This window comes from Agrobacterium sp. FDAARGOS_525 (genome assembly GCF_003938925.1).
In the GTDB taxonomy this organism is placed as follows: Bacteria; Pseudomonadota; Alphaproteobacteria; order Rhizobiales; family Rhizobiaceae; genus Agrobacterium; species Agrobacterium pusense.
The window spans coordinates 2672335-2901066 of sequence record NZ_RKIU01000003.1 but is presented as its reverse complement, the minus strand read 5'-3'; the positions used below and the strand labels follow the sequence as shown (position 1 = coordinate 2901066).

Genomic DNA, 228732 nt, shown 5'->3' with positions numbered 1-228732 from the left:
ACTCACCCTTGACGTAGAGCTGCGGGATCGTCGGCCAGTTGGAATAGTCCTTGATGCCCTGACGGATGTCGGCATCGGCAAGCACATTGATGCCCTTGTAGTCGACGCCGAGATAATCGAGGATCTGTACCACCTGGCCGGAAAAACCGCATTGCGGGAATTGCGGGGTGCCCTTCATGAAAAGAACGATGTCGTTGCTCTTCACTTCGCTGTCGATCATGTCGTGAATGCCGCTCATAGGCCTGTTCCTTTCACATGCGGTTCAAGGCCGCTGCTTTCTGTTAGCCTCTAAATAACATGTCGTGGCGCGATTTCCACCCGTCGGAAGGAAAAAATGCGTGCCTCCTGCAACGCATAACGCGCCAAAAAACGGTCTTCCGACGCCTAGCGATATCTCTGCCGGCTGCGCGCGGCGGCGGTGCGTCTTTTGCTGACCTGTTTTTTGGCCGGCTTCGGTTTGACTGCGGCCTTGATTGCGGCTTCCAGAACGGAGCCGACAATACCGCCGGCGAGAGAACCGGTGCTTTTCGTTCGGCGTGCGCGGCGCGTCTTGCGGATGCCGGTCTTGGTGAGGACTTCCGACAAAGCGCCCTTGACGACGCCGTTTATCAGTTGATCGACGATGCCAGACAAATTTTCTCCGCCTTTAAATAAATCATATTTCCGTCGCGATTTTTACTATACGTGCATCGCCCACTGTATCAAGCGATCCTTTCGGGTGCCTCCAGCCCGAAGGTTTATGCATGCCGACCGTCACGTCACGACTTGTCCTTTATTTCCCGGGTTTCGATCCGCTGGATGCCGCTGCCCATCATCTGCGTTATCAGCGTGCCGCCGCGCTGGCAGGAAAAACATGGGCCGTGGATTATGCAGTGGGGCCGCTGGAGAACAGGCCGGGCGGCGAAACATTCACCGTGGAAGCCTCGTCAGGCGATTGGCGGACGCGTTCGGACATCATCGTCTATGATCATAATGCCGTCATCTCACAATTGCGGAATGCGACGGTCTGGCGGCAGATCTGGCAGGGCTTCAAGGCGGGAGCGGGCATTATCGGTGAGGGGGGCGCGGCGCGCTACTTCCGCCATGCATGGCGTTTTGGGCTGTTCTTTATTTTTCCGTTCCTGCTGATGCTTGCCGGTGGCGTGCTTGCGGCGGTGATTGGCCTGTCGCCCTGGCTTTTCGCTTTACCGCTGTGGCTGCTGGTGGCCAGCCTTCCGGCTGCGGCCCTGTTTTTCACCAAGGCTTTCCTGCCGTTTGCCGATCGCTTTCACACACTGCATCTTTATGCGGACTGGCGGTTCGCACTCGCAGTCGGCCGCGACGAGCCGATTGCCCGAGGCTGGATCGAAGAGAAGGCAGCGCTTGTCCTGAAGGCGCTGGAGCAGTCTTCGGATGAGGTTCTGGTGGTCTCGCACAGCATGGGCGCCAGCTTGGCCCTCGCGGTCATCGGCCGCGTGCTGGAGCTGAAGCCGGAGGCGCTGGATGGACGGAAGTTGTCTTTCGCAACGCTGGGTGGGGCGGCCTTGCAATGCGCGTTTCTGTCGAGCGCCGTGCGGCTTCGTCAGAGCATTGGCGCCATCGCACGTCACCCTCAGGTGACATGGTTCGATATCCAGTGTCTCACAGATCCGATCCATCTATATCGTTGCAACACGGTGGCGCTGACCGGTCATGGCGATGCGCCGCAACCGAAAATCGTGCCGATCCGCTTCAAGCGTTCGCTTTCACCGGAGCGTTACAAGAAGAACAAGCGGAATTTCCTCAGAATGCACCGGCAATATGTTCTCGGGCCTGATCGCAGGTCCGGTTACGACTTTACCCTGCTGACGGCCGGGCCTCTGCCAGCCGCCTCATTTGCCGATCTCGAGTCACAAACGCCGCCTGCTCTTTAGAGGTTTCGATAACGTCGAATATGAAAAGGCCCGCGTGGGACTATCACGCGGGCCTTTCTTTATTCTTCAGCCGTCAGGTCTTTCAGCCGATGGGACAGAGACCGGTGATCTCAGTCATCATTCGGGCGCCGAGGTCTGCAGGGCAAGGGCATGCAGGACGCCGCCCATATTGCCCTTCAGCGCGTCATAGACCATCTGGTGCTGCTGCACGCGGGTCTTGCCCTTGAATGCATCTGCCACGACTTCCGCCGCGTAATGATCGCCATCACCGGCCAGATCGCGGATCGTGACCTTTGCCCCGGGAATTCCCGCCTTAATCATGTCTTCAATGTCGCCGGGTTTCATGGGCATGATGTTTCTCCTTAATTCATTCTGCGGCGACTAGAGTTTCGCCGTCCATGAACTGAGGGAACCACGATTCATAGGCCGAGTGCAATTCTTTAATCTCGACGGCGCGCGCCGTGCCCAGCTTTACGGTGGAACCACCGGTAACGCCGATGTTGGCGCAGGAAACGCCGGCTGCCTTCGCAGCCGCCAGCACCTTGTCGAGATCACTCTTCTTCACGGTCAGGACGTAACGACCCTGATCTTCGCCATAGAAGGTGAGGACCGGGTTGTGGCCTTCGACCGCGTCGATGGTCGCGCCGATTCCGGAGGAAATCGCCATTTCGGCAACCGCGAGCGCCAGACCTCCCGAGGAGCAATCGTGAACGGCGGTGGCGAGGCCATCCGTGATGATGCCACGCACGAAATCGCCGTTCTTCTTTTCGGCGGCCAGATCGACATGCGGGGCAGGGCCGTCGATACGGCCATGGATATCACGCATGTACACCGACTGCGCGATGTGGGTGCCGAGGCCGGCAGGTGCGCCGACAAGCAGCACCGCTTCGTCAGCGGCGGCAAAACGGATGCGCGCCATGCGGCCCCAATCCTTCAGCAAGCCGACGCCGCCAATGGTGGGGGTTGGCAGGATCGCCTGGCCATTGGTCTCGTTGTAGAGCGAGACGTTGCCAGAAACGATCGGGAATTCCAACACGCGGCAGGCTTCGCCGATGCCCTTGATGGCATGAACCAGCTGACTCATGATTTCGGGCTTTTCCGGGTTGCCGAAATTCAGGTTGTCGGTGGCCGCGAGCGGCAGGGCGCCGGTTGCGGTAATGTTGCGCCAGCATTCGGCCACGGCCTGCTTGCCGCCTTCGAAGGGGTCAGCCTCGACGTAACGCGGGGTGACGTCGGAGGAGAAGGCGAGCGCCTTTTTGTCGTGGCCTTCGACGCGAACGACGCCGGCATCGCCGCCCGGAAGCTGCAGGGAATTGCCCTGGATCAGCGTGTCATACTGCTCGTAGACCCAGCGGCGCGAAGAATTGTTCGCCGAACCGACGAGCGATACCAGCGCATCGGCGATATCGGCAGCGGGGACGTCGTTTTCCGCAAGCGGGGCGGGCACCTTCGCGGGCGTCCACGGGCGGTCATATTCCGGAGCCTGATCGCCCAGTTCCTTGATCGGCAAGTTGGCGACTTCCTCGCCGTTGTGAATGACGCGGAAACGCAGGTCGTCGGTGGTCTTGCCGACGATCGCGAAGTCCAAGCCCCATTTCACGAAAATCGCCTTGGCGACTTCTTCCTTGGAGGGCTCGAGAACCATGAGCATGCGCTCCTGGCTTTCGGACAGCATCATTTCATAGGCAGTCATGCGCTCTTCGCGCACCGGCACGGCATTGAGGTCAAGCTCGATGCCGAGGTCGCCCTTGGCGCCCATTTCCACGGCCGAGCAGGTGAGGCCGGCGGCGCCCATGTCCTGAATGGCGATGACCGCGCCGGTTTTCATCAGTTCAAGGCAGGCTTCCAGCAGGCACTTTTCGGTGAAGGGGTCACCGACCTGAACGGTCGGGCGCTTTTCTTCGATGGACTCATCGAATTCGGCAGAGGCCATGGTCGCGCCGCCAACGCCGTCGCGGCCGGTCTTTGCGCCGAGATAAACCACCGGCAGGCCCACACCCTTGGCTTCCGAGAGGAAGATCGCGTCGGACTTGGCAAGACCGGCGGCAAAGGCGTTAACGAGGATGTTGCCGTTATAGCGCGGATCGAATTCCACTTCGCCGCCAACCGTCGGCACGCCGAAGGAGTTGCCGTAGCCGCCAACACCGGCAACGACACCGGCCACGAGATGGCGGGTCTTCGGGTGGTCGGGCGCGCCGAAACGCAGGGCGTTCATGGCGGCAATCGGGCGTGCGCCCATGGTGAAGACGTCACGCAGGATACCGCCGACACCGGTCGCCGCACCCTGATAGGGCTCGATATAGGAGGGGTGGTTGTGGCTCTCCATCTTGAAGACGACGCAATCGCCATCGTCGATATCCACAACGCCGGCATTTTCACCGGGGCCCTGGATGACGCGTGGTCCCTTGGTGGGCAGGGTCTTCAGCCACTTCTTGGACGACTTGTAGGAGCAGTGCTCGTTCCACATGGCCGAGAAGATGCCGAGCTCGGTAAAGCTGGGCTCCCGTCCGATCAGGTCGAGGATACGCTGGTATTCGTCGGGCTTCAGCCCGTGGGATGCAACGAGTTCCGGGGTGATCTTGATGGAGTTTGGAATCGACATAGGTCTCACGCGGTTCGAGCCGAGGGAAGTTTCCGGTTCTTTAGCGCAAGAGGCTCAAAGGTGCGACAGGAAAATGCGCGGTTTTACCCGCAAAACGCTGCTTTCTTGGCTTCTTCAGAACCTGTAGCCGACCATGAGGCCGACGCGGGTCAGTCCGTCATTGGGCCCATCGCACAGATTGGCATGTGATGCATGCTCGATCTGGGTCGAAATATTCCAGTTATTATCGAAACGATAGCCGATCGCCGCATATTCGTGGAAAAGCACCCGGCAGCCGAATTCCGCACCGGTTTCGCCGGCACTGTTTCTCAGCTTGCCATCATGCCAGAGGCCGCCAAAACCGAAATCGAGAAAGATCTTCGGGTTGAGATCGAAGGTCCAGTTGACGCCGCCGTAAATGGTATTCGCCGAGCCCTCAGTGCCGATCTCGCCACCGATATGCAGCCGTGGGCGGGAGAGTTTTTGGCCGAGCGTTACCGCAGATGCACTGGCGAAGGGATCAAAATAGGCAGTGAAGGCCGGAAAGACGCCATCCTCACCGCCATTGTCGTGATTGGAGATTGAGGTGGTTGCGCCGAAGCGCAATTCGTCGAAGACGGTGCCTTCCGCAGCACTGGCGGGCATGGTGCCGATCAAGACACATGCCGCAAGAAGGATCGCCAGCGCGAAACACGCCCTCACACCTGTGGAATCGAATGCTGCCATCGAATCATTCCCCACCTCGAATTGCGGAAAGGATGGCAGGTTTGTCGGTTTGGTAAATGATAAGTTACTGAATTAGGCCGGGTGTTGCAGGAAAGACTCTCCGCCCTCTAGGCAACGCTTTCGTAACCGGCCGAGCCGTTGTCGAGCAGGTGGCGCAGGATGCCAAGGGCATGGGTCAACTCTTGCTGGTTCGATGGACCAGAAAGGCTGACACGCACCCGATGGAAAACCTTGTCGGTGCGGCCGGCCTTGAACTCATCCTCGTCATCTATCAGCACGCCTTCTTTCATCGCCGCGTTTCGGAACGTGCCGGAAAGCCAGGGTTCGGGCAGTCTCAGCCACAGGAAGGCGATATCGGGCAGCGAATTGAAATCCAGCCCGGCAAAGGCCCGCCGGGCAATCGCCTCGCGCTGATTGATCTCGGCGATACAATCCTTGCGAATGTCGTCGGCGTCACCGCTGTTGACGAGGCGGGCATTCACTTCGGCCAGCATGAAGGGCAGACCGCCTGTCAGCATCGAGTGGGAAATGCGGATGCGCGACGAATATTGCGCCGGGCAGGCGACCCAGCCGCCACGAACGCCAGCGGCAACGGATTTAGACAGGCCGCCGACGACGAAGGTAATGTCGGGCGCAAATTCTGCGATCAGCGGGATCGCCTCACGCGTCATCGCGCCATAAAGATTGTCCTCTACGACCCAGACACCATACCGGCGGGCAATATCGGCTATCGCACGGCGACGCTCTTCCGGCAGCGTGGCGCAGGTCGGGTTCTGGCCGGCGGACATCAGGAAGATCATCTTGGGATGCTGCTGGGCGCAGACGCGCTCAAAATCGTCAGGGACAATGCCCTTTTCATCCGCTTCAACCAGCGTCACCCGCCGTCCGGCAAGTGTGGCGCTGCGGCTGATATGGGAATAGGTCACGGGTTCGAAGACGATACGGTCTCCCGGGGCGGTCATGGCCGTCACCACACTCATCACCGCCGCATGGGCGCCAAGCGTCGAGACGATGTTTTCCGGTTTTGGCGACCAGCCGTTCTGGGAAAGCCAGCGAGCGCCCGCCATGCACCAGTTGTCAGGAAAGGAACGGGCGTAATTGGTGACGTCGTAAGCATGTTCGCGGGCGACAGCCTCGATATGTCTGGCGATCAGCACGCTCTGGCCGACATCGGGTGCCGCCGTGGTGTTGAGCCGGAATTCGGCGCTGCTATCGACAGCGTGGCGTGTGCTGCCGAACGCTGCCGCCGCCGTCTCCATGGGCGCTGAGGGGGCCGGGGTCTTGCGCTCATTGACATAGGTGCCGCGGCCGACCTCACCGCTGACCAGGCCGCGCTCGTGGATAAGCGCGTAGGCCCGGCTGATTGTACCTATTGTCACGCCGAGGTCATAAGCGAGGTTGCGCTGTGGCGGCAATTTCGAGCCCGCCTGCAGGGTGCCATCGGAAATTGCACCCTCGATACTGTCGGCGAGGCGCAGATATATCGGGCCATCGCCCACAGTGAGATCAGGAAGCCAATTTGTCATGGTGACAATTTATGCATTGTATCTCTTCGCAAGTCAATTGTATTTATTGTATGCATTCAATTAAGACAAACGCACGGAGACAATAGGTGCAATATGCGCAAGATGGATCAATACCTTTCGACAGCGGATACGCTCTATCCTGATGGCTACGAACGGGAACGCGTGTTCCGCGATGCCGGCGACATGGTCGCACCGGCGCCTTTTCCGGCCAAGATCGCCAGCACGCCAATTGGTCGCCTGATTGCGGGCATGTTCAACTGGCACCGGAAGCGGCAGGGACGGCTCGCTTTGCGGGAACTGTCTGATGATCTTCTGGAAGATATCGGCGTAACGCGCGATGAAGCCCTGAAGGAAGCGGCGAAATCCCAGCTTCTTTCATGGCCGACACGGCCGCTTTAATTTTTTGCCGGAGAGCGGCGCCTTCTTTCCCCGGCGCCATCAAGCCGTGCGGCAGCCCGCCACGCCATTCCCAACCGGCGTTGGCGGGTTTTTTTATTTACGTCCCTTAGAGCAGCTTCGGCAAATTGATAAATGGTACGTGGCAAGAGCTTCTTGTGCCGGCGTCTGCCTTTTGCCGAGCGTTCCCCTTTCCTCATTCCTGTGACAAGCACAGGAATGAGCGACGCGGATACGTCTCGCCCGATATGCAGGGCTAGAATACTACGATGAGATCAGCAGCCTTTGCCGCCATTCGCCCAGCGCTTGACGTCGGTTGCGATGCGGCTGGAAATGGCCTCGTTCATCACCGGGCCAAAAGCGTCGAGCTTTGCCGGGTTGCCTTCGGCCTGAACGACCAGCATGGGCCGCGATTCCGGACTGTTGCGCGGCACGAGCAGGATGCGCGGACGGCCTGAGAAGGAATTGAGTTCAGGGGCCAGACGATAGGCCTTGAAAGCCGCATCCCCCGATTTGAACCAGCAGGCATTCGCGCCAAGCGCTATCCGTTCCATTGTGGGGAGAGCGGCGCGGGAGACCGAGGCTGTCGGCTGTGGTTTCGGCTGACAAGCAGCCAAGGTCGCCGCAGCTAGAAACAATCCGGTCGCCTTGAGGGTATTCGATCGACGGGCAAAAGACATCAGGTCATCCAGAAGAGAGGGCCAAAACGACGCCGTCAGCCGGCATCAAAAAAGGCGGGCTCAAAGCCCGCCCGTCTGTCAGGCTGCGATGACGCCAAGCGCCGAAGCGAAGAGGCCGCGGCCGTCATTGCCGCCATGGGCGGCTTCGATCAGGTTTTCCGGATGCGGCATCATGCCGAGAACGTTGCCCTTGGCATTGATGACGCCGGCAATGTCGTTCAGCGAGCCGTTCGGGTTGGTGCCTTCGGCATAACGGAACACGACCTGGCCGTTGCCCTCGACCGATTTCAACTCATCCGCATCGAGGAAGTAGTTGCCATCGTGATGGGCGACGGGGCAACGCAGGATCTGGCCCTTGTCGTAAGCACGGGTGAAATCGGTGTCGTTATTGGCGACTTCGAGCTTCACTTCGCGGCAGACGAATTTCAGCGAGGCGTTGCGCATCAGGGCGCCCGGCAGCATGCCGGCTTCGACCAGAATCTGGAAGCCGTTGCAGACGCCGAGAACCTTCACGCCCTTTTCGGCCTTCTCGCGGATGGCCTGCATGACAGGCATGCGGGCGGCAATCGCGCCGCAGCGCAGATAGTCGCCATAAGAGAAGCCGCCGGGAATGACGATCAGATCGACATCGGGAATATCCGTCTCCGTCTGCCAGATGGTGACAGGCGCCTGACCGGAAATTTTCGTCAGAGCCGCGATCATGTCGCGGTCGCGGTTGAGGCCGGGAAGTTGGACGACAGCGGATTTCATGGACGGCGGCTCCTGGAGCTTAGAGAATGGCGATGGCGTAGTTTTCGATGACCGTGTTGGCCAAGAGCTTTTCGCACATTGCCTTCAGATCGGTTTCGGCCTTCGCCTTGTCGGCGCCTTCCAGTTCCAGATCGAAAACCTTGCCCTGACGGACATGGCCGACGCCACCAAAACCGAGGCTGCCAAGCGCGCCTTCGATTGCCTTGCCCTGCGGATCGAGAACGCCGTTCTTCAGCGTAACAGTCACCCGTGCCTTGATCACCTGATCTTCTCCTGATTTTACCCTACGAGGCCAATATTATTTCACGAGCCGATATTACTTTACCAGAACAGGACCGGTGCCGCGGATCGGTTCGTTTTCATTGATGATGCCGAGACGGCGCGCCACTTCGGAATAAGCTTCCAGAAGACCGCCCAGATCGCGTCGGAAGAGGTCCTTGTCCATCTTCTTCTGGGTCTCGATGTCCCAGAGACGGCAGCTGTCGGGCGAAATCTCGTCGGCGAGGATGATGCGCATCATATCGCCTTCGAAGAGGCGGCCACATTCGATCTTGAAATCGACGAGCTGAATGCCGACGCCGAGGAACAGGCCGGAGAGGAAGTCGTTGACGCGGATGGCGAGCGCCATGATGTCGTCAAGCTCGGCAGGGTTGGCCCAGCCGAAAGCCGTGATGTGCTCTTCGGAGACCATCGGGTCTTCGAGCTCATCCGACTTGTAATAAAACTCGATGATCGAGCGTGGCAGCACCACGCCTTCCTCGATGCCGAGGCGCTTGGAAAGCGAGCCGGCGGCGACATTGCGCACGACGACCTCGAGCGGGATCATCTCCACTTCCTTGATCAGCTGCTCGCGCATGTTGAGGCGGCGGATGAAGTGGGTGGGAATGCCGATCTTGTTCAGATGCGTGAAGACGTATTCGCAGATACGGTTGTTCAGCACGCCCTTGCCGTCGATGACTTCATGCTTCTTCTTGTTGAAGGCGGTCGCATCATCCTTGAAGAACTGGATAAGCGTGCCTGGCTCCGGACCCTCGTAAAGGATCTTGGCCTTGCCTTCGTAAATACGGCGGCGACGGTTCATAATTGCAGGTCTCTTGGTTGACGCCGATTCTGGTGGCGTTGCGTTTGGTCTTTGAAGCGGTCCCATAAAGGAAAAGAGTGCATTCTACAATGCGGCTGGCATATTTCCCTTCAATTCTTGTGACAGGGCCGCCGAAGTGTTTCATCCGCAAAACCGGGCCGCGGCAGGGGCGGGGGGCGATGCGGATTTCAGTTGGCGGCTCTCGTCATGGCTCGACGCCTTTGAGGCGGCTCAGGAATTGCGCGAAGACCATGCCGCCCTCCGGCCACGGGCCCTGCCCGGACTCGGCATTGATGTGGCCGGACATGCCGGCATCGATCAAAAGCGAACCCCAGGCAGCAGCGATGTCGTCGGCGTGTTCATAGGAGCCGAAGGGATCGTTGCGGCTGGCGATGGTGATCGCCGGAAAGGGCAGCGGATCGCGCGGGTAAGGCCCGAAGGTCATGAGATGCTTCGGCCTGATTTCGGGATTGGCGACATCAGGCGGCGCAACGAGAAGCGCGCCGGATACCTTCTTGCCGATTTCAGGCAATGCGTGGATCACCGTTGGAACGCCAAGCGAATGGGCAACAAGGACGACGGGCCTGGTGGAGGCGTTGACCTCCTCTACCAGCCTGGCGACCCAGTCTTCCTTCACCGGTTTCGACCATTCCGCCTGCTCGACACGGCGGGCGGTGGAGAGCTTGCGCTCCCAGCGGCTCTGCCAGTGGTCCGGGCCGGAATTGGTATAACCGGGGACGATCAGGATATCTGCTTCTGAAACTTTCATGCGCCATATCTGTGTTGTGATGCCGCCGCGATCAAGGTCGCGGCGGCATTAACGTCAAGCTCTCGGGTTCAGCTCAAGTCTCAGGCGTTGCCGAAGACGCGGGCGAAGATCGTATCGACATGCTTGGTGTGGTAACCGAGGTCGAATTTTTCGCGGATGACCTCTTCGGCGAGAGCAGCGCGCACTTCCTCGTCACCCAGCAGTTCCTCAAGGAAATCCGCACCCTGTTCCCAGACCTTCATGGCATTGCGCTGGACCAGACGATAGGCGTCTTCGCGCGATACGCCGGCCTGCGTCAGCGCCAGGAGAACGCGCTGCGAATGCACGAGACCACGGAACTTGTTCATGTTCTTCAGCATGTTGTCCGGGTAGATCACCAGCTTTTCGATGACGCCTGCCAGACGGTTCAATGCGAAGTCCAGAGTGACTGTCGTGTCGGGGCCGATGGCGCGCTCCACGGAGGAGTGGCTGATGTCGCGCTCGTGCCAGAGGGCAACGTTTTCCATGGCCGGGACGACCGACATGCGCACCAGACGGGCGAGGCCGGTGAGGTTTTCAGTGAGAACCGGGTTACGCTTGTGCGGCATGGCCGACGAGCCCTTCTGGCCGGGAGAGAAGAACTCTTCCGCTTCCAGAACTTCGGTGCGCTGCATGTGGCGGATTTCGATGGCGACGTTTTCAATCGACGAGGCGATGACGCCAAGGGTGGCGAAGAACATGGCGTGACGGTCACGCGGGATGACCTGCGTGGAAACCGGCTCGGGGATGAGTCCGAGCTTTTCGCAGACATGTTCCTCGACGCGGGGGTCGATATTGGCGAAGGTGCCGACAGCGCCGGAGATTGCGCCGGTGGCGATTTCCGCACGGGCATTCACAAGGCGCTCACGGTTGCGATGCATCTCGGCGTAGAAGCGGGCGAAGGTGAGGCCCATCGTCGTCGGTTCGGCATGGATGCCGTGGCTACGGCCGATGCGCACCGTGTTCTTGTGTTCGAAGGCCCGGGTCTTGAGAGCCGCGAGCACCCGGTCCATGTCGGCGAGCAGCAGATCGGCGGCGCGCACGAGCTGGATGTTGAGCGTGGTATCGAGCACGTCCGACGAGGTCATGCCCTGATGCACGAAGCGGCTGTCGGGACCGACAAATTCTGCGAGATGGGTGAGGAAGGCGATGACATCATGCTTGGTGACGGCCTCGATCTCATCGATGCGGGCGACGTCGAAGGTGGCGCTGCCGCCCTTTTCCCAGATGGTCTGGGCTGCTGACTTCGGGATGACGCCGAGCTCGGCCAGCGCGTCACAGGCATGCGCCTCGATCTCGAACCAGATGCGGAATTTTGTTTCCGGCGACCAGATGGCGACCATTTCCGGCCGGGAGTAACGAGGGATCATGGCAATGACTTTCTTAGTAGAGGAAATTTGCTGCCCGTTTAGCAAAGTGTTCCGCTAATCTCAATCTATCAAGCTGCATGCCTACGCCGCTTGCGGTGCACGCCGGCAGAGCATTGCCCCTGCGGGCACGAGCGGAAGTGCGGCGAAGGGAAAATAAAGACCATGTCCCAGAACGACGAACTGGTAGACTGCACCGAGCGACGTGAAAAGCTGCTGAAAAAACCAGATGCGGGAAAAGGTTGGCGCATGCCATTGCGCATAAAAGATGCGGTACTCGAACGCGAACAATGCTGCCGCCACGGCGAGCGTGAAGAAAGCGATTGCGAGACATGCTGTCGCAAGACGCAATTGTTGGGATTTTAAGGCAGGGAGAACGCGCAATGCTGCCAGCGCCAGCAGCCAGCCGAAAAATCCGCCCGTGAAGAAAAGCGTGATGATATCGGCGACGTGATCGGTTTCCAGCCTGTTACGGGCATAGAGGCCGATGGCGGCCGACGCCGCTGAACAAACGCTCCAGCCAAGCGCGCCAAGCAGAATGAACAATGCTGGAAGAGCCCTGTCGCGGAAATTCCGCCTGCCGCTTTCCATGACATTCCCCCCGACGCCTCGTTGTGCCGCATCCGGCTTTCCGCATTCGGCGGTGACGGATTACGCCCGTCCGGCTTCCGCGGCCGTGCGCAGGAGGGCGATCGTCTTGCGATAATCCTCCACGCCATCGCCTTTGAATACTGCGGAGCCCGCTACCAGTGCATTGGCGCCGGCGGCGATGATATCTCCTGCGGTCTGCGCCGTCACGCCGCCATCCACTTCCAGTTCGATCGGCCGCTGACCGATCATCGCCTTGGCTGCGCGGATCTTGTCGAGCATGGCGGGAATGAATTTCTGGCCGCCGAAGCCGGGATTGACGCTCATGATCAGCACGAGGTCGACATCATCGAGCACGTTTTCGATAACGGAAAGCGGCGTTGCCGGGTTGAGCGTGACGCCAGCCTTCAGGCCCAGTCCGCGAATGGTCTGGAGAGAGCGGTGCAGGTGGGGGCCGGCCTCCGCATGCACCGTGATGCTGTCACAGCCGGCCTTGGCAAAGGCTTCGAGATAGGGATCGACGGGGGCGATCATCAAATGGCAATCGAAGAAGGCATTGCTGTGCGGCCGAAGCGCCTTGATGACATCGGGCCCGAAGGAAATGTTCGGCACGAAATGCCCGTCCATGACATCGAGATGAATCCAGTCCGCGCCGGCCTCGGTGACATCGGCGACTTCCTGTCCGAGCTTGGCGAAATTGGAAGCCAGGATCGACGGTGCTATCCGGATGGGCAGGGACATGGGCAAACTCCTCTCGACGCGTTGCGTAAGTTTGCCTTTAACACCATGCATCGGGGTTTGAAACGGTCAGCGGTGAGGTTGCTGATGGTTTTCCGCTGCCGCTCCGCGAATTTGTCCCGGTGCCGGCTTCAGCTACTGCCTTTCGGCTTTGTCCGCCGGTTCGAAGCGCTGGCCGTTCCAGCGCTGCAGGCGGTAGGGATTGTCCGAAAGCTCATGCGACGGGTTGAATGCGAGATCGCCAATCACGGTTTTGAAGGCCGTGCCGGACGCCAGTATCTCCGGCGCCGGTTTCGACTGCGCCTGGGCCGCTTCCGCCAGCGCCGCCGTCAGTTCGGTGGCGGCATAGGCTGGAAGGACGTAACCTTCGGGTTCGATGCCTGCGGCGCGCAGTTCGCCGGCTGCCCCCTGCGCCGAAGGCAGTGTGTCATAGGCCGGGCGCGTGATGGCCATCACGTTCACAGCCAGTGCGAGGGGGGTGTTGGCGGCGTTCAGCGTATCGCCGCCCAGAATGGTGAGCGGAAAATTCTCTGAAGCGGCGTCCCGTGCCACGACGGCGATATCGTTTCGTTCCGCGCCGATGAAGACATGGGTAATGCCGGTGCGCGCCAGCCGGCGCACAAGCGCCACCTGCTGTTCCTGATTGGGTCGCATCGTATCGGCAAAGGTGGGCTTCAGCCCGTTTTCCTCCAGCGTAGAGCGGATACGGTCGACCAATTCGCGGCTGTAGATCGTGCCGTCATCCACGAGCCCGATCGGGTGGCCTTTCCAGTCGCGAAGAATGACTTCCGCAGCCCTTGCCGATTCGGCCCGATCCGATGGGGCGAGGCGAAAAAGCGGCCAGCCATATTTCAGCGCGTCCTCCATCAGGATGGGTGCGCGGCTGGAAAGCGTGATGGCCGGAATGGCCGCGGCCTTGAGCGGCAGCAGAACGTCCTGAAGCGTTTCCGTGCACAGGAAGCCGATCGCGGCGCTGACTTTCGCCGCCACGAGGCCATCGGCAATCGCGCCGCCACTGCCGTCTTCGCAGCTCTCGTGAATCTCCACGACATCCAGGCCGAGTTTTGCGGCTGCCGCCTTGGCGCCCTGCCGGACCTGTTGCCCGAGAAGCTCGTAGGGGCCGCTCTGCGGGGCAACGATCCCGATCGATGCCGCGCTTGCTGAACCCGCAAAGGCAAAACCGGCGATGATCGTTAGCAGGCGAAGTGAAAGCATGACGTGATCGAAATCCTGTTGTCCCGATCTGATGTTTATCGGCACCAATCGGTTTTCCAAAGGAAAAATCGCCTGTCGTCCATCATAATCGCACGCTGGCGCCTGGACTGCGGCAGCTTGGCTTCGATGTCGGGCGATCCGAATGCCGAGATGGACGCGGCACCTTGTGGTTGTTGCCGTCGGCCGATAATGGTGCCTCGCGGCCATGCCGCAGCGCTGCTCTTTTTCGCCCCGCTATCTTCTTTCTGTACCGCTTTACTGAAGAAGTATTTCATAAATCCGCCACGTGACGTTTTACTTCATAAAACTATTACAAGTGGCGCGTATAAGCACACTCCAGCGAAGGCCTTGTTGCTGATTATGCCTTTTGCAGTGCACGTCATAAATCTGCACATTTTATTTTCATATCTGTAATTTATTGATATCTAAGTTTAATATAGGAACCTTCTAATTCCCCACCTCTTTTTCGCCATGTTTTTTTCGCATTTGCGAGAAGAATTGCTTGACGGAAAGTAAATGATTGGCTTAGATGGAATTGTTTCAGGGGACGACTGAAATTGGCTGTAAAAAGCCTCGGAAAGTGTTCCGATTATAAGCACTGCCAGACTATATTCGCTTCTATATTCTATTTTTTTTATTACGTATAAACCGCTTCAGGAAACTGGGGCGGTTTTTTACATAGCTCTAATTTAAGCAATTTAAAATTGAATTCGGAGAACTTTACGCAAAGCCATTCTCTCGCGATAAGCGTTCCAGAAATGAAATGGCGTGGATTAGGCGTGCCGTTGTCCGAAATTCTGGCTTCGACCCAATCTGATCCGCCGTTTTCGATTGTGAAAATTCCGCATCCGACGTCATTATTCGACGCCCGGGGCTGCCCCAGCATTATTTCAGGGCGGCCAGAGCGTCCTTTGCAAAGGCGGAGATCGGCTCAGGAAGTTTGTCGAGATCGAACCAGTCGATGGCGGAGAGCTTATCCGGCTCCGTAAGCGAAGGCTGACCCGTTGTGTCGCGGGTGACGAAGATCAGGGAGACCCAGTGATGGCGGTCCACTGCGTCGATAAATTCGCTATGGCAGAGAAATTCGACGTGGCCGATCGTCAGCCCGGTCTCTTCCTCGGCTTCGCGCCGCGCCGCGGCTAGCGACGTTTCGAGATGATCGACTTTGCCGCCAGGGATGCTCCAATACCCGGCTTCCGGCGCTTTCATGCGCCGGCATAAAAGGAGGCGGCCTTCACGCAATATGACAAGGCCCACGCCGACGCCCGGAAAATCGAGGCCCGGCTTGATCGTCGACGTCATCGTGTCCATTGCTGTGGTCAGGCCTTGGCGTTGGCCACGATCAGCATGAAGGCGGGAATGTCATCGCCAAAGCCTACCGGTGTCGGGCCATCGTCATGGTCGCGATAGTGGCGGCGACGGTCGCGGTTGTCGTCATTGGCGTGCAGCGGATTGCGACTGTTGCGGTCGGAATTGCGCGGGGCCTTTTCCTGCTTGCGTTCTGCTTTCACCTTGTCGTCTCCATGAGCCGCGATATCTGCGTCCGCAGCGGATTGTGCGCCCTGATTGATGTTGTCGACCGGTGCGGCGTCCCGGCGGTTACGGTCGCGGCCTCTGCCGCCCCGTTCCTTGCCCCGACGGCCAGAATTGCTTTCAAAGCTTTCCATCGGCGCGGGGAGGGTGGAGAGATCACCGTTCAGCCACTCAATCTTTTCGCCGATCAGCTTTTCGATGGCGTCGAGATATTTGGTGTCGCTTCTGGTGACGATGGTGAAAGCCTTGCCCGAGCGGCCGGCACGGCCGGTGCGGCCGATGCGGTGAACATAGTCTTCCGAATGAATGGGAATGTCGAAGTTGAAGACGTGGCTGACATCGGGGATATCAAGCCCGCGTGCGGCGACGTCCGAGGCGACGAGCAGCTTCAGATTGCCGTCCTTGAAGTTCTGCAGCATTGTCGTGCGCGAACGCTGGTCCATGTCGCCATGCAGCGCGCCGACGGAAAAGCCGTGGCGGTCGAGCGAACGGAAAAGATCGGCCACATCCTTCTTGCGGTTGCAGAAGATGATGGCGTTCTTGAGTTCAGCCTCTTCGGCACGGACGAGATCGCGCAGGACGGCGCGCTTTTCGTAGTCCTTGTTATGGGCGGCGACGATGCGCTGGGCAACGGTCTTTGCAGTAGAGGAGGGCTTGGCGACCTCGACACGGACGGGGTTCTGCAGGAAGCGATCAGCCAGCTTCTGTATTTCCGGCGGCATGGTGGCCGAGAAAAACAGCGTCTGGCGGGTGAAGGGGATCATCTTGGCGATGCGCTCGATGTCAGGAATGAAGCCCATGTCGAGCATGCGGTCGGCTTCGTCGATGACAAGGATTTCCACGCCGGTCATCAGCAGCTTGCCGCGTTCGCAATGGTCAAGAAGGCGGCCAGGGGTGCAGATCAGCACATCGGCGCCACGTTCCAGCTTGCGGTCCTGGTCTTCGAAGGAAACACCGCCGATCAGGAGGGCGACGTTCAGCTTGTGATTCTTGCCGTATTTCTCGAAATTCTCCGCCACCTGTGCCGCAAGCTCGCGCGTCGGCTCGAGGATCAGCGTGCGCGGCATTCTGGCGCGTGCGCGGCCCTTCTCAAGCAGGGTCAGCATAGGCAGAACGAATGACGCGGTTTTGCCCGTGCCGGTCTGTGCGATACCGCAGATATCACGCTTTTCCAGCGCCGGCGGAATGGCGCCAGCCTGAATGGGTGTCGGCGTCGTGTAGCCGGCATCTGCAATAGCGGAAAGAACTTTTTGGCTCAGGCCAAGATCAGAGAATGTTGTCAAAGGAAGAACTTTTTCCGTTCTGGTTCGGTAAGAACACCTGCGTGCCGCGACGGCACTTGCAAAGACTTGGCGCGGGGATATGCCCAAATTGCCGGAAAGTCAAGGAAACAACGGGAAAAGCGCGTTAAACGTGCCGCTTGCGGCTGGGCTTTTAAGCCTCAGGCGTGGTTTTTCGGGATTTATCGTTAAAAGAGCAAAAAAAGCGTTAAAACCGGGACGCTATTTCAAATAGGTTTTAAGCTCTGCCCCGGCGATCAGAAACCGCATCGGATCCACGGGCGTATCGTTGCGGCGCACTTCATAATGCACGTGCGGACCGGTGGAACGGCCGGTGCTGCCGGCGCGGCCGATTACGTCGCCGGCTTCGACCCGGTCGCCGGCCTTGACCAGAATGGCGGAGAGATGGCCGAATCGGGTGGACACGCCCTGGCCGTGATCGATCTCGACCATATTGCCGTAACCGCCGGAATTTTCCGCTACCGTCACCTTTCCAGCGCCGGTGGATTTGACGTCTGCGCCGGTCTCGGCACGAAAATCGATGCCGGTATGTAGCGCCGGGCGGCCGAGAAACGGATCCATCCGATTGCCGAATCGACTGGTGATCGCCCTCCCGGGTGCAGGGTTGCCGAAGGGCAGGGTCGTCGCCGTTTCCCTGACGACATCCAGCCGGTTGAGAGCGGTGTCGAGATTGGTCAGCGACAGGCTGAAGGGATCGGTTTCGCCGCGCTCTGGCTCCGCATAGGGTCCGCCAATGTCGGCGGTGCCGCTCTCATCGATCTTGAGCCCGGCCTGGCGGATAATGTCCTGCATCGCACTCGCCTTGTCTTCGGCGTCGCTCGTCAGTTGCGCTATCCGCGATATCTGCTGGCGCTCGATGTCCTTCAGCGACAGAGTTACCTTTGAAAATACGCGATCGGCGCGGTCCGAGGGCGTCTCGCCGCCTTCCGGCTGGTAAGCAGCACGTCTGTCGTTCGCGGTGGGTTGTTCCGGCTGTGGTGGGCGCGTTGTCATCAGCTTTTCGATCGCCGAGAGACCGCCCGACAGATCGGCGCGTTTTTCCGGCGCCATGGCGTTTGAAAGGGACGAGGGTGCTGTCGGCGACGTCGCGACGCCGGAGTTTTCCGCGCGTTCCAGCAGTTCGCTCATGCGGCCGTGCCGCGAGGTCAGCGCCGCCTGCTGTTGCAGAAGCTTTTCCACTTTCTTTTCAACGACCTGCTGATCCAGCAACTGCCTGGAGGTGACGCGGTCCACCTGGGCTCTCAGGGCTGCGATGCGGTCTTCGTAATCGTTCTGAATGCGGGTCTGGCGCGCCATTGTCGCGCCGATCAGGTCGTCCCGCAGGATAAGGTAGCCGGTGGCGCCGAGATAACCGAGCGAAAAAAGGCCGATCGTGCAGCCGGCAAGCGCCGCCATCCAGGGCCGGATGGTCATGTGCCGCACCTTGTCGCCGCGCGCGAGAATGAGCACGTGCGGCTCACGCTTTTTGCCAAATACCCGGTTTTCCGCCGTATCAGTCACAATCTCTCTCCGGACTGGCCGATTTCTTGAAGGAAATCATAATTCGTTAAGGTTAACGAAGTTTTGCCGGAGTGGCGTTTCGGTAGCGTCGGCTATTGGCTGACGGATGTGAGCGAGCGGTAAAAGGATGGCGTCAGGCCGGCCTCGGCGCGGGCAAGGTCATTAAAGGGCGGTTTCAAAGGGCCGCGGAAATTGGCGCGCACCAGTTGCCTGAAGGTTGCGGCCGGATCCTTTTTCTCACGGGCACAGAGGAACCGAAACCATTTTGCACCGATGGCGACGTGGCCCTTTTCGTCATTATAGATGACGTCCAGAACGGCGGCGCTTTCGAGATCGCCGGTCTCGCGCATCTTCGCCTGCAGGGAGGGGGTGACGTCCAGTCCGCGCGCTTCGAGGATGAGCGGCACGACGGCAAGCCGTGCGGTGAGATCGTTGCGGGTGGAATGCGCCGCCTGCCACAGCCCGTCATGGGCGGGCAGATCGCCATAGTCTGCACCGAGGCTTCTCAGCCGGTCGCGCACCAGCCGGAAATGTTTTGCCTCTTCGAAGGCGACCTGCATCCAGCCATCGAAAAAGGAATGCGGCACCGGCTCGCTGGCATAACGGGCGACAATGTCGAGCGCGAGATCGACGGCGTTGAGTTCGATATGGGCAATGGCGTGCAGCAGCGCGATACGGCCCTTGACGCTGTGAAGCGAGCGGCGTTCCACTGCGGTCGGCGGAACGAGTTCCGGCTTTTCCGGCCTGCCCGGGCGCTCTGGCAGGGGTGGGTCCAGCGGAGAGCGCAGCGACAGGCGGCGCTCCAACCACCGTGTCGCCGTCTCCTGTGCGAGCGCGGTCTTCCTGTCGAGATCGGCGCTTGCGATAGCATCCGTCGCACCACCGCGCAGCGACATGATTTTGAACGGGGGCATCACAACGGGTTGGTCCCTCAGAGTTTCTTCGCTGCGTCGAGAACGGCCTGGGCATGGCCGGCGACCTTCACCTTGTTCCAGATCTCCGCGATCTTGCCGTCCGGTCCAACGAGGAATGTGGTGCGTTCGACACCCATGTATTTTTTCCCATACATGCTTTTTTCCTTCCAGACGCCATAGGCTTCCAGAACCTTCCTCTCTTCGTCAGACGCGAGCATGACGGAAAGCGAATGTTTTGCCGCAAACTTGTCGTGGCTTTTGACGCTGTCGGGCGAGATGCCGATGACAACCGTGTTGGCCGCTTCGAATTCGCCGCCCAGCGCGCTGAAATCGATCGCTTCGGCGGTGCAGCCGGACGTGTCGTCCTTGGGGTAGAAATAAAGAACGACGGCCTTGCCTTGGAGTTTGGACAATGTCACCGTCCCTTCACCGTTGCGGGGCAAAGTGAAATCGGGAGCCGGGCCGCCAATCGTCAAGTCTGTCATAATCTACCTTTCTTTCGCCGGGATGTTGAGTGAAAGTTGCCACATTCGATATATAGCGAAACCGCGCGTCGTCCAGATCACGATTGGGATTTCAGATCGTTTCGACCTCAAATCCCAACCGTGATCCGGGTTAAGGAATTTGAGCGGGATTCCAGACGATGACCGCTTACACTTTTCGCCATCCCGCTCCGGTGTTGCGGCGAAACAAGAGCTATTCAGGGGCAAATACGGGCGTATGGCTGAAGTCAGGGGTGAAAAGGTCAAGTTCGGCAGGCGCGATATCGTTGCGCTGCACGATTTGCCTTCGGCTCAGGCCGAGGATCCCATCATCGTGCATTGCCCGCCGCCGCGTTCCATGGCGCGTGCTTTCCTCAAGGTTTTCGCGGCTCTTTTTGTGCTCGCCTTCCTCTCCATCGGCGGCATCATTCTTTCCGTCGAGACCGGTTCGATTGACAATGCGCTGTCCAGCCAGGCGCAGCAGGCGCTGGAACGGGCGCTCGGACCGCATTACAGCGCGCGAATCGGATCATCGGCGATCAGGTTCTCCACCGGACTGCGCCTTGCGCTGGTGGCGGAGGATGTGGATATCGTCGAGAAGGAATCCGGCCAGCATCTGAGCAGGGCGCGGGCGATCGGCATGGCGCTCGATCCCCTCGCGCTTCTGGCGGGTCGCGTGTCGGTGGAGAGCCTGGAAGCCGACGGGATGGAGCTGGATACGGCGCTTTTGCCCAAGGGCAACGGGTTCGATCTTGCCAGCGTCAAGCTCGACGCCGTGCCGCTGCAATTGCAGGAAGCCTTCGGGCAGCTCGACAAGCTGGCACAGGCTTTCCTGAGCAGCGGAACCGAGGAAATCGATATTTCCAGCGTTTCCGTTCATCTGCCGCCGGGCGAACTGGGCAAGCCGCGTACCATCGAGGTGCGGGAACTGTCGCTGACGCCAGACCAGCAGGGCGGCTATTCGCTTGACGGGGAAACGCTGTTCAACGGCGAAATCGCCAGCGTGTCACTCAAGACCTCAGGTGCGGGCGGCGTGATCGACGGTTTCCAGGCCCGTATCGATGGCTTCGACATTGGCCCGTTTCTGGAAAAATACGATCCCGACGGAAACCTCCATGAGGGGCTGAATGTCAAGACGGGCATCAACATCGTTGCCCGCCGGGCCAAGGAGGGGCAGGAGCCGCGTCTCGACATCTCGCTCGGCCTCGGTAACGGCACGCTTCGGATCGGCGGCGAGGCCCAGCCCTTTACGGCCGGCACTGTGAACGCGCGCTACGATTTCGCAAAAAGCACGCTTGTCATCGACAACTCGCGGGTGGAACTTGGACGCACGATCATTCCGGTCGCCGGCGTAATCAGCGATACGGAGGAGGGTTTTGGTCTGTCCCTCCGCATCGACGATGCGGTTGCTTCGTCCGAAGCCTCGGGCGAGGCCCCGGTTCCTTTCAGCCTGAAGGCGGACGGTCACTTCACGGCTGCGACGAAGCAACTCGACGTTTCATCGCTTTATGTCACGAGCCCACTCGGAGACATGGCGGGATCGCTGAAAATGCGGTTCGGCGAAGGGTCGCCCGAAATCAGCTTCGGCGGACAGATACCGAAGATGGAGGCCACGGCAGTCAAGCAGCTCTGGCCTTTCTGGATGGCGCACAAGCCGCGCGACTGGGTGGTTTCCAATCTTTATGGCGGCACGGTCACCAATGGCTCCATCGCAATCTTCATCCCGCAGGGCCGGATGTGCGGTCCCGGTTGCCCGCTGGTGCTCGGCGAGAGCGAAATGCAGATTCGTTTCGACATTGACGATACGCGCCTCAACACCACCGGCGACATTCCGCCCCTGCGTGATGTCGATGCGCATTTCGATCTCGTAGGCGGGAAGATGGCCGTCGAAATCAAGCGGGCGACGTCCTATTTCCCGTCCAACCGTTCGCTGGCGCTTGAGAACAGCCGGTTCGTGATTTCCTCGGTTTATGACAAGCCTCTGCTTGGAAATCTCGAACTCAGCGTATCGGGCTCCGCAGATGCCGTAGCGGAGCTTGCGACACTGAAGCCGATCAACGCGCTCAAGGACACGCAGTTCAAGCCGGAGGATTTCGCCGGCGATGTGCAAGCCAATGCGAAACTGACCATCGGCCTGCTTTCCAGCCAGAACCCGCCTCCGCCGGTGTGGACGGCCGATCTCGATCTGAAAAACCTGTCGCTGACGAAACCCTTCGCCGGCCACAAGGTCACGGCGCTGGACGGCTTCATGACGTTGAACGACCGTCAGCTCCTGCTTCAGGGCAAAGGCCGCGTCGATGACGTGCCGATGGATATCGAGATGACGGAGCCCGTGCGCAAGAACAGCGGTGTGGCTCCCACCCTGTCCCTGAAGGCCACGTTGACCGAAACACAGGTCGCCAAACTCGCGCCGGAGCTGTCCTCGGTTCTCGGCGGCACAACCGTTTTGGAGATCGACGGTGCCGATGCCAAACGCCAGGACGTACGGCTCGATCTGACCAAGGCGTCGATCATTCTTCCGGGGCTTGGCTGGAGCAAGGGCATCGGCATTCCGGCAAAAGCCGCCTTTACCATGGAAGTGGCGGACGGTCGCACCGCAATCACGGATTTTTCCCTCGATGGCGATGGTTTCGGCGCCGCCGGCGACATTGCCTTCAACAAGAGCGGTCTGATCTCGGCCGATCTCAGCCGCGTGCAGCTGTCGCCCTCCGATAATTATGCAGTTTCGTTGGCTGCTTCGAAAAACGGCTATATTATCAATGCTTCCGGAAAATCCGCGGATCTAAGGCCTTTCCTGTCGAAGCTGCGCAGTCCCGCCGGTGGTGGCGATGGTACGTCTCGTTCGCAGCCATCTCTTTCCATCAAGGCGCAGTTTGACAAAGTCTACGGGTTCAACGATGAGATCCTTGCCAATGTCAATTCCGATGTCAGCGTGCGTGACGGCAAGGTGCGCTCGATCGATTTTCGCGGCGTGACCGGCAACGGACAGGCGGTGGTCGCGCAGACCACCAATCGCGGCGCGACGGGGACTGTGACATTGACCAGCAGCGATGCGGGTTCGCTCGCGCGGTTTGCCAATATCTACAGCCGCATTCGTGGCGGCCTTCTCAACCTCGCACTGACGACCGCCAATGGCAGCGACTGGAGCGGCTCGCTGGATCTGCGCAATTTCTCCGTGGTCAATGAGGCCAAGTTGCAGGACATCGTCGCAACGCCGACGGGCGAGGATGGCAGGAGCCTCAACAATGCGGTCCGCCGCAATATCGATGTCAGTTCGGAGAAATTCCAGCGGGGTTTTGCCCGCGTCGTTTATGTCAACGGTTCGATCGCGGTGGAAAACGGGGTTGTGCGCGGTGAACAGATCGGCGCAACGTTTCAGGGGCTGCTGAAGGATCAGAATGGCCGCATGGACATGACCGGCACCTTCATGCCCGCCTACGGGCTGAACCGGCTGTTCGGCGAGTTGCCCTTTATCGGCATCTTCCTCGGCAACGGGCGCGACCGCGGCCTGCTCGGCATTACCTTCAAGCTTTCCGGCCAGACGGACCAGCCGAAGCTGACGATCAACCCGCTGTCGCTGATTGCGCCCGGTGTTTTCCGGCAGATTTTCGAGTTCCAATAAAAAGGGCCGCTTTCGCGGCCCTTGATGCGGGTTTGGCGCTGGTTTACGCCGGGCGAACCAGCACGTGCTTCTTCTTGCCTACCGACAGCTTGATGATGCCATCACTCGTCACTTCGCCGGTGCCGATCATCTGGCGCTCGTCGGAAACGCCCTGATCATTGATCTTCACCGCACCGCCCTGAACGTGGCGGCGGGCCTCGCCATTCGAACCGGCGAGACCTGCGCGGACGATGAGCGAGAGGACGCCGACGCCAGCTTCAAGTTCGGAGGCCGGAACCTCGATGGAAGGCAGGTTTTCGGCCAGCGCGCCCTCTTCGAAGGTCTTGCGCGCCGTTTCCGCGGCTTCTTCCGCAGCGGCACGGCCGTGCAGGATCGCGGTTACCTCGGTCGCCAGGATTTTCTTTGCCTCGTTGATTTCCGATCCACCGAGCGTAGCCAGACGCGCGATCTCTTCCATAGGCAGGGTCGTGAAGAGCTTGGCGAAGCGAACGACGTCGGCATCTTCGGTGTTGCGCCAGTATTGCCAGAAATCATAGACCGGCAGCAGGTCCTTGTTCAGCCACACGGCGCCCGAGGCCGACTTGCCCATCTTCGCACCCGAGGAGGTGGTCAGAAGCGGCGAGGTCAGCGCGTAAAGCTGCGGTGTCCCCATGCGGTGACCGAGGTCGATGCCGTTGATGATGTTGCCCCACTGGTCAGAGCCGCCCATCTGCAGGCGGCACCCCGTGCGCTGGTTCAGTTCCACGAAATCGTAGGCCTGCAGGATCATGTAGTTGAATTCGAGGAAGGACAGCGACTGCTCGCGGTCGAGGCGTGTCTTCACGCTGTCGAAGGACAGCATGCGGTTGACCGAGAAGTGGCGGCCGACGTCACGCAGGAATTCGAGATAGTTCAATCCGCGCAGCCAGTCGGCATTGTTGATCATCAGCGCCGGGTTGCCGGGACGGTCGTAATCGAGGTAGTTGGCGAAGACGTGCTTGAGCGAGGTGATGTTGTCCTCGATCATGTCGATCGTCATCAGCTTGCGGGCTTCTTCCTTGAAGGAGGGGTCGCCTACCATGCCGGTGCCGCCACCCATCAGCGAGATCGGCTGGTGGCCGGTCTGCTGCAGCCAGTGCAGCATCATGATCTGGGTGAGGTGGCCGACATGCAAACTCGAGGCCGTCGGGTCATAGCCGATATAGGCGGTCACGGTTTCCTTGGCGAACAATTCGTCGAGACCTGCCTCATCGGAGATCTGGTGAATGAAGCCGCGCTCATCGAGCGTGCGGAGGAAATCGGACTTGAACCTGGACATAACCTTTTACTTTCTGGTTTGATCTTTACGGCCATCGAAAACCGGTGACCGTCGCGGCTTTATCATTGTTTTTTGAAATGTGCACCCGTTTCGGCCATGAATGTCGGGATTCAAGGTCAGCATGATTCGAGATTGCGGGAGAGCGGCAGGTGGGCGAGGTGAAAACGGCAATCGGACTGATGAGCGGCACGTCGATGGACGGCATCGATATCGCGCTTCTGCGTACCGATGGCGAAAGCGTGGTGCGGCATGGGCCGAGCGGCTATTTTCCCTATGATCCGGGTCTGCGGGCCATCTGGCAGAAGGCGCTGGTCACCGCCAAATCCATCCGTGAACGGCGCGAACGCCCCGGAGATCTTGATGAGGCAGAGCGCAAGCTGACGCTTGCCCATGCGGCGGCGGTGAAATCCTTTCTCCATCGTCACCGGCTTCTGCCCGGTGAAATCGATGTCATCGGTTTTCATGGCCAGACGGTGCTGCACCGGCCTGATGATGCGCTGACGGTCCAGATCGGTGACGGACCCTTCCTGGCTGAAGAAACCGGTATCGACGTGGTCTACGATATGCGCGCCAATGACATGGTGCATGGCGGGCAGGGCGCGCCGCTCATTCCCGCCTACCACATGGCGCTGTCTGCCAACCTACCTGACGGGTTTGAGACGCCTGCGGTCTTCGTCAATATCGGCGGTATCTCCAACCTCACCTTCATCGGTGAATCTGGCCAGCTTGCCGCTTTCGATAGCGGCCCCGGCAATATGCTGATCGACCAGTGGATCGAGGCGCATACCGGCAAGGCTTTCGACAAAGGCGGCAGGACGGCGGCGGGTGGCAGCGTCGTTGCCTCGCTGGTGGCGCGTTATATGGAAAGCCCGTTCTTTTCCGGTAATATTCGCCGTTCGCTGGATCGTGGCGATTTTGCGCCCCCGGAAAAGGGTGAGGTCTCGCTGGCCGATGGTGCACGGACTTTGGCGCATCTGACGGGGGCCGCCATTCTGAAGTCGGCAAGCTATCTGCCGGAGGCGGCGAAGACCTATGTGGTCTGTGGTGGCGGTCGGCTCAATCCGGTGATCATGGCGGAGTTTGCAGACCTTGCCGCCAAGGTCGGTGCGCGGGTGATTGCGGCTGAAGCGGCGGGGTTCGATGGCGGCGCGATGGAGGCGGAGGCCTGGGCCTATCTGGCCGTTCGGTCGCTGAAGGGGCTGCCGCTGACCTATCCCGGTACGACGGGGGTGAAGGAGCCGGTGACGGGTGGGGTTTTGGTGCGATGCTGATGACGTTGGCGGGCTTGGCTTACCCCCCTCTGCCCTGCCGGGCATCTCCCCCACAAGGAGGGAGATCAGCTAGACGCCTGCTCCTCGCCTGAAACTCTGCCGTTGAATACGGCCGAAAGGTCGCCGCGATTCGATCTCCCCACCTGTGGGGGAGATGCCCGGCAGGGCAGAGGGGGGTAAACCCCATCCGCCGTCTATAACGATATGACGCGTAATTAAACGCCCCAAATCACCGAATACGCTTGGCAGCCGGTTCCGGCACAAGCTCGCCGTTCAGGCGACGGTCGAGATAATCCTCGCACTCGCCCATCAGCTCATCCACCTTGCCGTTGAAGAAGTGGTTGGCGCCGGGGACGGTGCGGTGGGTGATGAGGATGCCCTTCTGCGTCTTCAGCTTTTCGACCAGGCCGTTGACATCCTTTTCGGGCGCGACCTTGTCGGAATCGCCGTTGATGATGAGGCCAGAAGACGGGCAGGGCGCAAGGAAGGAGAAGTCGTAGGTGTTCGGCTGCGGGGCAATCGACATGAAACCTTCGATTTCCGGGCGGCGCATCAGAAGCTGCATGCCGATCCAGGCGCCGAAGGAGTAACCCGCCACCCAACAGCTCTTGGAATCCGGATGCAGGCTCTGCACCCAGTCGAGCGCCGAGGCGGCATCGGAGAGCTCGCCCGCACCGTGGTCGAACTCGCCCTGGCTGCGGCCAATCGAACGGAAGTTGAACCGGAGCGTCGTGAAGCCGCGCTTCTGGAAAAGATAGAAGAGCTGATAGACGATCTGGTTGTTCATCGTGCCGCCGAACTGCGGGTGCGGATGAAGGATGATCGCGATCGGCGCGCTCTTTTCCTTGGAGGGTTGATAACGGCCTTCGAGGCGACCCGCAGGGCCGTTAAAGATGACTTCGGGCATTGGTACTCCGGTCGTGTTTTTTCATTCTCCAACCGCATTCTTCCGATGAGAAGACTTGACGAACTCTGTCATCTTTTCTAGAACGCAGTTTAGAATAATTCGAAACTTTGCGTGTGCTAAAGCACTCGGGTGGTGTCATAAGGCAAGCGCAACTGTAATTTCAAGAAAAATGCGTTTTCGCGCATTGAAGATTGGATGAAGCCTTTCGGCGATGACGGTTTTGACGCGCACATATATGGACTGGAACGCCACGGCGCCGCTTCTGCCGGCCGTGCGGGAGGTGCTTGTGTCTGCGCTTGATCTTGCCGGCAATCCGTCTTCCGTCCACCGGGAAGGGCGTGCCGCCCGCGCGGCCGTCGAGACGGCTCGCCGGGAGGTTGCGGCGCTTGGCGGCGCTGAGCCGGCGCATGTGACTTTCACCAGCGGTGCAACGGAAGCGGCCAATCTGGTGCTTGTGCCGGAATTCAGGATGGGACGCAGCCCGGTTCAGGTAAGCCGGCTCTATGTTTCCGCCATCGAGCATCCGGCATTCCGCGAAGGTGGCCGTTTCGAAAAGAGTGACGTAACGGAAGTTCCCGTTACGTCAGCGGGTGTCCTAGATCTTGCCGCTCTTGAAGCGTTGCTGTCTTCGCATGACAGGTCGTCCGGGCTGCCGATGGTCGCCTGCATGCTCGTGAATAATGAAACCGGCGTCCTTCAGCCTGTGGCGGAAGCGGCGCGGCTGGTTCATGCGGCGGGCGGCCTGATGGTTGTCGACGCTGTTCAGGCTGCCGGCCGCGTGCCGCTCAATATCAACGCGCTCGATGCGGATTTCCTTGTGATTTCGTCTCACAAGCTCGGTGGCCCGAAGGGTGCCGGCGCTCTTATCTCGCGCGGCGAGGTGATGATGCCGAAGCCGCTGATCCATGGTGGCGGCCAGGAAAAGGGCCATCGTTCGGGTACGGAAAATACCCTGTCGGTCATCGGTTTCGGTGCCGCTGCGGCTTTTGCCTCCCGGAATGTCGAGGTTGAGGCGGCGCGTCTTTCCGCGCTGCGGGCGCGGCTGGAAAACGGTATGCGCGTGAACGCGCCTGATGTGATCATCCACGGTGACGATGTCATGCGTGTCGCCAACACAACGTTTTTCACGCTTCCGGGCCTGAAGGCCGAGACCGGGCAGATCGCCTTCGATATAGAAGGTATCGCACTGTCGGCAGGGTCGGCCTGCTCATCGGGCAAGGTGGGCGAAAGCCATGTCTTGACCGCGATGGGGCGCGATCCCAAGCTCGGCGCGCTCCGGATTTCGATTGGCCACGCGACTGACGAGGCGGACATTGAACGGACGCTCGCGGCGTTTGCGAAAATTGCCGGACGGCGCAAGCTTTCCGGTCAGGCCGCGTAAAATGCGGCAAAGAATTGCGGATTAGCAATTTTCCGCTTGCCGGGATGTGTGAAAAGCGCCATCCCGCACCTACATGGGTATAAGCTCTGCCCCGGCTGACGGCTCGGAGCGATTTGCCCGAAGATGAATAAGGCGGCTTTCCGCCTTGATACGTTGACAAGCCACCGGACCTTGGCTCCGGCGAGATTGGAGAACGACATGGCAGCGGTTCAGGAAACGATCGATCAGGTCCGCCAGATCGATGTGGACCAGTATAAATACGGCTTCGAAACCAATATCGAAGTCGACAAGGCCCCGAAGGGTCTTTCGGAAGAGGTGATCCGTTTCATCTCGGCCAAGAAGCAGGAGCCGGAATGGATGCTGGAATGGCGTCTTGAGGCTTACAAGCGCTGGCTGACGATGGAAGAGCCGACCTGGGCGCGCGTCAGCTACCCCAAGATCGACTTCAACGATCTCTATTATTATGCCGCGCCGAAAAGCACCCCCGGCCCGAAGTCGCTCGATGAAGTCGACCCGGAGCTGCTGAAGGTCTATGAAAAGCTCGGCATTCCGCTGAAAGAACAGGAAATCCTCGCCGGCGTCGAAAAGCGTCAGGTCGCTGTTGATGCCGTGTTCGACAGTGTTTCGGTCGTCACCACCTTCAAGGCGGAACTGGCTAAGGCCGGCGTGATCTTCATGTCGATCTCGGAAGCCGTGCGCGAGCATCCGGAGCTGGTGAAGAAATATCTCGGCTCGGTCGTTCCGACGACGGACAATTTTTATGCGACGCTGAACTCCGCCGTCTTTACTGACGGTTCCTTCGTGTTCGTGCCGAAGGGCGTTCGTTGCCCGATGGAGCTTTCCACCTATTTCCGCATCAACGAGAAGAACACCGGCCAGTTCGAGCGCACGCTGATCATCGCCGAAGAGGGTGCCTACGTCTCCTATCTGGAAGGCTGCACCGCTCCCCAGCGCGACGAGAACCAGCTTCACGCCGCCGTTGTTGAACTCGTGGCGCTCGATGATGCCGAAATCAAATATTCCACCGTCCAGAACTGGTATCCGGGCGACAAGGAAGGGAAGGGCGGCATCTACAACTTCGTGACCAAGCGCGGCGATTGCCGTGGCAACCGCTCGAAGATCTCGTGGACGCAGGTGGAGACCGGTTCGGCCATCACCTGGAAATACCCGTCCTGCATCCTGCGCGGCGATGACAGCCGTGGCGAGTTCTATTCGATCGCGGTCTCCAATGGTCACCAGCAGATCGACAGTGGCACCAAGATGATCCATCTCGGCAAGAACACGTCGAGCCGCATCATCGCCAAGGGCATCGCCGCCGGTTTTTCGGAAAACGTCTATCGCGGCCAGGTCTCGGCCCACCGCAAGGCGACCAACACGCGCAACTTCACGCAGTGCGACTCGCTGCTGATCGGCGACAAGTGCGGCGCGCATACCGTGCCCTATATCGAGGCGAAGAACTCGTCCGCTCACTTCGAGCACGAGGCGACGACGTCGAAGATTTCCGAAGACCAGCTGTTCTATTGCCTGCAGCGCGGCATTCCCGAGGAAGCGGCGATCGCGCTGATCGTCAATGGCTTCGTGAAGGAAGTCATTCAGGAACTGCCGATGGAATTTGCCGTGGAAGCGCAGAAGCTGATCGGCATTTCGCTGGAAGGGTCTGTCGGTTAACTCTTGCTCGACATCCTCGGGCTTGTCCCGAGGATCTACGGCAAATGGCCTGAGCAGAGACAACCCACTTCCCGGATCCTCGGGACAAGCCTGAGGATGAAGGATGAGAGATTTGAGACAAGCCCTGATGGGGCGCACGAGGCGGTCCTTGAAACCGCACCATGAACAGGAACAATACCATGCTTGAAATCATCGACCTGCACGCAAAGATCGCCGATACCGAAACCGAGATCATCAAGGGTCTCAACCTGAAGGTTGCCGCCGGCGAGGTTGCTGCCATCATGGGGCCGAACGGTTCCGGCAAGTCGACGCTGTCCTACATCCTGTCGGGCCGTGAGGACTATGAAGTCACCTCCGGTGACATTCTCTATAACGGCGAAAGCATTCTGGAGCTGGACGCTGCCGAGCGTGCGGCCAAGGGCATTTTCCTTGCCTTCCAGTATCCGGTCGAAATTCCGGGCGTCGCCACCATGCAGTTCCTGAAGGTTGCGATGAACGAGCAGCGCAAGGCGCGCGGCGAGTCCGAGCTGACGACGCCTGATTTCATCCGCCGCGTCAAGGAAGCAGCCGGCGATCTGAAGATCGACATGGAGATGCTGAAGCGTCCGCTCAACGTCGGTTTCTCCGGCGGTGAGAAGAAGCGTGCCGAAATCCTGCAGATGGCGCTTCTGGAGCCGAAACTCTGCGTTCTCGACGAAACCGATAGCGGTCTCGACATCGACGCGCTGAAGATCGTGGCTGACGGCGTCAACGCGCTGAAGTCGCCTGATCGCGCCACCGTCGTCATCACCCACTATCAGCGCCTGCTCGACTACATCGTGCCTGACAGCGTTCACGTTCTCTACAAGGGCAAGATCATCCGCTCGGGTGACAAGGCTCTCGCGCTGGAACTGGAAAACAACGGTTACGCCGACATCATCGGTGAAGCGGCCTGATCGAAGGCCAGGAGGTGATGTCCATGAACATTCAAGCTACCAACCGGCTGACGCCAGCGGAAACCGCGCTGGTCGATGCCTACACCGCCAAGTTCAGCGAGCTGCCCGGCGACGGCGCCGTGGTTGCCGCGCGTGACGTGCTGTTCGACGATCTGAAGACCGGTGGTCTTCCGACACGCCGCATCGAGGCCTGGCACTATACCGATCTGAAGAGCCTGTTGCGCACGGTTCCGGAAGACCGGCCCGCGCCTGTCATCGAGAAGGCTGCGTCGATTATTGCCGGTTCGCCTGTGGCTTACATGCTGCATGGCACGGCCGATATCGGCAAGGTCGATGGTGTATCGCGCTTTGCCGACAGCCTGCTCGACGGCTCTGCCGCGGCTGGCCTTGCGGAAGCCAGCAAGGATGACACGATTGGCCGCATCAATGGCAGCTTTGTGCGTGACGGCCTCGTGGTCGAAATTCCCGCCGATGCTGAGCTCGACAAGCCGATCGAACTGCAGGCTATCCATGGCGCAGGCCAGGTTCACAGCCGCTTCCCGGTGCGCTTCGGCAAGGGTTCGAAAGCGACCGTCATTGAACGTCACCTTTCGGTGACGCCCGATGCGGCGCTTGTCTCCTCGGTCAGCGATATCGTCGTTGAGGATGGCGCGGAAGCAACCTGGATCCTTTTGCAACAGCAGGGTGCCGCCGATATTCACCTTGGCCAGCTGCGCATCAAGCTCGGCGCGGAAGCCAAGCTGCGTCTCTTCGTGATCAATGCCGGCGGCAAGCTGGTGCGTCAGGAACTGCGCATCGATGTGGAAGGCGAGGGCACCGATCTCATCGTTCGCGGCGTCAACCTTCTGGGTGGCGAAACCCATACGGACGTGACGATGGTTCTTGGCCACAACGTGCCGAACACGACCTCGACGGAAGTTTTCCGCAACGTGGTGTTCGACCGTGCAAAGGGCATTTTCCAGGGCATGATCCGGGTCGCACCGGATGCCCAGAAGACCGACGCGAAGATGGCGTGCAACACGCTGCTCATGTCTGACGATGGCGAGTTCTCGGCAAAGCCGGAACTGGAAATCTTCGCCGATGACGTTCAGTGCGGCCATGGCGCGACGGTTGCCGATATCAGCGACAACCATCTCTATTACCTGATGGCGCGCGGCGTCCCGCGGGCAAAGGCACGGGCGATGCTCGTCAACGCCTTCGTCGCCGAGATCGTCGAGGAACTGGAAGAAGAAAATCTGGTAGAGGCGCTGGAGACGATCATTTCCGGCTGGCTGGAGCATCACGCTTAGCAACCTCTCCGTCGTCATCCTCGGGCTTGTTCCGAGGATGAGGTGAAGCAGCGGTAACGCTGTGCAAACCCCGGAGCTCTCCAGAAGAGCACCATGAAAGGGCCCGAGAAATGGACCAGACCGCAATGGCGGCCCCTTATGACATCGAAGCCGTGCGCAAGGATTTCCCGATCCTGTCGCGCGAAGTCTATGGCAAGCCGCTGGTCTATCTCGACAACGGCGCGTCCGCTCAAAAGCCGCAGGTGGTGATCGACGCCGTTTCGCATGCTTATGCAAATGAGTACGCAAACGTGCATCGCGGCCTGCATTTCCTCTCCAATGCCGCAACCGATGCCTATGAAGCGGCGCGCGAAAAAGTGCGCCGGTTCCTCAATGCCGGTTCGGTGGACGAGATCGTCTTTACCAAATCCTCCACCGAGGCGATCAATACGGTCGCTTACGGTTATGGCATGCCCAAGATCGGCGAGGGCGACGAGATCGTCATCTCGATCATGGAGCACCACTCCAATATCGTGCCATGGCATTTCATCCGCGAGCGGCAGGGCGCCAAGCTGGTCTGGGTGCCCGTCGATGATGACGGCGCGTTTCATATCGAGGCTTTCGAACAGAGCCTGACGGAGCGCACCAAGCTCGTTGCCATCACCCATATGTCGAATGCGCTCGGCACCATCGTGCCGGTCAAGGAAATCTGCCGTATCGCGCATGAGCGTGGCATTCCGGTGCTGATCGATGGATCGCAGGGCGCTGTTCATATGCCTGTTGATGTGCGCGATATCGATTGCGACTGGTATGTGATGACGGGCCACAAGCTTTATGGTCCCTCGGGCATCGGCGTGCTCTATGGCAAGGCGGAGCGGCTGCGCGAGATGCGGCCGTTCCAGGGCGGCGGCGAGATGATCCTCGACGTCTCCGAAGACAATGTCACCTATAACGAGCCGCCGCATCGTTTCGAAGCGGGTACGCCGCCCATCGTGCAGGCGATCGGCCTCGGTTACGCGCTCGATTACATGGACAATCTCGGCCGTGCCGCGATTGCAGCACACGAGGCCGATCTTGCCGCTTATGCCGCCGAGCGGCTGCGCGAGATCAATTCGCTGCGCATCATCGGCAACGCGCCTGACAAGGGCGGCATTTTCTCCTTCGAGCTTGAGGGCATTCACGCCCATGACGTCTCGATGGTGATCGACCGGCGCGGCGTTGCCGTGCGGGCCGGCACCCATTGCGCCATGCCGCTCTTGAAACGCTTCGGCGTCACCTCCACATGCCGGGCATCGTTCGGCCTTTACAATACCCGCGCCGAAGTAGACTCTCTTGTCGAGGCGCTGGAATATGCGCGCAAATTTTTCGCCTGATATCGCAGCTTGAAATCAGGATTGAGGTTTAAGACCATGACTGCCGATGCCACTGCAAAGACCCAGGATGCGACCGAAGCTCAGGAAAAGGTATCCACCATTCCGCCGGATGAGCTTGCACGCCTCAGCGACGATGTGATCGCGGCGCTGAAGACCGTTTATGACCCGGAAATTCCGGCCGACATCTTCGAACTCGGGCTGGTCTACAAGATCGATATCGAAGACGACCGGATGGTCAAGATCGTCATGACGCTGACGGCCCCCGGTTGCCCCGTCGCTGGCGAAATGCCGGGCTGGGTGGAGAACGCCGTTGGCGCCGTCGAAGGTGTTTCCGGTGTCACCGTCGAAATGACGTTCGATCCGCCGTGGACGCCGGACCGCATGTCGGAAGAAGCGCAGGTTGCCGTCGGCTGGTACTGATTTGATTTTGCCTGGTGTCATCCCTTGATGACATCGTCAGGCGCACTTAAATTGAATTCCATAAGCATCGAGCCTTGAACTCGATTGTCGAAGGAGAATGGGCCCATGGGCTTTGCAATCATGACCATGACCGGGGCTGCTGCCTCGCGCGTTAAAGCGATCGTCGAAAATTCCGGACCGGACGCCAAGGGCGTGCGCGTCGGCATTAAGAAGGGCGGTTGCGCGGGCATGGAATATACCATCGACCTCGTGACCGAGCCGGATGCGAAGGACGATCTGGTGGAATTCGAAGGCGCGAAAGTCTGGGTTCAGCCTTCCGCCGTGCTTTATCTGCTCGGCACGCAGATGGATTTCGAAGTGACCAAGATGCGCTCCGGTTTCACCTTCAACAATCCGAACCAGACCTCTGCCTGCGGCTGCGGTGAATCGGTTGAGCTGAAGCCTGCGGATCTCGCCGCGCTTGCAAAGCAGCGTGAGGCAGAAGCCAGCGTTTGATTGGTTACGCTATCTCTGCGATGGAGAGGTAGACATTCTTATGCACACAGCGCTCCCACAAACGCGACGTCATCCTCGGGCTTGACCCGAGGGTTCCATCCCCGTCAAATCGCTTGAGACGTTTGTAGATCCTCGGGTCAAGCCCGAGGGTAACGGATGACAAGTTTCAGGTTTTTTCCGCAGACTGCGTCTCACGCAAAATCAGCTTTCCAAGGATCATGACTGCTGTTTGAAGGCTTCGATGAAATCGGCCAGCGGATGGATTGATGGCGTGGTCATCAATAGCGGTTCGAGAGCCGCGGCGATCTCCCGACAATCTTCTGCAGAGAGTGGCCGGAGGCTTGACGTGATCCTGTTATAGTGAGGCGTCCCGCGCGATGCGAGCGAGCGATGGATCACAAACACTTCCGTCTGCCCGTCCTGTCGCTCCACAAAAAGGGCAAGCGATCCGCCGTCTGCAGCCGCAGCGCTATCGGATACGGATTTGAACATCGAGACTCCATGCGGTAGATTTCCGGAGAGCCTATCCGATTGACGTCATGAAGCAAGATTGAATGCGGATGGTTTCAGTGAGGGGGTAGCCGGCGTGGGGAATAGCAGCAGCTCGATTGATGTTTGGACACTTGGCCTCGTTGCTGCCGGCATTCTGGTCGGCCTGACGTTGGTTGTCGGTATTCTTTTCCTCTCCTTTTCTTGGGAGGCTAAAGCACGCAGGCGCGCGTCATCAGCCACCACGGAAGGCGTTCAGTTCGAACGAACCGAAGGCGGCGAGTGGCCAACGGTGCGTGGAGACGGGGGCCATCATTGAACGGGCGGTTCACGTGATGAGACCGGCAGGGGAGATCACGGCCACGGCAAGGGCGGCGGTAAAAGCTGCTTTCGCGCACGTCACCCTAGGCGCCGGTGTGGGTCTTCGTGAGGCCGCCGCGATTGATGATTACGCGAGCCATGATGTGCTTGCCGCCCGCCGCGCCGAGGATGAAAAGGACGACTGGTCTGCGATCACGGTGGAAGACGTGAACCTACACTCCGCAAGTCCTGCGTTTTTTGATGCCGAAGCAATGCGGTTTCATCTACCCGCCTACATGATCGCCGATCTCGACGGTTGTTACCGGCACGAGTTCGTGCCCCACCTGCGCGGCCGCCCGGAGAAATTTGCGCTGTTGAACGACGCTCAAAGGCGGGCCGTTGAATTATATTTGCACGCCCTCCTGCAGCGAAACTACCCGCCGTCTTACCAGACCGATGTAGAACAGGCGCTTGAGGAATGGCGGCAAGCCGCAGATCGTTAGGCCGGATTGATCACTCGTGTCTCAGGGCTTCGATCGGGCTGAGACTCGCCGCCCGCCGCGCGGGAAAATAGCCGAAAATCACGCCGATGGCGGCTGAAAAGGCGAAGGCGAGGAAGATGATCGATGGGCTGGTGACGAAAGGCACGTTGAGGAAGCTGACGACCGCGTAGGCGAGGCCGAGGCCGGTGAGGATGCCGACGATGCCGCCGAAGGCCGAGAGCATCACCGCTTCCACCAGAAACTGTGTCAGCACCTGTTTTTCCAATGCGCCGATGGCAAGCCGAATGCCGATCTCACGCGTGCGCTCCGTGACCGAGACCAGCATGATGTTCATGATGCCGATGCCGCCCACGAGAAGGCTGACGGCGGCGACCGCGCCGAGAAGCCCGGTGAGAAGCGTCGTCGTTCCGGTCATGGCGGAAGCGATCTGCGTCATGTCGTTGACAGTAAAATCATCCTCGCGGCCGATGTTGATGCGGCGGCGCTCGCGCAGCAGGTTTTGCAGGTCGCTCTGCACCTTGGCGGTGGAAACGCCATCCTGCGCCGAAACCATGATCGAGGAAATGGTGGTGGTGCCGCCAATGCGCCGCTGGTGGATTTTGAGCGGCATGATGATCGTGTCGTCCTGATCGTCGCCGAGGCCGGACTGGCCTTTGCGGGCGAGAACGCCGATGACGGGGCAGGAGATGTTGCTGACGCGGATCGTCTGTCCCACAGGGTTTTCCGCACCGAACAGTTCCTGACGCACGGTTTCGCCGATGATGCAGCCGATCTGACCGCCGCGATCTTCGGCGGGCTGGAAGTCACGACCCAGCGCGATCGTCCAGTCCTGGGCGATCAGGTAATCATTGGTGGTGCCGATGACGCTCGTCTGGTGGTTCTTGCCGCCGAAAATGACGGTTGCTGCGGAACTGCGGTTCTGCGGTGCGACGGCGCGTATGCCTGATATCTGGTTGCGGATCGCCTCGACATCGCGGTCATCGAAGCGCTTGGCTTCAGTGCTGGCGCGGCCGGGGCCGAACTGGCCGGGGCGCACGAACAGCATGTTGGTGCCGAGCCGTGACAGTTCCGATTTTACCTGCTCGGTCGTACCGTTGCCGATGGTGACCATGGCAATGACGGCGGCCACACCAATGACGACGCCGAGCACCGTGAGAAAAGAGCGCAACAGGTTGCGGCTGATGGCGCGCAACGCAAGACGCGATGTTTCAAAGAACATCCAATGTCTCCTTATGATCCGCGGCGCTGTCGGAGGCGAGGTGGCCGTCGACAAAACGCAGCAGGCGCCCGGCATAAGCGGCGATATCCTCCTCATGGGTTACCATGACGACGGTGATGCCCTTGTCGCGATTGAGCGAGGTTATCAGTTCCATGATTTCGACGCTGGTCTTCGTATCGAGATTGCCGGTCGGCTCGTCGGCCAGAAGCAGCGCGGGGCGGGTGACGATGGCGCGGGCAATGGCCACACGCTGCTGCTGGCCGCCGGAAAGCTCCTGCGTGGTGTGATCTTCGCGGCCTTTGAGGCCCACCTGCGCCAGCGCCTCCATGGCGCGCTCCCGACGCTCTGAAGCTTTCATGCCCCGATAGATAAGCGGTAGTTCGACATTTTCCACCGCAGAGGTGCGGGAGAGAAGGTTGAAGCCCTGAAACACGAAACCGAGCATGTGCCGGCGCAGCAGCGTCAGATGTTCGTTATCGAAGCCGCTGGTCGGCACGCCCTGGAAGAGATATTCGCCAGCCGATGGGACGTCCAGACAGCCGATGATGTTCATCGAGGTGGATTTGCCCGATCCCGACGGTCCCATGATGGCGACGAATTCCTTCTCGCGGATCGACAGGCTGACGCCGTCGAGCGCGCGGATCGTCGCTTCGCCGCGACCATATTGCTTCACGACATCACGGAACTCGATGAGCGGCGGCTGTTGCATGCGCTTGTCCTCCGTCAGCCGGCGTTACGGGCCGTTGCGTCGGTGATTACCTGGTCATCGGCTTTTAATTCGCCAGATTTCACCACGGTATGCTGGCCGTCGGTGGAGCCAGTTTCGATTGCGACGGAAACCGGATTGTTGTTGCGCAGCACCCAGACTGTCCTTTTACCCTGGGCGGCCTGGCCGGCATCGCGGTTTTGCGGGCGGCCCATGCGGGGCGGTCGGAACAGGCTCATCAACCCGCCCCCACGCGAAGCGGATTCGCGCGGCGGTGTATAACGAAGCGCGGAATTGGGTACCAGCAGGGCATCCTTGATCTCTTCAACGATGATATTGGCCGTTGCCGTCATGCCGGGGCGAAGCAGCAGTTCTGCATTGTCGACCGTCAATATGCCCTTATAGGTCACCACGTTGGATACGGTTTCCGAGGCGAAGCGCACGGTCTCGATCTCGGCCGGGAAGCTGCGGTCGGGATAGGCATCGACGTTGAATGTGGCCTTCTGCCCGGTTTCCACCTTGCCGACATCGGCCTCATCCACCGAGACCTGCAGCTCCATGTGGCGCAGATCGCCGGCGATGGTAAAGAGAACAGGGGCATTGAGCGAGGAGGCGACCGTGGCGCCCGGATCGACGCTGCGGGTGAGGATAACGCCATCGATCGGCGAAACGATCTTGGCCTTGCCCAGATTGACCTCGGCGAGCCGCAGATCCGCTTCCGCCGACAGCACGGTCGCCTCATTGACCTCAAGCGTTGCGGCCGCCGCATCATGGGTGAACTGCGCGGCGTCCAGATCCTGCTGGCTGGAGACGCGGTTCTGAACCAGGGATCGCAGGCGCTCCATGGATGTCTTTGCCGAGCCAAGGTCGGCGCGGGCCTTCAGCACATTGGCCTTGGCGGAAGCGAGCTTGGCGCGGGCGCTCTGCACGTCGGCTTCCAGCTTGTTGGTATCCAGCTCCGCCAGAACGTCTCCGGCCTTGACCGGGGTGTTGTAGGTGACGTTGACCTTGCGCACCGTGCCGGACAGTTCGCTCGATATATCAACCTGATCCGTCGGCTGAACCGAGCCGGTGGAGGTGACGATGACCGAGAGATCGCCCTGACGCGCTGCTTCCGTGGTGTAGCTATAAGCCACACCGCCTGCGCGTGACTGGTAATAATAACCAAGACCGCCGCCAATCAGCACAATGGCTGCTGCCACAAAGAGGAACCGACGCGACTTTTTCTTGCGGCCGTTTCTGGTCGTCCCCAAAATCTCGCGCAGATCGGGCTGGCTGTTTTTGGTATCGCTGCCACTGGTATTGGCGTCATTCATTCTCGTCACCCGCAAAGTTCAAAATACTACAGAGAGTTGCCGCCGCTCTCCGGTTTGTTCGTCCGTCTGTCGCCGTTATATTCCTCTGATTGTGGGAAGTGACATAGCTTGCCCCAAGGGTGAAGTGAAAACTTGGTAATATTTATGATAGTTCTGGTCTGCTAGAGATAGGTATTCGAAAAGCCGATGCCACAGATGCGGCAGAGGTTTCAGCAGCGACATTCAGGACGATGATGAAATGAACGACAATGTGGTGAAGTTCCGCAAACCGGTGCCGCCGAAGAAGCCGCGCGAACCGCTCGGGCCAAAAGCGAAGAGGGCATTGACGATTGCGGCTGTCATATTGTTTTTCGCCGCCGCATGGGGCTATTTCACGCTGATGGGGCAGGGGTAGAGCAAAGTGCTGGCATAGGCGTTCTGCTTGGGAGCAGGATGGAAGTATGCAAATCGGCTAAAGCGGTGGGCCTCCGCCGCTCATTCTGATGACGGGGATTGGCCAAAGCGGTTGTCGGGCGACTACCGTGTCGCCCGACAAGTTGCCCTTAGCCGACTAACCGCAAACGGGCATTTTCGAACGGATAACCTTCATCATCAATCGCGCGACGGGAAAGCTCCTGAAAGCCGAGCGATCTATAGAAGCCCATCGCCTGCACGTTTTCAGTATAGGCTTCAGGCGAAAGCTCGCCCTTCAAATTCAGCGCGTGCGAAACGAGTTTACGCCCGATACCGAGGCCTTGATGGCACGGGGAAACAAATAAGCCGCCGATGAAAGTGTCGAGCAGACTGATAAAGCCCGCAGCTTGGCCGTTTAATGTTGCGACCCACGTTTGGGCGCCAGGCAAATATTGTTCCTCAATAAGTGCCTTTTGCTCCATCAAACGACGCTCGCCGATAAACGGATGAGCAAGCAACGAGGCTTCGAGCCAGATGTTGGAGAGATTTACTGTGTCCGAGGCCTCGAAAGGCCGGATGATAACGTCCTCGAATTTCATGAGAACTCCGCAGAAAAGATATGCAAAAACGTCCGGCTACCGATACTGGTGCCAGGTGAAGCCGCAAATTGCGGTCGAAATCACAAGCCTCTGCGCATAAATCTCCTCTGCTATCGGGCGGCTTTTAGGGGACAGCAAACAATTAATCAATGACCGCAATTGGCGCTTCTGCGCAATTATGGCCGTCGGCCCTAAGCGGACGGCAAAATTACGCCGGCGCGCGATTTCCATTCCGAAGCAAGAATCGCGTAAATATACTCGTCTCCCCAGACGTCTCGGAAGCGGTCGTTCTGGATCAAATGCGCTTCTCGACGCAGTCCAAGGCGCTCAACAACGCCGACCGAACCCTTGTTCGCAGCGTCCAGCCGCGCGAAGATTCGATGAAATCCGATTGACGAGAAGCCTATGCTGACCATCGCGCCAACAGCCTCCGTTGCATACCCGTTCCCCGCGAATTCTGGATTGAAAATATATCCAACCTCTCCCTGAAGTGCATCAACACTAGCCAGCTTCAACAGGACTTCACCGACCAGTGCGTTGTCAGCCTTTCGCTCGACGGCCAGTCGATAGGTGTCGCCATCCTTCTCAAATGGTGCCGCCAAAATCGCCGAGAACTGCTCTCGCAAAGCATCTCCAGTTGGAGGTGCAGCGTAAAGATACCGGTAAACCTCCTGCAGAGAATGGTAGGCTGAATAGCCGGGGAAATCGCCTCTTGTGAATTCGCGCAGGACAAGGCGGTCCGTCGAAAGCGGTGCACCTAATTTTTGAAGTTGCATCAAGTACCTGACTGATATTTGCCCCACTAGCGAGTGCCGGCAATGCGCAAGGATCGGAAGCTTTGTCATTCAATGCGAACTCAATCTCGTTGAGTTCTATAAATTGGATATTGAGGTACATAAATCAGTCCGCCTTCGGTGCACCGGGGCAGACATACAAATGGCGGGCTTCGGGGTTCTGATATGAGATACGCGACATTCAACGAAAGCGGCTTCCCTGTCGGCTTCTATAAGGATGAGTTCCACGGTGGCCAAGACACTGATGGGGCAATCGAGATTTCGGAAGCTGACTGGATAGAGTTCTTGAACTACCTCGGCAAGCGAAAGCGGAAGCATGGCGGAATCGTTCCAGTAGGCCCACCTATCCCACCTGACATCGGGCCCACCATCAGCGACTACAGGGAGAATGCCATCCAGAACCTTGTCGACAGCATAGCGCGTGAGCGTCAGTGCCGCGACGGCGTGACGCTGGCATTCTATATCGGATCAACGAAGCAGAAATGGGCGGAAGAAGCTCAGGCCTTCATCGCGTGGCGGGATAACGTCTGGTTATACGCTTACGGCTAGTCGGCCAAGGTGCAGGCGGACCAGCGCGAGCAGCCGGCCGTTGAGCAGTTCGTTCTTGAGATCGCGCCCATCGCTTGGCCGCTTATCCTAACCAAACGCCATCCTAGTATCGGCGGTCAATCAGCGTTTCGATACAAAATGTGCGGACGTATCACGCGATTATTGCCGCCGGATTCCGGCTGGCGTGGCTGTTCGCCGCGCCAATCTCTACGATCCTCGCGTCGCTCTCTGTGCTCACGGCGATCCCGCCAGTCCTTGCGATCATAGTCGCGGTAATAGCGATCCCTGTAATAGCGATCCCTGTCGTATGAGCGATAGTAAACGCCTCAGGAATAATACCCGCCAGAGCGATACCCGCTGTCGTCAACGCATCCACTGAGAATGCCGACCGATACGAGCGCAACAACCGCGGCCAGAAGCTTCATGATGTCATCTCCCATTGAGGCACTTGAACGTGTGTCGGCGCCTTCGGTTCCATAAACACGAGAATGCTTAGTCAGACCTGAACCGTCAGTGAATGATCTGGCGCCCACGCGAAGAATCAAAAGGCCCGTGCAGCTGGGGACGTTTGCGGGTCTTTGGGCCATAAATCGGGCACATGGCGCGGTCTGAATACCCCGGCCGGCCGAACGTTCCCAACCCTGCCCAACTAAGACAACTGATTCAGGAAATGCCGCTAAGCGCTTGAAAATATTGGCGACCCCTGCAGGACTCGAACCTGCGACCTACTGCTTAGAAGGCAGTTGCTCTATCCAGTTGAGCTAAGGGGCCGTCATGCCGGGCAATCGATGCTCCGGCAAAAACTTTGGTCGTCGTGTTTCAGTGCGTCCAGGGCTGGGTGCGGTTGAAACGGAAATTGTCGGTGTAGGAAACCACCTTGCGGGTCGCTTCTTTCGGCTGGATCACGCGATATTCGATGCCCTTGCGCTGGGCATAGGCTTCGGCCTGTTCCTGTGTCTCGAATGTCAGCTTGACCTGCTGCTTCATGTCGGAACTGGAGGTGTAGCCCATGATCGGATCGATCTTGCGCGGAACCTCGGCGTCGAATTCCAGAACCCAGACATTGGTCTTCGCCTTGCCGGATTGCATGGCGGTTTTTGCAGGGCGGTAAATCTTCGCAGACATGTCGAAACTGCTCCGGTTGGACAGCGGGGTGAAACCCCGGATTATTCATCACGTACCTGAATAGAATAAGCAAATCGTGTCAGGAACGTTGAATTTGAAATGGACCGAGTTCAACTGAGAGTCAAGACGATTATCCCCTTGCTGTCGGTTCATGCGCTGCCCGTTCGACCTTACGTTTTGCTCAACGGTGTCGCGGCTGAACAAAGATGAATTTCCCTGTTGCGGACTGCGTATGAACCGTGTATTCCCCAGCCATCGCCTCGGCGGAGTGTAGCGCAGTCTGGTAGCGCATCTGGTTTGGGACCAGAGGGTCGGGAGTTCGAATCTCTCCACTCCGACCATTTTAAGGCAAAGCATCAGCTTTCCGGCGTAACCTCTTCCCACAAATCGTCATTATTCCGCTGGCGGGCCGGCCAAAGTGCTTTCCGCCGTACCGATTGTCATGACATTGCCGCGCCATGCCACTGCGCTGCCAATCCAGCTTCTCGTCCAGATGACGGGCATTATGATGTCCCGTGCGATCATGGCTGGCAGGGTATGGAGCGATATTGGCCACCCGTTGAGGGCGGTCAGGACCAATTCGGGGCCGTATATGAGGACGAGGACGGCGAGGGCGGTCGCTAAGAGGTTCACATCCATCATGGCCGCCGCGGTGAGTGCGAACAGAAGCGGGGGAAGTGCGCCCGTCAGGATTTCCGGCGCGAAATATTGCGGGAAGGTCACGCGCCTTAGCCGCGCCCAGCGGGCCTGGCGTGACCAGATCTCGCCGGCGTGACGCTGGCCGAGCGGTTGCTCGAAAGGGGCGGAGACAAGATGCACCCTGCGGCCAGCGTTTCGCACCAGCTTCGTCGAGGCGGCGTCTTCGGCGATTTCGGCGGCGAGGGCGCGGATACCCCCATGGTCCTCTAGGAACGGTTTGTTCCACAACATGGATTTGCCCTGCGCGAATCCCATTCCGATGGCTTCTGCCGCATATTGCCAGCGGCCCTGCGCGCCGTTGAGGAAGGCACATTCCACATGCGCCCAGAAACCCGTCGGCCGCGAGCCCAGCGGCGGGGAGCACACGAGGCCGCTGTCTTTCCGCCAGGCCGACATCATGCGCGTCACGTAGGATTTCGGCATCAATACGTTCGAATCGGCGAGGATGACCCATTCATGCCGGGCGGCCAGCCAGCCCTTGACGCAATTGTTCAGTTTTGGATTGGCACTGATCCGGTCGTCGCCGATGAGCAATTGCGCTGAAGCGGAAGGAAAGGCGCTCTGGGCTTTGCGTACTTGCGCAATGACGGGGTCGAATTCATCTGCAACACAGAAAAGCAGTTCGTAATCCGGCCAATCGAGCTCGAAGGCGCGTGACAGCGTAAGACGGGTGAAACTTTCCACACCGCGCAGTGGCACAACGATCGAGACAGGCGGTTTTTGCCGCGCAAGGGAATTTTCCGGGTCGCGCCGCTTTAGCCGCCACCCGGCAAGGCAGATACCGAGAAGGTTGAAAGCGACGAGCAGAATTGCGCAAAGGGCAAAGACGGTTTCCATGCTGGCCAGGTCCACTCCCGAGCTTCCGGCGGTTTGTCCGCCCGGTGATTCCACGGAATTTGTCTCTGCCGATTATAACGTTTGCGTGACAGTTACATGTCACCGGCGGCAGGCGGGAGTTTTCCGCGCGGAGATTGTGCCTGAAAGAGTGAACGCCAAAAGAAAGCCCTTCGCGGAGAAGGGCCAGTCATAAACGCGGATAATGAACGTCAGTGCATGTTGAGAATATGAGCGTGACTGCTTGCGATGAGAAACGACTCCCGCGCTTTTTCGATGTCGCATCGTCCGGCGATGGCATCGAGGCAGTTTCTGCGTGCTTCTTCATATTCCGGGCCGTGTTCTTCCGGCCAGCGGTACATCAGCATGTCCAGTGCTACCAGCGGGCTGTAGATTTCCACTGCTGCGGACAAGGGCAGGTGGATCGCCACCGGCTTCATCCACGAGGCGTGGTGACACGGCTCCGTTCTGTTGATCAGCATGTCATTTTCCTCCTGTTTCACGCGCCTTCATGGCGGATTTCACTCCCTTTTCACTCCCATGCGCGAAATGCCCGCCTCACGAAATGGTTCCCGATCACCTAAAATGTGATCGATTGGGGGGTTCCAATTTTTCAAGATGAATGGAAGATGAACAAATAGATGAACCGGAGATGAACAAAACCGCCACCAAGGCGTTGTAATGTCCATAAGAAGGAGAACACATATGTTCAATCTGTCAGGTATTCAGGAAAGCTTCTTTGGTGACCGCATGGCAGGCGTATGCCAGGCCATTACTTCGGCACTCGCCTTCGAATCAGGTCTCGAAAAGTCGCGCATTTCCGCCACTGTCGAAAATGACGTGATCTATCTGGAAGGCACGGCTGATTCGGTCGAGGCGATCGACATCGCCATCAACCTTGCCGCTTCCATTTCCAACTGCAGGATTCTGAGCCATATAGAGCCGGTCTACTGAACATTGCGCCAGCCGGGCGAAACATCGTCCGGCTCATTCAGACGCAATAACGCGGCAACGTCACTTCCGGTTGCCGATTTGCGCGCTGCGCACAATATCGCCAGGCTTGATGCCGTAACGTTTCGCAGCGCCGCCATTCAGTTCAAGCACGAATTTCACTGGCCCGCGGGAGCTGATGATGGCTTCCGAATGTGGAACCGCGTTTTCGTGGATGTGGGTGATGCGGCCGTCACGGCCAATGAAAAGCATGTCGAGCGGAATAAGCGTGTTCCGCATCCACATGGCGACATCACGCGGTTCACCGAAATTGAACAACATGCCGTTTTCCGGTGGCATGCTCTTGCGGAACATCAGGCCCTGTTCGCGCTGGGCATTGTTCAGCGCCAGTTCCACAGTGAAATCGTGGCTTTTTCCCCCGGCCGTTTCAATCTGCAGCGGTTCGGAGGTGAATGTCTGCTGTTGCTGCGCCTGGGCGGCGCTGGCCAGCGTGAAAAAAAGAAGCGCCATAACGGCGCTCTTCACCATATCGGGCAGGGCGGACATCAATGCGACATCCCGATCGAAACCGGGTTGTCCGGATGGATTTCCGCGGCCATCAGGCCTTTGTCGCCATCGCCATAACGCACCAGCACAACCTGCCCGGGGCGAAGTTCGGTCAGGCCGAAACGGCGCAGTGTCTCCATATGCACGAAAATGTCTTCCGTTCCTTCGCCACGCGTCAGGAAACCGAAACCCTTGGTGCGGTTGAACCACTTGACGATGGCGCGCTCCAGTCCGCTGGACGGCGTCACCTGCACATGGGTGCGCACCGGCGGCAGCTGCGAGGGGTGGACGGCGGTGGACTGATCCATGGAGAGAATGCGAAATGCCTGAAAGCCACGGTCGCGCCGCTGGATAAGGGCGACAATGCGCGTGCCTTCAAGGATCGTCTGGTAACCGTCGCGACGCAGGCAGGAAACATGCAGCAGCACATCCTGTGTGCCGTTGTCGGGCACGATGAAGCCGAAACCCTTGGCGACATCGAACCACTTCACGACGCCGGTGATCTCGGTCAGGTCCACGGCATCGCCCGAAAGGTCCTCGACATCGACTATCGTTTTCGATGACATCCTATCAGCCATATCCTGCCAACCCCTCGATTACGCGCCATACACCGGTCAACTGATTCCTGTGCGCCAGATTAACATCTTGGTAACGGTTTCACGCAAGCCCTAGTTTTTGATTTACGCAGCTGCTTTTATGTCGCCGTCCTTGTCCGGGGCTTGCGATCATGCGTTTAACGGCTTCGGACCCGTGTAATGGAGAGGAATAAAATGCGGTATCTGCACACGATGGTTCGCGTCAAAGACCTTGGCGAATCACTTAAATTCTATGTCGACCTGCTCGGCCTTACCGAAATACGCCGAATCGAGAACGAAAAAGGCCGCTTCACTCTCGTGTTTCTTGCAGCTCGCGACGACGTTGCTGCGGCGAAGGAAAACAAGGCGCCGTGCCTCGAACTCACCTATAACTGGGATAGCGAAGATTATACCGGCGGCCGCAATTTCGGTCACCTCGCTTATGAGGTCGATAATATCTACGACTTCTGCGCGCATCTGCAGCAGAACGGCATCATCATCAACCGGCCACCGCGAGACGGGCATATGGCCTTCGTACGTTCACCGGATGGTATTTCTTTCGAAATTTTGCAGAAAGGCGAAAGCCTCGCACCAGCCGAACCGTGGATATCTATGCAGAATACCGGTTCCTGGTAGGGATTTTCCGGTGAGCAGCAGCGTTTTCGGGCGCTCTTGCCTTGTCCTGAGGGGATGAGGCATAGTCCGCGAATCGAAACGGCCAGTCCCGTTTTGGGGGAAGCACACGATTCCGTTCCCGTGCTGCTGTTGGAAATAAAAGATACGGAGGCCACCCATGAAAACTGTCGAGGGCGCAAAGGGACGCGTTTCTTGTCGGCGTCTCGTCATCGCGGTTTCGTTGCTGGGGCTTTCCGGATGCGTTTCGGCGGTGACTGACGAGGAGATGGCCGCCACTGCCAAAAAGCCGGAAGTTGCCGGACAGCAGAAGCAGCAGATGGCCGCAACTGCTGCACCCGCGGCCGGTGCGCAGCAGGGGCATTATGTGGATCCCGCCGTGGCGTCAGCGGCTGGCGCGACCACGGCTCCGGCGCAGCATCAGGCAGCGGGCGGCCCGGCACAGGGTTACGGCGCTGCCGCCGATATCGCCGGACTGACGACGCAGCCAACGGGAATTTCCGCTGGAACATCAAGCATCTATTCTACCGCATCCGCAGTGCCTTCCCCGGCCGCCACGGCGCCCGGCGCGGCCGCGGCGGGCGTGCCTTCCCAGAAAATCACACCTGCGCTCAGCAGCGTTTACTCCGCCCCTGTGCAGGTGGCGCAACCGCAGCCGGTATCCGCGCCTGTTGCTGTGCCGTCAGCCGCGCAGGTACCGGAGCAGCACAGCGAGAACCGCCAGCCCGCTGCCGTGCCGGTGCCACAAACCGCATCGGAACAGCTTGCTTCGGTGCAGCCCGCGACCAGTGCCGCCATGGGCGACGAGAAGCAGGAAGGCGAAGGCAAGGGCGTCACGCTTGCAGCATTTTTCGCCGGTGCAGCCAAGAAGCGCCTGCCGAAAATGATCGAAAGCGGTTCGGCAGGTGGCACGCAGGTGGCCGCACTTCCGGGAGCGGCGGACAAGACGATGGGTATTGCGCTCTCCGGTCGCTCGATGATGTCCGACGAATTCGACGACGCTCATCTCGATGAAGAGGACGATGAACCCACCGGGCTGATGAAGCTTGCCTCGCTCTCCGGCCTGACCCGCGTCGCGCCGAACGGGCTTTTCCTGCAGACAGATCGCGTTGAAGTCGGTTGTTTCAAGCCGGAGCTCATCAGCATGATCAAGGATGTGGAGCGACACTATAACAGCCCGGCCATTGTCACCTCGGGCTACCGTCCGCCAAAGGGAATAAGGCAGGGTTCAAAACATTATACCTGCGATGCGGCCGACATACAGATCAAGGGTGTCTCCAAGTGGGAACTCGCAACCTATCTGCGTTCCCTGCCGAACCGCGGGGGTGTCGGCACCTATTGCCATACCGAATCGGTCCATATGGACACCGGTGAACCGAGAGACTGGAACTGGCGCTGCCGCCGTACCGCCGTGCGGAAGTGATGCGACCATTCCTTGCCGGCTTACAGCCACGGCACTCCTGACGACGGACAGTGGAGCGTGACCGTGGACGCAACGTTCCCATTGTTGTAGGACGCGGCGGTTCATTGTTTCCCGCTTATGGTGCCTTGCGAAATGCAGCCTGTGTCCAATTTGCCCGTCTACATTTACCCGACTGAGGCGACTGCCCGCTTATCTTTCCAGCTTTTATGACAATATAGCACGTTACATCTACGCGTACCGCTAGGCGTCCGTGGTGGCGACGCTTTTGTTTCCTGTATTGATGTTGGAAACGCTTTGAACACCCGGCGGGATGATTGCCTGCCGGTTGGGTAAGTCCATGGAAATAAATACGAAAAATATTGTGAGGTGGTGAGAGCGCAGGGATTCGAACCCTGGACCTACTGATTAAAAGTCAGTTGCTCTACCGGCTGAGCTACGCTCTCCCGTGGCGGGCTTGGCTGCCCTTCGGAAGTGCGCGGAACATATGTAGAGCGATCCGTTCGGTCAACCCAAAAAAAGCGCTTTCGGCGATCAATCCGGTTTTTTTTGTCGCACCCCCGAAAAGGTGATTGGAGAGAGGGGGCGGCCGGGGATAAAACCGGCGTCAAGTGTGTCTGCCTGGCGGCTGAAATCGTTTTGCGGCAATGACATGCGTGAAAATGAAGCGTGAAGTGGTGGCGGCTCTCAAGAATCGCGGCGGCTTTGCGGGATGCGGAGTTTCTCTTGTCGATTGCCGATATTTCCCTGTTCAGCGCGCTTTTGGCTGGCGCTCTTTCGTTTCTGTCGCCCTGCGTTCTGCCGCTGGTGCCGCCTTATCTCTGTTATATGGCGGGTGTGTCGGTCGAGCAGTTCAGGACGGAAGACGCGGCACCACGGCCGGAGATTCGCAGGGCCGTTCTGTTTTCGGCCTTCTTTTTCACACTCGGTTTTGCCACCGTCTTCGTGGCGCTGGGCGCGGGCGCCTCGACTATAGGCACGCTTCTGCGCCAGAATCTCGACATTCTCGCCAAGATCGGCGGTTTCATCATCATCCTGATGGGCCTGAATTTCCTGGGCGTGTTCCGTATCGGCCTGTTTTCGCGCGAGGCCCGGTTTCAGGGCGCGGGCAAGCCGGCGACGCTGTCCGGAGCCTATATCATGGGACTCGCCTTCGCCTTTGGCTGGACGCCCTGCATCGGCCCGGTTCTTGGCGCGATTCTCGGCGTTGCTGCTTCACGCGACACGGTCGGCGACGGCGCAATGTTGCTTGCGGTTTATTCCCTCGGCCTTGCGGTACCGTTCTGGATCGCGGCGGCGTTTTCCGGCTCCTTCATGCGTTTCCTCGTCCGCTTCCGTCGCCATCTCGGCCTCGTGGAAAAGCTGCTCGGCGTGTTGCTGGTGCTGACCGGCCTCGCTTTCATATCCGGTTTTATCACCAATGTGGCGATCTGGTTCCAGGAGACCTTTCCGATCCTGATGCAAATCGGCTAAGCCTCCCGCTGGAGTTGCTTGCGGGGGAGACATAGTGACTGACATCGTGGGATTGCTGTTGCCGTTTTTCGGCCTCATCTTGATCGGCTACGGCGCTGCGCGCATCACGAAACAGCCGGTCGAGGCGATGGGCTGGCTGAACACCTTCATCATCTACGCGGCGCTGCCGGCGCTGTTTTTCAAGCTGGTGTCGAAAACGCCGGTGGAAGAACTGGCGCGGATGGATTTCGTTGCCGCCAGCCTCGTCTGTACCTATGGCATTTTCTTGCTTGTGTTCCTGATCGGTCGTTTTGTCCGGAAAAACAGCCTCGCTGAAACGACGATCCAGAGTTTCGCGGCAAGTTACGGCAATATCGGCTATATGGGCCCGGGCATTGCGCTTCTGGCGCTCGGCGAAAAGGCGGCGGTGCCTGTGGCGCTCATCGTCTGCCTCGAAAACGCCGCGCATTTCATTGTCGCGCCGGCGATGATGGCCGTTGCAGGCGGCGACAAGCGTTCCCCGGCGCAGCTTGCGCTGGATGTGGCCCGCAAGGTCATCACCCATCCTTTCATCGTATCCGTCATCGCCGGTTTCCTGGCCGCTTCGCTGTCATGGCAACCGCCGGAGGCGGTGCAGCGGCTGGTGGATTATCTGGCGCAATCAGCCGCACCCTGTGCGCTGTTTGCAATGGGCGTGACGCTGGCACTTCGGCCGATGAAGCGGGTGCCGGTGGAGATCAGCTATATCGTGCCGGCAAAACTCATCCTGCATCCGCTCGCCGTTTATCTCGTGTTGTCGTCGCTCGGGCGATTCGAGCCGGTGTGGATCTATTCCGCCGTGCTGCTGGCTGCTTTGCCGACCGCGACGAATGTCTTCGTCATCGGCCAGCAATATCATGTGTGGCAGGAGCGGGCGTCGGCGACGATCCTGATTTCGACGGTGCTGTCGGTTCTCACGCTGACGGGCGTGGTTTATTTCATCCAGCCTTTTTGAAGCTGCCGAACAGCAGTGAGGGCAGGGCCTTCAGGCCCCGGCCGGGTTCGATGCCTTCGCGCATGACAATGCTTCGGAGCGTGCCGATGCCGGAAAGTACGTGCAGGCCGGCTGCGCGCGCCATCTGGATGGGCAGGAAATCCGAAAGCAGCGAGCGGTTCAGGAGATCGACGCTCAGTGTGCGGCTATAGACATCCGCCCGCCGCCTGCGGTCGAAGCTGCTGCCGGCATCGGCCGCAATGGGGCGGTCGGAAACGGCGCTCAGCAATTCCGTCAGTGAGATGATGTCGCGCAGGCTGAGGTTCAGTCCCTGTGCGCCGATGGGCGGAAAACCATGTGCCGCCTCGCCGATCAGGGCGACGCGGCCCTTGCCGAAGCGATGGGCGGTCATGGAAGAGAGCGGCCATGCCTGGACGCTATCCTCGACGGTAACGGCGCCCAGCATGGACTGCATGCGTTCCTCGACCCGAAGGCTCAGCGCTTCCAGTGGCAGGGCAGTCAGTTCTTCCGCCTGTTGCGGGGTGACGACCCAGACGAGGCTGGAGCGGTTGCCGGGAAGGGGAACCTGCGTGAAAGGGCCGGTGGGCGTGTGGAATTCCGTCGAAACACTTCCATGCTGTCGGCTGTGGCCGAAGTTCAAAACGACGGCGGTCTGCGGATAGGACCAGGATTTCACGCCGATGCCGGCTGCATCCCGGACCATCGACTTCCGGCCATCTGCCCCGATGAGGAAATCGGCAGAGAGCGTTTCGCCGTCCGCAAGCGTCACCGTCACGCGGTCGTCGCCGATATCGATCGCGTCGGCGAAGGTGTCGAGGCGGATAATATTGTGTTCCTGCTCCACCGCTTCGCTGAGAACACCGAGCAAGGCCTCGTTGGGGATGTTCCAGCCAAATGCATCCAGGCCGATTTCGGAGGAACGGAACTGCACTGTCGGTGCTCGCAACAGACGGTCGGTTCCGTCTATGATCTGCATGGTGGAAAGGCGGGCGGCCGAAGGCGCGATGCGTGACCACAGGCCGAGACGGTCCAGGAAGCGGATAGACTGGTCCATCAGCGCCGTGGTGCGCCGGTCCTTCCTGTCGGTGGAAGGTGCTACGAGCGCCACGTGGCGACCCGCCCGTGCCAGTGCGATGGCCGCGATCTGACCCGCAAGTCCTGCACCTGTTATGGCGATATCGAAGTGTCTCATGGTCCTGATCCGTTGTTATTTCCAGAGCATCATAAAGGCTTTGCATCGGCAAATCCACTTCCGGCCGGGAACATCCGGTTGTGAAGATTCATTGGGTCTGCCGCCACATTAGTCTTAGGATAAGCCGACTGAGCCGGTTGCAAAGCGTGGTGAATGGCCGCATACCGGAATAAGCAGGGCGGATGAAAAGCGGGGCGCAGACGCTGACCATGAAAATTTTCAACTACAAGCGTGTTCCCTATGCGGAAATCCGCGCCTTTTCCGTTCATATTCTAACGGCGTCCGGTTCCTTTCTTGCCTTCCTTGGCGTCGTCGCTGCTTCCGAGCACCGTTTTGTCGATATGTTCTGGTGGCTTGGTCTTGCGCTGCTGGTGGATGGGATAGACGGCCCTATCGCCCGGAAGGTCCGGGTCAAGGAAGTACTGCCAAACTGGTCGGGCGATACGCTCGACAACATCATCGATTACGTGACCTATGTCCTTCTGCCTGCCTTCGCGCTCTATCAGAGCGGCATGATTGGAGAGCCATGGTCCTTTGTTGCGGCGGGCATGATCGTGGTGTCCAGTGCTATCTACTATGCCGATATGGGGATGAAGACGGACGAATATTTCTTCTCGGGCTTCCCCGTGGTGTGGAACATGGTGATCTTCACGCTCTTCGTGATGGATGCCAGCGCCACCACCGCCATGACAGTCGTGACTGTTTCGGTGTTCCTGACATTTCTGCCGATCAATTTCCTGCATCCCGTGCGGGTGAAGCGGCTGCGGTCCCTTAATCTTCTTGTCGTGGCCATCTGGTGCGCCCTTGGTGGTTATGCGCTGCTGATGCATTTCCAGACGCCGACATGGGCGGTGGTGGGGTTCGTGGCGAGCGGTATCTACCTGTATTGCATCGGAGGAATTTTACAGTTTTTCCCAACGCTCGGCGCGAAATGATGAAGAGGTAAAGCCGTTTATTGCTTGTGCAAATTGCATTTAAGCAGCTTCTTTTTCAGTTGTGCGCAGCAGCAAAACCGTTATCAATAAGTTCTGATCACGTATCATTGCATACTTTTTGGTGCGGGATTGGGAACAATGACCGCGACCGTCTGAAACGCCTCGAAGAAGGCATGGACGGTTGGTGAGAGAGGGAACTCGTGACTGGAACTTTGGCGCCGGAGGCCGTGCCTCTCCTGTCCGTTCGCAAGCTGACCAAGCTGTTCGGCAATTTCGCCGCCTGCAACGGTATCGATCTCGATATTGCGCCGGGTGAAATCCATGCGCTCCTGGGTGAAAACGGCGCGGGTAAATCCACGCTCGTCAAGATGCTGTTCGGCGTTCTCGCACCGACCGAGGGCGAAATCATCTGGCAGGGTGAGCCCGTTTCGGTGGGCTCGCCAAGCGAAGCCCGCAGGCTCGGAATCGGCATGGTGTTCCAGCATTTTTCGCTGTTCGAGGCGCTGACGGTTGCTGAAAACATTGCCCTGTCGCTCGATCCGAAAATTTCATTGAAGGAAATCGCCAGGGAAGCGGAGACCCTGTCGCGCGCCTATGGCCTGCCGCTCGACCCCAATGCGCATGTGGCCGATCTTTCGGTCGGCGAGCGCCAGCGCATCGAAATTGTCCGTGCTCTGCTGCAGAACCCGCGGCTTATCATTCTTGACGAGCCGACCTCGGTTCTGACGCCGCAGGAGGCCGACAAGCTTTTCGAGACCCTGGAGAAGCTGAAGGCCGAAGGCCGTTCTGTGCTTTATATCAGCCATCGTCTCGAAGAGGTTCAACGCATCTGCGACCGCGCCACGGTTCTGCGCCATGGCAAGGTGACCGGTGCCTGCGATCCGCGTCGGGAGACGCCGGCATCGCTGGCGCGCATGATGGTGGGCAGCGATGTCGCCAGTGTGTTGCGCGCGACGGGCGAAGCGCTGGGTGCGCCGCAGATCGAAGTCATGGGGCTTTCGGTTGCGCCGCGCACGCCGTTCGCCGTGGCATTGAAATCGATTTCGATGACCGTGCGCGCCGGGGAGGTGCTGGCGATTGCCGGGGTCGCGGGAAACGGGCAGGGTGAGCTGTTCGACGCGCTCTCGGGGGAATACCCGGTTTATAATAACGATGCGATCCATCTCCGCGGCAAGCCGGTCGGCCGGATCGGCATCAACGGTCGCCGGCTGATGGGGGCGGGTTTCGTACCGGAAGAGCGCCATGGCCACGCCGCCGTTCCCGGAATGAGCCTCTCCGACAATCTGTTGCTCGCGCGGGCCCGCTCCGATCGCAAGGCGTTCCTGACCGGCGGTTTCCTGCGTATTGTCAGGGGGTCGGCCATCAGGGCAGCGGCGCGGCGCATATCTGAAACCATGGATGTGCGCAAAAGCGGGGCCGATCCGCTGGCAGGGTCGCTCTCAGGCGGCAATCTGCAGAAGTTCATCGTGGGACGCGAGCTCGACCGCCAGCCGGCCGTGCTTGTCGTCAACCAGCCGACGTGGGGCGTGGATGCGGGTGCTGCAAGCCGCATCCGTCAGGCACTTGTCGATCTTGCCAAGTCGGGCTCGGCGGTCATCGTCATCAGTCAGGACCTGGATGAAATCTTTGAAGTCGCCACCAATATCGCGGTCATCTCCGACGGCAAGCTTTCCGAGGCCCATCCGGTGGAGGAAATGACGCTCGAAAAGATCGGCCTGTTGATGGGCGGCATTCACACGACACATTCGGGAGCCGCCCAGCATGCGCATTGAGCTTGAAAAACGCGCAGGGGTTTCCCGGCTTTTTACATTTCTTTCTCCGCTTCTGGCGCTGGTGCTGACCCTGCTGGTCGGTGCTGTCATGTTCGCCATGCTCGGGAAGAACCCGGCCCATGCGCTTTATGCCTTCTTCGTGGAGCCGTTGCTCGAAGTCTGGTCCCTGCACGAGCTGGCGATCAAGGCCGCGCCGCTGATCCTGATCGGTGTCGGCCTGTCGATCTGTTATCGCTCCAATAACTGGAACATCGGAGCGGAAGGGCAATTCACCATCGGTGCGATTACTGGCTCCATACTGCCGGTTCTTTATCCGGACTGGCATTCGCCGCTGCTTCTGCCGCTCATGCTGGTGATGGGAGCTCTCGGCGGGGCGCTCTATGCGGGTATTCCCGCTCTCCTGAAGACGAAGTTCAATACCAACGAAATCCTCGTCAGCCTGATGCTGGTCTACGTTGCACAGCTTTTCCTCGACTGGCTGACGCGCGGAATCTGGCGTGATCCGGGCGGTTATAATTTCCCGCAGACCAAGCCGTTCAACGATAGCGCCGTGTTGCCGGAGATGCTGGCATCGGGCCGGGCGCACTGGGGCTTCGTTTTCGCCATCGTCGCGGCGATCGCGCTGTGGTTCATGATGCGCTACATGCTGAAGGGCTTCGAAGTCACCGTGCTTGGCCAGTCGGCCCGGGCAGGGCGATTTGCCGGCTTCTCGTCGAGCCGCATGGTGTGGTTTTCGCTGCTGCTATCGGGCGCGCTGGCCGGTCTTGCGGGCATTTCGGAAGCCTCCGGCTCCATCGGCCACCTCCAGCCAAGCATTTCGCCGGGCTATGGTTTTACAGCCATCATCGTCGCGTTTCTCGGCCGTCTTAACCCGCTTGGCATTATCCTGTCAGGGCTGGTGCTGGCGCTGACCTATCTCGGCGGCGAGGCGGCGCAGCTTTCGATCGGTGTATCGGACAAGGTCACGCGCGTGTTCCAAGGGCTGATGCTGTTCTTCGTACTCTCCTGCGATACGCTCATCTTCTATCGCATCAAGGTCGTTTTTGCCGGCAAGGCGCATCACAAGCAGGGAGCGGCATGATGGACATGCTTCAGGCCATTCTCCTCACCGTCATCACCGCCGCGACGCCGCTCGTCATAGCCGCCTCCGGCGAACTGGTGGTGGAGCGATCCGGTGTGCTCAATCTCGGCGTCGAAGGCATGATGATCATGGGTGCGGTCTGCGCTTTCGCGACCGCCCATATGACGGGTTCGCCCTATCTCGGCATTCTGGCCGGCATTGCTTCGGGTGCGGTTTTTTCGCTGCTGTTCGGTTTTCTGACATTGACGCTGGTCACCAATCAGGTGGCGACGGGTCTTGCGCTCACCATTCTGGGCCTGGGCGTATCCGGTATGCTGGGCGAAAGCTTCGTTGGCCTGCCAGGCGTCAAGCTGCAGCCGATCGTCTTTCCCGTTCTGTCGGACATACCCTTCATCGGCCCGCTGCTCTTCCGGCAGGATCTGATCTTCTACCTTTCCATAGGGCTGGTGGCCGGCATAGGCTGGTTCCTGTTCAAAAGCCGGGCGGGCCTGAAGATACGCGCCATCGGCGATAGTCATGCCTCGGCCCATGCGCTCGGGATCAACGTCATCCGCACACGCTATCTGACTGTCATGTTCGGCGGTGCCTGTGCCGGTCTCGCTGGCGCGCAGCTTTCGCTGGTTTATACGCCGCAATGGGTGGAAAACATGTCGGCCGGGCGTGGCTGGATTGCGCTGGCGCTCGTTGTCTTCGCGTCCTGGCGTCCATGGCGGGTGCTCGCCGGCGGTTATCTGTTCGGCGCCGTCACCATCGGGCAATTGCACGCGCAGGCCTTCGGCATCGGGGTGCCGTCGCAGCTTTTGTCGGCGCTACCTTACCTTGCAACTATTGTCGTGCTGGTCATCATCTCGCATAATCGCCGCACGACGTTGATCAATACACCGGCATCGCTGGGCAAGTCCTTCGTGCCGGACAGGTAAAGCATTCTCACGTCTCCAAACCAACAGGGGTAAAAATGAAAAAACTGGTCATCGCACTTGCCGCTTCCATCGCGGCGCTGGGAGGCGTTGTTTCCTCCGCTGAAGCCGCCGACGCCAAGAAGGTCTGCTTCATCTATGTCGGTAGCCGCACCGATGGCGGTTGGACGCAGGCGCATGATATCGGCCGCGAAGAGCTGCAGAAGCACTTCGGCGACAAGATCGAAACGCCGTTCCTCGAAAGCGTTCCGGAAGGCCCGGATGCTGAACGCGCCATCGAGCGCATGGCCCGCTCCGGCTGCGAACTGGTGTTCACCACCTCCTTCGGCTTCATGGATGCGACCGTGAAGGTTGCCCAGAAATTCCCTAAGGTGAAGTTCGAGCACGCAACCGGCTTCAAGACGGCCGAAAACGTCGCGACCTACAATTCGCGTTTCTATGAAGGCCGTTACATTCAGGGCCAGATCGCCGCGAAAATGTCGAAAAAGGGCGTTGCCGGTTACATCGCGTCCTTCCCGATCCCGGAAGTGGTGATGGGCATCGACGCCTTCGTTCTCGGCGCGCAGTCCGTTAATCCCGAATTCAAGGTCAAGGTCGTCTGGGCCAACACCTGGTTCGACCCCGGCAAGGAAGCCGATGCCGCGAAGGCGCTGATCGACCAGGGCGTCGATATCCTGACGCAGCACACCGACACGACGGCACCGATGCAGGTTGCAGCCGAGCGCGGCATCAAGGCATTCGGCCAGGCCTCCGACATGATCAAGGCCGGTCCTGAGACGCAGCTGACCGCGATCAAGGATACCTGGGGCGCTTATTACATCAAGCGCACGCAGGCTCTTCTCGATGGCACCTGGAAGTCGGAATCGGTCTGGGACGGCCTGAAGGACGGTATCCTGACCATGGCGCCCTACACCAACATGCCTGACGACGTGAAGAAGATGGCCGAGGACACCGAAGCCAAGATCAAGTCCGGCGAACTGCACCCCTTCACCGGCCCGGTGAAGAAGCAGGACGGCTCGGAATGGCTGAAGGCTGGTGAAAAGGCTGAGGACAAGGTCCTGCTCGGCCTCAACTTCTACGTTGCCGGCGTGGACGACAAGCTGCCGCAATAATCTTCGTTGTGGGACAGGGTGTCATCCTCGGCCTTGACCCGGATGACACTCCCCATGTCCATGGATCCTCGCCTGAAGGGCGAGGATGACGTGGGAAATTGAGTTCGCAAAGATCGGGGCTGTACATCGACGCATGTGCAGCCTTGCTTATTTTCATGGGTTTTATTGCGTAGATGAAGTTTGCCTTTGCTTTTCCGGCAACTTGATGTCTTTCACTATATTCTGACTGAAGATACACGTCTGGCGCGATTTTTAAAATCGCCAACCGAACGGAAGGACATGGCACTTGCAGCGCGGAATGCTCGATGCGGCGATCGGTCTACGAAAGCTGCGGACAAATCATGCACAGGTCGTTCACAAGCTCGGTCTCGACATCGTGTCCGGCAACTTCAGGACCGGCGACATCCTGCCAGGCGATGCGGAGCTGATGGAGCGGCTTAAAGTTTCGCGCACCGTATTGCGCGAAGCGATGAAGACGCTGACGGCCAAGGGCATGATTTCCCCCAAGGCGCGGATTGGTACGCGGGTGACGGAGCGCGAAAGCTGGAACATGTTCGACAGCGAAGTGCTGCTATGGCACTTCGAGGCCGGCGTCAGCGATGAGTTTCTGCTGCATCTCTACGACATCCGCAAAGCCTTCGAACCCTATGGCGCCGGGCTTGCCGCCATCAGGGCAAAGGATGCGGATATCGCAAAGCTTGCCGCCTATGCCAATGAGATGGGCAATACTGCTTATTCGAAAGAAAAGCGCGCGCTTGCGGACATGAATTTCCATGTCCTCATCACCGAAATGTCGGGCAACCCGTTCATGCGCACCGTTGGTTCGCTGATAAAGGCGGCTCTGGCGGGCATTTTCCGGATGAGCAACCCGGACACCGATCCCAATGAAATTTCCGATGTTTCAGCTTCGCACCTGAAGCTCGTGGAAGCCTTTCGTCTGCATGACGAGGCCGCCGCGCGTCGCGAGATGGAAAGATTGATTGAGAACGGCCGCCAGCAGGTACTGGAATTCACTGCCCGCAACTCCCGGCGATAAATCAGACGGTGGGAGCAGGATGTGATCCCGCTCCAATCACGTTTGATGAAAACCGGTGCGGAAATTTGGTGCAGATTTGCATGGTTTCTTAAGTGGGCCGCCGTTATAGCAATCCGGAATGAAATTACCGATGCGCCCGTCCGTTTTGCCGGACGGCGCAAAGTCAAACATGTGCCGCTGTATCGGCTGCCAGGCAGTCGCCGACGGGGTGTTGGAGGTCTTATGGAGCGCAGCTCTCTAGCCGTTATTCTCGCAGCGGGCGACAGCACGCGCATGAAGTCGTCGAAATCCAAGGTGCTGCATCCGGTCGCCGGCCGTCCGATGATTGCGCATGTGGTCGAGGCGGTGGCTGGATCGGGCGTGGGCACGGTGGCGCTCGTCGTCGGACGTGACGCCGACAATGTTGCCACGGCAGCGAGCCTGCCGGGACTTCAGGTTGAGACTTTTCTTCAGAAGGAACGCAAAGGTACCGGCCATGCCGTGCTTGCCGCACGTGCGGCAATCGAACGCGGCTTCGACGATCTCATCATCGCTTATGGCGACGTGCCGCTCATTACCTCCGCCACGCTCGACCGGGCCCGCGAGGCCATTGCTTCCGGCGCCGATGTCGCGGTGATCGGTTTTCATACCGACCGGCCCACGGGTTATGGCCGGCTGCTGGTCGAGAATGGCGAGCTGGTGGCGATCCGCGAGGAAAAGGATGCGACCGACGAAGAGCGCAGGGTGACCTGGTGCAATAGTGGCCTGATGGCGATCAATGGCCGCAATGCCCTTGATCTGCTCGACCGGATCGGCAACGGCAATGTGAAGGGCGAATATTATCTGACGGACGTGGTCGAAATTGCCCGGTCGCTCGGCCGCCGCGCCGTCGCCATCGATGCACCGGAAACAGAACTGGTCGGCTGCAACAACCGCGCCGAACTGGCCTTCATCGAAAAGCTCTGGCAGGAGCGCCGCCGCCATGAATTGATGGTCGACGGCGTGTCGATGGTCGCGCCCGAAACCGTCTTCCTCTCCTTCGATACGACGATCGGTCAGGACGCGCTGATCGAGCCCAATGTCGTTTTTGGTCCCGGCGTGACGGTCGAACCGGGTGCCGTGATCCATGCCTTCTCACACCTCGAAGGCGCGCATGTCGCGGAAGGTGCCACTGTTGGTCCCTATGCCCGGCTGCGACCGGGGGCCAACCTGCACGCCAACTCCAAGGTGGGTAATTTCTGCGAGGTCAAGAAGGCCGAGATCGGCGAGGGGGCCAAGGTCAATCATCTCACCTATATCGGCGACGCCTTCGTTGGCGCGGGCAGCAATATCGGTGCCGGCACCATCACCTGCAATTATGACGGTTACAACAAGGCTGAGACGCGGATCGGCGCGAACAGCTTCGTTGGTTCCAACTCGTCGCTGGTTGCTCCCGTGACGATTGGCGAGGGGGCCTACATCGCCTCCGGCAGCGTCATCACCGATGACGTGCCCGATGATGCGCTGGCTTTTGGGCGTGCGCGCCAGGAGGTGAAGCCGGGCCGCGCAACCGTGGTGCGGGAGCGGGCGAAGGCGCTGAAGGAAGCGAAGAAAAAGTCGCCTTGAAGGACGTTACGAAGCGATACCGAAAGTGACCGGCGCCATAATTGCGGATTGCACGGGAAAGATTAGAAGTTTCGGCGAAAAGATCGCCGTCTGGAGATATATATGTGCGGAATTGTCGGAATTGTCGGAACTGAGCCCGTTGCTGAACGGCTTGTCGATGCACTGAAGCGTCTCGAATATCGTGGCTACGATTCAGCCGGCGTTGCAACGATCGACAATGGCGCGATGGATCGCCGCCGTGCCGAGGGCAAGCTCTTCAATCTTGAAAAGCTGGTGTCCGAAAAGCCGCTGCCGGGCGTGGTCGGCATCGCGCATACACGCTGGGCGACCCACGGCGTGCCGAATGAAACCAACGCTCACCCGCACTTCGTCGATGGCGTGGCCGTCGTCCATAACGGCATCATCGAAAACTTCGCCGAACTGCGCGACGAACTGACCGCCGAGGGCGCGACCTTCACCACCCAGACCGACACCGAAGTGGTGGCGCAGCTTCTGGCGAAATATACCCGGGAGGGTCTTGGTCATCGTGAGGCTATGCTGAAGATGCTGAACCGTGTCACAGGCGCCTATGCGCTGGTGGTGATGTTCAAGGACGATCCCGGCACGCTGCTTTCGGCGCGCTCCGGCCCGCCGCTTGCCGTCGGTTATGGCCGCGGAGAAATGTTCCTGGGTTCCGACGCCATTGCGCTTTCGCCCTTCACCAACGAGATCACCTATCTGGTGGATGGCGACTGCGCCATCGTGACCCGGCAGGGCGCCGAGATCATCGATTTCTCCGGCAAGCCGGTGAAGCGCGAGCGGCAGATATCGCAGGCGACGGCCTATGTGGTCGACAAGGGCAACCATCGCCACTTCATGGAAAAGGAAATCTACGAGCAGCCGGAAGTCATTTCCCATGCGCTCAGCCATTATGTGGATTTCGCCTCCAAGACCGTGAAAGAGGCCGATAAGGCCATCGATTTCGCCAAGCTTTCCGGACTTGCGATCTCCGCCTGCGGCACGGCTTATCTTTCCGGCCTGATCGGCAAATACTGGTTCGAGCGTTATGCGCGCCTGCCGGTGGAGATCGATGTGGCCTCCGAGTTCCGCTATCGTGAAATGCCACTTCAGCCAACGCAGGCGGCGCTCTTCATCTCGCAATCGGGTGAGACAGCCGATACGCTGGCATCGCTGCGCTATTGCAAGGAAAGCGATCTCAAGATCGGCGCCATCGTCAATGTGCGGGAATCGACCATTGCCCGGGAATCGGACGCCATCTTCCCGATCCTTGCCGGACCGGAAATCGGCGTCGCTTCCACCAAGGCCTTCACCTGCCAGCTTGCGGTGCTTGCTTCGCTCGCCATCGCCGCCGGCAAGGCGCGCGGCACGCTGAAGCCTGGTCAGGAAAAGGAACTTGTGCAACATCTGATCGAGATGCCGCGCATCATGAGCCAGGTGCTCAACATCATCCAGCCGCAGATAGAGGGCCTGTCGCGCGATCTGTCGCGCTTCAAGGATGTGCTTTATCTCGGCCGGGGCACCAGCTTCCCGCTGGCGCTGGAAGGCGCGCTGAAGCTCAAGGAAATTTCCTATATTCACGCCGAAGGTTACGCTGCCGGCGAGCTGAAGCACGGCCCCATCGCGCTGATCGACGAGAACATGCCTGTCATCGTCATCGCCCCGCATGATCGCTTTTTCGAAAAGACCGTTTCGAACATGCAGGAGGTCGCAGCCCGCGGCGGCCGTATCATCTTCATCACGGATGAGAAGGGAGCTGCCGCTTCCAAGCTCGACACCATGGCGACGATCACGCTGCCGACCGTCGACGAACTGATCGCACCGATGGTCTTCTCGCTGCCCATTCAGCTGCTGGCCTATCACACCGCCGTTTTCATGGGTACGGATGTCGACCAGCCGCGCAACCTTGCAAAATCGGTCACGGTGGAATGATCATCCGGCCGGAGCGCCAGGGTGACGAAGAGGCGATTGCCTGCGTTACGGAAGAAGCCTTTCGTAACGTCGAGCATAGCGACAAGACCGAACATCTGATCGTGGCGCGGCTGCGGGAGGCCGGTGCGATCACGGTTTCGCTCGTGGCCGAAGACAGCGAAGGGATCGTCGGCCATATCGGCTTTTCGCCCGTGACACTTTCAAGCGGCGACAGCGGCTGGTTTTGCCTTGCGCCTCTTTCGGTGACGCCGGAACGGCAGGGCGAGGGTATCGGCTCCCGGCTGGTGCGTGAAGGGCTTGGTGCGCTTGATCGGCTGAGCGCATCGGGATGTGCCGTTGCCGGCGATCCCGATTATTATGGACGCTTCGGTTTTCGCGCCGTCGAAGGCCTAAGCGCTATGGGGATTCCTGACGAATATTTCACAGTTCTTCGCTTGCATGGGGGAACGCCATCCGGCATTGTCAGTTTTCATCCGGGTTTCGATAGCGACAGCGCTTAACGCGAACGGTAAATGACCGACATTCCTCCCAAAATTTCCTTTGCGACACGGTTGCGCAACAGCTTCCTGACGGGCGTTCTGATCCTCGCACCCGTCACCATTACCATGTGGCTGGTGTGGAGCTTCCTGCAATGGGCGGATAGCTGGGTGAAGCCCTATATCCCCGCCCGTTATGATCCCGAGCAATATTTCGATGTGGCCATTCCCGGCTTCGGCCTGCTGATCGCTGTCATCGGCATCACCCTCATCGGCTTTCTCGGCAATAACCTGATCGGGAAATGGATTGTCGGCGTCGGTGAATCCATCCTCAACCGCATGCCGTTGGTGCGGCCGATCTATAAAAGCATCAAACAGCTTTTCGAATCCGTCCTGAAGGAGCACTCGAACTCCTTCAAGAAGGTTGGCCTGATCGAGTTCCCGTCGTCAGGCACATGGGCGATGGTGTTTGTGGCTTCCGAGGCAAAGGGCGAACTCGCCCATCGCTTCAACGAGATGGGCCAGCAGATGGTCGCCGTCTTCCTGCCGCCCACACCGGTGCCGACGGCGGGCTTCCTGCTGTTCGTGCCCAAGGACAAGATCGTGATGCTGGACATGACCCCAGAGGATGCGGCGAAGCTGCTGATCTCGGGTGGTCTTGTGGCGCCGGATTTCAAGCCGCCGAAGATGATCGCGCCGGTCTAATCTAGAGAACGCCCGGGATGTCCGTCTGCGAAAAGTCGTTACCGACATAAAGCAAACGGCAACCCTCTGTTTTCGCCAGCTCGTAGGCAAAGCAGTCGCCGAAATTTAGTCCGGCAGGATGAACGCCCTTGCCCCAAATGCGATAAGCTTCCGAAACGCCATGCGCCGATTTGCGGGTGACGGGCTTGATTTCGGCGCCCAGACCTTCGATCAGCATCTCTAGTTCCCGGCTACGGTCGCGCCGCTGCGCCACGATCATGGCCTCCGCAAGCGTCCCCGCTGAAATGAGCAGAGGTTCATCAGTTTCGAGCGCTGAGGAGCAGGCATCCGCTTCGGGTTCATCGAGCAGGATCGTCATCAGAGCCGACGTATCGATAACGATCATTTCGGAAGGCCGTGCTCGTCATAGAGAAAATCCTGACTATGCGCGGCATCCGGGCCATTATCGGCTTTGTTGGCGACAGTCGCGCGCACTTTTGCGAGCGCGGCGCTACGGGATGTTTTATCCGCCACGACGGTGACCGGAACCAGCCGCACGGCTGCGTGGCCATGACGGGTGAGAATGACCTCATCACCGGCTTCGGCGCGGCGCACCAGTTCGGTAAGCTGACTTTTTGCATCAGTCACGGATATCTGCACGGCTAACCTCGGGCGTTAAAGTTAACGTTATATTAGTCCATTCAATGGACCATATCAATCCTCGTCGTCCAGATCATCCACGTCTGTTCCTGTAGTCGTGGCGTGGAACACCGGCACGAAGAGCCGCATATAGACCAGCCTCACGCTCCAGCCTTCTTCCAGCGCCCGGCTCCATGCCTTTTTGCGGCCGGGCTTCTTGAACGCCTTGCCAATCGCCTTCTTCTCGCTCTTCGCAAATGTTTCGGGCTGGAGGATATTCTGGGGCGAGCAGAGCGCGTAGCCCTTGCGGAAGGCGGGTGGTGGGCGGCGCGGGTCGATCATGTTCATGGGCGTTCTCTTTCAGCCGGCGTGCAGGAAACGAATCGCTTCGTCGCGGCGGTGCAGATAGAGCAAGGTGCGTAGCGCATCGCCGCGTGGACCTATCAGTTCCGGGTCGCGCTCGATGACGTAGGCTGCGTCCTTGCGGGCAATTTCGAGAAGATCGGCGTGGGCCTCAAGGCTGGCGATGCGGAAGCCAGGCGTGCCTGATTGACGCGTGCCGAGCAACTCGCCTTCGCCGCGCAGCTTCAAATCTTCCTCGGCGATCAGGAAGCCGTCCTCGCTGTCGCGCAGGATGGAGAGCCGCGCGCGGCCGTTTTCGCTGAGCGGGCCCTTGTAGAGCAGGATACAGGTGGAGGCCTCGTCGCCGCGTCCGACGCGGCCTCGCAGCTGGTGCAGCTGGGCGAGGCCGAAACGTTCGGCGTGTTCGATGACCATGATCGTCGCGTCAGGCACATCGACGCCCACTTCCACCACTGTCGTTGCCACCAGAAGCCGGGTTTCGCCGTTCTTGAAGGCGAGCATGGCGGCGTCCTTCTCCGGGCCGCTCATACGCCCGTGAATGAGGCCGATGTTGGCGCCGAGCATCTGCGAGAGAACCGCGTGGCGCTCCTCCGCCGACATCAGGTCGGACTCCTCCGTCTCCTCCACCAGCGGGCAAATCCAGTAGGCTTTTTTGCCGTCCTTCAGCGCTGCGCGCAGCCGCTCAACAATATCGCCGATGCGTTCGGTGGGGATCGTCACCGTCTGGATGGGTTTGCGGCCCGCCGGTTTTTCGGTGAGCTTGGAGACATCCATGTCTCCGAAGGCGGCCAGTACCAGCGTGCGTGGAATGGGCGTGGCGGTCATGACAAGCATATGCGGCGTGATGCCCTTGGCAGTGAGGCGCAGGCGCTGATGCACGCCGAAACGGTGTTGTTCATCCACCACGGCCAGCACAAGGTTTTTATAGGTGACGCTGTCCTGGAACAGCGCATGGGTGCCGATGACGATCTGCGCTTCGCCCGAGGCCACGCGCTCCTCGATCTCGCGGCGCTCCTTGCCCTTGGTGCGGCCGGTCAGCACTTCCACCGTGAGGCCCACGGCCTGCGCGAGTTTGGAGATGGTGGCGTAATGCTGACGGGCGAGAATTTCGGTCGGCGCCATCAGCACCGCCTGTCCGCCGGCCTCCACCGCCGTCGCCATGGCCATCAGCGCCACCAGCGTCTTGCCGGCGCCGACATCGCCCTGCAACAGCCGCAACATGCGGTCTTCGCCAGCCATGTCGGTCAGGATATCCTTGACGGCGGCGCTCTGGCTTGCCGTCAGCGAGAAGGGCAGTTGCGCGAGGATTTTGGCGGCGATATCGCCCTTGGCGCGGATTGGCTGGCCCGCCACCTTGCGGAGCCGCTGGCGCACCAGCGCCAGTGACAGCTGTCCGGCGAGGAATTCGTCATAGGCGAGCCGTCGGCGCGCCGGGGCTTGCGGTTCGATATCGGCGCTGTCGCGCGGGTCGTGGAGCTCGCGGAAGCTGGATGCCACGTCACCGAAGCCCTGCCGGGTCTTGAGCGTCTCATCGATCCATTCCCGGAAGACCGGCAGCTTCGAGAGCCCGCCTTCGATCGCCTTGCGCAACACCTTGGCGGAAAGGCCGGCGGTCATGGGATAGACGGCTTCCACAAGGGGCAGATTTTCCGCCTCGGAAAGCTTCACCATGAAATCCGGATGCACCATGGAGGCTCGGCCGTTAAACCAGTCCACCTTGCCGCTGACCAGAACCTCTTCATCGACGGGCAGGGCCTTGGACAGCCAGTCGCCCTTGGCGCGAAAGAAGGTCAGCGCCAGTTCGCCGGTCTCGTCATGCAGGAAGACGCGATAGGGCGCGTTGCGGTTTCCCGGCGGTGGCGGCTGATGGCGGTCGACACGTCCCTGAATGGTGACAATGGCGCCGGGTGCTGCAAGCGCGATGCCGGGACGGTTGCGGCGGTCGATGACGTTGGAGGGCGCATGGAACAAAAGGTCGATAACGCGCGTATCGTCCGCATTCTCCCGTCCCAGAAGTTTTGCCAGGAGATCGGCAAGCTTCGGCCCCACACCGGCAAGCGTGGAGACGGAGGCAAACAGCGGATCGAGAATGGCCGGGCGCATGGCCAGCAAAATCGGGGAAGGGGACGGCTTATGCAAGACTTCGCAGGTCACAAAGGCGGGTTATCACCGGCAGATTTTCGTGGCGGTGGTATTATTTCGATAAAAACCGGTTCCCAAGCGTTCGCCTCCTGTTCTATAGGAGGTCGCGATCAACGTGCTGTTGAATGGTCAACCGAAAGGTGAATGCGATGACTGGACTGGTGCGCACGAGTGCCGACCTCGATCCGAGACGCCGGCGGATACTTTACCGCTGCTGGCACCGCGGCATTCGCGAGATGGACCTCGTTCTCGGGCAATTCGCGGAAGACAATATCGCGCTGCTTTCCGATGACCAGCTCGATGAGCTTGAAGTCATCATGGCGGAAGAGGATAACGACCTCGTCAAGATGGTGACGGGGGCGCTTGCCATTCCTGAAAAGTTCCAGACCCCCCTGTTCATGAAGATCGCATCCTATCGTCCCGATTTCGATCTCGTCACCGCAGACAATGTGAAAGCCTGAAACCATGATAGCCGGATTCGATGCAAAGCTGGTGTCGTCGGCCGATACGCCGCTGAGCATTGGAAACGTGCCCGCAGGCATGGAGGCGCTGCTGCTTGCCGAGATGGCGCGCGCAGGCACCTCGGTTGCCTATGTGATGTCGGATGGCCAGCGCATCGCCGATCTCGAACAAATTCTCGGCTTTGTTGCGCCCGATATTCCGGTCATGACGCTGCCGGCCTGGGACTGCCTTCCCTATGACCGCGTGTCACCAAGCGCCGACACGTCGGCGCGTCGCCTGGCGGCGCTTGCCGGTCTCATCAGCCACGCGAAGAAACCGCATCCGGCCATCGTGCTTGTCACCGTCAACGCCATGCTGCAGAAGATGGCGCCGCGCGACATCATCGAAAGCCTTGGCTTCTCCGCCAGACCCGGCAACCAGATTCGCATGGAGGATATTGCCGCGCGGCTGGAGCGCAACGGTTTCGACCGGGTTGCGACGGTGCGCGAAGTGGGCGAGTTCGCCGTGCGCGGCGGTATTCTCGATGTTTTCGTGCCGGGCACCGAGGAGCCTGTGCGGCTCGATTTCTTCGGCGATACGCTGGAAAGCATCCGTACCTTCGATCCGGCCAGCCAGCGGACCATCGGCCAGGCGCGCTCGCTCGATCTGAACCCCATGAGCGAAGTGACGCTGACGCCCGATACGATCAGCCGGTTTCGTAAGAATTATCTCTCGCTGTTCGGTGCGGCGACGCGCGACGATGCGCTTTATCAGGCCGTTTCCGAGGGCCGCCGTTATGCCGGCATGGAGCACTGGCTGCCGCTGTTTTACGAGAAGCTGGAGACCGCCTTCGATTATCTGAAGGGGTTCCGCATCGTCACGGATCACACGGCACGCGAGGCGGCCAAGGAGCGCTCCAAGCTGGTGCTCGATTATTACGAGGCGCGGCGCGCTTCCGGTGAGACGAAGGGATCGACGCAGGGTGCGCCCTACAAACCCGTGTCTCCCGGCCAGCTTTATCTCAACGGCAAGGATTTCGACACGGCCCTTTCTGCCGTCAATGCGGTGCGTCTGACGCCCTTCAATGAGCAGGATAGCGAGGGGAGACCCGTCGCCACGCTGGACGCGCATGTCGGCCCGCGCTGGGCGCGGCAGCCAACCGAAGGCGAAAGCGAAGAGCGGGTCAATGTCTTTGCCCTGGCTGTGAAACACATAGCCGAGCGCCGCGCCAAGGGCTGGAAGGTGCTGATAACAGGCTGGTCGGAAGGCTCGCTCGACCGGTTGCTGCAGGTGCTGAACGAGCATGGGCTTGAGAAGATCAAGCCGGTTACCTCGCTGAAAGAGGTGGAGAAGCTTGGCAAAGGCGAGGCCGCCTCCGCGGTGCTGAGCCTTGAAGCCGGTTTCGAAACCGGAAATCTTGCCGTTATCGGCGAGCAGGACATTCTCGGCGACCGCATGGTGCGGCGCTCCAAGCGCCGCAAGCGCGGTGCGGATTTCATTTCGGAAGTGGCCGGTCTGGACGAGGGCTCGCTCGTCGTTCATGCCGAACACGGCATTGGTCGTTTTGTCGGCCTGCAGACCATCGAGGCGGCGGGCGCACCGCGCGCCTGTCTCGAACTGCATTATGCCGATGACGCCAAGCTGTTTTTGCCGGTTGAAAACATTGATCTCCTCTCGCGTTACGGCTCGGACGCGGCAGAGGCAACGCTCGACAAGCTCGGCGGCGGCGCATGGCAGATGCGCAAGGCCAAGCTCAAGAAGCGCCTGCTCGACATGGCCGATGAGCTTATCCGCATCGCAGCGGCGCGTCTCGTGCGCCATGCGCCGGAACTCATTGCGCCGGACGGGCTCTATGATGAGTTTGCTGCCCGTTTCCCCTATGATGAAACCGAGGACCAGCTGAACGCCATCGAGGCGGTGCGGGAGGATCTCGCGGCCGGCCGGCCGATGGACCGTCTCATCTGCGGCGACGTTGGCTTCGGCAAGACCGAAGTGGCGCTGCGCGCCGCCTTCCTTGCCGCCATGAATGGCGTGCAGGTGGCTGTCGTGGTGCCAACAACGCTGCTCGCACGCCAGCATTTCCGGACTTTCTCGGAGCGTTTCCGCGGATTGCCCATCCGTGTGCAGCAGGCTTCGCGTCTCGTCGGCTCCAAGGAACTGGCGCTGACCAAGAAGGAAGTTGCTGACGGAAAGACCGATATCGTCGTCGGCACGCATGCGCTGCTCGGTGCGGGCATCAGCTTTGCCAATCTCGGCCTACTCATCATCGATGAGGAGCAGCATTTCGGCGTCAAGCACAAGGAGCGGCTGAAGGAGCTGAAAAGCGATGTGCATGTGCTGACGCTATCGGCGACGCCCATTCCGCGCACCTTGCAGCTCGCCATGACCGGGGTTCGCGAACTGTCGCTCATCACCACCCCGCCTGTCGACCGCATGGCGGTGCGCACTTTCATCTCGCCGTTTGACCCGCTCGTCATTCGTGAGACGCTGATGCGTGAGCATTATCGTGGCGGCCAGAGTTTCTACGTTTGTCCGCGGCTTGCCGATCTCGCTGATATCCACGCCTTCCTGCAATCGGATGTGCCGGAACTGAAGGTGGCGGTGGCGCATGGGCAGATGGCGGCGGGCGAGCTGGAAGACATCATGAACGCCTTCTACGACGGCAAATATGATGTTCTGCTGTCGACCACCATCGTCGAATCCGGCCTTGACGTGCCGACCGCCAATACGCTGATCGTGCATCGCGCCGATATGTTCGGTCTTGCCCAGCTCTACCAGCTACGCGGCCGCGTTGGCCGCTCCAAGGTTCGCGCCTTCGCGCTCTTCACCCTGCCGGTCAACAAGGTGCTGACCACGACTGCCGAGCGCCGGCTTAAGGTGCTGCAATCGCTCGATACGCTCGGCGCCGGCTTCCAGCTGGCGAGCCACGATCTTGATATTCGTGGTGCGGGCAATCTACTCGGGGAAGAACAGTCCGGCCATATCAAGGAAGTCGGTTTCGAGCTTTATCAGCAGATGCTGGAAGAGGCTGTCGCCGAAGTGAAGGGTGACGAGCAGGTGCAGGATAGCGGCTGGTCGCCGCAAATCTCGGTCGGCACATCCGTCATGATCCCGGAAGATTACGTTCCCGATCTGCATCTTCGCATGGGCCTTTACCGCCGGCTTGGCGAGCTTGCCGATATCAGCGAGATCGACGGTTTCGGCGCTGAAATGATCGACCGTTTCGGCCCGCTGCCGAAAGAAGTGCAGCATCTTCTCAAGATCGTCTACATCAAGTCGCTCTGCCGCATTGCCAATGTCGAGAAGCTGGATGCCGGGCCGAAGGGCGTTGTCGTTCAGTTCCGCAACAAGGAATTCCCGAACCCGGCGGCGCTTGTCGGTTACATTGGCAAGCAGGGATCGATGGCGAAGATCCGTCCCGATCACAGCCTGTTCCTCAACCGCGATCTGCCGACGCCGGAAAAGCGGCTGACGGGTGCGGCGATGATCATGACGCAGCTGGCGGAGCTGGCTCGGTCGTAGATTTGAGTTTCAGAGGGTGGGCTATTTGGTACCGCAGGTGGGTGGGGTTTACCCCCCTCTGCCCTGCCGGGCATCTCCCCCTCAAGGGGGGAGATCGGCAAGCGGCGCTACCACCGCTCCATTCGCAAACGTTGAGATGGGCGGAACCCAACCACGGGTCGATCTCCCCCCTTGAGGGGGAGATGCCCGGCAGGGCAGAGGGGGGTAACCCCCACCCACCTTTGGCCACTCACGAATGCCCCCACGCGGCTCAGCGAAAATTACCGCAATGTAACGAAACGGACATCTACCGGTATTCTTCGCAGGCGTAATCTCATCCTCATACCCGGTGCGGCGGATGAGTGGATGCCGCCGGGTGATGAAGGAGCAGGACGATGTGGACCAATATCAACAGGTTTGCCACCGCTGGTCTGGTTGCCTTGACAATTGCGGGCACCACAATTGCCACCACCAGTCAGGCGGAAGCGCGCAATAATTTCGGCCGCGGCCTTGCCGCCGGTATTGCCGGCACGATCATTGGCGGAGCGCTGATTGCGGGTGCAAGACACCCGGGCTACGCCTACGGCCCCGCCTATTACGCGCCTGCTTATGGTCCGCCCGTCTATGCTGCGCCGGCTTATGGCCCGCCGGTCGTTTATGAACCCGTCTATCCCCGCTGCCATGTAGCCTGGAGGCAGAACGCCTGGGGCGACATGTATCGGGTCAGGGTTTGCGATTGATTGAACGCCGGACCGGCGGTGCCTGAAGCGCCGCCGGTTTTTTCGCTCTCTGGGGCTAGTGACTGTCTTCCGGCGTAATACCGACAGCCACGTTCTGGTCTGTCGCGGCGATGGAGGCGGGCAATGGCACCTTTCTCTGTTTCTCGCGGAGCAATGTCAGCAGGCCGGATCCGACGATGAGGGCAATGCCGATCAACATCCAGCCGTCGATACGATCGCCAAAAATCAGATAACCGAACAGGATGGCCCAGAGCATCTGGCTATATTGCGTCGGGCCGATCATGGCGGCGGGCGCATATTGGGCGGCGTACATGACAAGAATGTTGCCAAGCGCGCCGAGCAGGCCGTATCCTGCCAGCAGCAGCCATTGTTCGCCACCCGGCATGACGAAGCTCGGCACCATGGCAACGCCGCTGATGACGAGACAGCCCAGCACGCCCGCACCGTAAAGCGAAACATTCTTTTCCGATGGGCCCATGGCGCGGAAGATCACGATGCTGAGCGCGCCGCTGAAGCCGGCGATGATGGCGCCCAGATGGCCTATGCCCAGTTCACGGAATCCGGGCCGCAGGATGATGAGCACACCCAGAAAACCGATGATGACGGCCGACCAGCGGCGAATGCCCACCTGTTCCTTGAGAAACATCACCGACATGATGGTGACGAAGGACGGAAGCAGGAAGATCAGCGCGAAAGCTTCCGCCATGGAAAGATGGGTAAAGGCAGTCACGCTGCCGACAGCGCCGGTGCCGGCCGAAAAAAAGCGGATGATCCAGAGCGGCCGGTTGGTTGTTTTCACCACATCCAGCCAGCTGTCGTTGCGTTTGCGGATGAAGGGCAGGGCGACGAGGCCGAACAGGGCTCCGAAGAAGGCCGATTCGATCGGCGAAATCTGGCCTTCAATGAGTTTAACGCTGGCATCGCTCCAGGCATAGGCAGCGAAGGCTGCAAAGGCGAGCAGAAGGCCTTTCAGGGTCTGGTCGGACACGGAAACACCGGCAAAAATCGAGTTGTTGAAAACCGCCGGCGGTTTGACCGTCAGTTCATCGATCTATGCTCGTCCGCCTTGATTTTTGCAATATCCCGCAATGCAGCAATCAGGACATCGGGTGTTTGTGCACCGCTTATGGCGTATTTCTGGTCGATGATGAAAAAGGGCACGCCGGCGACACCCATCTGCTGGGCGGCGTCGATTTCGGCGACGACCGTATCCTTGTCCGCGTCCGAAGCCAGCAGCCGCTCGACGACTTTCGCATCCATGCCGGCCTTTGCGGCAACGTCGACCAGCACGGCATGATCGCCGATATTGCGGCCTTCCTCGAAATTGGCCTTGAACAGGCCGGTCACGACGCGTTCCTGGACGTCGCGGCCTTCGGAATGGGCCCAGAGCGACAGGCGATGGGCATCGAGCGTGTTCGGACCGATCTTGATCGCATCGAAATCGTAGGTAATGCCGACTTCCTTCCCGAGCTGAACCAACGTGGCATGGGCCTGTTCCAGACGCTCCTTGCCGAGCTTTTCCTCGAGAGCGGCTTTCTGGTCGACTCCTTCCGGCGGATAGTCCGGGTTGAGGCGGTAGGGACGCCAGTTCACGTCGACGCTGATTTCATCCTGCACCTCGGCAATGGCGAGATCGAGCCGGGCCTTGCCGAGATAACACCACGGGCAGACCATGTCCGATACGACGTCAACAACGATGCGTTCCATCGCTGATGTTCCTTATATGATCGACATGACGGTGGCAGGTTATTGCGCCCGCGCGTCCCACCAGGTCTGTTTCTGATTGCCCTGTATTGGAGTGATATCCGGGCGGTCGATATATTTCCAGCGGGCGACCCATTGGGCGCCGATATAATAGAGCGGAATGATATAATGTCCGGCCACAAGCAGGCGGTCATAAGCGCGCACGGCCGCCTGGAAATCTTCCGTCGAGCGGGCCTGCAACAGCGCCTCTATCATCCGGTCTATATCGGGATTGGCAACACCTGCATAGTTGAAGCTGCCCTGCGCATCACGCGAGAGTGAGTTCCAGCGGTTCAGCTGCTCCATGCCGGGCGAAAGCGACGAGGGCAGGGAGCGGATGATCATGTCGTAATCGAAGCTGTTCGAGCGCGACTGGTATTGCCCGTCATCAACCGAGCGAATGCCCATGGCGACGCCGATCAGGTTCAGCGAACGCTGATAGGCCAGCGCGATACGCTCCTGCGCCGGGTTCTGCGTCATGATTTCGAAAGCGAGCTGGCGGCCATTGGCATCGGACATCCTGCCGTTCTTGATGCTGTAGCCAGCCTCTTTCAGCTTGTCGACGGCCATTTTCAGAACCTTGCGGTCGGCGCCCGTGCCGTCCGTGGTCGGCAGCGCATAGGTGCCGGCCAGAAGCTCCGGCGGCATGGACTTTGCCGCGTCACCGAGCAGCGCCAGTTCGCGCGCGTCGGCGGCGTTGCCATAGGCGCCGAGCGGCGAGTTCTGCCAGTAGCTCTGCGTCCGCTTGAAGGAGCCGCCGAGGATGTTTTTGTTCATCCACTCGAAATCGAAGGCATAGGTAAGGCCTTCGCGTACCTTTTCGTCAGCGAAGACGGCACGGCGGGTGTTGAAGACGAGACCGAACATGCCGGTCGGCAGGCGCGGCTGGAACACGTCCTTGACGATATCGCCGCGATGCACGGCGGGGAAATTATAGGCCTGCCCCCAGTGGGAGGTATCGGAGGTGCCATTGATGGCATCGCCTTCCGGGTAGATGTCGATATCGCCCTTCTTGAAGGCCTCGAACATGGTCGTGACCTGGAGGAAATAGGTGATGCTGATCTCGTCGTAATTGTCGAAACCGACTTTGCCGGGAATGTCCTTGCCCCAGTAGTCGGGGTTTCTCTCCCAGATGATTCGTTCACCCGGGCGCAGCGTCTTGATTCGGTAAGGGCCGGAGCCGACAACCGCACCGAGGCCCGCTTGCTCGAATTTTTCCGGATCGGTCGCGTGTTTCGGCAGGATCGGCGTTGAAGAGGCGAGGATGAGAGGCGTTTCGCGATTCGCCTTTTCGTTGAAGGTAAAGCGCACGCTGTGTTCGCCGGTCTTCTCCATCTTGGCTACGCCGTCGAGACGGCTGTTGAACGGCGGGCGGCCCTTTTCCTTCAGGAGATTGAAGGTGAAGATCACGTCATCAGGCGTTACCGGCTCGCCGTCCGACCATTTCGCCTTGGGGTTGATGTTGAACTGAACGAAGCTGCGCTCGTCGTCCCACTCCACGGTTTCGGCGAGCAGCCCATAGAGGCTGAAGGGCTCGTCGCTGGAGCGAGACATCAGAGGCTCGTAAAGAAGATTGCCGAATTCCGGATCCCAGACGCCGCGGGCGGTGGTGCGCATTCCCTTGAGAACGAAGGGGTTCAGGCTGTCGAAGGTGCCGACCACGCCATAAGAAATGCGGCCGCCTTTCTTCACGTCCGGATTGACATAAGGAAGGTGTGAAAAATCTGCGGGAAGCGCTGGCGTGCCATGCATCGAGATGGCGTGCAGCGGCTGCGCTACGGCACTTCCGCCGGGAAGCAGGGATGATCCCAAAAGAAACAATGCGGGGATGAGGGCCGCAAGGTTGTGCATGTCACTGTCCTGTCTCAACTGTCCGTCCGATGTGCGTCAGGACCGTTTATCGTCATGATTCTGGCAGATATGTAGCACACCGACATTGCATGACCCATGCAAGCGCGGGAAATCTTGGCTCCGCTCAAGAAAAAGTTAAAGAAGTGCTGGATATCGCCGCGAACGGCATGTAACAGGGGGACCGGAAGAGACGGGTCACGCATTTGCCTCATTTAAACGACAGTTGAACGGGCAGAAGGATACCGCCATCGACGAACAGGACCTTGAGCGGTTCTGTTCTGGCAGACATTCAGGAGACGGAACTCTTATGATGCACAAGGCAAACACATTCACCCGGACGGCTCTGTCCGCTCTGGTCCTCTCTCTCGGCGCTGTGTCCGCTCCGGCCATCTCGCAGGCGCAGGATGCTGCTCCGGCTGCTCAGGGCGCTGGCGCTCCGCCGCTCGGCTGGTTCAAGACCTGCTCCAAGCAGGAAGACAACGATGTCTGCGTTGTGCAGAACGTGGTACTCGCCCAGAACGGCCAGATGATCACGGCCGTTGGCCTCATCACCGTTGAAGGCAAGGTCAACCGCAAGCTTCTGCAGGTTTCCGTTCCGACCGCGCGTCTCATTCCTCCGGGTGTGATGATGCAGATCGATGGCGGTAAGGGTCAGAAGCTCGATTACGCCGTTTGCCTTCCCGACAAGTGCACGGCTGAAGTGCCGCTGACGGACGCCATGATCGCTTCGCTGAAGAAGGGTAGCGAGGTGGTCTTCACCTCCATCAACTTCCGCCGCGCGCCGAACCCCATCAAGATCGCGCTTTCCGGTTTCACCGGCGCTTATGACGGCCCGGCAATCACCCAGTCGCAGCTGGCCGAAAGCCAGCGCAGCCTGCAGGAAGGCATGCAGAAGAAGGCGGAAGAAGCTCGCAAGAAGCTCGAAGCTGCTCAGGACGCTGCGAAGGGCGCGCCGAAGCCCTGATTGCCGCGCAAGCTTGAAAAAACAGAAAACCGGTCTGGCGACAGACCGGTTTTTTCATGCGTGTTTGATATCCCCGGGAGGAGGGAGATGCTTGGCGGGCGTCAGTGCGCCGTGGACATTTTCGGGCGCCATTCGCCGTTAGGCGCCTTGTCAAAGATGCGGCCGATATTGGGATTTCGGAGCGGCGTCTCGTTTTCGTCGTGGACGAGGTTCTGTTCGGAAACATAGGCGACATATTCCGTCTCCTCGTTTTCGGCGAGAAGATGATAGAAGGGCTGGTCGCGTTCCGGCCTGATTTCCGCGGGAATAGCGTTCCACCATTCCTCGGTATTGGCATATTCCGGGTCCACGTCGATTACCACACCGCGGAACGGAAACACCTTGTGGCGAACGATCTCGCCAAGCGTGAATTTTGCGTTTCTTTGTTTCATGGCATGTACTTCCTTTCCCAATACTAGTTGGTATCGGAACGCGAAATATCAAGACCTGGCGCTTTGACGCCGCTCTGCCGTTCGTGTTCAGCGCCCTTTGCCGATCGGCGCGGTGGCGATGATGACGCCGCCGGTGACCAATACGATGCCGATGGCATGATAGGTCTCGAAGGATTCGCCGAGAAACACCGTGGCCATGAGGATCGAGACCGGCGGCATCATGTACAGCGTAATTCCCGCCGTGGCGGGACCGAAAACGCGTACCGTGTGGGTAAAGCAATAAAAGGCCAGAAGTGAGGCGAACAGGATGATGCCGCCGATCTTCGCCCATGCAACAGGCGTGGCCGGCAGCATGCCGCCCTGTGCCAGTTCCAGTGCTGCCGGCGGCAGAAGGACAAGCGCGCCGGAAAATGCAATCAGTCCGAAGAGACTGAAGGACGCCATCTGCCGCGCCGCCGGATCGCGCAGCAGCACGGAATAGATCGCAAAGGCAATGGCCGCGGTCAAAATTGCAAAGTCGCCGATGTTGAAATTCATGTGCCGGAGAGCGGAGATATCGCCCTTGAGCACGATGGCGGCGACGCCGGCGAAGGCGATAATCATGCCCGCCACTTCAAGCTTGCGGATCGGCCGGCCCTGAAAGATGCGCTGGAACAGGATGATGAACAGCGAGGAGGTGGTGTAGATCAGCGTGCCGTTGGCGGCCGTGGTCATGGTGAGGCCCCAATAGACCACGCCGCCGCAGATGCCCATGCCGAGAATGCCGAGGACGAGCCAGAGCAGCGTCTTGTGCCGCACGAAAGCAAGGCAGTTGCGCCAGTCGGCGATCATGAAGGGCGCGATGATGAGCGTCGAGCCCATCCAGCGGATGAAGGCGGCGATGAAAGGCGAGACCTCACCGACGACGCCGCGGCCGAAAACGACGTTGCTGGCGAAAAAGAAGGGAACGGCCAGAAAGATGAGCCAGTCCGTGAGGCGGGTTTGCTGCGTGGCTGGCGTGTTCGGCATTCTTCACGGTCAGGGTTGAACTTCAAAAGAAAACGGCGGCTTTCCGGGGAAAACCGCCGCGATGAATGGAGCGCCCCGGTGGAGCGCCCGCAGGGCCGATCAGGCCGAGTAGTACATGTCGAATTCGACCGGGTGAGGGGTCATTTCGAAACGCATGACTTCCTGCATCTTCAGTTCGATGAAGCTATCGATCTGGTCGTCGTCAAACACGCCGCCTGCGGTCAGGAACTTGCGGTCCTTGTCGAGGCTTTCCAGCGCTTCACGCAGCGAACCGCAGACGGTCGGGATCTTCTTCAGTTCCTTGGCAGGAAGGTCGTAAAGGTCCTTGTCCATCGGCTTGCCGGGATGGATCTTGTTCTTGATGCCGTCGAGGCCGGCCATCAGCATGGCCGCAAAACCGAGATAGGGGTTCTGGGTCGGGTCCGGGAAGCGGACTTCGACGCGCTTTGCCTTCGGGTTGGAGCCGAAGGGGATACGGCAGGAGGCGGAACGGTTGCGCGCGGAGTAAGCGAGCAGAACCGGCGCTTCATAACCCGGCACCAGACGCTTGTAGGAGTTGGTGGTGGGGTTGGTGAAAGCGTTGATCGCCTTGGCATGCTTGATGATGCCGCCGATGTAGTACAGGCAGGTTTCGGAAAGACCGGCATATTCATCGCCTGCGAAGGTCGGCTTGCCGCCCTTCCAGATCGACTGGTGAACGTGCATGCCCGAGCCGTTGTCGCCGAAGATCGGCTTCGGCATGAAGGTTGCCGTCTTGCCATAGGCATTGGCGACCTGGTGCACAACGTACTTGTAGATCTGCATCTTGTCGGCGCTGGAGACCAGCGTGTCGAACTTCACGCCCAGCTCGTGCTGTGCGGCAGCCACTTCGTGGTGATGCTTCTCAACGACGACGCCCATTTCGGCGAGAACCGTCAGCATTTCGGAGCGCATGTCCTGCAGGCTGTCGATCGGCGGAACGGGGAAATAACCGCCCTTGACGCGCGGACGGTGGCCGAGGTTGCCGGTCTCGTAGTCGGTGTCGTCGTTGGACGGCAGTTCGGACGAATCGAGCTTGAAGCCGGTGTTGTAGGGGTCTGCCTTGTATTTCACGTCGTCGAAGACGAAGAATTCAGGCTCGGGACCGACGAAAACCGTGTCGCCGATACCTGATGCCTTGAGGTAGGCTTCGGCCTTCTTGGCGGTGCCGCGCGGGTCGCGGTTATAGGCTTCGCCCGAGACCGGGTCGAGAATATCGCAAAGGACGACCAGGGTGGACTGGGCGAAGAACGGGTCGACATGGGCGGTGGCCGGATCTGGCATCAGCACCATGTCGGACTCGTTGATGGCCTTCCAGCCGGCGATCGAGGAGCCGTCGAACATGACGCCGTCGGCGAACATGTCTTCGTCGACGCATACCACGTCCATGGTGACGTGCTGCAGCTTGCCCTTGGGGTCGGTAAAGCGCAGGTCCACGAACTTGATGTCGTTATCCTTGATCTGCTTCAAGATATCGTTTGCGGTCGTCATTTAAACTTTTCCTTGAGTGTGATGATGACGAGGTGAAAACCCAAGCCTCCCCGGCTCGGGACTTTTTTAATTATATGGCGTCCACGCCTGTTTCACCGGTACGGATGCGGATGACTTCCTCGACATTGGAAACGAAAATCTTTCCGTCGCCGATGCGTCCGGTCTGCGCCGCATTGCGGATCGCCTCGATGACGGCTTCCGCATTCTCATCCGCCAATACGACTTCGACTTTCACTTTCGGCAAAAAGTCCACGACGTACTCTGCACCGCGGTAGAGTTCCGTGTGGCCTTTCTGACGACCAAAGCCTTTTGCTTCCGTGACCGTGATTCCCTGAAGTCCGACTTCCTGAAGGGCTTCCTTCACTTCGTCGAGCTTGAAAGGCTTAATGATCGCTTCGATCTTTTTCATGAGAAAATATCTCTCCGCTTCTCCCGTTAAAGCAGGTAACTCCCGCTCTGCCACAAGAATGCACGTATTGTGCCAGATCGGAAGCGGGCTTGAAGAAAAAACTTCGCCCCGCGGCCTTTCCCGCACAAAATGCATTCGCTTTTCGCGGTTCTACCGGCAATTCGTCACTAGAATCCGAAAAATCCATCAGCATTTCTGCGGTTTTCTTTAATATTAGAAATTTTTAAAATTCGATTATGCTGTGGTCGCGGGTTGAGCTATTGCACATATTATATGCATTTGAGTATTTTTTGGTCTCCGAATTTTGCTTATTTTTGTATCGATTGCCTTTCCTGCGTTTTGAAGGAATGATGGGGCATGACCTCCATTTCCGAGTTCCTCCTTCTCGAGCCGGCTGTGATGGCGCGCATCGATGCGGCAGCCGGCAAATCCGGCATCCCGCTTTACGATTTGATGGAGCGTGCGGGGCAGGCGGTGGCTGCTTCGGCGCTTCGGCATTACCCGCAGACGCTGCGCTTCGTCGTCCTGTGCGGCAGCGGGAATAACGGCGGTGACGGGTATGTCGCGGCGCGGGCGCTGGCGCAAAGCGGCGCTAAAGTCGTGGTCCATCATCTCGGCGATATCGGCCTTCTCAAGGGGGATGCACGCGTGGCCTTGGAGCGGAGCGGCGTGACGCCGCTGCCGCTTGATGCCTATACGCCTCTTTCCGGCGACGTGGTGATCGACGCCGTGTTCGGAGCCGGGCTGTCCCGCGATGTTCCGCCGGAGTTAGTCCGGCTGATCGAGGCGGTCATGCAGGCGAAGGTGCCGGTTCTTGCCGTGGATCTGCCCTCGGGGCTTTGCGGCCGGCGTGGCGTGGCGCTTGGCGCATCGTTCAGGGCGGAGCGCACGATCACCTTCATGGCGCGCAATCCGGGTCATCTGCTGATGCCGGGGCGGGAGCTTTGCGGAGCGCTGGAGGTTTTCGATATCGGCATACCGTTGCGTATCCTCGAGGCTCATAAGGGATCGGTGGCGGAAAACGATCCGTTTGTCTGGCGGGATGCCTTGCCGCGCGCCGGTATGGAGACCCATAAATTCCGCAGGGGGCACCTGACGGTCTTCTCGGGCCCCGCCCATGCGACGGGTGCTAGCCGCATGACCGCGCTTTCAGCGCTGAAGGCGGGGGCGGGGATCGTTACTGTCGCAGCGCCGAAAGCGGCGCTCGACGTGCTGTCTGTCACATTGACGGCCGTGATGAACGTTCCGATGGACAATGCCGACGATCTGCGCGTGTGGCTTGACGATGAGCGTCACGGCGCCTTCGTTCTCGGCCCTGGCTTCGGCGATCTCGAAAAGGCGCGGCATTTCGTGTCGCTGCTTGGCGACAAGTCGGTGGTGCTGGATGCCGATGCGATCACGGCCTTCAGGGATGATACGGATGTCCTTTTCGAGCGTATCACTTCCGGTGCGGGGAAATTCGTGCTGACACCGCATGAGGGCGAGTTCGCCCGGCTGTTTGCCGATCTGGCGGCCGATGGGACGCTGAGCAAGATCGAGAAGGCGCAGGTCGCTGCGGCGCGCAGCGGCGCGGTTCTGGTCTATAAGGGTGCGGACACGGTGATCGCTTCGCCCGATGGCCGGGCGCTGGTCAATACGAACGCCCCGGCGAGCCTTGCGACGGCGGGATCGGGTGACGTTCTGGCCGGTATCATCGGCGCGCTATTGGCGCAGGGCGCACCTGCCTTCGAAGCGGCTGCAGCCGGGGTCTGGCTGCATGGCGAGGCGGGCGACAGAGCGGGCGCCGGCATGACGGCGGAGGACCTCGCCCATGCGGTTCGGCCGTTTGGGTGAATTGGTCTGATTTGCTGGCTGCTCGCTGAACCTGCGCTCTTACCACAGTTCCATCATCCGCACTTCGTCACCCCGGACTGGATACGGGCTCCAGCGCGATCAGGTCCTTGATCGCGAAATACTCTTCTCACGGCGCAGACGCGCGGTGGCTGGATGCCGGATCTAGTCCGGCATGACGGAGGACAGGTTTTTGCTCTGAGACAAGTCCTGTCGCGCTCGGGACCTTCAACTCCGCCTTCAATGGGCGGCCTTGCCTGCCTGGCTCGCCATTGCCATGCGCGAAGCACTGATCAGCAGCTTGCGCTCGGCGCGCTCCTGCTGCGGGGTGCGATTGTAGATTTCGCGATAACACTTCGAGAAATGCGACGCTGACACGAACCCGCAGGCGACGGCGACTTCCACCACCGGCATGGCCGATTGCACCAGCAGGTGACGGGCGCGGTCAAGGCGGATTTCAAGGTAATAGCGGGCGGGCGAGCGGCCCATTTCCTGGCGGAAGAGGCGTTCCACCTGCCGGCGCGACAGATCGGCGGCGTCGGCGATATCGAGCAGCGACAGCGGCTCGGCAAGATTGCCTTCCATCAATTCGATGATCGACAGAACCTTGCTGTTCTGCACGCCAAGGCGGGCGCGCAGCGGCAGGCGCTGACGGTCGTTGGGGCTGCGCACGCGGTCGGTCAATTGCTGTTCGCAGACGCGGTTGACGAGGTTCTCGCCGAAATCCTGGCCGATCAGGCTCAGCATCATGTCGAGCGAGGCCGTGCCGCCAGCGCAGGTATAGATGTTGCTGTCGACTTCGAAGAGATCTGCGTAGACTTCCACCTGCGGGAAGGCTTCGGAAAAGCCGGGCAGGTTTTCCCAGTGGATCGCGCAACGTTTGCCGTTGAGGAGGCCAGCCTGCGCAAGGATATGGGCGGCGGTACAGAGGCTGCCGATGGCGATACCACGATTATAGGCTTCGCGCAGCCAGGCGTTGACCGATTTGTTGATGTGTTGATCCACATCGATGCCCGAACAGATGATTGCCATTTCCGGGCGGTTTTCGCCGCTGACATAACGCCGCTCATCTGCAAGACAGGTATCGGCCTCAAGACAGATGCCGCTCGATGACATGACCTTCTGGCCATCGAGCGAGGCGATGCGCCATTCATAGGCCTGGTAGCCCAACATTCGGTTGGCGATGCGAAGCGTTTCAACCGCTGCGGCGAAGGGCAGCATGGTAAATTGCGGAATGAGAAAAAAGACGATTGAGCGCTTCTTCTGGGAGTTTCTGCTCATTTGCCCGTGCTCCGTTGCGAATACGCAATTCCTCCCTTGGAATTGGTCTTCTGGATGTCCTGTATGCGACATCTTTAACGAAAAATACGCCGTGGAATCGGGGCTGTCAAAAAATAGCTTTTGAAATATGCAAATTTTGCGACAAGCCTTTTTAAAGGGCGTCGCGTCGCATGTAAAACAGGCAGGCCAATTTACGCCCGGGGGCCGCCATTTACCCGCAGAGGGCGATGGCTCGCGGGCGTAAGAAAGGCTGCGAGCCATCGGCCGGCGGTCATTTGCGAATGACGCTTCTGCCGTAGTTGTCGGTTGTGGGCCATCCGATATCCTTCAATGTTTCAGGCGGGAGCGCTTCCAGCGCGCGGAGCATCCTCGCACGGCGCCATGACGCATAATGGGAGGCGATATTGCCTGACAGGCGCTGCAGCCAGCCGGCGGATGACGGGCGATGCGGGGAGCGGTTCGCCGCGGGCAGGTAATGTATCATGGTCATGTCTTCATCCTTTCCTGAACCACGATTGATGTGAGGATGGTGCGCCGTTGTTGACATTCAATCAAACGAAATGATATCCATCTATAAATCAAAATATTTGAAGGTGCGTGCCATGACCGTGACTTTCCGCCAACCGCTGCCGTTGCTGGATAACGACATATTGAGGACCTTCGTCGCCATTGCGGAAACGGGGAACTTCTCGACCGCCGCCGAAGTCGTGTTCAGAACACCATCGGCCGTTTCGATGCAGATCAAGAAGCTAGAAGAGCAGCTGAAAACGACGCTGTTCCTGCGCGATGCGCGTTCGGTGACATTGACGGCTCATGGGGAGACGCTTCTGACTTATGCGCGCCGCATGATTGCCTTGTCCAACGAGGCCGTGTCGCGTTTCGTCATGCCCGAATTGTCCGGTGTGGTGCGTCTCGGCGCACCGGAGGATATTGGCGAGCGCGGGCTGCTGCCGGGCATTCTCAAGCGTTTCGCCGAGGCTTTCCCCGGCATCATGATCGACGTCACAATCGATGCCAGCTCCAATCTCTATAAGCGGATGGACGAGCAGCGTCTTGATCTCGCCCTCGTCAACTGTGCTTCACATCCGCTGAGGGATACCGGCGAGGTGCTGATGCGCGAACGGCTCGTCTGGGCGGGTGCGAAATGCGGCACGGCCTATCTGCGCGATCCGTTGCCGATCTCGATATGGGAAGAGGGCTGCATCTGGCGTTCGGAGGCGATTCATTCGCTGGAAAAACGTGGGCGCAATTTCCGCGTGGCCTATCTCAGCGGCCACACGATGGCACAGCGTGCGGCGATTGCCGCAGATCTCGCCATCGCGCCGCTGCCACGATCCTATGTGCTGAACGACATGGTCATTCTGGGTGAGAAGGAAGGCCTACCGGAACTCGGCTATTTCGATATCCGGCTGATTATGGGCGACAAGGCGTCGCGGCCGGTGCTCGCAGTGGCGGAAAGCATTCGCAATGCCTTCGTCGAGGTTGCGAAGGCGGCATGAGGCGAAGGAACGCGTCACGGCCATCATGCGCCGTCGACGCGCCGCTTAGATCGCCACCGAACCCGTGGCTGCGGCGTGATCCGCGTTTTTGGTCCGCCAGCTGCCACGACTGACCAGCCAGTCTGACGACGCCTGCAGCCCGCCGAAGGGAAAGACATGGATCTGCCGGATCGGTCCTTGCGGATTGTCCCGCCAGTGCCGTTCGATCGGCCCGACGATGCTTTCCGGTGAATGGCCCCTGGCAAGCGTGGTCAGGGAAAGCGCGTTTTTCTTGAGATAGGCAATGGAATTGCCGACACCGCAGAGCGCGGCGTATTTCAGGAGCGTGGTGATCTTGGCCGGGCCGGAAACGCCGATATGCACCGGCAGATCGATACCGGATGCGGCAAGCCCTTCTGCCCAGGCGATGAAGCGGGCGGAATCAAAACCGAACTGGGTGACGATGCGCATGGCGGCGTCGGTTCTTTCGCCAAAATCGCGTTTCAGCCGCAACGCGGCCGTCGCCGTTTCGTCGTTGAAATCGGGGCTGCCTTCCGGATGACCGGCAATTGCGATATGCTTGATGCCGCAACGGTCGAAAATGCCCGTGGAAAGCATGTCGATGGTAGACGTGAACGGGCCCTCTGGCTTCTCGACGCCACCGCCGACCGCCAGCACGTCGGTCACGCCGGCGTCGCCGGCAAGCCGCTTCACCTGTTCCTCGAAATCGATGCGAGAGGCGATACGGCGCGCCGCAAGGTGCGGAACGGGCTCATAACCGAGATCACGCAGATGCTTTGCGGCATCGACCAGCTTCACCTGCGAGGCGGCTCCGGTATCTGTCAGATAAACGCGCACGCCCTGCGGAAAAAGACCGGCAAGACTTGCCGGGCCAAGCACCTGCGCGGGTGAGGCCTCGATGGAGGCGGGGATGACGGAAGTGGCGGAGATATCGGGCAATGTGTGCATGATCCTTTTGATTATCATGCACCGTTTTTGAGGCCAAGTCTGTGCCTGTTGCGGCAAGACAGCCCTGCATCTGCGACGAAGCTTGAGCCGAGCGCGGTGCCGGCGGCGCTACCAGACCCGTTTCGTCAGACCGTTCCAGAGCCATGTCCAGATTGTTGGTGGAAAGCGGAGCACCGACTTTCCGGGCGAGGGCGGCTGCGGCGCAAGGCTGCCGGACAAGGCGTCTTCGATGGCATTGATGGCGATATCGACCGAGGCTGCTGTCAAGAGAAGGGGATAGGTGGCGATGGTGTCGGACGGTGAGGGTCTCAGCCGTTTTTCGTAAAGTGTGGCGCCGGTATCCACACCCTTGTCAACGAGATGCACGGTTGCGCCGAAATTGCCCCGGTCCTTTTCCACCAGCGCCCAGTATCCACCCATCTGGCCGCGATAGGCCGGGTTGATGCCGGCGTGAAAATTGATGATGGGGCAGTGCAGGTCCCTGAGCGTCGCCGGCGTCAGCAGACGGCAGGAAATGGTGAAGATGACAGCCGGTTTCAGGAGATTGGCGGCCTTGCGACATTCTTGATCGTTCAGCGAGGCGAAATGCGTGACTGGAATGGTGCCGCCCAGATCAGGCAGGAGACCATGCTCCGCAATGATCTCTTTGCTTCTTCGTACCGTGAAGCGTTTGCCGAGCCGCGATGCGACCATCGTCGCCAGCTGGCCCACTGCGACAATCCAGCCGAGGCGTCTTGCCCGGCGCTTGAGGATGGCCGATTTGCTTTCGGGCTGTTCCATGAACACATGGATGTCGGGAAATCGCGCTGCCAGCGCATTGATCATGACGTTAGGGTTCACGCCGCCCGCCGTCATCACCAGAAGCCGATTATTGATGTCAGTCATGTCACCCACTGGATTTCTCAAGCCACGATCCACGCGCAGTTTCCCTCGCGAAGCTCAAAACCATGTTAATTTTCATCGACAGGATTTTTTGAAACGCCGCTGGAACCGAATTTTGGGACTCACGTTATTGTGACGCATATCACATCGGCGCTTGCCTCGGACGGCAAGTCATAGGGGAGTAGTTTCAAATGATCACACGCATTCTTTCGACCGTTTTCGTGGCTCTGCTGACCGTCGTGACGCTCAGTTCTTGCGGCAACACCATTCGCGGCATGGGCCGGGATACGGCGAACGCCGTGGATGCGACCCAGGATGCCGGCCGTAGCGTCGACCGCGCCGCCCGTCGCTGACGACATCTCCCCTTCTGAAAGTCCGGCGTCTCCCTGAAGCCAGGGTGACGCCTTTTCTTTGACCGAATTTCCCTGCGAATGTTCCCCTGAAGAGAATCACGGGGTGGGCATGAACAGATCGATGAAAAGACTGGCGAAGCTGCTGTTGCCGTTGCTGCTTCCATTTGCGGCCGAAGCGGGCGGGCAGGTGGATTTCTGCAGAATCGTGGATCATGCGGGCGGCCGCTATACCGTCTGCAGTTTCGATCCGGCGAAAAGCACCATCCGGATTTACGACCGCGACCATGTCTCAGGACAGGGATATCGTTCTTTCGCCGATCTATCCTCCGCGCTCTGGCGTCAGCACATGTTCAGTGTCTTCGCCATGAATGGCGGCATGTATCATTCCGATTATTCCCCCGTCGGGCTGTTTATCGAAAACGGCGTGGAACGTTCGCCACTCAGCACCCGCGGTGGCTGGGGCAATTTCCATCTTCTTCCGAATGGCGTGTTTTACCTGAAGGATCACAGGGCGGGCGTGCTGGCGACCGAAGCGTATCTGACGGCCGACCCGAAGCCCGATTTTGCCACCCAGTCCGGGCCGATGCTTGTTATCGACGGCGGAGTGCATCCGCGTTTTCTGCCCGACAGCGACAGCTTGAAGCGCCGCAACGGCGTCGGAGTCTCTCGCGATGGCATGGCACATTTTGCCATTTCGGACAATACCGTGCGCTTTTACGATTTCGCCACCCTGTTCAGGGATGTGCTGGATTCACCGAATGCGCTCTATCTCGACGGCACCATTTCCAGCGTCGATATTCCCGCGATGAAGAGGCGAGATTCACTGTTCCCCATGGGGCCGATCATCGCCGTGGTCGACAGGGTGCCGGATTAGTCGAGCCGATCAGATCGGCGCCTTGGGATAGGCTTTTTCAAGGCCGGCGGAAGCCGTCAGCCCCTTGCGGAAGGCGAGATAAGCAGGATGCTGGCTTGCCTTCGCAATTTCCGCGAGGCGGATTTGCAGACGGGCAGGGGCGTGGCCACCCAGCCATTCACCGGTGGCTTCAAGCTTCAGGCTATTAAGGAAACGGGCGCCGGCCTGCTGGTCGAGATAAAGGTTAAGGCCTGCCAGCAGGTTCTCGTCCTGCAGCGCGTTCTCCATCAGCAACGACACCCATGCCTTATCCTCACTCGCAAGCGAGGTCAGTTTCGAAGCAACAGTTTCACGGTCGGGGAAAGAGGATGTCTGCATGTGGGACTCGCATCGTTGCTGTTTGACCATGGTCGATAAAGCAGCGGTCGCAGCCATTCAAGATGGGTTTCAGCGGAAGAATTGCGACCGCAACGTGCCCGCGTCCGCCGTTTTCAACAGGTGTTTGTATGAAACCTTTAAAAAACGGTTACACTTTAGCCTAAATTGCGGCGAGGCCAGAAATGGCACTGGTTTCAGGGTCGCGCTAACGCTTTGTTTTTTAACATACCTATGCAAGGCGCGAATGGCAGCCCGTCGAAAACGCCTTCATTTAGCCGCTTTTTGCATTTGCCTTCCGCGCCGGATTTTAATAAATGCTTCCTCCACGGGCCGGGTCTTGAAGATCCCCCGGAGAGTGAATAGCTGGAGTAATCATGGAAGAAACCGCTCAGAAATCCTGCTGGGGCGTCACGTTGCGCGCACTCGCAGGCTTTGCCGCTTTTCTCGCATTGACGTACATTTTTGGCAGCCCATAAGCATCTCTCCTGATTGACGGGTTTTGAAACGGCGCGGTTTTCCTCTGGAAACCGTGCTGTTTTCGTTTCCGGGAGGCCCATGTCGCAGCTGCAAAAGCCGGTGCCGCTCTTTTGTGGCGATAAGTTCCAGCTTTGGATATGATGTGACGGAATCCATTATGCAGGAAAAACTCAATGTTTCTTTCGGTCTTTGACGTCTTCAAGATCGGTATCGGTCCTTCCAGTTCGCATACGATGGGACCGATGACGGCGGCCAACCGCTTTCTGGCGCTGATCCTCAGCGACGAGTGGCCGCGCCCCGCCGGTGCCGCCGTTGCGCGCCTGAAGGTCAGCCTGCACGGGTCTCTCGCCTTCACCGGCATTGGTCATGGCACCGGCCGGGCAGTCATTCTCGGCCTGACCGGCGAGCGGCCGGACCTTGTCGATCCCGACGCGATGGACGCCATCATAGAGGCGGTGGAGAAGGCCGGTACGGTTACGCCGCCCGGCCATCCGACCTACGAGTTCAGGACGGCCGAAGATCTCGTCTTCGACAAGAAGAACCCGCTGCCGGGCCATGCGAACGGCATGACCTTCTCCGCTTTCGATAACCAGGGCAGGCTGCTGGTCAAGCGCATCTATTATTCCGTCGGCGGTGGCTTTGTCGTCACCGACACGGAACTGGAGGCGATCAAGCAGCGCGGCAAGACCATCGATAACGGCCCGCGCGTGCCCTATCCTTTCGCCACGGCGAAGGAAATGCTGGAAATGGCCGCCCGGTCCGGCCGCACCATCGCCCAGATGAAACGGGCGAACGAGGAGACGGTTGTTTCGCGCGAAGAGTTGAATGAACGGCTGGACCAGATTTGGGACGCGATGAACGGATGTATCGAGCGCGGGCTGAAGGTGGACGGCATCATGCCCGGCGGCCTCAAGGTGCGTCGCCGTGCCCGTTCGATCTATGAAAAACTGAATGCGGAATGGCGTAGCAACCGGTTGAATCCCGTCATGGCGAATGACTGGTTGAGCGTCTATGCCATGGCCGTGAACGAAGAAAACGCGGCCGGCGGCCGTGTCGTCACCGCGCCCACCAATGGCGCTGCGGGCGTGGTGCCGGCGACGGTGCGGTATTTCCGGCATTTCCATGAGGATGCCACCGTCGACGACGTGCGGGACTTTCTCCTCACGGCGGCAGCGATTGGCGGCATCATCAAGCATAACGCGTCGATTTCCGGCGCGGAGGTGGGCTGTCAGGGGGAAGTGGGATCGGCTGCGGCCATGGCGGCGGCAGGTCTCGCGGCGGTGATGGGCGGATCGCCCGAGCAGATCGAGAATGCGGCGGAAATCGCGCTCGAACATCATCTCGGCATGACCTGCGACCCGATCGCCGGATTGGTGCAGGTGCCCTGCATCGAACGCAACGCACTGGGCGCGGTCAAGGCGGTCACGGCGGCGTCGCTGGCGCTGAAAGGCGACGGTCAGCACTTCGTGCCGCTGGATGCCTGTATCGAAACCATGCGCCAGACCGGCAACGACATGAGCGAGAAATACAAGGAAACCTCAACCGGCGGCCTTGCCGTCAACGTTGTGGAGTGTTGAGCGGGCTGGGCGCCCGGCATGTCCGGCATGCTTGACGCCCGCCGCAAAAAGGCATTGATAGAGACATGCCTCTACATCTCATCAAACTTTGCGTCGGCGCGGATTCACTCCAGGACCTGAGGGATTGGGTCGCGCAGCGATCGCTCACCGCCATGGCTGCGGGCCTTGAGCCGCACAGCGTCCACACCACCCGCATGATCCCCAAACGGGTAGAGGAACTGCTTGAAGGTGGCTCACTCTACTGGGTCATCAAGGGGCAGGTGCAGGCTCGACAGAAGCTGCTCGATATCCGTTCTTTCAAGGGAGACGACGGTATTTCGCGCTGCGATCTCGTTCTCGGACCCGAGGTGATCGAGACCTCACCTGCGCCGAAGCGGCCGTTTCAGGGCTGGCGCTACCTGAAGGATGACGAGGCGCCGCGCGATCTCGGGGGTGGAGGAGGCGGCGAGGACATGCCTTCCGATCTCAGGCGCGAACTGGCCGAACTTGGTCTGCTCTGACGTATGATGGATGAAAATGAAAAAGCCGGCCCCTTTTGGTGGCCGGCTTTTTTATTTGGGGAGACGGGTTGGTCAGTTGATGCCGCCGACTGCATTGGTGGCGCGGCCGTCCTGAATTTTCACCCAGCGACCCGGGTTGGCGGTGTCCTGACGCTTCAGATAGGTATATTCGGTTTCCGACCAGTTCATGACCTTGTTGCGCATATTGTCGAGAACGAAGTCGCCACGGTCGGTGCGAACGGTCAGAACGGCATGGCCTTCGCCATTCGGCTGCAGAACGACGGTGATCAGCAGGTTGGAGGCGGAGAAACCCTTGTTCATCAGCATCTTGCGCTTCAGCAATACGAAATCTTCGCAATCGCCGACGGTGGTAGGATAGGCCCAGCGTTCTTCGACGCCGTAGATTTCCATGTCGGTCATCGGCGTGATCGTGGTGTTGACGGTGTAGTTGACGTCAAGCATCGTCTTCCAGCGCTCTTCCGTCAGCTTCATCGGGCCATTGTCCAGCGAAGTCGGCTGGCACTCGCTCTGATAGGTCTGGCAGAATTCATAGTGGCCGATCGGTGGATTGGCCTTGCCGATGACGCGCATGACGGCTGCCGGCGATGCGCTGGCCTGCTGTGCGAAGGCGCCGACGATGAACGCGATCAGGATGAAAACGATACGGTTGTTGTTCATTGCTTGTCTCCCCGTGTTGAGGAGACATTCGCAGGTATTTTTTGACCCGGCGGAAATTTGCGTGGCGCAATTTGAGCTTAAATTTCAGCAAATTAGCCGATGTTTTGAACTGTATTTGAAGTGTTTTTTACACGTGTTTGAAGCGAATTTTATTAGAATTTTACGCATTCCGGCTTTAGGTTTTCGGTAGCCATTTATGCCGCTGTATCGACAGCGATTTTTCGTTCGCAGGTGTTTTCATACCCATGTTCATCGCCGTAGCGGAAGCGGGCGATGTAGGGGATTTCCCGTTTTGGGATGGGTGTTCCTTGCTGGCGCGCGTCGAAAAAGCGCCGAAAAAAACTTCAAAAAAACTGCTTTTTTCTCAAAAAAAGTTCGGACGGCGTGTTGCAGGCTATGTCCGTGCCCCGGTCGTGCCGCAAATTACCAAGGGGAGCGTTCCCGTCGGGACGTTGTTTGGGCGACAGGTCGAAAGCGGAAAACTGCGTCCGCGGACTTGTTTTTGAAAGGGGATATCCGCGTCGCGAACACACGCCGACCGGATTTTCGGGCAGGGACGAGGAGGCGAGGCTGCGGTAAAGGTGCCTTGAAAAAGCCGCCCGGTCCCGACTGCCCATCACGGTGCAATGGACTGACTGCAGCCTTGTACGCTGCCTGACTTCACGCTTTGCGGAGGAATGGCGTCGGGCCGTGCGGGGCCTTTTTAAAGAAACTCGATCAATGCGTCGGGGGACTGGACACGATCGAATTCAACGGCGACGCCTTCCATGAAGTGACGCACGATCTTGCCACTCATGTTTTTGCCCAGCTGGACGCGGCTGCCGAGCGGCGGCCGGTGTTCTATCTCGATTGCTGCGCCCGAGAGCGACAGGTCGATCAGGCGGCAGGCGACGAGCATGCCGTCTTCGAGAACCAGCTGCGCCCTGGCATTGCGCGGCGTCAGGCGGTCGTGGCGACGGTCTTCCGGCAGGCCCAGCAACTGACGCTTGGCGATCCATGCGAGCTGGGCGGCGAGCTTTGCGCGTTTGCGCTCGGGCGCATTGATGGCGATGAGGAAACCGGATGCCGTCAGCGACGTCACCGTGCCTTCGATCCGGCCGATATGCTGGAGATAGGCGATGACGCGATCGCCATTGCGGGCGACACCCGGGCAGGTGAATTGCGCTCTCTCGGCGGTCATCTCGGTGGCGGTGCAATCATATTCTTCGTGATCGGGCAACATGAGGCGGCCGTTGAAGGACACACGCACGGCGTCGTCGAGGCGAACTTCCTCAACCGGGCGCAGAATTTGGGCGGTGTTGACCGAACGGGACGAAAACATGGGCAGCGCAAATTGTAATGAATGATGATCGTCCGTTTCTACCCTGTGCGAGTTAACAGACTGTATTGCCTAATCTCTACAATTTTTCTAATCGACCAAATCGTTACGTTTCGTTGCCCCGCGCTCCGTGCGGCCATGGGCTTTCAGCATCGCTTCGTCGATCCTGGACGCCTCAGCATCTACCCGTTCGTAACGCGGCTGCGGCATTGGCCGAATATCCGGCCGGGGTGATGTCCATACGCAGCAGCCGGCTGCTTTTCAACAGACAGTGTATCGGCACCATCAATGTGTGGTGCCGTGGCTGCTGTGGAAGCAGCGCGCCGAGGAGCCGCGGGGCGACACCTGCTTCCGTGCGCAACGGCAGCAGCAGCATTTCGAACGCCAGGGGCGCGTCGCCGTAGCCGTCGTCAGCATCGATGTCGAAGACCACGGGCAATTGATGTTGCAGGATGCCGAGCGCCACGCGACAGGGAAAGGACGCGCCGGCCGCCGGCCAGAGTTCTGAAAACGGGCGGTCCCGCAATTCGCGGCCGAACAGGTCGCAAAGGCGGGTGCCGGCAAGACGGAAGAAGGGTGTTTCCTCTCCTTTGTCTGTCAGGATGAAAAGGTCGCCGAGATGAGTCTTGAGCTTCGAGGGTTCAATGTCCTCGCGGCGTGGAGCGGCGCTCTTGCCGCGCAATTCATCCCAATAGGCATATATCTCCAGTCCGGCCATGCTCTTCATAGCATCTCTCCATGTTCGTTTTTGGGACATCATGTCCATCCGAACGTCTGTATCTGGAGGTGTAGCGATTTTCGTGCCAACTGGATTTGTTAAGGTTAACAAAGGGTTGATATTGCCTGACGGCATTTGTCGTGGCATCGGTGCGGCCCTGTCGGGGAAAGCTCCTTCAGCACAATTTAATGGCCCCGCCCGTTCTTTTACGGTGGGTCTGCAAGCCGGACCGTTTTTGGCCTGGCGCCTTTTCCGGTTACGGTTCCGGCGTCGCGCGCTTCGAAGGCGGGACGGCTTTTTTTTCTTTCAGGCTTCCTATATTGCTCGGGAAACGCAAAATTCGACCAAGACAGGGATAAACCATGTCCTACGAGGACGGCGAACAGCCGCCGGTTTCGGAAACGCCGGAGCCGAAAGACGATGCGAACAATCCCGCCTTCAATCTGCCATCGCTGCTGGTGGGCATCCTGGTCGCGCTGATCGTTGCTTATGTCGTTCCCGCCTATCTTCTGTCGGAGGAAGGCAATGGCTGGTTCATCTTCACCTTCGGCTTCATTCCGCTGCGTTATGCGGTGCCGTTTTCCCAGCAGGGGCTGGAATGGCTGTGGACGCCGGTGACCTATTCTTTCCTGCATGGCGGTATCGAGCATATCCTCTTTAACGGATTGTGGCTGATGGCCTTCGGCGCGCCGGTTCTGCGTCGGATCGGAACAGTGCGTTTCGTGCTGTTATGGTGCATTTCCGCCGCCGTTTCGGCCTTTGGTCATGCGGTTCTGAACTGGGGGGACGTGACGGTGCTGATCGGAGCGTCCGGTGTCGTTTCGGCGCTGATGGGAGCGGCCTGCCGGTTCGCCTTTCCGGCGCGGGGCGGATATAGCGCGTCTTTCGGCCATCTGATGCCGCGGCAGAGCATTCTTGCGGCGCTCTCCAACCGTACGGTGCTGATCTTCACGCTGATGTGGCTGTTCGGCAATGTGCTGATTGCGATCGGCGTGCCGCTGTTCGGCGACGTCGGCGGTCAGATCGCCTGGGATGCCCATGTTTTCGGGTTTCTGCTCGGCTTCCTGTTCTTCGGCTTTTTCGATCGCCCGTTACGCTAGGCCGATCACGCTCCTTGTCGGGCGTGGCGCAAATTTGCTTTCGGGCGTCCCATCCGGGATTGCATTCACGCGGGCCTCAGCGCACCATACCTCATGATTTGCAACCGCCGGGGGAGACTGCGGCACTGCGGATCGTTGCAAAGAGGAGGAAGGCATGCCAACATTCGTTAAGGATCTTCTCGACCGCAAGGGCCGGGACGTCGTGACTGTCAATCCTGAGGTCAGCATCGGTGAGGCCGCGGCCACGCTGCACGCACATAAGATCGGTTCCGTCGTCGTGACCGATGGCGATGGTGTCGTTCTCGGCATCTTCACGGAACGCGATCTCGTAAAGGCCGTGGCGGGCCAGGGTGCCGCTTCTCTCCAGCAATCCGTTTCAGTGGCCATGACCAAAAATGTCATCCGCTGTCACCACGATTCCACCACCGATGAGCTGATGGAAATCATGACGGGCGGGCGCTTCAGGCATGTGCCGGTCGAAGAGAATGGCCGCCTTGCCGGCATCATCTCCATCGGCGACGTGGTGAAGGCGCGGATCGGTGAAATCGAGGCCGAAGCGGAGCATATCAAGGCTTATATTGCCGGGTGAGTTAGTGTCCTCTCCCTCATTCCTGTGCTCGTCACAGGAATCTAGTCAGCCCAAGTCCTTGGGCTGAAAGTAGTTCCTACCGCCACGCAGACGCGCATCGGCTGGATTCCCGCGACGGGCACAGGAATGAGCGAGCTTCTCGCCTCACCGCCGGAACGCCTGCTGCATGCGCTCCAGTTCCGGAATGCGCGCGCGCGTTTCCTGATATCCCCTATCGATGGCTTCACTGGCGCGATGGAATTCCGACAGTCCGATATCGTTGATGCGGGGATGAAGCATCAGATCGGGCGGATCACCTGCCAGACGCGAGCGCGAAATCCTGTCCTGAATGATGTTGAAGGCCTGCACCATGACGCCCGGCAGGCCGGGGCGCGGCGCGCTGTCGTGCGGTGCGCCGCCGGGCGGTGCAGCGGCGTGCTTGACGACGGCGGAGCGGCCGAAGAGATCGTAATTGAGGTTTACCGCCACGACCAGCGCCTGCTCATAGGCCCGGCAGACCGAAACCGGCACGGGATTGACGAGGGCGCCATCGATGAGGGTGCGGCCGTTGCATTGCACGGGTTCGAAGATGCCGGGCAGCGCATAGGATGAACGCAAGGCGGTCACGAGATCACCCTGATGAATCCAGACTTCATGACCCGTGCGCAACTCCGTCGCGACGGCGATGAAGGGATGATCGAGGCTCTCGACGCGCAGCCCTTCCAGATGCTCCTGCATGCGTTTTGTGAGCCGCATTCCGCCGAAGAGCCCGCCGCCGCCGATCGTGAGATCCAGCAGGCCGGCAATGCGGCGCATCGTTAGCGAGCGGGCGAATTCCTCAAGCTCATCGAGCTTGCCGGCGAGATAACATCCGCCAACCAGCGCGCCGATCGAGGTGCCGGCGATCATGCCGATCTTGACGCCCGCTTCATCGAGGGCCCGCAGGACACCGATATGGGCCCAGCCCCGGGCTGCGCCACCGCCAAGCGCGAGCGCTATCCGGTGTTTATCGACGATCTGTGTAACGGGCGGTTCATTGCCGATGACGTCGGTATTACCCGCCGCAAGGTGGTTCTGACGATTTCCCCATCCCAACATGACCGCACTCCCTGCCAGTTCTTCGGGTTCCGCCCTTGGCCCCGGAACCCGCTATATTGGTAGCAAATTGGTGCGGCCGATGGAAGGCGGCGGTTTATGTGCCTGAATAGGTCGTCGCCGGATCGAAATGGCGCGTATCGTCGGTGATTTTCGTCACCGCCTGGCCATCAGCCAGTTCGACCGTGCGGTAGAAGCAGGAGCGGCGGCCGGTGTGGCAGGTGGCATCGTGGCCGGCGACCGAGACCTTCAGCCACACGGCGTCCTGATCGCAATCGGTGCGGAATTCCTTCACGGTCTGCAGGTTGCCCGACGTTTCGCCCTTCTTCCAGATCTTGTCGCGCGAACGGCTGTAATAGTGGGCGATGCCGGTCTCAAGCGTCAGCGACACCGCCTGTGCATTCATATGGGCGACCATCAGCAGTTCGCCATCGCGCGCGTCGGTGACTACGGCTGTGACGAGGCCGTGGGCGTCGAATTTCGGCGAAAAGAGACCTGCGTTTTCAAGCGCTTCCTTGTCCGCGGGCGCGGACGGAAAGGGAATGGACATGGCAACCTCGGAAAATCATCTGGCGGAACGATGAGAGGGGCGGATGAAACGGAAGAGCGCCCGCCACTCTGAATTTTCTTGCGCATCGGATTTTCCGAAAGCCGCATTACGGCTTTCGGGCCGGTGCTTAACGGTTCCGCACCATGGTCATGAAGCGCACCTGTTCGGCCGGGTCGTTCTTGAACGTGCCGGTAAAGGAGGTGGTGAGGGTGGTCGACCCCTGCTTGTTGACGCCGCGCATGGACATGCACATATGTTCGGCATCGATCATGACGGCCACGCCGCGCGGTTTCAGGGTTTCCTCAATCGATCTTGCGATCTGCGCGGTCATGTTTTCCTGCGTCTGCAGGCGGCGGCCGAAGATTTCGACAACGCGGGCGATCTTCGACAGGCCAAGCACGCGACCGGCCGGAAGATAGGCGACATGCGCCTTGCCGACGATCGGCACCATATGGTGTTCGCAATGGGAGAAGAACGGAATGTCGCGCACCAGCACCACATCGTCATAACCGCCGACTTCCTCGAAGGTCGTGCCGAGCACGTCCTGAACATTCAGCTCGTAACCGGCAAAAAGCTCGCGATAGGCCTTGGCGACGCGCTTCGGCGTATCCAGAAGTCCTTCGCGGGCGGGATTTTCTCCAGCCCAGCGCAAGAGAACGCGCACTGCTTCTTCCGCTTCGGCCTGGCTCGGGCGAGCTTCGGCCACGTCGGGTTTTGCGCCAGCGCCGGGGAAATTCTTCACGATCGCATCCATTCCGTCTCTCCCGATGCGGGTAAAGGCCGCACCTGAATTCGTTTTACATCGCGAACCCATGTTCGCAGTTGCTGCTATCTGGTTGTTTTATAGCATTTTGGCAAGGCCGATGCTGTTTTTTCGGTATCGGAGCCGTTAATTTGATCACGGCTTGATGTCCAGAAAGCTCGTTAGCATATAATGAGAATGAAGGGCAGGAAAGCTTCACTGCGACAAACGCTGTGTTAGAAAAATTTGACCTGTCCTGTTTTGGGCATTCTTGAGCGCGCCGGGCACCAATGATGGACGATATCTACAATAATCGCATTCTGGACTTTGCCGGGAATATCCCGCTCATCGGCGTTCTTGAGGATGCTGACGCCAGCGCCGAGAAACACTCCCGGCTGTGCGGTTCGAAGCTGAAGGTCTATCTGAAAGTCGAAGACGGTATCGTAACGGCGTTTTCGCACGAGGTTCGTGCCTGTGCGCTCGGCCAGGCCTCCGCCTCCATTATGGCGCACCACATCGTCGGGGCCTCCAGCGGCGAAGTCCGGCAGGCGCGGGAAGACATGCTTGCCATGTTGAAACAGGGCGGCGATGGCCCGACGGGCCGTTTCGAGGATATGCGCGTTCTGTCACCAGTCAGGGATTTCAAGGCCCGCCACGCCTCCACCATGCTGACCTTCGAAGCCGTGGTCGATGCGCTCGACCAGATCGAAGGGCGGCAGGCTCTCGACGCCGCGGGTTAGGCCATGTGCGGCGAACCGGGCTGCCGGCACCAGCAAACCGAGGTGAAATCCGGGCGATCGCGTAACTGGACGGGCAGCTTTGCCAGGACGCCAGGACGGCTTTTCGGTGTCGGCTTTATCAGGCTTTATCAATTGACGCTTTCCGGCTTCATCGGAAACTCCTGCCGCCATATCCCCACCTGTTCGGAATATGGCTACGAGGCGATTGCCCGCCACGGGCTTTGGGCCGGCGGCTGGATGACGCTGTTTCGTGTGGCGCGCTGCGGACCGGGCGGCACAAGCGGTCTGGATCCGGTGCCGGAAGTACTTGATGGAAGCAGGCGCTGGTGGATGCCGTGGCGCTACTGGAGCCGACATCGATGAATGACTATGTGGCCCTGCTGCACAGCATCGTTCTCGGCGTGGGCAAGCGACTTATCATGGCCGATCTCAGGGCCATGGCGGAAGAGCTGGGATTTACCGACTGCAGGACGCTTGTCGCGACCGGAAATCTTGTTTTTCGCGCTGAAGCGACACCTGTTCGCGAGATTGAGGACAGGCTGGAGCGCGCCTTCGAAGATCGCTTCGGCAAACATGTCGATATTCTCGTTCGTTCCGGCGGCGACTGGCTGAAGCTGGCGGCGGACAATCCCTTCGCCAAGGGCAATCCGCCGGATGTCTGCGTGCGGGTGATGCGTGAACCGCTTGGCGAAGGTATCCTTGGATTTCTCGATAAGTATCGCCGACAGGAGACGATCGCCGTGATCGGCGGTGACTTGTGGATCGATTTCAAGGGCAAACCGAGCGAGAGCAGGCTGCTGTCTGCGCTGACCACAAGAAGGCTCGGTATAGGCACGACCCGCAACGCCAACACGGTCAATGGTCTCGCGGAAATGCTTCGCTGAGCGGCCTTCACCTTTGACTGCAATGGCAAAAGCCTTTATCAGCCTGCGTGCCCGCCTGTCGCGGGCAAATCATTATTCCAACACCACCCGCATTCGTTGGCGGGACTGGACAGGAGCACTAAACGATGTCTGAAGCCGTTTCCCTTACATTTCCCGATGGTTCCGTCCGCAGCTACGCCCCCGGCACGACCGGCCGCGAGGTTGCCGAATCCATCTCCAAATCGCTCGCCAAGAAAGCCGTCGCCATAACGCTTGATGGCACCCTGCGCGATTTGTCCGACACCATCACCGATGGCAAGATCGAGATCGTCACGCGCGAAGACAAGCGTGCACTTGAGCTCATCCGCCACGATGCCGCCCACGTCATGGCCGAGGCCGTGCAGGAACTGTGGCCCGGCACGCAGGTGACGATCGGCCCTGTTATCGAGAACGGCTTCTATTACGACTTCGCCAAGAACGAGCCCTTCACGCCGGAAGATCTGCCGAAGATCGAAAAGCGCATGAAGGAAATCATTCAGCGCAACAAGCCGTTTACCCGTGAAGTCTGGTCGCGTGAAAAGGCCAAGGAAGTCTTCGCCGCCAAGGGCGAGAATTACAAGGTCGAGCTGGTCGATGCGATTCCGGAAGGTCAGGACCTGAAGATCTATTATCAGGGCGACTGGTTCGATCTTTGCCGTGGCCCGCATATGGCTTCCACCGGCCAGATCGGCACTGCCTTCAAACTGATGAAGGTGGCCGGCGCCTATTGGCGCGGCGACAGCAACAATGCAATGCTGTCACGCATCTATGGCACCGCCTGGGCGACGCAGGAGGAGCTCGATAATTACCTTCACGTTCTGGCCGAAGCCGAAAAACGCGACCACCGCCGTCTCGGCCGCGAAATGGACCTGTTCCATTTCCAAGAAGAAGGTCCGGGCGTCGTGTTCTGGCACGGCAAGGGCTGGCGCATGTTCCAGACGCTGACGGCCTATATGCGCCGGCGGCTCGCCAACACCTATCAGGAAGTCAACGCGCCGCAGGTGCTCGACAAGTCGCTGTGGGAAACCTCCGGTCACTGGGGCTGGTATCAGGAAAACATGTTCGCGGTGAAATCCGCCCATGCCTTTACCCATCCCGATGACGAGGAAGCCGATCAGCGCGTCTTTGCGCTCAAGCCGATGAACTGCCCCGGTCACGTGCAGATTTTCAAGCATGGCTTGAAGTCTTACCGCGAAATGCCGGTTCGTCTTGCTGAATTCGGCAATGTGCACCGTTATGAAGCGTCCGGCGCTTTGCACGGCCTGATGCGTGTTCGTGGCTTTACGCAGGACGATGCGCATGTCTTCTGCACGGAAGAGCAGATGGCGGCGGAATGCCTGCGGATCAACGATCTGATCCTTTCCGTCTACGAAGATTTCGGCTTCAGCGAAATTGTCGTCAAGCTCTCCACGCGCCCGGAAAAGCGCGTTGGTTCCGACGATCTGTGGGATCGCGCCGAAAGCGTGATGATGGAGGTTCTGAAGACCATCGAGGAACAGTCGGAGGGACGCATCAAGACCGGCATCCTGCCGGGTGAGGGTGCCTTCTACGGACCGAAGTTCGAATATACCCTGAAGGACGCCATCGGCCGCGAATGGCAGTGCGGCACGACGCAGGTGGACTTCAACCTGCCTGAGCGTTTCGGCGCCTTCTATATCGACCAGAACTCGGAAAAGACGCAGCCGGTGATGATCCATCGCGCCATATGCGGCTCGATGGAGCGCTTCCTGGGTATCCTGATCGAGAACTTCGCCGGTCACATGCCGCTGTGGTTCGCACCGCTCCAGGTCGTGGTCGCGACGATCACCTCTGATGCGGATGATTATGGTCGTGAGGTTGCGGAAGCGCTGCGCGAAGCGGGCATGGCGGTCGAGACCGACTTCCGCAACGAAAAGATCAACTACAAGATCCGCGAGCACTCGGTGACCAAGGTTCCTGTCATCATCGTCTGCGGCCGCAAGGAAGCGGAAGAGCGCACCGTCAACATCCGCCGTCTCGGCTCGCAGAACCAGACATCGATGTCGCTTGAGGAGGCAATCACCAGCCTCGTGGACGAAGCGACGCCGCCGGATGTGAAGCGCAAGCTGGCGGCGAAGAAGCAGGTTGCCTAATATCAGTTACGGCCCCTTCGGGGGCCGTTTTGTTTGTGGGGATGTGCGGGTAATTTCACTGCCAAAGGCGACGCATTCACCTCCGTCATCCCGGACTAGATCCGGGGCCCAGCGCGATCAAGTCGTTGATCGCGAAAGACTCTCTTCACGACGCAGACGCGTCGTCGCTGGATGCCGGATCAAGTCCGGCATGACGGATGGATGTGGGTGACGCCTACTCGAAATCCCCGGACATCTCTTCCGGCGCCTGATCCTTCATCAGCACTTCCACATCCGAATCCCGGCCGGCGGTTACCTTGAAATTGCGCTGGTAGACCTTGTCCTTATTGCGGGCGATGGCGGTATATTCGCCTTCGGCCAGCACCATGGTCGAAAAGGCGCTGACGCTTTCATTGACAACGTCACCGCCGCCGTTCAGCACAGACCAGGCTGTATCGGCAATGGCTTCGCCGCCCGCTTCGGATACCAGCTTGAGAGTGATCTGTGCCGCCCGGTGCTGGAGGGTCGCTTCTGTCAGCTTGCCGGCTTCCACCTGGATATCGGCGCGCACGGAGGCGTTGGCGTTACCGTATTGGGAAACGACGTGATATGTGCCGGCATTGAGGCGCACGATGGTGTTCGGTTTAATGTCTTCCATAACCAGCCCGCGTTCGCCATCGGGACGGGCGTCGGAGGAATAGATAGAGAATTTCAGCTGGTTGGCGGAAATCTGCTTGTCGGACCCTGCAACGGCGTTCAGCACGAAACCACCGGCATCGAGAATCAGCACCTGTTTCTGGACGCTGCCGGAGGCAGGCACGTTGAGCTTCTTGGTGACACCTGCGCGGCCGAAAGCGACGTTGACGAAATATTCGCCCGGCACCAGATGGAATTCCGCCGAGCCGCCCTCTGAGCTTGCCAGCATCGGCAATTTACCGTCGGTGCCGGGGATGGGGCTGAATACGCGCCAGGACAGGCCTTCCTTCACCGCTTCACCGTCGCCGGTCAGCTTGGCTTCCATGACTATGTCGCGGGCGGTGCTAGTCGGCGCGTTGGGGGCGGAGGGAGCGGTGAAAGCATTGAGTTTCGGCATTTTCGGCGTGCCGCCGAGTTGCTTGAAGTCCTTGAAGGCGTCCTGCGAAAAAGCAGCTTGCGATAACAGGCCAAGCGCGGCACATGCAATGGTCTGACGCGCCGCGATTTTGATTGCCGACATTTTCGATACCGATTGACTTCTTGATTTTCCCGGATCACTTCAAAACCAATGCCGTGGCTATTTCAAGGCCCATGTTTTTGCGATGACAGCAGAATGGAAGATTATTGATCATGACAAGTGATATCAAGCTCCTCGATTACCTCAGGGTTCGCCGTTCCACGCCGGCCCTGCAACTTGCCGAGCCGGGACCTTCGAAGGCGGAAATTGAAGATATCCTGCGGCTCGCCGTCCGCGTGCCTGACCATGGTAAGCTTGCGCCGTGGCGTTTCGTGGTTTTCCGCGGCGAGGAGCGCGTCCGTCTCGGTGAAACGGCGCTTCGGATCGCACTCGAAAAGAGCCCGGACCTCGACCTGCAGCAGCAGGAAGCCGAGCGCACCCGCTTCACCCGCGCACCCGTCGTCATTGCCGTCATCAGCACTGCAAAGCCGCATTTCAAGATTCCGGAGTGGGAACAGATCATGTCGGCCGGCGCGGTGTGCCTCAATCTCATCTTCGCAGCCAATGCCAGCGGTTTCGCAGCGAACTGGCTGACGGAATGGCTCGCTTTCGATCCGGCCTTTCTCGCGGAAATCGACGTCGATGCGGCGGAGAAGGTCGCCGGGTTCATTCATGTCGGTTCGACGACATTCCCGCCGGTGGAACGGCCTCGGCCGGAGCTTGCCGATGTCGTCACCTGGGTTGGGGACGTCTGATGTTCTACACCACGGACACCAACCAGCACGGCCTGCCGCATGATCCGTTCAAGGCCATCGTCGCGCCGCGCCCGATCGGCTGGATCGGCTCGAAGGGCAGGGAAGGTTCCCTCAACCTCTCGCCCTATTCCTTCTTCAACGCGATTTCGGACCGGCCGAAGCTCGTGATGTTCTCCTCCAGCGGCAGGAAGGACAGTCTGCGCAATGTCGAGGAGACCGGCGTCTTTACCGCCAATCTCGTCAGCCGCCATCTGGTAGACCGGATGAATGCGTCTTCTGCACCCGTCGCTTATGATGTCGATGAATTCGCCCTTGCCGGTCTTACCGCTGTCGATGGCCGCGTGGTGGATGCGCCTTTTGTGGGTGAGGCACTGGCGGTTCTCGAATGCCGGGTAACCCAGATTCAGCAGCTCAGGGACATTGACGGCGAGCCAGCGGATTCCTGGATGGTCATCGGTCAGGTCATGGCGATCCACATCGACGAAACGATCATTCGCGACGGGCGCATCGACATGGGACTTGCCCGTCCAGTGGCGCGCATGGGCTATATGGATTACTGCGATGGCGGCAGCGATGTATTCCAGCTGCAGCGCCCCTCTACTGCGCCGTAAATATAGGCCTTCTTCGGCGAGGGTTAATTTTTATGGTGAACCAAACGTAAACCATTTGCGCCTAGAGTTTTATACATGGTGGCGGCGATGATGCCGCCATCCATTGTATGAATGTGTTTCGAGGCTCAGGTGATCGTACAGGCATTTCTTCGCTGGTCTGAAAAGGCTGGATCGACCGAGCGGGCGAATGCCGCCAATGCTCTCGGCCGTGCCTATCTGCATTCCGGCATGGCGCGCGAAAACCGCGATGCCGCCTATATGGCGATGACCTATCTTCTCGACGATCCTTCGCCGCGCGTGCGGCTGGCGCTTGCCGAAGCGCTTGCGGACGCCCATGATGCGCCGCGCGCCATTATCGTTTCCCTTGCCGAAGACCAGCCGGAAATCGCCTGCACGGTAATCGCCCGTTCGCCGGTTCTGGCCGAGGCCGATCTAGTCGATCTGGCGGGGCGTGGTGAAAGCTTGACCCGCGCGCTCATCGCCGCCAGGCCCGGCCTGCCGCGCGGGGTCTGCGCCGCGCTTGCGGAAGTTGGCGACCTGCCCGAAACCACCATCCTGCTAGAAAATGACGAAGCCTTCATCACACCGTTTTCGCTCCGGCGCATCGCCGAACGTCACGGTTGCGACGCCGATATCCGTGATCTCCTGCTCCGCCGCGAGGCCTTGCCTGCCGATGCGCGTCATCTGCTCGTGGGCCGCGTGAGCGAGGCTCTTGCGGATTCCGCGCTGGTTCATGCGCTGATCACGCGCAACCGCGCCGACAGTCTTTTCCGCGAAGCGGAAGATTCCGCCACCATCCTGATCGCATCGAGCGTTTCCTCGCCGGAACTGCCGGCACTGGTGGAGCATCTGCGCCAGAGGCTGGAGCTGACGCCCGCATTGCTCATCCATGCCGTCTGTTCGGGCCGGCTTGAGTTCTTCACGGCGGCCATGGTCAATCTCTCCGGTCTTGATGACCGCAAGGTGCGCGCCATTCTGGCCACGGGCCGGCCGCATGCGCTGAAGGCGCTGTTCCAGTCCATTGGTCTGTCGGGCGACGTCGTTGACGTCTTCAGCGAAGCGACGCTGATGTGGCGCCGTGCCGCCCGCTCGCAGCTTCCTGAGGCGGCCGCCTCCGTCTCTGCCGAATTGCTGTCGCATTTCCGTGACGTGAGCGGTTCCGAAACGCTGTTCGAACTGTTGCACGCGGTGCGCAAGCTGAGCATCGCGGAAGAACGGCAGAAGGCGAGATATTATGCGCAGGCGCTGGCGGTGGAGGCGGCGTAAGGTCGGGTTAATTTCGGCTGATACAAATCATATGAGTATCGTAATTTTCCCGGAGGGGCATCCTCTCATCCTCATCCCTGTGCTCGTCACAAGAATCCTTCCAGCCCAAGTCCTTGGGCTGGAAGGACTCTCTCCGCCGCGGAGACGCGCGTCGCTGGATTCCTGTGACAAGCACAGGAATGAGGGAAGATCGGTTGCCCGCAATCACTTATCGAACCGTTTGGCAATCCATGAATAGCTGTTTTCGACCATCCTCACAGGCGTTCCAAGGAAGTGCTTTATGCCTTCGGTGGAAGGAAGGACGCGGCTGACGCGGCCGATCGCCTGTTTGGTGAGACTTTCCTCTTCTTTCGGCGTCACTTCCGCCGTGGCCTGCTGGGCATCGGCCGGTGCTGGAGTACCGGACTGAGTGCCGGCCGTTTGCGGGCTCTGTTCACCCGGTGTCTGGCACACGGCCACGACCACCGGATAGGACGCGTTTGCAAAACGCTCCTTTTCCGACACAGCGTCGCACAGTTCGATGCTCGTCCACCGCTGTTGCGAGGTGGCGAGGTAATGGCAATCGGTGGCGCTGTCGTCGCAACCGAGAAAGGTCATGAGAACGAGGGCTGTTTTCATGGTGTGTGTTGCCTCTGTCGGGAATTATGCTCTAGAAACTCATCTATCCCGATTGCAGTGACATTACGACGAAATACGCATTTTTTTGAGAGAAGGCAGGCATCGCATTGGCCATCGAAATCAAGCTTGAGACACCCCGTCAGGACGCGGTTCTGCGCCTCATCGACCTTTCCAATGCCTATATGGCGTCGCTTTACCCCGCAGAAAGCAATCATCTGGTCGATATCGGCGCGCTTGAGAAGGATAATGTCTCTTTTTTCGTGGTGCGGCATGGTGGCCGCGTGGTCGGCTGCGGGGCGCTGGTGGAAGCGGGCGATGGCACGGCTGAGGTCAAGCGCATGTTCGTCGATCCGGAGGCGCGGGGTCTGCGCATCGGCAAGCTGATCATGGATACGCTCATCGCGCGCGGTGAGGAGCTTGGCATTTCTGCCATTCGTCTCGAAACCGGCATCAGCCAGCCGGAGGCGATAGGGCTTTACCGCAAGGCGGGTTTCGTGGAGATCGAGGCTTTTGCGCCCTATAAGCCTGATCCGCTCAGCCTCTTCATGGAGAAGGTGCTTTAAGTCGGCGGTAGAGGTTCGCGGCCGCTTTGCGGTGTCCAAAACGAAGGAATCCACGCGACATGAAACGCAGCGCGAGCGACGGATCGCGCCAAACACCCAACGTCATCCTCGGTGTGTCACGAGGATCTGCATCCGAGTGATTTATCTGACGTGATTAGAACCTTGGCGCAAGGTGAGGATGACGGCGATGGTGCATTTCCCGCTCTCCGTCCGTTTCAGACCTGAATGAAGACTTAGAACTAAGAATGATCGCAACGCGCCGAGGATCAGGTCCCGTACCGGAGAAGCGATAGTTGCGGATCCGCAACGAGGCCGAGCATGGGCGGATGCGAGGTTCGCGGATATCTGTCGTTACCGGAGCTGCGGCGTCTGGCGCAGGCTTCAATCAGAAAGCGGCCTTCCGAAACGCCGTCGTTTCCTCGCTATTGTCCTCGAGCACGGCGACCTCGTCCAAGGCTTCACCCTGCGCAGGAGGCGGTGTCGGAGCTTCGGCGGCCGCGGAAAGTTCGACCTCACGCACCCATTCGCGCCAGATCGCGACCAGAAGCGCCATCAGCACCGGGCCGATGAAGAGGCCGAGGAAACCCATGGTCTTGACGCCGCCGACGAGGCCGAAAAACGTCGGCAGGAATGGCAGCTTGATGGGCCCGCCGACGAGTTTCGGGCGGATGGTCTTGTCAACGATGAAGAGTTCCACCGAACCCCAGACAAACAGGGCCAACCCGTGGGCGGGCGAGCCGCTGGCGACCAGATAGATGGACACCAGCGTGAAGGACAGAGGCGCACCGCCCGGAATGAGGGCCATGACGCCCGTCAGCACGCCGAGCGTGACGGGCGAGGGGACACCGGCGATCCAGTAGGCGATGCCGAGGATGATGCCTTCGCCGATGGCGATCAGCGTCATGCCGGTGACCGTGGAGCTGATCGTGGCGGGCACGACGCGGGAAATGCGCTCCCACCGCGTCGGCAGGATGCGCTCGCCGACCAGATCGACCTGACGGGTGAAACCGGCCCCGTTACGATAGACGAAGAACAGCGCGATCAGCATGAACAGCAACGTCAGCACGAGATGGAACGCGCCATTGCCGGCGGCGAGGATCGCCCTGTAGATATTGCCGATATTGGCGCCGCTGACGAGCTGGATCACCTCACCGATGGCGCCCGGCGTGCCGATATATTTCACCCATTGTTCGCCAAGCCATGGGCCGACGGCGGGAAGGGCGGCGATCCAGTCCGGCACGGGGGCGCCGGTCTTGTTGACATGCACTGCCCAGCCGAACCATTCGCGGATTTCGCTGGCCGTGTAGGAAGCGGCGATGAAGATCGGGACGACAAGGAAGGCGAGGATGAGAATGATGGCGATGGTGGCGCCGAGCGTGGTGTTGCCGCCCACCTGCCGAAGAAGCCGTGTATAGACCGGCCAGCTGGCGAAACCGATGACGAGGGCGGCGAGAACCGGAACCAGGAAGCCGTGGAAGAAGTAGATGCCGGCCAGGGCAACGAGAACGAGCAGCCAGCGCGCAGCCGAAATGGGCGGGATCAGGGCGATCCGCGTCGGGCTGGCCGGACCAAGCCATCTCGGTTCGCCACTCTGCTTACGGCTGTCATTCTTACTCACGGCAGGCTCTTTCTCGCATTCTCCCCGAAGGGTGCATTCACTTTGTCACACCGATACATATAAGTGCAATATAATCGGATCACATTACCGTTGTGTGTTTATTGCTGAACCTATTGAACGATTTTGGTAAAAATAGAACATCGGTCTTGGCGCGCGCATTGAAATATGACAATTGAACTCCGTTTTTCTTGCGGCGTAAGGTTGCCGCGCCCGATCTCCAGGTCACGCTATGCTCCGCCGCTTCTTCGCCTATTATCGCCCCTATCGCGGTCTGTTCATTCTCGATTTTTCCTGCGCTGTCTTGTCGGGCGTACTGGAACTCGGCTTTCCGATGGCGGTGAAGGCCTTTGTCGACGTGCTGCTGCCGGGCGGTGAATGGGCGATCATCCTTGCGGCCTCTGTCGGGCTTCTGCTCATCTATGTGCTGAATACCGGGCTGATGGCGACTGTCACCTACTGGGGACACATGCTTGGGATCAATATCGAAACCGACATGCGCCGTCTGGCCTTCGATCATCTGCAAAAGCTTTCCTTCCGGTATTTCGACAACCAGAAGACCGGCCATCTGGTCGGGCGGCTGACCAAGGATCTGGAAGAGATCGGCGAGGTGGCCCACCATGGGCCCGAAGACCTGTTCATCGCCATCATGACCTTTATCGGCGCGTTCCTGCTGATGCTGTCGGTCAATGTGCCGCTGGCGCTCATCACCGCCGCCGTCGTGCCCGTCACCGCCTGGGTCACCAGCCGGTATGGCGGTCGCATGACGCAGAATTTTCGCGCGCTATACGGCCGTGTGGGGGATTTCAACGCCCGTATCGAGGAAAATGTCGGCGGCATGCGAGTGGTGCAGGCCTTTGCCAATGAGGATCACGAGAGGGCGCTGTTCGAAAGAGACAACCAGAAATACCGCCGCACCAAGCTTGACGCCTACAAGATCATGGCGGCCAGCACCTCGCTGAGCTACATGAGCATGCGGCTGACACAGATGATCGTGATGATCTGCGGCGCCTGGTTCGTTCTGAATGGCGACCTGACAGAAGGTGGCTTCGTCGGCTTCCTGCTGCTGGTCGGCGTGTTTTTCCGCCCGGTGGAAAAAATCAATTCGGTCATCGAGACCTATCCCAAGGGCATTGCCGGTTTCCGCCGGTTCACCGAGCTTCTCGACACCGCGCCCGATATTGTCGATGCGCCCGATGCGGTGGAAGCGCCGCTGCTGCGCGGCGATATCGAATACCGCCATGTGGGCTTCGGTTATGCCGAGGGCAAGCAGGTTCTCAGCAATATCGACCTGAAGATCAGCGCCGGCGAGACCGTGGCCTTCGTCGGCCCTTCCGGTGCGGGCAAGACGACGCTCTGCTCGCTGCTGCCGCGCTTTTATGACGTCACCAGCGGTGCGATCACCATTGACGGCATCGATATCAGAAAGATGAAGCTCGCCTCGCTGCGCAATCAGATCGGCATCGTGCAGCAGGATGTCTTCCTGTTCGGCGGCACGATCCGTGAGAACATCGAATATGGACGGCTTGGCGCTTCGGATGCGGAGATCATGGATGCCGCTAGGCGCGCGCGGCTGGACGGCGTCATTGAGGCCATGCCGCTCGGGCTCGATACCGTCATTGGCGAACGTGGCGTCAAATTGTCCGGTGGGCAGAAGCAGCGTCTTGCGATTGCCCGCATGTTCCTGAAAAATCCGCCGATCCTCATTCTCGATGAGGCCACCTCGGCGCTTGACACGGAAACCGAGCGGGCCATCCAGCAATCGCTGACCGAGCTCGCCAAAGGCCGCACCACCCTCGTCATCGCCCACCGGCTGGCGACGATTCGCGATGCCTCGCGCATCGTGGTGGTTGACCAGAGCGGCATCGCCGAAACCGGCGCTCATGCCGAACTCCTGGCTGCCAAGGGCCATTACAGCCGTCTGCACGAGGCGCAGTTCAGCGGTCATCTCGCGGGCCTCAGCTGACCGGCCCGCACGTCGCTCAGCCTTCTGCTGCCTGTTCTTCTACAATGCCGGGGTTTGCCTCCGGCTTGCCGGGATGGCTGCTGACGAGGTAACCCATGGCGACGGCGGCCGCTACGACGAAGAGCAGCAGGACGCCGCTGATCGTCATCAGCCATTCGCGGGGCTTTCTGTGCCCCATGATATAGTTCGGCCACCGGCCTCGATGGTTCACCACGTCGTTATTCCGGTGCTGTCGCATGAACTTCCCCAGATTTAAGCGTTTTGGTGAAAGATCAACGTCAGCGCTACCGCGACTGTTCCGTTTGTGTGGCGAACAGGTGATGACAAGGACGTGAGTCCGGTCATTCTGTCTTGGGAAGGCCGATCAGGCGGATTGAATGGCGATGCGGTTGCCCTCGCTATCGGAAATCTCCGCGACGAAGAGCGCATCATTCACCGCCGTTTTGGGAAATAGGAGCTCGCTTCCACCGGCAAGAGCTTTAGCAATCACATCATCCACATCAGCGACACTGAAATAGACGATCGCTCCATCTCGCGTCGGTACATAGGCCGGGCCTTCGGCAAGCGCGGCACTGGCGCCATTGCTGTTTTCGTCAAAAGGGAAATAGGCCATTCTGCTATCGTGGATCGCGACGATTTCGGCAAAGGGCACATCAAAAACCGCGCGATAGAAGCGGATCGCCCGATCAAGATCGGTCACGGGGATTTCGACATGGGCGACAATATTCATACGCTTCTCCTCAGCTGGACTGACGCACTTTCAAATTTCTGATGGCACCGATCTTTCTAGCGACGGCTGACATGGCGAGGCAATGGCGCGCGGTGTCAAGTAACCACATTGTCAATCGTCCAGCACCCGCATGACCGGTCGCAGTGCCGGGAGAGGGCTAAGCGCCACATCGCGGCGTCAAAAGTCAGCTTGCGTCCTGCGTCTCTTTATGCGAATGATTTGCAATTGCATTAATCATATTTCCGTTCAGAAAGCGCATAGTATGGAGAAGCCAGTCTTTGGATGGCGGCGAAACGGCGACGATCTCTCGTTGTCCGACGTTCACAGCTCTATCCGCGTCAAGCCGAATGCCGGCACGTTTCGCCGGGCCATGGCGTTTTTTGGTCCCGGCTATCTCGTTGCCGTCGGTTATATGGATCCCGGAAACTGGGCGACGTCGCTCGCCGGCGGCTCCAGGTTCGGCTATACGCTGCTAACGGTTGCGCTGGTCTCGAACATCATGGCGATCGTGCTGCAATCGCTCTGCGCCCGTCTTGCAATTGCCTCCGGCCGCGATCTCGCCCAGGCCTGCCGTGACGCCTATCCGAAGCCGGTGGCCATGTTGCTATGGCTGCTCGCCGAGATCGCCATCATCGCCACCGATATTGCCGAGGTGATCGGCACGGCCATCGGCCTCAACCTCATCTTCGGCATTCCGCTCGAAATCGGCGTTCTCATCACCGCGCTCGATGTCTTTCTGATCCTTTATCTGCAGAGGCTCGGTTTCCGCTGGGTGGAGGCGCTGGTCATCACGCTGCTTGGCGTCATTGCCGTGTGTTTCGCCATTCAGGTAGCGCTCGCCGACCCTGACTGGGGGCAGGTGATCCTTGGTTTTGCGCCGACGACCGAAATCGTCACCAATCCTGATATGCTCTATCTGGCGCTCGGCATTCTCGGCGCGACCGTCATGCCGCATAATCTCTATCTGCATTCGGGCATCGTGCAGACCCGCGAAATCGGCGAGACAATTGCCGAAAAGCGCGAGGCGCTGAAATTCGCGACCTTCGATTCCACCATCGCCCTGATGTTCGCGCTTCTCATCAACGCATCAATCCTCATTCTGGCGGCGGCGACCTTCAACAAGGCGGGGCAGACTAATGTCGCCGAACTCGGCGAGGCGCATAATCTGCTGGCGCCGCTGCTCGGCCTTGCGATTGCGCCGACGCTGTTCGGCGTGGCGCTTTTGTGCTGCGGCATCAATTCCACTGTCACGGCAACGCTTGCCGGCCAGATCGTGATGGAAGGTTTTCTCAAGATGCGGCTCGCCCCCTGGCTGCGCCGCCTCATCACCCGCGCCATCGCCATCATCCCCGCCGCCGGCGTGACCATCCTTTACGGAGACAGCGGCACGGGCGAACTGCTGATCCTGACGCAGGTGGTCTTGAGCCTGCAACTCTCCTTCGCCGTCTTCCCGCTGGTGATGTTCACCGGTGACAAGGCCAAGATGGGCGAGCTGCGCTCACCGCTCTGGCTCTCAGGCTTCGCATGGCTGATCGCGGTGGTGATTGCGGCGTTGAATGTGAAGCTGCTGGTGGATTTTATCGGGTGAGGCGGGTCAGGCCGCGCCTTTACGGAGCGCGGCGGCCGTGCCCTCCGGGTCGACGGCGATGACCTTGAGATAAGCGCGGGCCGGCTGGTCCGGCTCGCTACGTCCCTGTTCCCAATCACGCAGGGTGCCGAGCGGAATATGATAACGCGCGGAAAACTCTTCCTGCGTCAGCTTCAGGGCCCGGCGAATGATCTTGATGCGCGGCATTCTGGGAGCCGCAGCAAGTTGCTCGGCAGAAACCGGCGGATTGTCGGGGTCGGCAAGCGCATTCGCCTCCGCCTCTTCATCGGTCATGGCGTGAAGGCGGGCCCAGTCTGTTTGATCGATTTTACCAGCCATTGTCGTCGTATTCCTTGCGCTCCGCGCGTGTCGCCTTTCGTGCCGAGATGATGCGGATCACTTCGCTGCGTTCGGTATAGATCACAGTCAGAACCAATCCGTTGCCCAACCCCACTATACGTCGTCGGACTTCGCCGTAATTCGCTGAACGATCCTCGATATCCACGGCAAATGGATCCTCAAAAACCTTGCGGGCCGTTTCAAAGCTGACGCCATGTTTGGCGAGATTGGTTAAAGCCTTTCGGTCATTCCACTCAAAAGATAACATTGTGGACTACGGGTTTCCAGTAGTGAAATGGATAAAATATCAAAAGAAGAAGGGCTCTTTCATATCTGAAAGAGCCCTCAAGACTAGTCGTTTTTTGGTGGTGTCTAAGCTAACGCTCAGCTGCAACCGCTCGTCGCACCACAAGTATCGCACTTCTCGCAAGTGCCGTTCCGCACCATCGTGAAGTTCTGGCATTCCGAGCACATGTTGCCCGTATACCCTTGAGCGATCGAGCGCATGCGGCGTTCGTTTTCGACCTTCTTGGCTTCCGTCTTGGCCGAAGCAGCGTCTGCGGCGGCCTTGTCGGAGAAGAGGGCGGTTGCCGTCTGCTGGGCTTCCTGGACGACCTCGTCGATCACTTCTTCGGCGATTTCTTCGGCCAGTTCCTTGGCGCGCTCTTCATAGTCCCGCTTGAAGGAGACGATTTCGGAGGTTGCGATGGCGACTGTCGGTTCCAGCTTGCGGGCTGCGGAGCCTGCAAACGAGGTCACGTTGGCCGAGGCGCGGGCAGGGGCTGCCGTTGCCGATCCCTTGGGCTCGGAAGCGGTGCGTTCGCCGTCATTGCGGGACACGATGGTCGGCTTGTAACCGCGGGTCCAGCCGGTGGAAACGAGGTTGGTCTTGCCTTCCTGGATACCCTTGCCGAGCGCCGTGTTGGAGAAGTCGGACGTATCGACATGGGCGAGATCGTGGCGGCCGAGATAGGAGACGGCGAGTTCGCGGAACACGTAGTCGAGGATCGACGTGGCGTTCTTGATCGCGTCGTTGCCCTGCACCATGCCGGCCGGTTCGAACTTGGTGAAGGTGAAGGCCTCCACATATTCTTCCAGCGGCACGCCATATTGCAGGCCGAGCGAAATGGCGATGGCGAAGTTGTTCATCATTGCGCGGAAGGCGGCGCCTTCCTTGTGCATGTCGATGAAGATTTCGCCGATGCGGCCATCACCGAATTCACCGGTGCGCAGATAGACCTTGTGACCGCCCACAGTTGCCTTCTGGGTGTAACCCTGACGGCGGTTCGGCAGCTTTTCACGCTCGCGTGAGACGCGCTCGATAACGCGCTCGACGATCTTTTCGGTGATCGTCACGGCCTGCTGTGCGGCGGGCTGCTGGATCAGTTCTTCGATCAGGTCTTCTTCGTCCTCATCTTCCACCAGCGACGCGTTGAGCGGCTGGGAAAGCTTGGAACCATCACGGTAAAGGGCGTTGGCCTTCAGCGCCAGCTTCCAGGAGAGCATGTAGGCTGCGCCGCAATCCTCAACCGTCGCATCGTTCGGCATGTTGATCGTCTTGGAGATCGCACCGGAGATGAAGGGCTGAGCCGCCGCCATCATGCGGATATGCGATTCGACGGAGAGGTAACGCTTGCCGATCTTGCCGCAGGGGTTGGCGCAATCGAAGACGGGCAGGTGCTCGTTCTTCAGGAACGGTGCGCCTTCCAGCGTCATCGCGCCGCAGACGTGAACGTTGGCCGCTTCGATGTCCTTCTTGCCGAAGCCGAGGTGCTCGAGCAGGTTGAAGCTCATGTCGGAGAGCTGCTCGTCGGAAACCTTCAGCGTTTCCTTGAGGAAGTCGGCGCCGAGCGTCCACTGGTTGAAGACGAACTTGATGTCGAAGGCGCTCTTCAGCGCGCCGTTGACGGCTTCGATCTTCTCATCGGTGAAGCCCTTGGCCTTCAGCGTCGAGGGGTTGATGCCGGGAGCCTGGTTGAGATTGCCATGGCCGACGGCATAGGCCTCGATCTCGGCGATCTGGCTTTCGGAGTAACCGAGCGAACGCAGCGCATCCGGAACGGCGCGGTTGATGATCTTGAAGTAACCGCCACCGGCGAGCTTCTTGAACTTCACCAGCGCGAAATCGGGCTCGATACCGGTCGTGTCGCAATCCATCACGAGGCCGATCGTGCCTGTGGGTGCGATAACGGTGGTCTGGGCGTTGCGGTAGCCGTGCTTTTCGCCAAGTTCCAGCGCCTTGTCCCAGGCGGCCGTTGCGTGGGCGATCAGGTCCTGATCCGGGCAGTCGCCATGGACGAGTGCGACCGGGTTGACCGACAGGCCCTCATAACCTTCCAACTGGCCAAGGGCGGCGCGGCGGTGGTTGCGGATGACGCGCAGCATGTTTTCGCGGTTGGGCGCAAAGCCCGGGAAGGGGCCAAGCTCGCCGGCCATTTCGGCCGAGGTGGCATAGGACACGCCGGTCATGATGGCGGTGAGCGCACCGGCAATGGCGCGGCCTTCGGCGCTGTCATAGGGAATGCCCGAGGACATCAGGAGGCCGCCGATATTGGCGTAACCGAGGCCCAGCGTCCGGTACTCATAGGAGAGTTCGGCGATCTGGCGCGACGGGAACTGCGCCATCATGACGGACACTTCGAGCACGACGGTCCAGAGGCGAACGGCGTGTTCGTAATCGGCGATATCGATGCGCTTCGTCGCCTGATCCTTGAACTGCAGAAGGTTCAGCGAGGCAAGGTTGCAGGCCGTGTCATCGAGGAACATGTATTCCGAGCACGGGTTGGAGGCGCGGATCGGGCCGGCCGCCGGCGAGGTGTGCCAGTCGTTCATCGTCGTGTTGAAGTGCAGACCCGGATCGGCAGACGCCCAGGCGGCGTGGGAAATCTTTTCCCAGAGGTCGCGGGCCTTCAGCGTCTTCATGACCTTGCCGTCCTTGCGGGCGGTCAGGTTCCAGTCACCGTCATTTTCGACAGCGCGCAGGAAATCGTCCTTCAGCGAGACGGAGTTGTTGGAGTTCTGGCCCGACACCGTGAGGTAGGCTTCCGAATCCCAGTCCGTGTCATAGGTCTTGAACTGGATGTCCTTGTAACCCTGCTCGGCGAACTGGATGACGCGCTTGACGTAGTTTTCCGGCACCATGTCCTTCTTGGCGGCGCGGATTTCGCGCTTCAGGGCAGGGTTCTTGGCCGGGTCGAAGCAATCGCCGTTGTCAGCTTCGCAGTTGACGCAGGCCTTCATGATCGCCTTCAGGTGCTTGGCGACGATCTTGGAACCGGTGACGAGAGCGGCAACCTTCTGCTCCTCGTTCACCTTCCAGTCGATATAGGCTTCGATATCCGGGTGGTCGGCATCAACGACGACCATCTTCGCTGCGCGGCGGGTCGTGCCGCCGGACTTGATGGCGCCGGCTGCGCGGTCACCGATCTTGAGGAAGCTCATCAGGCCTGACGATTTGCCGCCGCCGGAGAGTTTTTCGCCTTCGCCACGCAGATAGGAGAAGTTGGAGCCGGTGCCGGAGCCGTATTTGAACAGGCGCGCTTCACGCACCCACAGGTCCATGATGCCGCCTTCATTAACGAGGTCGTCCTCAACGGACTGGATGAAGCAGGCATGCGGCTGCGGATGTTCGTAAGCGGACTTGGACTTGGTCAGCTTGCCGGTGAAGGGGTCGACATAAAAGTGGCCCTGGCCGGGACCATCAATGCCATAGGCCCAATGCAGGCCGGTGTTGAACCATTGCGGGGAGTTGGGGGCAACGCGCTGGGTGGCGAGCATATAGGCAAGCTCGTCGCGGAAGGCGAGGGCATCTTCTTCGGACGAGAAATATTTGCCCTTCCAGCCCCAATAGGCCCAGGTGCCGGCCAGGCGATCGAAAACCTGGCGTGCATCGGTCTCGGAGCCGTAGCGCTCGGCTTCCGGAACATCCTTCAGCGCCTTTTCATCGGGCACGGAGCGCCAGAGGAAGGAAGGAACGTCATTTTCCTCAACCTTCTTCAGGAACTTCGGCACGCCGGCCTTGCGGAAATATTTCTGCGCCAGAACGTCGGTGGCAACCTGGCTGAACTGCGCGGGAACGTCGATGTCAGCCAGACGGAACACGATGGATCCATCCGGGTTCTTGATTTCACTGACGGCCTTGCGGAAGTCGATCTCCGCATAAGGCGATTGGCCGGGCTTCGTGAAGCGGCGTTCAATGCGCATGGTTTCTGTCCTCGTCCATTGGGTGCCCGGTGAAGGGCGCAAAAATTCGTTCCAGCCGTGCGATGCCTTCGCGCAGCCGGTTGTTGCCGATCTGTAGGGATGTTCATCCTTGGATGTCATCCCTGTATCTCGTGTTTAAGATGGCTGCAAGCCTACTATATATAGTGTTAACACATTCTTGCTGCCAGTCCCCGCGTAATGTTTTTGGCGGTTCCGAAGGCGCAGAAAAGCCATCGGCGAACCGCCCCCTCATGGCCGGGACGCCGTTTGGACATGCGCGCTAAAGATGGAGAAGAACCGGCCTCGTTACTTTCCGGTTCGTTGCCGCCGCAACATATTTGTCACTTTCCTCTCGCGGCACAGATTCGTCAAGCCATAGATTGAAACCCATTTTTAACCACAAGATATTGTGTGGAGTGCCTGTGGAAAACGGGGATAGGGAAAGCTCTCAGAAAAATCAGTGACTTGGCGGAAAAATTTGAAGCTTGCGCGAGGCTGGTTTCCGCAACGGAAAGGCAAAACCCCGCATTTCCGGGGTGAGGCATAATGGCGACACTGCGGTTTTTCCGTGTTTTCCGCTGTCGGCAAAAAGGCCTTTTCACACAAAAAAGCCGCCCCGGGTGGGACGGCGAAAGAGTGTATATTGCTTGGGGAATTCTTGCGCGGTTGGTGCATCCGCACTCCGTCACCCCGGACCAGATCCGGGGTCCATCGCGATCAAGTCCTTGATCGCGAGAGACTCACGGCGCAGACGCGCCGTGGCTGGATTCCGGCTCAAGGCCGGAATGACGGATGAGAAAAAATGAGTCCCCTGTGGGCACTCAGCCGCGCGATCCCTTGGCGATCGGCTCCTGATAGGTGAAGCCCATGTCCCAGGGGAAATAGATCCAGGTGTCCTGGCTCACTTCGGTGACGAAAGTATCGATGGTCGGCACCCCCTTCGGTTTGGCGTAAACGCAGGCAAAATGCGCCTTCGGCAGCATCTCGCGCACTTCCAGCGCCGTCTTGCCGGTATCGGTCAGATCGTCGACGACAAGCACGCCTTCGCCGGCATCAACAGTCAGCTCGGGGGCTACGCCTTTCAACAGGACCGTATCACCCTGGTTGACGTAGTCATGGCGGGTGGCGATGCAGACCGTATCGATCATGCGGATGTTCAGTTCGCGGGAAATGATCGCCGCCGGAACGAGGCCGCCGCGGGTGATGCAGACGATTGCCCGGAACTCTTTGTCGAGACCGGCAAGACGCCAGGCAAGCGCACGGGCGTCGCGGTGAAACTGGTCCCAGGAAACGGGAAAGGCTTTATCGGGAAGGGACATGTCGTCTACCATCTGGTCAAAATTGTCGATGGCTTTGGCTAATAGCCGCAAGACCGGCAAAAAGGCAAGCTTTGCGCTTATCCGGCGTGATTTTGGCTGAGAGAATGCCGCTTGTTTCTTCTCCCTTAGGGGGAGAAGGTGGCCCGAAGGGTCGGATGAGGGGGCTGGCTCTCGGTCTATCTCTACCCTCGCCCCCTCATCCCGCTGCCGCGGACTTCTCCCCGGCGGGGAGAAGAAACCAGTGGCGGACGCTCCTTTCGAGCGAGATCGCGGGGGCTGGCGGCGCCATTTGCGCCGCATCCATATTCAACGCGACAGCAGCGTCATCGCCGTCATGGAATCGAGCAGCGTGCGGGTAACGCCGCCGAACAGCAGTTCCCACCAGCGGGAATGGCCGTAAGCGCCCATGACCAGAAGGTCGATGCTGTTATCGGAAAGGCGATTTTCGATGGCCGCCTGCGGCGAAAGGCCGGCAATCTTTTCCTGTGAGGTCACCGTCACGTTCACGCCGTGGCGGGCGAGCGTGGCGGCCAGTTCCGTACCGGCAAACCCGGAGGACTGCGTTTCGCTTTCTGCCTGGTCGACGGAGAATATCTCGACGCTGTCGGCGGCTTTCAGAAAGGGCAGGGCGTCGAAAGTGGCGCGCGTCGCCTCGCGAGAGCCATTCCAAGCGATCAGGACGCGTTTGATCGGTTTGGCGACGGTGAGCACATGCGGGACGAGGAGAACGGGACGGCCGCTTTCATAGAGAAAGCTGTCAATATCGGTGCGGCTGTCCGACAAAGCCGAGGAACTGCTCTGGCGGGCGACGACGAGATCGGCGCAACGGGCGCTGTCGATGGCAGAGGCGGAGGCGTAACCCACCGAGGTAACGAAGCTTCGCCATTCATGCGAGATGCCGTTGGCCGATAGCGTACGCTCGAAAAGCGTGCCGACATCGGTGGTTTCCTTGTGCGCCACATCCTGCAGGGCCTGCACGGTGGCGGGATCGGGAATTTCCATCGGCGCGACGAGGGGAACGGCGGCCAGCGTTTCCATGTGCAGGCCGATGACATGCGAGGAAAACTGGTCTGCAAGGCTCACCACGAATTCGCCGAGCTTCTGTGTGTTCGAAACATTGTCGACCACTGCCAATATCGTTTTGTAACCCATTTATCTCTCCTCGGTGACATCTAATTTCTGTGGGGAGAGTGGCCGCCTTTGCAGGCCGCCACCTTGATTTTGGTCAAAGCCCGTTCGTCAAAGGCCCTTTCTCGCTCAAGCCGTTGCGTCGCCCTTGCCTGCCGCCAGTCTTTTCTCCTGTCCGATGGCTTCGATCATGGCCGCGACCGCATCCGCCGCGGCCTTCAGCACGCCTGCATCCCGGGCGCGCACCACGATTTCCGTCGAAAAGCGTTGCCCGTCATATTTCGGATAAGAACCGATGCTGGTTTCGGGATGGGCTTTCTGGATGGCCGTCAGCGGCGTGCCGATATCGCCTTCGCCATACGGTGAGCGTACGGCCTGCGACATCACCTTGGCGCCGGTGCGGAGCGTCGGCATGACGTTGTCGAGCATCGCCTGGAACACCTGCGGCACGCCGGCCATGACATAGACATTGCCGATGATGAAGCCGGGGGCGACGGAAACGGGGTTGGCGATGTGGGCAGCACCTTTCGGCATGCGCGCCATGCGCTTGCGCGCATCGGTGAATTCCATCTCACGGGCACGATACATGTCGCCAAGTATCCGCAAGGCTTCGGCATCGTGCTCGCAGGGAAGGCCAAACGCCACGGAAACCGCATCCGCGGTGATGTCGTCATGGGTCGGGCCTATGCCGCCCGAGGTGAAGACATAATCATAGCGGCTGCGTAGCGCATTCAGCGCTTCGACGATCGCGTCCTCCTCATCGGCAACGATACGCACTTCCTTGAGGTCGATGCCGGACATGGTCAGCACGTCCGCGAGGTGGCCGATATTCTTGTCCTTGGTACGGCCCGAAAGCAACTCGTCGCCAATGGCGAGCATGGCGGCGGTCACGACGGATTGAGCGGAAGAGGGATTGGACATGGGTGTACTCGTCATCTGTTTTATCAGACGTTAGCCCCGTGCCCGATGATTGCAAAGCGGTTTTGAAAAAATGTATTTCGGCAAATAGTTGACGTTTCGCTTTTCCGTTCACTTATGGTGAACAGTGCGTATGCCGATAGGCCGCTGGCGTGGAAGGAGCCTGTGAGCTAGATTTTCATCACATGCTTGTAACGGGTCGCCGCTAATGATCATCACGTTTTTGAAAAGGCTTCTGGCCGGGACGCCGGAAACGATAAACCCAAAGGAAACAAAGAAAATGACGAAAGTTCTGGTGCTCTATTACTCTTCCTACGGTCACATCGAAACGATGGCCTATGCTGTTGCCGAGGGTGCAAAATCGGCGGGCGCAGACGTCGTCGTCAAGCGCGTTCCGGAACTGGTGCCCGAAGCGGTCGCCAAGTCTTCGCATTTCAAGCTCGACCAGGCGGCGCCGATCGCCACCGTGGACGAACTGGCTGAATACGATGCCATCATCGTCGGCGCCGGCACCCGCTTCGGCACGGTCGCTTCGCAGATGCGCAATTTCTGGGACCAGACGGGCGGCCTGTGGTTCGGCGGCAAGCTCGTCGGCAAGGTAGGTTCCGCCTTCACCTCTTCCGCCACCCAGCATGGCGGCCAGGAATCGACTATTCTCGGTTTCCTGCCGACCTTCCTGCACCACGGCATGGCCGTCGTCGGTCTGCCCTATGCCTTCCAGGGCCAGATGGGTGTCGATGAAATCAAGGGTGGCTCCCCTTACGGCGCCTCCACCATTACCGACGGCGACGGCTCCCGCCAGCCCTCCGAAGTCGAACTTGAAGGTGCGCGCTTCCAGGGCGCGCATGTGGCGAAAATCGCCGCCAAGCTTTCTGCCTGATCCTGAAAGTCCAGTGAAAAAGAAATGCGGCCCAAAAGGCCGCATTTTCTGTGCCGGGCCATCATCACCAGCTTTACCGCGATGCTCTCCTGCGAAGCTCGTTCCCCGATCAGATCGGCAGGTTCACCATGAAGAGGCAGCTTGCAACCACGAAGCCGATCATCGAAATTTCAAGAAAACCATTCAGTCCGTCGCGCATTTCAATCCTCCTTGTTCGATCGAAAAGAGAACGGAAAAAGTTTAACGCGGTTCCATAACAGCAGAATGAAATTTAGGGATTCTTAACGCCTGATTTACGGCGTGTCAGCCGGTGACGACGAACGCCACGACGAGGTGGCCGAGAAGGCCGATCGCCAGGCAGGAGAGAAGAAAGATGAACAGGGCTTTTTTCATATATCCGGACGCTTTCCTCTGTATCGATCCATCGAACCATGAACTTGACGTTAGCGCCCCTGGCGCCTCCGTCGCGACGCGTGGCTGGGCCGTTACGCCTTGATGTCGAGCCCCGCTTCGATCGCGGCGGCGATGAAGGCCTTGCGCGCGTCTTCAGGCTTTTTCCTGCCGGCATCCACGGCGGCGCAGACCAGCAGCGCCTTGTCTAGCGCCTCGCCATCCTCCACCGGCCAGTCCTCGATCAGGGCCCAGGAGGCGGCCTGGGTTGTTTCGATGCTCGTATAATCACCCGGCGTTTCGAAGGCGATCAGGACGGGTTTCTGCCAGCGCGTGTTCATCGCTCATCCATGTTGGTTTCGCGCCCGGCTCTAAACGAAGCAGGCGGGATGCGCAATCCGTTTCGGAGCCGACCGGTGCGGTCAGTCGTCGCGTCCGAACAGCCATTCGCGAAGGATGCGCCGGTCAATGAGTTCCAGCGAGCGGTCCGGCGCGATGCGATAGGTTTCCACCGCCCTTGTGCTGCTGTCTATGCGGAACTCATGGGTGAAGGTGCTGCCGATCGGTGACTTCGTCAGCTTCGTGCGCGGCTGGCCTTTATAGATGATGCTCCCGGGAATGGGCTCCACATAGGGTGCCGGACCTGCGGTCGTGCATCCCGCAAGCGCGAGCGAAAGGGCTATTGCGGCCGATGATGCGAGCGTTTTCATCCTGTCCTCCGAGGTCCATCTGCAAAAACGATATGGAGGCGCGGAGGTTCCCGGAAGCTGCGGATGCGGCAGTATTATTCCTTCCGACTACTTGCGCTTTGGGTTCTGAATGTCGCGCGCGACCCAGCGAAAGAAAAAATAGACGAGGAAGCCAAAGATGAAAAGCGGGATGAGGTTCGCAAAACCGGACATATGATTCTCGTTTCTCCCTCCCGTCACGGGGGTCTATCCGGAGAGGCTGAGACGAGGCAAGGGGTAGCACGCATGGTCGTCGGTCACATGTACGTGTGCCGACCTGCCTGCGGCAGGAGTGGGACGGAGCGAGGGAGGGGGCGGGAGAGATCCGGCGCACTGCCAGCGAAGCCGGATCTCTCCGTCTCCCGCCGGTTTCAGGGCACGGGGGACTGTCTTCAATATGGCGGACAACCGAAAATAGACATAGAGCGAGAAATTACCTCGAATAAATTGCAGCGATCCAGAACTCGCGATGGATGCGACGCGCGAGACTATGCACAGTTCCTCATCTTAACTGTCCGGGACATTGATCCGCCAGGCGCGGGGGACGGCACGCCCCTTCCGGCCGGACCATCATGTCTGGGCAAAAGCGGTGTAACCTGTTGAAACGGCACGTCTGCCGTCATTCTTTCAGCCTGCTGGAGAGGCCGGAAGAGGGAACTTTTCACACGCTGCGTCATTGAAGCAGTCGGACACATGCCAATAGTGGAGGGTTAAACATGCTCGGCACCATCCTTGTCATCCTGCTCATTCTGTTCCTCATCGGCGCGCTGCCAAGCTGGGGTTATCATAATTACGGTTACGGCCCTTCGGGCGGTCTCGGACTGGTGCTGGTCATCGTGCTGATCCTGGTTCTGATGGGACGGATTTGATCGACCGTTCCTGAAAATGCACGGGTTGCCCGCAGTCGAAAGTCCTTCGGCTGCGGGCAATTTTTCGTCCGGAGCAGCGGTATGACGCCAAAAGCCATGTTATCTTAGTGGCTTAGACAGGGCGGGCGGTCGGACTCCACGTACCGGCTGAAAAAACACGACATTCGGAACGATCCCTCTTGCGCCCCAAATGGATTCGTTCTAAATGCCCGCCATCGCTCCATTGATGAGCGTGTGAGGCCTCGTGGCGGAGTGGTGACGCAGAGGACTGCAAATCCTTGTACCCCGGTTCAATTCCGGGCGAGGCCTCCAAAATTCTCCCACGGTACGATGATTTTTCCTGTTCCGCGTCACGATTGGCGACGTCTCGCCGTTCGTTCCACGAAGAAAACCGCTGCCATCCTGCTTTTTACCCAACATCCGTCTTACCGCGCTTGAAAGCGCGCTCTTGGCCAATTATGAGATTATTCAAAGGCGAGGGGAGGCCCGCGCCGTTTTGAGCTTTTGGAGCCGGGACTTCCCGACCGGCATCCGTGAAATTGAGGCGATAACGACATGATGGATTTCGAAACCGCGCGCGCCAATATGGTCGACAGCCAGCTGCGTACGACCGACGTGACTTCGCATTCGGTGCTGAAGGCGTTTTTGAGTGTGCCGCGCGAGGCATTCGTGCCGACGGGTGCACGGCAAATTGCCTATGTGGATGAGGATTTGCAGATCTGTCCCGCCCGGGATGGCCGTCCGGCCCGTTATGTCATGAAGGCCTCGCCGCTCGCGAAGCTGCTGCAGCTCGCGGCCGTTTCGAGGGAGGACGTGGTCCTGGAAGTCGGCGGTGGTTCCGGTTATGCGGCCGCCATCCTGTCCCAGCTTGCCGGCTCCGTCGTTTCGCTCGAATGCGATGAAGCGCTCGCCGCACAGGCGACCGAAACGCTCGCTTCGCTTGGCTATGACAATGTCGCTGTCGTCACCGGCGATCTCGAAAAAGGTTATGCGAGCGAAGCGCCTTACGATCTGATTTTCGTGAACGGCGCTGTCGAGGAAGTGCCGGCGGCACTTACCGAGCAGTTGCGCGATGGCGGGCGTCTCGTCGTCGTTGTCGGATACGGCAATGCCGCAAAGGCCACCGTCTATCGCCGCGATGGCGCCAGCACGTCGGCCGCGACCTTCTTCAATGCTTCGGTCAAGCCGCTGCCGGGTTTCGCCAAGGCAGCCGAATTCGTTTTCTGATCACCGTACCATCATTCTGTTCTTGACGCCGGGGTGGAATTTCCACCCCGGCGTTTTTGTGAGGATTGGAAATTCATCCCGTGTGCGTCTTCGAGAACATCGCGCCCACAAAGCTGTGTATCATCACGAAACTTGTCGAATCAGTGATTTAGTTCGTGGCTATGCTACCCTAAACTAAGGTGATTCGGGGTGTGCGTATTTCTGCCCCGCATGACCCCTGCAGCGGGTTGCGAAGATGCGGAGCGTCTTTCTCAGGCCTGTTGCAGACTGTCGGCGCGGCGGTTGTTTTCGGCTGCCGCTGCCGTGATGTGCAGATTGAACAGGTGCGAAGTGCCCCTGGCATCCGAAGTGATGCGAGGCCGGGTGCTAGAGAGTGGAAACCGGGGATTGATATGGCTCAGCCAAGCGTAGCGCGTGAACCGTCCATGGAAGAGATTCTGGCGTCGATACGCCGGATCATCGAAAGCAACGAGCCAGGGCCCGCCGGCGCATTTTCCGGCCAGTTACCGCCGGTTTATGACGATGAGGACGAGGCGGCAGGCGACGCAACTTACATGACGGAGCCAGCCAGCCCGCCGGCCCGCGTCCCTCCGCCGGCAAACCAGGCCTTTGGCGCACGGCCTGCACAGGATTTTTCACCGGCTTATGAACAATCCCTGGCCGAGCCCCAGGAAATCCCCGTCGAAAAGACGATGTCGCTCGCCGATGTCGCCGCGCGGGTTCGCGCTGCCGCAGACCGCAACGCTGCCATGGGGCCGCAGGCCTTCGCCTCGCAGGGCCAGCGCGCGGCGATGCAGGCTTCTCCAGCTTCCTCTTCTCCCGCCGTGCCGCAGACCGAACGGCCCGCGGCACAGCGTCCGACGGATGTACGGCCGCTGATGGTGGCGGCTGCGGCAACTGCTGCTGAACAGCAGGCGCCCGCCGCTTCCGAGGACCGGGCCGCTGCCGCTGCCATTGAAAGCGCGCCTGTACCGGAAAACCATTTTGATCATATGGCGCTGCGCGGTGCGATTGAAACCGCCGTAGCCGAGGAAGTTTTCGACATCGACGTGCAGGAACCCATTGCCGAGGCGCCGTCACTCGATCTGGTTGCGCCGCAGCCGGAAGACAAAGCACAGGCCGGCTCCGACCTGTCGCTCAACCTCATCTCGGCCGCCGCGGGCGCGCAGATCGCGCGTTCCTTCAGTGAGCTGGCCGAGGTTTTCGACGGCGTCGAACGTCGTTCGATCGAGGACATGGCGGCCGAGATGCTGCGTCCGATGCTGCAGGAATGGCTGGAAGACAATCTGCCAACCCTGGTGGAGCGTCTCGTGCGCGAAGAAATCGAGCGCGTGGCGCGCGGCTCGCGCCGCTGATTTTACGCTGGCCGCAGGGCCTGGTGCTTCCCGCCCGCCTCGGGAGGCGTGGCATCGGCGTTAAAGAGGGGCCGCCCGGCACAGGGGCGGCTTTTTTATTGAAGATGAAAGCGTTATCGGGGCATAGTCGGCCATCGGGTCGCTCACGGAGCGTCCTGAGGGTCGGTTTCTGTTGACTCTCGACTGTCCATCCTTATTTAAAAAATCCACACAAGAACTCTAAAATTCAGGTCAGGAAATGCTCGAAAAGACCTACGATTCCGCCACCGTCGAACCGAAGATCGCCAAAGCCTGGGACGAGGCTAACGCTTTTCGTGCCGGCGCCAACGCCAAGCCGGGCGCGGAAACCTTCACCATCGTCATCCCGCCGCCGAATGTGACGGGGTCCCTGCACATGGGCCATGCGCTCAACAACACGCTGCAGGATATTCTGGTCCGCTTCGAGCGCATGCGCGGCAAGGATGTGCTGTGGCAGCCGGGCATGGACCATGCCGGCATCGCCACGCAGATGGTCGTCGAGCGCAAGCTGATGGAGCAGCAGCTTCCAGGCCGTCGTGATATGGGCCGCGAGGCCTTCGTGGAGAAGGTGTGGGAATGGAAGGCCGAATCCGGCGGCCTGATCTTCAACCAGCTGAAACGTCTCGGCGCGTCCTGCGACTGGTCGCGCGAACGCTTCACCATGGATGAAGGTCTCTCCGAGGCTGTTCTCGAAGTTTTCGTCACGCTCTACAAGCAGGGCCTGATCTACAAGGACAAGCGCCTCGTCAACTGGGATCCCAAGCTGCTGACTGCGATTTCCGACATGGAAGTCGAGCAGATCGAGGTCAAGGGTAATCTCTGGCACCTGCGCTATCCGCTCGAAAAGGGCGTTACCTATCAGTACCCGACCGCATTCGACGAGGAGGGCAAGCCCACCGAGTTCGAGACCCGCGATTATATCGTTGTCGCCACGACGCGTCCGGAAACCATGCTTGGCGATACCGGTATTGCCGTGAACCCGGAAGATGAGCGGTACAAGGGCATCGTCGGCAAACACGTCATCCTGCCCATCGTCGGTCGCAGGATTCCCATCGTCGCCGATGACTACGCCGATCCGACCGCCGGTACGGGTGCGGTCAAGATCACGCCCGCGCATGACTTCAATGACTTCGAAGTCGGCAAACGCTGTGGCCTGCGCGCCATCAATGTCATGAATATCGATGGTACCATCTCCATCAAGGAGAACGAGGATTTCCTCGAAGGCCTCGACCATCCGGCGGCGCTGCACGGCGCATGGGACCGGCTGGAAGGTCAGGACCGTTTTGCCGCCCGCAAGATCATCGTCGAAATTTTTGAGGAAGCCGGCCTGCTCGACAGGATCGAGCCGCACAAGCATGTGGTGCCGCATGGCGACCGCGGCGGCGTGCCGATCGAGCCGCGCCTGACGGACCAGTGGTGGGTCGACAACAAGACGCTGGCGCAGCCGGCGATTGCCTCGGTTCGCGAAGGCCGCACCAATTTCGTGCCGAAGAACTGGGAAAACACCTATTTCCAATGGATGGAAAACATCCAGCCCTGGTGCATCTCGCGGCAATTGTGGTGGGGACACCAGATTCCGGCATGGTACGGCCCGGACGGGCAGGTGTTCGTCGAGAAGACCGAGGAAGAGGCGCTGCAGGCGGCCATCCAGCATTACATCGCCCATGAAGGCCCGTGGAAGGCCTGGGTCGAGGAAAAGCTTGAGAACTTCGCTCCGGGCGAAATCCTGACGCGCGACGAAGATGTGCTCGACACCTGGTTCTCTTCTGCGCTCTGGCCGTTTTCGACGCTCGGCTGGCCGGAACAGACGCCGGAACTGGCGCGCTATTATCCGACAAACGTGCTTGTCACCGGCTTCGACATCATCCCCTTCTGGGTGGTGCGGATGATGCAGATGGGCCTGCATTTCATGAAGGACGACGCCGGTAACCCGGTCGAGCCGTTCAGCACGGTCTATATTCATGCGCTGGTTCGCGACAAGAACGGCCAGAAGATGTCAAAATCCAAGGGCAACGTCATCGACCCGCTGGAACTGATCGATGAATATGGTGCCGATGCGCTGCGTTTCACGCTTGCCATCATGGCGGCGCAGGGTCGCGACGTGAAACTCGATCCCGCACGTATTGCGGGTTACCGCAATTTCGGCACGAAGCTCTGGAATGCGACGCGCTTTGCCGAGATGAATGGTGTGAAGCGTGACCCGCATTTCCTGCCGGAAACCGCCTCGCTGACGATCAACCGCTGGATCCTGACCGAGCTCGCCAACACGGCCCGCGATGTGACGGCGGCACTTGAGAACTTCCGCTTCAACGATGCGTCAGGCATTCTCTACCGTTTCGTCTGGAACCAGTTCTGCGACTGGTATCTGGAACTGCTGAAGCCGGTCTTCGGCGGCGACGATGAAAAGGCCAAGTCGGAATCGCAGGCCTGCGCGGCTTATGTTCTGGATGAGATCTACAAGCTGTTGCATCCTTTCATGCCGTTCATGACGGAAGAGCTTTGGGCGCATACGGCCGGTGAGGGCAAGGAGCGCGATGATCTGCTTTGCCTTACCGACTGGCCGGAGCCGGAGTTCCGCGACGACGCCGCGGCTGCGGAAATCAACTGGCTGATCGATCTCGTGTCCGGCATTCGTTCGACGCGCGCCGAGATGAACGTGCCGCCGGGTGCCACTGCCTCGCTGGTGGTCGTTGGCGCCAATACCTCCACGGAAGCACGGCTCGATCGCCACGCCGCCGCTATCCGGCGTCTGGCGCGGGCCGATGAAATCCGTGCCGCCGATCTCGCGCCGAAGGGGTCGGCCCAGATCATCGTCGGTGAGGCGACCATCTGCCTGCCGCTTGGCAATCTGGTCGATCTTGCGGCCGAAAAGGCTCGTCTCGAGAAGGCGATCGGCAAGGTGGACGCGGAAATGGAACGCATCGACAAGAAGTTGTCGAACGAGAAATTCGTGGCCAATGCCGATCCGGAAGTCGTTGCCGCCGAACGCGAGCGCAAGGCTGAGCTGGAAATTCAGCTCGCAAGCCTGAGAACGGCGCTCACGCGGGTAAGCGAAGCGGGGTGACATGCCGCTTGCGGCTTTGCATGAACAAAAACGCCCCGCTAAAAACGGGGCGTTTTTGTTATGGGGCGACAGGGTCGCCGTCTATCGATTGCTGCGTTGCAACGACGAATCATGTTGCTCGCTGGAGGGCGATCATTTCTCGCCATCTCGCGCTCGAAAATCTCCCGAACAGTCAAAAAAGCCAACAAAAACGGCGTGATAAGCGGCTTTCTTCGGGAAACGCGCGTGTGTGGTTATTTGGCGACAATTCTGGTCAAGCGTGGGAAATTGTTTCATTTTGTGTCGCGTCGCTTCCGTTTAATTAGAAAAATAACCTAAAATGATTATGCAAGGGGATCGACATGAAATTCTTACGTAAAAAATGGAGAAGTGTCGCAGAACTGTGCCAGTGTGCGGCAGATTGTCATTTTCCGCGAAGCGCTTCACTCTTTTGATGATCACATTGCCTTGATTGGGGAGAGAGATGGCAAAAACTGCAATTTTTCGCGGCGCGGTATGTTTCGCAGTCAGCATCGCGGCGGTAACGCCTTCACTGGCCGGCGGTCTCGAGCGCGGCGGTTATAATATCGATCTGTTGTTCGATCCGTCCGATTACGTTCTCGACAGCTCCGCGACCTTCGTCGCACCGCAGCGCAAGGTAGAGAATGCGCGGGACAATCCGCTGAAAAGTGGCCCCTTGCCTGCATCCTGGTCCAGGACGGCAGATGATTCCGAAAACTTCTGGTCGACCCGCATCGGGGCCAAGGCATCGATCGGCGATTTCGGCGACTGCATGTTCGACTATTCGCAGCCCTGGGGCGCGCATCTCAATCCCGGTATCTGGCAGGGATCGAGCTACAATATCGAAACCAAGGTCAAGTCGCACAATTACGCGACCACCTGCCGGGTGAAGTTCGATCTTGGCAAGGGTGACTTCTCGATTATCGGCGGCGGCTTCTATCAGGAATTGAGCGGCTATAAGTATCGTCAGGTTCTCGGGCCGGCCGTTCTGGGCCTCAATCCGGCCTGGTCCAGCTTCAGCGGCGTCGGCAAACTTGAGATGGAAGGTGACGGCTGGGGCTGGCGCGCCGGCATGGCCTACGAGATTCCCGAGATCGCGTTCCGCGCCAGCCTAGTTTATAACAGCGCTGTCGATCACGATTTGACCGGCTTCGCCGATGTTAGAGGGATCCCACAGACACCGCCGTCCATATCTCCGACGCTTGCAAAATACGGCGGCAAGCTCGTGCCGATCTATGGGTCTGTTTCCATGCCAGACAGCATCGAACTAAAAGTTCAATCCGGCATAGCGCCAGACTGGCTTGCTTTCGGTTCCGTGAAGTGGACAGACTGGAGCCAGATTCAGGTCATTCCTTTCTGCGCGGTCGGCACATCTCCCTGCGTCCCAAGTGGCGCAGACACCCTGAACACGCTTGACCTGTTCTATCGCGACGGCTGGACGATCTCCGGCGGCGTTGGTCACAAGTTCAACGAACAGTGGAGCGGAGCCGTCAGCCTGACCTGGGATCGCGGTACGTCCACGGTCATCGGCACCCAGACAGATACGTGGACGCTCGGCACGCAGATTGTCTATTCGCCCAACAAGAACATCGAGTTCAAGATTGCCGGCGCTCTCGGCCTCCTGACCTCGGGCAGCTCCTCCATCAATGGCGGACCCTGCGGCGCTGGTTTCACCTGCGGCAACGAGGCAGGCTACGATTTCGGCAACGACCTCGTGGCAGCCATCTCGACGGGTGTGAAGGTCAAGTTCTGATCTGATCCTTTCGCTAATGCTAAAAAAAAGGTCCGGTTTACCAACCGGGCCTTTTTTCATGTCCGACTATGATTCCTTCTCGATAAAATTTTCTGACCCGAAAGTTTTGTGACGATTTGGCAACACTTTTCTGCAAGCGTGGGGTCGCGTTGGAATGTGAGCATATCTGTCCATTTCCCGCCACAAACAGGGTGCTTGGCTTATGTTTAGGGCGGCGGGATCGGAAGAACATGCAGGCGTTTGATGTGGGCCCGCGGGGTTGCAGAAAGTGAAAACAGGTTTGGATTCAGGGTTTAAGCAAGTAATACGGGAATTTCATCCGGATTTCTTGTTTGGCGCTGACCGGTGGATGGCGGAACGCCGTTATATTGCCGGAAATTATGCCTATATCTGTCTAACTGGAAAATTTGGGCAATTGCCGCAGGAGACCACCGGTGGTGCGCTGGAAAGTGCTGCCGGAAAGACGCAGTGTGTTCGAAAAATCGCGACCCGGCGGGGTTCGGCTTTGCAGTATTCCGCAAGTATTGGCTATATGCCGGGAAGAGTGAGAGAAGTTCGCTGAAATGCTGAAATGTGAAGCCAACGTTTTAAAGCCGCTCCTCATGGGCATGTTGCTTGCGTCGCTCGCAATGCCTGCCGCGGCTTTTGACATCAATGCGGGCGTGACCAAGGAATCCGGCCCCTTCGACCTGTTCAAGTTCGGCTTCAAGGCCTACAAGAACGGAAACAAGGGTGAAGCTGTCGAGGCCTATCGCTACGCGGCCGAAAAGGGCCATACAGGCTCGCGCTGGGCGCTTGCCAACATGTATGCCTATGGCGATGGCGTCGCCAAGAACGACTTCGAAGCTTTCAAGATTTACAGCGAAATCGCCAATCAGGGTGTCGAACCGGGCTCGGAGGATACGGGCTTTTTCGTCAATGCGCTGCTGTCTCTCGCTGATTATTACCGCCACGGCATTCCCGGAAGCCCCGTCAAAATGGACCTTTCACAGGCCCGGCAGCTTTATTTCCAGGTTGCTTCCACCTTCGGTGTGGCTGAGGCCCAGTTCCGTCTGGCAGAGATGATTCTTGCCGGCGAGGGTGGCCGCGCGGATGTGCAGCAGGCAAAGAAATGGCTCAACCAGGCCCGCAAACACGGCCATGCCGGCGCCATGTCGATTTTCGGCAACCTGATCTTCCAGGAAGGCCAGACGACGCAGGGCCTCGCCTTCATGACGGCGGCGCTGGATAAATGCACGGCGGCGGACTGCACCTGGATTCAGAACCTGCAGGAGCAGGCCTTTTCGCTGGCGGGTGAGAACGATCGCCGCGCGGCAATCGCAATGGCGCAGACCATGCGGATTGACGATCCGGATTGAAAATTGCCGCGCCAGAGCTCGGTAAAGATGGCCTGTCAGCCAGCGGGGCTGAAATCGAAGTAACCGCAGACCGGCACGTGGTCGGATGGTTTTTCCCACGCACGCACATGTTTTTCGATGCTGACCGATTCCAGCCTGTCGGCTGCTTCGGCTGACAGCATCAGATGGTCGATGCGGATGCCGTTATTTTTCGGCCATGCGCCGGCCTGATAATCCCAGAAGGAATATAGTCCTGCTTCATCCGTCGTCGCGCGTGCGGCATCGGTGAAGCCGAGGTTCTCCAGCTTGCGGAAGGCTGCGCGGGTCTTCGGCAGAAACAGCGCGTCACCTTCCCACACGCGGGGGTCGTGACAATCGAACGGTTCCGGAATGACGTTGTAGTCCCCCGCAAGGATCAGCGGCTCCTCGAACGCGAGGCGATCTTCGGCAAAGCGCCGCAGCCGCTCCATCCAGGCGAGCTTGTAGGGATATTTGACCGGATCGTCAGGCGGATTGCCATTCGGCAGGTAAAGCGAGCAGACGCGGATGGCGCCACCGTCGACGGAAAACACGCCTTCGATGAAACGCGCCTGCTCGTCGGCATCATCACCCGGCAGGCCACGATTGACCTCATCAGGCTTGACTTTGGAAAGCAGGGCAACGCCGTTGAAGCCCTTCTGGCCGTGGGTCTCTACGTGATAACCAAGCGCCTCAATCTCCAGCCGCGGAAACCCCTCATCGACCGACTTGATCTCCTGAAGGCAGACGATATCAGGCGAAGAATCCTTCAGCCACTGGCAGAGGTTTTCGATGCGCGCCTTGACGCCGTTGATGTTCCAGGTGGCAATCTTCATCGGAGTTTCCCTTTTGTGAGGGTACTTTTACCCGATGCAAAAGCGATTGCCACCGTTTTTGGAAGGTGGTGGCGAGGATGTGGTGGATAGAGGGGAGGTTGGTAGAGTGAACTGGGCCGCGAAGTCAGCGTCATGTCTCTACCCCTTTTTCCTGTGCTTGTTACAGGAATCCAGCCGACGCGCGTCTGCGCGGCGGGGAGACAGGGATGAGGCAGGAGAGGGACGCGGATCACCTCAAAGCTGAGAGCATTGAGGCAGAGCCGCGGACCGTTTCACTCAGATCGAGAAGCTGGTGCCGCAGCCGCAGCTTGCCACGGCATTTGGGTTCTTGATCTGGAAGTACTGGCCGAGCAGATTATCGACGAAGTCGATTTCAGAGCCCGCCATATAGACGACCGAAAGGCTGTCGATCAGCACCTTGGCATCACCGCGCGCAATCACGATGTCGTCATCGGCGGGGTCTTCGGCCAGATCGAACTTGTAGGAGAAGCCCGAGCAGCCGCCGCCTTCGACGGAGACGCGCAGCGCCTGTTTGCCGGCGTCGGCGGCGACGATCTGGGCGATTCGCTTTGCCGCTGCTTCCGAAAGGGTAATGTCGCTGTTTTCCATGTCGTTCCTCCTGCCGGGGTCAAGAACCGGAGAGCAATAATCTCGTTGTCACCATTATAAACCGGTCAAATTAACGGTCTATAGCCTGTGTGAGGGCGTCTGCGCGGCGATGGTGCTTTGCGCTGACCTCTGCGATAGGTATGAAGGGTGAATGAAAAGGTCAATGGCCGAGACCAAAAGGAAGTCACAGTCAAGGTCATGGCCGACAAGACAACAGGTGGATGCATGATCATAGACCAGCGCGCATTGGGTTTCGGAAGTGGGGAGAGGGCGGTTTTCGCCTCGGATCCATGGACGACGCGCGGGCGTCTGTTTCCGGAAGAAGGAAGCCTGACGCGTTCCGAATTCCAGCGTGACCGTGACCGCATCGTCCACACGACAGCCTTTCGTCGCCTGAAGCACAAGACGCAGGTCTTCATCAGCCCCGACGGAGACCATTACCGCACGCGGCTTACCCACACCATTGAGGTGGCGCAGATCGCCCGCGCTCTGGCCCGCGCGCTGAAGCTGGACGAGGATCTGGCCGAAGGCGTGGCGCTGGTGCATGATTTCGGCCACACGCCTTTCGGCCATACCGGCGAAGACGCGCTCGATGCGGTGCTGCTGCCCTATGGCGGGTTTGACCACAATGCACAGTCGCTGCGTATCGTCACCAAGCTGGAGCGCCGCTACGCCGAATATGACGGCATCAACCTGACCTGGGAAACGCTGGAAGGTCTCGTCAAGCATAATGGCCCGCTGGTGAACGCGAAGGGTGAGGGGATCAAGGGGCCGGTTCCGCTGCCCATCCTCGAATATTGCGAGTTGCAGGATCTCGAGATCGGCAGCTATGCCAGCCTTGAGGCGCAGGTGGCGGCGATTGCCGATGACATCGCCTACAATACCCACGATATCGATGACGGTCTGCGCGCCGGTTATCTCACCTTCGAGATGCTGGAGGAGGTACCATTCCTCAGCGGCCTGATGGCGCAGGTGCGGGCGAAATATCCCGTGCTCGACAAGGAACGTTTCGCCAACGAGATCATGCGCCGCCAGATCACTCACATGGTTGAGGATGTGATCGGCGTGGCGCAGCAAAATCTTGCCCGGCTGAAGCCGCAGCGGGCTGCCGACATCAGGGCCGCCGATTTTACCGTCGCCACCTTTTCGCCCGAGATGGCCGAGACCGACCGGCAGATCAAGAAGCTGCTGTTTGCCCATATCTACCGGCACCCGGACATCATGCGCATCCGCGCCGGCGCGACGCAGATCGTCACCGATCTTTTCCACCGATATATGGAAACGCCGGCGGAAATGCAGAGCCACTACTGGGTGGACAGCATTTCCGGCATGAGCGTGGCCGCAAAAGCCCGGCATGTGGGCGACTATCTGGCCGGCATGACCGATAGTTATGCACTGCGCGCCCACCAGCGGCTGTTTGACCACACCCCCGATTTGAGATAGGGCAGCGGGCGATCGCGAAGCCGACCGGCTAAAATACCGGACATGAACAGAAGCCCTTCGCGCAGGTTGGAACGATGAACATTTTTGCCGATTTCGATACCAGGATCAAAAACGCGCTCGAGACCCTCGACCTCGTGAAAGAGAACCGCGAAAAGGTCGATTTCAGTCGAATTACCGTCGAATCCCCGCGTGATCTCAGCCACGGCGACGTTGCCACCAATGCAGCAATGGTGCTGGCCAAGCCGCTCGGCACCAACCCGCGCGCCCTTGCCGAACTCATCGTGCCGGCTCTTCAGGCGGATGGCGATGTCGATAGCGTCAATGTCGCAGGTCCTGGCTTTATCAATCTCAAGGTGTCGGTTGGGTACTGGCAGCGTCTGCTGGCAGATATGATCAACCAGGGTATCGATTTCGGCCGCTCCACCATCGGTGCGGGCCAGAAGATCAACGTCGAATATGTCTCGGCCAACCCGACCGGCCCGATGCATGTCGGCCATTGCCGTGGCGCCGTGGTCGGCGACACGCTGGCGAACCTGCTCGCATTTGCTGGTTACGGCGTCACCAAGGAATATTACATCAACGATGCCGGCTCGCAGATCGATGTGCTGGCACGTTCGGTGTTCCTGCGGTATCGCGAGGCGCTCGGCGAAGATATCGGCACCATCCCGTCCGGTCTCTATCCAGGTGACTACCTCGTTCCCGTCGGCCAGGCGCTGGCCGATGAATATGGCATCAAGCTGCGCGCCATGCCTGAAGAGAAGTGGATGCCTATCGTCAAGGACAAGGCGATCGACGCGATGATGGCGATGATCCGCGAGGATCTGGCGCTTCTCAACGTCCGGCACGACGTGTTCTTTTCGGAGCGCACGCTGCATGAGGGCAATGGCGGGCCGATCCTGTCGGCCATCAACGACCTCACCTTCAAGGGCCATGTCTACAAGGGCACGCTGCCGCCGCCGAAGGGCGAATTGCCTGATGACTGGGAAGACCGCGAACAGACGCTGTTCCGCTCCACCGAAGTGGGCGACGATATGGACCGCGCGCTGATGAAGTCGGATGGTTCCTACACCTATTTCGCCGCCGACGTCGCCTATTTCAAGAACAAGTTCGACCGTGGTTTTTCCGAGATGATCTATGTGCTCGGCGCCGACCATGGCGGTTACGTCAAGCGCCTGGAAGCCGTCGCGCGCGCCGTCTCCGAGGGCAAATCGAAGCTGACGGTTCTTCTGTGCCAGCTCGTCAAGCTGTTCCGCGACGGTGAGCCGGTGAAGATGTCGAAGCGCTCCGGCGATTTCGTGACCCTGCGCGACGTTGTCGACGAAGTGGGTCGCGATCCGGTGCGATTCATGATGCTTTATCGGAAGAATTCCGAGCCGCTGGACTTCGATTTTGCAAAAGTGACCGAACAATCGAAGGATAATCCGGTCTTTTACGTGCAATATGCGCATGCCCGCTCAATGTCGATCTTCCGGCAGGCGCAGGAAGCGTTTCCGGGGCTTTCTCCTTCGGCCGAGGAGATGGCGGCATCTGTATCTTTGATCAGCGATATCAATGAGTTGCAGCTGGTTGCAAAACTCGCGGAATATCCGCGCCTGATCGAATCCGCGGCCCTTTCGCATGAGCCGCACCGGCTTGCTTTTTACCTCTATGATCTCGCCAGTTCCTTCCATGGACACTGGAACAAGGGTAAAGACCATCAGGAATTACGTTTTATTAACGATAAAAACCGAGAATTGAGCATTGCCAGACTTGGGCTGGTGAATGCTGTCGCGAATGTTCTGAGGTCTGGACTGACGCTTTTAGGAGCGGACGCACCTGACGAAATGCGATAACATCTCACCATTATTTGCTCACAATACGCTGGCAAGAGCTGCAATGCGTAGATGGTGGAACACGTAATGGTCGAAAAAAATGTCGCGTATAACCGGGACGCCCGGTCCGAAGGCTTCGCTGACAACGATCCTCTGGCAGAACTGGCGCGTATCGTCGGCTTCGAAGATCGTCCTTCGCATGCGGGTTCCGAAGCTGCGCCACGCGCTGCCTCACCGGTTGCCCGCCGCGAACCCGAATTTAATCTCGAGGACGAGCTGCTTCGGGAATTCGAGGTTTACGATGCGCCGCATGCCGATCCGATCGTTCTTGATCCGGCAAACGATGTTCGTGCAGGCATCCATCCAAGCGATTTCATGCAGCGGGTCGAATCCGTTTTCGCTCGCCGCGAGCCCGAACTTGCGCCGGCAGCTGAACCGGAACCCGAGGTGACATTCGCTCCCGAAGCAGCGGAAGAGCTGCTTCCAGAGGTCAATGAGGCCTATATCCACAATTACGTCGAAACCCCCACGCAGGATATCCGGGCGGATTTCCGCGATGATGCCGGCGCGGTGGCTGAAGTTTTCGATGTGCATTCGCGCCAGGCGCGTCCTGCCGAGCCGATGGTCTACGAGCAGGCTGCCTCACAGGTGGCATGGGAAGAGCCGCAGGCCGCGGAACCCGTCCAGCCGGAATGGCACGCCATGCCGGAGCTTCCGGCAGATGTCTCCAGCAATATTGCTGCCGCCGCTTATGCTGCTACACCGGAGTCCCAGAGCCTCGATCTCGCCGATGAAGTGGAAATCGCCGTCGCCGAACAGGCGCCTGCTCCGATTTCCGTTCGTCCGCCATCGCATGGCGGCCGGTCTTCGCTGGAATTTTCGAGCCTGCGGTTGCCGCTTGCCAATTTCGGCGCCCGCCGCGATGTTTCGGCCGCCGACCCGAAGCGGGTTGAGCCGCGCTCCGAACGGCAGCCTGCCGCGGCCCGGGTAGAGCCGCAGGTCGAAGTCGCTCCCGTGCCTGCCGTCGTCCGGGCGGAAGAGACCGCGCCATCCTTCACGCCTTCGGTCGCCGAGGTCTTTACGCCTGCCGCAGAGCCTCTGACGGTTGAGGCTGCCGAGAAGCCGGCGGCGAAACATCTCTCGCCGATGGACGAGTTGATTTACGACGTCGCGAAATATTCCATTCCCGGTCGCGGTGAGGCGCCGCTCGTGCAGGCGGTCCCCGCAGCGCAGGCTGCCAAGGTTGAACCGCCCGTGGTTACTGCCGCTCCGGTCAAGGCAGCGCCGGTTGCCGATGCAGCGCCCGCAGCACCCGCCGAGGAGCTTGATTTCGCTGGCTTCAACGATGATGATTTCGAGCTTGCGCTTGACGATCTCGATCTCGATCTGGATCTGTCCGACATCGCTGAAGCGGAGGTCGCGCCAGCGCCTGCACCGCAGCCGGTTCGCCAGCAGCCGGCCGCGCCGGTGGCCGTTCAGGCACCCGCACCGCAGCCGGTGAAGGTGCAGCCCGCACCGCAGCCCCGGCCTGCGCCCGTTGCCGCACCTGTTGCTGCCGTTTCCGCCGCACCCGTTGCTGCCGCTCCCGTTCAGCCGCGTCCGGCCGCTCCCCAGCCTGTCGCGCCACAGACGCTGGAAAGCCTGCCTTTCGATCCCTCGCAGATCGGTGAGACGGAAGAGCATCCGGAAACCATCGTCGAGATGGATGTACCGGAACTGCCGGTTGGCGTTTTCGAGCCGAAGCCGGCTCCCCGCCGTCATGAGGAAGACCTCGACATCGACACCGAGCTCGCGACGCTGTTTGCTCCTGCTGTTGCCGGTGGTCTCGACCGCCACAAGCACGCGGAAAACCGCGGAGCTGCCCAGGCTCGTCCTGTTCAGGCTCCGGAAGAGGCCGACGAGTTCGAACGGGCGCTGGAAGAGGATTTCCGCCGCTCCATGCAGGAGGCTGCCGCTTCCCGTGGTAATGCGCCTCGCGAGCCCGAAAATACGTACGTCGACAATCAGGCTGCTTATCGTGACGAGGATGAACGCGGCGGTCGCCGCTGGATCATGCCGGTTGCGGCTGCCATCGGCTTGGTGCTGATCGGCGGCGGTGTTTACGCGCTGGTCTCCGGCGGTTCGTCGAGCACCGGTTCCAACGGCGCGCCGGTCATCATCTCCGCCGATAACGACCCGATGAAGGTCGTGCCGGAAAATCCGGGCGGTCGTGTCGTGCCCAATCAGGACAAGGCGGTTTATGATCGCGTTGCCGGCGGCAGCGCTGCCGATCCGAAGCAGCCGGCGCTGATTTCCAGCAACGAACAGCCCGTGGACGTGGTTCAGCGGACTCTGATTCCTGAACAATTGCCGCTGGAAGGCGAAAACGACGCCGATATGGAAGCCGCTGGCACGCCGGTTGGCGAGACCGAGGATCCGCGCCTGCTTTCGCCGGAAGAAAAGGCCGCACAGAACGAAGGTTCGGCCGCGACCGGCGTTTCCCCGCGCAAGGTCCGCACCATGATCGTCAAGCCTGACGGCACGCTTGTCGCACAGGAAGTCGAGGTGCCGGCAGCCCAGCCGCCGAAGGCTGACAAGGTCGAGGAACTTGCTGCGCCGCAGACCGCCAAGCCGGGTGAGGGCGCTCCCGCCGTCATCGCCGCATCGCGGGTTCCGGTCGCGCCGGAACAGGCTCAGCCGCAGGCCAACACGCCTGCCGCCACCAAGCCGGCTGCGCAGTCCGCCGCGCCGCTTCCGGCAACACGTCCGTCCTCGCAGCCCGCAAACGTCGTGGCGACGGTGACCAATCAGGGCAATGTTCGTCCGACGACGACTGCGCCTGCTCAGCCGCAGGCCGCGCAGCAGCAGACCGCAGCTGCTACACCGGCTGCGACCAGCACGCCGTCCGCCGGTGGCTACTATATCCAGATCGCGTCGCTGCCGAGCCAGGCGGAAGCGCAGAAGTCCTACCAGAACATGTCGGCCAAGTTCGGCTCGGTCATCGGTGGACGCGGCGTCGACATAAAGGCTGCCGAAATCGCCGGCAAGGGCACCTTCTACCGCGTCCGTATCCCGGCCGGTGACAAGAACGAAGCCGTGGCGCTGTGCGAAAAATTCCGTTCGGCCGGTGGCAGCTGCCTGGTGGCGCGGTGATAGCGGGCAATATGGCTTCGTAACGATCAGGGCTGCCGAGTGGGGCAGCCCTTGGCATATTCGGGCCTTCCGGCAAACTCTACGTCATCCTCGGGCTTGACCCGAGGATCCACGGCCGCCGGAATGGATCCTCGGGTCAAGCCCGAGGATGACGCGGAGAAATTAACCGGACCTCTCCGCAGTCTCGGTGGCTAAAGGTCATTCTTCCCTTATCCCTTTTGTTCTCAGACAGGCGTGACACCATGACCGATTGCAAAGCTATGATCCTCGGATGCAGCGGGCTTTCGCTGACTGCCGACGAGATTGCCCTTTACCGCGATGAGCAGCCCTGGGGTTTCATCCTGTTCGGGCGCAATATTGGCGAGCCGCAGCAGATCACCGATCTCGTCGCCGCCATGCGCGATGCCGTCGGGCGGGCAGATGCGCCGGTGCTGATCGATCAGGAGGGCGGACGGGTTCAGCGTATCAAGCCGCCGATCCTGCAGGCTTATCCGAATGCCCGCATTCTCGGTGAAATCTATGAGCGCGACCGGGGTGCCGGTCTGCGTGCCGCCTGGCTGATGTCGCGACTGCACGCGTTTGACCTGATGAAATTCGGCATCAATGTCGATTGCCTGCCGGTGCTCGACGTGCCGGTGGAAGGCGCCAGCAATGTCATCGGCAACCGTGCCTATGGCTATACGCCGACCATGGTGGCCGAGATGGGGCAGGCGGCGGCCGACGGGCTGAAGGCGGGCGGCATGCTGCCTGTCATGAAACATATGCCGGGCCACGGCCGCGGCATGGTGGATTCGCATCATGAACTGCCTGTGGTCGACGTGCCGCTCGATGAGCTGGATGCGCATGACTTCGTGCCCTTCCGGGCACTGAACCGCGAATTGATGGCGATGAGCGCGCATCTTGTGTTCAACGCCGTCGACCGCGAACGGCCGGCGACGACATCACCGAAGGTGATCGAGGAGATTATTCGCGGGCGGATCGGATTTGACGGCCTGCTGATGTCCGACGACAGTTCGATGAACGCGTTGAAGGGCACGCTGGGTGAAAGAGCTGCGAATATTGTTGCTGGTGGCTGCGATATAGTCTTGCATTGCAACGGCGTGATGGGTGAAATGCTCGAGGTTGTGAAAGAGGTTCCCGTTCTTTCCGGCCGGTCGCTGGAGCGGGTGCGGGCAGTTGAAGCGGGTTTCCCGACTGCGGACCCATCCGACGAAGCGGAACTGAGAGCCGAATTCAACGCGATGTGGGCCGTTTCCTGACAGTCGGGCGGCCGCTTACTCGGGATCAAGGCCGGAAGCCCCGGCGGATGGAACGATGGCCGCAGACAAATCTCGCAATTCGACGCCGATGGACAAGCTCTGGCAGGATGTGACGCCGGAGCGGCTGACGGGCGAGGCCGGACTGGTCATCGATGTCGCGGGTTTCGAAGGACCGCTCGATCTGCTGCTGCATCTTGCCCGCACGCAGAAGGTGGACCTGTCGCGCATTTCAGTGCTGGCGCTTGCCGAGCAATATCTGCAATTCGTGGAAAGCGCGCGGCGCGTGCGCATCGAGTTGGCGGCCGATTATCTGGTCATGGCGGCGTGGCTCGCCTTCCTCAAGTCCAAGCTTCTCATTCCGCAGCAATCCAAGGATGACGGCCCCTCGGGTGAGGAAATGGCCGCAACCCTTGCCTTCCGCCTGAAGCGGCTGGAGGCGATGCGCGAGGCGGCGGAACGCCTCGTCAACCGCGCCCAGCTCGGCCGCGATGTGTTTGCCCGCGGCGCGCCGGAGCATATTCCGCACATCAACCGCTCTGCCTACGAGGCGAGCCTTTATGACCTGCTCAGCGCCTACGCCAATCTGCGGCAGAGACAGGCGATCACCCAGGTCACCATTGAAAAACGGCAGGTCTGGTCGCTGGTCGAGGCGCGGGAGCTTTTAACCGGTCTCCTCGGCGATGTCGGAGAATGGACCGCGCTCGATCAATATCTGCTGCAATATGTCCCCGATCCCGCGATGCGGGTGACGGCGATCGCCAGCGCCTTTGCCGCGTCACTGGAACTTGTGCGCGAGGGCACGCTGCAAATCCGGCAGGAGGGCGCTTTCCAGCCCATCTATATGCGCCGTGGCACGAGGGATGATCGTGCGGCGGTCGCCGAGAGGACTGACAATGACTGATAATGATGAGACAGCCGAGGCGACGATCGCGACGGATGGGGTGGGACTAGAACCCACGGTATTTTCCGAGCGCCAGTTGAAAGAGGCCGAGCGGATCGCCGAGGCTTTGGTTTTCGCCTCGGCCGAGCCGGTCTCTCCGGGTTTCATTGCGGAGCGCCTGCCGCGCGGCATGGATGTCGACGCCGTTTTTCAGCATCTGAAAGCCGCTTATGCGGGCCGGGGCGTCAATCTCGTGCAGGTGGGCGGGCAATGGGCCTTCCGCACTGCCGGCGATCTTTCTTTCGTCATCCGCGCCGAGGAAAAGGAACCGAAGAAGCTCTCTCGCGCGGCGCTGGAAGTCCTGGCGATTATCGCATATCATCAGCCGGTCACACGCGCTGAAATCGAGGAAATCCGCGGTGTTCAGACCTCACGCGGCACGCTTGACGTCTTGATGGAGGCGGGCTGGGTCCGGTTTCGTGGCCGCAGGCGCACACCCGGCAGGCCGGTGACGATCGGTACCACGGTTGAGTTTCTCGACCATTTCGGCCTCGAGGAATTGCGCGACCTGCCGGGGCTCGAGGAGCTGAAGGGAGCAGGGCTGCTTTCCGGCCGCATACCTTCCAATTTCGGCGTGCCCCTGCCGATGATGAGCGACGAATTGCGTGAGGATGAAGACCCGATCACGCAACTTGATCTGGAAGAGCTGGGCCTGCTTGCGCCTGGTGGTGGCGACGGCGACGATTGAGATCGTTATCGCGCGGGCGACACGACGCAAAAACTTTATGCTCACACCCTGTTGAAGCGGCAATTTGTTGTTTGAAAAAGCCTTTCAAACGTCTTACATCGTCTGAAAGCGAAATTCAGGAGTTTCAGTTATGGGTTCTTTTAGTGTGTGGCATTGGCTCATCGTGCTGGTGATCGTTCTCGTTCTATTCGGACGCGGCAAGATCCCGGAATTGATGGGCGATGTCGCCAAGGGCATCAAGAGCTTCAAGAAGGGCATGGCTGACGAAGACCAGACGCCGCCGCCGGCCGATGCCAACACGAAGACCGTCGACCACAAGGCTGACGAGATCAAGTAAGCGGCCCTGCCGTTTGGTTTGAGACTGACGCGCGTTAGGGTCTCGGGAGCATATTGATGTTTGATATCGGCTGGAGCGAGCTGCTGGTGATTGCGGTCGTACTGATCGTGGTTGTCGGGCCGAAAGACTTGCCGCCCATGATCCGCGCCTTTGGCAAGACCATGGCTGGCCTTCGCAAGATGGCGGGGGATTTCCGTACCCAGTTCGATGAGGCCCTCAAAGAGGCCGACATGGACGATGTGCGCCAGACCATATCGGATGTCCGCAATCTCAACCCGACCAACTCGCTGCGTGATGCGATGAACCCGCTTCGCCAGCTCGGCAACGAGATCAAGTCCGATCTTCAGAAGGCGACCACGCCGCCTGAGGGCCTGTCATCCTCGCCTGCTACGTCGACCGCAGCACCGGCGACCAGTGAGCCGGTTGCACCGCTCGTCAGCATTCCCGAGCCTGAGATGAAGCTGCCGGATACCCCGCCCGTGACTGCCAGCGCCCCCGTTGCGGCACCGGTCGTACCGGCGGAAAAGCCGAAGCGTGCCCGGGCTAAATCGATTGCGACCGTCGAGGCGGAAGCGGTTGCCGCCAAGCCGAAACGCGCCAGCCGCGCCAAAGCGGTCGCGGCGTCCGAACCCGTTGCTGTCAATTCCACGGAGACTTCAGCTGCAAAGCCGACCGTAAAAGCCGTCGCGAGAAAAGCGGCCGCCAGGAAAGTCGTGGCTGAAAAGCCTGTCGTGGCCGCCGATGCCAAGCCGGTGAAGCCGGCGAGAACAAAGGCTGCAAAGCCCAAAAAGGATGAAGCATGAGCGGGGACATCGAGGACAAGCCGCAGCCGCTTATCGAACATCTGATGGAACTGCGCACACGGCTGATTTGGTCGCTGGGTGCGTTCTTCGTTGCCTTCATCGCCTGTTTTGCCGTTGCCAAGCATCTCTTCAACCTGCTTGTCATTCCCTATAAGTGGGCGGTTCTCTGGGCTGGCCTTGATGTGACGAAGTCGTCGCTGATCTATACCGCGCCGCAGGAATTCTTCTTCACGCAGATCAAGGTCGCCATGTTCGGCGCGATGGTCATCTCCTTTCCGGTGATCGCCTCGCAGCTTTATAAATTCGTGGCGCCCGGCCTCTACAAGAACGAGCGCGCCGCTTTCCTGCCGTTCCTCGTCGCATCGCCGATCCTGTTCCTCATCGGAGCGGCGCTCGTCTATTTCTTCTTCACGCCCATGGTCATGTGGTTCTTCCTCGCCATGCAGCAATTGCCAGAAGATGGCGAGGTTGCGATTTCGCTGATGCCGAAGGTGTCGGAATATCTGAGCCTCATCATGACGCTGGTGCTGTCCTTCGGTCTGGTGTTCCAGCTGCCCGTGGTCACGACGCTTCTGGCGCGCGTGGGCCTTCTGACCAGCGACTGGCTGCGTGAGAAGCGCAAGTTCGCGATTGTCATGGCCTTTGTGGTCGCCGCCGTGCTGACCCCGCCGGACCCGATGTCCCAGATCGGTCTTGCACTGCCTGCGATCATTCTCTACGAGATTTCCATCTACATGGCTCGACTCGTGGAGAGGAAGCGCGCTGCGGAATCCGCAAGCACGGAGCTGGAGGAGACCTGAGTTTTCGAAGGTCTCGCCGCTCAAGACATCTCCTCGCGCCGGGCTTCTGCCCGGCGTTTTGCTGTAAAACACCGGTGATGCAACAACGGTCTGGAACGACGATGCACGACATTAAATGGATACGTGAAAACCCCGAAGCTTTTGACGCGGCGCTCGCACGCCGTGGCGCGGAGCCTGCGGCCGCAGGTCTGATCGCGCTCGATGAAAAGCGCCGTTCCGTCATCCAGTCCCTGCAGGACATGCAGTCCCGCCGCAATGCCGCCTCCAAGGAAATCGGCGCCGCCATGGCGCAGAAGAACATGGAGCTTGCGGAAAAACTTAAAGCCGAGGTCGCCGACCTCAAGGACAAGATGCCGCGCGCCGAGGAGGAAGACCGTCAGGTCACCGCCGAGTTGAACGACGCCCTGTCGCGCCTGCCAAACATGCCCTTCGACGATGTGCCCGATGGCAAGGACGAGCATGACAATGTGGTGACCCGCGTCGTCGGCCAGAAGCCCGGCTGGAACCATGAGGCCAAGGAACATTTCGAAATCGGCGAAGCGCTTGGTTATATGGATTTCGAGCGGGCCGCCAAACTTTCGGGTTCGCGTTTCACCGTTCTCACCAGCCAGCTCGCGCGGCTGGAGCGGGCGCTCGGCCAGTTCATGATCGACCTGCACACCTCGGAACATGGCTATACCGAAGTTTCCTCGCCGCTGATGGTGCGCGACGAGGCGATGTTCGGCACCGGGCAATTGCCGAAATTCTCCGAGGACCTGTTCAAGACCACCGATGGCCGCTGGCTGATCCCGACGGCGGAGGTGACCCTGACCAACCTCGTGGCCGGCGAAATCCTCGAGCAGGAAAAGCTGCCCCTGCGTTTCACCGCACTCACACCGTCCTTCCGCTCGGAAGCGGGTTCGGCAGGCCGTGACACGCGCGGCATGTTGCGCCAGCACCAGTTCTGGAAGTGCGAGCTCGTCTCCATCACCGACGCGGAAAGCGCTGTCGCCGAGCATGAGCGCATGACGGCATGCGCCGAGGAGGTGCTGAAGCGGCTGGGCCTGCATTTCCGCACCATCACGCTCTGCACCGGTGACATGGGCTTTGGCGCGCGCAAGACCTACGATCTGGAAGTGTGGCTGCCCGGTCAGAATACCTATCGCGAAATCTCGTCCTGCTCGGTCTGCGGCGATTTCCAGGCGCGCCGCATGAATGCGCGCTATCGCGGCAAGGACGACAAGGCGACGAAGTTCGTGCACACGCTGAACGGTTCCGGCACGGCTGTCGGCCGCTGCCTGATCGCCGTACTCGAAAATTACCTGAACGACGATGGCTCTGTCACAATTCCTGATGTGCTGCTGCCCTATATGGGCGGTCTGACGCGGATCGAAAAGGCGGCTTGATTTCAAAGATGCCGACATGCCGGACTTGATCCGGCATCCATCCAGCCCAAGTCGTTGGGCTGAAAAGGACTATTCCCGTGGCGCAGACACGCGTCGACTGGATCCCGGCTCAAGGCCGGGATGACGGTTCGGGGAGTGTTCTGCCTGAGCAAAATGAAGAGCGGGAGGAAAACATGCGGATTTTGCTGACAAACGACGACGGTATCCACGCCGAAGGGCTGGCCGTGCTGGAGCGTATCGCTCGCACGCTCTCCGACGACGTCTGGATCGTCGCGCCGGAGACAGACCAGAGCGGGCTTGCTCACTCCCTGACGCTGTCCGAGCCGTTGCGTCTTCGCAAGGTTTCCGACAAGCATTTCGCTCTGCGCGGCACGCCGACTGATTGCGTTATCATGGGCATTCGCGAGGTTCTGCCGGAAAAGCCGGATCTCGTACTGTCAGGTGTCAATGCCGGCGCCAACATGGCCGATGACGTGACCTATTCCGGTACGATTGCCGGGGCCATTGAAGGCACGCTGCAGGGCGTACGGTCTTTTGCGCTCAGCCAGGCCTTCAGCCATGCCGAAGGCCGCGTCGTGCCGTGGGAGGTGGCCGAGACCTATGCGCCCGATCTCATTCGCAAGCTCGTCGATGTCGATCTGCCTGACGGCACCTTCCTCAATCTCAATTTTCCCAATTGCGCGCCAAAGGATGTGCAGGGCGTGTCCGTCACGGGGCAGGGCAAGCTCGATTTCGGCCTGACGGTGGAAGAACGCCAGGATGGCCGCGGTTTTCCCTATTACTGGCTGCGTTTCGGCGAACGCATGGGCACCTTCCGCGAAGGCACCGATATCCACGCCTTAAAGCATGGCAAGATTTCCGTCACGCCGCTGAAGCTTGACCTGACGGATTACACGGTGAAGGATCGGGTTGCGCAAGCGCTTGGATTCGGAGTCGCCGATTGAAATCTGCCATGGTCGAAAAGGAAGGTTTTGCAGCTCTCGTTCTGCGCTTGCGGGGCGAGGGGATTTCCGATCTCGACCTGCTGACGGCGGTTGAGCAGACGCCACGATCCAAATTCGTGCCGCCGCAATTTGCCGCCGACGCCTATTCCAGCCGCACCATCCCGATCGACTGCGGTTCCTTCATGGAAGGGGCCGACATGGCGGTGAAAATCCTTGCCCGCCTGCAGCTGAAACCCGGCCAGCGCGTGCTGGAAATCGGTACCGGCAGCGGTTTCATGACGGCGATCATTGCCCGCCGGGTAGAGCGCGTCTTTTCGCTGGAGCGGTACAAGACGCTGGTGCAGCAGGCGCAGAACTGTCTCGATGATCTTGCAATCCGCAACGTCGTCATCCGCCAGGCGGATGGCAGCAACGGCCTGGTGGGTGAGGGCACTTTTGACCGAATCGTTTCCACGGCGGCCTTCACCACCATGCCCCGTTTCTTTGCCGAGCAGATCGTTTCCGGCGGCATGATGATCGCGCCGATCATCGTTGAAGGTGATCGCTGCGTGATGACGCGCTTTTCCAAGACCGGCAGCCGCTTCGAGAAGGAAGAACTGTTCGAGGCGCCCTACCTGCCGCTCAGCACCCATATTGCGCGTCATTTGTGACAAAATGAAAATTTTGGAGACATTGTATTTTGGTCTCCTAATGTTCGGAATTTTCGCAAGCATTTGATTTTAAGAGATTTTATTGTTTCATCATGGCGCATCCTCTCTTCGTCATGGTTATCGAAGTGTCAAAAAAGCGCCAAACGGCTTAACGTTTTAACGGCGTGGTAACACTAACGCGCTTTAATCATAAACATCGACGCATGGTTTTCCCCACCTCGGGAAATGGGCCTTGCAAGAATTGAAATTTGTGCCGGATCGATCTCGATGCGGCGGGTTGGCGTCAGTGTAGATCGAGTCATGCGTATGAGACATTCGTCTAAAATCGGAAAATCAGTCGCAAAAATGTTCGCAGCGGCATTGCTGGCAAGCGTCGCAACGGGCTGTAGCTCGGATGCAACGCGGTTCAGCGGCCTCTTTTCCAGTGGACCGGATCAGATGACCACGGCGTCAATTCCTGCCCGTCAGGGCGGCGGTGCTTACGGGCAGGCCCCGGTTCCGCAGGGCGACATGAATGGCGGTTACGCCTCTGCCGCGCCACAGGGAGGTTATGCCAACCAGAACATGGCCGGCAATTCCTATCCGCAGCAATCGGGTGGTTACGGTGGCGTTCAGCCGTCCACGGCCCGCGCCTCGGCCTCGCCGGTGCAGCGTTCCGAGCTGTCCGCGCCGACAGCCGTGGCAAGCCGCGATCCGTCGACCCGCAACGAAGCCATGGCCCAGCCTTTCCCGTCCGCCCAACCCAAGGCCGCGCCGTCTCTGGCAGCGCCCGCACGGCAGGCTGCCGCACCCGCCGCTGACAACCTGACCACCGCGACCGTTCGTTCCGACAAAAACGGCTGGCACACCGATGGCGCCGCCTCCGTGACCCTGCGTCCCGGCGAAAGCATCGCGACCCTCTCCAACCGCTACGGCGTTCCGGAAAAGGAACTGCTGCGGGTCAATGGCCTGAAGACCGCTTCCGCCGCGCAGGCCGGCCAGTCGATCCTCATTCCGAAGTTCGGCCAGGTCCGCAACGCCGCCAAGGATGCCGCCGGCGATATTGCGCTCAACCGCAATGGCGACCAGCCGACACCGCTGCGTGCGCCGGATGGAAACGTGGCCGTGCTGCCGTCGCAGGCCGCCGCCCGTGACAAGGTTTCTGCTGAAGCTGGCAAACTGACGCCTCCGGGCGGCAAGCCGCTGCCGCCTTCTGGTGGCTACAAGGTTCAGCCGGGCGACAGCCTCGCCAAGATCGCCCGTGCAAACGGCGTGTCGGTGGCTGCTCTCAAGGCGGCAAACGGTCTCGGCAACGAAAGCATCCGCGTCGGCCAGACGCTCAACATGCCGGGTGCTTCGACGGATGCCATCAAGACCGCTTCCGTTCCCGCCAAGGAAGCCGCAAAGCCCGTCGAAACCGCATCCGTCAAGCCGGAGCCCTATAAGGCGCCGGCCGCCGCCGCCGCTCCGGCTGCGCCCGCAACTCCGGCCACCGCCAGTGTCAGCGATATCGAGAAAAAGGCCGACATGGCGTCGGTCGCACCGGAATCCACCGGCATCGGCAAATATCGCTGGCCGGTGCGCGGCGCGGTCATCAATAATTTCGGTGACAATGTCGAAGGCAGCCGCAACGACGGCATCAACATTTCGGTTCCCGAGGGCACGCCGATCAAGGCCGCTGAAAACGGTGTCGTCATCTATGCCGGCAATGGCCTGAAGCAGCTCGGCAACACGGTTCTTGTCCGCCATGACGACGGCAAGGTCACGGTATATGGCAACGCTGCCAATCTCGACGTGCAGCGTGGCCAGAAGGTTCAGCGCGGCCAGACCATCGCCACCTCGGGCATGACCGGCAGCGCCAAACGTCCGCAGGTTCACTTCGAAGTTCGCAAGGATGCGACGCCGGTGAACCCATCCACTTTCCTTGAATAGGTATTGCGTCTCAAGGAATGATGAAGCCGGGTGATGAGCCCGGCTTTTTCATTTTATGGGGTGATGCGTGCGGAAAAAGTTCTGGAATGGGTGCCTCGGGCTTAGTGGGCATTGGTTTCTCGCGGTTTTCCCCTCCGTCATGCCGGACCCGATCCGGCATCCAGTCGACGCGCGTCTGCGCGGCGGAATGAGTCTCCTCAGCCCAAGGACTTGGGCTGGCTGGATACCGGCTCAAGGCCGGTATGACGGATTTGGGGATGCAGCCCAAGTCAGGTCGAGCCGCTACGTGTCTAACCCCTGACAAGACCCACCGTCGTCTCGATGAAGTCGGCAATCGCGCCGGTATCGTCGAGATCAAAAACCGGAAGCGCCGTGTCCGTCACCGCGTGATCGGCGGCAATGGCGACGATATGCGGATCGAGCGGCGCCAGCGGTTCCGTTTTCGCCGCCTCAACCCGGCGCGCTTCGATTTTCGGGACCGGCTCGTATTTATAACCTTCGATCAGCACCAGGTCGCACGGCGCGAGGCGGGAGAGGATGTCTTCGAAGGAGGGCTCCGGTTCGCCGCGCAATTCATGCATGATGGCGAAGCGGGTGCCGGAAACGATGGTGACCTCGTGCGCGCCGGCCTGCCGGTGACGCCAGCTATCGGCGCCGACCTTATCGATATCGAAATCGTGATGGGCGTGCTTGATGGTGGAGACACGGTAGCCGCGCGCCGTCAGTTCGGTGACGATGCGCACGGCAAGACCTGTTTTGCCTGAGTTCTTCCAGCCGGCGATGCCGAAGACCTTTTGTGCCGTCATGCTTCCATGCTCTCCAGATAGCTGCGCGCCAGTGCAAGCTCATCCGGCGTGTTGATGTTGAAGAACGGATCGAGGCTGCCCTTTGCCGTTTCCAGCGGCGCAAAAGCAACCCCAATGGTGACATGCCGGGCAAGATAAGCGCGGATGCGCCGGTTGGCATCGTTCTTCAGCCATGCATCGAGATCATCGGCGAGAGCGACCGGCCACAACGCAAAGACCGGATGAAGCTGGCCGCTGGAGGCGGCAATGACGATTGCATTGTCCGACAGGTGTTCGCAAAGCCGCACCACAAGATCGTCAGGGAAAAACGGGCTGTCGGCGGGCGCTGTCAGAAAGTGGCTGACCGCGTCGCCGCGGTGCTGGAAATGGCGCATGCCGGCCAGAACGCCCGCGAGCGGACCGGCATGGCCGTTCAGCGTATCGGGCAGCAGCGGCAGGCCGAAACTTTCCGCCCAGCCATTGGCCGCATTGATGGTGACGTCGCAGACCTGCGGCGTGATGCGGCTGATGACACGGGACATGAGAGGCGCATCGCCCAATTGCACCATCGCCTTGTTGCTGCCCATACGCCGCGAAAGCCCGCCGGCGAGTACCAGGCCGGGTATTTCAAAAGGGGCCGTCATTCCCGCTTTTCCTGCAGCCTTACGATATAGGTGGTGAGGAGGGCGACAAGGCCGGTCGCCAGCATCACCAGAAGAAGCGGCCAGGTTCCATCCTCTTTTGAAAGAACCGAGGAGGCGAGAACCGAGAGTACCGCGCCGCCGCCAATGGTCATGGCGCCGCCGAGACCGGAGGCTGAGCCAGCCAGATGCGGCTGGACGCTGACCATGCCGGCATTGGCGCTGGGCAGCGTCACGCCGTTGCCGACGCCGATCAGGGAGAGCGGCACAAAAAACGCATAGGCGCTTTCCGCCCCGACCGAGATCAGTGCGATGGCGGTGATGATGCCGGCAATGCCGATGACATTGCCCGACAGCATCATGCGGGTGATGCCGATTTCGCTGGCATAACGACCGGAGATGAAGTTGCCGAGCATGTATCCGCTGGCCATGAAGAAGAATTGCAGGCCGAGCATGGCCGGCGAAAGCCCATAAAGCACGCTGCCGACAAAAGGCGCGCCGCCGAGAAAGGAGAAGAACATGCCCGATGAGAAGGTCGAGGTCAGGGCGTAACCCCAGAACAGCGGCGAGCGCAGAAGTTCCGGCCAGGCATGGAACTGCTGCGAGAAGCTTGCCGATCTGTTGTGGTTGGTTTCGCCGAGATCGAGCCAGGCGAGCGCCAGGATGCCGAGGCCAAGCAGGCAGAGGAGGGCGAAGCTCGATTGCCAGCCCGAGATGTTATTGAGCAGGCCGCCAACCGTTGGCCCCACCATCGGCACCACGGACATGCCCATCGTCACATAGCCGATCATCGAGGCCGCCTGTTCCATGGGCACCATGTCGCGCACGATCGCGCGGGCGAGCACGAAGCCGGAAACGACGGCCGCCTGCGCCACGCGCCCGATCATGAAGACTGTGATATTGGGCGCCAGCATGCACACAAGCGTCGCGACGATCATGACGGCGATGCTGGCGAGCATGACGGGGCGGCGCCCGAAGAGGTCGGAGAGCGGGCCGATGACGAGCTGCAGGCAGGCGGTGGCGGCGAGATAACCCGAGACGGCGAATTGCATCACCGCGTAATCGGTCTCGAAATACACTGCCATCGTCGCAAGCGAGGGCAGGAACACATTCATGCACAGCGCCGCGACACCGGCGATGACGACCAGCGTGATGATGTGGGGTGGGGTGGTTCTGTCCAGAAAACGGCCGCCGTTCATGTCATTCTCCCGCCTCTTCCGTTACGGCAGCTTTCGTTACGGAAGCCGGCCGTACGGTGGTCACGGCAGTGGGGGTGGCGGCCGCGCGCTTGGCCATCTGCGAGCGCTTGCGGAGGCTTTCCCGGTAGAAGGTATAAAGGCCCGAACCGATGATGATCATGGCGCCGATGATGGTGTAATTGTCGATCTTCTCGTTGAAGAAGAATATGCCGATCATGAAGCCCCAGAGCAGGCCGGTATAACGAAACGGCGCGACGAAGGAAATTTCGCCCGATCTCATCGACAATATGATCGCCTGGTAGCCGACCAGCACCAGAATGGCCGAGGCGGCCAGATGCGAGACGATCGTGACGTTCATGGGCTGCCAGCCGCCGAAGGGCAGGATCAAGAGGCCGCCCACTGCCATGTTGACGAAGGCGGTGATGACGGTGATCGCAAGCGAAGGCACATCGGCATACATTTTCCGCGTCAGCAGATCACGCGCGGCGGTGACGGCCAGCGATGCGACAACCAGCAGCGCGCCCGGCGTAAAGCCTTCCGGGCCGGGCCGGATGATGACGAGCACGCCGATGAAACCGACGATGATCGCCACCCAGCGCCGCCAGCCCACAGGTTCGCGCAGGAACAACGCCGCACCCAGCGTCACCACCAGCGGCAGGGACTGCAATATGGCCGAGGCATTGGAAAATTCGATGAGGCCGAGCGCCGTCAGATAAAGAACGGCGGCGGTCACCTCGCAGAGACAGCGCAGGATGATGATGGGGCGCAAAAGGGTTCTCAGGGGCCGGAGCGCGCCGAAATGCCGGGCCGCGATATAGATCAGCACAACGGTCATGATGCCGCGGACGAACATGATCTGACCGGTGTTGATGTAGGGGGTGACGGACTTCGTCAGCGCGTCGTTGGCCGTGAAGCTTGCCATTGCGAGCGCCATGAAAAGCGCGCCGCGCGTATTGTCCGTCAATGCCATTCCCAAATATCCCAGACCATGCGCGGTTTACTCCGTCCGCCCCTCCGGGCGATCTGGAGCCGCCGTTACGGCGCAACCACGCATTCCTCCATATAAAGAGACGTGGCACGGCAGAGCTGGCAATTCAACCGTTTATATGGGTGGGTGGATGAGAAAGACGTTCAGCCGGCCTCAGCCGCCTGTCACGCTCATATGGCGGGAGACTGCGGGTCGGTTGTGGGTGCGGTCGATGATGAAATCGTGTCCTTTCGGCTTGCGCAGAAGGGCTTCATCGATGGCGCTGGAAAGATAGGCGTCGCTGTCGGAAGCGCGCAGCGCCGTGCGCAGATCGGCAGCGTCGTCCTGGCCGAGACACATATAGAGCGTGCCGGTACAGGTGAGACGGACACGATTGCAGCTTTCGCAGAAATTATGGGTCATGGGCGTGATGAAGCCCAGCCGGCCGCCGGTTTCCTTCACCGTCACGTAACGGGCCGGGCCGCCGGTCTGGTAATCGCTGTCGATGAGCGTGAAGCTCTGCTCGAGATCGCTGCGCAATTTTGAAAGCGGCAGATAACGGTCGGTGCGGTCTTCCTCGATCTCGCCCATCGGCATGGTCTCGATGACCGTCAGGTCCATGCCGCGGCCGTGGGCGAAGCGCATCAGCTCCGGCATTTCGGCATCGTTGAAGTCCTTCAGCGCAACGGCGTTGAGTTTCACCTTGATGCCTGCCGCCTGTGCGGCATCGAGCCCCTCCATCACCCGCCCGATATCCCCCCAGCGGGTGATATGGCGGAATTTATCGCTGTCGAGCGTATCGAGGGAGACATTGATGCGGCGCACGCCGCAATCGGCGAGTTCGGCTGCGAATTTCGCCAGCTGTGAGCCGTTGGTGGTCAGCGTCAATTCCTCGAGCGCACCGCTCTCGACATGCCGCCCGAGGTTCCTCACCAGGGACATGATGTTCTTGCGCACCAGCGGCTCACCGCCGGTCAGCCTCAGCTTGCGGACGCCGCGCGTTATGAAGACGGAACAGAGCCGGTCGAGTTCTTCGAGCGTCAGAAGGTCCTTCTTCGGCAGGAAAGTCATGTGCTCGGACATGCAATAGGTACAGCGAAAATCGCAGCGGTCGGTCACGGAAACGCGCAGATAGGTGATGGCGCGGCCGAAAGGGTCCACCATCGGTGCGTTGTTTTCCGTCAGGAACTGCGCTTTTCCAAGCGATCCGGGGAAACTGTTCACGTCTCCATCCTCATTGCGCGATGCGCCCCTCAAATGATGTAGTGGCTTGCCTATCCTGAGGCAAGTCCGTAATTCTGACGCATGTGATGAGCTTGCGGAAGTGAAAAATGAGTGATGCCTGGCCGACAGAGCTGCTTGTGTCGAAAGACTGGCGCGAATTGACCGTTTCCTTCGACGATGGAAGCGTTTACCGGCTGAAGGCCGAGATGCTGCGCGTGCTTTCGCCCTCGGCAGAAGTGCAGGGCCACGGGCCGGGGCAGAAGGTCACGGTGCCGGGCAAACGCGATGTCGCCATCCGCTCCATGGTCGCGACAGGCAACTATGCGGTGCGCATCGTTTTTGACGATGGCCATGACAGCGGCATCTACACCTGGAAATACCTGAAGGAACTGGGTGAGACCGGGGACAGGCTGTTTGCGGATTATGAACGGGAGCTCGCCGAAAAGGGCTTGAGCAGGGAGCCACGGTGCCGGTAGAGAAAACAGCGAGGGACACGCCCTCGTGAGAACTATGGCAAAGGGTTCGAAGAACTGCTGCGTTTGGCAACGTTGTTGCATTCGCGCTTCGTCACCCCGGACTTGATCCGGGGTCCAGCGCGATCAAGTCCTTGATCGCGGGAGAGTCCTTTCACGGCGCAGACGCGCCGTGGTTGGATGTCGGATCTAGTCCGGCATGACGGAGGAAATGTTCTCGCGCGTTGCCGATAATCGGACGAGGGCAAAGCTCTTGTCTCACTATTTAAACGGGGTGGCGTGTGGCTGTAGAAGCAAACGGAAATGATCTGGCCCAGGTGGTCGTATTGCTGGCGGCAGGCGTTGTCGCCGCGCCGATCTTCAAGCGCATCGGCCTCGGCTCTGTGCTGGGTTATCTCGCCGCCGGCCTGGTGATCGGGCCTTACGGTCTTGGTTTCTTTTCCGATTCGCAGGCCATTCTACACATAGCGGAACTCGGCGTGGTGATGTTCCTGTTCATCATCGGCCTTGAAATGCAGCCGTCGCGGCTGTGGTCCATGCGGCAGGATATTTTCGGGCTCGGCGCATTGCAGGTGCTGGTCTGCATGGGCGGCCTGACGTTGATCGGGGTCGGCCTCGGCTTTCCTGTCATCATGTCCTTCGTCGCTGGCACGGGCTTCGTGCTGACGTCGACGGCGATCGTCATGCAGATGCTGCAGGAGCGCAACAGCATGTCCAGCCTGAAAGGGCAGCGCATCATCGCCATACTGCTGTTCGAGGATCTGGCCATCGTGCCGCTGCTGGCGCTCGTCGCCTTCCTCGGTTCGGGCGGGGAACATGTCACGGCGTCGGAGCGCTGGGTTTCCGTCGGCATTGCGCTTGCCGCCGTCGGTGCGCTCATCCTTGCCGGACGTTATCTGCTCAACCCTTTCTTCCGCCTGCTGGCGGCCTCCGGTGCGCGCGAGGTGATGACGGCTGCGGCGCTGCTGGTGGTGCTGGGTTCGGCGCTTCTGATGCAGGTCAGCGGCCTTTCCATGGCGATGGGCGCTTTCCTGGCCGGCGTGCTGCTGTCGGAATCCTCCTTCCGCCATCAGCTGGAGGCGGATATCGAGCCGTTTCGCGGCATTCTGCTCGGCCTGTTCTTCCTCGGCGTCGGCATGGCGATCGATCTTGCCGTCATTGCCTCCAACTGGCAATTGGTGCTGGTCAGTGTCGCCGGATACATGCTGCTCAAGGCCTTCCTCATCTATGGCGTGGCGCGGGCGCTCGGCACCACCAGGCGTGAAAGCCTGGAACGGGCGGTGCTGATGGCGCAGGGCGGCGAATTCGCCTTCGTGCTCTATTCTGCCGCTGTCAGCGCCGGCATTCTCGACCGGGAGGCCAATGCCATCCTGACGGCGACGATCATCATCTCCATGGTCCTGACGCCGCTGATGGTCATCCTGCACGACCGGCTGGTGCCGGCGGCGGTGCCCAATACTGACGATCTCGACGTGCCTGAAAATGTCGAGGGCAGCATTCTCCTGATCGGTTTCGGACGTTTCGGCCAGATCGTCAGCCAGCCGCTTCTGGCGCGCGGTTACACGCTGTCTTTGATCGACAAGGATGCCGACTTCGTGCGCGATGCGGCGGAATTCGGTTTCAAGGTCTATTATGGCGATGGCTCGCGGGCGGAAATCCTCCATGCCGCCGGCGCCAGCACGGCGCGTGCTGTTCTCATCTGCGTCGACGACAAGGAAGCAGCCGTCCGGATCGCGGAGATCGTCAAGCATGAATTCCCGCTGGTTCCGGTTCTCGCTCGCGCCTATGACCGTGGCCACGCCATCGATCTGCTGAAGGCCGGCGTGGATTACCAGATTCGCGAGACGCTGGAATCGGCGCTGAATTTCAGCGAGGAGGTTCTGGGCGCCATGGGCGAGGAGCGGGAAGACGCCGCCCGTCTGGTGGAGGAATTCCGCGACCGCGACGAGGAGCGTTTCGCCATGGAGGTCGTCGGCGGCATTTATGCCGGCCGTTCGCTGATCCGTGGCAACGCCCAGCCAGCCGATCTCGTCGCCGCGCGCACGGCGCGTGAGCGGGCGGAGCGGGAAAAGGCGGAAGCGGCGGAAGATTAAGGGATTGCGCCCGGCGGTGTCGCAGGGTGATTTCGAGGGATAGGAACTGACATGACGATCATTCGCACGGTCGAGGAATTAAAGGCCATCTATGACGGCACGAGCGAGGCATCCATCGCCAAGGTGACAGCCGCGCTGACGGCCGAATACAGGCTGATGATCGAAACGTCACCGTTTCTCGCTCTGGCGACGGTGGGGCCGGAGGGCATGGACTGTTCACCGCGCGGCGACAAGGGCGGTGTGGTGCGCGTGGCCGATGACAATGCTGCTGCCGGACTGGCGTGGCAATAACCGCGTGGATTCGCTTCTCAACATCGTGCGGGATCCGCGCGTGGCGCTGATGTTCCTGATCCCCGGCTCGAATACGACCATGCGCATCAATGGCCGCGCCTTGGTTTCCGTTGACCCCACGTTGTTGCAGAGCTTCGAGATGGATGGCAAACATCCGCGCACCGTCATCGTGGTCACGATCGACGAAGTCTATTTCCAGTGTGCACGGGCGCTGATGCGGTCTGAATTGTGGAATCCCGACAATTTTGTCGACCCGTCGTCGCTTCCGACGCCGGGTCTGCTGCTCAAGGCGGCCAAGGCGGAATTCGATCAGGAGACCTATGATCGCGAATGGGCGGCGCGCGCCGCGAAGACGATGTGGTGAGGCTTCCCCCTCTCGCCCTCATTCCTATGCTTGTCAGGAATGAGGGTGGGGACAGCGCTGTGTTTTTAATGCGCCCAAATCGGCGCAATTTGCCTCAAGTCCGATAAATCAGCCAGTTTTTGCCGGTATAGTTCTTCTGCATACCGTCCTCGTAGAAGACCGAGCGGTTCCGGCCGGTTTCCTTGGCGTGGTAGAGCGCCGTATCCGCATGGGCGTAAAGTTCGGTTGGATTGGTGGCCTGCGCGGCAGCGGCAAAACCGATCGAGATCGTTACCGTGCCGTAATCCGCGCCTGATCTCGAATTGCGGAAGGGTGTGCTCTCCAGCGACAGGCGGATGCGCTCGCACATCACCATGACTTCCTCCGGCGTATTGCCGTCGAGAATGATGGCGAATTCCTCGCCGCCGCTTCTGGCGACGAAGCCGTCCTTGCGGACATTGGCGCGAATGACCGAAGCGACGGTAGCCAGAATCTTGTCGCCGACCGGATGGCCGAACGTGTCGTTGATCCGCTTGAAGTGATCGATATCGAGCAGGACGAGCGACGTATATTGCAGGCCGATGGAGGTATCATAAACGGTTGCCAGCCGGTCGTCGAAAGCCCGCCGGTTGGAAAGGCGGGTCAGCGAATCGGTATTGGCGATGCGCTTGTATTCATCCAGCTCCAGGCGCACCTGGTGCATTTCCTCGGCATGGCGGTTGACGTCGTTGAACGCCTTTTCGCCGTCGATGATCTTCGAGCCGGTGGCCTCGGCCAGCAACGCAATTGCGTTTCTCAGAATATTGCTGCTGGCGGCATTCTTGTCATCGATACGCTGCCGCGTCTCGCCGAGGATCCTGTTGTAGTTCTCGATGGAGGATTGTTCCCGCCGTAAGGTCCCCAGAAGGGCTTCCAGTTCGCGTCGCAGCTTTTCATGCGCATCGTCGATGAAGCGCGCGGGACCGCCATCACCGTAACGCGCGGACAGCTCGTCCAGATCGTCCTGCGTCACCCGGTTTCCCAGCGCCGCCAGATCCTTGGTCAGCGCAGGGTTCGAACCGATATAGGCTTCGTAGAAAAGGCTGTAGTTGCGCGGGATCGGCGAAACACCCATGCTCCGCATGGCGTGGGCAATCTGCCCGGCAATGTCGGGTCCCGTGGTCTTGGGCGTGGATGCCGTGTTCATCAAGAAACTCCAGTGAGTCTGCTTATAGACTATGATTATTATTATGGAGGCTGTTTTGGAAAGCTTAATTTATGGAGAACTAATTTTTATTGCAGGAAATTCTATTTTGTACGATTTTTATCTTATTTAATTGATAATTATAAGTAATTCTCATTTTTTGGAATTTCCGGAATTTTTGACCTCTACTATCCGCCTTGGTGACAGTTTCGCATTTATTCTGTCAATCCCGATAACGCTTTGCAGCTGATTTATTTGGGCACAGCAACGTGATTCGTGGAGAGGAAAAAAGCTCAAGGGGCGGGGAATTTCCATTCGCCAAGACATGGTTTTGGGGAAGTCGATATTTGTCGGCCGTCTCCAAAGGCGCAACGTTACAGTTTGTCTGGCGGGCCTGAGGGCATTGAACGCGGCGCCGTTCCGGGCGATGTCAGCAGGCGGGTGTACAAATGCCTCATCCGGGTGCTGTGAAAGCGTGTTGTCGTCGTTTGGCTGCGGGTTCAGGCCCTGAGTTTGATGACCGGGCATTCGGCCCCGGCGTCAGCCTGCGGCGCATGGGGAGGGCGTATGATGAGGAGGTCGGAATGGGCGAGGATGTTCATCATGGATGAATCCTGTCTGGCGTAAGGCTCCGCCACGACCACATCGCCTTGACCGCTAACCAGGCGGGCGCGAAGATAATCCTGGCGGTGGTCGTTGGCCTTCAGCGCCGTCGCGGTTCTTGCGGTCGCGATGCGTTGCGGGGGCACGCGCCGGCCAATCCGGCTGACCAAGGGTTCAAGGAAAAGCAGACCGCAAACGAGACTGGCCACGGGGTTTCCGGGCAGGCCGAGAACCTGCATGCTGCCGATTGAGCCCACCATCAGCGGTTTTCCCGGGCGCATGGCGATGCGCCAGAAATCGAGCTGCATGCCCTCCGCCTTCAATGCAGCCTGCACCAGATCGTGGTCTCCGACGGAGGCGCCGCCGAGTGTCACCAGCACATCAACCTTCGCCGCAACGGCCTCGCCGATGGCGGCGCGGATCAGAGCGGCATCATCGGGGATAATCCCGAGATCCAGTACCTCTGCACCGGCCTTGCGGGCCAGCGCGGCGACGCCGAAGGTGTTGGAGGCGATGATCTGCGCCGGCTGCGGAACGCTTCCAGGCGGCAGCAACTCGTCGCCGGTGGCGAGGATGGCGATGCGTGGCCTGCGATAGACGGCAAGCGTGGCGTGGTTCGTCGCCGCCGCCAGCGTGAGATCGGCAAAGCCGAGTTCCCTTCCAGCCTCCAGCACCGTTTCGCCTTTGGTAAAATCCTGCCCGCGCGGTCGGATATGTCGCCCAGCGGTGACATCGAAGGCCGTGCGGATCTTTCCGCCTTCCAGGACTTCGGCATCCTCCTGAATGAGGATCGTATCCGCACCCTGCGGCACGGGCGCGCCGGTGAAGATGCGCACCGCCTGTCCTTCACCCACCGTACCGGCAAAAGCATGACCGGCGGCGGCCTGGCCGATGACGGTGAGGACCGAGCCGATGGCCGGTGCATCGGCGCTGCGCAATGCATAACCGTCCATGGCTGAGGCATCGAAGGGGGGCTGAGTGAGGCTTGCGATGAGATCGACCGAGAGAACGCGGCCGTCGCATTCGGCGAGCGGCAGCGTTTCGGTGTCGGTGACCGGAACCGCTGCGTCCAGAAGGCGCGCGATGGCCTCATCCACGGGCAGCAGCGGCTTCATTCAGTTCTCCTGTCGCCCGAAATCGCCGGCTTTGAAATCACCGGATTTGCCGCCGCTCTTTTCAAGCAGGCGGATATTGATGATCTCCATCGCCTTGTCGGCGGCCTTCGCCATGTCATAGATCGTCAGGCAGGCGATGGAGACGGCGGTCAGCGCTTCCATTTCCACGCCGGTCTTGCCCGACAGCTTCACCCTGGCCTCAACGCGGAGGCCGGGCAGGGTGGCATCTTCGGTGATGTCCACCGCCACCTTGGTCAGCATCAGCGGGTGGCAGAGCGGAATGAGATTGGCGGTCTGCTTCGCGGCCATGATGCCGGCCAGCCGTGCGGTGCCGATGACATCGCCCTTCTTGGCGTTGCCGTCGTGGATAAGCGCCAGCGTTTCCGGCTTCATTTTCACGAAGCCTTCGGCCACCGCAACACGCACGGTTTCCGCCTTGTCGCCAACATCGACCATATGCGCTTCACCGGCCGCGTCGATATGGGTGAGCTTCGGGGCGTCGCTCATCCGGGTTTATTCCGCTGCCAGAATGCCGGACTGGCCCGTCAGCAGCGCCTTGGTGGCCGCCGTCACATCGTCCTTGCGCATCAGGCTTTCACCGACGAGGAAGGTGCTGATGCCGCTTTTTTTCAGGCGCTGGCAATCCTCGAAGGTGAAGATGCCGCTTTCGCCCACCAGCAGCCTGTCGGCGGGCACCAGTCCCGCCAGCCTTTCGCTGGTTTCGAGGCCAACCTCGAAAGTGCGGAGATTACGATTGTTGATGCCGAAAAGCGGCGAGTCGAGCTTCAGCGCCCGTTCCGTTTCCTCTTCGTCGTGCACTTCGATCAGCACATCCATGCCAAGCGCGAAAGCCTCGTCTTCCAGCCGTTTCGCGTCGTCATCCGACAGCGAAGCCATGATGAGGAGAATGCAGTCCGCGCCCCAGGCGCGGGCTTCGTGCACCTGATAGGTGTCGAATATGAAATCCTTGCGCAGCGCGGGCAGGGCGCAGGCATTGCGGGCGGCGGTCAGGAATTCCGGAGCGCCTTGAAAGCTCGGCCTGTCTGTCAGGACAGAAAGACATGCAGCGCCGCCAGCCTCATAGGCCGCAGCCAGCGCCGGCGGATCGAAATCGGGGCGGATGAGGCCCTTGGAGGGGCTGGCCTTCTTGATTTCGGCGATAAGGCCGAACTTGCCCTCGGCCTGCTTTGTTTTCAGCGCCCTGTAAAAACCGCGGGGCGCGCTCTGGTCGGCAGCCATGGCCTTCAGATCGGCCAGTGAAACCTTCGCCTTGGCGGCGGCGATTTCTTCGAGCTTGTAAGTCTCGATCTTCTTGAGAATGTCGCTCATGATCTCGCTCTCATTCCTCGTTTGATACGGCGACCAGACGCTCCAGCGCGGCGGCGGCCTTGCCGCTGTCGAGGGCATCGCTGGCAATCGTCATGGCCTGGCCAAGCGTTTCCGCCTTGCCGGCGATGACAAGCGCTGCGGCTGCGTTGCAAAGCGATACGTCGCGATAGGCATTGCGCTTGCCTGAAAGAACCTCGCGCAGCGCCGCCGCATTGGCAATGCCGTCGCCGCCCTTGAGGTCGTCCATCCGCGCCGGCTCAACGCCGAAATCTTTTGGGGTCAGCTCGAAGGTGCGGATATTGCCGCCTTCGAGCGCCGCCACATGGGTGACGCCCGTGGTGGTGACTTCATCCATGCCGTCGCCATGCACGACCCAGATGCTTTCTGAACCCAGATCACGCAGCACTTCGGCAAGCGGCACCAGCCAGCGTGGCGAAAACACGCCGAGCAATTGCCGTTTTGCGCCGGCCGGGTTGGAGAGGGGGCCGAGCAGGTTGAAGATCGTGCGCGTGCCGAGTTCGACGCGGCTCGGGCCAACGTGGCGCATGGCGGAATGGTGCATCTGCGCGAACATGAAGCCGAGACCCGCCTCGCTGATGCAGCGGGCGATGAGATCGGGACCGATATCGAGCTTCACGCCGAGTGCGGAAAGCGCATCTGCCGTGCCGGATTTGGAACTCAATGCCCGGTTGCCGTGCTTGGCGACCGGCAGGCCCGTGCCGGCGACGATGATCGAGGCGAGTGTCGAGATGTTGTAGGTGCCGATGCCGTCGCCGCCGGTGCCGACGATATCGATGGCATTGGCGGGGGCGGAAACCGGCAACATCCGGGAACGCATGGAGGAGACGGCGCCGACGATTTCGTCGACCGTTTCACCGCGCACGCGCAGCGCCATCAGGAAACCGCCGATCTGCGACGGCGTGGCTTCGCCCGACATCAGAATGTCGAAAGCCGTGCGCGCATCCTCGCGGTTCAGGCTTTCTCCATTCGCGACCCTGGCGATCAGCGGCTTCAGTTCGGCCATCTCGTCGCCTCCCGGGTTAGAAGCCGACCATCGCCTGATCGGCGAGGGCCTGGTTGATCGTCACACCATAGTCATTCTGCAGGCGGTTGACCATCTGGTCCAGCATGTCGTCGCCGGCCGCGCGGGCAATGGCGGCAAACTGCTGGTCGTCATTGGCGAGCGCGTCCGGCGTCGCGTTGGTGTCGACAGAGGTGACCTTGAAGAGGATGCGGCTGGAACCATCGGCATCGGCCGCGGTGCCGACCACGCCTTCGGCGCCCGAGAAGACGGCGGCGATGGTCTGGCGACCGAAAATCGCATCTTCGCTGGTGCGACGCAGGCCGGATTTCTGTTCGACTGCAAGGCTCAGCTCACCCGCAACAGCCTCCAGCGTCTCGCCCTTTTCAACGCGGGCCTTCAGCTCGTCGGCCTTGGCGGCAAGTGCGGTGCGCTGCTGCTCTGCCGTCCAGTCGGCAACGACATCGTCGCGGACTTCGGCAAGCGTGCGGTCGCGGGCAGGGATGATCTGCTCGACGTCGAACCAGATGTAACCTTCGCGGCCGAGATTGATCGGCAGGGCCTCGGTTCCGGGTTCGGTCTTGAACACGTCCTGGGCGAGCTGCGGGGAGGGCAGGCCTTCGACCGCATCGCCCTTTTCGTCGAGACCGGCTGCGTCGATGGCGGCAATGGTGACCGGTTTCAGGTTCAGCTGCTGTGCGGCGTCCGCAAGCGAAGAACCGCCGGCGCGCAGATCCTCGTAACGGTCGTGCACATTGGTGATTTCTTCCGCGGCGGCAGCGGTGGCGAGATCCTTGCGGATGTCTTCCTTTGCCTCTTCCAGCGTGCGGGTGGTTTCCGGCTTGATGCCCGTGACGCGCAGAAGTACCGGGCCGAACGAACCTTCAACCACTGGCGAAACGCCCCCATCCTTCTGGATCGCAAAAGCGGCATCGGCAATCGACTGGTCGGGGATGGTATCCTTTGTGAATTCGCCAAGCGTGACGTCGGACGGCGTCTTGCCCTGATCCTTCACCACCTGGTCATAGGTGGTGTTGCCGAGCCTGATCTGCTCGGCGGCGGCAGCGGCCATTTCCTTGTCCGGGAAGGTCAGCTGCTCGACCGTGCGGCGGCCGGCGGTGCGGAAGCTGTCCTTGTGGCTGTTATAATAATCGGCGATCTGGGCGTCCGTTACCGAGGCTGGCTCCGCGATGTCGGAAGGTTCCAGCTTCACATAGGTGAATTTGCGGAATTCCGGCGCGCGATATTTCGTCTTGTTCGTCTCGAACCAGGGGGCGAGCACGTCGTCGCCGGGGGCCTTGACCGGCGGGATGACGGCGTTCGAAAGAATGACATAATCAACGGCGCGCTGCTCGTTGCGATATTGCTTCAGGGCATCCACGAGAACCTGCGGTGCGGCAAAACCGTCCGAGACGGCTTCAACGATCTGGCTGCGCACGGCGACCTTGCTGCGTTCCTTGATGTAGTCGTCCTCGCGGAAACCGGAATTGCGCAGGCGCTCCGTAAAGAGGTTGCGGTCGAACTGGCCATTGACCGATTTAAAGGCGGGGTCTTCGGCAATGAGTTTGGCAAGACGGTCTTCCGAAAGACCGAGGTTCATCTTCGAAGCGAGTTCGTCAAGCGATGCCCCGGCTGCAAGCTGGCTGAAGACCTGGCGGTCGATGCCGAAGGCCTTGGCCTGTTCGGTCGTCAGCCTTGTGCCGAACTGGCGGCTGAGATCGGAAATCTGCCGCTGATAGGCGAGGCGGAATTCCTCCGGGCTGACCGTCTGGTCACCTACCGTCATGACGGCGTGGGAATTGGCGGTGACAAGCGATGCGGAAACGCCCCAGATGCCAAAAGAAACAACAAGCAGGAGAAGCAGCAGCTTGGCTGCCATGGTTCGAGAAGCATTTCTCAGGGAATCGAGCATCGTTATGCAAACCTCACAGGAACGTCATCGCGGTCGCCGGCTGTCCGGCCCGCAACGTATCGGCGTTCCTTAAATCAATCCATTCGGAAATTGAAGGGAATTTCCCTTGGAAAAACGGGGTTTTGAAAACGGTTGTGTGATTGGAGGCGCCGAAATGGAGGCAACGGATGGATATCAGCGGCGTCCACACCGTCATTCCTGTGCTTGTGACAGGAATCGAGCCCGCCCAAGTCCTTGGGGCTGAAAAGAGTCTTTCCGTCGCACAGACGTGTGTTGACTGGATTCTCGTCACAAGCAGAGGAACGAGGGCGGCCATCGCAGGCCTTTCAAAACAAAACCGCCCGGAGGGTCCAGGGCGGTTGAGAAAAATCATTCTTAAAGCGGATTTATGCCAGCCTGCCGCACTCAGAAAGCGCGGTCGCGCCGGATCATCGCCTTGAACTCCTCGTCCTCGCGTCGCATCTCGGCAACGACAGAGATCATTGACATCACGAACATTACGCTGATCAGGGCAAGAAGCATCGTCAGAAATGTGAACATGATGTCGTCTCCGGAGTTTCGAGAGTTTCTCCCCGTTATCAGTAATAATTCATATACTGGTAGCGGGCGGTCAGTTGCGGATAGTCAGGTCCAAGCTTTTCAGGCTTCTGTTCATAAAGGCTAAACGTCGTTGCTACCATTGCGATAACCAGAACTGTCCAGGCGGTGCTGATGACGCTGATTTTCGCCGAAGTAGACTGTTTTTCTCTTACAAACATTTGTCTGTTCCTTTGGTTTCTTGTTAACGCACCATGTCCGATCATGTTCCGCGTCAATCATAAAAATCGATTAGCATCGCCCCGGTGAAACTTCCTTGAATGGCTCGTTCATCTGGCGTTCAGGAAACTGGCTGAGGCCGTCATTCGAGGAAAAGATACTCGGCTGCGAATGACGAGATGACCGAAACGACGATCATGAAGGCCAGCATTTTCGATTCTCCGGTTGCTTAACGGGCGAAAGGCGTTTCGGTTTCCCGATGCTGTGCATTTAAACAAAATGGCTCTGAAACCGCACTGAACGGCCCGTTCATCGGGGGTTCACGGCACGGCCGCGCTTGTGAGGGGTGGTTATAAAGTCTTGCGCCGCGTGCTTCTCCATGACAAAAGGCGGCACATATGCTGAAGCGTCGAGACGCGCCCACCATCTGAGAGCGATATGACGATTGCCTTTTATCCAGGATCCTTCGATCCGATGACCAACGGACATCTGGATGTGCTTCTCCAGGCGCTGAACGTGGCGTCAAAGGTCATTGTCGCGGTTGGCATTCATCCCGGAAAAGCGCCGATGTTCAGTTTCGAGGAACGGGCAGGGCTGATAAAGCAGGCGCTTGCGGAGCAGCTGCCGGGCGAAGCGGCGCGCATGGACGTCGTTTCCTTCGATAATCTGGTTGTCGATGCGGCCCGTCAGCATGGCGCGCGACTTCTGCTGCGCGGCCTGCGTGACGGCACCGATCTCGATTATGAAATGCAGATGGCGGGCATGAACCGCCAGATGGCGCCCGATATCCAGACCGTGTTCCTGCCCGCCGGCACCTCGTCGCGACCCATTACAGCCACATTGGTTCGGCAGATCGCCGCCATGGGCGGCAATGTCGAAGCCTTTGTGCCGAAAGCCGTGCTTGAAGCCCTTAACGCCAAGCTGAAGCGCTGACTTCAGCCTTACATTTGGAGCCAATCCGATGAAACTCGTTCGATTTGCCTTTGCCGGCGCCATGTTTGCGGGCGCGCTTGCCGCCAGCACCTTTGCGTCTGCCGCCGAACTTCTCACCGTCCAGCTTAAGGACGGCCCCGTTGTCATCGAGCTTATGCCCGACGTCGCGCCGAAGCACGTGGCGCAGATCGAGGCGCTGGCCAAGAAGGGCGCTTACGACAACGTCGCCTTCCACCGCGTCATCGACGGCTTCATGGCGCAGACCGGCGACGTGCAGTATGGCAACATGGAGAAGGGCTTCAGCGCCCAGCGCGCAGGTACTGGCGGCTCCGACCTGCCGGATATTCCGGCCGAATTCTCCAAGGTTCCGTTCACGCGCGGCGTGGTCGGCATGGCCCGTTCGCAGGATCCGAATTCCGCCAATTCGCAGTTCTTCATCATGTTTGCCGACGGTCCGTTCCTGAACGGCCAGTACACCGTGGTCGGCAAGGTCGTGTCCGGCATGGAAGCCGTGGACAAGATCAAGCGCGGGCAGGGCAGCAACGGCGAAGTTTCCAACCCCGACCGGATGATCAAGGTCACTGTCGGCAAGAAGTAAGACAGGGCAATAGAGCCCGAACAGAGGAGAATAATCATGGCCGAGATCAAGGATCCGGAAAACACCATCATCATGGAAACGACGACCGGCAAGGTCTTGATCCAGCTGCTTCCGGAAGTTGCTCCGGGCCACGTTGCCCGCATCAAGGAACTGGTATCGGAAGGTGCTTATGACGGCGTCGTTTTCCACCGCGTCATCGAAGACTTCATGGCCCAGACCGGCGACGTGAAATTCGGCAAGAAGGGTTCCGAAAGCTTCAACCCGGCCCGCGCCGGCATGGGCGGCTCCGAAAAGCCGGACCTGAAGGCAGAATTCTCCGCCATCCCGCATGTGCGCGGCACCTGCTCCATGGCCCGTTCGCAGAACCCGAACTCCGCCAACTCGCAGTTCTTCATCTGCTTCACGGATTCCCCGTGGCTCAACAAGCAGTACACCGTCTGGGGCCAGGTCATCGAGGGCATGGAAGCCATCGACAAGGTCAAGCGCGGCGAGCCGGTGAAGGACCCCGATTCGATCGTGTCCATGAAGCTCGCTTCGGCGGCTTGAGAATAGCTTATAAAGTGTTTACCCGCTCCGCAGGAAACTGCGGGGCGTTTCACATTGATGACAAGGGTGCCAACCTCTCAGCCGTCATCCTCGGTCCCCGGATCAAGCCCGAGGATGACGTCTCGTTAGACGAAGCCTTGTCACTCCCACCACCCGCCCCATTGAGGGCGGGTTTTGATATTTTCGAGAGCCCTTGCAATGCGTGTAGACCTGTTCGATTTCGACCTGCCCGAGGAGAATATCGCCCTACGCCCGGCGAACCCGCGCGACAGCGCGCGCCTGCTGGTGGTCGATCCGAATGAAAATCGCATGGAAGACCATCGCGTTTTCGACCTGCCGTCCTTCCTGCGGGCCGGCGATGCGCTTGTTTTCAACGACACCCGCGTCATTCCCGCCCAGCTTGAAGGTGTCAGGCTGCGCGAAGGCGCGCCGGAGACGGCCGTTTCGGCCACGCTGCACATGCGCGCCGATCAGTCCCGCTGGAAGGCTTTCGCGCGTCCCGGCAAGCGCATCAAGCAGGGCGACCGCATCCGTTTCGGTTATGCGCGCGACAATGCCTGCGGCCTTGCCCATCTGGAGGCCACCGTCGAGCAGAAGGGCGAGGAGGGCGAGATCACGCTGCTGTTCGACGTCTCCGGTCCCGTTCTGGACGAGGCCATTGCCTCCGTCGGCCATATTCCCCTGCCGCCCTATATCGCGGCCAAACGGCCGGAAGATGCGCAGGACCAGACCGACTACCAGACCATCTACGCCCGCGAGAAGGGCGCCGTTGCCGCGCCTACCGCCGGGCTGCATTTCACGCCCGACCTGTTTGCCGCGCTCGACAAGGCCGGTATCGAGCGGCATTTCGTGACGCTTCACGTTGGGGCAGGCACCTTCCTTCCGGTCAAGGCTGATGATACCGACGATCACAAGATGCATTTCGAAATCGGCCACGTCTCGCAGGAAACAGCCGACAGGCTGAATGCGGTCAAGGCGCGGGGCGGGCGCATTGTCTGCGTGGGCACGACGTCGCTGCGCCTGATTGAAAGCGCGGCTGCGGAGGATGGCATCATTCACCCGTGGTCCGATGCGACCGGCATTTTCATCACGCCCGGTTATCGTTTCCGCGCGGTCGATATGCTGATGACCAATTTCCACCTGCCGAAATCGACGCTGTTCATGCTGGTTTCGGCTTTCTGCGGTCTCGAAACGATGCGTGACGCATATAAGCACGCCATCGAAACCGGATACCGTTTCTATTCCTATGGCGATTCCAGCCTGTTGTTCCGGAAAAACTGATGCACGACAAATTCACCTTCACCCTGAAAGCCACGAGCGGCGGCGCGCGCCTAGGCGAAGTCGCCATGCCGCGTGGCGTCATCCGCACGCCCGCCTTCATGCCCGTCGGCACTGTCGGCACCGTCAAGGCCATGTATCTTGATCAGGTGCGCGAGCTGGGGGCGGATATCATTCTCGGCAATACCTATCACCTGATGCTGCGGCCCGGCCCCGAGCGTGTCGCCCGCCTTGGCGGCCTGCATGAGCTGATCCGCTGGCCACACCCGATCCTCACCGATAGCGGCGGTTTTCAGGTGATGTCGCTTTCCGGTCTGCGCAAGCTGGATGAGAAGGGCGTGACCTTCAAGAGCCATGTGGACGGTTCGCTGCATCACATGTCACCGGAACGCTCGATCGAAATTCAGGGCCTGCTCGATTCGGACATCCAGATGCAGCTCGATGAGTGCATCGCGCTGCCGGCCGAGCGCAAGGAAATCGAGCGCGCCATGGAAATGTCGCTGCGCTGGGCCGAGCGCTGCCGCGTCGCCTTTGGCGACCAGCCCGGCAAGGCCATGTTCGGCATCGTGCAGGGCGGCGACCAGCCGGACCTGCGCATTCGCTCCGCCGAAGGGCTGAAGCAGCTCGATCTCAAGGGTTATGCGGTCGGCGGCCTTGCCGTCGGTGAGCCGCAGGATGTGATGCTGGGCATGCTCGATATTACCCTGCCGGTGCTGCCCACTGAAAAGCCGCGTTACCTGATGGGCGTCGGCACGCCTGACGATATCCTGAAATCGGTGGCGCGCGGCATCGACATGTTCGACTGCGTGATGCCGACGCGTTCCGGCCGTCATGGTCTGGCCTTTACGCGCCGCGGCAAGGTCAATATCCGCAATGCCCGCCATGCCGAGGATATGCGCCCGCTCGACGAACAATCCAACTGCCCGGCCTCGCGCGATTACTCCCGCGCCTATCTGCATCACCTCGTACGCGCCAACGAGGCGCTGGGCGGCATGCTGCTCTCCTGGCACAATCTTGCCTATTATCAGGAGCTGATGCAGGGTATCCGCAAGTCGATCGAGGAAGGCCGTTTCGCCGATTTTTATGCGGAAACCATCGAAATGTGGGCGCGGGGCGATATAGACCCGGTTTAATGCCTCGTGACCTGTCTCCACACTCGACGTCATCCTCGGTCTCGTGCCGAGGATCTGCCGAGATCGCTAAAGTCAACGGGTGGTAGATCCTCGGGACATCCTCGGATTTGATCCGGGAACCGGGGATGACGATGGAAAGGTATCTTTCCGACGCCCTGCAGTCTCCAGATTTACCTTCTACGGATTTTTCCTTGGCACATGCGCCTTACGTTCTTTTCCGGGATGACACGACCGGCACGGTGACAGCCTTCACCGAGCCGGAGGAAATCATCGTCGCGGATGAGCGAGAAGCATTTTTTGCAGCGCTGAAGCGCATGGAAGAACTGCGCCGTGCCGGAAAATATTTAGCTGGCTATGTGTCTTATGAGGCCGGTTTCCTGTTCGAGCCGAAGCTTGCGTCTTTTGCGGCCGAACCGCGCAACGTGCCGTTCCTGAATTTCGGGGTCTTTTCCGGCCCGCAGCCGGATGACGGCCGCTTTGCGCGGCCTGACGAAGTTCCGGGCGCGGATGCGTTTCTTGCCGATCCGGTCCCGGCATGGACACTTCCCGAGTATCGGCGGCGTTTCGAGCTGTTGCACGACCATATACGCCGGGGCGACTGTTATCAGGGCAATCTGACCATGCCCGTCCATGCCCGCTGGAGCGGCGATCCGCTGACGGCATTCTGGTCATTGATCGAGCGCCAGCCGGTGAAATATGGCGCGCTGGTCGATCTCGGCGGCCCCGTCATCCTGTCACGATCACCGGAACTGTTTTTCTCGGTTGACGGGCGGGGGTTCATCGAAACCCATCCCATGAAGGGAACGACGCCGCGCGGAGCGGATGCGGAGGAGGACAGGGCGATCATCGCGGCGATGCTTGCGGATGAAAAGACGCTCGCCGAAAACCGCATGATCGTTGATCTCTTGCGCAACGATATTTCCCGCATCACCGAGGTCGGCAGCCTCGATGTGCCACGGCTTTTCGATATCGAGACCTATCCGACCGTGCACCAGATGGTCAGCCATATCAGGGCGAAACTTTTGCCTGGCATGACGGTGGAAGACATTTTCGCCGCCTTGTTTCCCTGCGGCTCGGTTACCGGTGCGCCAAAAATGTGGGCGATGAAAATCCTGCGCGAACTGGAAGCGACGCCCCGCGACGCCTATTGCGGCGCCATCGGCCTCATGTCTCCTGGTGGTGAAATGCGCTTTTCGGTGGCGATCCGTACGATGACACTGTTCGATGACGGTCGTGCCGTCTTTAATGTCGGCGGCGGCATCGTCTCCGATTCCGTGGCTGAGGCGGAATATGACGAGTGCCTGCTGAAATCGAAATTCGCTGTGGGGGACAGGCTGCTGCGAGGGTGATTATCGCCCGATCATCTCAAACGCCCCATTTTCCACCAGCACTTCCTTCGCCACCGCGTGGCTTAGAAAACCCCCGGGGCTGGCGCTGGCGCCATAGGCGCCTGACTGCAGGATGGCGATGAGGTCACCGGCCTGGAGCCTCGGCAATGCCGCGTTGCGAGCCAGCGTATCGAGTGGCGTGCAGAGCGGGCCGACGACAGTTGCAGTCTCCGCGTGGTCGGCCTGCATCATGGCGGGCGCAACGATGGGATAGTTGCGCTTGACGATCTGACCGAGATTGCCCGAAGCGGCCAGGTGATGGTGCATGCCGCCATCCGTCACAACGAAGGTGGTTCCGCGCGAGGTCTTCACGGAATTGACTTCGGCCGTATAGATGCCGCCCGGACCGGCGAGGAAGCGGCCGGGCTCGACGATGACATGGGCGTCGGCGATCAGCGGATGCGCTTTCAGCAGTGCCTTCAGATCGGGGACGGCGGCTTTTACCTTCGCGAGATCGAGCGGTGCTTCGCCGGCGAAGTAGGGGATGCCGAGGCCGCCGCCGAGATCGATGGTTTCAAGCGGCTTGCCGAGCATTTCCGCCATGCGGGCGGCAATTGCGATGGCATGTCGCCATTGCGAGACAAGCATGTCCGCATCGAGAATCTGCGTGCCGCCATAGATATGGATGCCGACGAGATCGATAACGCCCGCATGCCGGAAAAGCGGCAGGATATTTTCCAGTTCTTCCTCATCGAAACCAAAAGCGGTGGCCTTGCCGCCCATGCGCATGGCGCCGGCTTGCGCATCCGGCACCGGATTGATGCGGACAGAGGCCTTGACGGGTTTGCCGATTGCCTCGATGCGGGCAATTTCCTCGGCGCTTTCCACGTGGATTTCGCCGATGCCGCCCGTGATCACTTCGTGCAATTCGGCTCTGCTTTTGCCGGGCCCGGCAAAGATGATGTTTTCGGGCGCGACACCAGCCTTTATAGCGGCGCGATATTCGCCAGCGGAAGCGATTTCCGCGCCGGCGCCTTCCTGCCGGAAGAGCGCGATGATGGCGGGCAGGGGATTGGCCTTCACCGAATAATAGATATCGGCAAAACCGGAGAGCGTCGCCTGGAGATCGCGGTAGGCGCGGCGCATCGCGCCAGCATCATAGAGAAAGCATGGGGTTCCGGTTTCGGCGACGATATCGCGCACGGCAAGCCCGCCGATCACAAGATCGTTTTCACTGATATCGAATGACGCGGCCGCAAGGGCGGGACCGTGGCTCTGGGGTTTATCCGTGGGCGCCATTGTCCGTCCGTTCGCGCACAAGCGCGCGGTAGTCCACCTTGCCATTGGCGGTGACCGGCAACCGGTCGACCAGCTCGATGGCGCGCGGGATCATGAAGGGGGCGAGCATTTCAGCGGCCTTCTTCAGTGCCGCGGAAACATCGATATTTTCATTGGCGGCAGTCGCCACGGCATGCACCTTTTCCCCCGAAAAGGGGTCCGGAAGGCCGATGACGGCGACCTGCTGGAACAAGCCTGTCGACATCAGGCTTTCTTCGACTTCGGTCGGGCTGATGCGATAACCCGAAGACTTGATCATCGCATCGTTACGGGCAACGAAGCTGAAGAACCCGTCTTCGTCTTCCACCGCCAGGTCGCCGGAGTAACATACGGTTTCTCCGCCCAGTGCCGCCGGAATGAAGGGATGCGGGCGCAGGACTTTCGCCGTGTCTTCCGGCCGGTTCCAGTAGCCCAGCGAAACGGTCGGGCCTCGATGCACGAGAATGCCGGGTTCGCCGGGCTTTGCCCGCTGTCCCTCGGCGGTGACGATGAATATCTCACATTCGGGAATGGCCTTGCCGATGGAGGTCGGGCGGCGATCGATTTCATCCGGCGGCAGGAAGGTGGAGCGGAAGGCTTCGGTCAGGCCGTACATCAGGTAGATTTTCGTGTCCGGCAGCTTTTCGCGCAGCGCCTTCACGGTTTCCTGCGGCACGCGCCCGCCAGAATTGGTGATGTAACGCAGATGCGGAAGCGGCGTCCTGGCAAGCGACGGCGCCGCCCTCGTCAGGATCGCCCAGACTGTCGGCACCCCGGCAAGCCCGGTCACGGCATGGTCGCGCAGGTCGCGGACGATGTCGTCACCGAGCCTAAAGGTGGAGATGATTGTTGTCGCGCCCTGTTCCACTGCCGTCAGCAGCTGGTTGAGGCCATAATCAAAGCTGAAGGGCAGAAGGGAAAGAATGCGATCCTTGCCGGTAATCTCCAGATAGGTACGCACGATGCGCGCGCCGGCCAGGAGATTGCGATGCGACAGCATCACGCCCTTGGGTGAGCCGGTAGAACCGGATGTATAGAGGATCGCCGCGAGGTCTTCGCCGATTGCCGCCGGGCTTTTGACTGACGTCTTGCCGCCTTCGGCGATATCGTTCGTCAGAAGCACGCGGACACCGGCCAGACCTTCCAGCGCCGCGCTCAGCTCGTCGCGCATGGTCGCATGGCTGATGACAAGTTCGGCGCCGCAATCCACGATGATATGGCGTATCTGCTGCGCCTTCAGCAGCGCATTGACCGGCACGAAGACGCATCCGGCCATGCTGACGCCGAAGATCGACCAGCATTCTTCCGTGCCTCGCGGCAGAAAAATGACGACCCGGTCGCCGCGTTGCGCCCCAGCCTGCTGCAAGGCAGCCGCGCATCGTTCCGCCGCTTCGGCAAATTGCCGGTAGCTCAGGGATGTGTCTTTATAAACGATCGCCTGCCCGTCGCTTGCCGCGCGCGCGCCCAGCAGGTGGTGCAGCAGGAAAGGAGGTGTCATCGCCTCCGTTCCCTGAGGACGAAGGCGACGAGATCGGCGGGCGTGCCAAGGTTGTCGGGGGTGAAATGTTCGTCGTCGAGAATGATGCCGAAGCCTTCACCAAGAAAGATCATCAGCTCCAGAAAGCCGAGCGAATCGATGACGCCTCCCTCGAGAAGCGGCGTGTCGGCCGAAAAAGGTGCATAGGCAGGGAAACGGTCCGAAAGATAGGAGTGAATGGTATCAGCAATCTCTATTTCGCTCGTTTTTGCTGCAAGCATGTTCATTCCCCGATCTCCCCGTATATTTTCCATGGCTCCCGCCCCGGAACCCCGTTTATCTGTAAAGGCCAGGTTTCGGTCAGGACAACCCCAGCACCACTAAAATACCTAGGGTGGCAATAACACCAACTCTGAGTATGTTTCGTTAATAAATTGTGGGTTCCATGCGCCTTTTACTTGTATCGGCGCAGATTTATGTGCAGCGAAGCCGCCCGCGTTTCGTTCACCCTCGAGTGCAGCCATCGTCATGGCAAATCTGCCGTGGCGAAGGAGATGGCGGGCGATCGCGGAAATGTGTCTTTGTACGACTGCGCGGTCCTCGCAATAGATGAGGCGCGCGGAGGGCGCCCTTTTGGTCGCCGTTTTCAGAAAGACCAGCGGGTAATGACGGCCATCCACCTGTATGATGGCGACGATGCAGCCGAGGCGCGCGTGATCTTCAAGCATCTCACGCGTCTCGCTGGTCAGCGTACCGGGTTGAGCGGAGGCAAGCGTTATGAGGCGGGCGCTCGAGGGGCGCAACGCCTTCAACGGCAGGGGATAAAAAAGCGTGCAATCCGTCACCGTGTGAAAGCCCAGCCTCTCATTCAGCCTGCAGGCTTCGGCCGAGGGGGTGAGGTCGGTGAAGACCTCATCCTCTGAAGACGACGCCATTTGCAGCATGCGCGGCGCGAACCATCTGCAAGCCGGCTCGACATACCAGCTGGACAGATTGACGACGACAGTGCCGGTATCCGGCAGGCGGCTTTTGATTGTCAGCAATACACCGGCGGCGGCGTCACCTTTCATCAGCAATTGCCCGACCGGACCGAGTTGCCGGCGTTCGTGATGTTCGGCGATCAGCGCAAGCCCGCGGGACCAGAAGGCCTCGCTCTTTTCAGGGAAACCTTTCGTCAGAAGACTGATGGCGGCGGCGCGGTTTCCGTTATCGATCGATACGATTTTCAGGGGCGCTCTCCGCTGTCTGGCGTCACTCGGCCTGAGGAAGAGATTTTTCAACCCCACCGCGCGTTATGGGATTACAACGATAGATTTACCGTCCCGTTAATCGCGCTGGCTGCAAGGCCGAAGGCGCGATCACATTTGCATGAATGGGCAGGCGCGCGTGCTGCGCGCCTGCTGACGTTGCCGGCCGATCAGTACACGACGACGCCGCGGATGCTTTCGCCCCTGTGCATCAGGTCGAAGCCCTTGTTGATGTCTTCGAGCGGCATGGTGTGGGTGATCATCGGGTCGATCTGGATTTTGCCTTCCATGTACCAGTCGACGATCTTCGGCACATCCGTGCGGCCGCGCGCGCCGCCGAATGCGGTGCCCATCCAGTTGCGGCCGGTGACGAGCTGGAACGGACGCGTGGAGATTTCCTGGCCAGCACCCGCAACGCCAATGATGACCGACTTGCCCCAGCCGCGATGGGAGGCTTCCAGCGCCTGGCGCATGACCCTGGTATTGCCGGTGCAGTCGAAGGTGTAATCCGCGCCGCCGATCAGGTCGCCGTTGCGCTTCGTCATGTTGACGAGATAGGGCACGATATCGTCGCCGACTTCCTTCGGGTTGACGAAGTGGGTCATGCCGAATTTTTCGCCCCAGGCCTTGCGGTCCGGGTTGATGTCGACACCGATGATCATGTCTGCGCCGGCAAGACGCAGGCCCTGCAGCACGTTGAGGCCGATGCCGCCGAGACCGAAGACGATGGCCGTGGAGCCGATTTCGACCTTGGCGGTGTTGATGACCGCACCGATGCCCGTGGTGACGCCGCAGCCGATGTAGCAGACCTTGTCGAAGGGGGCGTCCGGGTTGATCTTGGCGACGGCGATTTCCGGCAGAACCGTGTAGTTCGAGAAGGTCGAGCAGCCCATGTAGTGATGGATCTTGTCCTTGCCGATCGAGAATCGCGAGGTGCCGTCCGGCATCACGCCCTGGCCCTGCGTGGCGCGGATGGAGGTGCAGAGATTGGTCTTGCGCGAGGTGCACGAATAACACTCGCGGCATTCCGGCGTGTAGAGCGGAATGACATGATCGCCCTTCTTGACGGAGGTAACGCCCGCTCCGACATCCACGACGATGCCGGCGCCTTCATGGCCGAGAATGGCCGGAAACAGGCCTTCCGGATCGGCGCCGGAAAGGGTGAAGTCATCGGTGTGGCAGATGCCGGTCGCCTTGACCTCGATCAGCACTTCGCCGGCCCGGGGACCTTCGAGCTGAACGGTCATGACCTCGAGCGGTTTTCCTGCCTGAATGGCAACGGCGGCGCGGACGTCCATATCTTATCTCCTGGCATTGTCTTGTGATTGGATGGGGCTGTTTTGCCCGAGCTTGGCTGGAGGGACAAGGGGCAAGCCCAAGTTTGTGTTTACGCATGTCACCGTGGACGCAAATCCTGTACCGGCGTCACACGCTCATACGCTTCTATCAAAGATAGCTAATTTATTAATAAATAAACTAAGCATATGAATTTGCGTCATATTTTTCAGTTCCGATTGAGCTTTGATTTACGGTTTGCGTGTTAATTGACCCCTGTATTTTCAGTGCTCAGGCGACGTTGCCCGAAAAGCAGCGCCGCAGGCGGCCAAAGAGCAATTTTCAATCGACCGGCGTTAGCCGGACATATTTAGCGTCGCAGAAAGCCAGGCCAGTCGCTTTTCACAGCGCGCCTTTCCCATGGTGATGAGCGACATGAGACGGTGTTTTGATGACGAGCAGGCCGATAAAAAAAGCAGCACGGGAAAGGGGAGCGTTTTTCTCGCTGCTCAAGGACCGCAAAGGCGCTTTCGCCATTATGACCGCACTGTTGCTGCCCCTCTTCGTCCTTCTGTTAGGGGTGCTTTTCGAAGGCGGCCGGGCGCTGGTCTATTACAACCAGTCAAAGCGCGTCATGGCGCTGGCCTGCGAACGATCGACCAAGCCCACGCGGACCGATACGCCTGAAGATGAGGACCGCCGGGAAGCCGTGCTTACAACCTTCGATTCGATGATCCAGTCTACAAAACAAAAGGTGATCACCCGCGATGTTGTCATTGACTGGCTGCGCACGGATATGAAGGCGGAGTTCGGCTATAATCTGCTGTTTGCCAAGATGCTCAGCCTCGACGAATTCAAGTATCGTTTGAACTACACTTGCCAGGGCATCCCGCCTTATCCCTATGATGGTGAAGTACTGGTCAATAATGATTTTGAGAAAACCTCACTCGATAAGGAGCGCGTTCTAAAAAACGGGGTCACCGCAAGGACCCCCGGCGGTTGCTGGGGGGTCTATCGCTATACCGAGATCCGCTGGGACGGCGGGACAGACCCCGGTATCGAATTGCAGGACTGGAGCAGCCCCTGCTGCCGCAAGAATCACGACTGGGATGGCTATCCGGACGGGTTTGCGCAGAAAGTTGAGAAAGACAAGGAAACCCTCAACGACAAGGCCTGCGATATCAAAGACACAGAAAAGGCGGCCAACACGCGCAGGGATATGGTCGACGACTCCACGGGCAATAATGCGTCCTTGCCGACGCGCTACGTGATCGAGCTGGACAGCGACTGGGGCGCGGTGAGGCAAGGGGGGAAAAAGCCCATGAACGCCAACAGCTCCATCTTCAAAAAAGTGGAGCTTCATCCCGGCTACTATGAGATATCCGTGTGGTACAACGGCCGTAAGAGTCATTTCAAGGACCCTTCCAATCCCGGCAAGCTGATTACCGCTGAGCAGACGAACGGCATCGATGTCACCCTGCAGCAGCTTCGGCCACAATTGGGCACTGTAAAACCGGTCTTCAACATGCGGCAGGGACCGGGCATGGAAAATCCCGTCGATCAGGCCATCAAGTGGCGCTATTACCAGAAGAAATTCACGGTCGACACCTACTCCGTATACAAGCTCACCATCGCCGCATCGGGTTTCAGTGACAGCGTCGGCGGCATCATCACCGGGTTCGAACTGAGATATATCGGAAGGTACGGCGATGAGCGCCGGTAACCGCGTCGAAGCTCGACGGCCGAAAAAACGTTCAACGTCCTCTCGTTTCAAGAACCGGTGGCTTGGGCATTATCGGCGTTTTGCCGATGACAGGCAGGCGGCAGCAGCGATTGAGGTGGCGATATTGATGCCGTTCTTCCTCATTCTGATCTTCGGGATATTGGAAATCGGTCTGTTGTTCCTTTATCATCTCAACCTGTCGACGGCCACGACTGCAGGCATAGAATATCTTCGTAAAGCGGCGATGCAGCGGGAGCAGGTGACTGCGGACGCGCTTCGGCGTGCGATCGCGGCCAAGTTTATCGGGGCTACGGACACGGAAACCCTGAAGATAACGCTTGTTCCTATAGCCGATGACGACATCGTCGCGACGCCGATCTCCTTCCCCGTCGTCAACCGCTTTCAGGCGCCGAACAGTTCTGCCGGCCAATATATACTTGCGATCGGCTACAACTGGAATTTCGTCATGCCGACGACACATCTGCTTGTGCCCAAGTCCGGAGGCGTTCGTCAGCTGCAGAATGTGTCGCTGGCGGTCACGGCCGTACGGGTGACGGAATGATCGGCATGGGTTCACACCGCATCTTCCGGCTCTTCTCCTGCCGATCCGGCGCCGCTGCCGTCGAGATGGGACTTCTGGCGCCGGTCCTCATTCTTTTTCTGGCAGTCATTGTCGAAGTCGGGCGAGGCTGGATCAGTTATGATCGTTTTGTCACCGTGATCGATAATGCGGCCAGATGGTCGGCACGATTTCCGGAGTTCGAGACACGGGTCAGAACCGGTGTGTCCCAATTCGCGATCATCGCGGGCAACGGCATCCTCGCGACGGATAAGCTCAATCTGACTTTGCGAAGCGTTGAGCTGACCGGCGGCACGCCTAAAGAACAATTCAGGCCGTATAATTTCTTTGGATCGGCCGAGGACGTTCGATGGCAAAAGGCAGTGACTGGCGGTGGATTTGGCCCCAAGGAAGCGATCATCGTTGTCTCCGGCCGCTACAGCTACCAGCCGCTGTTCTCAATCCTCTTTGGAACGACGATCACCTTCGAGCACGTTGCCGCAGTCAATCCCTTCTTCTCAAGGCATTATCCCTATCAGACCGGCAAATCCGATTTTGGCAAATGGAACGTGATGTAACGACGGCGGTCATGCCAGGTTGCCATGTCTCGGCGTCAGTCAGGTCGCCGCGCCGCCTTTGGGCGCCTCGAGCCACGCCGCACAATCCTTCAACGCCCGCGCCGCGATCAGCTGACGTTTCATGATCGTCTTGTCCTTGCCGCGAAAACGCTTGACGCCTTCTGGCTTGACGATCGAGCCCGGCTCCAGTTCGGGGAAGAGGCCGAAATTGATGTTCATCGGCTGGAAGGAGCGTTTGCCCGGTTCATCGTCGGAAGACAGGTGGCCGCCGGTGATGTGGTTGAGCAGCGAACCTAGCGCGGTGGTAGCCGGCGGCAGGCTCGGGGTTTCGCCCTTTTGCTCGGCGGCGGCGAAGCGGCCGGCGAGGAGGCCGACGGAGGCGCTTTCCACATAACCCTCACAACCGGTGATCTGGCCGGCGAAACGCAGGTCCGGCCGGGATTTCAGCTTCAGCGAGCGGTCAAGCAGGGTGGGGGAATCGATATAGGTGTTGCGGTGCAGGCCGCCGAGGCGCGCGAATTCCGCATTTTCGAGGCCGGGTATCATGCGGAACACATCCGCCTGAACGCCGTATTTCAGCTTCGTCTGGAAACCGACCATGTTGTAGAGCGTGCCGAGCGCATTGTCCTGGCGCAGCTGGACGACGGCATAGGCCTTGACGGTGGGGTTGTGGGCATTGGTGAGGCCCATCGGCTTCATGGGGCCATGTCGCAGCGTTTCGCGCCCGCGCTCGGCCATGATTTCGATCGGCAGGCAGCCGTCGAAATAGGGCGTGCCTTCCCATTCCTTGAAACCGACCGTGTCTCCCGCGATCAGCGCGTCGATGAAGGCGTTATATTGCTGCTCATTCAGAGGGCAGTTGATGTAGTCCTTGCCCGTGCCGCCGGGGCCGACCTTGTCGTAACGCGACTGGTACCAGCAGATATCCATGTTGATGCTGTCGCGGTGGACGATCGGGGCGATGGCGTCGAAAAAGGCGAGCGCATCCTCACCCGTCTCGGCCTGGATGGCGGCGGCAAGATCCGGCGAGGTAAGAGGCCCGGTCGCGATGATCGTGTTGCCCCATTCCTTCGGCGGAAGGCCGTTCACCTCTTCGCGGAGGATCGTCACCAGTGGGTGACCCTCCAGCGTTTTCGTCACGGCCTCGGAAAATCCGTCGCGGTCAACGGCAAGCGCGCCGCCGGCCGGCACCTGGTGCTTATCGGCGCAGGCCATGATCAGCGAGCCGGCAAGCCGCATTTCCGCATGGATGACACCAACCGCATTGGCCGTCGCATCGTCGGAGCGGAAGGAGTTGGAACAGACCAGTTCCGCCAGCGTATCGCCCTTATGCGCATCGGTGCCGCGCACACCGCGCATTTCGTGCAGGATGACGGGAACGCCGCTCTCCGCAATCTGCCATGCGGCTTCCGAGCCGGCCAGCCCGCCGCCGACGACGTGAATGGGAGAAATGGTCTTGTCTTGCATTTCGGTGTCCATGGGCAGCCGCGGGGCCAAGGCTCCCGTCCGGCGGCCGTCATTCGAGTGAGTGTTCCGCGCGGGTCCTAAAAGGACGCGGCATTGTTTGCCGATGCACTAGCATGCATGGCGGGGGCAGCCAAATGGTTTTGGCGGATGGAGGCTAGTGGGCTACGAAGCTCCCGCCGGGATCGAGGAGCAGGCGCGCATTTGAAGCAGGCAGCGGGATGAGGGGGCGAGGTTGGAGATATCAGGGGAGCTAGCCCGCTCATCCCACCCTTCGGGCCACCTTCTCCCCGGCGGGGAGAAGAAACAAGCGGCGATCTCGAACCCGATGTCTTTGGCGTAGCGCCCGTATCCGAAATGCCGGCCGGCCCTGTAAAACCGAATGGTGGCGGAAGCCAGGAGTGCATCTTCGAAAAATAGCTGCTTGCAGCGGAAACTCCAGAATCAAAAACGGCGCCAGAGGCGCCGCTTTCTTAACCTGTCGCTCAATCGTCGCGCCCTGGAGGTCGGGCAGCGGGACGATCGTTTACGCCTTAGCGGAACGAACGGGCTGCTACGTTACGGATGTCGTAACGGGTCAGGCCGATGTCGCTGAGCGCCTGGTTGGACAGGCTTCCAAGTTCGTTGATCGTGCGGCGGTAGGAGATCCAGTTCTTTGCGATGCGAATGGGGTTCATGGTCGTTTCCTCAATCTATCTCTGTTGATTTCGTCTGCCGGCTCAGCGGTTTCTCTGTGCTCTCGGCTGTTGAGGTTTATATATAGACATGAAGCCATGTTGTGCAGTGCAGAATTTAGGCTACTGCCATGCATTTGTGCAGTATGTCGTCTAAATTTGCGGCTTTGGGTATCATATGGGCAAAATATGAGCGGAAATGCCTGCCTTTGAGGCGGCTTTGAGGATATGGCGGCCTTAGATGGCTTCCGAAAGGGCTCTGCGGCGTGAGAGGGCAATAGGAGCAGGCCCGGACATCATCCTGCCGTACGCCAACACTCGGCATCAATGCATTTATCCGTCGGCCCCAGCAGGCGGTACAGACGAATTGCTTCGAGTTGGGGCGCCACCCAAAACGAAAAAAGGCCAGAGGCGGAAGCCTCAGGCCTTTTTGGGTAGGTCGTTTCGCATCCGCCGCAGAGCGGCGGGGCGTCCAATTAGAAGCCGACGGCGGTCTTGGCGACGCGGCGGATGTCCTGACGGCCAATGCCGAGGTCATTCAGTTCGCGGTCGGTCATGCGGCCGAGTTCGGTTACGGTCTGACGATACTTGCGCCAGTTGGTGAGCGAGCGTGCAATGTTCATTTTCATCTTCCTCTTCGTGCTGTTCAGTCGCCGCGGCCAGTCTTGGGAGGCTTTGGTCCGGGGCTGAACTCGATGTCTGTATGACCATAAATATAATCGGTTTAATCAAAACAAAAACAGACAAAGCAAGATGCCACCTATGCATTAAACGCAATGCAATCCGGTAAAATGCCCCGATTGCGGCGATTCATGCATAATTTGTGACCAATTTGTGTGCTTTTGATGGAGTTATCCGCTGCAGCCTTGCGGCGGTGCGTCATGCGGCGGCTGCGTGCGGCGGTACCGGCGCCATCATGTGCCCGCAATGCCATATTATATATAATGTCAGTGCAGCCGCGTGTTAGCGTGAAGCGCCCATATGATAGGGGGTCGGTAATCGGGGAGGACGATGGCGCGCTACGCCGCTGTCGGCCCTGTATCCTGGAGGCTTTCGTGTTCCGAAAATCCGTTGGCCGGTCGCGAAAGCGGGCCGGGCCTCCTTCTGCCCAGCCCGGCTGGCAAGAAAAGTCCGGGCGAAACGAAAGGCAGCGGAACGGCGTGCTTGACCCTTTCTGAACATTGTGACATACCGCCGCCCAACGTGCGGGTATGGCGGAATTGGTAGACGCATTGGTTTTAGGTACCAACGCTTCGGCGTGGGAGTTCGAGTCTCTCTACCCGCACCACAAGCAAGGCATGGCTGTGCCACGCTTGCGCCAGAGTGCATCCTTACAGGATGCGGGGAGCTTCGGGGTTCATTTCTCCCCTTTGGTCTTTATTCTCCGGTGCAGGCGTAACGGTGTCCGGCAGGCGCTTGCGTAAGAAATAAGGGAAGCCACGGCCGGGGAACGATGTTTCCGGCGCAGTGCTCGAAAGTAAACCAACGGCTGTCTGAGCACCGCCGCCATGATGTGAAGGTTAGGAAAATGCAGGTTATCGAAACGCTCGCTGAAGGGCTGAAGCGCGAACTCAAGGTCGTTATTCCGGCTGCCGACATGAAGGCCCGTCTGGACGAGCGCCTGGTCGACGCCAAGGACAAGGTTCGCATCAACGGTTTCCGTCCCGGCAAGGTGCCGGTTGGCCACCTGAAGAAGATGTACGGCAAGTCCATCATGGCCGACCTCGTCAACGAGCTGGTTCGTGAAAAGCCGTCCGAAATCCTCTCCAGCCGCGGCGAGAAGTCTGCAACGCAGCCTGCGATCTCCATGACCGAAGACGAGCAGGAAGCTGAAAAGATCTTGTCGGCCGAATCCGACTTCGAATTCACCGTTGCCTACGAAATCATTCCGGCCATCGAACTGAAGGCCAATGACGGCATCAAGGTTACCCGCGAAGTTGTGGAAGTGACCGAAGACGAAATCAACGAGCAGATCCTCAAGATCGCCGAAAGCGCCCGCACCTACGAGACCAAGAAGGGCAAGGCCGCTGAAGGCGACCGCGTCACCATGAACTACCTCGGCAAGGTTGACGGCGTTGCCTTCGACGGCGGCGCTGCTGAAGACGCTGAACTGGTTCTCGGTTCGGGCCGCTTCATCCCCGGTTTCGAAGACCAGCTGGTTGGCGTCAAGGCCGGCGACGAAAAGACCATCACCGTGACGTTCCCTGCCGATTACCCGGCGGCGAACCTTGCCGGCAAGGAAGCCAACTTCGACATCACCGTCAAGGAAGTTGCTGCCGCCGCTCCGGTTGAAATCAACGACGAACTGGCCGAAAAGCTTGGCCTCGAATCGGCTGAAAAGCTGAAGGAAATCGTCAAGGGTCAGATCGAAAGCCAGTACGGCAACGTCACCCGCCAGAAGGTCAAGCGCCAGATCCTCGACCAGCTGGACGAGATGTACAAGTTCGACACGCCGGCTGGCCTGGTTGACGCCGAGTTCGACAACATCTGGCGCCAGATCAACACCGATCTCGCTCAGTCCGGCAAGACCTTCGCTGACGAAGACACGACCGAAGAAGAAGCCCGCGAAGAATATCGCAAGCTGGCTGAACGCCGCGTCCGTCTTGGCCTCGTTCTCTCCGAAATCGGCGAAAAGGCCGGCGTCGAAGTGACCGAAGAGGAAATGCAGCGCGCGCTGTTCCAGCAGCTGCAGCAGTTCCCGGGCCAGCAGAAGGAAATCCTCGATTTCTTCCGCAACACCCCCGGCGCTTCCGCTTCGCTGCGCGCTCCGATCTTCGAAGAAAAGGTCATCGACAAGCTGCTCACCGAAATCTCGGTAACGGACAAGACCGTTTCCAAGGAAGAGCTGCTGGCTGACGACGGCGAAGAAGCCACGGAAACCAAGAAGAAGGCGCCTGCCAAGAAAAAGGCTGCTGCCAAGGCTGACGACGCCGCTGAAGGCGAAGAAGCCGCTCCGAAGAAGAAGGCTCCGGCCAAGAAGAAGGCCGCTGAAGGCGACGCCGAATAATCTTCTTCAGTGCAAGCTGATTTGAATGGAAGGGCCGTGGCGAAAGCTGCGGCCTTTTTGTTTGGGAAGATGCGAGTGGTTCCGCCCTGAGCGACGTAGCCAGTGGCACAAATCAGCGCCACTGGCAGGTGCAGAATGCTAGAACTGGTTCCGGCTATCGCTTCTAGGATCGTTATCCACCTGGTGAGGTGCATATAGATCGCCACGCGCTTTTTGCCGCCATGGTCGCGCGGGATGTTCTCGATTGATGATGACGTCCGCCACCGCAATGGCCGGTGAACCACTGACCGGGCATTGAGCCGCCCATTGACCATCCGGCGCTGCTATTGCCGATGGGGCGCCGGGACTTTGGGTGGCAAGTGTGGAATAGCAGGCCCAGTAGGTATTGCTCGCTGCATGCCCCAATATCTCGGCGGCAAATGCAGGGGCATTTGAAGCGTCTTCGCCTGCGGTAGAAAACAGCATGCAATCAACACAGAGCTTCTCATATTCCATGAATATTTCCGGGTAATGCGCCTCCATGCCAAGCGCGCAACCGAAGCGGAACCCATCAACGTCGAACGTCACGGGGAGGTGTCCCGGCGAGTACATGAACGAGATTTTGGTTTTCGACAACAGACGTTCATCATAGCGGGTTATAATCGCGCCACGATCTGAGATGACGTACAGGCTGTTATATGGTCTGTGCGGCGGCGTCAGTCGATGGACGGCACCGAGAACTGTCCAGAGTTTCAGCTTGCGCGCCAGTTTTCTGGTCGCCTCCAGTTCTTTGCGCAGAGTGTCCCATTCAAAGCGTGTCCAGTCGGAAGGGCCTATTTCCCGCGGACCAGTCTCTGACATGATCCGTTTATGCGGCCAGCACGTTGCCCCTTCAGGGAAGTGTATGAGACGTGCGCCAGCAAGATGGGCATCGTTCATAAGACGGCGTATTTCCTGTCCGCAGGTTTTTAGGGCGGAGATATCACGAGGATCGTTGACCAAGGATGTCTGCGCGACCGCCACTCGTATTGAGTTGCTCATAGGAGCGTCCGGTATTCTGCGAATATGCTGGAGAGCAGCTGTATAAGATTCGCCTGTTTTGGCCGCGCGAGCTCTCACCCGACGTTTTAAATTGCTATTTTGCGTCATTGTCAGGCCTTTCACGTCTCAGACGCAGTTCCCCAGCAACCCGCCCGAAACGATCGGACCAAGATAATTGCCTGAGACACTAGTCCCTTTGCCTCCGTGGAAGACCCTGCTGGGGAAGGTCGTGGAGGTTAGGCGCAGGCCACGCGCTCACGAATATCCGTTGGAAAACGCCGATTCGTCAAGCGGCCGGGATACCTGGCCATGTGAAGCTTCCCGATCACAATGCAGTGCAGCATGATTTTTTGCTGCATATGCTCTTGTTCATCTCCCGTTCATCTGGCACCCTGCGCAGCATGATTTGCCTGGTCGTATCAAGCGGCCGTTCGGGCATTGCGCCGCTTGAATGTGGCTTCATCGCAGCCAAACCATTGGCCTTAGCTTTTACCGTGCTTGCCGGGTTCTCCCGGTGCGCCCTTAATTTGCCAGGGGACAAGTATGTCGCTCCGAACGGGTTCTGCCCTTGTATTATTGTTCTTCACCGCAGCCGCGGCCGCCCATGCCGATGAGGCGGGGCTGATCTGGAAGCCGGTCAAGAATTCCGATCGGTCCTATACGGCGCGCATCGGCGCGAAACTGCCGGTCGATACCCCGATCCGGGCCGGGCTGGAAATGGGCATGAATGCCTCAAAGACGGGGCAGGTGGTGGATACGCCGGTGCGGCTGTGGGGTAATGTCACGTTGCTGGCCGAACAGCTGCCGGGCGTCTCGCTTGCGCGGGATGTCGGCGTCATGTTTAACGCCCTGACAGGGTCGAGCAGCGTTTCCATGACCTCGCAGCAGAAGCGCATCGTTACGCCGGAGCTGGATATCGAGGCGAACCGCAATTTCACCGTGCGGTATGACGGCACGGCGCAGCAATGGAACGGGCTTGATGTCTCACAATCGCTGCGGCTGTCCCGCTCGGAAACCGGCACGGCCTTCGTGCTGACGGGGGCGAGCCGTAACAGTTTCAACGAGTTCAGCAGCGGTGTCGCGGTGGAACAGAAGCTGGGCGATCACCTGACGGTGCGCGGGACGCTGGATCAGGGTTATGCGGATCATTTCCGGCCGGGGGTAAGTGCGCGGTACAGTATTCGGTGGTGAGGGGGCGGGCTGGCTGTATACGGTTGGTTCGCAGGTGAGAAAGTCTCTTTAGGGGCGAAAACCTTTCCTCCGTCATGCCGGGCTTGACCCGGCATCCAGTGACGGCGAGTCGGCGCTGTGAAAGAGTCTTTCGCTATCAAAGACTTGATCGCGCTGGATCCCGGCTCAAGGCCGGGATGACGGAATGGGGATGCTGTGCTTTCTCAGAAGGCCGATTACGGCAACTCCGCCGTCTCAAAAGCCGCCCCCGCGCAACCTCAATCCTTCTTGATCTCACCCATGCGGTTCCACGCATCAAGCCCGGCAATCTTGTAGGCTTCCGCCAGTGTCGGGTAGTTGAACGTATTCTCGACGAAATATTCCACCGTGCCTTTGAGGTTCAGCACCGCCTGGCCAATATGCACCAGTTCGGTGGCGCCTTCGCCGACGATATGGACGCCGAGCAGGCGGCGGGTTTTCAGCGAGAAGATCATCTTCAGGAGGCCGCTATCCAGGCCCATGATGTGGCCGCGGGACGTCTCGCGGAAATGGGCGATACCGCATTCATAGGGAATGTTGCGTTCGATGACTTCTTCTTCCGTCAGGCCGCAGGTGGAGATCTCAGGCACGGCATAGATGCCGTAAGGGAAGAACTGCGGCGGTTCGCCGGCCGGTGCGCCAACGGCATGGCGGGCGGCGATGCGGCCCTGTTCCATGGACGTAGAGGCAAGGCTTGGGAAACCGATGATATCGCCGGCGGCATAGATGTTCGGCACGGACGTCTGGAAGGTTTCAGGATCGACTTTCAGGCGGCCGCGGCTGTCGGCTTCCAGCCCGCAGGCCGAAAGGTTGAGCGTGTCGGTGGCGCCGACACGGCCGGCGGCGAAGAGGACGGTCTCGGCCTTCAGAACGCGGCCATTGCCGAGCGAGACGAGGCACTTGCCGCTCTCGTCGCGCTCCACCTTTTCCGCCTTCTGCCCGAAGATCAGCTTCATGTTGCGGTCGCGCAGCTGATAGGCGAAATCCTCGACGATTTCCTTGTCGATGAATTCGAGCATGGTTTCGCGCGGTTCCACCACCGTCACCTGCGTATCGAGCGCGCTGAAGATGGTGGCATATTCGATGCCGATGACGCCCGCGCCAACCACGATCATGGAGCGCGGCAGTTCCTTGATTTCGAGAATCTCGTCCGAATCGAGCACCGCTTCGCCATCGAAGGGAATATGCGGCGGCCGGTAGGGGCGGGTGCCGATGGTCAACAGAATGGAAGTGCCGGTGACATTCATGATCTCACCGTCGTTCTTCACCACCTTCATGGTGTTGGCGTCAACGAAGCTTGCCGTGCCGCGAATATGCTGCACGCGGTTGCGGGCGAACTGGTGTTCCAGCACTTCCACTTCGTGATCCAGGGTGATGAGCAGGCGGCGGCGCAGGTCCTCGGCGTCGATCTCCTGCTTGACGCGATAGGAGCGACCGTAAAAACCGCGCTCGCGCCAGCCGGTGAGGTTGAGCGCGGTTTCGCGCAGGGTCTTTGAAGGGATGGTGCCGGTATGCACCGAAACGCCGCCGACGCGGCTGCCTTTCTCGATGACCAGAACCTTCTTTTCGAGCTTGGCGGCCTGAATGGCGGCCCGTCTTCCCGCCGGACCGCTGCCGACAACAATCAGATCGAACTGGTGCATGAAAAACCCCGGAATAGAATGCATTTCGATACCGGATGTCGCATCCGGCATGGCGTTGCCGCGAAATGGTCGTGATGCCATTTTGACGATGGGGAGTGATTCCCCCGTTTGCCTTGCCCGCTAGAGTGCAATGCAACAAACGCCTGCGTCAATCTGTAGCGCAAGAATCTGACGGATTCGTAACTGGGTGGGGATTTTCCGGAGGTTGATTCACAACGGGGCGAAGTGCGTGGGGCGTTACCGCCCTCTGCCCTGCCGGGCATCTCCCCCTCAAGGGGGGAGATCGACCAGAGGGCCTTTCGCCACTTCATCCTCGACATTGAGATGGCCGAAACCCAGCCGCATATCGATCTCCCCCCTTGAGGGGGAGATGCCCGGCAGGGCAGAGGGGGGTGAAGTCCCACGCTCATCGGTCCACTTTCCCGTTTCACCCAACAGCTTCATCCCGCACGGCACTGCCGAACGGGTGATCGCTAGAGAGGTCGGGCGATTGCCCGGCTGCGCCTTGATTTGGTTTGGTGTGGGTCGGATGCGTTGCGCAGCCGGGTCTTTCACCATGCCGTATCTCGCAAGGACCGTGCACTGCACCCTGCGACATGGTCCTTTCCACGAACGTTGCCAGCGTTCCACCACCAGGACCGTCCCTTGGTTTCCGCCACGTCTGGCGTCCACCCGGCAGGACTGCGACCAATACAACAGCCTGTCGCGGAGCGGGGAAAAGCGAGGGTGAATTTTTCCGGTGTCAGTCTTCCTTGCGGGTGACGTGTCGGTGAAGTGCTGCAAGGTCTTGCCGCAGCGCAGCCAGTTCGGCCAGCACTTTCACATCGATCTTTTCATGCAGTGAAAGCACTTCCAGTTCTGCCTTCAGATTCACCTCATAATCCTTGGCGGCCTCGAAGCGGTCGCGGGCGGCCTGACGATTCTGCGACATCATGATGATCGGCGCCTGAATGGCCGCCAGCATGGAAAGAAGCAGGTTGAGGAAGATGAAGGGGTAGGGATCGAAAGCGCGGGTGGTCAGTACGATGGTGTTGATGATAGCCCAGAAAATCAGGAAAAAGCAGAAGCCGAGGATGAAACTCCAGGAACCGCCGACCCTGGCAATCTTGTCTGCCAGCCTGTCGCCGAAACTGGCGCCGGCGGAAAATTCCGCATTAATATCGCTCGAAACCAGCTTTTTCTGGTGCGCCAGCTCGAGAATGCGCCGTTCCACCTCGCCGATTTCACGAGAGGAGCGCTTGAAATGAGAGACGATATAGTCGGAGATATCTGACACGGGCGTGTCTCCGGTTCTGATTGGCGGTGCGGAGCTTTCCCGAGATAAACCCGCATGATGGCGGAATTCAAACGTTTTCCGCCACCATGCGTTCAGGCGTCCCTCGCCGAAATTCATTACACCGACGGCGCGCCCTCGTGCAGCCAATTGAAGCCGGGGAAAAAGCGCTCTTTTCCATATTGCTTGCCGAACATCATGTCGAATTGCAGCAGGCGATAATTGCGCACCACGTCAGGGACCGCGTTCGGCGCGATCGACCAGTCGGGCAGGGCATCGCCACCGGCCGTCACCAGCATGTGCCGGTCGATCACGGAAAAGGCCTGCTGAACTTCACCCAGCGTGCCGGTATAGAAAGGATCGGAAAAGCCTGCGGTCTTCAGCACGTGATAGGGCAAAAGCGCCGGGCTGATGGTGCCGATATTCTTACGCACGCCCTTCTTCGAAGACCACACGACGAGCGGCGTCTCGTGCTCCTTCTTCATCACCTCAAGCGGTGCGCGGCGGCTTGCCACCATGCCCGGCATATAGCCGCTTTCCACGAAGGTCTGGCCGAGCGGCGGCAGATGATCGCCGAAGAGGACGATGATGGTCTCACGATCGCGCTTCTTTGCCCAGCGCATCAGCTTCAGCAGCGCTTCGTCCGCTTCCACCACCCCTTGAGAATAGGTGGCGAGCGCCTGCGAGGCCGAAGCCGAGAGTTCGCCCTCAATGCCGATGGTGTTTTCGGCGTAACGGTTTGTCTCATAGGGGCCGTGTCCCTGCAGGGTGACGGCAAAGAGGAAGAGCGGGTTCTGCGTCCGGTCCGCCGTCGCCATGATCTCTTCCATCAGCGCGTCGTCGGAGGCAAAATTGCCGCGTTTTTCCATGGCCGGCAGCGTCTCTTCGGAGCGGAATTCCTCGAAGCCGAAATTTTTATAGACCTGCTTGCGGTTCCAGAACCATTCCTGGAACGGATGAACTGCGATGGCGGAATAACCTTCACCGCGGAAGAAGCTGGCGAGCGAGGGCACCGGGCGGCGGATATATTGCTGGTAGGGAATGCTGCCATAGGGCAGGAAGGCGTTCGAGAAGCCGGTCAAGGCCTCGAATTCCACATTTGCCGTCATGCCGCCGAACTCGGGCGAAAACACGTTGCCGGACTGTTTGGCGCGGATGGTCGGCATGGGATCGGCCGAGAGATTCACGTTTTCAAGCCGGGTCGGATCCCAGAGCGATTCGCTCATCAGCATGATGACGTCAGGGTAATCACCCTTGTTGGCGGCGAAAGATGCCGGTTCCGAGGTGAGATCGGCGATGCTGTTTTCGCCGTAACCCTCCGGCGCCGAGACATTGGCCATGGGAATATTGAAGGCGAAGGCCATCAGGAAGCCGTTGTGGCGGTAGTTTTCCTGCTGATCCCACATCATGGGGATGATGTTGAGGCGATCGCGCACCCAGGAATAATGCGAATAGTCCATCAGCGAGGCGAGGCTGGCGAGAAGCGGCAGCGCCAGCGCAAGGCCGGCGGCGCGCTCACGCCAGCGCAATACCGGCGAATGACGGTGCGCCAGCAGCCAGAGAGCCGCGAGAGAGGCAATTGCGGCGCTGAGGCCGAGACCCACCAGCATCGCCGTAAACGGCTGCGCCTTCAGCATGGTTGGCAAAAGTTCGAGAATCTGCCGCCCGAACAACAGGTCTGAGGGATAAAGCGGATCGGAGAGATAGGTCTGTTTCTGCGCTGAGATCAGCCCCACCAGTGCGCAGAGCGGCGCGACCGCAATCAGCGAAAGATAACGCCGGCCGAGGATCGAATCCAGCGCGACGAGAAGGGCGAGCACGGCGGCAATGGTTGTCATGCCCGGACGCGCGGAGGAGCTGATGAAAGTGCCGACATCCTGAAGCGAGCCGCGGACGACCCATTCCAACGCCACGACCAACACGACGGACGCGACCGTCAGGTTGGCAAGCGTGTAGGCCGTGCCAGAAAGCTTCGAAAGGCTCCTTGTCCATGCAGGCGAAAAGACAAAACCAGCCTTTTCGGAAGCCGTTGTTTTTGGCGCCGAATCTCTCAAACCCATACTCCGGTATTTCAGGCGCCAGCACCGATCCGGGGAGGTGAATCGGGTGTCGCAAAAGTGTCATGTAACTGTCACATAAGCGCGATGAACGCGACATGAACTTTATGGGATGTGCATATAAGCGCGATAACCTTCGCGTGAGGGCGGCTGTGTCGAGAAGCGCACGAATGAATGCAAGTGGGAATTGCTGCGTTGCGGAGCGATCACGGGCGCGGTATTGAAGGGTTATGAGCGACAGACACGATATAGAGAACCATCTCCGGATTGCCGTCGGGCAGTTCAACCCCACCGTTGGCGACGTGGCGGGCAATCTCGCCAAGGCGCGTGAGGCAAGGGCCGATGCGGCAACGCAGGGCGCCGATCTTCTGCTTCTCACCGAACTCTTCATTTCAGGCTATCCGCCAGAGGATCTGGTGCTGAAACCTGCTTTTTTGAAAGCATGTCTGAAAGCGGTGGAAGAACTGGCGGCGGAAACCGCCGATGGCGGGCCGGGTATCGTTATCGGTTTTCCGCGACAGGGCGAGACGGGTCGGCACAATTCCGTGGCGCTTCTCGATGGCGGCAAGATCATTGCGCTGCGCGACAAGATCGACCTGCCGAATTACGGCGAGTTTGACGAAAAGCGTGTTTTCTCCGAAGGGTCGATTTCCGGGCCCTATAATTTCCGCGGCGTGAGGATCGGCATTCCGATCTGCGAGGAAATCTGGAACGACATGGGCGTCTGCGAGACGCTTGCCGAAAGCGGCGCGGAAATCCTGCTGGTGCCGAACGGGTCGCCCTATTACCGCGGCAAGCTGGACGTGCGCCATCAGGTGGCACTCAGACAGGTGATTGAAAGCGGCCTGCCGCTGGTTTTCGCCAACCAGCTGGGCGGGCAGGACGAGCTGGTGTTCGATGGTGCGAGCTTCGGTTTCAATGCCGACAAGACGCTCGCCTTCCAGATGAGCCAGTTCGAAGCCACGCTTGCTGTAACCGACTGGAAACGCACAGCGGATGGCTGGCGCTGCGAAAGCGGGCCATTTTCCAAGATTCCCGAGGGTGAGGAGGCGGATTACCGCGCCTGCATGCTGGGCTTTCGCGATTACGTCAACAAGAACGGTTTCAAGAGCGTGGTTCTTGGCCTTTCCGGCGGCATCGATTCGGCGATATGCGCCGCCCTTGCCGTCGATGCGCTGGGCGAGGAGCGGGTACGCTGCATCATGCTGCCTTACCGCTATACCTCGGAAGAATCGCTGAAGGACGCCGCCGATTGCGCCAAGGCGCTCGGCTGCCGTTACGATATCGTGCCGATCGTGGAGCCGGTGGAAGGTTTCCTGTCTGCGCTGTCAGAACTTTTCGAGGGCACCGAAGAGGGCATTACCGAAGAAAACCTGCAGAGCCGCACGCGCGGCACCATCCTGATGGCCGTTTCCAACAAGTTCGGCTCAATGGTGGTGACGACGGGCAACAAGTCGGAGATGTCGGTGGGTTACGCGACGCTTTATGGCGACATGAATGGCGGTTTCAACCCCATCAAGGACCTCTACAAGATGCAGGTCTATGCCATTTCCAGCTGGCGCAACGCCCATGTGCCGCCGGGCGCGCTCGGCCCTTCCGGCGAAGTGATCCCCGCCAACATTATCGCCAAGGCTCCATCGGCCGAATTGCGCCCCAACCAGACCGACCAGGATTCGCTGCCGCCGTACCCGGTGCTGGACGATATTCTCGAGTGCCTTGTCGAGAAGGAAATGTCGGTCGAGGAAATTCTGGCGCGCGGCCATGATGTGGCAACGGTGCACCGGGTCGAACATCTGCTTTACCTCGCCGAATACAAGCGCCGGCAATCGGCGCCGGGTGTGAAGATCACCAAGAAGAACTTTGGGCGGGACCGGCGTTATCCGATCACCAACCGGTTCCGGGATCGGTAGGGCGTTTTGGGAGGGCGCGTTTAACGCCGTCCCTGCTTGATGAATTGGGCAAGCGCATTGTGAGACGGTGCGGCATATTTCTTCTCCCGCCGGGGAGAAGAAACAAGTGTCATGCGCTCGATCCACAGCGGAGCGTCTTGATTGGCGCGGAAAACTCCGCGCCGCTCACCTCAAATAACCTGCCCCACATCGATACGATTGCCGTCAGGGTCTTCAAACACAAAGGCCCTCAGACCATAATCCTTGTCCTGCAGCCCTTTGATGATGCGCAGCCCATGACTTTTGCAAATCGCATGCAGCGCATCGACATCGCTCACCATCATATGCGCCACGTTGAAAGGAGCTGCCCTGTGGGCCGGCTGCAATGTCAGATGCAGCTCGGCATTGCCCTGTTTCAGGATCATGAAGCCGACAGGGTTGCCGTTTTCGAAGGTCTTTTCGAAACCGAGCACGCCGACGTAAAAGTCACGGGCCTTTTCGATATTTCTGACAGGAAGCATTGCGGCGATCCGGCCGAAGCGGATGCCGTGATCGGCGATGGTATTCATCGCGGAACCTCGGATCTGGGAGAAACGGGGAGGGTCACGGGCGGTGCCGGAACGCTGGCGTTTTTTCCGATTTGAATTTGCAGGACGGTGCCTGCGGCCATAGGATCATAATCACGGCGGTGGTTAAAGCAAACGGAATGTGCGCGCGTGCCAACGGTCCGAGCCAGACTTTTAAAGCCCGGGAGGCAGAATGCGCAGCTCCATCGAAATCTTCAACATCCGCACGCGACAGATGCGGATTGTGTGGCAGACGCCTGACCTGTTCGAGGCACCGAACTGGTCGCCGGATGGACAATATCTGCTGTTGAACAGCGAAGGGCTGCTTTATCGCCTGTCTCTTGCCGCTGACGCGTCGCCGGAGGAGGTCGATACCGGCTTTGCCACGCTCTGCAACAATGACCACGGCATTTCGCCTGACGGTTCGCTTTATGCCATTTCAGACAAGGTGGAGTTCGGCAAAAGCGCCATCTATCTCCTGTCATGGGCGGGCGGCGCGCCGCGGCTAATGACAAGGAACCTTCCTTCCTACTGGCACGGCTGGTCACCGGATGGGAAAAGCTTCGCCTATTGCGGCATTCGCGATCAGATTTTCGATATCTATTCCATGGACATAGACAGCGGCGTTGAAACACGCCTTACCCATGGTGAGGGCCGCAATGACGGGCCGGATTATTCGCCTGACGGTGCGTGGATCTATTTCAATTCAAGCCGCACCGGACGGATGCAAATCTGGCGGGTGCGGGTGGATGGCTCAGCGGTGGAGCGCATCACCGACAGCTCCTATGGCGACTGGTTTCCGCACCCGTCACCAAGGGGGGACAAGGTTGTCTTCATTTCCTATGACGGCGACGTGTTCGATCATCCCCGCGATCTCGACGTGCGGGTGCGGCTGATGGATATGGATGGCGGCAATGTCGAAACGCTTTTCGAGCTGTTTGGCGGGCAGGGCACGATGAACTCTCCCAACTGGTCACCTGATGGCGACGAGTTCGCTTATGTCAGATATTTCCCGGCGGAGTGATGAAGGTAAGGTGCGGCAGGCCACATTGCCGCACCACCTGCACCGCACTTGTGTTCGCAAGCTTTTTTGCCCATAGCTTCACCCGTCAGGTGCCCGCCCTTCGGCGGGAGAATCGGGAATCCGGTGAAAAACCGGAACGTGCCCAACGCTGTGAGGCGGATGCTCTGTTACTCATGCCACTGGAGCAATTCGGGAAGGCGAAACGGGGCGGATGAAGCTTAGTCAGAAGACCGGCCTGGCAGGATGGACCGAACCGCGCGGACGGCGGCAGGTCGCTGGAAAAGCGCGTCGTCGCTGCAAACCTCCCATGGTTTCGGCACCGGCCCGCCCCGCATTGTTAGGGATAAACGATGCCGACCGAACCGCCCGTCACCATGTCGCCCGTCACCATGCCGCCCGACTCCAACCCGTTCGATCACGCGCTTTCGCCCGCCCGCCCGTTTTCCGGCGAGGAGCGTGAGGCCGTCTATCGTGCCATCGAAACCCGCCGCGATGTGCGCGACCAGTTCCTGCCGGACCCGCTGCCGGATGATCTCATCGAGCGCCTTTTGAGGGCGGCGCATTCGGCGCCATCGGTCGGTTTCATGCAGCCGTGGAACTTCACCCTCGTCACCGATGGCGCCGTGCGCCAGGCGGCATGGGTGGCCTTCAGCCGCGCCAATGAAGAGGCGGCGGCGATGTTTACGGGTGAAAAGCAGGCGCTTTATCGCAGCCTGAAGCTCGAAGGCATCCGCAAGGCGCCGCTCAGCATCTGCGTCACCTGCGATCCGACACGGGGTGGCAAGGTGGTGCTGGGCCGCACCCATAATGCACGCACGGATGTCTATTCCACCGTCTGCGCCATCCAGAACCTCTGGCTCGCGGCCCGCGCCGAAGGTGTGGGTGTGGGCTGGGTCAGTATTTTCCATGACAGCGATATCAGGGCCATTCTGGATATCCCCGATCATATCGAGATTGTCGCCTGGCTTTGTCTCGGCCGGGTCGATACGCTTTATACCGAACCGGAACTGGCGGTGAAGGGCTGGCGGCAGCGCGTGCCGCTGGAGGAGCTTGTGTTTCGTAACCGCTGGGGTGGGGTATAGACCCGGAGGCCTGCGAATAGGGCGGGACGTTGCCCATTTCTTCTCCCCGCCGGGGAGAAGGTGGCCCGAAGGGTCGGATGAGGGGGCAACGGTGGAGATTTACGGAGAGCTTGCCCCCTCATCCCGCTGCCGCGGACTTCTCCCCGCCGGGGAGAAGAAACAAGGGGCACGCGCTCGCACCATTCCGCGTGCAGAAGAGATTTCACTGCTGTGGCTGGATACCCTTCAGCGCCGGGTTCTTCAGGTCGATCTTGCCGGTCTGGTCCGGCAGGAATTTGGGCCCGATGACGCGTACTTTTGTGTCGTTCGGGTCATAGTCGCGCTCAGGAACAGGTTGTTCCGGCGGCTTTGCGGCCTGCTGCTCGGCGGGCTTTGGGGCCTTGTCACCTTGCGGCGATGGAATGGTGGTGATGCTGGAATAGGGCTTTTCGGCTTCCGGCCGGGACGCCTGTTCCTGCTTTTGCATCTTCTCGTGATAGGCGGCCATGTTGCAGGCGCAGCCGGGCGCTTTCGTTGAGGCATTGCGATAGGCGAAGGCGGTCGGCAGGTCCTTGTAGGGTTTGCCGGTTTCAGCGGACACCATGTCTGCTGTTTCCTGATCCGTCATGGAGTGGAAATAGAGCTCCGTCTCGGTTCCCGGGCACATTTTCTGGCACTGTTCGGCCTGGGCGCGGAAATCGAGCGGCGATGCGTTGGAGGCGATCGGGAAGAATGAGCCGTCGCAGGTGCGCACGCAGAGGGTGCGCAGCCCGCCCTCCGCGGCGTCGTTGGGGTAGGGCGAAAGTCCTGCCTGTCCCGGCGCACCGCCGCCCTGCCTGAAGGCATCGGGATAACGGGTCACATCGGGAGCCTGCGGCGGTTGCGTGTCCGTTTCCGGCATCGTGCTACAGCCATTGGCATCGAGGGCGGCGAGAATGCGCTGGCGCCTCACGTCGACGTCGTCACTGCGCGCTGCCGCCATGGCGTCGTCGCGGTCACGGATGATCGCGTCGCGTTCGGCCTCGGCATCCACAAGCGCATCGCCGATCTCGGCGCAGAGCCCGGCATTGGGATTGCCATAAACGATAACGCTGCCGGACGAGCAGCCATAGCTGCGCATGTCGTTCCTGATCTTGCGGATGACGATGTCCTGGTGGGCAAGCGCATTGGCGTAACGCCGCACCTCGGCCGTGTTGCCGATGACACGGGGTGGTTCTCGCAACTGTTGATAAAGCGTATCGCACACCTGATCCGCAAGAGCGGCGGCAGGAGCAATGAAAACAAGGGGAAGCAGAAGGCCGATGATGCGGCTGCGCCGGGTCAATTGTGCGATCCGTTTGATGTCCCCGGCCGGTGGCAGGGGTGTTATGCTTCAGGAAATCCGTGTTTCAGGAAGATAACATAAGCTGTTGCCGCATTGCGGCAACAGCATGTTCAAAATTGCGTTAATGCGCCTTCATCACACCGAAGGGTGCGAGGCCTGCACCACGGCAAAGGCCGCCATGTTGACGACGCCACGCGAGGTGACGCTGGGCGACAGGATATGGGCGGGCAGGGCCGTGCCGAGCAGGATCGGGCCGACATGCAGGCCTTCCGTCAAGGTGCGGGTGACGCCCAGCGTGATGTTGGCCGCATCGAGGTTCGGGAAGACCAGCAGGTTTGCTTCGCCGGTCAGCACGCTGTTGGGCATGGCGCGTTTGCGCAGCGCTTCTGACAGGGCCGAGCCGCCCTGCATTTCGCCGTCCACTTCCAGTTCGGGTGCAGCCTCCTGCACGATCTTCAGCGCGCGGCGCATCTTGCGGGCGCTTTCGGAATCGCGCGAGCCGAAATTGGAATGGCTGGCGAGCGCGATTTTCGGCGTGATGCCGAAGCGGCGGATTTCCTTCGCGGCAAGAATGGCCATTTCGGCCACTTCTTCCGATGTAGGGTCGTTGTTGACGAAGGTATCGGTGAGGAACAGCGCACCCTGCTGGGTGATGAGCAGGCTGAGGCCGGCGAAGGAGCGGACGCCGTCCTGCTTGCCGATGATCTGGTTCACGTCGCGCAGATGGCGGTCGTAACGGCCTTCGAGGCCGCAGATCAGCGCATCGGCTTCGCCACGCTTGACCGACAGCGCACCGATGACAGTCGTGTTGGTGCGCACGATGGTGCGTGCCGCTTCCGGGTTGATGCCGGCGCGGCCGACCAGGGCGAAATAATCATCCACGTAGTCGCGGTAGCGCGGATCGTCTTCCGGGTTCACCACGGCGAAATCCGTATGCGGGCGGATGCGCAGACCGAAACGCTTGAGGCGCGTTTCGATGATCTGCGGACGGCCGATGAGAATCGGGATGCCGGTGCCTTCTTCCAAGAGCACCTGGGCGGCGCGCAGCACGCGCTCGTCTTCGCCTTCGGCAAAGATGATGCGCTTCTTTTCGGCGGCCTTCGCGGCGTTGAAGACAGGCTTCATGATGAAACCCGAGCGCCAGACGAAGCGGTTCAGCTGGTCGAGATAGGCTTCGAAATCAGTGATCGGCCGGGCGGCAACGCCGCTTGCGGCGGCAGCACGGGCAACGGCCGGGGCAATGCGCAGGATAAGGCGCGGATCGAAGGGCGAGGGGATGAGGTAGGTCGGGCCGAAGATCGGCGTTTCGCCGCTGTAAGCCTTGGCGGCCACTTCGGAAACTTCCTCACGCGCGAGTTCCGCGATGGCCTGCACGGCGGCCATCTTCATTTCCTCGTTGATCGTCGTCGCGCCGCAATCGAGCGCGCCGCGGAAGATATAGGGGAAGCAGAGCACGTTGTTGACCTGGTTCGGGAAATCCGAACGGCCGGTGCAGATCATCGCGTCCGGGCGGGCGGCACGCGCCTCTTCCGGCATGATTTCTGGCTTGGGGTTGGCAAGCGCGAGGATCAGCGGGTTCTCCGCCATGCGCTCCAGCAGTTCCGGCTTCAGAACGCCTGCCGCCGACAGGCCGAGGAAGACATCGGCGCCGTCGATCGTTTCGGCCAGCACGCGCTTGTCGGTCTTCTGGGCGTAAACTTCCTTCCACTCGTCCATCAGCGTATTGCGGCCGTCATAAACGAGGCCCTCGATGTCGTGGACCCAGATGTTTTCTTTCTTCGCGCCCATCGCAACGAGGAGATTGAGGCAGGCAAGGGCTGCCGCACCGGCGCCCGAGGCAACGATCTTGACGCTGGACAGGGACTTTCCGGCCAGTTCCAGAGCGTTGGTGACAGCGGCGGCGACGATGATCGCGGTGCCGTGCTGGTCGTCGTGGAAGACGGGGATGTTCATCTTCTCGCGCAGCTGGCGCTCCACCTCGAAACACTCCGGCGCTTTGATGTCTTCAAGGTTGATGCCGCCGAAGGTGGGTTCCAGCGCCGCGATGGTGGAAACCATGTCGTTAATGCCGGGCGCGTCGATCTCGATATCGAACACGTCGATACCGGCGAATTTCTTGAAAAGGACGGCCTTGCCTTCCATCACGGGCTTGGAGGCAAGCGGGCCGATATTGCCGAGGCCAAGCACGGCCGTGCCGTTGGAGATGACGGCGACGAGATTGGCGCGGGCGGTGTAATCCGCCGCCATTTCCGGATTTTCATGGATGGCGAGGCAGGGTGCGGCGACACCCGGCGAATAGGCGAGCGCCAGATCGCGCTGGTTGCCGAGCGGCTTGGTGGCCTGGATCTCCAGCTTGCCGGGGCGCGGATAGCGGTGGAAAAAGAGCGCCTGTTCTTCGATGTCGGCCTTTGCCGTGTTGGCGGGCGTGTTGTTCTTATCGTGAGAGGTCATGTCTTCCACCGTCGTATCTGGTTTTATTTCGGACCCCTGAATACAACAAACTTCCCCGTGGTACAGCCGTTATTTGCGGGCGTCTTATGCAAATGCGGCCACGGCTTATTCGCGTTTTCGTGAAGCGTTTCGTCATATTCCCTGCAAAAAACGGCCGCTGTCATGTTGCTGAAACACGAGTCTGGTTCTGAGAGGGAAGAAAGCCGCAGGGACGCAACCGAACAGGGGGATGAAATCCGTGGCCGGTCAAATCGAAACCAGACAGTTCAGAACGCTTTTCATTTCGGATGTTCATCTTGGTTCCAAGGCGGCCAAGACTGACTATCTGCTGGACTTCCTCAGACATCACGAGGCCGAAACGATCATCCTCGTCGGTGACATCGTCGACGGCTGGCGCCTGCGCCGCAGCTGGTACTGGCCGCAGGGTTGCAACGACGTGGTACAGAAGCTTCTGCGCAAGGCCCGCAAGGGAACCCGCATCGTGTATATTCCCGGCAATCACGACGAATTCCTGCGGGAGTTCCCCGGCATGCATTTCGGCGGCATCGAAGTGGCCGAGCGCATGATCCATGAGGCGGCCGACGGCAGGAAATATCTCATCATCCATGGCGACGAGTTCGACGTGGTGGTGCGCAATGCCCGCCTGCTCGCCTATCTCGGCGACTGGGCCTATGACGCAGCAATCGCCATCAATATCGCCATCGCCGCCGTACGCCGCCGCATCGGCCTGCCTTACTGGTCGTTTTCGGCCTGGGCCAAGCTGCAGGTCAAACACGCCGTCAACTTCATCGGTGAATTCCAGCGTGTGGTGGCGGATGAAGCCCGGCGCAACAATGTCGACGGCGTGATCTGTGGCCATATTCACCACGCCGTCATGGAAGACATGGACGGCATACGTTACATCAACACCGGCGACTGGGTGGAAAGCTGCACGGCGATTGCCGAGAACGCCGATGGCAGCTTCGAGCTGATCACCTGGATGCAGACGAGCGAAGTGGTTGCCGAGCAGACATCGGACGAGATGGAGCCGGTGAATATTCCGGGGCTGATTGGCAAGCACGCGGCGTGATTGGAGCGTTTGACGGGCGCTGATGGTAGGCTCACCTGTAAACGAGTGTTGGTTGAAATTGTAGCATCCGCATACCGTCATCCCGGCCCTGAGCCGGGATCCAGTGCGATCAAGTCTTTGATCGCGTAAGACTTATTTCTCACGGCGCAGACGCGCCGTGGCTGGATGCCGGATCAGGTCCGGCATGACGGAGGTGAGGCTTTAGAGGCTTCTCAGTAACCTTCCGGTGACGCACCGGAGAGAGGGTGCGAATGCAGCCTCTAGGCACCAACCCAGTCCGGACCCTTAGCGAGAGCTCTATCCCCACAATTCCGGCCGCGCCGGATAAACAAGCGACCCTTCATAAACCAGCCCAGGCTCCCGATCCTCGGCCAAAAGCAGCGGGCCGTCGAGATCGGCAAAGGCCGTGCCCTGCGCGGCGAGCACGGCGGGCGCCATGCCCAGCGAGGTGCCGAGCATGCAGCCGACCATGATGGTGAAACCGAGCCTTTCGGCCTCCGCCTTCATGACAAGCGCCTCTGTCAGGCCGCCGGTCTTGTCGAGCTTGATGTTGATCGCGTCGTAGCGGTCGCGCAGGCCGGTGAGGTCCCTGGTGGAATGCACGCTTTCATCGGCGCAGATCAGCACCGGATGGTCGATACGGGAGAGAATGGCGTCCTTGCCGGCGGGCAGGGGCTGTTCGATCAGCGATATCTTCAGCTCTGCCGCAAGCCTCAGATAATATTCGATATTGTCGTCGTTCCAGCCTTCGTTGGCATCGATGATGATGCGCGCCTCGGGTGCGGCTGCGCGGACGGCCCGCAGGCGGGCTTCATCATCGGCTGTGCCGGTCTTGATCTTCAGAAGCGGACGTCCGGCGTTCTCCGCGGTCTTTGCGGCCATGGTCTCCGGGTCTGCAAGCGAAATCGTATAGGCTGTGACGAGCGGCTCTGCCTCCTGTCCGAGGACCTGCTCGGCGACGCTCTGGCCGCTCATCTTCGCCTGGAGATCCCAAAGCGCGCAATCCACCGCATTACGGGCCGCACCCGGTTCCATCGCCTGCTGCAACTCCTGCCGCGTGAGGCCTGCGGCGATCCGCTCCGCCATCGCTTCGATATCGGCAACGACGCCTTCGATGCTTTCGCCATATCGCGGATAGGGCACGCACTCGCCTCTGCCGGTGAAGGAACCATCGCGGATGGTGCACGTTACGACATCCGCATGCGTCCGGGTGCCGCGTGAAATGGTGAAGCTGCCAGCAACGGCGAAACGTTCTGTTGTGGCTTGAAGGTAACGGGGCATGTTTTTTCACTTCCGATTGGGCGTCAAATGACACATGACGCCAAATTTATCACGAATTGTCGGCTGCCACTGTGGCTTGCCGGAGGCCGAAACGTTATGAAACCTTTAAGAATCTCGTGACGGCTGCATTCGCTCGGAGCATTATGCAAGAACAGGACACACGGCAACAGGCGACCCCGGCCGCAATCACCGAAGACGGCGCCGTCTCCGGCGGCGGCCTGCGCTATGTCATGAGCGGCTCCTGGCGCAACAGTAATCTCTCCGCCGTTTTGCCTGATCTCGATAAGATCGAAAAAAGCAGACCCGCCGGCCCGGTGGAGATCGAGCTTTCCTCCGTCGAGTCCATCGATACGACCGGCGCCTGGATCATCCAGCGCCTGCGCAAGGACCTCGAGGCGAATGGTGCGACCGTCACGCTCAGCGGCAACGACCGTATCGAGCAGGTGATCGGGCAGCTGCCCGACAAGGCGGAGATGGAGGCGGAGCCGGTCGCGCGCGAGGGCCTGGTGGAGCGCATCTTTTCTCCGATCGGCAAGGCCGTGGTCCAGAACGGCGCGGATTTCCTGGCGGGCATGTATATTCTGGGCTCGGCAGTGCGCGGTGCGCAGATGAAGCTCGGACGCGGGCGTGGCGTCTCGCCGGCGGCTATCGTCAACCAGATCGACCATATGGGCGTGCGCGCCGTGCCGATCATCATGCTGATGTCGTTCCTGATCGGTGCCATCATCGCCCAGCAAGGCGCGTTCCAGCTCAGATATTTCGGGGCTGAGGTCTTCGTCGTCGATCTGGTCGGCATTCTCCAGCTGCGTGAAATCGGTGTGCTGCTGACTGCGATCATGATCGCCGGCCGCTCCGGCAGCGCCATCACCGCCGAAATCGGCTCCATGAAGATGCGCGAGGAAATCGACGCGCTGAAGGTGATTGGCCTCAATCCCGTGGGCGTGCTGGTGTTTCCGCGGCTGGTGGCGCTCACCATTGCGCTGCCGCTTCTGACCATTCTCGCCAATTTTGCCGCGCTTTTTGGTGCTGCCATCGTGGCGCTGCTTTATTCCGGCATCACTTTTGAGGTGTTCCTCTCGCGTCTGCATGGCGCGGTGGAGGAATCGACCATCGCAGCGGGCATGATCAAGGCGCCGTTCATGGCGCTCATCATCGGCATCGTCGCGGCGGTGGAGGGGATGAAAGTGGGCGGCTCGGCGGAATCGCTCGGCCAGCACGTCACCTCCTCGGTGGTGAAGTCGATCTTCGTCGTCATTCTGGTGGATGGTCTTTTTGCCATCTTCTACGCAGCCATCGATTTCTAGGGAGGGCGCGTTGGAAACACTGGACCAGAAACCGCAGCAGCAGACAAACACCGGAAAAGACGGCCGCGAGGTGGTGCTTTCCGTCGAGGGCGTGACAGTCGGCTTTAACGGCCGGAACGTGCTGGAAGATCTCAATCTCGATGTCTATCGCGGCGAAATCCTGGGTTTCATCGGTCCCTCCGGGGCCGGAAAATCCGTGTTGATGCGCACGGTCCTGCGGCTTTTGCCACGGCAGGCGGGCACGATCAGCATTCTCGGCTCTGACTATGACAAGGCGGGCGAGGACGAGCGCATGAGGCTCGACCAGCGGCTTGGGGTGCTGTTCCAGCAGGGCGCGCTGTTTTCCGGCCTGACGGTGAAGGAAAACATCCAGCTGCCGATGCGCGAATATCTCGATCTGCCGAAGAAACTGATGGACGAGCTTGCCTATCTCAAGATCGAGATGGTGGGGCTGAAGCCCGATGCGGGCGACAAATACCCGTCCGAACTGTCAGGCGGCATGATCAAGCGCGCAGCGCTTGCCCGGGCGCTGTCGCTCGATCCCGACCTCGTCTTCCTCGATGAGCCGACATCCGGCCTCGATCCCATCGGGGCGGCGGAATTTGATATGCTGATCGCGCGGCTGCGCGATTCGCTCGGCCTGACCGTTTATATGGTGACGCACGATCTCGACAGCCTGTTCTCCGTCTGTGACCGCATTGCGGTTCTCGGCCAGAAGAAGGTGCTGGTGGAAGGGACGCTGCAGGACATGTTTGCCTGCGACGACCCGTGGGTGCAGTCCTATTTCCGCGGTAAACGGGCGCGCTCTGTCGTTCTTCCGGACGACAGGCAGGAACATCCGGTGGAGTAACGAGAAGCATGGAAACCAAGGCGAACTACACCATAGTCGGAATTTTCACGCTGATCGTGATCGCCGCTGCATTCGGCTTCGTTTACTGGATGGCGGAATTCGGCCGCGGTGGCCCGACAGCACAGCTTGTGGTGCGTATTCCGGGCTCCGCCAATGGCCTTTCGGTCGGCTCTCCGGTGCGCTTCAACGGTATTCCCGTCGGCACGGTGCGCGGGCTTGCAATCGACCGCGACGACCCGGCCTATTCCATCGCCTTTACAGAGGTACAGGCGGATGCGCCGGTTTTCCCTTCCACACGCGCCGTGCTTGAAATTCAGGGCCTGACCGGAGCGGCGTATATCGAGCTTTCCGGCGGCAACAAGGATGGCGAGCGCATTCTGCAGAAAGCTGTCGAAAGCGGTGTTCCGGCCGAGCTGACGGCCGATCTTTCCAGCGTCACCAACCTGCTTGCCACCGCCGACAAGATACTGAAGCGCGCCGATGGCGCCATCGGCGAATTGCAGGGCTTCGTGCAGGATGCGCGCGGCCCGCTGACGCAGACGGTTCGCAATGCCGAAAAATTCTCCGATGCGCTGGCGGCAAACTCCGATGGCATCAAGAATTTCATTGCCAGCCTCAGCTCGCTTTCCACCACCGTACAGTCGGTCTCGGTGCGCCTCGACGGCACGCTGAGCGCCATCGAAGATCTGGTGAAGGCAGTGGATGCCGGCAAGATCGATTCCATCCTGTCCAATGTCGACAAGGTGACGAAGGATGTCGCGTCGGCTTCGAGCGATATTCAGGGCATCATGGAAACGGTGCAGAGCACGGCGCGCAATTTCGAGGCGGCAAGCACGGAAGTGCAGACGGTCGTCAAGCGCGCGGATGAGCTTCTCGCCTCCGTCGATCCCGCCAAGGTGGGCACCGTGGTTGACGACGTTTCCTCTGCGACCGCCGATGCGCGCGATGCTGTCGCGAACTTCAAGCGGATCGCCGATGATGTGGGCGCACGGCGCGCCGATATCGATCAGGCAGTGTCCGATTTCACCGAGATGGGCCGCAAGCTGAACCTGGCCTCCAGCCGCGTTGATGGGATTCTCGCCAAGGTGGACGGCATGCTCGGCACTGACGACGCCAATTCGCTGTTTGCCAAGGCGCGTGAGACGCTCACCTCCTTCAAGGCGGTGGCCGACAATCTCAATGCCCGCATCGGGCCGATCGCCGACAATCTGACCCGCTTCTCAAGCTCGGGCCTGAAAGATTTCCAGGCATTGATCGGCAGCACGCGACAGACGGTGGACAATCTCAACAATGCCATCACCAATATCGACCGCGATCCGCAACGGTTGATTTTCGGCGGCGAAACCGTGAAACAATATGACGGCAGAACAAGGCGCTAAGAGGGGTATGGGCCAATGAGACTATCGATGAACGGCCAACGCCGCGCCCTCGTTCTGGCTCCGCTGCTTGCTGCAATGATGGCGGGCTGCGCGGGCGCGCCGAAGAACGATACGTTCGATCTCTCCGTCTCGCCGGCGGCGGTGACGCAGGGGCCGTCGCTGAAAAGCCGTCAGCTGCTGATTGCCGATCCGACCGCCCTGAAGGCGCTGGACAGCGAAAACATCGTGGTGCGGCTTTCGGGCTCGGAAGTGCAATATCTCGGCAATTCGCAGTGGAGCGACCGCCTGCCGCGTATGGTGCAATCCAAGCTCGTGGAAGCGTTCGAGGATACCGGCAAACTCGGCGGCGTCGGCCGGCCGGGGCAGGGGCTGGCGATCGATTATCAGGTCGTGAGCGATATCCGTGCCTTCGAGATCGATACGGCGAAGAACCTCGCCAATATCGAAATCTCGGTGAAGCTCCTCAACGACCGCAACGGCACGGTGAAGGCGCAGGAGGTGTTCCGTTCCAGCGCCCGCGTCAGCGGCTCAGGCAACGCCAATTTCGTGAAAGCACTCGACCAGGCCTTTGCCGCCGCGACGCGTGAGATTGTGGCCTGGACGCTGAAGTCTCTCTGAAGGTTGGTCCGTGCAGGCGCGGTGCCGGCACGGACGCTATCGGTATTTTCCCGATCGTTTCAGGCGGCGTCCTGCTGCGACTTCCATTCCGGCAGGGGGAAGACGCGGTCGTAGCTCCAGTTGAAGACAAAAGCATAGACCACGTAAAAAAGCGCGAAGGAGATATCCATCACCAGCGCGTGGGCAAGGCTGATATTCAGATACCAGGCGATGAAGGGCATCAGGACGATCAGAAGGCCGAGTTCGAACAGCACCGCGTGCCCGACCCGAATGGCGGGTGTCTTGAGCGTGGTGCCCTTCAGGCGCTGCATGGCGTGGTCGAAGCCGAGATTATAGACGTAATTCCAGATGGTCGCGAGCGTGGCGCTGACGAGGCCCACGACGCCGATATCCTCCATGGGCATGCCAAACAGCAATGCGCCGAGTGGAATGACCAGCAGAAGCCCGATGATCTCGAAACTGAGGGCGTGGCGGATACGATCTTGGAGGGAGCGCATTCTATTCTCCGGTTTGTGACCGGGCCGTCCCGCATGCTGTCGCCGATGTGGCCGAGGTCGTCCTCGCGCCTGGTCATATATAGCTTTCGGGCGGATTTTTCAAGCATGGGGGACTTGGGGAGGCTTCCGCCTGCTTCGTCTCGCCGCCGCGGAAGAAAAAACAGGCGGCGACACGTTCATTCTTTCGACTGCACCAACGAAACCGTGATCGGAACAAGACCAGTGCATTTTCGTTATCGCTTACGGAAGGAGTCGTGCAATGCAGCAGAATTCCCTCGAAGGAAGAACGATTAAGGCCGCCAACCAGGCTAAGGTTTCGACTTACACGCCAAGCCTGATTTCCCTCAAGGGAAGTTACGTGGCGATGATATTTCGCAGACCGCTTTGCGGAAATCCGCTGGATCTGCGGAAGAAATAACAAAGCACGGCCAGTTCTGGCGCACCATTCGCATATCAAAACGACGACTGCCGACGTGAAGTTTATAAGGTGTCTCTAAAGTGTGATTTTCAATCCGGTTCGTCTCCACCTAGACTGGAGATTGCCATAAAAGCGAAGGGAGAATGACATGAAATCAGTTCTCATTATCGCCGCTGTCTTTGGTTTTTCCGCCAGCGCAGCGCTTGCGGAATGCGCGGGTCATGAAAAGATCAACGCTTCCGTCCCTGCCGTCGACCGCGAATTCAAAACCGCAAGCATCGTTCCGCCGACGGAACCGGCTGACAAGCCCGTCGTCATCCTGAAAAAGACCGATCGCCTTCCCGCCGCGGCGGTTGCCACGACCGGCGAGCCCGAAGCCGCAATGCAACGCATGCAATAAGACAGGACCATGATCTCTTCATTCTGAAAATCCCGTGCGCGATGTGATCCGCACGGGATTTTTCATTGTCTGCTGCGTCGCGCCGCCGCCGTTTTGCAGCGTTTGAACGTTACCAGAAAGGCAGACAGCCTCAGCTGTCGAGCTTCAGCGACAATTGCCGCGGTCCTTCGCTCTTCTTCAGCACGTAAAGCGGCCGGGTGATGATGACCTCGGTGCGCCGCTGCAATTCGCGCCGGCGTTCCAGCGCGCGCTCGCGCATGTCACGGGAACGGGCCACGACGGTGAGGGCATTTTCTATGGTTGCGTCTGCTGTGTTCATCGCTGACCTCCATAATGTTCACTATATGTTCTCATTATTGGCCGCTTGTGTCAACACTAAGGCAGGCTGTCAGCGCCATTCCGACATTGCTGGGTAAACAGGGGCGTATCACGTGGCAGCGGGCGTGGGGCCCGGCACGGCTCCGCAAGGCGCATCATGCGCCTGCGGTGGAGGCGTTTAGCCTACGCCAGCCTAGGGATCGGTGTGTGGGGATGAATATCAGAAGTACCCGGGCGCTGATCCGCCCCGGCGGCAGGATGCATTCAGGAGTGGGGGCGTTGGTCCGGCGCTGCGAGCGTCGATAACATATCGGTGAGATGTTCGCTGGCGAGCGCCACGATGGCGAGTGCGGCCTGCTGGCGGTTCCAGCCGGCATGTTCGGCTTTTTCAATGAGCCCCTGAATGGAGGGTTCCAGTGCGAACTGGCACTCGGCCTGATAGTCCATGGTGTCGATCGAAAGCGACGGGGAATTGATTGCGGCCCGCATCGTTTGGTCTCCCTGTTTTCCGTCATGTCCTTCAAACGCGAACGCAAATTGGAACATGCACATTCAGAGGCCGGTGATACCGGATATGCCCCGCAGGGCCCGATATCACTGGCAGCGAATCCCCCAGCAGGCGGGAGTTAACGGCAAGTGCCTGTCGCTGTCAACGAATGCCCGGTAGCGATGAGGCGGGGATGCGCTTTTTCAGAGGCTTCGGTTGCGGAAGGGTTTTCGTCTCCAGATCAGCAGAGCCATGACATAAAGCGCGAAAAGGACGAACCATGTGACCGGAAGCACCATGAAAAGCGCCGCGAAAGCACAGCTTCCCTCGAAACAGGAGCCGAGGAGGCCGGAATCGGCAAGGGCTGCCGATAATAAAAACGCACATACCCCGCTCCCGACCGCGCCGAGGACGAACAGCAATATGGTGATGAGTAATCTCATAATCTCGATCATAGGGATGATTGAGACAGCTTTGCGGAAGTAACGTCACCGCAACGCCGAGAATCGCGCTTTCGTCCGCTTCATCGCAAGAATTTGAAGAGGCATCCCGGGATCGTTGGGTGCCTCGACGCAGCATGACTGAAAAACCGCCCGGGGATTATGTCAATTTCCTTTCTGGGGTGCGGTTTTAATGCATATCTTGATTAAGAGGGGCTTATTGGGTAATATATTATGTAATATAAATATTTTTTTTGATAGATTTTATAAGGTTCATGAGTATTTTTGCTTCATAATTTTGTATCTAGGTTAGGCGATAAATCCGAGTGTTATTTCATTGATATTTTAGCCATCACTTACTGACAAGCGGCACGGGCTCACCATCCTGCGGCTGTGTCGCAAGGAAAGGATAGCAAATTTGTTCATTCTTTCATTCCCGGCTTGCCCGACCGGCAAGCTCTCGGGCCTTGTGGCCTGCGCCATCGTGCTGACAGGTTTCCTGACGCAGGCTTCCGCTCAGTCGCGCGCCTGCAAGGACCCTACGCCTGTCGGCAATCTCAACGAAATGTTCGATGCCATCTTCGCCTGCTGGGTGCCGCCGGAGGACACGGAGGGACTGGTGGTGACGCTGCAGTTCATTTTGCACAAGGACGGAAGGATAAGGGACAAGGTGGTGGTGATTGCCGCGCGCCCGCAGGAGGATAGTCCAAGACGCAGGGCCTTCATCGAATCCGCCATCGAGGCGGTAAGGCGGGCGGCACCTGTTCCCTTTACCGAGCAGTTTGGAAGCCGTATCGCCGGCCGGCCGCTGGCGCCGCGTTTTGTCGGTGTAAAAGAGCCTGTGCCGACGCTGGAACTTTAGAGGAGGTCAGGCGAAAACACGCGCCGCTTCGAGCGCTGGCGTCGTGACTGCCGGCAGCAAATTTACTGCTATCGCGCGGAATGCCAGACCTAAGACGAGGCTTCCGAATCTCACGCGATGCTTCAATCCGGCATCGCAACGTCTTGTCATTATGGAGAAATTTGGTGGGTGATGTAGGGCTCGAACCTACGACCCGCTGATTAAGAGTCAGCTGCTCTACCAACTGAGCTAATCACCCGACCGGCACCGTGTGGCGGTGTGAGGGGGCGTATAAAGGGGAAGTTTGGGCTTGTCCAGCGCGTAAATGAAATTTCTTCGATTTTTGTGACGAAAAAATTTCGGCCGCGCTGGAAAAGCCTGGAAATCCAGGGTTTTACGGATTTTTTCTTTTCGTCATCCGCGCCTGAACGCCCGCCCGATAAAGATGAGGATGCAAGCGCCGATGAAGCCGGCGATCAAATATCCCAGCCAGCCGGTCAAAACGATTCCGAAGACCGAAAGGATGGCGTTGGCGATGATGGCGCCGACGATTCCGAGAAGGATGTTCATGAAAACACCCATATTGCTTTTCATGAATTGTTCGGCGAGCCACCCCGCGACGCCACCGATGATGATGGCTGCAATCCAGCCAATGCCAGCAGATTCCATGATTTCCTCCCATGTTTGCTGCACGATCAAAGGTGATGATTCGCGCGGGGAAAAGCAAGGTAAACTCCTGAAAACCTCGCTTCATGCGGGTGGTTTTCCGCGCTGCAGGCGCTAAATAGCCTGATGCGGTGCAAGAGATGAAAGGCGTGGATGTGCGGTTGATGTTTGGCGGATGGATGAGCGACAGGCGAGTGCTTCACAAGCGGGCGGGCCGTGGCCGGCGGGGCGGCGGACTTGCCGCCTTTCTGGTTGCGATTTTTGCGCTTTTCAGCGTCTTGAGCGTTGCGCCTGTCTCGGCGCAGGAGGCGACGACGCCAACGGCGCCGGGCGCCATCCAGCCCTCGACCATCGAGCAGGCAAAAGCCGATCTGGAAAAATGGAAATCGGATCTGGCGTTTATTTCGGGACAGGTGGAGGCAGGCGGACGCGATGACGCCCAGCTTGTCGATCTCAAGGGGCGGGCGGACGGTATCGCCGCCGATGCTGCCGCAACCAACACCAAGCTTCGCGCGCGACTGGACCAGATCAAGACCCGGCTGGATGCACTGGGTGCCGCGCCCGGCGAAGGGCAGCCTCCGGAAGCCGACATGGTGACGGACGAGCGTAACCGGCTGACGGCGGAACGCGGCGAAGTGAATGCCATGGCCGGCGAGGTGGAGGCCACGGCCAATAATGCCGCACAAATTTCCAACAATATAACAGCCGTCCGCCGAGCGCTGTTTGCCGCAACGCTGTTCAAGCGAACGGAAGTCTCCGCCGAGACGCTCGGTGATGCCTCATCCGCCTTCCTGACGGAGCTCACCAACCTCAACAATGCGTTCAGCAGCTGGGCAGCCTATGTATGGAATTACAAGCGGCTGCCGATGTTCGGGGCGGTGACGCTGTCGATCATGGCCGCATTGCTGTTTCTGGTTGGCGGCTACCGTCTTTTCGGCAGTCGTATGGAGCGGCGCGCCTTCACGGGGGCACCATCCTATTTGAGACGGCTATCGGTGGCCTTCTGGTCCACCATGGTGCAGTCGCTGTCGCTGTTCCTGTTTCTGCTCACGTCGGCGTTTTTCCTTGATAATTTCAACGTGTTGCGGTCCGACATCGCGCCGATCCTGTTCGGCGCCATGGCGGTCACGGGCTTCGTTTATTTCGTGTCGCGGCTGAGCTATGCGATCTTTGCGCCGACGCAGCCGGAATGGCGCCTGCTGAAGGTTTCCAATCGCGGCGCACATCAGCTGTCCTCGGCCGTGCTTTTGATGGCGCTGGTGAATGGTCTCGATTATCTGTTCGGCACCATCAGCGAGACGCTTTATTCGCCGCTTATCGTCACCGTTGCCAAGAGTTTCGTCGCCTCGATCATCATCGGTCTCATTCTGCTCGCCGTATCGTTCCTGAGGCCGGTGATCGGCGAGGGGCAGGATTACGAGACCGGCAACCAGCGCCTGCCGCGCTGGCTCGTCATTCTGCTGCGCATCGGCGGCCTCGTTCTCATCGGCGCGTGCCTGACGGGTTATGTCGGTCTTGCGCGCTTCCTCGCCACGCAGATCGTTGCGACAGGCGCGGTGCTGGCCACCATGTATATCGGCATTCTCTCAGGCAAGGCCATTTCCCGGCAGGGCGCCTTCGCCGAATCGCTCGTCGGCCGTTACCTTGCCCGCCGTTATGGCCTTGGACCCGTGCCGCTTGATCAGGCCGGGCTTGTGGCGGGGCTTGGCATCTATGCCGTGGCCTTGACCTTCGGTGTGCCGCTTATCCTGTTTTCCTGGGGCTTCCAGCCCGGCGATATAGAAAGCTGGGCCTATCGCCTGCTGACGGGTATCACCGTCGGCAATGCCTCGATCTCGCTGATCGGCATTTTCGGCGGCATTCTCGTCTTCGCCATCGGTTACATCATCACCCGCTGGTTCCAGAAGTGGCTGGACAGCAACGTCATGGCGCGCGGCCAGGTGGATGCCGGCGTACGCAACTCCGTCAAAACAGGCATCGGATATCTCGGCATTGCGGTTGCGGCCATTTTCGGCGTGTCTTCCGCCGGCCTCAACCTCTCCAGTCTGGCGCTGGTCGCTTCCGCCCTTTCGGTCGGTATCGGTTTCGGCTTGCAGAATATCGTGTCGAACTTCGTCTCCGGCCTCATCCTGCTGGTGGAGCGCCCCTTCAAGGTGGGCGACTGGGTGGTAACGGGAACGACCGAAGGCACGGTCAAGCGGCTTTCGGTGCGCGCCACGGAAATCGAGACCTTCCGCGGCCAATCGATCATCGTGCCTAATTCCGAATTCATCAATTCCTCCGTCGGTAACTGGACGCACCGCAACCGCATCATGCGCGCTGAAATCCCGGTCTCTGTTGCCTATGATTCCGATCCGCAGAGGGTCATGGACATTCTGCTTGAGCTGGTGCGCGCCCAGCCGCCGGTATTGCGCAATCCCGAGCCGCATGTGGAATTCCTCCGTTTCGGCGACTTTTCGCTGGATTTCGAACTGCGCTTCCATCTCGCAGACCTCTCGAATGGGCTTGCCGTGAAGAACTCCCTGAGGATCGCCATTCTCCAGCGCTTCCGCGAGGAGGGCATCGCCATCCCGTTCCCGCAGCGCAACCTCAACATCCACGTGGAAGGCGACGCCAATCCGCAGATGCTGGCAGCCCTGCTTTCGGAGGAGGGCGACAAGGCGGTGGTGGCCCATACGGGCGCCGCATCGCCAGAGAAAGAGGCACCGAAAAACGACAAGGCGACAGAGCCGAAGGAGAAACCCGGCACGAAAGCGTAGATCGCTGTTGATCGCGGACATTGAGTTCCGGCCAAGGGTGCTCGCCGCTTTTCCCCTTCTCCTCGCCAGCGAGAAAGGTCGCGGCAGCGGGTTGAGGGGGCGCGCTCTGCGGAGTCCGGCAACGTTGCCCCTCATCCGATCCTTCGCGCCAGCTTCTCTCCGGCGGGAGAAGAAAAGAGCGGCAAAGCTGTGCAACGTTCGTCCGGCACGCTCCGCAATTTCTTCCCTGTCGCAGCACCCTATGGCCATGTCGCAATCAGGCGGCTGAACAACCCGCAAGCGCTTCATATTCCTCCCATCCAAAGCTGGCGGAATAAGGCAAGGCCGGCGCTTTTCAGGGGTTCTGTAAATGAAGACACATGCACGGGCGGTGGTGATCGGTGGCGGCGTCGTCGGCGTCTCGACGCTTTATCATCTGGCCAAGAAGGGCTGGAGCGACAGCGTGCTCATCGAGCGCAAGGAGCTGACCTCCGGTTCCACCTGGCACGCGGCCGGGCTTCTGCCGCTGTTCAACATGAGCTACTCGGTTGGCCAGATCCACAAATATTCCGTGAAGTTCTACGAGGAACTGCAGGAAGAGACCGGCATGAATGTCGGTTTCTCCAAGGTCTCCAACATCCGTCTCGCCCGCACCAAGGATCGCTGGGACGAATATATGTATTATGCCGGCATTGCCGAGACCATCGGCGTGCGCGTCAACATGCTGACGCCGGAGCAGGTGAAGGAGATCTGGCCCCTCTGCGAGACGGACGGCCTGCTCGGCGCCATCCAGCATCCTGATGACGGTTATATTCAGCCCGCCGATCTGACGCAGGCGCTGGCCAAGGGCGCGCGTGACCGCGGCGCGACCATCTATCGCAACACGACCGTCACCGCCATCGAGCAGCTTGAAGACGGTCACTGGAAGGTGACGACAGACAAGGGCGAGATCATCGCCGAACACATCATCTCCTGCACGGGCTCCTTTGCCCGCAAGACCGGCGAGATGGTCGGCATCAACATTCCGGTCATTCCGGTCGAGCATCAGTATATCGTCACCGAGCCGCATCCGGCCATTCAGGAACGCCGCCGCCAGGGCCTGCCGGAAATGGGCGTGCTGCGCGAATCCGACTCGGCCTGGTACATGCGTGAAGAGGCGGGCGGGCTGATCCTCGGTCCTTATGAAGTTGGCGCGCCGGTCTGTTATGTCGACGGTCCATCCGATGACAGCGAATATGAGCTGTTCCAGGAAGAACTCGATCGACTGATGCCGCATATCGAAACAGCCATGGTGCGCGTTCCGGCCTTCGGCGAAGTGGGCATCAAGAAGGTCTATAACGGCGCGATCGCCTATACGCCTGATGGCAATCCGATTGTCGGTCCTGCGCCGGGCCTGAAGAATTTCTGGCTGAACGAAGGCCACTCCTTCGGCATCACCGCCGCTGGTGGTGCAGGCTGGCAGCTAGCCGAATGGATCGTCGATGGCGAGCCGACGCTCGACCTGATGGGTGTCGATCCGCGCCGCTTCGGCCCTTACGCAACGGAAGGTTACCTCATCGCCAAGAACGAGGAAGCCTATGCCAACGTCTTCACCATGCATTACCCGGATGAAGAGCGCTCTGCCGCCCGCCCGCTGAAGACGACGCCGGTTTACGACCGTCTGAAGAAGCTCGGCGGCGTGTTCGGCTCCGTCTATGGCTGGGAGCGCGCCAACTGGTATGCGCCCGAAGGTTACGCGCTGCGTGAGGAAGACCTCGGCGTTGGCGCCGATGTCATCACCAGTCATAACCATGCACCGGCTCTGGATGATGGCCGTATCGTTGAGAAGTGGTCGTTCCGCCGCTCGAACTACTTCGAGCATGTCGGCAACGAAGTGAAGAACGTGCATCAGAATGTCGGCGTGCTCGATATGTCGGCCTTCGCGAAGATGGAGGTTTCCGGCCCCGGCGCGCGTGCCTGGCTCGACAGCATTCTCGCCAACGCGGTGCCGAAGAAGCGAGGCCGCATCGCGCTCACCCATCTTATGACGCCGAATGGCGGCGTGAAGGCGGAGTTCACGGTCTATGAATGGGCGCCGGGCCGCTTCTACATGGTTTCGGCCGGTGGTCTCGAAGCGCATGACCATGACGTGCTGTTCCGCCTGGCGCCGACCGATGGCTCGGTCGTGCTGCAGCCGATCACCCAGAAATACGGCGTGCTGGTTCTGGCCGGTCCGAAATCGCGTGATCTCCTGAAGAAGCTGACCCGCACCAGCCTTGAGAACAAGGACTTCCCCTGGCTCACCGGCAAGCAGATTTCCGTCGGCGTTGCGACGGCGCATGCGCTGCGCGTCAACTTCGTGGGTGAACTTGGCTGGGAGTTGCATCACCCGATCGAGATGCAGAACTACATCTTCGACCGGCTGATGGAAGCCGGTGCCGAATTCGGCATCAAGCCTTTCGGTATCCGCGCCATGGTTTCCATGTCGCTCGAAAAGTCCTATCGCAATATGGGCCGCGAGCTTTCGGTGGAATACAATGCCTATGAATCGGGTCTCGACCGTTTCCTGCGCCCGGAGAAGAGCTTCATCGGCCGCGACGCACTGGTGGCCTACAAGGAGGCGGGCCTGAAGTCGGTCTTCTCGACGCTCACCGTGTCGGGCAATACGGATGTCGATGCGCGCGGTTCGGAAGCGATCTTCGATGAAAACGGCGCACTTGCAGGGCGCGCGACGAGCGGCGGTTTCGGCTGGCGTCTCGGCAAGTCGATCGCGCTCGCCATGCTCAAGCCGGAATATGCCGCAGTCGGCACCAAGCTGAAGATCCGTATTCTCGGCACCTCCTATGACGCCGAGGTGGTGGAAGAAAGCCCCTTCGATACCGACAACGCGCTTCTGCGCGCATAAGACCAAAATCCCCTCCCAAAGTCGGAATACGGCCCCTCGCGGGCCGTATTTCCGTTTAGGTAAGCATATGCTGAACTGACGCTTCAGGAAAAATGCTATTAATCATTCCGCAAAATGAGCCTGTTATCTTCCGCTGACATTCGATGGGGGTCGGGACAGAATGAATTTCCTGGGCATCACGGGCATGCAATATTCGGGCGTGCCTTTTACCAATAACCGCATTTTACTGGCGGAAGACAGCAACGTGTTTACCCAGATGGTGAGCAGGCGGCTCAACGAGATGCTGGGCGTTACCGTGGAAGTATGCCGCTCCTTCGAGGAATTGCAGGCCTGCTACGAACATTCTTCCGAGCCGGTGACGCTCGCCATTTCCAACATCAACCTACCGGGCGCGGAAAAGGGCGAAGCGCTGGAATATCTGATCGATCTATCGATCCCGACCATCGTTTTCACCAGCACCTTCCACGAGGCGACGCGTGAAACGCTGATCGCCAAGGACGTGGTGGATTATATTCTGAAAGACAATATCTTCGCCGTGGATATGCTGACGGAATCCGTCTGCCGCTTCCTCACCAACCACCGCCATCATGTGCTGATCGTTGACGACAGCCCGACGGCGCGGGCGCTGCTTTCGAGCCGTCTCAAGCGTTATAATTTCCGCGTCAGCCTGGCAGACAGCGGTGCGAAGGCGCTCGATATTCTAAGGGCCAATCCCGATATCGGCCTCGTCGTCACCGACTATAACATGCCCGATATTGACGGTTTCGAGCTGACGCGGCGCATCCGCACCGTGCGCGGCTCCCATGAACTGCGCATTATCGGTGTTTCCTCCTCCACCAACCGTCTGCTGTCGGCGCGTTTCCTGAAGGCTGGCGGCAATGATTTCATGCTGCGGCCCTTCATTGATGAAGAGTTCTATTGCCGCGTCAACCAGAACCTCGATACGCTGGTGCAGATACAGCTGGCGAAGTCCGGGGTGCGGCCGGCTGCGTGAGCCGGACGCTCGTCTTCAAAGCTGAGATTCAAGCGGCAGGAAACGCATGATGCCGGCGATGAGGCGGCGGCCGATAGCGGCGTCTGGCTCGCGCCGGTAGGTCTTGGTACGGCCCTGTTCCTCCGTCGTCCAGACGATGCGGTTGCTGCTGTCGATCTCCAGTTCAAAGCTCATCGTGCGGCGGATTTCCTCGGCGAATATTTCGTCCATGCAAGCGACCAGCGGCGGCGATGTGAAGACCACGCCCATCTCCGTATTGAGGGAGGCCGAGCGCGGATCGAAATTCAGCGAGCCGATATAACCTGTCATGCCGTCACGCGTGAATGCCTTGGTGTGCAGGCTCGCCTGTCCGGAACCGCGCAGGGTGAAGTTCGGCTGGTCCACCTGCGAACGCAGCTCGTGCAGGCGTACGCCGCCCGAGAGAAGCGGCTTGCGATAGCGGGCATATCCGGCGTGAACGGCGGCCACATCCGTTGCCGCCAGCGAATTGGTGAGGATGGCCAGCGATACGCCCCGTTCGGCAATATCAAGGAAAATCTCAACGCCCTGTTTGCCGGGAATGAAGTAAGGGGATGTGACGTGCAGGCTGTCGCTTGCCGCCTGCAGCAGGGGCAGCAGGCTTTCCATCAGGAAGTTGTGGCCCTTCCGCCGCTTGCCTGCCGCTTTTTCCGGAGGATCGGCAAGCACATCCACGGAATCCACCCAGTGCATGCGGTCCGACATCAGGAAATGATCTCGGTCATACTGGCTTTCAACGCGCTCCAGATAAGGTTTTGCGGCTTCGCTTTTTGGCAGTGCGTCCAGCTCGCGCCGTAATCTTGCGAGTTTGCTCGGCCTGCGCGCCAGAAGCGAGCGAACGGGGACGGAAACGGCGCTGTTCCAGTAATCATCGAATATTTCCGTTGCGTCGGCCACGACGTCACCGAAGCCGAGAATATCGAAATCGTGGAAATTCGCCCGTTCGGCCGCATCGAAATAGGCGTCGCCCATATTTCGACCGCCAACGATCACCGCGCGGCCATCGGCAATCCAGGCCTTGTTATGCATGCGGCGATTGACACTGCGAAAGCGCAGCAAAAGTTCCATGCCGCGATGGAGCATGTTCTCCCGCGCCCGGGTGGGGTTGAACAGGCGAAGTTCGATATTGGGATGGCTGTCGATGGCGTGGAAAATTCGGTCTGACATGGAGACGCCGAGATCATCGAGCAGCAGCCGTACCCGCACGCCGCGATCGGCCGCCGCGATGACCTCGCGCATCATCAGCCGTCCCGTCAGGTCCGCATTCCACATGTAATACATGAGATCGAGGCTACGCCCGGCCGCGCGCGCCGCCGCGACGCGCACCGCAAATGCATCGAGATTGGAATGTAGCAGGCACAGCGCATTCTTTTCGCTCCAGCCATTTTTTATGGTCTGCCAGTGCCGATCCAGCACGGTTTCGTCCTCAGTGACGGGCAGGGCGGCGGAGGGGCGTTTGGGAATGGATTTTTCCCGCTGTTTACCGATGACGACAAACAGGCTCGGCCCGACGAGCAGCAGAAGAATGATGATGAAGACCGTAAATGCAGTCACTTGTTTTGATCGCTCCCGGCCTGGAGAGTATCAGGCGGGATGGAAACGCGCGAGGGAATAAAGCGTTCATTTCGGTTCGGCGGCAGTACGAAAAACCGGTACAGGCGCGACAACGGGCTTGCCAAACACATAAGTGCGTGCTTATGTGTTTTTATGGCAGAGAACGATATATTCCGGGCACTGGCCGATCCCACGCGCCGTGCCATTTTCGAAAAGCTGGCGGATGGTGCCATGAATGCCTCTGGCCTGCGCGAAGGGATCGAGATCAGTCAGCCGGCCATGTCGCAGCATCTTTCGGTTCTTCGCGGCGCCGGGCTAGTGGTTGAAAGACGGCAGGGCCGTTTCGTCAATTACGAGGTCGATCCGGAGGGGCTGACACGCATTGCTGCGTGGCTCGGCAAATATCGCGCCTACTGGCCACAGCGCATTGAGGCTCTCAAACTCCTGCTGAAGGATATGGACCAATGAACAGGGATGCAGCGGAAGCGCCGAAAAACGGCATTGAACTTGAATATGATCTGGACGAGCCGCCGCAAAAGGTCTGGCGCGCCATCAGCATTGCAGCGTTCCGTGAAAACTGGCTGCCGAACGAGGCTCTGGCGGAACCTGACGCGATCGACATCAAACCCGGCGAGGAAGTGCGCTACCGGCTGCGTGAAGACATTCCACCATTTCTGGAAAGCACCGTAACCTTCAGGATCGCGGCCAATGCCGAGGGCGGCACGAGCCTTCGCATCATTCATGAACTGCCCACAAATACCGGCCGGACGATGAAGGCCGCCGCAAACCACAACGGCCCGCCGATCAAGCTCGCCGCCTGATCCCACTCGTTTCCCGACATTTTCAAACACAGGAGTTCGCCGATGCGCGAAGTGATGCAACACGTCCCTATGGTCGTCGAACAATCATCAAGGGGAGAAAGATCTTTCGACATTTATTCGCGCCTGCTGCGGGAAAGGATCATCTTTCTCAATGGCGAGGTCAACGATGCAGTTTCAGCGCTCGTCTGCGCGCAATTGCTGTTTCTCGAAGCGGAAAACCCGAAGAAGCCGATCTATCTTTATATCAATTCTCCGGGTGGCGTCGTGACGAGCGGTCTGGCGATGTATGATACGATGCATTACATCCGCGCCCCGGTTCACACACTCTGTATGGGCACGGCCCGTTCCATGGGATCGTTCCTGCTAATGGCGGGCGAACCGGGCGAGCGCACAGCACTTCCCAATGCCAGCATCCACATTCATCAACCGCTGGGCGGTTTCCAGGGACAGGCATCGGACATGCTGATCCACGCCGAGGAGATGCAGCAGACCAAGCACCGCATGACGCGGCTTTACGCCGAACATTGCAAACAGAGTTATGAGAAATTCGAAGCGGCCATGGATAGGGATTTTTTCATGACGGCGGAGCAAGCGTTGGAATGGGGTCTGATCGACCGCGTTCTGGGCGTTCGTGCGGATATCGCGGCGTAGTGCCGGCTACTATCCGCAAGATGTTGTTTCCATATCAACACAAAAGGCAGCGCCAATGCGCTGCCTTTCAAAGGTCTATCCGGATGATCAGATATCCAGATTATCTGCAAAAGCCGCCCGCTCCTGAATGAAGCGGAAACGGGCATCGGCCTTGGTGCCCATCAGATTGTCGACAGCCTCGCGCGTGCCCTCGAAGTCCACGTCATCGATCTCGACGCGCAGCAGGGTGCGCTTTTCGGGGTCCATGGTGGTTTCCTTGAGCTGGGCGGCCATCATTTCGCCGAGGCCTTTAAAGCGGCCCACTTCGACCTTTTTGCCCTTGAAGACGGTTTCCATCAGCTCGGCGCGGTGGGCGTCGTCGCGGGCATAGGCGGATTTCGCGCCCTGACGGATGACGTAGAGCGGCGGCACTGCCAGATAGAGGTGGTTGCCGCGAATGAGTTCCGGCATTTCCTGATAGAAGAAGGTGATGAGCAACGAGGCGATATGGGCGCCGTCGACGTCGGCATCGGTCATGATGATGATGCGCTCATAACGCAGGTCTTCTTCGCGGTACTTGGTGCGGGTGCCACAGCCGAGCGCCTGGATGAGATCGGCGATCTGCTGGTTGGCGGAAAGCTTTTCGCGGCTGGCACTGCCGACGTTGAGGATTTTACCACGCAGCGGCAGAATGGCCTGATTGGCGCGGTTGCGCGCCTGTTTGGCCGAGCCGCCAGCCGAGTCACCCTCGACAATGAAAAGTTCGGCGCCTTCGGCCGTGTTCTGGGAGCAATCCGCCAGTTTGCCGGGCAGGCGCAGCTTGCGCACGGCGGTCTTGCGGTTGACTTCCTTTTCCTTGCGGCGGCGCATACGCTCTTCCGAGCGCTCGATGACCCAGTCGAGCAGCTTTGCCGCCTCGGCCGGGTTGCCGGTCAGGTAATGGTCAAATGGGTCGCGCAGCGCGTTTTCGACGATGCGCTGGGCTTCGACGGTGGCGAGCTTGTCCTTGGTCTGGCCGACGAATTCCGGCTCGCGGATGAAGACGGAGAGCATGCCGGCAGCCGAAATCATCACGTCATCGGTGGTGATGTCCTTGGCGCGCTTGTTCTGCGTCAGGTCGGCATAGTTCTTCAGACCCTTGGTGAGCGCGATGCGCAGGCCCGCTTCGTGCGTGCCGCCTTCGGGGGTTGGGATGGTGTTGCAATAGGAATGTATCTGCGTGTCGCCGCCATACCAGGTGACTGCCCATTCCAGCGCGCCGTGGCCGCCGGTCTTTTCGGTGCGGCCAGAAAAAATCTCGCGCGTGACGGTGAATTCCTTGCCGAGCGTGGCGGCCAGATAATCCTTCAGGCCGCCCGGGAAATGGAACACCGCCTTTTCGGGGATTTCTCCATCGGCCGGCACCATGCCGGGATCGCAGCTCCAGCGGATTTCGACGCCGCCGAAGAGGTAAGCCTTGGAGCGGGCCATGCGGAAGATGCGGGCCGGTTCGAATTTCGCGTGATCGCCGAAGATTTGCGGATCGGGATGGAAACGCACGCGGGTGCCGCGGCGATTATGCACGTCGCCAAGCTCTTCCAGCGGACCGATCGGCAGGCCACGCGAAAAACGCTGGCGGTAAAGCTTGCGGTTTCGCGCCACTTCCACTTCGAGAAGATCGGAGAGCGCATTCACCACGGAGACGCCGACGCCGTGCAGGCCGCCAGAGGTCTCGTAGGCCTTGCCGTCGAACTTGCCGCCGGCATGCAGCTTGGTCATGATGACTTCGAGCGTCGATTTGCCCGGAACCTGCGGGTGGTTCTCCACGGGAATGCCTCGGCCGTTATCGGTGACCGTCAGGAAGCCTTCGGCATCGAGATGAACCTCGATGAAATTGGCGTGACCGGCGACGGCCTCGTCCATGGAGTTGTCGATGACTTCGGCGAAGAGGTGGTGCAGCGCCTTCTCGTCCGTGCCGCCAATATACATGCCCGGGCGCATGCGCACCGGCTCGAGGCCCTCAAGCACGCGGATCGATGATGCGCCGTAGTCGTCACCTGTAGGAGACGCGGGCGGCGGAGGGGCAGACGACGCGACGGGGGCAGCGGCTGCGGGTTTCTGCTGCACGTTCACATTGGCAGCAGCGGTCGCCGGGGCCTTCACGGGCTTCGCCGCGTCCTCGTTCGTGTCCGTGTCGCTGTTTCGTGCCGCCGGAAGACCGGAGAAGAGATCGTTGCTGTCGTCCATCATGTCCAAAGTTCAAAAGCGTGTGTCAGAATTTCGCCATGCGAATCATTTTGCCATCAGCGTCAATATACCGCCAAACGTGGTTCCCGTCCGATTGAACCGGGGTCCGCCTGGGCAAGCGCGGCGCATCCTATGTCACGATTGTGTCAGGGTTTCGCAACAGGAGGATTGCGCTGCCGGCCTTGCGATGGCAAGTCTCGCAGCCACGAATGAACGGTTAGCCAAGGCATGTCCACAGCTCATTTCACGTTTTGTACTCTTTTCAGCCTCACTGTGGCGGCAATGCCGGTTACGGCCTTTGCGTCTGACGGGCCGCTGCGGCCTTTCAAGGACGAGTTGTTTTCCGCGCAGACGGTGCTTTCCACGGGCGATGGCGGCGCATCCGAAGTCATCGATTACAAGGAGATGCGCGACATCAACGGCCGCGACGAGGTGCCGGAGCGGCGGGTGAAGCGGCAATATGTGGATATGGCGCCGAAGAAGGTGCAGGCGCTGGAAACCGTGCCCGCTGAGGGCAGGGCGCTTGAGGTCGGCCGCGTCGGCCCGGCCAGCGGGCAGGCGTTCACCATCATCTTCATCCATGGGCGCGGCGGTGACCGGCGGCTTGGCATGAACGACTATACGTTCGGCGGTAATTTCAACCGGCTGAAAAATCTGGCCGTGACCAATGGCGGCACCTATTACGTGCCGAGTGTTCGTTCTTTCGATGAGAACGGCGTTGCCGACATTGCGGCGCTTATTGCGGATGTGGCCAAAAAATCCGGCGGCAAGCCTGTCATATTGACCTGCGCCTCAATGGGCAGTTTCATCTGCTATGGCATTAGCCGCGACAAGGCAGCCGTTGCCAATCTCAAGGGAATGGCGATCCTGGGGGGCGCGGTCGATCCCGATTTTCCGAAAAGCGCTTTCGCGAAGGCGAAGAAGCCGGTCTGGTTTACCCATGGCAGCGCCGACAAGGTTTATTCGGCCGATCAGCAGGCGACGATCTTCCGCACGCTGTTGAAGGCTGGGGAGCCCGCGCGGTTCACGCGCTATGAGACTGGCAGCCACGGCACGCCGGTGCGAATGACCGACTGGCGGGCAGTTCTGAACTGGATTTTGAGCCGATAAGGGATCGCGGCGGGCTCGGTCACGACAAATTTTGCCAGATTTGCCGCTGGTTTTAACCCTTGGGCCGCTTTTTTGTACCAATTGCTGCCCGCTGCGGTTAAAGGAATATCCGGGAAATTGCGGCAGAGCTTCTGTCGTGATCAAGGGCCGTCAGCGGCTGAGGGATGGGGCGCCGCCAGGGCTGCGCCCCGAGACAAAGGGAATGGGATACGCATGACGCCGAATGTTCGACCGCTTGTTGCCGGAAACTGGAAGATGAACGGCACGCGTGCCTCGCTCGACCAGATCAAGGCCATGGCAGAGGGTGTCAAGGGCGCGCTGTCCGAGAAGGTGGATGCGCTGATCTGCCCGCCTTCAACGCTGCTTTATGTCGCGACCGCGCTCTGCGATGACAGCCCGCTGATGATCGGCGCGCAGGATTGCCACCAGAACGCCTCCGGTGCCCATACTGGCGATATTTCCGCCGAGATGATTGCCGACTGCTTCGGCACCCACGTCATCGTTGGCCACTCCGAGCGCCGCACCGACCATGCCGAGACTGACCATCTGGTTCGCGCCAAGGCATCTGCCGCCCATGCGGCCGATCTCATCGCCATCGTCTGCATTGGCGAAACGGCCGATGAGCGCAAGGCGGGCCAGACGCTCGATATTTTGAAGCGCCAGCTTGCCGGCTCACTGCCGGATGAGGCGACCGCGGAAAACACCGTTATCGCTTATGAACCCGTCTGGGCGATCGGCACCGGCCTTACGCCGACGGTGGACGATGTGCGCGAGGCTCATGCCTTCATGCGCGACGAGCTCGTCAAGCGCTTCGGCGATGCCGGAAAGACCATGCGCATCCTTTATGGCGGATCAGTAAAGCCGGCCAATGCGCTGGAGTTGATGGGCGTTGAAAACGTCGATGGCGCGCTGATTGGTGGCGCGAGCTTGAAAGCGTCGGACTTCCTGTCCATCTATGCGGCATATGAGCGACTGACGGCCTGAATGAGGCTTTCCTGAAAGAGTATCGGGAAAGGGGCTTGGAATAAGCCTTCGCCTCATGTAAAGAGCCGCAAAACCTTCTTTATGGTGCTCCGCGCGGGGCATGGAATGGATTGTCATGCAGACCGTTTTGATTGTTATTCACCTCATGATCGTGCTGGCGCTTGTCGGCGTGGTCCTGATCCAGCGTTCCGAAGGCGGCGGCCTCGGTATCGGCGGCGGTTCGGGCTTCATGTCCGCGCGCGGAACGGCCAATGCCCTGACGCGCACCACCGCGATCCTTGCGGCGCTGTTCTTCGCAACGTCGCTCGGCCTTGGTCTTCTGACCCGTTACGAATCGCGTCCGACCGATATCCTGAACCGTATTCCGGCCACGCAGGGCCAGGGTAACGGCATTCTCGACACGCTCGGCCCGTCGACGACGCCTTCGACGCCGGCTCCGGCTGAAAATGGTGTTCCGACCAATAACGGCGCTGCTGCTCCCGCACAGACCACACCGGCTCCGGCCGCTTCCGGCACGGCCGCTCCGGCCCCGGCGCAGCCCGCCGATCCGAACGCAGTTCCGACCGGTCAATAAGCCCGGTTCTGATTTAACGCTCCGGCAGGCCAAAAGCCTGCCGGTTTTCTTTTGTTCGCATTCCGGCCAGTTGAATTGTGAATTCGTCAACAGCGAATTTGCAACAGCATGAAATTTGGGCTGGCGGAATCAGAGGTAAAAAGGTATCCGGTGAATCCCATGGCGCGATATGTATTCATCACAGGCGGCGTGGTCTCCTCTCTCGGTAAGGGCATCGCAGCTGCTGCACTCGGAGCTTTGCTGCAATCCCGTGGTTATCGGGTGCGGCTTCGCAAACTCGACCCCTATCTGAACGTCGATCCCGGCACCATGAGCCCGACACAGCACGGCGAAGTGTTCGTGACTGACGACGGTGCCGAGACGGACCTCGACCTTGGCCACTATGAGCGCTTTACCGGGCGTTCGGCCACCAAGACCGACAACATAACCACCGGTCGCATTTACAAGAACATCATCGACAAGGAACGGCGCGGCGATTATCTCGGCGCAACGGTTCAGGTCATTCCGCATGTCACCAACGAGATCAAGGATTTCGTGATCGAAGGCAATGACGATTACGACTTCGTCATCTGCGAGATCGGCGGCACGGTGGGTGACATCGAGGCGATGCCGTTCATGGAAGCGATCCGTCAGCTCGGTAACGACCTGCCGCGCGGCACGGCGATCTATCTTCACCTGACGCTGATGCCCTATATTCCGGCAGCGGGCGAATTGAAGACCAAGCCGACCCAGCACTCCGTCAAGGAACTGCAGGCTCTCGGCATTCACCCCGACATCCTTTTGGTGCGTGCCGACCGGGAAATCCCGGAAGCGGAACGCCGCAAGCTTTCGCTGTTCTGCAACGTGCGTCCCTCCGCCGTCATCCAGGCGCTGGATGTGGCGAATATCTACGACGTTCCGATCGCCTACCACAAGGAAGGCCTCGATTCGGAAGTGCTGGCCGCTTTCGGCATAGAGCCGGCGCCTAAGCCGCGTCTGGAGCAGTGGGAAGAGGTCTGCAACCGTATCCGTACGCCGGAAGGCGAAGTGACGATTGCGATCGTCGGCAAATATACCGGCCTCAAGGACGCGTATAAGTCGCTGATCGAGGCGCTGCATCACGGCGGCTTCGCCAACCGCGTCAAGGTCAAGCTCGAGTGGATCGAGTCGGAAGTCTTCGAAAAGGAAGATCCGACGCCATACCTTGAAAAGGTCAACGGCATTCTGGTGCCGGGCGGCTTTGGCGAGCGCGGTTCGGAAGGCAAGATCATGGCGGCGCAGTTTGCGCGTGAGCGCAACGTGCCCTATTTCGGCATCTGCTTCGGCATGCAGATGGCGGTCGTGGAAGCGGCCCGTCATCTGGCCGGCATCGAAAATGCCTCTTCGACCGAATTCGGTCCGACGTCCGAGCCGGTTGTCGGCCTCATGACCGAATGGGTGAAGGGCAACGAGCTGGAGAAGCGCTCCTCCAAGGGCGATCTCGGCGGCACGATGCGCCTCGGCGCCTATAAGGCGGCGCTGAAGAAGGATACCAAGATCGCCGAGATTTATGGCTCCACGGATATTTCCGAGCGCCACCGTCACCGCTACGAGGTGAATGTGGACTACAAGGACCGGCTGGAAGAATGCGGCCTCGTCTTCTCCGGCATGTCTCCGGACGGTGTGCTGCCGGAAACGGTGGAATATCCTGACCATCCCTGGTTCATCGGCGTTCAGTACCATCCGGAATTGAAGAGCCGCCCGCTCGACCCGCATCCGCTTTTCGCCAGCTTCATCGAAGCGGCGGTGGAGCAGAGCCGGCTGGTTTGACGGTTTGAAGGATTGTGAAGAGGGTCGCGAAAGCGGCCCTTTTTTGTTTGCGGTATGCGCACTTTCGGCTGAGCATTCGTCGATGCGTATTGCTCTGTCATCCTCGGGCTTGACTCCCGAGGATCCATCGTTCGGCGGTTACGGACCCTCGGGTCAAGCCCGCGGATGACGGAAGAAGGGCGACCGTCCGAAGATGCACGTTGCTATCGTTCGCCAACGGCCTCACGCGAGAAAATTATGCTTCCGCAACCACACTTCGTACCAGTTTGGCCACTCTTCCGATGGGGTGCCGGCCTTGCCCATGCCAAAGCCGTGACCGCCCGACGCGATCGGATGAAATTCGACATCCACGCCAGCCCTTTCACAGGCGTCTCGCATGAGCCGGCTGTTGGCTAGATTGGAGATCCGGTCGTCATCCGCCTGTGCCAGGAAAATTGGCGGGCAATCCTTGCGCACATGGCTTTCCACCGACCATTCGCGTGTGGCCTTATCTGTCGGGTGTCTGCCGACAAGCGATCTGCGGGTCGAGGTATCGTCATAGGGAGCGGCAAGCGTGATGACTTGGTAGATCAGCGCTGCGATATCCGGACGGGCTGATTGCCCGTCAATGTCGTCGATACGATCATAAGACGTAAAAGCCGAGCGGGCGGCGGCAAGCCCCATGAGGTGGCCGCCCGCTGAAAAACCGAGCGCGCCGACCCTGTGCGGATCGATCTGCCAGTCCGAGGCGTGTGCACGCACCAGACGAAACGCGCGTTGCACATCCTGAAGCGGTGCGAGCGGCCCGGCAGCCCAACCTTCAATCGGCAGGCGGTAGCTGAGGACAAAGGTATGAATGCCTCTGGCCGCGAGCCAGCGGGCGGCGGGATAGGATTCCTTGCCCTCCTCGATGCGTTTATATCCACCACCACCGGCTATGATCATTGCGGACCCATTGGGCCTGTCAGGGGCAAATATCTCAAGGCCTGGTATGGCGATGTTGGTGACGGCGCCTTTTTTGCTGATATCCGTAGGGCCGTTTGGACCGCCACCACCGGGCGGGCTGCCGGCCCAAAGGGCAAGACGGCGCGGATTGTCTTTAGCAAGCAGATTTGGGATTTTCACTGATGTGGCGAGGAATGCCCCGGCAAAAAGAAGGCTGCGGCGGCAGATCATAATGTCTTCCTCCATCAGGCACTTGGATCCGGTATTCTCCCGGTAGAGCAGTTTATGAGGCCTATATAAAAACCAACAGGACAATATGGTTGCAACAAGATATTCCGGTTCGGGTCAGCGATGTCGCTGTCTCTCTGCGGCGTGTCAATCAAGCAAACAAAAACGGGCCCGAAGGCCCGTTTTAACTCCAGTGACAAATCCCGACCGGCTTACTTCGGCCCGATCATGTTCTCGGGGCGCACATACTGGTCGAATTCTTCGTTGGTGAGGTATCCGCCACCAACGGCTTCTTCGCGCAGGGTCGTGCCGTTCTTGTGGGCGGTCTTGGCGATCTTGGCGCAGATGTCGTAGCCGAGCTTGCCGTTCAGTGCCGTCACCAGCATGAGCGAGTTTTCGACGCCCTTCTTGATGTTGTCTTCGCGGGCCTCGATGCCGACGACGCAATTGTCGGTGAAGGAGACGGCCGCGTCGCCCAGAAGCTGGACGGACTGCAGGAAGTTATAGGCCATCATCGGGTTATAGACGTTGAGCTCGAAGTGGCCCTGCGAACCGGCGAAGGAGAGCGCTGCATTGTTGCCGAAGATGTGGGCGCAAACCTGCGTCAGTGCTTCCGACTGGGTAGGGTTGACCTTGCCCGGCATGATGGACGAGCCGGGCTCGTTTTCCGGCAGCGAGAGTTCGCCGAGACCGGCGCGGGGGCCGGAGCCGAGGAAGCGGATGTCGTTGGCGATCTTGAAGAGTGCCGCTGCTGCCGCGTTGATCGCGCCATGCGAGAAGACCATGGAATCATGCGAGGCAAGCGCTTCGAACTTGTTCGGCGCGGTGACGAAGGAAAGGCCGGTGATCTTCGAAATTTCCTCGGCGACCTTTTCGGCAAAACCAACAGGGGCATTGAGGCCCGTGCCGACGGCCGTGCCGCCCTGGGCGAGCTTGGAAAGCGCAGGCAGGGTGGTTTCGATGTTGGCTATGGCGGAGGCGACCTGCGCGGCGTAACCGGAGAATTCCTGGCCGAGCGTCAGCGGCGTTGCATCCTGCGTGTGGGTGCGGCCGATCTTGATGATCTTTTCGAACTGCTTGACCTTGGCTTCCAGCGCTTCGTGCAGGTGCCTCAGGCTCGGCAGCAGGTGGTGAACGATCTGCTCGACGCAGGCGATGTGCATCGCCGTCGGATAGGTATCGTTCGAGGACTGGCTCATGTTGACGTGGTCGTTGGGATGAACCGGCTTCTTGCTGCCCATTTCGCCGCCGAGCATCTCGATTGCGCGGTTGGAAATCACCTCATTGGCGTTCATGTTGGACTGGGTGCCGGAGCCGGTCTGCCAGACGACGAGCGGGAAATGTTCAGTCAGCTTGCCGTCGATGACTTCCTGTGCGGCGGCGATGATGGCTTCACCGATCTTCGGGTCGAGGCCGGCAAGCGCCATGTTGGCACGGGCAGCGGCCTGCTTGACGATGCCGAGCGCGCGAACGACAGAGGCGGGCTGCTTTTCCCAGCCGATCTTGAAGTTGCCGAGCGAGCGCTGCGCCTGCGCGCCCCAGTAGCGATCGGCCTGAACTTCAATAGGGCCAAATGTATCGGTTTCCGTCCGTGTGGCTGTCATCAATCTTGCCTTTTTACTCGTGTTCCTCCGCCAAAACGGCGCCTTCGCCCGCCTTGCGCGGCCGATATATAGAATCATCGCGGCGGCAAAGAAAGCCGCTGCAATGCGGCGCGGGAAGATATTTCCCGTCGTTCCGCGGCGATTTGCCTGCAGCGAATGCAGCAAGGCGAAAAACCCGGCCGCGTGGCATTTTTACTACGTCATGAAAAG

General features: G+C 59.7%; 219 protein-coding genes, 6 tRNA genes, 1 pseudogene and 1 riboswitch (2 of these 227 cut by a window edge). Of the genes and pseudogenes, 113 read left to right on the top strand and 113 right to left on the bottom strand.

The features are described from left to right. Together grxD and EGT36_RS15675 are read right to left on the bottom strand one after the other, a co-directional pair. Window positions 1–238, bottom strand: the 5' portion of a protein-coding gene (gene grxD, locus EGT36_RS15680; protein WP_004442454.1) for a Grx4 family monothiol glutaredoxin. Its footprint begins 98 nt before the window's first position; 238 of the gene's 336 nt are visible here — the first part of the coding sequence; it begins with the start codon at window positions 236–238; the stop codon falls past the left edge of the window. Window positions 239–384: 146 nt separating this feature from the next. Beyond that, complete coding sequence (locus EGT36_RS15675) at window positions 385–633, bottom strand: hypothetical protein (RefSeq protein WP_004442452.1); 249 nt, start codon at window positions 631–633, stop codon at window positions 385–387. 110 nt (window positions 634–743) lie between these two features. Between EGT36_RS15675 and EGT36_RS15670 the strand changes: the two genes are divergently transcribed. Beyond that, window positions 744–1892 carry a hypothetical protein gene (locus EGT36_RS15670; protein WP_125270525.1) on the top strand — a complete coding sequence of 383 codons (1149 nt, stop codon included), beginning with the start codon at window positions 744–746 and terminating at the stop codon, window positions 1890–1892. Between the two features lie 117 nt (window positions 1893–2009). On the opposite strand, the gene EGT36_RS15665 is transcribed toward EGT36_RS15670, so the two are convergent. The 4 genes from EGT36_RS15665 to EGT36_RS15650 all read right to left on the bottom strand — a co-directional run bounded on the left by EGT36_RS15665 (window position 2010) and on the right by EGT36_RS15650 (window position 6725). Then, on the bottom strand, window positions 2010–2243 hold the full coding sequence (locus EGT36_RS15665; protein WP_003516012.1) for a BolA family protein: 234 nt from the start codon (window positions 2241–2243) through the stop codon (window positions 2010–2012). A 16-nt stretch (window positions 2244–2259) separates the two neighbouring features. Further along, window positions 2260–4494, bottom strand: a complete 2235-nt coding sequence (gene purL / locus EGT36_RS15660; RefSeq protein WP_072494580.1) for a phosphoribosylformylglycinamidine synthase subunit PurL — start codon at window positions 4492–4494, stop codon at window positions 2260–2262. Window positions 4495–4608: 114 nt separating this feature from the next. Beyond that, entirely contained in the window at window positions 4609–5199 is a 591-nt protein-coding gene (locus EGT36_RS15655; protein ID WP_037092460.1) for an acyloxyacyl hydrolase, read from the bottom strand. Between the two features lie 107 nt (window positions 5200–5306). Then, window positions 5307–6725, bottom strand: coding sequence for an aminotransferase-like domain-containing protein (locus EGT36_RS15650; RefSeq protein ID WP_037092461.1), 1419 nt, complete (start codon window positions 6723–6725; stop codon window positions 5307–5309). 93 nt (window positions 6726–6818) lie between these two features. On the opposite strand from EGT36_RS15650, the gene EGT36_RS15645 reads away from it, so the two are divergent. Then, window positions 6819–7124: a DUF1127 domain-containing protein gene (locus EGT36_RS15645; protein ID WP_022556485.1), complete on the top strand. Its 306-nt coding sequence runs from the start codon at window positions 6819–6821 to the stop codon at window positions 7122–7124. A gap of 272 nt (window positions 7125–7396) precedes the next feature. On the opposite strand, the gene EGT36_RS15640 is transcribed toward EGT36_RS15645, so the two are convergent. The 9 genes from EGT36_RS15640 to EGT36_RS15600 all read right to left on the bottom strand — a co-directional run bounded on the left by EGT36_RS15640 (window position 7397) and on the right by EGT36_RS15600 (window position 14327). Further along, entirely contained in the window at window positions 7397–7801 is a 405-nt protein-coding gene (locus EGT36_RS15640; protein WP_004442434.1) for a hypothetical protein, read from the bottom strand. 78 nt (window positions 7802–7879) lie between these two features. Further along, window positions 7880–8551 (bottom strand): phosphoribosylformylglycinamidine synthase subunit PurQ, encoded by a 672-nt coding sequence (gene purQ, locus EGT36_RS15635; RefSeq protein ID WP_004442432.1) that lies wholly within the window; start codon window positions 8549–8551, stop codon window positions 7880–7882. Between the two features lie 19 nt (window positions 8552–8570). Further along, window positions 8571–8813, bottom strand: coding sequence for a phosphoribosylformylglycinamidine synthase subunit PurS (gene purS / locus EGT36_RS15630; protein WP_003507918.1), 243 nt, complete (start codon window positions 8811–8813; stop codon window positions 8571–8573). Window positions 8814–8867: 54 nt separating this feature from the next. Continuing rightward, window positions 8868–9632, bottom strand: coding sequence for a phosphoribosylaminoimidazolesuccinocarboxamide synthase (purC, locus tag EGT36_RS15625; RefSeq protein ID WP_004442430.1), 765 nt, complete (start codon window positions 9630–9632; stop codon window positions 8868–8870). 205 nt (window positions 9633–9837) lie between these two features. Further along, a complete protein-coding gene (locus EGT36_RS15620) occupies window positions 9838–10401 on the bottom strand; it encodes an alpha/beta hydrolase (protein ID WP_125270524.1) in 564 nt (187 codons plus the stop codon). 80 nt (window positions 10402–10481) lie between these two features. Continuing rightward, window positions 10482–11789 (bottom strand): adenylosuccinate lyase, encoded by a 1308-nt coding sequence (gene purB, locus EGT36_RS15615; protein ID WP_035209982.1) that lies wholly within the window; start codon window positions 11787–11789, stop codon window positions 10482–10484. A gap of 81 nt (window positions 11790–11870) precedes the next feature. After that, entirely contained in the window at window positions 11871–12377 is a 507-nt protein-coding gene (locus tag EGT36_RS15610) for a hypothetical protein (RefSeq protein ID WP_125270523.1), read from the bottom strand. A 60-nt stretch (window positions 12378–12437) separates the two neighbouring features. After that, window positions 12438–13115 (bottom strand): ribulose-phosphate 3-epimerase, encoded by a 678-nt coding sequence (rpe, locus tag EGT36_RS15605; RefSeq protein ID WP_004442425.1) that lies wholly within the window; start codon window positions 13113–13115, stop codon window positions 12438–12440. Between the two features lie 132 nt (window positions 13116–13247). Further along, a complete protein-coding gene (locus EGT36_RS15600; RefSeq protein WP_125270522.1) occupies window positions 13248–14327 on the bottom strand; it encodes an ABC transporter substrate-binding protein in 1080 nt (359 codons plus the stop codon). A 3-nt stretch (window positions 14328–14330) separates the two neighbouring features. Here EGT36_RS15600 and EGT36_RS15595 point away from each other — a divergent pair, with 3 nt between their 5' ends. Further along, window positions 14331–14741, top strand: a complete 411-nt coding sequence (locus tag EGT36_RS15595) for a hypothetical protein (protein ID WP_125270521.1) — start codon at window positions 14331–14333, stop codon at window positions 14739–14741. Between the two features lie 471 nt (window positions 14742–15212). Here EGT36_RS15595 and EGT36_RS15585 read toward each other — a convergent pair whose 3' ends face one another. The 5 genes from EGT36_RS15585 to bcp all read right to left on the bottom strand — a co-directional run bounded on the left by EGT36_RS15585 (window position 15213) and on the right by bcp (window position 20060). After that, on the bottom strand, window positions 15213–15638 hold the full coding sequence (locus tag EGT36_RS15585; protein ID WP_004442420.1) for an NUDIX domain-containing protein: 426 nt from the start codon (window positions 15636–15638) through the stop codon (window positions 15213–15215). An 8-nt stretch (window positions 15639–15646) separates the two neighbouring features. Further along, window positions 15647–17143 carry a DEAD/DEAH box helicase gene (locus tag EGT36_RS15580; RefSeq protein ID WP_037092469.1) on the bottom strand — a complete coding sequence of 499 codons (1497 nt, stop codon included), beginning with the start codon at window positions 17141–17143 and terminating at the stop codon, window positions 15647–15649. A gap of 219 nt (window positions 17144–17362) precedes the next feature. Further along, the gene (locus tag EGT36_RS15575; protein WP_022556475.1) at window positions 17363–18661 is read right to left on the bottom strand and encodes a M23 family metallopeptidase; all 1299 of its coding nucleotides are present in this window, start codon (window positions 18659–18661) and stop codon (window positions 17363–17365) included. Between the two features lie 92 nt (window positions 18662–18753). Further along, on the bottom strand, window positions 18754–19575 hold the full coding sequence (locus EGT36_RS15570) for a ferritin-like domain-containing protein (RefSeq protein WP_081950669.1): 822 nt from the start codon (window positions 19573–19575) through the stop codon (window positions 18754–18756). A gap of 17 nt (window positions 19576–19592) precedes the next feature. Next, window positions 19593–20060, bottom strand: coding sequence for a thioredoxin-dependent thiol peroxidase (gene bcp, locus EGT36_RS15565; protein WP_004442409.1), 468 nt, complete (start codon window positions 20058–20060; stop codon window positions 19593–19595). 235 nt (window positions 20061–20295) lie between these two features. Between bcp and EGT36_RS15560 the strand changes: the two genes are divergently transcribed. Then, window positions 20296–23679, top strand: a complete 3384-nt coding sequence (locus tag EGT36_RS15560; protein WP_037092473.1) for a YhdP family protein — start codon at window positions 20296–20298, stop codon at window positions 23677–23679. A 43-nt stretch (window positions 23680–23722) separates the two neighbouring features. Here the strand turns inward: EGT36_RS15560 and tyrS are convergent, their stop codons facing one another. After that, the gene (tyrS, locus tag EGT36_RS15555; protein ID WP_004442404.1) at window positions 23723–24976 is read right to left on the bottom strand and encodes a tyrosine--tRNA ligase; all 1254 of its coding nucleotides are present in this window, start codon (window positions 24974–24976) and stop codon (window positions 23723–23725) included. 149 nt (window positions 24977–25125) lie between these two features. On the opposite strand from tyrS, the gene EGT36_RS15550 reads away from it, so the two are divergent. Then, window positions 25126–26247: an anhydro-N-acetylmuramic acid kinase gene (locus tag EGT36_RS15550; RefSeq protein WP_037092477.1), complete on the top strand. Its 1122-nt coding sequence runs from the start codon at window positions 25126–25128 to the stop codon at window positions 26245–26247. A 229-nt stretch (window positions 26248–26476) separates the two neighbouring features. Here EGT36_RS15550 and EGT36_RS15540 read toward each other — a convergent pair whose 3' ends face one another. After that, window positions 26477–27154, bottom strand: a complete 678-nt coding sequence (locus EGT36_RS15540; RefSeq protein WP_003522662.1) for an alpha/beta hydrolase — start codon at window positions 27152–27154, stop codon at window positions 26477–26479. A gap of 211 nt (window positions 27155–27365) precedes the next feature. On the opposite strand from EGT36_RS15540, the gene EGT36_RS15535 reads away from it, so the two are divergent. The 7 genes from EGT36_RS15535 (at window position 27366) to sufA (ending at window position 34694) form a co-directional block, all read left to right on the top strand. After that, window positions 27366–28535 carry a cysteine desulfurase family protein gene (locus tag EGT36_RS15535; RefSeq protein ID WP_125270519.1) on the top strand — a complete coding sequence of 390 codons (1170 nt, stop codon included), beginning with the start codon at window positions 27366–27368 and terminating at the stop codon, window positions 28533–28535. A gap of 198 nt (window positions 28536–28733) precedes the next feature. Then, on the top strand, window positions 28734–30203 hold the full coding sequence (gene sufB / locus EGT36_RS15530) for a Fe-S cluster assembly protein SufB (RefSeq protein WP_006698793.1): 1470 nt from the start codon (window positions 28734–28736) through the stop codon (window positions 30201–30203). A 179-nt stretch (window positions 30204–30382) separates the two neighbouring features. After that, window positions 30383–31138 (top strand): Fe-S cluster assembly ATPase SufC, encoded by a 756-nt coding sequence (sufC, locus tag EGT36_RS15525; protein ID WP_003522658.1) that lies wholly within the window; start codon window positions 30383–30385, stop codon window positions 31136–31138. A gap of 23 nt (window positions 31139–31161) precedes the next feature. Further along, complete coding sequence (gene sufD, locus EGT36_RS15520) at window positions 31162–32427, top strand: Fe-S cluster assembly protein SufD (RefSeq protein WP_125270518.1); 1266 nt, start codon at window positions 31162–31164, stop codon at window positions 32425–32427. A gap of 110 nt (window positions 32428–32537) precedes the next feature. Then, window positions 32538–33779 carry a cysteine desulfurase gene (locus EGT36_RS15515; protein WP_037092482.1) on the top strand — a complete coding sequence of 414 codons (1242 nt, stop codon included), beginning with the start codon at window positions 32538–32540 and terminating at the stop codon, window positions 33777–33779. Between the two features lie 36 nt (window positions 33780–33815). Next, window positions 33816–34199, top strand: a complete 384-nt coding sequence (locus EGT36_RS15510) for an SUF system Fe-S cluster assembly protein (protein ID WP_004442386.1) — start codon at window positions 33816–33818, stop codon at window positions 34197–34199. A gap of 105 nt (window positions 34200–34304) precedes the next feature. After that, a complete protein-coding gene (gene sufA, locus EGT36_RS15505) occupies window positions 34305–34694 on the top strand; it encodes a Fe-S cluster assembly scaffold SufA (protein WP_004442383.1) in 390 nt (129 codons plus the stop codon). A 216-nt stretch (window positions 34695–34910) separates the two neighbouring features. Here sufA and EGT36_RS15500 read toward each other — a convergent pair whose 3' ends face one another. Continuing rightward, window positions 34911–35186 carry a hypothetical protein gene (locus tag EGT36_RS15500; protein ID WP_004442381.1) on the bottom strand — a complete coding sequence of 92 codons (276 nt, stop codon included), beginning with the start codon at window positions 35184–35186 and terminating at the stop codon, window positions 34911–34913. 293 nt (window positions 35187–35479) lie between these two features. Between EGT36_RS15500 and EGT36_RS15490 the strand changes: the two genes are divergently transcribed. Continuing rightward, on the top strand, window positions 35480–35986 hold the full coding sequence (locus tag EGT36_RS15490; RefSeq protein ID WP_037092483.1) for a DUF6714 family protein: 507 nt from the start codon (window positions 35480–35482) through the stop codon (window positions 35984–35986). A gap of 10 nt (window positions 35987–35996) precedes the next feature. Here EGT36_RS15490 and EGT36_RS15485 read toward each other — a convergent pair whose 3' ends face one another. Genes EGT36_RS15485 through EGT36_RS15475 form a run of 3 tightly spaced genes read right to left on the bottom strand, consistent with a single transcriptional unit; the run spans window position 35997 to window position 39227 of the window. Further along, window positions 35997–37205, bottom strand: a complete 1209-nt coding sequence (locus EGT36_RS15485; RefSeq protein ID WP_004442376.1) for an ABC transporter permease — start codon at window positions 37203–37205, stop codon at window positions 35997–35999. After that, complete coding sequence (locus EGT36_RS15480; protein ID WP_004442374.1) at window positions 37195–37914, bottom strand: ABC transporter ATP-binding protein; 720 nt, start codon at window positions 37912–37914, stop codon at window positions 37195–37197. The genes EGT36_RS15485 and EGT36_RS15480 overlap by 11 nt, the downstream gene beginning before the upstream one ends. A 14-nt stretch (window positions 37915–37928) precedes the next feature. Next, window positions 37929–39227, bottom strand: coding sequence for an efflux RND transporter periplasmic adaptor subunit (locus EGT36_RS15475; RefSeq protein WP_037092484.1), 1299 nt, complete (start codon window positions 39225–39227; stop codon window positions 37929–37931). Between the two features lie 238 nt (window positions 39228–39465). On the opposite strand from EGT36_RS15475, the gene EGT36_RS15470 reads away from it, so the two are divergent. After that, entirely contained in the window at window positions 39466–39621 is a 156-nt protein-coding gene (locus tag EGT36_RS15470) for a hypothetical protein (RefSeq protein ID WP_006698800.1), read from the top strand. Window positions 39622–39769: 148 nt separating this feature from the next. On the opposite strand, the gene EGT36_RS15465 is transcribed toward EGT36_RS15470, so the two are convergent. Both EGT36_RS15465 and EGT36_RS15460 read right to left on the bottom strand, forming a co-directional pair. Further along, window positions 39770–40219: a GNAT family N-acetyltransferase gene (locus EGT36_RS15465; RefSeq protein WP_037092486.1), complete on the bottom strand. Its 450-nt coding sequence runs from the start codon at window positions 40217–40219 to the stop codon at window positions 39770–39772. Between the two features lie 191 nt (window positions 40220–40410). Continuing rightward, the gene (locus EGT36_RS15460; protein WP_037092488.1) at window positions 40411–40995 is read right to left on the bottom strand and encodes a GNAT family N-acetyltransferase; all 585 of its coding nucleotides are present in this window, start codon (window positions 40993–40995) and stop codon (window positions 40411–40413) included. Window positions 40996–41178: 183 nt separating this feature from the next. Here EGT36_RS15460 and EGT36_RS31050 point away from each other — a divergent pair, with 183 nt between their 5' ends. Then, window positions 41179–41562: a hypothetical protein gene (locus EGT36_RS31050; protein ID WP_234882054.1), complete on the top strand. Its 384-nt coding sequence runs from the start codon at window positions 41179–41181 to the stop codon at window positions 41560–41562. A 694-nt stretch (window positions 41563–42256) separates the two neighbouring features. On the opposite strand, the gene EGT36_RS15445 is transcribed toward EGT36_RS31050, so the two are convergent. Continuing rightward, window positions 42257–42333, bottom strand: a tRNA-Arg gene (locus EGT36_RS15445). A gap of 48 nt (window positions 42334–42381) precedes the next feature. Then, the gene (locus tag EGT36_RS15440) at window positions 42382–42687 is read right to left on the bottom strand and encodes an ETC complex I subunit (RefSeq protein WP_004442361.1); all 306 of its coding nucleotides are present in this window, start codon (window positions 42685–42687) and stop codon (window positions 42382–42384) included. Between the two features lie 264 nt (window positions 42688–42951). Here EGT36_RS15440 and EGT36_RS15435 point away from each other — a divergent pair. Continuing rightward, a tRNA-Pro gene (locus EGT36_RS15435) sits at window positions 42952–43028 on the top strand. A gap of 52 nt (window positions 43029–43080) precedes the next feature. Here EGT36_RS15435 and EGT36_RS15430 read toward each other — a convergent pair. Both EGT36_RS15430 and EGT36_RS15420 read right to left on the bottom strand, forming a co-directional pair. Then, the gene (locus EGT36_RS15430) at window positions 43081–44223 is read right to left on the bottom strand and encodes a ceramide glucosyltransferase (RefSeq protein ID WP_037092535.1); all 1143 of its coding nucleotides are present in this window, start codon (window positions 44221–44223) and stop codon (window positions 43081–43083) included. A gap of 209 nt (window positions 44224–44432) precedes the next feature. Beyond that, window positions 44433–44702 carry a DUF982 domain-containing protein gene (locus EGT36_RS15420; RefSeq protein ID WP_004442357.1) on the bottom strand — a complete coding sequence of 90 codons (270 nt, stop codon included), beginning with the start codon at window positions 44700–44702 and terminating at the stop codon, window positions 44433–44435. Window positions 44703–44925: 223 nt separating this feature from the next. Between EGT36_RS15420 and EGT36_RS15415 the strand changes: the two genes are divergently transcribed. Then, window positions 44926–45174, top strand: a complete 249-nt coding sequence (locus EGT36_RS15415) for a BON domain-containing protein (protein WP_003522642.1) — start codon at window positions 44926–44928, stop codon at window positions 45172–45174. Between the two features lie 60 nt (window positions 45175–45234). Here the strand turns inward: EGT36_RS15415 and EGT36_RS15410 are convergent, their stop codons facing one another. Both EGT36_RS15410 and EGT36_RS15405 read right to left on the bottom strand, forming a co-directional pair. Beyond that, entirely contained in the window at window positions 45235–45717 is a 483-nt protein-coding gene (locus EGT36_RS15410) for a DUF192 domain-containing protein (RefSeq protein ID WP_004442355.1), read from the bottom strand. Then, on the bottom strand, window positions 45717–46295 hold the full coding sequence (locus EGT36_RS15405; RefSeq protein WP_004442353.1) for a cold-shock protein: 579 nt from the start codon (window positions 46293–46295) through the stop codon (window positions 45717–45719). Before EGT36_RS15405 ends, EGT36_RS15410 begins: the two co-directional genes overlap by 1 nt. 192 nt (window positions 46296–46487) lie before the next feature. On the opposite strand from EGT36_RS15405, the gene EGT36_RS15400 reads away from it, so the two are divergent. Both EGT36_RS15400 and EGT36_RS15390 read left to right on the top strand, forming a co-directional pair. Continuing rightward, entirely contained in the window at window positions 46488–46928 is a 441-nt protein-coding gene (locus EGT36_RS15400; RefSeq protein WP_004442352.1) for a VOC family protein, read from the top strand. A gap of 157 nt (window positions 46929–47085) precedes the next feature. Next, window positions 47086–48348, top strand: coding sequence for a D-Ala-D-Ala carboxypeptidase family metallohydrolase (locus EGT36_RS15390; protein WP_037092491.1), 1263 nt, complete (start codon window positions 47086–47088; stop codon window positions 48346–48348). Window positions 48349–48715: 367 nt separating this feature from the next. Here the strand turns inward: EGT36_RS15390 and EGT36_RS15380 are convergent. Next, window positions 48716–48791, bottom strand: a tRNA-Lys gene (locus EGT36_RS15380). Window positions 48792–49071: 280 nt separating this feature from the next. On the opposite strand from EGT36_RS15380, the gene EGT36_RS15375 reads away from it, so the two are divergent. Together EGT36_RS15375 and EGT36_RS15370 are read left to right on the top strand one after the other, a co-directional pair. Further along, window positions 49072–49818 (top strand): cytochrome c biogenesis CcdA family protein, encoded by a 747-nt coding sequence (locus EGT36_RS15375; RefSeq protein ID WP_022556323.1) that lies wholly within the window; start codon window positions 49072–49074, stop codon window positions 49816–49818. Between the two features lie 34 nt (window positions 49819–49852). After that, window positions 49853–50791 carry an AEC family transporter gene (locus EGT36_RS15370; protein ID WP_037092493.1) on the top strand — a complete coding sequence of 313 codons (939 nt, stop codon included), beginning with the start codon at window positions 49853–49855 and terminating at the stop codon, window positions 50789–50791. On the opposite strand, the gene EGT36_RS15365 is transcribed toward EGT36_RS15370, so the two are convergent. Further along, window positions 50775–51983 (bottom strand): UbiH/UbiF family hydroxylase, encoded by a 1209-nt coding sequence (locus EGT36_RS15365; RefSeq protein ID WP_037092495.1) that lies wholly within the window; start codon window positions 51981–51983, stop codon window positions 50775–50777. The two genes, EGT36_RS15370 and EGT36_RS15365, sit on opposite strands and share 17 nt — an antisense overlap. Before the next feature lie 209 nt (window positions 51984–52192). Here EGT36_RS15365 and pcsA point away from each other — a divergent pair, with 209 nt between their 5' ends. The 10 genes from pcsA (at window position 52193) to EGT36_RS15315 (ending at window position 63530) form a co-directional block, all read left to right on the top strand. Then, window positions 52193–52918, top strand: a complete 726-nt coding sequence (gene pcsA, locus EGT36_RS15360) for a phosphatidylcholine synthase (RefSeq protein ID WP_006698811.1) — start codon at window positions 52193–52195, stop codon at window positions 52916–52918. A gap of 212 nt (window positions 52919–53130) precedes the next feature. Then, window positions 53131–54690 (top strand): ABC transporter ATP-binding protein, encoded by a 1560-nt coding sequence (locus tag EGT36_RS15355; RefSeq protein ID WP_037092496.1) that lies wholly within the window; start codon window positions 53131–53133, stop codon window positions 54688–54690. Continuing rightward, window positions 54680–55771 (top strand): ABC transporter permease, encoded by a 1092-nt coding sequence (locus EGT36_RS15350; protein ID WP_004442339.1) that lies wholly within the window; start codon window positions 54680–54682, stop codon window positions 55769–55771. Before EGT36_RS15355 ends, EGT36_RS15350 begins: the two co-directional genes overlap by 11 nt. Further along, a complete protein-coding gene (locus EGT36_RS15345; RefSeq protein ID WP_004442337.1) occupies window positions 55771–56691 on the top strand; it encodes an ABC transporter permease in 921 nt (306 codons plus the stop codon). The genes EGT36_RS15350 and EGT36_RS15345 overlap by 1 nt, the downstream gene beginning before the upstream one ends. Before the next feature lie 35 nt (window positions 56692–56726). Beyond that, a complete protein-coding gene (locus tag EGT36_RS15340; RefSeq protein WP_004442334.1) occupies window positions 56727–57800 on the top strand; it encodes a BMP family ABC transporter substrate-binding protein in 1074 nt (357 codons plus the stop codon). A gap of 298 nt (window positions 57801–58098) precedes the next feature. After that, complete coding sequence (locus EGT36_RS15335; protein WP_006698813.1) at window positions 58099–58836, top strand: FadR/GntR family transcriptional regulator; 738 nt, start codon at window positions 58099–58101, stop codon at window positions 58834–58836. Between the two features lie 222 nt (window positions 58837–59058). After that, window positions 59059–60420 (top strand): bifunctional UDP-N-acetylglucosamine diphosphorylase/glucosamine-1-phosphate N-acetyltransferase GlmU, encoded by a 1362-nt coding sequence (glmU, locus tag EGT36_RS15330; protein WP_037092499.1) that lies wholly within the window; start codon window positions 59059–59061, stop codon window positions 60418–60420. A gap of 102 nt (window positions 60421–60522) precedes the next feature. Next, entirely contained in the window at window positions 60523–62349 is a 1827-nt protein-coding gene (gene glmS / locus EGT36_RS15325) for a glutamine--fructose-6-phosphate transaminase (isomerizing) (protein ID WP_006698815.1), read from the top strand. Then, on the top strand, window positions 62346–62849 hold the full coding sequence (locus EGT36_RS15320; protein WP_037092500.1) for a GNAT family N-acetyltransferase: 504 nt from the start codon (window positions 62346–62348) through the stop codon (window positions 62847–62849). Before glmS ends, EGT36_RS15320 begins: the two co-directional genes overlap by 4 nt. Before the next feature lie 12 nt (window positions 62850–62861). Next, a complete protein-coding gene (locus EGT36_RS15315) occupies window positions 62862–63530 on the top strand; it encodes a DUF502 domain-containing protein (RefSeq protein WP_004442327.1) in 669 nt (222 codons plus the stop codon). A gap of 1 nt (window position 63531) precedes the next feature. Here the strand turns inward: EGT36_RS15315 and EGT36_RS15310 are convergent, their stop codons facing one another. From EGT36_RS15310 to recG, 4 genes are read right to left on the bottom strand one after another with little or no spacing between them, the layout of a single operon-like run. Next, entirely contained in the window at window positions 63532–63915 is a 384-nt protein-coding gene (locus EGT36_RS15310; RefSeq protein WP_037092501.1) for a type II toxin-antitoxin system VapC family toxin, read from the bottom strand. After that, window positions 63912–64169, bottom strand: a complete 258-nt coding sequence (locus EGT36_RS15305; RefSeq protein WP_037092502.1) for a type II toxin-antitoxin system Phd/YefM family antitoxin — start codon at window positions 64167–64169, stop codon at window positions 63912–63914. The genes EGT36_RS15310 and EGT36_RS15305 overlap by 4 nt, the downstream gene beginning before the upstream one ends. Before the next feature lie 54 nt (window positions 64170–64223). Continuing rightward, window positions 64224–64496, bottom strand: a complete 273-nt coding sequence (locus EGT36_RS15300; protein WP_004442322.1) for a hypothetical protein — start codon at window positions 64494–64496, stop codon at window positions 64224–64226. Window positions 64497–64508: 12 nt separating this feature from the next. Continuing rightward, a complete protein-coding gene (gene recG / locus EGT36_RS15295) occupies window positions 64509–66614 on the bottom strand; it encodes an ATP-dependent DNA helicase RecG (protein ID WP_037092536.1) in 2106 nt (701 codons plus the stop codon). Window positions 66615–66802: 188 nt separating this feature from the next. Between recG and EGT36_RS15290 the strand changes: the two genes are divergently transcribed. The 3 genes from EGT36_RS15290 (at window position 66803) to EGT36_RS15275 (ending at window position 71335) form a co-directional block, all read left to right on the top strand. After that, the gene (locus EGT36_RS15290) at window positions 66803–67114 is read left to right on the top strand and encodes an FAD assembly factor SdhE (protein WP_037092537.1); all 312 of its coding nucleotides are present in this window, start codon (window positions 66803–66805) and stop codon (window positions 67112–67114) included. A gap of 4 nt (window positions 67115–67118) precedes the next feature. Next, on the top strand, window positions 67119–70616 hold the full coding sequence (gene mfd / locus EGT36_RS15285) for a transcription-repair coupling factor (RefSeq protein WP_037092505.1): 3498 nt from the start codon (window positions 67119–67121) through the stop codon (window positions 70614–70616). Window positions 70617–70990: 374 nt separating this feature from the next. Further along, window positions 70991–71335, top strand: coding sequence for a hypothetical protein (locus EGT36_RS15275; protein WP_004442315.1), 345 nt, complete (start codon window positions 70991–70993; stop codon window positions 71333–71335). A gap of 55 nt (window positions 71336–71390) precedes the next feature. On the opposite strand, the gene EGT36_RS15270 is transcribed toward EGT36_RS15275, so the two are convergent. The 3 genes from EGT36_RS15270 to EGT36_RS15260 are packed head-to-tail and all read right to left on the bottom strand — an operon-like array spanning window position 71391 to window position 74929. Then, complete coding sequence (locus tag EGT36_RS15270) at window positions 71391–72323, bottom strand: DMT family transporter (protein ID WP_037092508.1); 933 nt, start codon at window positions 72321–72323, stop codon at window positions 71391–71393. Window positions 72324–72373: 50 nt separating this feature from the next. Continuing rightward, entirely contained in the window at window positions 72374–73042 is a 669-nt protein-coding gene (locus tag EGT36_RS15265; RefSeq protein ID WP_037092510.1) for a DsbA family oxidoreductase, read from the bottom strand. A 39-nt stretch (window positions 73043–73081) separates the two neighbouring features. Further along, window positions 73082–74929 (bottom strand): extracellular solute-binding protein, encoded by a 1848-nt coding sequence (locus EGT36_RS15260; RefSeq protein ID WP_037092512.1) that lies wholly within the window; start codon window positions 74927–74929, stop codon window positions 73082–73084. 307 nt (window positions 74930–75236) lie between these two features. Between EGT36_RS15260 and EGT36_RS15255 the strand changes: the two genes are divergently transcribed. Then, on the top strand, window positions 75237–75893 hold the full coding sequence (locus tag EGT36_RS15255; protein WP_004442311.1) for an invasion associated locus B family protein: 657 nt from the start codon (window positions 75237–75239) through the stop codon (window positions 75891–75893). A gap of 101 nt (window positions 75894–75994) precedes the next feature. Here the strand turns inward: EGT36_RS15255 and hspQ are convergent, their stop codons facing one another. The 4 genes from hspQ to EGT36_RS15235 form a co-directional block, all read right to left on the bottom strand. Further along, a complete protein-coding gene (gene hspQ / locus EGT36_RS15250; protein WP_004442310.1) occupies window positions 75995–76324 on the bottom strand; it encodes a heat shock protein HspQ in 330 nt (109 codons plus the stop codon). Window positions 76325–76411: 87 nt separating this feature from the next. Further along, window positions 76412–77332: a DMT family transporter gene (locus EGT36_RS15245; protein WP_037092514.1), complete on the bottom strand. Its 921-nt coding sequence runs from the start codon at window positions 77330–77332 to the stop codon at window positions 76412–76414. A gap of 99 nt (window positions 77333–77431) precedes the next feature. Further along, window positions 77432–78841: a type I glutamate--ammonia ligase gene (gene glnA, locus EGT36_RS15240; RefSeq protein ID WP_004442307.1), complete on the bottom strand. Its 1410-nt coding sequence runs from the start codon at window positions 78839–78841 to the stop codon at window positions 77432–77434. A 70-nt stretch (window positions 78842–78911) separates the two neighbouring features. After that, window positions 78912–79250 carry a P-II family nitrogen regulator gene (locus EGT36_RS15235; RefSeq protein WP_003515720.1) on the bottom strand — a complete coding sequence of 113 codons (339 nt, stop codon included), beginning with the start codon at window positions 79248–79250 and terminating at the stop codon, window positions 78912–78914. Window positions 79251–79607: 357 nt separating this feature from the next. On the opposite strand from EGT36_RS15235, the gene EGT36_RS15230 reads away from it, so the two are divergent. Next, the gene (locus tag EGT36_RS15230; protein WP_037092516.1) at window positions 79608–81083 is read left to right on the top strand and encodes a bifunctional ADP-dependent NAD(P)H-hydrate dehydratase/NAD(P)H-hydrate epimerase; all 1476 of its coding nucleotides are present in this window, start codon (window positions 79608–79610) and stop codon (window positions 81081–81083) included. A gap of 237 nt (window positions 81084–81320) precedes the next feature. Here the strand turns inward: EGT36_RS15230 and EGT36_RS15225 are convergent, their stop codons facing one another. Then, window positions 81321–82361, bottom strand: a complete 1041-nt coding sequence (locus EGT36_RS15225) for a GlxA family transcriptional regulator (protein ID WP_004442297.1) — start codon at window positions 82359–82361, stop codon at window positions 81321–81323. Between the two features lie 271 nt (window positions 82362–82632). Next, entirely contained in the window at window positions 82633–82851 is a 219-nt protein-coding gene (locus EGT36_RS15220) for a DUF1127 domain-containing protein (protein WP_004442294.1), read from the bottom strand. A gap of 70 nt (window positions 82852–82921) precedes the next feature. Between EGT36_RS15220 and EGT36_RS15215 the strand changes: the two genes are divergently transcribed. Further along, window positions 82922–83860, top strand: coding sequence for a LysR family transcriptional regulator (locus tag EGT36_RS15215; RefSeq protein ID WP_169692031.1), 939 nt, complete (start codon window positions 82922–82924; stop codon window positions 83858–83860). Between the two features lie 45 nt (window positions 83861–83905). On the opposite strand, the gene EGT36_RS15210 is transcribed toward EGT36_RS15215, so the two are convergent. Then, complete coding sequence (locus tag EGT36_RS15210) at window positions 83906–84826, bottom strand: methylenetetrahydrofolate reductase (protein ID WP_037092518.1); 921 nt, start codon at window positions 84824–84826, stop codon at window positions 83906–83908. A gap of 90 nt (window positions 84827–84916) precedes the next feature. Further along, on the bottom strand, window positions 84917–85693 hold the full coding sequence (locus EGT36_RS15205) for a formyl transferase (RefSeq protein WP_125270517.1): 777 nt from the start codon (window positions 85691–85693) through the stop codon (window positions 84917–84919). 188 nt (window positions 85694–85881) lie between these two features. Between EGT36_RS15205 and EGT36_RS15200 the strand changes: the two genes are divergently transcribed. Both EGT36_RS15200 and EGT36_RS15195 read left to right on the top strand, forming a co-directional pair. Continuing rightward, on the top strand, window positions 85882–86043 hold the full coding sequence (locus tag EGT36_RS15200) for an entericidin domain-containing protein (RefSeq protein WP_004442283.1): 162 nt from the start codon (window positions 85882–85884) through the stop codon (window positions 86041–86043). Window positions 86044–86152: 109 nt separating this feature from the next. Further along, a complete protein-coding gene (locus tag EGT36_RS15195; RefSeq protein ID WP_125270516.1) occupies window positions 86153–86917 on the top strand; it encodes a phosphodiester glycosidase family protein in 765 nt (254 codons plus the stop codon). Window positions 86918–86926: 9 nt separating this feature from the next. Here EGT36_RS15195 and EGT36_RS15190 read toward each other — a convergent pair whose 3' ends face one another. Next, window positions 86927–87274 (bottom strand): hypothetical protein, encoded by a 348-nt coding sequence (locus EGT36_RS15190; protein ID WP_004442278.1) that lies wholly within the window; start codon window positions 87272–87274, stop codon window positions 86927–86929. A gap of 650 nt (window positions 87275–87924) precedes the next feature. Here EGT36_RS15190 and EGT36_RS15180 point away from each other — a divergent pair. Then, window positions 87925–89328: an L-serine ammonia-lyase gene (locus EGT36_RS15180; protein WP_037092522.1), complete on the top strand. Its 1404-nt coding sequence runs from the start codon at window positions 87925–87927 to the stop codon at window positions 89326–89328. Window positions 89329–89393: 65 nt separating this feature from the next. Next, window positions 89394–89828 (top strand): DUF1489 family protein, encoded by a 435-nt coding sequence (locus tag EGT36_RS15175; protein WP_004442274.1) that lies wholly within the window; start codon window positions 89394–89396, stop codon window positions 89826–89828. A 72-nt stretch (window positions 89829–89900) separates the two neighbouring features. Here EGT36_RS15175 and EGT36_RS15170 read toward each other — a convergent pair whose 3' ends face one another. After that, a complete protein-coding gene (locus tag EGT36_RS15170; RefSeq protein WP_004442271.1) occupies window positions 89901–90506 on the bottom strand; it encodes a transglutaminase-like cysteine peptidase in 606 nt (201 codons plus the stop codon). Between the two features lie 245 nt (window positions 90507–90751). Between EGT36_RS15170 and EGT36_RS15165 the strand changes: the two genes are divergently transcribed. Further along, complete coding sequence (locus EGT36_RS15165; protein WP_125270515.1) at window positions 90752–91012, top strand: hypothetical protein; 261 nt, start codon at window positions 90752–90754, stop codon at window positions 91010–91012. Window positions 91013–91209: 197 nt separating this feature from the next. On the opposite strand, the gene EGT36_RS15160 is transcribed toward EGT36_RS15165, so the two are convergent. Both EGT36_RS15160 and EGT36_RS15155 read right to left on the bottom strand, forming a co-directional pair. Then, complete coding sequence (locus tag EGT36_RS15160; RefSeq protein WP_037092525.1) at window positions 91210–91827, bottom strand: PilZ domain-containing protein; 618 nt, start codon at window positions 91825–91827, stop codon at window positions 91210–91212. Between the two features lie 172 nt (window positions 91828–91999). Continuing rightward, window positions 92000–92551 (bottom strand): PAS domain-containing protein, encoded by a 552-nt coding sequence (locus EGT36_RS15155; RefSeq protein ID WP_172965650.1) that lies wholly within the window; start codon window positions 92549–92551, stop codon window positions 92000–92002. A gap of 353 nt (window positions 92552–92904) precedes the next feature. Between EGT36_RS15155 and EGT36_RS15150 the strand changes: the two genes are divergently transcribed. Together EGT36_RS15150 and EGT36_RS15145 are read left to right on the top strand one after the other, a co-directional pair. Next, a complete protein-coding gene (locus EGT36_RS15150) occupies window positions 92905–93642 on the top strand; it encodes a rhomboid family intramembrane serine protease (protein ID WP_037092530.1) in 738 nt (245 codons plus the stop codon). Window positions 93643–93796: 154 nt separating this feature from the next. Further along, entirely contained in the window at window positions 93797–94231 is a 435-nt protein-coding gene (locus tag EGT36_RS15145; protein WP_006698832.1) for a CBS domain-containing protein, read from the top strand. Between the two features lie 144 nt (window positions 94232–94375). Here EGT36_RS15145 and EGT36_RS15140 read toward each other — a convergent pair whose 3' ends face one another. The 3 genes from EGT36_RS15140 to folE all read right to left on the bottom strand — a co-directional run bounded on the left by EGT36_RS15140 (window position 94376) and on the right by folE (window position 96609). Further along, complete coding sequence (locus EGT36_RS15140) at window positions 94376–95308, bottom strand: patatin-like phospholipase family protein (protein ID WP_004442259.1); 933 nt, start codon at window positions 95306–95308, stop codon at window positions 94376–94378. Window positions 95309–95402: 94 nt separating this feature from the next. Next, complete coding sequence (hisI, locus tag EGT36_RS15135; RefSeq protein WP_022556294.1) at window positions 95403–95855, bottom strand: phosphoribosyl-AMP cyclohydrolase; 453 nt, start codon at window positions 95853–95855, stop codon at window positions 95403–95405. Window positions 95856–95982: 127 nt separating this feature from the next. Beyond that, window positions 95983–96609, bottom strand: a complete 627-nt coding sequence (gene folE, locus EGT36_RS15130; RefSeq protein ID WP_003495569.1) for a GTP cyclohydrolase I FolE — start codon at window positions 96607–96609, stop codon at window positions 95983–95985. Between the two features lie 281 nt (window positions 96610–96890). Here folE and EGT36_RS15125 point away from each other — a divergent pair, with 281 nt between their 5' ends. The 4 genes from EGT36_RS15125 (at window position 96891) to thrS (ending at window position 100350) form a co-directional block, all read left to right on the top strand. After that, the gene (locus EGT36_RS15125) at window positions 96891–97337 is read left to right on the top strand and encodes an iron-sulfur cluster assembly scaffold protein (protein ID WP_035210771.1); all 447 of its coding nucleotides are present in this window, start codon (window positions 96891–96893) and stop codon (window positions 97335–97337) included. 3 nt (window positions 97338–97340) lie between these two features. Beyond that, window positions 97341–97700: a membrane protein insertion efficiency factor YidD gene (yidD, locus tag EGT36_RS15120; RefSeq protein ID WP_004442241.1), complete on the top strand. Its 360-nt coding sequence runs from the start codon at window positions 97341–97343 to the stop codon at window positions 97698–97700. After that, entirely contained in the window at window positions 97697–98221 is a 525-nt protein-coding gene (locus tag EGT36_RS15115; protein WP_037092531.1) for a DUF1697 domain-containing protein, read from the top strand. The genes yidD and EGT36_RS15115 overlap by 4 nt, the downstream gene beginning before the upstream one ends. Before the next feature lie 125 nt (window positions 98222–98346). Then, window positions 98347–100350, top strand: a complete 2004-nt coding sequence (gene thrS / locus EGT36_RS15110) for a threonine--tRNA ligase (RefSeq protein WP_004442234.1) — start codon at window positions 98347–98349, stop codon at window positions 100348–100350. Between the two features lie 214 nt (window positions 100351–100564). On the opposite strand, the gene EGT36_RS15105 is transcribed toward thrS, so the two are convergent. Beyond that, a complete protein-coding gene (locus tag EGT36_RS15105; protein ID WP_125270514.1) occupies window positions 100565–101545 on the bottom strand; it encodes an RgsD C-terminal domain-containing protein in 981 nt (326 codons plus the stop codon). A gap of 110 nt (window positions 101546–101655) precedes the next feature. Between EGT36_RS15105 and EGT36_RS15100 the strand changes: the two genes are divergently transcribed. The 3 genes from EGT36_RS15100 (at window position 101656) to EGT36_RS15090 (ending at window position 104114) form a co-directional block, all read left to right on the top strand. Further along, window positions 101656–102237, top strand: coding sequence for a nitroreductase family protein (locus tag EGT36_RS15100; RefSeq protein WP_022556291.1), 582 nt, complete (start codon window positions 101656–101658; stop codon window positions 102235–102237). Further along, window positions 102237–102848: a flavin reductase family protein gene (locus EGT36_RS15095; RefSeq protein ID WP_037093665.1), complete on the top strand. Its 612-nt coding sequence runs from the start codon at window positions 102237–102239 to the stop codon at window positions 102846–102848. Before EGT36_RS15100 ends, EGT36_RS15095 begins: the two co-directional genes overlap by 1 nt. A 111-nt stretch (window positions 102849–102959) precedes the next feature. Beyond that, a complete protein-coding gene (locus tag EGT36_RS15090; RefSeq protein ID WP_037093663.1) occupies window positions 102960–104114 on the top strand; it encodes a DUF2336 domain-containing protein in 1155 nt (384 codons plus the stop codon). A gap of 204 nt (window positions 104115–104318) precedes the next feature. Here the strand turns inward: EGT36_RS15090 and EGT36_RS15080 are convergent, their stop codons facing one another. Then, window positions 104319–104732, bottom strand: coding sequence for a hypothetical protein (locus EGT36_RS15080; RefSeq protein ID WP_125270513.1), 414 nt, complete (start codon window positions 104730–104732; stop codon window positions 104319–104321). 107 nt (window positions 104733–104839) lie between these two features. Here EGT36_RS15080 and EGT36_RS15075 point away from each other — a divergent pair, with 107 nt between their 5' ends. Then, window positions 104840–105295: a GNAT family N-acetyltransferase gene (locus tag EGT36_RS15075; RefSeq protein ID WP_125270512.1), complete on the top strand. Its 456-nt coding sequence runs from the start codon at window positions 104840–104842 to the stop codon at window positions 105293–105295. Between the two features lie 385 nt (window positions 105296–105680). Here EGT36_RS15075 and EGT36_RS15070 read toward each other — a convergent pair whose 3' ends face one another. Next, window positions 105681–106913 (bottom strand): AI-2E family transporter, encoded by a 1233-nt coding sequence (locus tag EGT36_RS15070; RefSeq protein ID WP_037093657.1) that lies wholly within the window; start codon window positions 106911–106913, stop codon window positions 105681–105683. A gap of 229 nt (window positions 106914–107142) precedes the next feature. Here EGT36_RS15070 and EGT36_RS15065 point away from each other — a divergent pair, with 229 nt between their 5' ends. Next, complete coding sequence (locus tag EGT36_RS15065) at window positions 107143–108876, top strand: ABC transporter ATP-binding protein (protein ID WP_125270511.1); 1734 nt, start codon at window positions 107143–107145, stop codon at window positions 108874–108876. A gap of 16 nt (window positions 108877–108892) precedes the next feature. On the opposite strand, the gene EGT36_RS15060 is transcribed toward EGT36_RS15065, so the two are convergent. Together EGT36_RS15060 and EGT36_RS15055 are read right to left on the bottom strand one after the other, a co-directional pair. Beyond that, window positions 108893–109114 (bottom strand): hypothetical protein, encoded by a 222-nt coding sequence (locus EGT36_RS15060; RefSeq protein WP_125270510.1) that lies wholly within the window; start codon window positions 109112–109114, stop codon window positions 108893–108895. Window positions 109115–109240: 126 nt separating this feature from the next. Further along, window positions 109241–109606: a VOC family protein gene (locus EGT36_RS15055; RefSeq protein WP_037093653.1), complete on the bottom strand. Its 366-nt coding sequence runs from the start codon at window positions 109604–109606 to the stop codon at window positions 109241–109243. Between the two features lie 262 nt (window positions 109607–109868). Between EGT36_RS15055 and EGT36_RS15050 the strand changes: the two genes are divergently transcribed. Beyond that, complete coding sequence (locus tag EGT36_RS15050) at window positions 109869–111194, top strand: Nramp family divalent metal transporter (protein WP_037093652.1); 1326 nt, start codon at window positions 109869–109871, stop codon at window positions 111192–111194. 6 nt (window positions 111195–111200) lie between these two features. Here the strand turns inward: EGT36_RS15050 and EGT36_RS15045 are convergent, their stop codons facing one another. The 6 genes from EGT36_RS15045 to EGT36_RS15015 all read right to left on the bottom strand — a co-directional run bounded on the left by EGT36_RS15045 (window position 111201) and on the right by EGT36_RS15015 (window position 119104). Then, a complete protein-coding gene (locus tag EGT36_RS15045) occupies window positions 111201–111533 on the bottom strand; it encodes a helix-turn-helix domain-containing protein (protein ID WP_037093651.1) in 333 nt (110 codons plus the stop codon). Beyond that, entirely contained in the window at window positions 111523–111801 is a 279-nt protein-coding gene (locus EGT36_RS15040; protein ID WP_004442197.1) for a BrnT family toxin, read from the bottom strand. Before EGT36_RS15040 ends, EGT36_RS15045 begins: the two co-directional genes overlap by 11 nt. 116 nt (window positions 111802–111917) lie before the next feature. Next, window positions 111918–115736, bottom strand: coding sequence for a vitamin B12-dependent ribonucleotide reductase (locus tag EGT36_RS15035; protein ID WP_037093649.1), 3819 nt, complete (start codon window positions 115734–115736; stop codon window positions 111918–111920). Window positions 115737–116557: 821 nt separating this feature from the next. After that, complete coding sequence (gpt, locus tag EGT36_RS15025) at window positions 116558–117055, bottom strand: xanthine phosphoribosyltransferase (protein WP_006698845.1); 498 nt, start codon at window positions 117053–117055, stop codon at window positions 116558–116560. A gap of 306 nt (window positions 117056–117361) precedes the next feature. Further along, entirely contained in the window at window positions 117362–118207 is an 846-nt protein-coding gene (locus EGT36_RS15020) for a universal stress protein (RefSeq protein ID WP_004442189.1), read from the bottom strand. Window positions 118208–118312: 105 nt separating this feature from the next. Next, on the bottom strand, window positions 118313–119104 hold the full coding sequence (locus EGT36_RS15015) for a competence/damage-inducible protein A (protein WP_006698846.1): 792 nt from the start codon (window positions 119102–119104) through the stop codon (window positions 118313–118315). Between the two features lie 277 nt (window positions 119105–119381). On the opposite strand from EGT36_RS15015, the gene wrbA reads away from it, so the two are divergent. Next, on the top strand, window positions 119382–119981 hold the full coding sequence (gene wrbA / locus EGT36_RS15010; protein ID WP_004442185.1) for an NAD(P)H:quinone oxidoreductase type IV: 600 nt from the start codon (window positions 119382–119384) through the stop codon (window positions 119979–119981). Window positions 119982–120466: 485 nt separating this feature from the next. Here the strand turns inward: wrbA and EGT36_RS15000 are convergent, their stop codons facing one another. Together EGT36_RS15000 and EGT36_RS14995 are read right to left on the bottom strand one after the other, a co-directional pair. Further along, on the bottom strand, window positions 120467–120712 hold the full coding sequence (locus EGT36_RS15000; RefSeq protein ID WP_004442183.1) for a DUF982 domain-containing protein: 246 nt from the start codon (window positions 120710–120712) through the stop codon (window positions 120467–120469). Window positions 120713–120793: 81 nt separating this feature from the next. Next, the gene (locus EGT36_RS14995) at window positions 120794–121081 is read right to left on the bottom strand and encodes a hypothetical protein (protein ID WP_004442182.1); all 288 of its coding nucleotides are present in this window, start codon (window positions 121079–121081) and stop codon (window positions 120794–120796) included. 734 nt (window positions 121082–121815) lie between these two features. Here EGT36_RS14995 and EGT36_RS14985 point away from each other — a divergent pair. From EGT36_RS14985 to exoR, 8 genes are all read left to right on the top strand, one after another. After that, the gene (locus EGT36_RS14985; RefSeq protein ID WP_004442177.1) at window positions 121816–121968 is read left to right on the top strand and encodes a DUF3309 family protein; all 153 of its coding nucleotides are present in this window, start codon (window positions 121816–121818) and stop codon (window positions 121966–121968) included. A 238-nt stretch (window positions 121969–122206) separates the two neighbouring features. Next, window positions 122207–122280: transfer RNA gene (locus EGT36_RS14980), tRNA-Cys, on the top strand. A 243-nt stretch (window positions 122281–122523) separates the two neighbouring features. Next, a complete protein-coding gene (locus tag EGT36_RS14975) occupies window positions 122524–123195 on the top strand; it encodes a protein-L-isoaspartate O-methyltransferase family protein (RefSeq protein ID WP_022556281.1) in 672 nt (223 codons plus the stop codon). A 392-nt stretch (window positions 123196–123587) separates the two neighbouring features. Then, window positions 123588–124550: a cell division protein PopZ gene (gene popZ / locus EGT36_RS14970; RefSeq protein ID WP_004442172.1), complete on the top strand. Its 963-nt coding sequence runs from the start codon at window positions 123588–123590 to the stop codon at window positions 124548–124550. A 238-nt stretch (window positions 124551–124788) separates the two neighbouring features. Next, on the top strand, window positions 124789–127632 hold the full coding sequence (locus tag EGT36_RS14965) for a valine--tRNA ligase (RefSeq protein WP_037094108.1): 2844 nt from the start codon (window positions 124789–124791) through the stop codon (window positions 127630–127632). A 463-nt stretch (window positions 127633–128095) separates the two neighbouring features. Next, window positions 128096–129385 carry an outer membrane protein transport protein gene (locus EGT36_RS14960; RefSeq protein WP_004442167.1) on the top strand — a complete coding sequence of 430 codons (1290 nt, stop codon included), beginning with the start codon at window positions 128096–128098 and terminating at the stop codon, window positions 129383–129385. Between the two features lie 268 nt (window positions 129386–129653). Beyond that, on the top strand, window positions 129654–129947 hold the full coding sequence (locus tag EGT36_RS14955; protein ID WP_234704062.1) for a hypothetical protein: 294 nt from the start codon (window positions 129654–129656) through the stop codon (window positions 129945–129947). 1 nt (window position 129948) lies between these two features. Continuing rightward, complete coding sequence (gene exoR / locus EGT36_RS14950; RefSeq protein ID WP_004442165.1) at window positions 129949–130743, top strand: exopolysaccharide production regulator ExoR; 795 nt, start codon at window positions 129949–129951, stop codon at window positions 130741–130743. 35 nt (window positions 130744–130778) lie between these two features. Here exoR and xth read toward each other — a convergent pair whose 3' ends face one another. Beyond that, window positions 130779–131576, bottom strand: a complete 798-nt coding sequence (xth, locus tag EGT36_RS14945) for an exodeoxyribonuclease III (protein ID WP_004442163.1) — start codon at window positions 131574–131576, stop codon at window positions 130779–130781. Between the two features lie 276 nt (window positions 131577–131852). Beyond that, complete coding sequence (gene erpA / locus EGT36_RS14940) at window positions 131853–132185, bottom strand: iron-sulfur cluster insertion protein ErpA (protein ID WP_125270508.1); 333 nt, start codon at window positions 132183–132185, stop codon at window positions 131853–131855. Between the two features lie 225 nt (window positions 132186–132410). Here erpA and EGT36_RS14935 point away from each other — a divergent pair, with 225 nt between their 5' ends. From EGT36_RS14935 to EGT36_RS14875, 13 genes are all read left to right on the top strand, one after another. Next, window positions 132411–133628, top strand: coding sequence for a deoxyguanosinetriphosphate triphosphohydrolase (locus tag EGT36_RS14935; protein WP_004442160.1), 1218 nt, complete (start codon window positions 132411–132413; stop codon window positions 133626–133628). A 74-nt stretch (window positions 133629–133702) separates the two neighbouring features. Next, window positions 133703–135460, top strand: coding sequence for an arginine--tRNA ligase (gene argS, locus EGT36_RS14930; RefSeq protein ID WP_004442158.1), 1758 nt, complete (start codon window positions 133703–133705; stop codon window positions 135458–135460). 66 nt (window positions 135461–135526) lie between these two features. Further along, window positions 135527–138571 (top strand): SPOR domain-containing protein, encoded by a 3045-nt coding sequence (locus tag EGT36_RS14925; protein WP_037094092.1) that lies wholly within the window; start codon window positions 135527–135529, stop codon window positions 138569–138571. A gap of 242 nt (window positions 138572–138813) precedes the next feature. Next, entirely contained in the window at window positions 138814–139830 is a 1017-nt protein-coding gene (gene nagZ / locus EGT36_RS14920; protein WP_022556274.1) for a beta-N-acetylhexosaminidase, read from the top strand. A gap of 55 nt (window positions 139831–139885) precedes the next feature. Beyond that, on the top strand, window positions 139886–140731 hold the full coding sequence (locus EGT36_RS14915; RefSeq protein WP_034498970.1) for a segregation and condensation protein A: 846 nt from the start codon (window positions 139886–139888) through the stop codon (window positions 140729–140731). Continuing rightward, window positions 140724–141458, top strand: a complete 735-nt coding sequence (gene scpB, locus EGT36_RS14910) for an SMC-Scp complex subunit ScpB (RefSeq protein WP_125270507.1) — start codon at window positions 140724–140726, stop codon at window positions 141456–141458. The genes EGT36_RS14915 and scpB overlap by 8 nt, the downstream gene beginning before the upstream one ends. Before the next feature lie 130 nt (window positions 141459–141588). Continuing rightward, the gene (locus tag EGT36_RS14905) at window positions 141589–141795 is read left to right on the top strand and encodes a twin-arginine translocase TatA/TatE family subunit (protein WP_003509722.1); all 207 of its coding nucleotides are present in this window, start codon (window positions 141589–141591) and stop codon (window positions 141793–141795) included. 56 nt (window positions 141796–141851) lie between these two features. After that, entirely contained in the window at window positions 141852–142598 is a 747-nt protein-coding gene (tatB, locus tag EGT36_RS14900; protein ID WP_004442140.1) for a Sec-independent protein translocase protein TatB, read from the top strand. Continuing rightward, window positions 142595–143398, top strand: a complete 804-nt coding sequence (tatC, locus tag EGT36_RS14895) for a twin-arginine translocase subunit TatC (RefSeq protein ID WP_022556270.1) — start codon at window positions 142595–142597, stop codon at window positions 143396–143398. Before tatB ends, tatC begins: the two co-directional genes overlap by 4 nt. Window positions 143399–143499: 101 nt before the next feature. Then, window positions 143500–144783, top strand: coding sequence for a serine--tRNA ligase (gene serS, locus EGT36_RS14890; protein ID WP_037093446.1), 1284 nt, complete (start codon window positions 143500–143502; stop codon window positions 144781–144783). Between the two features lie 173 nt (window positions 144784–144956). Further along, window positions 144957–145727 carry a 5'/3'-nucleotidase SurE gene (gene surE, locus EGT36_RS14885; RefSeq protein ID WP_125270595.1) on the top strand — a complete coding sequence of 257 codons (771 nt, stop codon included), beginning with the start codon at window positions 144957–144959 and terminating at the stop codon, window positions 145725–145727. Continuing rightward, window positions 145724–146377 (top strand): protein-L-isoaspartate(D-aspartate) O-methyltransferase, encoded by a 654-nt coding sequence (locus EGT36_RS14880; RefSeq protein WP_022556269.1) that lies wholly within the window; start codon window positions 145724–145726, stop codon window positions 146375–146377. Before surE ends, EGT36_RS14880 begins: the two co-directional genes overlap by 4 nt. A 345-nt stretch (window positions 146378–146722) precedes the next feature. After that, complete coding sequence (locus EGT36_RS14875; RefSeq protein ID WP_037093448.1) at window positions 146723–148288, top strand: peptidoglycan DD-metalloendopeptidase family protein; 1566 nt, start codon at window positions 146723–146725, stop codon at window positions 148286–148288. A gap of 290 nt (window positions 148289–148578) precedes the next feature. Here the strand turns inward: EGT36_RS14875 and mobB are convergent, their stop codons facing one another. The 5 genes from mobB to moaA form a co-directional block, all read right to left on the bottom strand. Continuing rightward, window positions 148579–149094: a molybdopterin-guanine dinucleotide biosynthesis protein B gene (gene mobB / locus EGT36_RS14870; RefSeq protein WP_035211513.1), complete on the bottom strand. Its 516-nt coding sequence runs from the start codon at window positions 149092–149094 to the stop codon at window positions 148579–148581. Then, window positions 149091–149717 (bottom strand): molybdenum cofactor guanylyltransferase MobA, encoded by a 627-nt coding sequence (gene mobA / locus EGT36_RS14865; RefSeq protein WP_037093450.1) that lies wholly within the window; start codon window positions 149715–149717, stop codon window positions 149091–149093. The genes mobB and mobA overlap by 4 nt, the downstream gene beginning before the upstream one ends. Beyond that, window positions 149714–150913, bottom strand: coding sequence for a multidrug effflux MFS transporter (locus EGT36_RS14860; RefSeq protein WP_125270506.1), 1200 nt, complete (start codon window positions 150911–150913; stop codon window positions 149714–149716). Before EGT36_RS14860 ends, mobA begins: the two co-directional genes overlap by 4 nt. Window position 150914: 1 nt before the next feature. Further along, on the bottom strand, window positions 150915–151883 hold the full coding sequence (locus EGT36_RS14855; RefSeq protein ID WP_037093454.1) for a DMT family transporter: 969 nt from the start codon (window positions 151881–151883) through the stop codon (window positions 150915–150917). A gap of 171 nt (window positions 151884–152054) precedes the next feature. Next, window positions 152055–153104, bottom strand: a complete 1050-nt coding sequence (gene moaA / locus EGT36_RS14850; protein WP_045533710.1) for a GTP 3',8-cyclase MoaA — start codon at window positions 153102–153104, stop codon at window positions 152055–152057. Window positions 153105–153211: 107 nt separating this feature from the next. Here moaA and EGT36_RS14845 point away from each other — a divergent pair, with 107 nt between their 5' ends. The 3 genes and pseudogenes from EGT36_RS14845 (at window position 153212) to EGT36_RS14835 (ending at window position 156325) form a co-directional block, all read left to right on the top strand. After that, a complete protein-coding gene (locus EGT36_RS14845; RefSeq protein WP_125270505.1) occupies window positions 153212–153580 on the top strand; it encodes a gamma-butyrobetaine hydroxylase family protein in 369 nt (122 codons plus the stop codon). 278 nt (window positions 153581–153858) lie between these two features. Continuing rightward, window positions 153859–155670 carry a monovalent cation:proton antiporter-2 (CPA2) family protein gene (locus EGT36_RS14840; RefSeq protein WP_037093460.1) on the top strand — a complete coding sequence of 604 codons (1812 nt, stop codon included), beginning with the start codon at window positions 153859–153861 and terminating at the stop codon, window positions 155668–155670. A gap of 51 nt (window positions 155671–155721) precedes the next feature. Beyond that, window positions 155722–156325: pseudogene (locus EGT36_RS14835) on the top strand (pyridoxamine 5'-phosphate oxidase family protein). Window positions 156326–156419: 94 nt separating this feature from the next. Here the strand turns inward: EGT36_RS14835 and EGT36_RS14830 are convergent. The 8 genes from EGT36_RS14830 to EGT36_RS14795 form a co-directional block, all read right to left on the bottom strand. Beyond that, complete coding sequence (locus EGT36_RS14830) at window positions 156420–157490, bottom strand: GGDEF domain-containing protein (RefSeq protein ID WP_004442120.1); 1071 nt, start codon at window positions 157488–157490, stop codon at window positions 156420–156422. A 497-nt stretch (window positions 157491–157987) separates the two neighbouring features. Further along, complete coding sequence (locus tag EGT36_RS14825; RefSeq protein WP_037093462.1) at window positions 157988–159205, bottom strand: molybdopterin molybdotransferase MoeA; 1218 nt, start codon at window positions 159203–159205, stop codon at window positions 157988–157990. Then, complete coding sequence (moaC, locus tag EGT36_RS14820; protein ID WP_037093464.1) at window positions 159206–159712, bottom strand: cyclic pyranopterin monophosphate synthase MoaC; 507 nt, start codon at window positions 159710–159712, stop codon at window positions 159206–159208. 6 nt (window positions 159713–159718) lie between these two features. Next, window positions 159719–160534, bottom strand: a complete 816-nt coding sequence (gene trpC, locus EGT36_RS14815; protein ID WP_125270504.1) for an indole-3-glycerol phosphate synthase TrpC — start codon at window positions 160532–160534, stop codon at window positions 159719–159721. Between the two features lie 10 nt (window positions 160535–160544). Then, a complete protein-coding gene (gene trpD / locus EGT36_RS14810; protein ID WP_006698866.1) occupies window positions 160545–161558 on the bottom strand; it encodes an anthranilate phosphoribosyltransferase in 1014 nt (337 codons plus the stop codon). 16 nt (window positions 161559–161574) lie between these two features. Further along, entirely contained in the window at window positions 161575–163467 is a 1893-nt protein-coding gene (locus EGT36_RS14805) for a peptidyl-prolyl cis-trans isomerase (protein WP_022556257.1), read from the bottom strand. 405 nt (window positions 163468–163872) lie between these two features. Next, window positions 163873–164007, bottom strand: coding sequence for a hypothetical protein (locus EGT36_RS31045; protein WP_004442104.1), 135 nt, complete (start codon window positions 164005–164007; stop codon window positions 163873–163875). A 38-nt stretch (window positions 164008–164045) separates the two neighbouring features. Continuing rightward, on the bottom strand, window positions 164046–164225 hold the full coding sequence (locus tag EGT36_RS14795; protein ID WP_004442101.1) for a hypothetical protein: 180 nt from the start codon (window positions 164223–164225) through the stop codon (window positions 164046–164048). A gap of 436 nt (window positions 164226–164661) precedes the next feature. On the opposite strand from EGT36_RS14795, the gene coaD reads away from it, so the two are divergent. The 6 genes from coaD to EGT36_RS14760 all read left to right on the top strand — a co-directional run bounded on the left by coaD (window position 164662) and on the right by EGT36_RS14760 (window position 170060). Continuing rightward, on the top strand, window positions 164662–165156 hold the full coding sequence (coaD, locus tag EGT36_RS14785; RefSeq protein WP_004442098.1) for a pantetheine-phosphate adenylyltransferase: 495 nt from the start codon (window positions 164662–164664) through the stop codon (window positions 165154–165156). A gap of 28 nt (window positions 165157–165184) precedes the next feature. After that, window positions 165185–165754, top strand: a complete 570-nt coding sequence (locus EGT36_RS14780) for a peptidylprolyl isomerase (RefSeq protein ID WP_004442095.1) — start codon at window positions 165185–165187, stop codon at window positions 165752–165754. A 36-nt stretch (window positions 165755–165790) separates the two neighbouring features. After that, on the top strand, window positions 165791–166300 hold the full coding sequence (locus tag EGT36_RS14775; protein WP_037093468.1) for a peptidylprolyl isomerase: 510 nt from the start codon (window positions 165791–165793) through the stop codon (window positions 166298–166300). Window positions 166301–166498: 198 nt separating this feature from the next. Then, complete coding sequence (gene queA, locus EGT36_RS14770) at window positions 166499–167581, top strand: tRNA preQ1(34) S-adenosylmethionine ribosyltransferase-isomerase QueA (protein ID WP_125270503.1); 1083 nt, start codon at window positions 166499–166501, stop codon at window positions 167579–167581. Further along, window positions 167581–168711, top strand: coding sequence for a tRNA guanosine(34) transglycosylase Tgt (gene tgt / locus EGT36_RS14765; RefSeq protein WP_004442089.1), 1131 nt, complete (start codon window positions 167581–167583; stop codon window positions 168709–168711). Before queA ends, tgt begins: the two co-directional genes overlap by 1 nt. A gap of 191 nt (window positions 168712–168902) precedes the next feature. Continuing rightward, window positions 168903–170060, top strand: coding sequence for an aminodeoxychorismate synthase component I (locus tag EGT36_RS14760; RefSeq protein WP_125270594.1), 1158 nt, complete (start codon window positions 168903–168905; stop codon window positions 170058–170060). On the opposite strand, the gene EGT36_RS14755 is transcribed toward EGT36_RS14760, so the two are convergent. From EGT36_RS14755 to EGT36_RS14735, 5 genes are all read right to left on the bottom strand, one after another. Further along, window positions 170061–171338, bottom strand: coding sequence for a type III PLP-dependent enzyme (locus EGT36_RS14755; RefSeq protein WP_037093472.1), 1278 nt, complete (start codon window positions 171336–171338; stop codon window positions 170061–170063). It abuts the gene before it with no gap. Next, complete coding sequence (locus tag EGT36_RS14750) at window positions 171322–172854, bottom strand: AMP-binding protein (RefSeq protein WP_125270502.1); 1533 nt, start codon at window positions 172852–172854, stop codon at window positions 171322–171324. Before EGT36_RS14750 ends, EGT36_RS14755 begins: the two co-directional genes overlap by 17 nt. Next, window positions 172851–173114, bottom strand: a complete 264-nt coding sequence (locus EGT36_RS14745) for an acyl carrier protein (protein WP_034499138.1) — start codon at window positions 173112–173114, stop codon at window positions 172851–172853. The genes EGT36_RS14750 and EGT36_RS14745 overlap by 4 nt, the downstream gene beginning before the upstream one ends. Before the next feature lie 108 nt (window positions 173115–173222). After that, window positions 173223–174113: a hypothetical protein gene (locus EGT36_RS14740; RefSeq protein ID WP_077986291.1), complete on the bottom strand. Its 891-nt coding sequence runs from the start codon at window positions 174111–174113 to the stop codon at window positions 173223–173225. A gap of 137 nt (window positions 174114–174250) precedes the next feature. Next, window positions 174251–175378: an S-(hydroxymethyl)glutathione dehydrogenase/class III alcohol dehydrogenase gene (locus EGT36_RS14735; protein WP_065653610.1), complete on the bottom strand. Its 1128-nt coding sequence runs from the start codon at window positions 175376–175378 to the stop codon at window positions 174251–174253. A 428-nt stretch (window positions 175379–175806) separates the two neighbouring features. Between EGT36_RS14735 and EGT36_RS14730 the strand changes: the two genes are divergently transcribed. The 3 genes from EGT36_RS14730 to EGT36_RS14720 are packed head-to-tail and all read left to right on the top strand — an operon-like array spanning window position 175807 to window position 178215. Continuing rightward, the gene (locus tag EGT36_RS14730) at window positions 175807–177078 is read left to right on the top strand and encodes a pilus assembly protein (RefSeq protein WP_037094554.1); all 1272 of its coding nucleotides are present in this window, start codon (window positions 175807–175809) and stop codon (window positions 177076–177078) included. After that, complete coding sequence (locus EGT36_RS14725) at window positions 177065–177640, top strand: TadE/TadG family type IV pilus assembly protein (protein WP_072494424.1); 576 nt, start codon at window positions 177065–177067, stop codon at window positions 177638–177640. The genes EGT36_RS14730 and EGT36_RS14725 overlap by 14 nt, the downstream gene beginning before the upstream one ends. A gap of 5 nt (window positions 177641–177645) precedes the next feature. After that, window positions 177646–178215 carry a TadE/TadG family type IV pilus assembly protein gene (locus EGT36_RS14720; protein WP_081950766.1) on the top strand — a complete coding sequence of 190 codons (570 nt, stop codon included), beginning with the start codon at window positions 177646–177648 and terminating at the stop codon, window positions 178213–178215. Window positions 178216–178254: 39 nt separating this feature from the next. Here EGT36_RS14720 and trmFO read toward each other — a convergent pair whose 3' ends face one another. The 3 genes from trmFO to EGT36_RS14705 form a co-directional block, all read right to left on the bottom strand. Further along, entirely contained in the window at window positions 178255–179694 is a 1440-nt protein-coding gene (trmFO, locus tag EGT36_RS14715) for a methylenetetrahydrofolate--tRNA-(uracil(54)-C(5))-methyltransferase (FADH(2)-oxidizing) TrmFO (RefSeq protein ID WP_172965649.1), read from the bottom strand. Window positions 179695–180212: 518 nt separating this feature from the next. Beyond that, window positions 180213–180356 carry a DUF1127 domain-containing protein gene (locus tag EGT36_RS14710; RefSeq protein WP_003495735.1) on the bottom strand — a complete coding sequence of 48 codons (144 nt, stop codon included), beginning with the start codon at window positions 180354–180356 and terminating at the stop codon, window positions 180213–180215. A 473-nt stretch (window positions 180357–180829) separates the two neighbouring features. Beyond that, window positions 180830–180976, bottom strand: a complete 147-nt coding sequence (locus EGT36_RS14705) for a DUF1127 domain-containing protein (protein WP_004442060.1) — start codon at window positions 180974–180976, stop codon at window positions 180830–180832. Window positions 180977–181558: 582 nt separating this feature from the next. Between EGT36_RS14705 and EGT36_RS14695 the strand changes: the two genes are divergently transcribed. Then, window positions 181559–181641, top strand: a tRNA-Leu gene (locus EGT36_RS14695). Window positions 181642–181881: 240 nt separating this feature from the next. Next, entirely contained in the window at window positions 181882–183360 is a 1479-nt protein-coding gene (tig, locus tag EGT36_RS14690; RefSeq protein WP_004442056.1) for a trigger factor, read from the top strand. 138 nt (window positions 183361–183498) lie between these two features. On the opposite strand, the gene EGT36_RS14685 is transcribed toward tig, so the two are convergent. After that, window positions 183499–184488, bottom strand: coding sequence for a carbon-nitrogen hydrolase family protein (locus tag EGT36_RS14685; protein WP_037094564.1), 990 nt, complete (start codon window positions 184486–184488; stop codon window positions 183499–183501). Window positions 184489–184923: 435 nt separating this feature from the next. On the opposite strand from EGT36_RS14685, the gene EGT36_RS14680 reads away from it, so the two are divergent. Further along, window positions 184924–185571: a hypothetical protein gene (locus tag EGT36_RS14680; protein ID WP_004442052.1), complete on the top strand. Its 648-nt coding sequence runs from the start codon at window positions 184924–184926 to the stop codon at window positions 185569–185571. Between the two features lie 257 nt (window positions 185572–185828). Here the strand turns inward: EGT36_RS14680 and sthA are convergent, their stop codons facing one another. The 4 genes from sthA to EGT36_RS14660 form a co-directional block, all read right to left on the bottom strand. Then, window positions 185829–187232: a Si-specific NAD(P)(+) transhydrogenase gene (gene sthA / locus EGT36_RS14675; protein ID WP_004442050.1), complete on the bottom strand. Its 1404-nt coding sequence runs from the start codon at window positions 187230–187232 to the stop codon at window positions 185829–185831. A 270-nt stretch (window positions 187233–187502) separates the two neighbouring features. Further along, entirely contained in the window at window positions 187503–187790 is a 288-nt protein-coding gene (locus EGT36_RS30535) for a hypothetical protein (protein ID WP_065653609.1), read from the bottom strand. A 184-nt stretch (window positions 187791–187974) separates the two neighbouring features. Then, window positions 187975–188508, bottom strand: coding sequence for a DUF1003 domain-containing protein (locus EGT36_RS14665; RefSeq protein ID WP_035210951.1), 534 nt, complete (start codon window positions 188506–188508; stop codon window positions 187975–187977). A gap of 116 nt (window positions 188509–188624) precedes the next feature. Beyond that, complete coding sequence (locus tag EGT36_RS14660) at window positions 188625–190565, bottom strand: LTA synthase family protein (protein WP_037094494.1); 1941 nt, start codon at window positions 190563–190565, stop codon at window positions 188625–188627. A 227-nt stretch (window positions 190566–190792) separates the two neighbouring features. On the opposite strand from EGT36_RS14660, the gene EGT36_RS14655 reads away from it, so the two are divergent. After that, a complete protein-coding gene (locus EGT36_RS14655; protein ID WP_022556239.1) occupies window positions 190793–192472 on the top strand; it encodes an NAD+ synthase in 1680 nt (559 codons plus the stop codon). Between the two features lie 170 nt (window positions 192473–192642). On the opposite strand, the gene EGT36_RS14650 is transcribed toward EGT36_RS14655, so the two are convergent. Next, window positions 192643–193020 carry a bleomycin resistance protein gene (locus tag EGT36_RS14650; RefSeq protein WP_022556238.1) on the bottom strand — a complete coding sequence of 126 codons (378 nt, stop codon included), beginning with the start codon at window positions 193018–193020 and terminating at the stop codon, window positions 192643–192645. Between the two features lie 190 nt (window positions 193021–193210). Between EGT36_RS14650 and EGT36_RS14645 the strand changes: the two genes are divergently transcribed. Together EGT36_RS14645 and bluB are read left to right on the top strand one after the other, a co-directional pair. After that, window positions 193211–194041, top strand: coding sequence for a TolB family protein (locus EGT36_RS14645; RefSeq protein ID WP_037094492.1), 831 nt, complete (start codon window positions 193211–193213; stop codon window positions 194039–194041). A 70-nt stretch (window positions 194042–194111) separates the two neighbouring features. Further along, window positions 194112–194294, top strand: a riboswitch (cobalamin riboswitch). 136 nt (window positions 194295–194430) lie between these two features. Beyond that, window positions 194431–195123, top strand: a complete 693-nt coding sequence (gene bluB / locus EGT36_RS14640; RefSeq protein ID WP_092651278.1) for a 5,6-dimethylbenzimidazole synthase — start codon at window positions 194431–194433, stop codon at window positions 195121–195123. A 202-nt stretch (window positions 195124–195325) separates the two neighbouring features. On the opposite strand, the gene EGT36_RS14635 is transcribed toward bluB, so the two are convergent. Further along, window positions 195326–196426: a DUF2865 domain-containing protein gene (locus EGT36_RS14635; RefSeq protein ID WP_037094490.1), complete on the bottom strand. Its 1101-nt coding sequence runs from the start codon at window positions 196424–196426 to the stop codon at window positions 195326–195328. Window positions 196427–196561: 135 nt separating this feature from the next. Further along, the gene (locus EGT36_RS14630; protein WP_004442036.1) at window positions 196562–198877 is read right to left on the bottom strand and encodes an NADP-dependent malic enzyme; all 2316 of its coding nucleotides are present in this window, start codon (window positions 198875–198877) and stop codon (window positions 196562–196564) included. Between the two features lie 229 nt (window positions 198878–199106). On the opposite strand from EGT36_RS14630, the gene EGT36_RS14625 reads away from it, so the two are divergent. Further along, complete coding sequence (locus EGT36_RS14625; protein WP_006697377.1) at window positions 199107–199946, top strand: UDP-2,3-diacylglucosamine diphosphatase; 840 nt, start codon at window positions 199107–199109, stop codon at window positions 199944–199946. Window positions 199947–200243: 297 nt separating this feature from the next. Here EGT36_RS14625 and dgcA read toward each other — a convergent pair whose 3' ends face one another. Then, window positions 200244–201227 carry an N-acetyl-D-Glu racemase DgcA gene (dgcA, locus tag EGT36_RS14620; protein WP_037093203.1) on the bottom strand — a complete coding sequence of 328 codons (984 nt, stop codon included), beginning with the start codon at window positions 201225–201227 and terminating at the stop codon, window positions 200244–200246. A gap of 143 nt (window positions 201228–201370) precedes the next feature. Here dgcA and EGT36_RS14615 point away from each other — a divergent pair, with 143 nt between their 5' ends. Genes EGT36_RS14615 through EGT36_RS14600 form a run of 4 tightly spaced genes read left to right on the top strand, consistent with a single transcriptional unit; the run spans window position 201371 to window position 205378 of the window. Continuing rightward, a complete protein-coding gene (locus tag EGT36_RS14615) occupies window positions 201371–202531 on the top strand; it encodes an ABC transporter permease (protein ID WP_006697379.1) in 1161 nt (386 codons plus the stop codon). 10 nt (window positions 202532–202541) lie between these two features. Next, window positions 202542–203381 (top strand): ABC transporter ATP-binding protein, encoded by an 840-nt coding sequence (locus EGT36_RS14610; RefSeq protein ID WP_037093204.1) that lies wholly within the window; start codon window positions 202542–202544, stop codon window positions 203379–203381. Between the two features lie 8 nt (window positions 203382–203389). Next, the gene (locus EGT36_RS14605; protein WP_004442026.1) at window positions 203390–204760 is read left to right on the top strand and encodes an MlaD family protein; all 1371 of its coding nucleotides are present in this window, start codon (window positions 203390–203392) and stop codon (window positions 204758–204760) included. Window positions 204761–204775: 15 nt separating this feature from the next. Continuing rightward, on the top strand, window positions 204776–205378 hold the full coding sequence (locus EGT36_RS14600) for an ABC-type transport auxiliary lipoprotein family protein (protein ID WP_034498940.1): 603 nt from the start codon (window positions 204776–204778) through the stop codon (window positions 205376–205378). Between the two features lie 59 nt (window positions 205379–205437). Here the strand turns inward: EGT36_RS14600 and EGT36_RS14595 are convergent, their stop codons facing one another. Then, the gene (locus EGT36_RS14595) at window positions 205438–205875 is read right to left on the bottom strand and encodes a PACE efflux transporter (protein WP_004442023.1); all 438 of its coding nucleotides are present in this window, start codon (window positions 205873–205875) and stop codon (window positions 205438–205440) included. A 259-nt stretch (window positions 205876–206134) separates the two neighbouring features. On the opposite strand from EGT36_RS14595, the gene EGT36_RS30530 reads away from it, so the two are divergent. Both EGT36_RS30530 and EGT36_RS14585 read left to right on the top strand, forming a co-directional pair. Beyond that, window positions 206135–206293: a hypothetical protein gene (locus EGT36_RS30530; RefSeq protein ID WP_004442022.1), complete on the top strand. Its 159-nt coding sequence runs from the start codon at window positions 206135–206137 to the stop codon at window positions 206291–206293. Between the two features lie 148 nt (window positions 206294–206441). Beyond that, window positions 206442–206693, top strand: a complete 252-nt coding sequence (locus EGT36_RS14585) for a hypothetical protein (protein ID WP_004442021.1) — start codon at window positions 206442–206444, stop codon at window positions 206691–206693. A 130-nt stretch (window positions 206694–206823) separates the two neighbouring features. Here EGT36_RS14585 and EGT36_RS14580 read toward each other — a convergent pair whose 3' ends face one another. From EGT36_RS14580 to EGT36_RS14570, 3 genes are all read right to left on the bottom strand, one after another. Further along, window positions 206824–207012 (bottom strand): hypothetical protein, encoded by a 189-nt coding sequence (locus EGT36_RS14580; RefSeq protein ID WP_004442020.1) that lies wholly within the window; start codon window positions 207010–207012, stop codon window positions 206824–206826. A 263-nt stretch (window positions 207013–207275) separates the two neighbouring features. Beyond that, a complete protein-coding gene (locus tag EGT36_RS14575; protein ID WP_004442019.1) occupies window positions 207276–207500 on the bottom strand; it encodes a hypothetical protein in 225 nt (74 codons plus the stop codon). A gap of 201 nt (window positions 207501–207701) precedes the next feature. Next, a complete protein-coding gene (locus EGT36_RS14570; RefSeq protein ID WP_004442017.1) occupies window positions 207702–207953 on the bottom strand; it encodes a hypothetical protein in 252 nt (83 codons plus the stop codon). A gap of 403 nt (window positions 207954–208356) precedes the next feature. Here EGT36_RS14570 and tolA point away from each other — a divergent pair, with 403 nt between their 5' ends. Further along, window positions 208357–208800, top strand: coding sequence for a cell envelope integrity protein TolA (gene tolA, locus EGT36_RS14565; RefSeq protein WP_235775131.1), 444 nt, complete (start codon window positions 208357–208359; stop codon window positions 208798–208800). 162 nt (window positions 208801–208962) lie between these two features. On the opposite strand, the gene EGT36_RS14560 is transcribed toward tolA, so the two are convergent. Together EGT36_RS14560 and EGT36_RS14555 are read right to left on the bottom strand one after the other, a co-directional pair. Further along, a tRNA-Lys gene (locus EGT36_RS14560) sits at window positions 208963–209038 on the bottom strand. 155 nt (window positions 209039–209193) lie between these two features. Beyond that, window positions 209194–209448 carry a GlsB/YeaQ/YmgE family stress response membrane protein gene (locus tag EGT36_RS14555; protein WP_004442014.1) on the bottom strand — a complete coding sequence of 85 codons (255 nt, stop codon included), beginning with the start codon at window positions 209446–209448 and terminating at the stop codon, window positions 209194–209196. Window positions 209449–209585: 137 nt separating this feature from the next. On the opposite strand from EGT36_RS14555, the gene EGT36_RS14550 reads away from it, so the two are divergent. From EGT36_RS14550 to EGT36_RS14540, 3 genes are all read left to right on the top strand, one after another. After that, the gene (locus EGT36_RS14550; protein ID WP_037093207.1) at window positions 209586–212204 is read left to right on the top strand and encodes a mechanosensitive ion channel family protein; all 2619 of its coding nucleotides are present in this window, start codon (window positions 209586–209588) and stop codon (window positions 212202–212204) included. 349 nt (window positions 212205–212553) lie between these two features. Then, window positions 212554–215067, top strand: coding sequence for a GcvT family protein (locus tag EGT36_RS14545; RefSeq protein WP_037093208.1), 2514 nt, complete (start codon window positions 212554–212556; stop codon window positions 215065–215067). Between the two features lie 160 nt (window positions 215068–215227). Next, window positions 215228–216061 (top strand): response regulator, encoded by an 834-nt coding sequence (locus tag EGT36_RS14540; RefSeq protein WP_004442009.1) that lies wholly within the window; start codon window positions 215228–215230, stop codon window positions 216059–216061. A 15-nt stretch (window positions 216062–216076) separates the two neighbouring features. Here the strand turns inward: EGT36_RS14540 and EGT36_RS14535 are convergent, their stop codons facing one another. Further along, window positions 216077–217633: a phospholipase D family protein gene (locus EGT36_RS14535; protein WP_125270499.1), complete on the bottom strand. Its 1557-nt coding sequence runs from the start codon at window positions 217631–217633 to the stop codon at window positions 216077–216079. A gap of 153 nt (window positions 217634–217786) precedes the next feature. Between EGT36_RS14535 and EGT36_RS14530 the strand changes: the two genes are divergently transcribed. Genes EGT36_RS14530 through EGT36_RS14520 form a run of 3 tightly spaced genes read left to right on the top strand, consistent with a single transcriptional unit; the run spans window position 217787 to window position 219105 of the window. Then, a complete protein-coding gene (locus tag EGT36_RS14530; RefSeq protein ID WP_037093210.1) occupies window positions 217787–218101 on the top strand; it encodes an ArsR/SmtB family transcription factor in 315 nt (104 codons plus the stop codon). After that, window positions 218098–218454 (top strand): SRPBCC family protein, encoded by a 357-nt coding sequence (locus EGT36_RS14525; RefSeq protein ID WP_006697388.1) that lies wholly within the window; start codon window positions 218098–218100, stop codon window positions 218452–218454. The genes EGT36_RS14530 and EGT36_RS14525 overlap by 4 nt, the downstream gene beginning before the upstream one ends. A gap of 42 nt (window positions 218455–218496) precedes the next feature. Then, window positions 218497–219105 (top strand): ATP-dependent Clp protease proteolytic subunit, encoded by a 609-nt coding sequence (locus tag EGT36_RS14520; protein WP_125270498.1) that lies wholly within the window; start codon window positions 218497–218499, stop codon window positions 219103–219105. A gap of 87 nt (window positions 219106–219192) precedes the next feature. Here the strand turns inward: EGT36_RS14520 and parE are convergent, their stop codons facing one another. Further along, the gene (parE, locus tag EGT36_RS14515) at window positions 219193–221313 is read right to left on the bottom strand and encodes a DNA topoisomerase IV subunit B (protein WP_035210911.1); all 2121 of its coding nucleotides are present in this window, start codon (window positions 221311–221313) and stop codon (window positions 219193–219195) included. Window positions 221314–221538: 225 nt separating this feature from the next. On the opposite strand from parE, the gene EGT36_RS14510 reads away from it, so the two are divergent. The 4 genes from EGT36_RS14510 to pyrG all read left to right on the top strand — a co-directional run bounded on the left by EGT36_RS14510 (window position 221539) and on the right by pyrG (window position 225766). Further along, window positions 221539–222420 (top strand): dienelactone hydrolase family protein, encoded by an 882-nt coding sequence (locus EGT36_RS14510; RefSeq protein ID WP_037093212.1) that lies wholly within the window; start codon window positions 221539–221541, stop codon window positions 222418–222420. 213 nt (window positions 222421–222633) lie between these two features. Further along, entirely contained in the window at window positions 222634–223404 is a 771-nt protein-coding gene (gene tpiA / locus EGT36_RS14505) for a triose-phosphate isomerase (protein ID WP_035210909.1), read from the top strand. Between the two features lie 115 nt (window positions 223405–223519). After that, window positions 223520–223978 carry a preprotein translocase subunit SecG gene (gene secG, locus EGT36_RS14500; protein ID WP_004442000.1) on the top strand — a complete coding sequence of 153 codons (459 nt, stop codon included), beginning with the start codon at window positions 223520–223522 and terminating at the stop codon, window positions 223976–223978. Window positions 223979–224137: 159 nt separating this feature from the next. Next, on the top strand, window positions 224138–225766 hold the full coding sequence (gene pyrG, locus EGT36_RS14495; RefSeq protein ID WP_006697393.1) for a CTP synthase: 1629 nt from the start codon (window positions 224138–224140) through the stop codon (window positions 225764–225766). Between the two features lie 222 nt (window positions 225767–225988). On the opposite strand, the gene EGT36_RS14490 is transcribed toward pyrG, so the two are convergent. Next, a complete protein-coding gene (locus EGT36_RS14490) occupies window positions 225989–226921 on the bottom strand; it encodes an alpha/beta hydrolase (protein ID WP_125270497.1) in 933 nt (310 codons plus the stop codon). Between the two features lie 209 nt (window positions 226922–227130). Continuing rightward, a complete protein-coding gene (gene fumC, locus EGT36_RS14485) occupies window positions 227131–228522 on the bottom strand; it encodes a class II fumarate hydratase (RefSeq protein ID WP_022556218.1) in 1392 nt (463 codons plus the stop codon). On the opposite strand from fumC, the gene EGT36_RS14480 reads away from it, so the two are divergent. Continuing rightward, on the top strand, window positions 228512–228732 hold the 5' portion of the coding sequence (locus EGT36_RS14480; protein ID WP_125270496.1) for a hypothetical protein. 121 nt of this gene lie beyond the right edge of the window; the window shows 221 of its 342 coding nt (coding positions 1–221); it begins with the start codon at window positions 228512–228514; its stop codon lies beyond the right edge, outside the window. The two genes, fumC and EGT36_RS14480, sit on opposite strands and share 11 nt — an antisense overlap.

Coding starts and splice junctions, on each gene's coding strand:
- EGT36_RS15670 (WP_125270525.1), top strand. CDS start 744: ATGCCGACCGTCACGTCACGACTTGTCCTTTATTTCCCGGGTTTCGAT.
- EGT36_RS15665 (WP_003516012.1), bottom strand. CDS start 2,243: ATGCCCATGAAACCCGGCGACATTGAAGACATGATTAAGGCGGGAATT.
- purL (WP_072494580.1), bottom strand. CDS start 4,494: ATGTCGATTCCAAACTCCATCAAGATCACCCCGGAACTCGTTGCATCC.
- EGT36_RS15655 (WP_037092460.1), bottom strand. CDS start 5,199: ATGGCAGCATTCGATTCCACAGGTGTGAGGGCGTGTTTCGCGCTGGCG.
- EGT36_RS15650 (WP_037092461.1), bottom strand. CDS start 6,725: ATGACAAATTGGCTTCCTGATCTCACTGTGGGCGATGGCCCGATATAT.
- EGT36_RS15645 (WP_022556485.1), top strand. CDS start 6,819: ATGCGCAAGATGGATCAATACCTTTCGACAGCGGATACGCTCTATCCT.
- EGT36_RS15640 (WP_004442434.1), bottom strand. CDS start 7,801: ATGTCTTTTGCCCGTCGATCGAATACCCTCAAGGCGACCGGATTGTTT.
- purQ (WP_004442432.1), bottom strand. CDS start 8,551: ATGAAATCCGCTGTCGTCCAACTTCCCGGCCTCAACCGCGACCGCGAC.
- purC (WP_004442430.1), bottom strand. CDS start 9,632: ATGAACCGTCGCCGCCGTATTTACGAAGGCAAGGCCAAGATCCTTTAC.
- EGT36_RS15620 (WP_125270524.1), bottom strand. CDS start 10,401: ATGAAAGTTTCAGAAGCAGATATCCTGATCGTCCCCGGTTATACCAAT.
- purB (WP_035209982.1), bottom strand. CDS start 11,789: ATGATCCCTCGTTACTCCCGGCCGGAAATGGTCGCCATCTGGTCGCCG.
- EGT36_RS15610 (WP_125270523.1), bottom strand. CDS start 12,377: ATGGAAAGCGGCAGGCGGAATTTCCGCGACAGGGCTCTTCCAGCATTG.
- rpe (WP_004442425.1), bottom strand. CDS start 13,115: ATGTCCCTGCCCATCCGGATAGCACCGTCGATCCTGGCTTCCAATTTC.
- EGT36_RS15600 (WP_125270522.1), bottom strand. CDS start 14,327: ATGCTTTCACTTCGCCTGCTAACGATCATCGCCGGTTTTGCCTTTGCG.
- EGT36_RS15585 (WP_004442420.1), bottom strand. CDS start 15,638: ATGGACACGATGACGTCGACGATCAAGCCGGGCCTCGATTTTCCGGGC.
- EGT36_RS15570 (WP_081950669.1), bottom strand. CDS start 19,575: ATGCCCCCGTTCAAAATCATGTCGCTGCGCGGTGGTGCGACGGATGCT.
- bcp (WP_004442409.1), bottom strand. CDS start 20,060: ATGACAGACTTGACGATTGGCGGCCCGGCTCCCGATTTCACTTTGCCC.
- EGT36_RS15560 (WP_037092473.1), top strand. CDS start 20,296: ATGGCTGAAGTCAGGGGTGAAAAGGTCAAGTTCGGCAGGCGCGATATC.
- tyrS (WP_004442404.1), bottom strand. CDS start 24,976: ATGTCCAGGTTCAAGTCCGATTTCCTCCGCACGCTCGATGAGCGCGGC.
- EGT36_RS15540 (WP_003522662.1), bottom strand. CDS start 27,154: ATGCCCGAAGTCATCTTTAACGGCCCTGCGGGTCGCCTCGAAGGCCGT.
- EGT36_RS15535 (WP_125270519.1), top strand. CDS start 27,366: ATGACGGTTTTGACGCGCACATATATGGACTGGAACGCCACGGCGCCG.
- sufB (WP_006698793.1), top strand. CDS start 28,734: ATGGCAGCGGTTCAGGAAACGATCGATCAGGTCCGCCAGATCGATGTG.
- sufC (WP_003522658.1), top strand. CDS start 30,383: ATGCTTGAAATCATCGACCTGCACGCAAAGATCGCCGATACCGAAACC.
- sufD (WP_125270518.1), top strand. CDS start 31,162: ATGAACATTCAAGCTACCAACCGGCTGACGCCAGCGGAAACCGCGCTG.
- EGT36_RS15515 (WP_037092482.1), top strand. CDS start 32,538: ATGGACCAGACCGCAATGGCGGCCCCTTATGACATCGAAGCCGTGCGC.
- EGT36_RS15510 (WP_004442386.1), top strand. CDS start 33,816: ATGACTGCCGATGCCACTGCAAAGACCCAGGATGCGACCGAAGCTCAG.
- sufA (WP_004442383.1), top strand. CDS start 34,305: ATGGGCTTTGCAATCATGACCATGACCGGGGCTGCTGCCTCGCGCGTT.
- EGT36_RS15500 (WP_004442381.1), bottom strand. CDS start 35,186: ATGTTCAAATCCGTATCCGATAGCGCTGCGGCTGCAGACGGCGGATCG.
- EGT36_RS15485 (WP_004442376.1), bottom strand. CDS start 37,205: ATGTTCTTTGAAACATCGCGTCTTGCGTTGCGCGCCATCAGCCGCAAC.
- EGT36_RS15480 (WP_004442374.1), bottom strand. CDS start 37,914: ATGCAACAGCCGCCGCTCATCGAGTTCCGTGATGTCGTGAAGCAATAT.
- EGT36_RS15475 (WP_037092484.1), bottom strand. CDS start 39,227: ATGAATGACGCCAATACCAGTGGCAGCGATACCAAAAACAGCCAGCCC.
- EGT36_RS15470 (WP_006698800.1), top strand. CDS start 39,466: ATGAACGACAATGTGGTGAAGTTCCGCAAACCGGTGCCGCCGAAGAAG.
- EGT36_RS15465 (WP_037092486.1), bottom strand. CDS start 40,219: ATGAAATTCGAGGACGTTATCATCCGGCCTTTCGAGGCCTCGGACACA.
- EGT36_RS15460 (WP_037092488.1), bottom strand. CDS start 40,995: ATGCAACTTCAAAAATTAGGTGCACCGCTTTCGACGGACCGCCTTGTC.
- EGT36_RS31050 (WP_234882054.1), top strand. CDS start 41,179: ATGAGATACGCGACATTCAACGAAAGCGGCTTCCCTGTCGGCTTCTAT.
- EGT36_RS15440 (WP_004442361.1), bottom strand. CDS start 42,687: ATGTCTGCGAAGATTTACCGCCCTGCAAAAACCGCCATGCAATCCGGC.
- EGT36_RS15430 (WP_037092535.1), bottom strand. CDS start 44,223: ATGGAAACCGTCTTTGCCCTTTGCGCAATTCTGCTCGTCGCTTTCAAC.
- EGT36_RS15420 (WP_004442357.1), bottom strand. CDS start 44,702: ATGCTGATCAACAGAACGGAGCCGTGTCACCACGCCTCGTGGATGAAG.
- EGT36_RS15415 (WP_003522642.1), top strand. CDS start 44,926: ATGTTCAATCTGTCAGGTATTCAGGAAAGCTTCTTTGGTGACCGCATG.
- EGT36_RS15410 (WP_004442355.1), bottom strand. CDS start 45,717: ATGTCCGCCCTGCCCGATATGGTGAAGAGCGCCGTTATGGCGCTTCTT.
- EGT36_RS15405 (WP_004442353.1), bottom strand. CDS start 46,295: ATGGCTGATAGGATGTCATCGAAAACGATAGTCGATGTCGAGGACCTT.
- EGT36_RS15400 (WP_004442352.1), top strand. CDS start 46,488: ATGCGGTATCTGCACACGATGGTTCGCGTCAAAGACCTTGGCGAATCA.
- EGT36_RS15390 (WP_037092491.1), top strand. CDS start 47,086: ATGAAAACTGTCGAGGGCGCAAAGGGACGCGTTTCTTGTCGGCGTCTC.
- EGT36_RS15365 (WP_037092495.1), bottom strand. CDS start 51,983: ATGAGACACTTCGATATCGCCATAACAGGTGCAGGACTTGCGGGTCAG.
- pcsA (WP_006698811.1), top strand. CDS start 52,193: ATGAAAATTTTCAACTACAAGCGTGTTCCCTATGCGGAAATCCGCGCC.
- EGT36_RS15350 (WP_004442339.1), top strand. CDS start 54,680: ATGCGCATTGAGCTTGAAAAACGCGCAGGGGTTTCCCGGCTTTTTACA.
- EGT36_RS15345 (WP_004442337.1), top strand. CDS start 55,771: ATGGACATGCTTCAGGCCATTCTCCTCACCGTCATCACCGCCGCGACG.
- EGT36_RS15340 (WP_004442334.1), top strand. CDS start 56,727: ATGAAAAAACTGGTCATCGCACTTGCCGCTTCCATCGCGGCGCTGGGA.
- EGT36_RS15335 (WP_006698813.1), top strand. CDS start 58,099: ATGCTCGATGCGGCGATCGGTCTACGAAAGCTGCGGACAAATCATGCA.
- glmU (WP_037092499.1), top strand. CDS start 59,059: ATGGAGCGCAGCTCTCTAGCCGTTATTCTCGCAGCGGGCGACAGCACG.
- glmS (WP_006698815.1), top strand. CDS start 60,523: ATGTGCGGAATTGTCGGAATTGTCGGAACTGAGCCCGTTGCTGAACGG.
- EGT36_RS15320 (WP_037092500.1), top strand. CDS start 62,346: ATGATCATCCGGCCGGAGCGCCAGGGTGACGAAGAGGCGATTGCCTGC.
- EGT36_RS15315 (WP_004442327.1), top strand. CDS start 62,862: ATGACCGACATTCCTCCCAAAATTTCCTTTGCGACACGGTTGCGCAAC.
- EGT36_RS15310 (WP_037092501.1), bottom strand. CDS start 63,915: ATGATCGTTATCGATACGTCGGCTCTGATGACGATCCTGCTCGATGAA.
- EGT36_RS15300 (WP_004442322.1), bottom strand. CDS start 64,496: ATGAACATGATCGACCCGCGCCGCCCACCACCCGCCTTCCGCAAGGGC.
- recG (WP_037092536.1), bottom strand. CDS start 66,614: ATGCGCCCGGCCATTCTCGATCCGCTGTTTGCCTCCGTCTCCACGCTT.
- EGT36_RS15290 (WP_037092537.1), top strand. CDS start 66,803: ATGACTGGACTGGTGCGCACGAGTGCCGACCTCGATCCGAGACGCCGG.
- mfd (WP_037092505.1), top strand. CDS start 67,119: ATGATAGCCGGATTCGATGCAAAGCTGGTGTCGTCGGCCGATACGCCG.
- EGT36_RS15275 (WP_004442315.1), top strand. CDS start 70,991: ATGTGGACCAATATCAACAGGTTTGCCACCGCTGGTCTGGTTGCCTTG.
- EGT36_RS15265 (WP_037092510.1), bottom strand. CDS start 73,042: ATGGAACGCATCGTTGTTGACGTCGTATCGGACATGGTCTGCCCGTGG.
- EGT36_RS15260 (WP_037092512.1), bottom strand. CDS start 74,929: ATGCACAACCTTGCGGCCCTCATCCCCGCATTGTTTCTTTTGGGATCA.
- EGT36_RS15255 (WP_004442311.1), top strand. CDS start 75,237: ATGATGCACAAGGCAAACACATTCACCCGGACGGCTCTGTCCGCTCTG.
- hspQ (WP_004442310.1), bottom strand. CDS start 76,324: ATGAAACAAAGAAACGCAAAATTCACGCTTGGCGAGATCGTTCGCCAC.
- EGT36_RS15245 (WP_037092514.1), bottom strand. CDS start 77,332: ATGCCGAACACGCCAGCCACGCAGCAAACCCGCCTCACGGACTGGCTC.
- glnA (WP_004442307.1), bottom strand. CDS start 78,841: ATGACGACCGCAAACGATATCTTGAAGCAGATCAAGGATAACGACATC.
- EGT36_RS15235 (WP_003515720.1), bottom strand. CDS start 79,250: ATGAAAAAGATCGAAGCGATCATTAAGCCTTTCAAGCTCGACGAAGTG.
- EGT36_RS15230 (WP_037092516.1), top strand. CDS start 79,608: ATGACCTCCATTTCCGAGTTCCTCCTTCTCGAGCCGGCTGTGATGGCG.
- EGT36_RS15225 (WP_004442297.1), bottom strand. CDS start 82,361: ATGAGCAGAAACTCCCAGAAGAAGCGCTCAATCGTCTTTTTTCTCATT.
- EGT36_RS15220 (WP_004442294.1), bottom strand. CDS start 82,851: ATGACCATGATACATTACCTGCCCGCGGCGAACCGCTCCCCGCATCGC.
- EGT36_RS15215 (WP_169692031.1), top strand. CDS start 82,922: ATGATATCCATCTATAAATCAAAATATTTGAAGGTGCGTGCCATGACC.
- EGT36_RS15210 (WP_037092518.1), bottom strand. CDS start 84,826: ATGATAATCAAAAGGATCATGCACACATTGCCCGATATCTCCGCCACT.
- EGT36_RS15205 (WP_125270517.1), bottom strand. CDS start 85,693: ATGACTGACATCAATAATCGGCTTCTGGTGATGACGGCGGGCGGCGTG.
- EGT36_RS15200 (WP_004442283.1), top strand. CDS start 85,882: ATGATCACACGCATTCTTTCGACCGTTTTCGTGGCTCTGCTGACCGTC.
- EGT36_RS15195 (WP_125270516.1), top strand. CDS start 86,153: ATGAACAGATCGATGAAAAGACTGGCGAAGCTGCTGTTGCCGTTGCTG.
- EGT36_RS15190 (WP_004442278.1), bottom strand. CDS start 87,274: ATGCAGACATCCTCTTTCCCCGACCGTGAAACTGTTGCTTCGAAACTG.
- EGT36_RS15180 (WP_037092522.1), top strand. CDS start 87,925: ATGTTTCTTTCGGTCTTTGACGTCTTCAAGATCGGTATCGGTCCTTCC.
- EGT36_RS15175 (WP_004442274.1), top strand. CDS start 89,394: ATGCCTCTACATCTCATCAAACTTTGCGTCGGCGCGGATTCACTCCAG.
- EGT36_RS15170 (WP_004442271.1), bottom strand. CDS start 90,506: ATGAACAACAACCGTATCGTTTTCATCCTGATCGCGTTCATCGTCGGC.
- EGT36_RS15165 (WP_125270515.1), top strand. CDS start 90,752: ATGTTCATCGCCGTAGCGGAAGCGGGCGATGTAGGGGATTTCCCGTTT.
- EGT36_RS15160 (WP_037092525.1), bottom strand. CDS start 91,827: ATGTTTTCGTCCCGTTCGGTCAACACCGCCCAAATTCTGCGCCCGGTT.
- EGT36_RS15155 (WP_172965650.1), bottom strand. CDS start 92,551: ATGAAGAGCATGGCCGGACTGGAGATATATGCCTATTGGGATGAATTG.
- EGT36_RS15150 (WP_037092530.1), top strand. CDS start 92,905: ATGTCCTACGAGGACGGCGAACAGCCGCCGGTTTCGGAAACGCCGGAG.
- EGT36_RS15145 (WP_006698832.1), top strand. CDS start 93,797: ATGCCAACATTCGTTAAGGATCTTCTCGACCGCAAGGGCCGGGACGTC.
- EGT36_RS15140 (WP_004442259.1), bottom strand. CDS start 95,308: ATGTTGGGATGGGGAAATCGTCAGAACCACCTTGCGGCGGGTAATACC.
- hisI (WP_022556294.1), bottom strand. CDS start 95,855: ATGTCCATTCCCTTTCCGTCCGCGCCCGCGGACAAGGAAGCGCTTGAA.
- folE (WP_003495569.1), bottom strand. CDS start 96,609: ATGGATGCGATCGTGAAGAATTTCCCCGGCGCTGGCGCAAAACCCGAC.
- EGT36_RS15125 (WP_035210771.1), top strand. CDS start 96,891: ATGGACGATATCTACAATAATCGCATTCTGGACTTTGCCGGGAATATC.
- yidD (WP_004442241.1), top strand. CDS start 97,341: ATGTGCGGCGAACCGGGCTGCCGGCACCAGCAAACCGAGGTGAAATCC.
- EGT36_RS15115 (WP_037092531.1), top strand. CDS start 97,697: ATGAATGACTATGTGGCCCTGCTGCACAGCATCGTTCTCGGCGTGGGC.
- thrS (WP_004442234.1), top strand. CDS start 98,347: ATGTCTGAAGCCGTTTCCCTTACATTTCCCGATGGTTCCGTCCGCAGC.
- EGT36_RS15105 (WP_125270514.1), bottom strand. CDS start 101,545: ATGTCGGCAATCAAAATCGCGGCGCGTCAGACCATTGCATGTGCCGCG.
- EGT36_RS15100 (WP_022556291.1), top strand. CDS start 101,656: ATGACAAGTGATATCAAGCTCCTCGATTACCTCAGGGTTCGCCGTTCC.
- EGT36_RS15095 (WP_037093665.1), top strand. CDS start 102,237: ATGTTCTACACCACGGACACCAACCAGCACGGCCTGCCGCATGATCCG.
- EGT36_RS15090 (WP_037093663.1), top strand. CDS start 102,960: ATGTGTTTCGAGGCTCAGGTGATCGTACAGGCATTTCTTCGCTGGTCT.
- EGT36_RS15080 (WP_125270513.1), bottom strand. CDS start 104,732: ATGAAAACAGCCCTCGTTCTCATGACCTTTCTCGGTTGCGACGACAGC.
- EGT36_RS15065 (WP_125270511.1), top strand. CDS start 107,143: ATGCTCCGCCGCTTCTTCGCCTATTATCGCCCCTATCGCGGTCTGTTC.
- EGT36_RS15060 (WP_125270510.1), bottom strand. CDS start 109,114: ATGCGACAGCACCGGAATAACGACGTGGTGAACCATCGAGGCCGGTGG.
- EGT36_RS15055 (WP_037093653.1), bottom strand. CDS start 109,606: ATGAATATTGTCGCCCATGTCGAAATCCCCGTGACCGATCTTGATCGG.
- EGT36_RS15050 (WP_037093652.1), top strand. CDS start 109,869: ATGGAGAAGCCAGTCTTTGGATGGCGGCGAAACGGCGACGATCTCTCG.
- EGT36_RS15045 (WP_037093651.1), bottom strand. CDS start 111,533: ATGGCTGGTAAAATCGATCAAACAGACTGGGCCCGCCTTCACGCCATG.
- EGT36_RS15040 (WP_004442197.1), bottom strand. CDS start 111,801: ATGTTATCTTTTGAGTGGAATGACCGAAAGGCTTTAACCAATCTCGCC.
- EGT36_RS15035 (WP_037093649.1), bottom strand. CDS start 115,736: ATGCGCATTGAACGCCGCTTCACGAAGCCCGGCCAATCGCCTTATGCG.
- gpt (WP_006698845.1), bottom strand. CDS start 117,055: ATGTCCCTTCCCGATAAAGCCTTTCCCGTTTCCTGGGACCAGTTTCAC.
- EGT36_RS15020 (WP_004442189.1), bottom strand. CDS start 118,207: ATGGGTTACAAAACGATATTGGCAGTGGTCGACAATGTTTCGAACACA.
- EGT36_RS15015 (WP_006698846.1), bottom strand. CDS start 119,104: ATGTCCAATCCCTCTTCCGCTCAATCCGTCGTGACCGCCGCCATGCTC.
- wrbA (WP_004442185.1), top strand. CDS start 119,382: ATGACGAAAGTTCTGGTGCTCTATTACTCTTCCTACGGTCACATCGAA.
- EGT36_RS15000 (WP_004442183.1), bottom strand. CDS start 120,712: ATGAACACGCGCTGGCAGAAACCCGTCCTGATCGCCTTCGAAACGCCG.
- EGT36_RS14995 (WP_004442182.1), bottom strand. CDS start 121,081: ATGAAAACGCTCGCATCATCGGCCGCAATAGCCCTTTCGCTCGCGCTT.
- EGT36_RS14985 (WP_004442177.1), top strand. CDS start 121,816: ATGCTCGGCACCATCCTTGTCATCCTGCTCATTCTGTTCCTCATCGGC.
- EGT36_RS14975 (WP_022556281.1), top strand. CDS start 122,524: ATGATGGATTTCGAAACCGCGCGCGCCAATATGGTCGACAGCCAGCTG.
- popZ (WP_004442172.1), top strand. CDS start 123,588: ATGGCTCAGCCAAGCGTAGCGCGTGAACCGTCCATGGAAGAGATTCTG.
- EGT36_RS14965 (WP_037094108.1), top strand. CDS start 124,789: ATGCTCGAAAAGACCTACGATTCCGCCACCGTCGAACCGAAGATCGCC.
- EGT36_RS14960 (WP_004442167.1), top strand. CDS start 128,096: ATGGCAAAAACTGCAATTTTTCGCGGCGCGGTATGTTTCGCAGTCAGC.
- exoR (WP_004442165.1), top strand. CDS start 129,949: ATGCTGAAATGTGAAGCCAACGTTTTAAAGCCGCTCCTCATGGGCATG.
- xth (WP_004442163.1), bottom strand. CDS start 131,576: ATGAAGATTGCCACCTGGAACATCAACGGCGTCAAGGCGCGCATCGAA.
- erpA (WP_125270508.1), bottom strand. CDS start 132,185: ATGGAAAACAGCGACATTACCCTTTCGGAAGCAGCGGCAAAGCGAATC.
- EGT36_RS14935 (WP_004442160.1), top strand. CDS start 132,411: ATGATCATAGACCAGCGCGCATTGGGTTTCGGAAGTGGGGAGAGGGCG.
- argS (WP_004442158.1), top strand. CDS start 133,703: ATGAACATTTTTGCCGATTTCGATACCAGGATCAAAAACGCGCTCGAG.
- EGT36_RS14925 (WP_037094092.1), top strand. CDS start 135,527: ATGGTCGAAAAAAATGTCGCGTATAACCGGGACGCCCGGTCCGAAGGC.
- nagZ (WP_022556274.1), top strand. CDS start 138,814: ATGACCGATTGCAAAGCTATGATCCTCGGATGCAGCGGGCTTTCGCTG.
- EGT36_RS14915 (WP_034498970.1), top strand. CDS start 139,886: ATGGCCGCAGACAAATCTCGCAATTCGACGCCGATGGACAAGCTCTGG.
- scpB (WP_125270507.1), top strand. CDS start 140,724: ATGACTGATAATGATGAGACAGCCGAGGCGACGATCGCGACGGATGGG.
- EGT36_RS14905 (WP_003509722.1), top strand. CDS start 141,589: ATGGGTTCTTTTAGTGTGTGGCATTGGCTCATCGTGCTGGTGATCGTT.
- tatB (WP_004442140.1), top strand. CDS start 141,852: ATGTTTGATATCGGCTGGAGCGAGCTGCTGGTGATTGCGGTCGTACTG.
- tatC (WP_022556270.1), top strand. CDS start 142,595: ATGAGCGGGGACATCGAGGACAAGCCGCAGCCGCTTATCGAACATCTG.
- serS (WP_037093446.1), top strand. CDS start 143,500: ATGCACGACATTAAATGGATACGTGAAAACCCCGAAGCTTTTGACGCG.
- surE (WP_125270595.1), top strand. CDS start 144,957: ATGCGGATTTTGCTGACAAACGACGACGGTATCCACGCCGAAGGGCTG.
- EGT36_RS14875 (WP_037093448.1), top strand. CDS start 146,723: ATGTTCGCAGCGGCATTGCTGGCAAGCGTCGCAACGGGCTGTAGCTCG.
- mobB (WP_035211513.1), bottom strand. CDS start 149,094: ATGACGGCACAAAAGGTCTTCGGCATCGCCGGCTGGAAGAACTCAGGC.
- mobA (WP_037093450.1), bottom strand. CDS start 149,717: ATGACGGCCCCTTTTGAAATACCCGGCCTGGTACTCGCCGGCGGGCTT.
- EGT36_RS14860 (WP_125270506.1), bottom strand. CDS start 150,913: ATGAACGGCGGCCGTTTTCTGGACAGAACCACCCCACCCCACATCATC.
- EGT36_RS14855 (WP_037093454.1), bottom strand. CDS start 151,883: ATGGCATTGACGGACAATACGCGCGGCGCGCTTTTCATGGCGCTCGCA.
- EGT36_RS14845 (WP_125270505.1), top strand. CDS start 153,212: ATGAGTGATGCCTGGCCGACAGAGCTGCTTGTGTCGAAAGACTGGCGC.
- EGT36_RS14830 (WP_004442120.1), bottom strand. CDS start 157,490: ATGAACACGGCATCCACGCCCAAGACCACGGGACCCGACATTGCCGGG.
- EGT36_RS14825 (WP_037093462.1), bottom strand. CDS start 159,205: ATGAAGCCGCTGCTGCCCGTGGATGAGGCCATCGCGCGCCTTCTGGAC.
- moaC (WP_037093464.1), bottom strand. CDS start 159,712: ATGAGCGACGCCCCGAAGCTCACCCATATCGACGCGGCCGGTGAAGCG.
- trpC (WP_125270504.1), bottom strand. CDS start 160,534: ATGAGCGACATTCTCAAGAAGATCGAGACTTACAAGCTCGAAGAAATC.
- trpD (WP_006698866.1), bottom strand. CDS start 161,558: ATGGCCGAACTGAAGCCGCTGATCGCCAGGGTCGCGAATGGAGAAAGC.
- EGT36_RS14805 (WP_022556257.1), bottom strand. CDS start 163,467: ATGCTCGATTCCCTGAGAAATGCTTCTCGAACCATGGCAGCCAAGCTG.
- EGT36_RS31045 (WP_004442104.1), bottom strand. CDS start 164,007: ATGTTCACATTTCTGACGATGCTTCTTGCCCTGATCAGCGTAATGTTC.
- EGT36_RS14795 (WP_004442101.1), bottom strand. CDS start 164,225: ATGTTTGTAAGAGAAAAACAGTCTACTTCGGCGAAAATCAGCGTCATC.
- coaD (WP_004442098.1), top strand. CDS start 164,662: ATGACGATTGCCTTTTATCCAGGATCCTTCGATCCGATGACCAACGGA.
- EGT36_RS14780 (WP_004442095.1), top strand. CDS start 165,185: ATGAAACTCGTTCGATTTGCCTTTGCCGGCGCCATGTTTGCGGGCGCG.
- EGT36_RS14775 (WP_037093468.1), top strand. CDS start 165,791: ATGGCCGAGATCAAGGATCCGGAAAACACCATCATCATGGAAACGACG.
- queA (WP_125270503.1), top strand. CDS start 166,499: ATGCGTGTAGACCTGTTCGATTTCGACCTGCCCGAGGAGAATATCGCC.
- tgt (WP_004442089.1), top strand. CDS start 167,581: ATGCACGACAAATTCACCTTCACCCTGAAAGCCACGAGCGGCGGCGCG.
- EGT36_RS14755 (WP_037093472.1), bottom strand. CDS start 171,338: ATGGCGCCCACGGATAAACCCCAGAGCCACGGTCCCGCCCTTGCGGCC.
- EGT36_RS14750 (WP_125270502.1), bottom strand. CDS start 172,854: ATGACACCTCCTTTCCTGCTGCACCACCTGCTGGGCGCGCGCGCGGCA.
- EGT36_RS14745 (WP_034499138.1), bottom strand. CDS start 173,114: ATGCTTGCAGCAAAAACGAGCGAAATAGAGATTGCTGATACCATTCAC.
- EGT36_RS14735 (WP_065653610.1), bottom strand. CDS start 175,378: ATGGACGTCCGCGCCGCCGTTGCCATTCAGGCAGGAAAACCGCTCGAG.
- EGT36_RS14730 (WP_037094554.1), top strand. CDS start 175,807: ATGACGAGCAGGCCGATAAAAAAAGCAGCACGGGAAAGGGGAGCGTTT.
- EGT36_RS14725 (WP_072494424.1), top strand. CDS start 177,065: ATGAGCGCCGGTAACCGCGTCGAAGCTCGACGGCCGAAAAAACGTTCA.
- EGT36_RS14720 (WP_081950766.1), top strand. CDS start 177,646: ATGGGTTCACACCGCATCTTCCGGCTCTTCTCCTGCCGATCCGGCGCC.
- trmFO (WP_172965649.1), bottom strand. CDS start 179,694: ATGGACACCGAAATGCAAGACAAGACCATTTCTCCCATTCACGTCGTC.
- EGT36_RS14710 (WP_003495735.1), bottom strand. CDS start 180,356: ATGAACCCCATTCGCATCGCAAAGAACTGGATCTCCTACCGCCGCACG.
- EGT36_RS14705 (WP_004442060.1), bottom strand. CDS start 180,976: ATGAACATTGCACGCTCGCTCACCAACTGGCGCAAGTATCGTCAGACC.
- tig (WP_004442056.1), top strand. CDS start 181,882: ATGCAGGTTATCGAAACGCTCGCTGAAGGGCTGAAGCGCGAACTCAAG.
- EGT36_RS14685 (WP_037094564.1), bottom strand. CDS start 184,488: ATGACGCAAAATAGCAATTTAAAACGTCGGGTGAGAGCTCGCGCGGCC.
- EGT36_RS14680 (WP_004442052.1), top strand. CDS start 184,924: ATGTCGCTCCGAACGGGTTCTGCCCTTGTATTATTGTTCTTCACCGCA.
- sthA (WP_004442050.1), bottom strand. CDS start 187,232: ATGCACCAGTTCGATCTGATTGTTGTCGGCAGCGGTCCGGCGGGAAGA.
- EGT36_RS30535 (WP_065653609.1), bottom strand. CDS start 187,790: ATGGTGAAAGACCCGGCTGCGCAACGCATCCGACCCACACCAAACCAA.
- EGT36_RS14660 (WP_037094494.1), bottom strand. CDS start 190,565: ATGGGTTTGAGAGATTCGGCGCCAAAAACAACGGCTTCCGAAAAGGCT.
- EGT36_RS14655 (WP_022556239.1), top strand. CDS start 190,793: ATGAGCGACAGACACGATATAGAGAACCATCTCCGGATTGCCGTCGGG.
- EGT36_RS14650 (WP_022556238.1), bottom strand. CDS start 193,020: ATGAATACCATCGCCGATCACGGCATCCGCTTCGGCCGGATCGCCGCA.
- EGT36_RS14645 (WP_037094492.1), top strand. CDS start 193,211: ATGCGCAGCTCCATCGAAATCTTCAACATCCGCACGCGACAGATGCGG.
- bluB (WP_092651278.1), top strand. CDS start 194,431: ATGCCGCCCGACTCCAACCCGTTCGATCACGCGCTTTCGCCCGCCCGC.
- EGT36_RS14630 (WP_004442036.1), bottom strand. CDS start 198,877: ATGACCTCTCACGATAAGAACAACACGCCCGCCAACACGGCAAAGGCC.
- EGT36_RS14625 (WP_006697377.1), top strand. CDS start 199,107: ATGAAATCCGTGGCCGGTCAAATCGAAACCAGACAGTTCAGAACGCTT.
- dgcA (WP_037093203.1), bottom strand. CDS start 201,227: ATGCCCCGTTACCTTCAAGCCACAACAGAACGTTTCGCCGTTGCTGGC.
- EGT36_RS14615 (WP_006697379.1), top strand. CDS start 201,371: ATGCAAGAACAGGACACACGGCAACAGGCGACCCCGGCCGCAATCACC.
- EGT36_RS14605 (WP_004442026.1), top strand. CDS start 203,390: ATGGAAACCAAGGCGAACTACACCATAGTCGGAATTTTCACGCTGATC.
- EGT36_RS14600 (WP_034498940.1), top strand. CDS start 204,776: ATGAGACTATCGATGAACGGCCAACGCCGCGCCCTCGTTCTGGCTCCG.
- EGT36_RS14595 (WP_004442023.1), bottom strand. CDS start 205,875: ATGCGCTCCCTCCAAGATCGTATCCGCCACGCCCTCAGTTTCGAGATC.
- EGT36_RS30530 (WP_004442022.1), top strand. CDS start 206,135: ATGCAGCAGAATTCCCTCGAAGGAAGAACGATTAAGGCCGCCAACCAG.
- EGT36_RS14585 (WP_004442021.1), top strand. CDS start 206,442: ATGAAATCAGTTCTCATTATCGCCGCTGTCTTTGGTTTTTCCGCCAGC.
- EGT36_RS14580 (WP_004442020.1), bottom strand. CDS start 207,012: ATGAACACAGCAGACGCAACCATAGAAAATGCCCTCACCGTCGTGGCC.
- EGT36_RS14575 (WP_004442019.1), bottom strand. CDS start 207,500: ATGCGGGCCGCAATCAATTCCCCGTCGCTTTCGATCGACACCATGGAC.
- EGT36_RS14570 (WP_004442017.1), bottom strand. CDS start 207,953: ATGATCGAGATTATGAGATTACTCATCACCATATTGCTGTTCGTCCTC.
- EGT36_RS14555 (WP_004442014.1), bottom strand. CDS start 209,448: ATGGAATCTGCTGGCATTGGCTGGATTGCAGCCATCATCATCGGTGGC.
- EGT36_RS14550 (WP_037093207.1), top strand. CDS start 209,586: ATGAAAGGCGTGGATGTGCGGTTGATGTTTGGCGGATGGATGAGCGAC.
- EGT36_RS14545 (WP_037093208.1), top strand. CDS start 212,554: ATGAAGACACATGCACGGGCGGTGGTGATCGGTGGCGGCGTCGTCGGC.
- EGT36_RS14540 (WP_004442009.1), top strand. CDS start 215,228: ATGAATTTCCTGGGCATCACGGGCATGCAATATTCGGGCGTGCCTTTT.
- EGT36_RS14530 (WP_037093210.1), top strand. CDS start 217,787: ATGGCAGAGAACGATATATTCCGGGCACTGGCCGATCCCACGCGCCGT.
- EGT36_RS14525 (WP_006697388.1), top strand. CDS start 218,098: ATGAACAGGGATGCAGCGGAAGCGCCGAAAAACGGCATTGAACTTGAA.
- EGT36_RS14520 (WP_125270498.1), top strand. CDS start 218,497: ATGCGCGAAGTGATGCAACACGTCCCTATGGTCGTCGAACAATCATCA.
- parE (WP_035210911.1), bottom strand. CDS start 221,313: ATGATGGACGACAGCAACGATCTCTTCTCCGGTCTTCCGGCGGCACGA.
- EGT36_RS14510 (WP_037093212.1), top strand. CDS start 221,539: ATGTCCACAGCTCATTTCACGTTTTGTACTCTTTTCAGCCTCACTGTG.
- tpiA (WP_035210909.1), top strand. CDS start 222,634: ATGACGCCGAATGTTCGACCGCTTGTTGCCGGAAACTGGAAGATGAAC.
- secG (WP_004442000.1), top strand. CDS start 223,520: ATGCAGACCGTTTTGATTGTTATTCACCTCATGATCGTGCTGGCGCTT.
- pyrG (WP_006697393.1), top strand. CDS start 224,138: ATGGCGCGATATGTATTCATCACAGGCGGCGTGGTCTCCTCTCTCGGT.
- EGT36_RS14490 (WP_125270497.1), bottom strand. CDS start 226,921: ATGATCTGCCGCCGCAGCCTTCTTTTTGCCGGGGCATTCCTCGCCACA.
- fumC (WP_022556218.1), bottom strand. CDS start 228,522: ATGACAGCCACACGGACGGAAACCGATACATTTGGCCCTATTGAAGTT.